Source organism: Pedobacter sp. UYP30, from assembly GCF_040547165.1.
Lineage (GTDB): Bacteria > Bacteroidota > Bacteroidia > Sphingobacteriales > Sphingobacteriaceae > Pedobacter.
The window spans coordinates 1-230,686 of sequence record NZ_JBEPPD010000001.1; the positions used below are offsets into that span (position 1 = coordinate 1).

The 230,686-nt window shown below is 37.5% G+C and carries 209 protein-coding genes, 3 tRNA genes, 1 pseudogene and 1 riboswitch (1 of these 214 cut by a window edge); of the genes and pseudogenes, 108 read left to right on the plus strand and 105 right to left on the minus strand.

The features are described from left to right. The first annotated feature begins 349 nt into the window (after positions 1-349). The 5 genes from ABIB40_RS00005 to ABIB40_RS00025 all read left to right on the plus strand — a co-directional run bounded on the left by ABIB40_RS00005 (position 350) and on the right by ABIB40_RS00025 (position 5,724). Positions 350-1,711, plus strand: coding sequence for a phage integrase SAM-like domain-containing protein (locus ABIB40_RS00005; protein ID WP_354354678.1), 1,362 nt, complete (start codon positions 350-352; stop codon positions 1,709-1,711). Positions 1,712-1,736: 25 nt separating this feature from the next. Beyond that, positions 1,737-2,567 (plus strand): hypothetical protein, encoded by an 831-nt coding sequence (locus ABIB40_RS00010; protein ID WP_354354680.1) that lies wholly within the window; start codon positions 1,737-1,739, stop codon positions 2,565-2,567. A gap of 163 nt (positions 2,568-2,730) precedes the next feature. Beyond that, a complete protein-coding gene (locus tag ABIB40_RS00015) occupies positions 2,731-3,009 on the plus strand; it encodes a helix-turn-helix domain-containing protein (protein WP_354354682.1) in 279 nt (92 codons plus the stop codon). Positions 3,010-3,273: 264 nt separating this feature from the next. Then, complete coding sequence (locus ABIB40_RS00020; protein WP_354354684.1) at positions 3,274-4,401, plus strand: hypothetical protein; 1,128 nt, start codon at positions 3,274-3,276, stop codon at positions 4,399-4,401. A gap of 108 nt (positions 4,402-4,509) precedes the next feature. Then, a complete protein-coding gene (locus ABIB40_RS00025) occupies positions 4,510-5,724 on the plus strand; it encodes a hypothetical protein (protein WP_354354686.1) in 1,215 nt (404 codons plus the stop codon). Positions 5,725-6,157: 433 nt separating this feature from the next. Here ABIB40_RS00025 and ABIB40_RS00030 read toward each other — a convergent pair whose 3' ends face one another. From ABIB40_RS00030 to ABIB40_RS00075, 10 genes are all read right to left on the minus strand, one after another. Further along, a complete protein-coding gene (locus ABIB40_RS00030) occupies positions 6,158-6,391 on the minus strand; it encodes a hypothetical protein (protein WP_354354688.1) in 234 nt (77 codons plus the stop codon). A 109-nt stretch (positions 6,392-6,500) separates the two neighbouring features. Continuing rightward, a complete protein-coding gene (locus tag ABIB40_RS00035; protein WP_354354690.1) occupies positions 6,501-7,136 on the minus strand; it encodes an SOS response-associated peptidase family protein in 636 nt (211 codons plus the stop codon). 2 nt (positions 7,137-7,138) lie between these two features. Further along, a complete protein-coding gene (locus tag ABIB40_RS00040) occupies positions 7,139-7,381 on the minus strand; it encodes a hypothetical protein (RefSeq protein ID WP_354354692.1) in 243 nt (80 codons plus the stop codon). After that, positions 7,378-7,704, minus strand: a complete 327-nt coding sequence (locus ABIB40_RS00045; RefSeq protein ID WP_354354694.1) for a hypothetical protein — start codon at positions 7,702-7,704, stop codon at positions 7,378-7,380. The genes ABIB40_RS00040 and ABIB40_RS00045 overlap by 4 nt, the downstream gene beginning before the upstream one ends. A 328-nt stretch (positions 7,705-8,032) precedes the next feature. Further along, the gene (locus ABIB40_RS00050) at positions 8,033-8,290 is read right to left on the minus strand and encodes a hypothetical protein (RefSeq protein ID WP_354354696.1); all 258 of its coding nucleotides are present in this window, start codon (positions 8,288-8,290) and stop codon (positions 8,033-8,035) included. 418 nt (positions 8,291-8,708) lie between these two features. Continuing rightward, positions 8,709-8,795 (minus strand) — tRNA-Ser (locus ABIB40_RS00055). 94 nt (positions 8,796-8,889) lie between these two features. Then, positions 8,890-9,879: a YihY/virulence factor BrkB family protein gene (locus ABIB40_RS00060; RefSeq protein ID WP_354354698.1), complete on the minus strand. Its 990-nt coding sequence runs from the start codon at positions 9,877-9,879 to the stop codon at positions 8,890-8,892. Positions 9,880-9,885: 6 nt separating this feature from the next. Beyond that, the gene (locus ABIB40_RS00065) at positions 9,886-10,290 is read right to left on the minus strand and encodes an acyl-CoA thioesterase (RefSeq protein ID WP_354354700.1); all 405 of its coding nucleotides are present in this window, start codon (positions 10,288-10,290) and stop codon (positions 9,886-9,888) included. Beyond that, a complete protein-coding gene (gene mltG, locus ABIB40_RS00070) occupies positions 10,290-11,345 on the minus strand; it encodes an endolytic transglycosylase MltG (protein WP_354354702.1) in 1,056 nt (351 codons plus the stop codon). The genes ABIB40_RS00065 and mltG overlap by 1 nt, the downstream gene beginning before the upstream one ends. A gap of 4 nt (positions 11,346-11,349) precedes the next feature. Next, positions 11,350-12,210 carry a PASTA domain-containing protein gene (locus tag ABIB40_RS00075; protein ID WP_354354704.1) on the minus strand — a complete coding sequence of 287 codons (861 nt, stop codon included), beginning with the start codon at positions 12,208-12,210 and terminating at the stop codon, positions 11,350-11,352. A 198-nt stretch (positions 12,211-12,408) separates the two neighbouring features. Here ABIB40_RS00075 and ABIB40_RS00080 point away from each other — a divergent pair, with 198 nt between their 5' ends. From ABIB40_RS00080 to ABIB40_RS00090, 3 genes are all read left to right on the plus strand, one after another. Next, complete coding sequence (locus ABIB40_RS00080) at positions 12,409-13,395, plus strand: D-alanine--D-alanine ligase (protein WP_354354706.1); 987 nt, start codon at positions 12,409-12,411, stop codon at positions 13,393-13,395. A 34-nt stretch (positions 13,396-13,429) separates the two neighbouring features. Beyond that, positions 13,430-14,011 (plus strand): Crp/Fnr family transcriptional regulator, encoded by a 582-nt coding sequence (locus ABIB40_RS00085; protein WP_354354708.1) that lies wholly within the window; start codon positions 13,430-13,432, stop codon positions 14,009-14,011. A gap of 124 nt (positions 14,012-14,135) precedes the next feature. Beyond that, entirely contained in the window at positions 14,136-14,534 is a 399-nt protein-coding gene (locus tag ABIB40_RS00090; RefSeq protein ID WP_502931043.1) for a DUF983 domain-containing protein, read from the plus strand. 199 nt (positions 14,535-14,733) lie between these two features. Here the strand turns inward: ABIB40_RS00090 and ABIB40_RS00095 are convergent, their stop codons facing one another. Genes ABIB40_RS00095 through ABIB40_RS00110 form a run of 4 tightly spaced genes read right to left on the minus strand, consistent with a single transcriptional unit; the run spans position 14,734 to position 18,636 of the window. After that, positions 14,734-15,546, minus strand: coding sequence for a copper homeostasis protein CutC (locus tag ABIB40_RS00095; protein ID WP_354354712.1), 813 nt, complete (start codon positions 15,544-15,546; stop codon positions 14,734-14,736). Between the two features lie 32 nt (positions 15,547-15,578). Further along, positions 15,579-16,613: a glycosylasparaginase gene (locus tag ABIB40_RS00100; RefSeq protein WP_354354714.1), complete on the minus strand. Its 1,035-nt coding sequence runs from the start codon at positions 16,611-16,613 to the stop codon at positions 15,579-15,581. A 53-nt stretch (positions 16,614-16,666) separates the two neighbouring features. Beyond that, positions 16,667-17,473: a nitrilase family protein gene (locus ABIB40_RS00105; protein ID WP_354354716.1), complete on the minus strand. Its 807-nt coding sequence runs from the start codon at positions 17,471-17,473 to the stop codon at positions 16,667-16,669. A gap of 17 nt (positions 17,474-17,490) precedes the next feature. Beyond that, positions 17,491-18,636 carry a methionine aminotransferase gene (locus ABIB40_RS00110; RefSeq protein ID WP_354354718.1) on the minus strand — a complete coding sequence of 382 codons (1,146 nt, stop codon included), beginning with the start codon at positions 18,634-18,636 and terminating at the stop codon, positions 17,491-17,493. A 315-nt stretch (positions 18,637-18,951) separates the two neighbouring features. On the opposite strand from ABIB40_RS00110, the gene ABIB40_RS00115 reads away from it, so the two are divergent. Both ABIB40_RS00115 and ABIB40_RS00120 read left to right on the plus strand, forming a co-directional pair. Beyond that, on the plus strand, positions 18,952-21,291 hold the full coding sequence (locus ABIB40_RS00115) for a hypothetical protein (RefSeq protein ID WP_354354720.1): 2,340 nt from the start codon (positions 18,952-18,954) through the stop codon (positions 21,289-21,291). A gap of 30 nt (positions 21,292-21,321) precedes the next feature. Next, complete coding sequence (locus ABIB40_RS00120; RefSeq protein ID WP_354354722.1) at positions 21,322-21,810, plus strand: DUF3885 domain-containing protein; 489 nt, start codon at positions 21,322-21,324, stop codon at positions 21,808-21,810. Between the two features lie 753 nt (positions 21,811-22,563). Here the strand turns inward: ABIB40_RS00120 and ABIB40_RS00125 are convergent. From ABIB40_RS00125 to ABIB40_RS00180, 11 genes are all read right to left on the minus strand, one after another. After that, positions 22,564-22,719, minus strand: coding sequence for a hypothetical protein (locus ABIB40_RS00125; RefSeq protein ID WP_354354724.1), 156 nt, complete (start codon positions 22,717-22,719; stop codon positions 22,564-22,566). Between the two features lie 230 nt (positions 22,720-22,949). Next, on the minus strand, positions 22,950-23,084 hold the full coding sequence (locus tag ABIB40_RS00130; protein WP_354354726.1) for a hypothetical protein: 135 nt from the start codon (positions 23,082-23,084) through the stop codon (positions 22,950-22,952). 601 nt (positions 23,085-23,685) lie between these two features. Next, positions 23,686-24,363 carry a hypothetical protein gene (locus ABIB40_RS00140; protein WP_354354730.1) on the minus strand — a complete coding sequence of 226 codons (678 nt, stop codon included), beginning with the start codon at positions 24,361-24,363 and terminating at the stop codon, positions 23,686-23,688. 41 nt (positions 24,364-24,404) lie between these two features. Further along, positions 24,405-25,220 (minus strand): HK97 family phage prohead protease, encoded by an 816-nt coding sequence (locus ABIB40_RS00145; protein WP_354354732.1) that lies wholly within the window; start codon positions 25,218-25,220, stop codon positions 24,405-24,407. A gap of 275 nt (positions 25,221-25,495) precedes the next feature. After that, positions 25,496-25,729, minus strand: a complete 234-nt coding sequence (locus ABIB40_RS00150) for a hypothetical protein (protein WP_354354734.1) — start codon at positions 25,727-25,729, stop codon at positions 25,496-25,498. A gap of 7 nt (positions 25,730-25,736) precedes the next feature. Next, positions 25,737-26,003 (minus strand): hypothetical protein, encoded by a 267-nt coding sequence (locus ABIB40_RS00155; protein WP_354354736.1) that lies wholly within the window; start codon positions 26,001-26,003, stop codon positions 25,737-25,739. 4 nt (positions 26,004-26,007) lie between these two features. Beyond that, complete coding sequence (locus ABIB40_RS00160) at positions 26,008-26,478, minus strand: hypothetical protein (protein WP_354354738.1); 471 nt, start codon at positions 26,476-26,478, stop codon at positions 26,008-26,010. Further along, positions 26,475-26,801, minus strand: coding sequence for a hypothetical protein (locus tag ABIB40_RS00165; RefSeq protein WP_354354740.1), 327 nt, complete (start codon positions 26,799-26,801; stop codon positions 26,475-26,477). The genes ABIB40_RS00160 and ABIB40_RS00165 overlap by 4 nt, the downstream gene beginning before the upstream one ends. Further along, positions 26,791-27,630, minus strand: a complete 840-nt coding sequence (locus ABIB40_RS00170) for an AAA family ATPase (protein ID WP_354354742.1) — start codon at positions 27,628-27,630, stop codon at positions 26,791-26,793. Before ABIB40_RS00170 ends, ABIB40_RS00165 begins: the two co-directional genes overlap by 11 nt. Before the next feature lie 86 nt (positions 27,631-27,716). Then, positions 27,717-29,723: a hypothetical protein gene (locus ABIB40_RS00175; protein WP_354354744.1), complete on the minus strand. Its 2,007-nt coding sequence runs from the start codon at positions 29,721-29,723 to the stop codon at positions 27,717-27,719. A gap of 106 nt (positions 29,724-29,829) precedes the next feature. Then, positions 29,830-30,030, minus strand: coding sequence for a hypothetical protein (locus ABIB40_RS00180; RefSeq protein WP_354354745.1), 201 nt, complete (start codon positions 30,028-30,030; stop codon positions 29,830-29,832). Positions 30,031-30,134: 104 nt separating this feature from the next. On the opposite strand from ABIB40_RS00180, the gene ABIB40_RS00185 reads away from it, so the two are divergent. Further along, positions 30,135-30,956 carry a helix-turn-helix domain-containing protein gene (locus ABIB40_RS00185; protein ID WP_354354747.1) on the plus strand — a complete coding sequence of 274 codons (822 nt, stop codon included), beginning with the start codon at positions 30,135-30,137 and terminating at the stop codon, positions 30,954-30,956. Between the two features lie 358 nt (positions 30,957-31,314). Next, positions 31,315-31,530 (plus strand): DUF3885 domain-containing protein, encoded by a 216-nt coding sequence (locus tag ABIB40_RS20700; protein ID WP_502931044.1) that lies wholly within the window; start codon positions 31,315-31,317, stop codon positions 31,528-31,530. Between the two features lie 74 nt (positions 31,531-31,604). Here the strand turns inward: ABIB40_RS20700 and fmt are convergent, their stop codons facing one another. Then, positions 31,605-32,513, minus strand: coding sequence for a methionyl-tRNA formyltransferase (fmt, locus tag ABIB40_RS00195; RefSeq protein ID WP_354354749.1), 909 nt, complete (start codon positions 32,511-32,513; stop codon positions 31,605-31,607). A gap of 57 nt (positions 32,514-32,570) precedes the next feature. Between fmt and ABIB40_RS00200 the strand changes: the two genes are divergently transcribed. Further along, on the plus strand, positions 32,571-33,632 hold the full coding sequence (locus ABIB40_RS00200) for a DNA topoisomerase IB (RefSeq protein WP_354354751.1): 1,062 nt from the start codon (positions 32,571-32,573) through the stop codon (positions 33,630-33,632). Here the strand turns inward: ABIB40_RS00200 and ABIB40_RS00205 are convergent. Continuing rightward, a complete protein-coding gene (locus ABIB40_RS00205) occupies positions 33,629-33,841 on the minus strand; it encodes a hypothetical protein (protein ID WP_354354753.1) in 213 nt (70 codons plus the stop codon). The genes ABIB40_RS00200 and ABIB40_RS00205 overlap by 4 nt on opposite strands. A gap of 151 nt (positions 33,842-33,992) precedes the next feature. After that, positions 33,993-35,246 (minus strand): exo-beta-N-acetylmuramidase NamZ family protein, encoded by a 1,254-nt coding sequence (locus tag ABIB40_RS00210; protein WP_354354754.1) that lies wholly within the window; start codon positions 35,244-35,246, stop codon positions 33,993-33,995. A gap of 136 nt (positions 35,247-35,382) precedes the next feature. On the opposite strand from ABIB40_RS00210, the gene ABIB40_RS00215 reads away from it, so the two are divergent. Further along, on the plus strand, positions 35,383-36,603 hold the full coding sequence (locus ABIB40_RS00215) for an ABC transporter permease (protein WP_354354756.1): 1,221 nt from the start codon (positions 35,383-35,385) through the stop codon (positions 36,601-36,603). A gap of 164 nt (positions 36,604-36,767) precedes the next feature. Here ABIB40_RS00215 and truA read toward each other — a convergent pair whose 3' ends face one another. The 10 genes from truA to ABIB40_RS00265 form a co-directional block, all read right to left on the minus strand. Then, positions 36,768-37,568: a tRNA pseudouridine(38-40) synthase TruA gene (gene truA / locus ABIB40_RS00220; protein ID WP_354354758.1), complete on the minus strand. Its 801-nt coding sequence runs from the start codon at positions 37,566-37,568 to the stop codon at positions 36,768-36,770. Positions 37,569-37,594: 26 nt separating this feature from the next. Beyond that, a complete protein-coding gene (gene mazG / locus ABIB40_RS00225; RefSeq protein ID WP_354354760.1) occupies positions 37,595-38,404 on the minus strand; it encodes a nucleoside triphosphate pyrophosphohydrolase in 810 nt (269 codons plus the stop codon). 35 nt (positions 38,405-38,439) lie between these two features. Continuing rightward, on the minus strand, positions 38,440-39,555 hold the full coding sequence (locus ABIB40_RS00230; RefSeq protein ID WP_354354762.1) for an AI-2E family transporter: 1,116 nt from the start codon (positions 39,553-39,555) through the stop codon (positions 38,440-38,442). A gap of 68 nt (positions 39,556-39,623) precedes the next feature. Further along, positions 39,624-40,571, minus strand: coding sequence for an aldo/keto reductase (locus ABIB40_RS00235; RefSeq protein ID WP_354354764.1), 948 nt, complete (start codon positions 40,569-40,571; stop codon positions 39,624-39,626). A 125-nt stretch (positions 40,572-40,696) separates the two neighbouring features. Further along, positions 40,697-41,854: a molecular chaperone DnaJ gene (gene dnaJ / locus ABIB40_RS00240; protein WP_354354765.1), complete on the minus strand. Its 1,158-nt coding sequence runs from the start codon at positions 41,852-41,854 to the stop codon at positions 40,697-40,699. A gap of 89 nt (positions 41,855-41,943) precedes the next feature. Further along, the gene (locus ABIB40_RS00245; protein ID WP_502931040.1) at positions 41,944-42,504 is read right to left on the minus strand and encodes a nucleotide exchange factor GrpE; all 561 of its coding nucleotides are present in this window, start codon (positions 42,502-42,504) and stop codon (positions 41,944-41,946) included. A 133-nt stretch (positions 42,505-42,637) separates the two neighbouring features. Continuing rightward, on the minus strand, positions 42,638-43,321 hold the full coding sequence (locus ABIB40_RS00250; RefSeq protein ID WP_354354767.1) for a cell division ATP-binding protein FtsE: 684 nt from the start codon (positions 43,319-43,321) through the stop codon (positions 42,638-42,640). A gap of 1 nt (position 43,322) precedes the next feature. Beyond that, positions 43,323-43,526, minus strand: a complete 204-nt coding sequence (locus ABIB40_RS00255; RefSeq protein ID WP_354355492.1) for a fructose-6-phosphate aldolase — start codon at positions 43,524-43,526, stop codon at positions 43,323-43,325. Positions 43,527-43,578: 52 nt separating this feature from the next. Then, on the minus strand, positions 43,579-45,504 hold the full coding sequence (locus tag ABIB40_RS00260; protein ID WP_354354768.1) for a T9SS type B sorting domain-containing protein: 1,926 nt from the start codon (positions 45,502-45,504) through the stop codon (positions 43,579-43,581). 62 nt (positions 45,505-45,566) lie between these two features. Then, positions 45,567-46,583 carry an acyl-CoA reductase gene (locus tag ABIB40_RS00265; protein WP_354354769.1) on the minus strand — a complete coding sequence of 339 codons (1,017 nt, stop codon included), beginning with the start codon at positions 46,581-46,583 and terminating at the stop codon, positions 45,567-45,569. 77 nt (positions 46,584-46,660) lie between these two features. Between ABIB40_RS00265 and ABIB40_RS00270 the strand changes: the two genes are divergently transcribed. After that, positions 46,661-47,011: a 4Fe-4S dicluster domain-containing protein gene (locus tag ABIB40_RS00270; protein ID WP_354354771.1), complete on the plus strand. Its 351-nt coding sequence runs from the start codon at positions 46,661-46,663 to the stop codon at positions 47,009-47,011. Between the two features lie 222 nt (positions 47,012-47,233). On the opposite strand, the gene ABIB40_RS00275 is transcribed toward ABIB40_RS00270, so the two are convergent. The 5 genes from ABIB40_RS00275 to ABIB40_RS00295 all read right to left on the minus strand — a co-directional run bounded on the left by ABIB40_RS00275 (position 47,234) and on the right by ABIB40_RS00295 (position 53,572). Further along, positions 47,234-47,686, minus strand: a complete 453-nt coding sequence (locus tag ABIB40_RS00275; protein WP_354354773.1) for a universal stress protein — start codon at positions 47,684-47,686, stop codon at positions 47,234-47,236. 93 nt (positions 47,687-47,779) lie between these two features. Then, positions 47,780-48,418 (minus strand): ligase-associated DNA damage response endonuclease PdeM, encoded by a 639-nt coding sequence (gene pdeM / locus ABIB40_RS00280; protein WP_354354775.1) that lies wholly within the window; start codon positions 48,416-48,418, stop codon positions 47,780-47,782. After that, a complete protein-coding gene (locus tag ABIB40_RS00285) occupies positions 48,415-50,901 on the minus strand; it encodes a ligase-associated DNA damage response DEXH box helicase (RefSeq protein WP_354354777.1) in 2,487 nt (828 codons plus the stop codon). The genes pdeM and ABIB40_RS00285 overlap by 4 nt, the downstream gene beginning before the upstream one ends. Positions 50,902-50,935: 34 nt before the next feature. Beyond that, entirely contained in the window at positions 50,936-52,528 is a 1,593-nt protein-coding gene (locus ABIB40_RS00290) for an ATP-dependent DNA ligase (RefSeq protein ID WP_354354778.1), read from the minus strand. 6 nt (positions 52,529-52,534) lie between these two features. Next, the gene (locus ABIB40_RS00295; RefSeq protein WP_354354780.1) at positions 52,535-53,572 is read right to left on the minus strand and encodes a ligase-associated DNA damage response exonuclease; all 1,038 of its coding nucleotides are present in this window, start codon (positions 53,570-53,572) and stop codon (positions 52,535-52,537) included. 154 nt (positions 53,573-53,726) lie between these two features. Between ABIB40_RS00295 and ABIB40_RS00300 the strand changes: the two genes are divergently transcribed. Together ABIB40_RS00300 and ABIB40_RS00305 are read left to right on the plus strand one after the other, a co-directional pair. After that, a complete protein-coding gene (locus ABIB40_RS00300) occupies positions 53,727-54,338 on the plus strand; it encodes a hypothetical protein (RefSeq protein ID WP_354354782.1) in 612 nt (203 codons plus the stop codon). Continuing rightward, positions 54,335-55,048, plus strand: coding sequence for a DUF3307 domain-containing protein (locus ABIB40_RS00305; protein WP_354354784.1), 714 nt, complete (start codon positions 54,335-54,337; stop codon positions 55,046-55,048). The genes ABIB40_RS00300 and ABIB40_RS00305 overlap by 4 nt, the downstream gene beginning before the upstream one ends. Before the next feature lie 40 nt (positions 55,049-55,088). On the opposite strand, the gene ABIB40_RS00310 is transcribed toward ABIB40_RS00305, so the two are convergent. The 7 genes from ABIB40_RS00310 to ABIB40_RS00340 all read right to left on the minus strand — a co-directional run bounded on the left by ABIB40_RS00310 (position 55,089) and on the right by ABIB40_RS00340 (position 64,387). Then, the gene (locus tag ABIB40_RS00310) at positions 55,089-57,254 is read right to left on the minus strand and encodes a S9 family peptidase (protein WP_354354786.1); all 2,166 of its coding nucleotides are present in this window, start codon (positions 57,252-57,254) and stop codon (positions 55,089-55,091) included. A 94-nt stretch (positions 57,255-57,348) separates the two neighbouring features. Next, the gene (locus ABIB40_RS00315) at positions 57,349-57,996 is read right to left on the minus strand and encodes a hypothetical protein (RefSeq protein WP_354354788.1); all 648 of its coding nucleotides are present in this window, start codon (positions 57,994-57,996) and stop codon (positions 57,349-57,351) included. Positions 57,997-58,007: 11 nt separating this feature from the next. Continuing rightward, positions 58,008-58,769, minus strand: coding sequence for an enoyl-CoA hydratase/isomerase family protein (locus tag ABIB40_RS00320; protein WP_354354790.1), 762 nt, complete (start codon positions 58,767-58,769; stop codon positions 58,008-58,010). Beyond that, positions 58,756-60,858, minus strand: a complete 2,103-nt coding sequence (locus tag ABIB40_RS00325) for a ComEC/Rec2 family competence protein (RefSeq protein WP_354354792.1) — start codon at positions 60,856-60,858, stop codon at positions 58,756-58,758. Before ABIB40_RS00325 ends, ABIB40_RS00320 begins: the two co-directional genes overlap by 14 nt. A 3-nt stretch (positions 60,859-60,861) precedes the next feature. Beyond that, a complete protein-coding gene (locus tag ABIB40_RS00330; protein ID WP_354354794.1) occupies positions 60,862-62,889 on the minus strand; it encodes a helix-hairpin-helix domain-containing protein in 2,028 nt (675 codons plus the stop codon). Continuing rightward, a complete protein-coding gene (locus ABIB40_RS00335) occupies positions 62,879-63,679 on the minus strand; it encodes a PorV/PorQ family protein (protein ID WP_354354796.1) in 801 nt (266 codons plus the stop codon). Before ABIB40_RS00335 ends, ABIB40_RS00330 begins: the two co-directional genes overlap by 11 nt. Before the next feature lie 372 nt (positions 63,680-64,051). Beyond that, on the minus strand, positions 64,052-64,387 hold the full coding sequence (locus tag ABIB40_RS00340; RefSeq protein ID WP_354354798.1) for a MerR family transcriptional regulator: 336 nt from the start codon (positions 64,385-64,387) through the stop codon (positions 64,052-64,054). A 118-nt stretch (positions 64,388-64,505) separates the two neighbouring features. Here ABIB40_RS00340 and alaS point away from each other — a divergent pair, with 118 nt between their 5' ends. From alaS to ABIB40_RS00375, 7 genes are all read left to right on the plus strand, one after another. Then, positions 64,506-67,151, plus strand: a complete 2,646-nt coding sequence (gene alaS / locus ABIB40_RS00345) for an alanine--tRNA ligase (RefSeq protein ID WP_354354800.1) — start codon at positions 64,506-64,508, stop codon at positions 67,149-67,151. Positions 67,152-67,213: 62 nt separating this feature from the next. Beyond that, positions 67,214-67,444 carry a hypothetical protein gene (locus tag ABIB40_RS00350; RefSeq protein ID WP_354354802.1) on the plus strand — a complete coding sequence of 77 codons (231 nt, stop codon included), beginning with the start codon at positions 67,214-67,216 and terminating at the stop codon, positions 67,442-67,444. 99 nt (positions 67,445-67,543) lie between these two features. Further along, entirely contained in the window at positions 67,544-69,007 is a 1,464-nt protein-coding gene (gene gatB / locus ABIB40_RS00355; RefSeq protein ID WP_354354804.1) for an Asp-tRNA(Asn)/Glu-tRNA(Gln) amidotransferase subunit GatB, read from the plus strand. Further along, a complete protein-coding gene (locus ABIB40_RS00360) occupies positions 69,007-70,137 on the plus strand; it encodes a redoxin domain-containing protein (RefSeq protein WP_354354806.1) in 1,131 nt (376 codons plus the stop codon). The genes gatB and ABIB40_RS00360 overlap by 1 nt, the downstream gene beginning before the upstream one ends. A 97-nt stretch (positions 70,138-70,234) precedes the next feature. After that, a complete protein-coding gene (locus ABIB40_RS00365; RefSeq protein WP_354354808.1) occupies positions 70,235-70,948 on the plus strand; it encodes a response regulator transcription factor in 714 nt (237 codons plus the stop codon). Between the two features lie 125 nt (positions 70,949-71,073). Continuing rightward, positions 71,074-71,802 carry an RluA family pseudouridine synthase gene (locus tag ABIB40_RS00370; RefSeq protein WP_502931041.1) on the plus strand — a complete coding sequence of 243 codons (729 nt, stop codon included), beginning with the start codon at positions 71,074-71,076 and terminating at the stop codon, positions 71,800-71,802. Positions 71,803-71,880: 78 nt separating this feature from the next. Further along, positions 71,881-73,668: a chloride channel protein gene (locus ABIB40_RS00375; protein ID WP_354354810.1), complete on the plus strand. Its 1,788-nt coding sequence runs from the start codon at positions 71,881-71,883 to the stop codon at positions 73,666-73,668. Positions 73,669-73,694: 26 nt separating this feature from the next. Here ABIB40_RS00375 and ABIB40_RS00380 read toward each other — a convergent pair whose 3' ends face one another. Both ABIB40_RS00380 and ABIB40_RS00385 read right to left on the minus strand, forming a co-directional pair. Further along, positions 73,695-75,092 (minus strand): sigma-54-dependent transcriptional regulator, encoded by a 1,398-nt coding sequence (locus ABIB40_RS00380; protein WP_354354812.1) that lies wholly within the window; start codon positions 75,090-75,092, stop codon positions 73,695-73,697. A gap of 104 nt (positions 75,093-75,196) precedes the next feature. After that, the gene (locus tag ABIB40_RS00385; RefSeq protein ID WP_354354814.1) at positions 75,197-75,688 is read right to left on the minus strand and encodes a YajQ family cyclic di-GMP-binding protein; all 492 of its coding nucleotides are present in this window, start codon (positions 75,686-75,688) and stop codon (positions 75,197-75,199) included. Between the two features lie 79 nt (positions 75,689-75,767). Here ABIB40_RS00385 and ABIB40_RS00390 point away from each other — a divergent pair, with 79 nt between their 5' ends. From ABIB40_RS00390 to ABIB40_RS00400, 3 genes are all read left to right on the plus strand, one after another. Next, positions 75,768-76,652 carry a hypothetical protein gene (locus ABIB40_RS00390; protein ID WP_354354816.1) on the plus strand — a complete coding sequence of 295 codons (885 nt, stop codon included), beginning with the start codon at positions 75,768-75,770 and terminating at the stop codon, positions 76,650-76,652. Between the two features lie 91 nt (positions 76,653-76,743). Beyond that, complete coding sequence (gene ppk1 / locus ABIB40_RS00395; protein ID WP_354354818.1) at positions 76,744-78,801, plus strand: polyphosphate kinase 1; 2,058 nt, start codon at positions 76,744-76,746, stop codon at positions 78,799-78,801. A gap of 2 nt (positions 78,802-78,803) precedes the next feature. After that, the gene (locus tag ABIB40_RS00400; RefSeq protein WP_354354820.1) at positions 78,804-79,691 is read left to right on the plus strand and encodes a Ppx/GppA phosphatase family protein; all 888 of its coding nucleotides are present in this window, start codon (positions 78,804-78,806) and stop codon (positions 79,689-79,691) included. Positions 79,692-79,702: 11 nt separating this feature from the next. Here the strand turns inward: ABIB40_RS00400 and pgl are convergent, their stop codons facing one another. The 8 genes from pgl to ABIB40_RS00440 form a co-directional block, all read right to left on the minus strand. Further along, positions 79,703-80,422, minus strand: coding sequence for a 6-phosphogluconolactonase (pgl, locus tag ABIB40_RS00405; RefSeq protein ID WP_354354822.1), 720 nt, complete (start codon positions 80,420-80,422; stop codon positions 79,703-79,705). Between the two features lie 100 nt (positions 80,423-80,522). Continuing rightward, on the minus strand, positions 80,523-82,043 hold the full coding sequence (zwf, locus tag ABIB40_RS00410; protein WP_354354824.1) for a glucose-6-phosphate dehydrogenase: 1,521 nt from the start codon (positions 82,041-82,043) through the stop codon (positions 80,523-80,525). A gap of 39 nt (positions 82,044-82,082) precedes the next feature. Then, positions 82,083-83,501, minus strand: coding sequence for an NADP-dependent phosphogluconate dehydrogenase (gnd, locus tag ABIB40_RS00415; protein WP_354354826.1), 1,419 nt, complete (start codon positions 83,499-83,501; stop codon positions 82,083-82,085). 60 nt (positions 83,502-83,561) lie between these two features. Further along, entirely contained in the window at positions 83,562-84,320 is a 759-nt protein-coding gene (locus tag ABIB40_RS00420; protein WP_354354828.1) for an ROK family protein, read from the minus strand. A 165-nt stretch (positions 84,321-84,485) separates the two neighbouring features. Next, positions 84,486-85,094, minus strand: coding sequence for a dethiobiotin synthase (gene bioD / locus ABIB40_RS00425; RefSeq protein ID WP_354354830.1), 609 nt, complete (start codon positions 85,092-85,094; stop codon positions 84,486-84,488). After that, positions 85,087-86,268 (minus strand): aminotransferase class I/II-fold pyridoxal phosphate-dependent enzyme, encoded by a 1,182-nt coding sequence (locus tag ABIB40_RS00430; RefSeq protein WP_354354832.1) that lies wholly within the window; start codon positions 86,266-86,268, stop codon positions 85,087-85,089. The genes bioD and ABIB40_RS00430 overlap by 8 nt, the downstream gene beginning before the upstream one ends. A 70-nt stretch (positions 86,269-86,338) precedes the next feature. Then, the gene (locus ABIB40_RS00435) at positions 86,339-86,782 is read right to left on the minus strand and encodes a DUF4890 domain-containing protein (protein ID WP_354354834.1); all 444 of its coding nucleotides are present in this window, start codon (positions 86,780-86,782) and stop codon (positions 86,339-86,341) included. 73 nt (positions 86,783-86,855) lie between these two features. Continuing rightward, the gene (locus tag ABIB40_RS00440; RefSeq protein WP_354354836.1) at positions 86,856-87,632 is read right to left on the minus strand and encodes an XRE family transcriptional regulator; all 777 of its coding nucleotides are present in this window, start codon (positions 87,630-87,632) and stop codon (positions 86,856-86,858) included. Positions 87,633-87,766: 134 nt separating this feature from the next. Here ABIB40_RS00440 and ABIB40_RS00445 point away from each other — a divergent pair, with 134 nt between their 5' ends. Beyond that, on the plus strand, positions 87,767-88,117 hold the full coding sequence (locus ABIB40_RS00445; RefSeq protein WP_354354838.1) for a GIY-YIG nuclease family protein: 351 nt from the start codon (positions 87,767-87,769) through the stop codon (positions 88,115-88,117). A 210-nt stretch (positions 88,118-88,327) separates the two neighbouring features. Here the strand turns inward: ABIB40_RS00445 and ABIB40_RS00450 are convergent, their stop codons facing one another. Further along, a complete protein-coding gene (locus tag ABIB40_RS00450) occupies positions 88,328-89,509 on the minus strand; it encodes an acyl-CoA dehydrogenase family protein (RefSeq protein ID WP_354354840.1) in 1,182 nt (393 codons plus the stop codon). 94 nt (positions 89,510-89,603) lie between these two features. On the opposite strand from ABIB40_RS00450, the gene ABIB40_RS00455 reads away from it, so the two are divergent. Then, a complete protein-coding gene (locus ABIB40_RS00455) occupies positions 89,604-90,011 on the plus strand; it encodes a dihydroneopterin aldolase (protein ID WP_354354842.1) in 408 nt (135 codons plus the stop codon). Between the two features lie 2 nt (positions 90,012-90,013). Beyond that, a complete protein-coding gene (locus ABIB40_RS00460; RefSeq protein ID WP_354354844.1) occupies positions 90,014-91,423 on the plus strand; it encodes an FAD-binding oxidoreductase in 1,410 nt (469 codons plus the stop codon). Between the two features lie 17 nt (positions 91,424-91,440). Here the strand turns inward: ABIB40_RS00460 and ABIB40_RS00465 are convergent, their stop codons facing one another. Further along, the gene (locus ABIB40_RS00465; RefSeq protein ID WP_354354846.1) at positions 91,441-92,217 is read right to left on the minus strand and encodes an SAM hydrolase/SAM-dependent halogenase family protein; all 777 of its coding nucleotides are present in this window, start codon (positions 92,215-92,217) and stop codon (positions 91,441-91,443) included. Positions 92,218-92,320: 103 nt separating this feature from the next. On the opposite strand from ABIB40_RS00465, the gene ABIB40_RS00470 reads away from it, so the two are divergent. The 4 genes from ABIB40_RS00470 (at position 92,321) to ABIB40_RS00485 (ending at position 95,961) form a co-directional block, all read left to right on the plus strand. Next, the gene (locus ABIB40_RS00470) at positions 92,321-93,280 is read left to right on the plus strand and encodes a PhoH family protein (protein ID WP_354354848.1); all 960 of its coding nucleotides are present in this window, start codon (positions 92,321-92,323) and stop codon (positions 93,278-93,280) included. 345 nt (positions 93,281-93,625) lie between these two features. Further along, complete coding sequence (locus tag ABIB40_RS00475) at positions 93,626-94,570, plus strand: phosphoribosylaminoimidazolesuccinocarboxamide synthase (protein ID WP_354354850.1); 945 nt, start codon at positions 93,626-93,628, stop codon at positions 94,568-94,570. Between the two features lie 39 nt (positions 94,571-94,609). Then, positions 94,610-94,987: an STAS domain-containing protein gene (locus tag ABIB40_RS00480; protein ID WP_354354852.1), complete on the plus strand. Its 378-nt coding sequence runs from the start codon at positions 94,610-94,612 to the stop codon at positions 94,985-94,987. 68 nt (positions 94,988-95,055) lie between these two features. Further along, the gene (locus ABIB40_RS00485; protein WP_354354854.1) at positions 95,056-95,961 is read left to right on the plus strand and encodes a ribonuclease Z; all 906 of its coding nucleotides are present in this window, start codon (positions 95,056-95,058) and stop codon (positions 95,959-95,961) included. A 19-nt stretch (positions 95,962-95,980) separates the two neighbouring features. Here the strand turns inward: ABIB40_RS00485 and ABIB40_RS00490 are convergent, their stop codons facing one another. The 3 genes from ABIB40_RS00490 to ABIB40_RS00500 all read right to left on the minus strand — a co-directional run bounded on the left by ABIB40_RS00490 (position 95,981) and on the right by ABIB40_RS00500 (position 98,784). Further along, on the minus strand, positions 95,981-96,931 hold the full coding sequence (locus tag ABIB40_RS00490; protein WP_354354856.1) for an MlaD family protein: 951 nt from the start codon (positions 96,929-96,931) through the stop codon (positions 95,981-95,983). A gap of 157 nt (positions 96,932-97,088) precedes the next feature. Then, positions 97,089-97,865 carry an N-acetylmuramoyl-L-alanine amidase family protein gene (locus ABIB40_RS00495; RefSeq protein WP_354354858.1) on the minus strand — a complete coding sequence of 259 codons (777 nt, stop codon included), beginning with the start codon at positions 97,863-97,865 and terminating at the stop codon, positions 97,089-97,091. Positions 97,866-97,875: 10 nt separating this feature from the next. Then, positions 97,876-98,784, minus strand: coding sequence for an N-acetylmuramoyl-L-alanine amidase family protein (locus ABIB40_RS00500; protein WP_354354860.1), 909 nt, complete (start codon positions 98,782-98,784; stop codon positions 97,876-97,878). Between the two features lie 29 nt (positions 98,785-98,813). Here ABIB40_RS00500 and ABIB40_RS00505 point away from each other — a divergent pair, with 29 nt between their 5' ends. The 12 genes from ABIB40_RS00505 (at position 98,814) to ABIB40_RS00560 (ending at position 113,476) form a co-directional block, all read left to right on the plus strand. Beyond that, positions 98,814-101,495 (plus strand): putative LPS assembly protein LptD, encoded by a 2,682-nt coding sequence (locus ABIB40_RS00505; protein ID WP_354354862.1) that lies wholly within the window; start codon positions 98,814-98,816, stop codon positions 101,493-101,495. Positions 101,496-101,499: 4 nt separating this feature from the next. Further along, the gene (locus tag ABIB40_RS00510; RefSeq protein ID WP_354354864.1) at positions 101,500-102,741 is read left to right on the plus strand and encodes a competence/damage-inducible protein A; all 1,242 of its coding nucleotides are present in this window, start codon (positions 101,500-101,502) and stop codon (positions 102,739-102,741) included. Positions 102,742-102,798: 57 nt separating this feature from the next. Then, a complete protein-coding gene (locus ABIB40_RS00515; protein ID WP_354354866.1) occupies positions 102,799-104,124 on the plus strand; it encodes a dihydrolipoamide acetyltransferase family protein in 1,326 nt (441 codons plus the stop codon). Positions 104,125-104,196: 72 nt separating this feature from the next. After that, positions 104,197-104,802: a hypothetical protein gene (locus tag ABIB40_RS00520; protein ID WP_354354868.1), complete on the plus strand. Its 606-nt coding sequence runs from the start codon at positions 104,197-104,199 to the stop codon at positions 104,800-104,802. Between the two features lie 115 nt (positions 104,803-104,917). After that, positions 104,918-105,214, plus strand: a complete 297-nt coding sequence (trxA, locus tag ABIB40_RS00525) for a thioredoxin (protein WP_354354870.1) — start codon at positions 104,918-104,920, stop codon at positions 105,212-105,214. Positions 105,215-105,287: 73 nt separating this feature from the next. Next, on the plus strand, positions 105,288-105,527 hold the full coding sequence (locus ABIB40_RS00530) for a hypothetical protein (protein WP_354354872.1): 240 nt from the start codon (positions 105,288-105,290) through the stop codon (positions 105,525-105,527). 4 nt (positions 105,528-105,531) lie between these two features. Next, positions 105,532-105,771 carry a PIN domain-containing protein gene (locus ABIB40_RS00535; protein WP_354354874.1) on the plus strand — a complete coding sequence of 80 codons (240 nt, stop codon included), beginning with the start codon at positions 105,532-105,534 and terminating at the stop codon, positions 105,769-105,771. A gap of 7 nt (positions 105,772-105,778) precedes the next feature. Next, the gene (locus tag ABIB40_RS00540; RefSeq protein ID WP_354354876.1) at positions 105,779-105,937 is read left to right on the plus strand and encodes a PIN domain-containing protein; all 159 of its coding nucleotides are present in this window, start codon (positions 105,779-105,781) and stop codon (positions 105,935-105,937) included. A 206-nt stretch (positions 105,938-106,143) separates the two neighbouring features. Then, positions 106,144-106,929, plus strand: a complete 786-nt coding sequence (locus ABIB40_RS00545) for a C40 family peptidase (protein ID WP_354354877.1) — start codon at positions 106,144-106,146, stop codon at positions 106,927-106,929. A 39-nt stretch (positions 106,930-106,968) separates the two neighbouring features. Then, positions 106,969-112,749 (plus strand): carboxypeptidase-like regulatory domain-containing protein, encoded by a 5,781-nt coding sequence (locus ABIB40_RS00550; protein WP_354354879.1) that lies wholly within the window; start codon positions 106,969-106,971, stop codon positions 112,747-112,749. Positions 112,750-112,814: 65 nt separating this feature from the next. Further along, entirely contained in the window at positions 112,815-113,021 is a 207-nt protein-coding gene (locus ABIB40_RS00555) for a hypothetical protein (RefSeq protein ID WP_354354881.1), read from the plus strand. A gap of 32 nt (positions 113,022-113,053) precedes the next feature. Beyond that, positions 113,054-113,476: a hypothetical protein gene (locus tag ABIB40_RS00560; RefSeq protein ID WP_354354883.1), complete on the plus strand. Its 423-nt coding sequence runs from the start codon at positions 113,054-113,056 to the stop codon at positions 113,474-113,476. A gap of 1 nt (position 113,477) precedes the next feature. On the opposite strand, the gene ABIB40_RS00565 is transcribed toward ABIB40_RS00560, so the two are convergent. The 10 genes from ABIB40_RS00565 to hisG all read right to left on the minus strand — a co-directional run bounded on the left by ABIB40_RS00565 (position 113,478) and on the right by hisG (position 122,683). Beyond that, positions 113,478-114,377 (minus strand): WD40 repeat domain-containing protein, encoded by a 900-nt coding sequence (locus ABIB40_RS00565; RefSeq protein WP_354354885.1) that lies wholly within the window; start codon positions 114,375-114,377, stop codon positions 113,478-113,480. A 12-nt stretch (positions 114,378-114,389) separates the two neighbouring features. Next, entirely contained in the window at positions 114,390-114,776 is a 387-nt protein-coding gene (locus ABIB40_RS00570) for a hypothetical protein (protein WP_354354887.1), read from the minus strand. Positions 114,777-114,840: 64 nt separating this feature from the next. Next, on the minus strand, positions 114,841-115,443 hold the full coding sequence (gene hisIE, locus ABIB40_RS00575) for a bifunctional phosphoribosyl-AMP cyclohydrolase/phosphoribosyl-ATP diphosphatase HisIE (RefSeq protein ID WP_354354889.1): 603 nt from the start codon (positions 115,441-115,443) through the stop codon (positions 114,841-114,843). 310 nt (positions 115,444-115,753) lie between these two features. Continuing rightward, positions 115,754-116,512 carry an imidazole glycerol phosphate synthase subunit HisF gene (gene hisF / locus ABIB40_RS00580; protein WP_354355496.1) on the minus strand — a complete coding sequence of 253 codons (759 nt, stop codon included), beginning with the start codon at positions 116,510-116,512 and terminating at the stop codon, positions 115,754-115,756. Positions 116,513-116,608: 96 nt separating this feature from the next. Beyond that, the gene (gene hisA / locus ABIB40_RS00585; protein ID WP_354354891.1) at positions 116,609-117,358 is read right to left on the minus strand and encodes a 1-(5-phosphoribosyl)-5-[(5-phosphoribosylamino)methylideneamino]imidazole-4-carboxamide isomerase; all 750 of its coding nucleotides are present in this window, start codon (positions 117,356-117,358) and stop codon (positions 116,609-116,611) included. 1 nt (position 117,359) lies between these two features. Continuing rightward, positions 117,360-117,992, minus strand: a complete 633-nt coding sequence (gene hisH, locus ABIB40_RS00590; RefSeq protein WP_354355498.1) for an imidazole glycerol phosphate synthase subunit HisH — start codon at positions 117,990-117,992, stop codon at positions 117,360-117,362. Positions 117,993-118,175: 183 nt separating this feature from the next. Further along, positions 118,176-119,387, minus strand: coding sequence for a bifunctional histidinol-phosphatase/imidazoleglycerol-phosphate dehydratase HisB (gene hisB, locus ABIB40_RS00595; protein WP_354354893.1), 1,212 nt, complete (start codon positions 119,385-119,387; stop codon positions 118,176-118,178). Positions 119,388-119,397: 10 nt separating this feature from the next. Next, positions 119,398-120,465, minus strand: coding sequence for a histidinol-phosphate transaminase (hisC, locus tag ABIB40_RS00600; RefSeq protein WP_354354895.1), 1,068 nt, complete (start codon positions 120,463-120,465; stop codon positions 119,398-119,400). A gap of 28 nt (positions 120,466-120,493) precedes the next feature. Next, a complete protein-coding gene (gene hisD / locus ABIB40_RS00605; RefSeq protein WP_354354897.1) occupies positions 120,494-121,783 on the minus strand; it encodes a histidinol dehydrogenase in 1,290 nt (429 codons plus the stop codon). Between the two features lie 48 nt (positions 121,784-121,831). Beyond that, on the minus strand, positions 121,832-122,683 hold the full coding sequence (hisG, locus tag ABIB40_RS00610; RefSeq protein WP_354354899.1) for an ATP phosphoribosyltransferase: 852 nt from the start codon (positions 122,681-122,683) through the stop codon (positions 121,832-121,834). A 269-nt stretch (positions 122,684-122,952) separates the two neighbouring features. On the opposite strand from hisG, the gene ABIB40_RS00615 reads away from it, so the two are divergent. The 19 genes from ABIB40_RS00615 to ABIB40_RS00705 all read left to right on the plus strand — a co-directional run bounded on the left by ABIB40_RS00615 (position 122,953) and on the right by ABIB40_RS00705 (position 140,167). Continuing rightward, on the plus strand, positions 122,953-124,515 hold the full coding sequence (locus ABIB40_RS00615; RefSeq protein ID WP_354354901.1) for a L,D-transpeptidase scaffold domain-containing protein: 1,563 nt from the start codon (positions 122,953-122,955) through the stop codon (positions 124,513-124,515). Between the two features lie 195 nt (positions 124,516-124,710). Then, positions 124,711-126,753 carry a BatA domain-containing protein gene (locus ABIB40_RS00620; RefSeq protein ID WP_354354903.1) on the plus strand — a complete coding sequence of 681 codons (2,043 nt, stop codon included), beginning with the start codon at positions 124,711-124,713 and terminating at the stop codon, positions 126,751-126,753. Further along, complete coding sequence (locus ABIB40_RS00625; protein ID WP_354354905.1) at positions 126,750-128,009, plus strand: dihydroorotase; 1,260 nt, start codon at positions 126,750-126,752, stop codon at positions 128,007-128,009. Before ABIB40_RS00620 ends, ABIB40_RS00625 begins: the two co-directional genes overlap by 4 nt. A gap of 38 nt (positions 128,010-128,047) precedes the next feature. Next, on the plus strand, positions 128,048-128,716 hold the full coding sequence (locus tag ABIB40_RS00630; RefSeq protein WP_354354907.1) for a hypothetical protein: 669 nt from the start codon (positions 128,048-128,050) through the stop codon (positions 128,714-128,716). An 11-nt stretch (positions 128,717-128,727) separates the two neighbouring features. Continuing rightward, positions 128,728-129,288, plus strand: coding sequence for a DUF4199 domain-containing protein (locus ABIB40_RS00635; RefSeq protein ID WP_354354909.1), 561 nt, complete (start codon positions 128,728-128,730; stop codon positions 129,286-129,288). Between the two features lie 65 nt (positions 129,289-129,353). Continuing rightward, a complete protein-coding gene (locus ABIB40_RS00640; RefSeq protein ID WP_354354911.1) occupies positions 129,354-129,791 on the plus strand; it encodes an ATPase in 438 nt (145 codons plus the stop codon). A gap of 126 nt (positions 129,792-129,917) precedes the next feature. After that, complete coding sequence (locus tag ABIB40_RS00645) at positions 129,918-130,082, plus strand: hypothetical protein (RefSeq protein WP_354354913.1); 165 nt, start codon at positions 129,918-129,920, stop codon at positions 130,080-130,082. A 158-nt stretch (positions 130,083-130,240) separates the two neighbouring features. Beyond that, a complete protein-coding gene (locus ABIB40_RS00650; RefSeq protein WP_354354915.1) occupies positions 130,241-131,194 on the plus strand; it encodes a glycosyltransferase family 2 protein in 954 nt (317 codons plus the stop codon). A 136-nt stretch (positions 131,195-131,330) separates the two neighbouring features. Then, positions 131,331-132,377 carry a glycosyltransferase family 2 protein gene (locus ABIB40_RS00655; protein WP_354354917.1) on the plus strand — a complete coding sequence of 349 codons (1,047 nt, stop codon included), beginning with the start codon at positions 131,331-131,333 and terminating at the stop codon, positions 132,375-132,377. Continuing rightward, positions 132,374-133,297 carry a hypothetical protein gene (locus ABIB40_RS00660; RefSeq protein ID WP_354354919.1) on the plus strand — a complete coding sequence of 308 codons (924 nt, stop codon included), beginning with the start codon at positions 132,374-132,376 and terminating at the stop codon, positions 133,295-133,297. Before ABIB40_RS00655 ends, ABIB40_RS00660 begins: the two co-directional genes overlap by 4 nt. A 4-nt stretch (positions 133,298-133,301) precedes the next feature. Further along, positions 133,302-133,535 (plus strand): hypothetical protein, encoded by a 234-nt coding sequence (locus ABIB40_RS00665; RefSeq protein WP_354354921.1) that lies wholly within the window; start codon positions 133,302-133,304, stop codon positions 133,533-133,535. 3 nt (positions 133,536-133,538) lie between these two features. Beyond that, positions 133,539-134,150 (plus strand): zeta toxin family protein, encoded by a 612-nt coding sequence (locus ABIB40_RS00670; RefSeq protein WP_354354923.1) that lies wholly within the window; start codon positions 133,539-133,541, stop codon positions 134,148-134,150. Positions 134,151-134,162: 12 nt separating this feature from the next. Beyond that, positions 134,163-135,659, plus strand: a complete 1,497-nt coding sequence (locus tag ABIB40_RS00675) for a GH3 auxin-responsive promoter family protein (RefSeq protein WP_354354925.1) — start codon at positions 134,163-134,165, stop codon at positions 135,657-135,659. A gap of 82 nt (positions 135,660-135,741) precedes the next feature. After that, positions 135,742-136,119 carry a four helix bundle protein gene (locus ABIB40_RS00680; protein ID WP_354354927.1) on the plus strand — a complete coding sequence of 126 codons (378 nt, stop codon included), beginning with the start codon at positions 135,742-135,744 and terminating at the stop codon, positions 136,117-136,119. Positions 136,120-136,273: 154 nt separating this feature from the next. Further along, the gene (locus ABIB40_RS00685; protein WP_354355500.1) at positions 136,274-137,434 is read left to right on the plus strand and encodes a 1-deoxy-D-xylulose-5-phosphate reductoisomerase; all 1,161 of its coding nucleotides are present in this window, start codon (positions 136,274-136,276) and stop codon (positions 137,432-137,434) included. A gap of 175 nt (positions 137,435-137,609) precedes the next feature. Next, positions 137,610-138,926 carry an RIP metalloprotease RseP gene (gene rseP / locus ABIB40_RS00690; protein ID WP_354354929.1) on the plus strand — a complete coding sequence of 439 codons (1,317 nt, stop codon included), beginning with the start codon at positions 137,610-137,612 and terminating at the stop codon, positions 138,924-138,926. Positions 138,927-139,164: 238 nt separating this feature from the next. After that, positions 139,165-139,701, plus strand: coding sequence for an iron-sulfur cluster co-chaperone HscB C-terminal domain-containing protein (locus ABIB40_RS00695; protein ID WP_354354931.1), 537 nt, complete (start codon positions 139,165-139,167; stop codon positions 139,699-139,701). 8 nt (positions 139,702-139,709) lie between these two features. Then, positions 139,710-140,003, plus strand: a complete 294-nt coding sequence (locus tag ABIB40_RS00700) for a DUF3817 domain-containing protein (RefSeq protein WP_354354933.1) — start codon at positions 139,710-139,712, stop codon at positions 140,001-140,003. A gap of 84 nt (positions 140,004-140,087) precedes the next feature. Continuing rightward, positions 140,088-140,167 (plus strand) — tRNA-Leu (locus tag ABIB40_RS00705). A gap of 445 nt (positions 140,168-140,612) precedes the next feature. Here ABIB40_RS00705 and ABIB40_RS00710 read toward each other — a convergent pair. From ABIB40_RS00710 to ABIB40_RS00730, 5 genes are all read right to left on the minus strand, one after another. Further along, on the minus strand, positions 140,613-141,071 hold the full coding sequence (locus tag ABIB40_RS00710) for a Fur family transcriptional regulator (RefSeq protein WP_354354935.1): 459 nt from the start codon (positions 141,069-141,071) through the stop codon (positions 140,613-140,615). A gap of 262 nt (positions 141,072-141,333) precedes the next feature. Beyond that, the gene (gene lgt / locus ABIB40_RS00715) at positions 141,334-142,158 is read right to left on the minus strand and encodes a prolipoprotein diacylglyceryl transferase (protein WP_354354937.1); all 825 of its coding nucleotides are present in this window, start codon (positions 142,156-142,158) and stop codon (positions 141,334-141,336) included. A gap of 92 nt (positions 142,159-142,250) precedes the next feature. Beyond that, positions 142,251-142,946 (minus strand): ABC transporter ATP-binding protein, encoded by a 696-nt coding sequence (locus ABIB40_RS00720; RefSeq protein WP_354354939.1) that lies wholly within the window; start codon positions 142,944-142,946, stop codon positions 142,251-142,253. A 258-nt stretch (positions 142,947-143,204) separates the two neighbouring features. Continuing rightward, complete coding sequence (locus ABIB40_RS00725) at positions 143,205-143,558, minus strand: hypothetical protein (protein WP_354354941.1); 354 nt, start codon at positions 143,556-143,558, stop codon at positions 143,205-143,207. Between the two features lie 99 nt (positions 143,559-143,657). Then, positions 143,658-144,869 (minus strand): GTP-binding protein, encoded by a 1,212-nt coding sequence (locus ABIB40_RS00730; protein ID WP_354354943.1) that lies wholly within the window; start codon positions 144,867-144,869, stop codon positions 143,658-143,660. 150 nt (positions 144,870-145,019) lie between these two features. Here ABIB40_RS00730 and ABIB40_RS00735 point away from each other — a divergent pair, with 150 nt between their 5' ends. From ABIB40_RS00735 to ABIB40_RS00755, 5 genes are all read left to right on the plus strand, one after another. Next, entirely contained in the window at positions 145,020-145,727 is a 708-nt protein-coding gene (locus tag ABIB40_RS00735) for a ZIP family metal transporter (RefSeq protein WP_354354945.1), read from the plus strand. Positions 145,728-145,955: 228 nt separating this feature from the next. After that, on the plus strand, positions 145,956-148,289 hold the full coding sequence (locus ABIB40_RS00740) for a TonB-dependent receptor (protein ID WP_354354947.1): 2,334 nt from the start codon (positions 145,956-145,958) through the stop codon (positions 148,287-148,289). 35 nt (positions 148,290-148,324) lie between these two features. After that, on the plus strand, positions 148,325-148,966 hold the full coding sequence (locus tag ABIB40_RS00745; RefSeq protein ID WP_354354949.1) for a hypothetical protein: 642 nt from the start codon (positions 148,325-148,327) through the stop codon (positions 148,964-148,966). Positions 148,967-148,984: 18 nt separating this feature from the next. Then, complete coding sequence (locus ABIB40_RS00750; protein WP_354354951.1) at positions 148,985-149,713, plus strand: outer membrane beta-barrel protein; 729 nt, start codon at positions 148,985-148,987, stop codon at positions 149,711-149,713. A 601-nt stretch (positions 149,714-150,314) separates the two neighbouring features. Beyond that, the gene (locus ABIB40_RS00755) at positions 150,315-151,379 is read left to right on the plus strand and encodes a glycoside hydrolase family 43 protein (protein ID WP_354354953.1); all 1,065 of its coding nucleotides are present in this window, start codon (positions 150,315-150,317) and stop codon (positions 151,377-151,379) included. 1,182 nt (positions 151,380-152,561) lie between these two features. Here the strand turns inward: ABIB40_RS00755 and ABIB40_RS00760 are convergent. Together ABIB40_RS00760 and ABIB40_RS00765 are read right to left on the minus strand one after the other, a co-directional pair. Continuing rightward, on the minus strand, positions 152,562-153,611 hold the full coding sequence (locus ABIB40_RS00760; RefSeq protein WP_354354954.1) for a nucleoid-associated protein: 1,050 nt from the start codon (positions 153,609-153,611) through the stop codon (positions 152,562-152,564). 80 nt (positions 153,612-153,691) lie between these two features. Further along, the gene (locus tag ABIB40_RS00765; protein WP_354354956.1) at positions 153,692-154,177 is read right to left on the minus strand and encodes a hypothetical protein; all 486 of its coding nucleotides are present in this window, start codon (positions 154,175-154,177) and stop codon (positions 153,692-153,694) included. 650 nt (positions 154,178-154,827) lie between these two features. Here ABIB40_RS00765 and ABIB40_RS00770 point away from each other — a divergent pair. The 3 genes from ABIB40_RS00770 to ABIB40_RS00780 are packed head-to-tail and all read left to right on the plus strand — an operon-like array spanning position 154,828 to position 156,879. Next, positions 154,828-155,385: a TetR/AcrR family transcriptional regulator gene (locus ABIB40_RS00770; RefSeq protein WP_354354958.1), complete on the plus strand. Its 558-nt coding sequence runs from the start codon at positions 154,828-154,830 to the stop codon at positions 155,383-155,385. Positions 155,386-155,443: 58 nt separating this feature from the next. Next, positions 155,444-155,977: a RidA family protein gene (locus tag ABIB40_RS00775; RefSeq protein WP_354354960.1), complete on the plus strand. Its 534-nt coding sequence runs from the start codon at positions 155,444-155,446 to the stop codon at positions 155,975-155,977. Then, complete coding sequence (locus ABIB40_RS00780) at positions 155,974-156,879, plus strand: NAD(P)/FAD-dependent oxidoreductase (protein WP_354354962.1); 906 nt, start codon at positions 155,974-155,976, stop codon at positions 156,877-156,879. The genes ABIB40_RS00775 and ABIB40_RS00780 overlap by 4 nt, the downstream gene beginning before the upstream one ends. 219 nt (positions 156,880-157,098) lie before the next feature. On the opposite strand, the gene ABIB40_RS00785 is transcribed toward ABIB40_RS00780, so the two are convergent. Next, positions 157,099-158,289: a multidrug effflux MFS transporter gene (locus ABIB40_RS00785; protein WP_354354964.1), complete on the minus strand. Its 1,191-nt coding sequence runs from the start codon at positions 158,287-158,289 to the stop codon at positions 157,099-157,101. A 284-nt stretch (positions 158,290-158,573) separates the two neighbouring features. Continuing rightward, positions 158,574-160,835: a GH92 family glycosyl hydrolase gene (locus ABIB40_RS00790; RefSeq protein ID WP_354354966.1), complete on the minus strand. Its 2,262-nt coding sequence runs from the start codon at positions 160,833-160,835 to the stop codon at positions 158,574-158,576. 141 nt (positions 160,836-160,976) lie between these two features. Between ABIB40_RS00790 and ABIB40_RS00795 the strand changes: the two genes are divergently transcribed. Both ABIB40_RS00795 and katG read left to right on the plus strand, forming a co-directional pair. Next, positions 160,977-162,419, plus strand: a complete 1,443-nt coding sequence (locus ABIB40_RS00795; protein ID WP_354354968.1) for a DUF3863 domain-containing protein — start codon at positions 160,977-160,979, stop codon at positions 162,417-162,419. A 620-nt stretch (positions 162,420-163,039) separates the two neighbouring features. Beyond that, a complete protein-coding gene (gene katG, locus ABIB40_RS00800; RefSeq protein WP_354355502.1) occupies positions 163,040-165,241 on the plus strand; it encodes a catalase/peroxidase HPI in 2,202 nt (733 codons plus the stop codon). A gap of 1,035 nt (positions 165,242-166,276) precedes the next feature. Here katG and ABIB40_RS00805 read toward each other — a convergent pair. The 7 genes from ABIB40_RS00805 to ABIB40_RS00835 all read right to left on the minus strand — a co-directional run bounded on the left by ABIB40_RS00805 (position 166,277) and on the right by ABIB40_RS00835 (position 174,761). After that, on the minus strand, positions 166,277-166,564 hold the full coding sequence (locus tag ABIB40_RS00805; RefSeq protein WP_354355504.1) for a type II toxin-antitoxin system RelE/ParE family toxin: 288 nt from the start codon (positions 166,562-166,564) through the stop codon (positions 166,277-166,279). Between the two features lie 11 nt (positions 166,565-166,575). Then, the gene (locus ABIB40_RS00810) at positions 166,576-166,821 is read right to left on the minus strand and encodes a type II toxin-antitoxin system ParD family antitoxin (protein ID WP_354354970.1); all 246 of its coding nucleotides are present in this window, start codon (positions 166,819-166,821) and stop codon (positions 166,576-166,578) included. A gap of 251 nt (positions 166,822-167,072) precedes the next feature. Next, complete coding sequence (locus ABIB40_RS00815; RefSeq protein ID WP_354354972.1) at positions 167,073-167,537, minus strand: hypothetical protein; 465 nt, start codon at positions 167,535-167,537, stop codon at positions 167,073-167,075. A 121-nt stretch (positions 167,538-167,658) separates the two neighbouring features. Next, positions 167,659-168,303, minus strand: a complete 645-nt coding sequence (locus ABIB40_RS00820; protein WP_354354974.1) for a hypothetical protein — start codon at positions 168,301-168,303, stop codon at positions 167,659-167,661. Positions 168,304-168,701: 398 nt separating this feature from the next. Beyond that, a complete protein-coding gene (locus ABIB40_RS00825) occupies positions 168,702-169,880 on the minus strand; it encodes an efflux RND transporter periplasmic adaptor subunit (protein ID WP_354354976.1) in 1,179 nt (392 codons plus the stop codon). Positions 169,881-169,898: 18 nt separating this feature from the next. After that, positions 169,899-174,269: a CusA/CzcA family heavy metal efflux RND transporter gene (locus ABIB40_RS00830; RefSeq protein ID WP_354354978.1), complete on the minus strand. Its 4,371-nt coding sequence runs from the start codon at positions 174,267-174,269 to the stop codon at positions 169,899-169,901. A 180-nt stretch (positions 174,270-174,449) separates the two neighbouring features. After that, entirely contained in the window at positions 174,450-174,761 is a 312-nt protein-coding gene (locus ABIB40_RS00835) for a DUF6660 family protein (protein WP_354354980.1), read from the minus strand. A 229-nt stretch (positions 174,762-174,990) separates the two neighbouring features. Between ABIB40_RS00835 and ABIB40_RS00840 the strand changes: the two genes are divergently transcribed. Further along, a complete protein-coding gene (locus tag ABIB40_RS00840; protein WP_354354982.1) occupies positions 174,991-176,937 on the plus strand; it encodes a sialate O-acetylesterase in 1,947 nt (648 codons plus the stop codon). 69 nt (positions 176,938-177,006) lie between these two features. On the opposite strand, the gene ABIB40_RS00845 is transcribed toward ABIB40_RS00840, so the two are convergent. Then, complete coding sequence (locus ABIB40_RS00845) at positions 177,007-177,228, minus strand: CDGSH iron-sulfur domain-containing protein (RefSeq protein WP_354354984.1); 222 nt, start codon at positions 177,226-177,228, stop codon at positions 177,007-177,009. A 458-nt stretch (positions 177,229-177,686) separates the two neighbouring features. Between ABIB40_RS00845 and ABIB40_RS00850 the strand changes: the two genes are divergently transcribed. Next, positions 177,687-178,007 carry a polysaccharide lyase beta-sandwich domain-containing protein gene (locus ABIB40_RS00850; RefSeq protein ID WP_354354986.1) on the plus strand — a complete coding sequence of 107 codons (321 nt, stop codon included), beginning with the start codon at positions 177,687-177,689 and terminating at the stop codon, positions 178,005-178,007. A gap of 126 nt (positions 178,008-178,133) precedes the next feature. Here the strand turns inward: ABIB40_RS00850 and ABIB40_RS00855 are convergent, their stop codons facing one another. Together ABIB40_RS00855 and ABIB40_RS00860 are read right to left on the minus strand one after the other, a co-directional pair. Then, positions 178,134-179,111 (minus strand): Gfo/Idh/MocA family protein, encoded by a 978-nt coding sequence (locus ABIB40_RS00855; RefSeq protein WP_354354988.1) that lies wholly within the window; start codon positions 179,109-179,111, stop codon positions 178,134-178,136. 105 nt (positions 179,112-179,216) lie between these two features. Continuing rightward, positions 179,217-180,068 carry a hypothetical protein gene (locus tag ABIB40_RS00860; protein ID WP_354354990.1) on the minus strand — a complete coding sequence of 284 codons (852 nt, stop codon included), beginning with the start codon at positions 180,066-180,068 and terminating at the stop codon, positions 179,217-179,219. 359 nt (positions 180,069-180,427) lie between these two features. Here ABIB40_RS00860 and ABIB40_RS00865 point away from each other — a divergent pair, with 359 nt between their 5' ends. The 4 genes from ABIB40_RS00865 (at position 180,428) to ABIB40_RS00880 (ending at position 184,306) form a co-directional block, all read left to right on the plus strand. After that, positions 180,428-180,604, plus strand: coding sequence for a hypothetical protein (locus ABIB40_RS00865; protein ID WP_354354992.1), 177 nt, complete (start codon positions 180,428-180,430; stop codon positions 180,602-180,604). Positions 180,605-180,790: 186 nt separating this feature from the next. Next, on the plus strand, positions 180,791-182,470 hold the full coding sequence (locus tag ABIB40_RS00870; protein WP_354354994.1) for a tetratricopeptide repeat-containing sensor histidine kinase: 1,680 nt from the start codon (positions 180,791-180,793) through the stop codon (positions 182,468-182,470). 9 nt (positions 182,471-182,479) lie between these two features. Then, positions 182,480-183,145, plus strand: a complete 666-nt coding sequence (locus tag ABIB40_RS00875) for a DNA-binding transcriptional response regulator (RefSeq protein WP_354354996.1) — start codon at positions 182,480-182,482, stop codon at positions 183,143-183,145. Positions 183,146-183,493: 348 nt separating this feature from the next. Further along, positions 183,494-184,306 carry an endonuclease/exonuclease/phosphatase family protein gene (locus ABIB40_RS00880; protein ID WP_354354998.1) on the plus strand — a complete coding sequence of 271 codons (813 nt, stop codon included), beginning with the start codon at positions 183,494-183,496 and terminating at the stop codon, positions 184,304-184,306. A gap of 116 nt (positions 184,307-184,422) precedes the next feature. Here the strand turns inward: ABIB40_RS00880 and metE are convergent, their stop codons facing one another. Continuing rightward, positions 184,423-186,735: a 5-methyltetrahydropteroyltriglutamate--homocysteine S-methyltransferase gene (gene metE / locus ABIB40_RS00885; RefSeq protein WP_354355000.1), complete on the minus strand. Its 2,313-nt coding sequence runs from the start codon at positions 186,733-186,735 to the stop codon at positions 184,423-184,425. 170 nt (positions 186,736-186,905) lie between these two features. Further along, positions 186,906-187,071, minus strand: a riboswitch (cobalamin riboswitch). Between the two features lie 171 nt (positions 187,072-187,242). Here metE and ABIB40_RS00890 point away from each other — a divergent pair. From ABIB40_RS00890 to ABIB40_RS00920, 7 genes are all read left to right on the plus strand, one after another. After that, positions 187,243-187,704 carry an Lrp/AsnC family transcriptional regulator gene (locus tag ABIB40_RS00890; RefSeq protein WP_354355002.1) on the plus strand — a complete coding sequence of 154 codons (462 nt, stop codon included), beginning with the start codon at positions 187,243-187,245 and terminating at the stop codon, positions 187,702-187,704. A gap of 341 nt (positions 187,705-188,045) precedes the next feature. Continuing rightward, on the plus strand, positions 188,046-189,644 hold the full coding sequence (locus ABIB40_RS00895) for a glycoside hydrolase family 2 protein (RefSeq protein ID WP_354355004.1): 1,599 nt from the start codon (positions 188,046-188,048) through the stop codon (positions 189,642-189,644). Positions 189,645-189,844: 200 nt separating this feature from the next. Next, positions 189,845-191,680 (plus strand): ABC transporter ATP-binding protein, encoded by a 1,836-nt coding sequence (locus tag ABIB40_RS00900; protein ID WP_354355006.1) that lies wholly within the window; start codon positions 189,845-189,847, stop codon positions 191,678-191,680. Between the two features lie 150 nt (positions 191,681-191,830). Further along, positions 191,831-191,905 carry a hypothetical protein gene (locus ABIB40_RS00905; protein WP_354355506.1) on the plus strand — a complete coding sequence of 25 codons (75 nt, stop codon included), beginning with the start codon at positions 191,831-191,833 and terminating at the stop codon, positions 191,903-191,905. Positions 191,906-192,186: 281 nt separating this feature from the next. Further along, positions 192,187-193,527, plus strand: a complete 1,341-nt coding sequence (locus ABIB40_RS00910) for a Gfo/Idh/MocA family protein (RefSeq protein WP_354355008.1) — start codon at positions 192,187-192,189, stop codon at positions 193,525-193,527. 115 nt (positions 193,528-193,642) lie between these two features. Beyond that, complete coding sequence (locus ABIB40_RS00915; protein WP_354355010.1) at positions 193,643-195,031, plus strand: 3-keto-disaccharide hydrolase; 1,389 nt, start codon at positions 193,643-193,645, stop codon at positions 195,029-195,031. A gap of 196 nt (positions 195,032-195,227) precedes the next feature. Next, entirely contained in the window at positions 195,228-197,522 is a 2,295-nt protein-coding gene (locus ABIB40_RS00920; protein ID WP_354355012.1) for a DUF7133 domain-containing protein, read from the plus strand. Positions 197,523-198,489: 967 nt separating this feature from the next. On the opposite strand, the gene ABIB40_RS00925 is transcribed toward ABIB40_RS00920, so the two are convergent. Both ABIB40_RS00925 and ABIB40_RS00930 read right to left on the minus strand, forming a co-directional pair. Then, positions 198,490-199,347, minus strand: coding sequence for an SDR family oxidoreductase (locus ABIB40_RS00925; RefSeq protein ID WP_354355014.1), 858 nt, complete (start codon positions 199,345-199,347; stop codon positions 198,490-198,492). 114 nt (positions 199,348-199,461) lie between these two features. After that, complete coding sequence (locus ABIB40_RS00930; RefSeq protein WP_354355016.1) at positions 199,462-200,034, minus strand: Crp/Fnr family transcriptional regulator; 573 nt, start codon at positions 200,032-200,034, stop codon at positions 199,462-199,464. Between the two features lie 220 nt (positions 200,035-200,254). Between ABIB40_RS00930 and ABIB40_RS00935 the strand changes: the two genes are divergently transcribed. Beyond that, positions 200,255-200,533, plus strand: a complete 279-nt coding sequence (locus ABIB40_RS00935; RefSeq protein WP_354355018.1) for a helix-turn-helix domain-containing protein — start codon at positions 200,255-200,257, stop codon at positions 200,531-200,533. 140 nt (positions 200,534-200,673) lie between these two features. Next, positions 200,674-200,769: a helix-turn-helix domain-containing protein gene (locus tag ABIB40_RS00940; protein ID WP_354355019.1), complete on the plus strand. Its 96-nt coding sequence runs from the start codon at positions 200,674-200,676 to the stop codon at positions 200,767-200,769. A 67-nt stretch (positions 200,770-200,836) separates the two neighbouring features. Here the strand turns inward: ABIB40_RS00940 and ABIB40_RS00945 are convergent. The 7 genes and pseudogenes from ABIB40_RS00945 to ABIB40_RS00975 all read right to left on the minus strand — a co-directional run. Continuing rightward, positions 200,837-201,241 (minus strand): annotated as a pseudogene (locus tag ABIB40_RS00945) (heme-binding domain-containing protein); the annotation flags it as partial. Positions 201,242-201,470: 229 nt separating this feature from the next. Further along, positions 201,471-202,274: a siderophore-interacting protein gene (locus ABIB40_RS00950; RefSeq protein WP_354355021.1), complete on the minus strand. Its 804-nt coding sequence runs from the start codon at positions 202,272-202,274 to the stop codon at positions 201,471-201,473. A 58-nt stretch (positions 202,275-202,332) separates the two neighbouring features. Continuing rightward, positions 202,333-203,226: a helix-turn-helix domain-containing protein gene (locus tag ABIB40_RS00955; protein ID WP_354355023.1), complete on the minus strand. Its 894-nt coding sequence runs from the start codon at positions 203,224-203,226 to the stop codon at positions 202,333-202,335. A 97-nt stretch (positions 203,227-203,323) separates the two neighbouring features. Continuing rightward, positions 203,324-203,617: a hypothetical protein gene (locus ABIB40_RS00960; protein WP_354355025.1), complete on the minus strand. Its 294-nt coding sequence runs from the start codon at positions 203,615-203,617 to the stop codon at positions 203,324-203,326. Beyond that, positions 203,608-203,802, minus strand: a complete 195-nt coding sequence (locus ABIB40_RS00965; protein ID WP_354355027.1) for a hypothetical protein — start codon at positions 203,800-203,802, stop codon at positions 203,608-203,610. The genes ABIB40_RS00960 and ABIB40_RS00965 overlap by 10 nt, the downstream gene beginning before the upstream one ends. Positions 203,803-204,131: 329 nt before the next feature. Then, on the minus strand, positions 204,132-205,466 hold the full coding sequence (locus ABIB40_RS00970) for a site-specific integrase (protein ID WP_354355029.1): 1,335 nt from the start codon (positions 205,464-205,466) through the stop codon (positions 204,132-204,134). A gap of 248 nt (positions 205,467-205,714) precedes the next feature. After that, a tRNA-Lys gene (locus tag ABIB40_RS00975) sits at positions 205,715-205,787 on the minus strand. Between the two features lie 236 nt (positions 205,788-206,023). Here ABIB40_RS00975 and ABIB40_RS00980 point away from each other — a divergent pair. The 4 genes from ABIB40_RS00980 (at position 206,024) to ABIB40_RS00995 (ending at position 209,307) form a co-directional block, all read left to right on the plus strand. Continuing rightward, positions 206,024-206,518, plus strand: a complete 495-nt coding sequence (locus tag ABIB40_RS00980) for a D-glycero-alpha-D-manno-heptose-1,7-bisphosphate 7-phosphatase (protein WP_354355031.1) — start codon at positions 206,024-206,026, stop codon at positions 206,516-206,518. Between the two features lie 31 nt (positions 206,519-206,549). Next, positions 206,550-207,560, plus strand: a complete 1,011-nt coding sequence (locus ABIB40_RS00985; RefSeq protein ID WP_354355033.1) for a hypothetical protein — start codon at positions 206,550-206,552, stop codon at positions 207,558-207,560. 120 nt (positions 207,561-207,680) lie between these two features. Then, a complete protein-coding gene (locus ABIB40_RS00990; RefSeq protein WP_354355035.1) occupies positions 207,681-208,142 on the plus strand; it encodes a hypothetical protein in 462 nt (153 codons plus the stop codon). Between the two features lie 43 nt (positions 208,143-208,185). Then, on the plus strand, positions 208,186-209,307 hold the full coding sequence (locus ABIB40_RS00995) for a glycosyl hydrolase (protein ID WP_354355037.1): 1,122 nt from the start codon (positions 208,186-208,188) through the stop codon (positions 209,305-209,307). Positions 209,308-209,588: 281 nt separating this feature from the next. On the opposite strand, the gene ABIB40_RS01000 is transcribed toward ABIB40_RS00995, so the two are convergent. Next, a complete protein-coding gene (locus ABIB40_RS01000) occupies positions 209,589-210,461 on the minus strand; it encodes an AraC family transcriptional regulator (RefSeq protein WP_354355038.1) in 873 nt (290 codons plus the stop codon). Positions 210,462-210,669: 208 nt separating this feature from the next. On the opposite strand from ABIB40_RS01000, the gene ABIB40_RS01005 reads away from it, so the two are divergent. From ABIB40_RS01005 to ABIB40_RS01070, 14 genes are all read left to right on the plus strand, one after another. Further along, entirely contained in the window at positions 210,670-213,816 is a 3,147-nt protein-coding gene (locus tag ABIB40_RS01005) for a SusC/RagA family TonB-linked outer membrane protein (RefSeq protein WP_354355040.1), read from the plus strand. Positions 213,817-213,836: 20 nt separating this feature from the next. Next, entirely contained in the window at positions 213,837-215,501 is a 1,665-nt protein-coding gene (locus tag ABIB40_RS01010) for a RagB/SusD family nutrient uptake outer membrane protein (RefSeq protein ID WP_354355042.1), read from the plus strand. An 8-nt stretch (positions 215,502-215,509) separates the two neighbouring features. Further along, positions 215,510-216,658 carry an IPT/TIG domain-containing protein gene (locus ABIB40_RS01015; protein ID WP_354355044.1) on the plus strand — a complete coding sequence of 383 codons (1,149 nt, stop codon included), beginning with the start codon at positions 215,510-215,512 and terminating at the stop codon, positions 216,656-216,658. A 320-nt stretch (positions 216,659-216,978) separates the two neighbouring features. Then, positions 216,979-218,250: a glycoside hydrolase family 26 protein gene (locus ABIB40_RS01020; RefSeq protein WP_354355046.1), complete on the plus strand. Its 1,272-nt coding sequence runs from the start codon at positions 216,979-216,981 to the stop codon at positions 218,248-218,250. Positions 218,251-218,268: 18 nt separating this feature from the next. Continuing rightward, positions 218,269-219,567 (plus strand): glycoside hydrolase 5 family protein, encoded by a 1,299-nt coding sequence (locus ABIB40_RS01025; protein WP_354355048.1) that lies wholly within the window; start codon positions 218,269-218,271, stop codon positions 219,565-219,567. Next, on the plus strand, positions 219,564-220,721 hold the full coding sequence (locus ABIB40_RS01030; protein WP_354355050.1) for a glycoside hydrolase family 26 protein: 1,158 nt from the start codon (positions 219,564-219,566) through the stop codon (positions 220,719-220,721). The genes ABIB40_RS01025 and ABIB40_RS01030 overlap by 4 nt, the downstream gene beginning before the upstream one ends. A 30-nt stretch (positions 220,722-220,751) precedes the next feature. Further along, the gene (locus ABIB40_RS01035; protein ID WP_354355052.1) at positions 220,752-221,171 is read left to right on the plus strand and encodes an MFS transporter; all 420 of its coding nucleotides are present in this window, start codon (positions 220,752-220,754) and stop codon (positions 221,169-221,171) included. Between the two features lie 55 nt (positions 221,172-221,226). Then, positions 221,227-222,150 carry an MFS transporter gene (locus ABIB40_RS01040; protein WP_354355054.1) on the plus strand — a complete coding sequence of 308 codons (924 nt, stop codon included), beginning with the start codon at positions 221,227-221,229 and terminating at the stop codon, positions 222,148-222,150. Beyond that, on the plus strand, positions 222,140-223,777 hold the full coding sequence (locus tag ABIB40_RS01045) for a glycoside hydrolase family 28 protein (RefSeq protein ID WP_354355056.1): 1,638 nt from the start codon (positions 222,140-222,142) through the stop codon (positions 223,775-223,777). The genes ABIB40_RS01040 and ABIB40_RS01045 overlap by 11 nt, the downstream gene beginning before the upstream one ends. Before the next feature lie 25 nt (positions 223,778-223,802). Next, positions 223,803-225,008 (plus strand): glycoside hydrolase family 130 protein, encoded by a 1,206-nt coding sequence (locus ABIB40_RS01050; RefSeq protein WP_354355057.1) that lies wholly within the window; start codon positions 223,803-223,805, stop codon positions 225,006-225,008. Positions 225,009-225,035: 27 nt separating this feature from the next. Continuing rightward, positions 225,036-226,229, plus strand: coding sequence for an AGE family epimerase/isomerase (locus ABIB40_RS01055; protein WP_354355059.1), 1,194 nt, complete (start codon positions 225,036-225,038; stop codon positions 226,227-226,229). A 129-nt stretch (positions 226,230-226,358) separates the two neighbouring features. After that, on the plus strand, positions 226,359-228,608 hold the full coding sequence (locus tag ABIB40_RS01060) for a GH92 family glycosyl hydrolase (RefSeq protein WP_354355061.1): 2,250 nt from the start codon (positions 226,359-226,361) through the stop codon (positions 228,606-228,608). 17 nt (positions 228,609-228,625) lie between these two features. Next, complete coding sequence (locus ABIB40_RS01065) at positions 228,626-230,176, plus strand: glycoside hydrolase family 28 protein (RefSeq protein WP_354355063.1); 1,551 nt, start codon at positions 228,626-228,628, stop codon at positions 230,174-230,176. 11 nt (positions 230,177-230,187) lie between these two features. Next, positions 230,188-230,686, plus strand: partial view of a glycosyl hydrolase gene (locus ABIB40_RS01070; RefSeq protein WP_354355065.1) — the start only. 530 nt of this gene lie beyond the right edge of the window; only the first 499 of its 1,029 coding nucleotides appear in the window; it begins with the start codon at positions 230,188-230,190; its stop codon lies beyond the right edge, outside the window.

The following is a 230,686-nucleotide window of genomic DNA, read 5'->3' on the forward strand; positions in this document are numbered from 1 at the left end:
GACCAGCATAAACACACAATTTTAATGAGAAAATTAACCGCATAATTAATCTTTGAAATTTAAAAGAATACTCTTGTTTTATAGGGGTCAAAACACACAGTACAAAGAAAAAGCCCCAATTAATTGATTAACAATTAATTGGGGCTATAGTCTGCGGAGAGTGGGGGACTTGAACGTATGTAAAACCCTTACAATCAATATTAACAAAAACTACTTTAGAACATGATTAAACAAGATTTATCATTTTTTAATTAAATACGATTACATTTAGTTAACACAAAAACTGCACCACCAATTGCACCACCAAATTTTATTGTTTATATTTGGTTAAGATTAATAACGGCAATCTATGAGTAAAAAAAAAACAATCGGAACAATCCGTTTTGAACTTCGCAAAGGAGTGAGGGGAGAAAATGGCAAACTACCTGTAAGCCTAATATATTCTATTAAGGGCAACCGCAAACGTTTTAGTTTAGATCAGACTATTTTATCAGAGTATTGGGATGCAAAAGAGCAAAGAGCTTTTTATATACCGCAGCGTGAGGCAAAGAGAAAATTAAATCATTTACCAGTTAATCAACTATTAACCGAAATAGAGATAAATGAGATTAATGATATTTTGGATAGTGTAGAGATTGACATAAAAGCCATAGAAGATAAGTTTTTGGCGTTATCAATTCCTTTTAGTTCTCAAACTGTAATTGATGCTTTAATAAGCAAAAAGCCCGATGCATTTAAAGTAGAAGAAAAAACCGATTTGGTGTTTGATTATATTGATAGGTATATTGTAGAACACGAAGCAAGCAGGGAAGCTGGAAGCTTATCGGTTTACAAATCCATAAAAAACCATTTAAAAGCTTATCAAGACGCAACAAATCACAAAGTAACCTTTGAGGGCATAGATTATAGTTTTTTTAATAAGTTCCAAAACTTTTTGATTAAGCGAACCAAAACGGATAAAGCTGGAAATATTAACCCGATGCTGAATAATACAACCATAGCCAAAGCATTAAGCACCCTAAAAACCTTTTTAACCTATGCAAAGAAAGAGGGTGTAAAAGTAAATGATAGTTTCAGAGATTTCACAATAAAGCGTGAAAAATTAGAGGTTATAGCTTTAGAGCAAAACGAACTGCAAAACTTAATTGATTTTGATTTAAGCAATAATAAAAGACTTGATAAAGTTAGAGATATTTTTGTTTTCGCTTGCGCTACTGGTTTACGTTTTAGCGATGTTCAGCAACTTAAAGCAGAACATTTAGATAATGAAAGTATAAACATAGTAGTAAAGAAAACTAAAACCGCCTTAACAGTGCCTTTAAATATTTTTTCAGCTGGCATACTTGAAAAATATAGCGAACTAAATAAGCCTTTACCTACAATCAGTAACCAAAAACTAAACGAGTACATAAAAGAGTTATGCGAATTGGCAGGCATTGCGAAACAAATCGAAATAGTACGTTTTTTTGGTAAAAAACGAATTGTAACCACTTACCCAAAATTTGAACTTATTAGTTTTCACACCGCTCGAAAAACATTTGTAACCTTATCTTTAGAGCGTGGAATGAGTGCCGAAGAGGTTATGACTATTTCAGGGCATGAAGATTATAAAAGCTTTAAACGTTACGTAAACATTACCGAGAAACGTAAAAAGGTAGTGATGTTGAAAGCCTGGGGCGCACCAAAGGAAAGAAAATTAAAGGTAGTTTAGGATTTATTTATAACGGCAAGATATTATGTTTTTTACAAAGGAACTTGATAAACGGACATGGAAGTATTTGATGCGTGAAGATGAGATACTGGAAATTTTGAAACGGGGACTTCCTGTCATAAATGATAAGTTAACCCTAACCACTACATTAAAGGACTTAATGGAAATTTACTGTACCGAAGAACATTTTGAAAATCTTTATAACCAAAAATCAACCGAGACCGCAAAGAGATTATTTAAAAAAGACCTTTTAAAAACTTTAAAGTCTTGTAATAACGGTGCAGAAATTAGGAAAATAGGCTATCGCAATGCAATCAGAGAAATGCCATTACAATTAATAGATTTAGGATATATGTTTATAAATATGGTTTGCGATAATTCCACCGGTGTTGAAAATTTTGTTCGCTACCAATTTATTCCATTTCCAAATCATATACCTCCAATACTTGCGGAGGGCGTAGGTATTGCGCTTTTTTTAGCTGATAAGCAAAACAAACAGATTTTTAAAGGAGAAAACCTAGACCAATTATTAGAACCTAAATTTATTTTAGGATTAAATGAAGTTCAAATAAGTAAATCTTACAAACACTTTAAGCAACACTTTGAAAAACCGATAATAACATACAAAGATTATTTTGATTGTTTTAACGAAAACATAACTCCAAAGCCTTTTAAATTAATTAAAGGACAAAATAAATACTTTAATTATTTCCTTTCAATAGCAGGCGCAAACGATCGTATTGCAAGCAAAAGATTTGGAATAAAACAATTTGACAACGTAAAAAGCAGAAACAAAAAGGACATGAAAACAGAAACCGTTTTTGTTAACCAAATGAAAGCAATTTTAAATAAGTGATATAAAAACGTTTGTACACTATACAACCCTATACAAAAAAAGTTAATCAACACTCAGCAACTATCTATTATTAAGGTAGTTGCTTTTTTGTTTTTTATTAAAACTATACAATAAGCTATACACCACATCCCCAAAATTGCGAGCATACGAAAACAACAAAAGTATGTTACAAATCATAACAACCAATGAAGCTTTTAAAAGCTTAATTCTGGAGGCGGTAGAATTTGCCGTTAACAACATCCCACAAAAAGAGCCTACCAAAGAGGCGCAAATTATCACAGGCGAAGACCTTTCTAAAAAGTTAGGGGTTACAATTCAAACATTGATACGCTGGAGGCAAAAGGGCAAAATACCTTTTTTGCAAATCGGTAATTCAATAAGGTACGATTTATATAAAGTATTGGATAGTTTGGAAGCCAAAAAGAAAGGGGCTAAGAAATGAGAAATTTCAAAACCCCTTTTAAATCTTCAACGACAAACGAAGATAAAGAAAATCGATTAATCTTTAAAGCTTTACACTTATATAAGCAACCATTAACGAGGCGCAAACTAAGTGAATTAACAGGCTTAGAGATAGCGACGCTTTGCAGAGCCTTATACAACCTTACTTATAAAAGCAAATCGCTTAGAGTGGCTAAAATTGCCCGATGCCCTACAACTGGCAAACGTGTTTATCATTTTTACTTCGCAAAGGAGGGCGCACAAAATGGAAACTAAATTTAAAATGCCACCTATTGAAGAGATTGAAGACAATACACCTATTGAAGATATTAACGGTAAAATATTTATTCCTAATTGGCATAACAGACCACCCGAAATACCGCCCGTACTTCGTTTAAATGGAGTCGGGATTTTAACACACGGCAATATTACAGCCGTAATTGCTTCGCCAGGAGCTGGTAAAAGTAGTATATGTGAAGCTATTTGTGCAAGCCACTTAAATAATGATGTTGACTGTTTAGGTTTTGAGGGAAATAAAGATTTTAGGGGTGTAATCTATTGTGATTTTGAACGTACGGAGCTGGACGTTTGGAACTCTTTTAGTAGAATGGCAAAACGGGCAAATATCAATTTTGGAGATAGTACCGATAAAGTCATTTTAGTAGGTATGCGCTCGATAGCTCGATTATCTCAAAGACTTGATGCAATTACTAATCTTTTAGAAAATAACCCTTGTAGCCTTTTGATTTTGGACGGTTCAGGCGATTTGGTTACGGATACAAACGATTTACCGCAAGCTATTGAATGTAGAATTTTATTTAGGGAATGGACTGTAAAATATAATTTATCAATATTCACAACCTTGCATCCAAATCCCGGTTCAGAAAAACCACGGGGGCATGCTGGAAGTGAAATATGCAGGGAAGGTGAAACCATCCTTTTAGCTACGAGAATAGAAAACGATACGCATATTTTAACAACTGATTTTGACTTTGGAAAAAACCGCAATAATGCCCACGTAAACACAGCTTATAAGTGGAATAATGAAGCAATGATGTTTTTATCAGCTGAGATGCCCGTGAAACAAAGTAAGAGTCAAAAAAAATCAGCGTACGAAGTTGAAAATATAGACCATGTAAAAATTCTTTTAGAAATATTTGCCGGCGATATAAAGCCCAAATTAAGCGAACTAAAAACACGTGTTATTACATATTATAAAAAGATACTAAATGATGACTTATCAGCTAGACGTGTTAGTGAGTACATTGATTATTTTATCAATGATAAAGGCTGGATTGCAAAAGTTGGTAAAGACCGAAGCCCAAACGCTCACTATATTTTACTAACTGAAACATTAACTCAAACGCCACTCGAACAAACTGAAACAGACTAAAACCGTATGAGTTGCACCCCTTATTTAACTGACTCAAACACACTCCCCCTCTTTATATAGGGGAGTGTATGAGTGGAGTGAATGTGTAACCGTGTTAACTGAAACACAATGACAACGGATAAATTTATAATTCATATAAACACTTTATATTTTTTTACCTACAATCTCAAAAATGTTGAAGAGCGTAAAGCAGTAAAGAAACATAAAGACACCTTAATAAAAATGTTAGGTAGTGGATTTGAAACGGTACTTAATGCACTGGTTAAAAGTGAAACTATCACTTATAAAAACTTTAATGATTTGTACTTAATTAAACCACTTAAACAGGGTGCAATTGATATAACAAGCATTGAAAGCAAAAAGCAACCAACTAATAAACTGATTATCAATATTCGGGAAATGCTAAAACGTGTAACTATTCAAGATGGGATTAAAACACCACCGTTTTTTAATTTGTTCGCAAAGCACAACCACCAATATATAAGCCACTTTTTTAATGAAGATAGTTTTGTAGGGAGATTACACACTCCAATAAGTAATTTACACAGGGTTTTAAGACCTTATTTATTAATCGATAGCGAACCAACTGCGCACATAGACATAAATACCGCACAACCTTTATTTTTAGCCCGTACGCTAAACGAAGTGATAGGAGACAATGAGTTTACTAATTGGGTTTATTCAGGTGCAGACGTTTATAATGAATTGTTAGCTAAATCAAGTTTGCCGGATAGAGATACAGCAAAAAAGAAGTTTCTAAAAACCTTATTCAATTATGATTTAAACGAGATTATAAATCTTTATGGCAATAGTGAGTGGGCGCAATGGGTTAATTGGTATAAGAGCAACCCCGAACCTCGAAACAAGAAAATCAAAAGCTGGAATGTAAACCCATATTATAACAATCTTGCCTGGTTACTTCAAAAAATTGAGGTGCAAACAATGCGCAAAGTATGGCAAAAACTCGCTGCGGTAAACATTCCATTTCTAACCGTACACGATAGCGTTATAATTAAGCAAACAGACCACGCCAAAGCCTTAGAGATTTTCCACAGCGTAATGAGGGCAGAATTTAGCTTTTATAAACTGCATAGTGAGGGGATGCCCGAACCTACAAAGCCCACCATTTTGCCGCTTGTATTAATAGAGCTGCAAATCGAATACAGCACATTAGAACAAGACAGTAAGATTGCACCGCAGCAACAAGAACGAGTAAAACGGTACTGGAGAAACGTAACCGATTGCTTGCGTAATAAAGGCATCGGCCTAAATATGGCAATGAAAGAATTAACAGAATATAAACACTATCTAAAACAGAACTAGGTGGAAAGTAAACACGACGTAGGAAACTAAAGGGAAGATCGCAAATAGGTGACCGCTCAGCCACTAATTTAAATCCGTTGTCCGCAGTTTAGAATAGTTTAGTTTTAAAAACTTTACTAAACTTTACCTTTTTTATAGTGTCCATTTGTCCAATACATTTATTTACTTTTATTTACCTTTTAAGCCCTACATAATTTACAATAACTTACCTTTTCAGAGAGAAAAGTATGTTAACATTTGTTTACATTTGTTCAGATGCTACCCTACAAAACACTACTTTTCCACCCCTCTAAAGTTTACTAAAGGTTACTTTCAACTAGTCCGAAATCTTAAAATTTTCAGTAATTTAAAATAGTTTTTTAGGCTCAATTAATTGCAATAACAGCAATATAACAGTAATAAAATACTAAAATCTGACGAAATTTGACAACCCCTATGAGGTTTGATTTTTTAAAACAATTTCTATCAAACTATCAGCGTCCGCAGTTGTGAATAGTTCGGGCTTATTGAAGTAAACACGCCAACCGTCCGACATTTTATTTACTTGACCCCATACGTAATTATCCACCATTAAATAATAGTTGCAATTAGCCGCACCCGATGGCTGCGACAATCGAACAGCTTTAACCTCGCCATCAAAAAAACCGTTGAATGTAATATCTGGCATAGTAACTAAAAATGGATTATTCCAAATAAGTTTAAGATTATCAAAATAACAATCAAAATAAGTGCGCCTATTGATTGCTCTTTTAGCGTAAAACGATTGTTGTGTCTCATTATTTTGGCACCTCCACAGCGGTTAGAAAATCGTTTGGTATTGGTTCTATTGTCTTTATCCTATCAGTTAATGAAAGTTCACTATCAATCCAAAATTTATAATTTTCTTGCGTTAACATTGCCGGCATACGTTGTTTTGCGTTGTGGATTTTTGCCATCATTTCATTCGCCGGGTTCGTAATCATTGTACAGCTTTTATAAATTTCGCCTGTTATTCTGTTTTTCCAACTTTCCCAAAGCCCGCCAATAATTGTGACTTCGCTATTTGCCTGGTGTAAATAGTATTTATGTGAACCGATCTTTTTAATAGGGTCATCCCAATGCCACTCTATAAACCCCTCACAGATTAAGGCACAATGTTTTTTACCTAACAACGGCATCCAAGTTTTTGACGTGGTAAGACTTTCTTTTTTAGCGTTAAAAGTCGAATACTTTGGTGCTGTAAAGGTAGGAGACCAACTAGGAACTAATGACCAATAGCCATCTTGCAAGATGTTTGGTTCTGCATCGGTTATCAAAGAGATTTGACCTTTGGGAAAAACAAGATCCCCTTGCTTATATTTTTCTGTCATTTCCTGTTTTAAAGAAATGGCAAAAGCGGAATTTAACTGGATTGTCTTAACGGTGCTGCACATTTTTATTTAGGGTTTTCGTAATGCCAGTCTATTTGAGAGCCGATATATTGCACTGTCTCATAGTCTAAATTACCGTACATAGTTATCCAATGCAGATCCTGCATCTCTAATTGTGCAATCCGTTTGCCCCCAATTATTATCTCAAATGTTGAAATAGTATTTTCACCACGCCATGAGGTTAAAACAACCGCTTCAACTGATCCACCGCCAAAATTTAATTTTATCTTAAAATCGTTGTCGGTCATAACTCTACAATGTTGGTTTTTGCAAACAGTATAGTATCTGCAAATTTCCCGTTTGATGAAAAGATAAAAAATTGGCTTGTATCTGTTCTATTAATCGGCGAAAATTGCTTTTTTATCAATTCTGCATCCAATTCTTTAGCACGATTGACAATTTTGTGCCTAGACTTAAAATACAAGTCGCTTTTTTCGTTAGTAATTTCGTAAGCTAAGGTAACGATGACAGCAACATCCAAGCCCACACCACTAAGATCTTTAACATTATCTACCTCGGGCAGATCAAAAAAATCTATCTTTTTATAATTATTTAGGTTTACTTCAGCCATTGGTTATGATTGACAATGCTAAGCTACAAAATTTCTGACATTGGATAAATAGAAAGGTTTTTTAACTATCTTAAGTTTAAAGATTGAAACGCCGATAAGATGTGACAAATAATGACGGGGTAGAGTGATATTAAGATTTTAACACAGTCAATAGCACTAATTTCGCATAGCCTTTTTTACCGGCCAGCTGTCGAACTAATTAGGATTAAACGAATTTTCAAACTAGTAAAACTTTAAACAAACTACATTCGATTAAATAAAGGTCTATTTAAAATTTATTCCAATCGATTACTTTAATAAAGCTCACCAAACAGAAAATCGTTAAATACTAATCTTTTGCGCAGGTAATTCTGGTAGAGGTTATCTTTTGATTTATACCTGCACCTCCATTATTTGAGTAAGTTGAGCCTGATTTTTGATAGTCCTGAATCTCCTTACTCGTCTTGTCGCATACAATAGTTTCCGTTGTATCCTTAACAAATGTATTGCCTATTGCTGCGGTCGCTGTAATTTTGCATTTCCAACATACTTTTTTTTCACAAGAAGAAAGTATTACGCAGAATAGGCAAACAATCAATATTTTCATAATAATTAGATTAGTTTTTAGATATAAAAATAATATTCGTTAGGGTGTTCTTAACCAAATTTAATTATCGAAATAATGCGTAGCAAGTTTAACATTTCACTTAACTTAAATATCTTCAAAAAAATGCTTTTAATAAAAATGGTAATTACGGAACAATTTACAATAATTTACTTTTTGATACTTCGTAAACACTCACTTTTAAAAAAAAGGGTTACCAACTGAATGATAAACCCTTTTAAGATTTTCCTAATAACGACAAAAGGAATAATCAAAAATACCACATTAAAACGGGATACTCAAATAGTATAATTTGCATTTTTAAAACTGAAAATTGCACCACTAATTGCACCACCGAATTATTTTTGTAATAAAAAATGCCTTTAGTTATAAGCTAAAGGCATTTACCTAAAAAAGGCTGCGGAGAGTGGGGGATTCGAACCCGCGGACCCTTTAACAAGTCAACAGTTTTCAAGACTGCCGCAATCGACCACTCTGCCAACTCTCCGCCGCAAAAGTACAAACTCAAAACAATTCTGCAAACTTAGAATGCTTTTTTTTTTATCAAAATTGGTAAATGGTTAACAACTAGGCAGAAAAAGTTAATCTTTATTGCGCTGCGTGCCTAGGTTAGCTTCTTTAAACGCATTAAACTTTGGTTTTACCAATTTATAAACACGTTTACTTACTTGTATGCTTGCGTTCAGCTCGAAACCGACTAACAAAATAAGCGAATTTAAGTACAACCAGATCATGATTACGATTAGCGTGCCTATCGATCCGTATACTTTGTTGTATGACGCAAAATGATTGATGTAGAATGTAAACCCCCAAATGGTTAAGAATGCCAAAATAGTCGCTAAAAATGCTCCAGAACTAAAAAGTTTCCATTTTTTGGTATGCGACGGGCCGTACCTGTATAACATCGAAATGTTTATAAAATATAATCCTACCAAGAAAACCCATTTTAACAGCAGAACAGCAAAGTCGACGGTTGCGTTATGTTTAAAATGTAAATGGAGTTGTAAATAAGTCCTAACATAATCGCTTGCGGCAAGGGCACCAATACAAATAATGATAGAGACGACGATGGCGAAGGTAAGCACAAGCGCTATTAGCCTCTTTTTTAGCCATCCTCGTGTTTCTATAATTAGAGAAGATCTGTTAAAAGCTTTCATCAAGTTTACTACGCCATTGGTTGCAAAAAATATTGCAGAAAAAAATCCAAATGATAGTAAGCCGCCGTTTTGATTTTTTATAATGTCTTTTAACGTGGCCTCAAATGCTATATAAGCGTTGCTGGGCAGCAACAATTCTATAATACCCAACAGTTGATCTTGAAAATGATTGATGGGCACAAAGGGGATAAGCGTGAAAAGGAAAATGATGGCAGGAAAAATGGCCAACATAAAATTGTAGGCCAAAGAAGAAGATTTATTTAAAAGTTCGTCTTTTCCTATTTCTCTAAAAAAAAAGGTTGCTACGGTGTAGAGCGGGAGGGAACTGAAACCCGGAAGGATACAATGTTTTGTCCACTCTATAAAATCTGCGTAGAATTTAAGTTTTAGTAAGTTTCTATGTAGCCATTCCATTTAACATTAAAAGAAATGTGCAAGTTTCTCCATAAACTTTTCTGGCGGATGGGTAGGGCGCTTTGTAATCATGTCTACAAACACAAGCGTTGTTTTACCAAGATGCACCAACTCTTCTTTTTGATTAAAAATTTCGTATTCGAAAAAGATTCTTGCAGCAGGTAGCACCTTTATACTTGTTTTTATGGTAATCAGTTCATCGTAATAAACAGGTTTGATGTATTTGCAATTTAGCTCTAAAACGGGCATCATTACACCTGCAGCCTCCATGGCGCTATAACTCATGCCCAAACTTCTAAGCATTTCTACTCTTGCAACCTCGAAATACTCGGCATAGTTGCCATAATAAACGTAACCCATTTGGTCCGTTTCGCCGTATCGCGTTCTAAGCTTTGTTTCGTGGCTAAACATTATTTAAAAATTTTGCGCCTGTTTAGGGCTTCGCGATATTTCCTTGCATTGGCATTGTGCTCTGCTTGTGTAGCTGCAAAGTTATGGTAGCCAGAGAAATCTTCTTTGGCACACATATAAATGTAATTGTTCTTGTCGTGATTTAACACCGCGTCTATTGCGTTAATGCTAGGCATCATAATAGGGCCAGGAGGTAGGCCAGCATATTTGTAGGTGTTATATAAAGACGGTGTTTGAAGTAGTATGTTAGTTACACGTTTTACGTTAAAATCGCCGTTGGCAAAAATTACTGTTGGATCTGCCTGCAATAATTGCCCTCTATTTAGCCTGTTTAAATACAAACCAGCTATGATGGGCATTTCCTTATCATAAAGCGCTTCTCCATCTACAATAGAGGCTAAAATAGTTACCTGTATGGGTGATAAATTTAAGCTTGCTGCTTTTTTCTTTCGCGCTGCTGTCCAAAAAGATTCGTACTCTTTATTCATTCTTATAAAGAAATCTACGGGATTTTCATTCCAATACACATTGTAAGTATTTGGGATGAACATAGCGTATATATTGTCTTGGTTAAATCCGTATTTCGTAATCAGATTACTAGAATCTAGTACGTTAATAAATTGCGATGAATCTGCCTCAAGGTTCTTGGCTAAAAACGCAGCAAAATTTTCTTTGGTGCGTAAGTTGTGTATTTTTAACTTAACGGGGTCCTGGTTGCCCGCTTTTATCATATTTACCACTACCCGGTTGGTCATTCCCTTCTTTACCAAATATCTACCTGGTTTAAGGTTTTCTCCGAGATTCATTTTTGTAGCAGCTTTTTTAAATTCGCCAATGCTGTTTACAAGGTCTTTGCTTTCTAGCTCATTTATTAGCGCATCTAAATTGCCACCAGTTTTAACGTAAAGGTATTTTTGTTTCCCCGTAAAGTTTGGCGAAAAGTAAGTTCTATAAAAGTTGAGCATAAAATATCCACCCAGCAAAATGGCTAGGCAAATAATTACTAATGCTATTTTTTTACCGTTGCTCATCTTCTTTTCTAATGGATCTGCCATATTGTTAGCGTAAAGGTTTTACTGGTGTAGGAGTATTTGGATTGTTAGGGTCGTTCTGTTTAGGCTGTTCCATGCTATTGTTTGGGTCGATGACAACTTTCGGTCTGTTAGATAGCGTAATGTTTATCCTTGTTCCGATAGAAACTTTACTAACAGAATCGACTGGCATTGGGTTTTGGGCAACAATAACTGCGTTGGCACTATCTGTAATCTGGCCATCGTAAATTACTGTTCCAAGCGCAAGCATAGATCCTTTTAAACTAAATTTTGCTTCATCAATAGTTAGTCCGGTAAGTTGGGGAATGTCTACTTCTTCGCTGCCCCTTCCATCACCAAGTACTAAATTAATTCGAGAGCCTACGGGTATGTTGTCTCCAGTTTTTATGGGTTGCCCGCCAAACGATGTTTCCAAAACCACATCTTTGCTAATGTCTGCTTTGTAGGTAGTATCGCCAACCTTTAACCTAGAGCTTTCTAAAATTGCCGTGGCTTCTCTTAAGTTTTTAAACTCTACGTCCGGAAAATTAGTGTCGGGTATTTTGCCGGCATTTATGGTTAGGTAAACTGTTCGGTTATCCTTAACAAAAGTATTGGCATCTGGATCTTGATCTATTACATAGCCCGGTGGCTTGTCCATAATAAAAACAGAGTCAATTTCGTATTTTAAGCCAGCATCTTCCAGTTTTTTAACTGCCTGCGTCAAAATTAAGCCTTTAACCTGCGGAACACTTAATCCTTCTCCGTGTTTCGTATAATATCTTAAACTAAAAAAAGCAGCTCCCACTAAAATAATTACGGTAACAAACGCAGCAATTACCGTGTTTCTAAAGGAAGATGTTTTTAGGTACTGTGTAAATTTAGACATGAATAGGTAGATCTGTTTAAAACGTAATAATTCAGTATAAAAGTGCGGGCAACAAATAAAATCCTGTCTACCTCTTTAACGGTGCGTAAAAGTAACACTTGTAATATTCTACGTTAAAATTAATAAAGCACAAAGATATTTATATTTTTGAACTTATATTTTAAACATCAGTTCATTTTTAAATAAGCATCATCCACCATGAAAAAAACCATTGCGCTATTAACTGGAGGCACTACCGATGAATGGGTAATTTCTCTAAAAAGTGCAGCAACCATAGCTCAGAATATAGATTTAGAGCTTTTTGATGTTTACAAAATTATTTTAAATGACCACAGTTGGTTTTACGAGCCAGCAGATTCCATAAAAATAGAAGTAGATAGAAATGATTTCTCTCTTACCATTGAGGGAAGAAAAGTGAAGTTTGATGGCGTTTTTATATCCATTCATGGCTCGCCTGGCGAAGATGGAAAGCTGCAGGGGTATTTTGATATGCTTAACATCCCTTACACCACTTGCGATGCAATTACCTCTGCAATTACGATGAACAAGGCTTACACAAAAGCCGTTGTTACAGGCATTGAAAACCTGTATGTTGCTAAGTCCGTACAGCTTTTTCAGGGGCTGGAGAAAAATGTTAGCCAAATTATCCATGACCTAAAATTGCCTTACTTTGTAAAGCCAAATAGTGGCGGAAGCAGCATAGGTATGAGCAAGGTTACGCAAAGCGATAAATTAGCTAACGCGATGGAAACTGCCTTTAAGGTGGATAGGCAAGTTTTGGTAGAGGAATTTATTGAAGGAAGGGAATTTACGGTCGGGGTGGTAAAATTAGAAGGCGAAATTATGGTTTTGCCTAGTACTGAGGTAAGTACTAAAAAAGAGTTTTTCGATTTCGAGGCGAAATATACGCCGGGCATCGCCATAGAAACAACGCCTGCAGAAATTAGAGACGAGACGAATGCTAGAGTACAAACTATTGCAAAACATGTGTACGAAAAATTGAATTGTAGGGGCGTGGTTCGAATAGATTTTATTTTGACCGGCGATGAAGGTGACTTTTATTTCATCGAAATAAATACAGTGCCTGGACAAACTGCAACCAGTTTTATTCCTCAACAAGTGGCGGCTATTGGTTTAACCTTAAAAGAGTTTTACACAAAATTGATGCGAGAAACGCTGGGGTAGGTTCTTTGGTTGGAAATCTAATTTGAAATTCTAAATGTACATTCAGCAACTTATAGATAAAGGGTATCCTATTAGAAACTTTACGAAAGATACCGTAATTTACGAACCTGGATTACAGCCAAAATTTGTATTTTTTATAAAAAGTGGCGAAATAAGAATGGTAACAGTAAACGGGGATGGCAAGGAATTTATCCAAGGTATATTCAAAACTGGCCAATATTTTGGCGAGCCTGCTTTATTGGTAAACCGGCCATACCTTGCATATACTATTGCCACTAAAAATTCGGAAATTATCCAATTAAATAAAACTGAGTTCTTTCAGCTTTTGAAAGATAATGCCGAATTTAACTCGGACCTAATCAGGGTTTTAAGTAATAGGCTTTTTTATAAATCAATGATGCTCGAAGAGCTTGGGAACGAAAAAGCTGAACACCGTCTACAAACCATCATAAATTTTTTGTTTTTAGATCTTCCAGCGGGGGAAATTCTTAAAGTTACAAGGCAAGAATTGGCCGATATGACAGGTTTAAGGGTAGAAACGGTAATAAGAGTTGTTAAACAGCTGGCCAAAAAGGGGGTTGTGCAGTTAACCCATGGAAGAATTTTGAAGATTTAAAACTGAAGGTGCATTTATAGGTTAACCCAAAGGTTTCTAATGGTGCTTATGTGAATTTTTATGATATGAATCATAAACTAACGAGTTTATGATTCATATTTTTGCATTACAGATAAACACAAGTATGGCAGAGCTTTCTAAATCTCAAGCAATATTACAATATAAGTGCCCACGTTGCCGTAAAGGAGATATTTTTATCGGCAATGCGTATACTTTTAAACTTCAAAAAACAAATGTAAATTGCCCAAGCTGCAATTTAAAATTTGAACGTGAACCAGGCTTTTTCTATGTTGCAATGTTTGTGAGTTATGCAATGAGCGTTGCAGAAATTATAAGCATTGGCGTAAGTTTGTATGTTTTTGGGTTGCCACTACTTTATGAGAATTTTTTTTATTATTGGGGGATAATTGTATTTGGAGTCTTACTCTTATCGCCAATTAATTATCGTTTTTCGAGAGTTGTTTTACTGCATTTGCTTACACCAGGTTTGGGTTACGTTCCAGGTAGTGGAGATAAAAAGTAAGGTTATAACATGTGAGTTGCCTAGGTTTCTTCTTTTCTCTTTTTACAATACCTATTGAACTTTTGCAGTCTTGGTTTCCCATTTTAACCTGTAATATTACGGGTAAAAACGTTTACGTCTTTCAGCGAGTTTTAAAATCTCGCATTTACCAGCGATTTTAAGCACATTGTCTTTGAGGCTTGTACTTTTTTTCTTGCTCCTAGTCGGTTTCGTTCATTTTTCCAACCAACTTTTCAACCAATTTTTTTGAGCTAAGCTCATATTGGTACTCGTCTGCTACGGTTCCCATCTTCGCAGCCGTATTTCTAAACATCATTTCACTTTTTACGGGCGTTTTTGCCGAAGCATGAAATTCTGTCGCGCCAGTTTTCTTAATCAGCTCTTGAATGTTATTGGCATTAACTCCTGCCCCTGGCATAATAGTAATTCTGCCATGCGCCTGCGTAACCATTGCAGCCAGTGTTTCGCTACCTTCAACAGCAGATGATGCCCCACCTGAGGATAAAACCCGCACAATGCCCAATTTAATTAAATCTTCTAGCGCTTTTTCTTTGTTTAAGCACATATCAAAAGCCCTATGAAAAGCAACTTTCATCGGCGTTGCAAGCTTTATAACTTCGCACATTCGCACCTCATCTACCTCGCCATTCGCTTTAAGAATCCCTGTAACTATACCCTCACAACGTAATGATTTACATATTTTTGTATCTTCTAATATCAACTCAAACTCAATATCGGTATATAGAAAATCGCCACCTCTAGGCCTAATGATTGGCCAAATTTCTATATCTAGATTTTTTTTTGACAATGCAATTTGGGCGTAGCTTGGTGTGGTGCCACCCTCGGCCAAATTATCGCAAAGTTCTACCCGCGCCGCTCCACCTAATTGGGCGGCTAAAGCAGAGCGATAAGAATTTGCACAGACTTCTAATTTGAAAGCGTTTGGTGGACTTTTTGACTGAACTTGTTCTTTAATCTTTTCTACATCACAAATCGTTTCTTTTTCAATCATGTTTTTTTTAATGGCTGTAGACAAATTAAAAACTAATAATGGCTTTTTCCTTTTATCAACAAATCTTGCTTTTGTGCATCGCAAACGGCAAAACTGAAACCTTGTTGTATCGCGAAAGCGCCGTATTCACCTTTTTTATTCATAGCCAAAAAACCTACCTGAATGTTTTTTGCAGTTTCTGGCTTACGCCTGATGATGCGCATAACAGCTTCTCTACAGGCTTCTTCTGGAGAATGCCCTTGGCGCATCAGTTCTACCACCAAAAACGACCCAACATTGCGTATCACTTCTTCGCCAACGCCGGTAGAGGTTGCCCCACCAATTTCGTTATCTACATATAAACCAGCACCAATAATCGGACTGTCGCCAACTCTTCCATATAATTTGTAGGCCATGCCGCTGGTGGTACAAGCGCCGCTCATATTTCCGTTTGCATCTATGGCCAACATGCCAATGGTATCGTGGTTATATTTATTGCCAGGTAATTTTTGTGGAGCAACTTTTTTATATAGTTTATTCTCTACATTAACAACAGGCGCGTATTTGGCGGTTTTAAGCCATTCTTTCCAATCTTTTTCGCTTTGCGCAGTAAGCAAATTTATTTTTTCGAAACCCTGTTCTAGCGCAAATTGCAGCGCACCATCTGCGGTAAGCATTACGTGAGGGGTTTTTTCCATTACTTTGCGCGCTACAGAAATGGGATGTAAAATATGTTGCAACGCAGTTACAGATCCGCAATTACCTTGTTCGTCCATAATGCACGCGTCTAAAGTTACGTGGCCATCTCGATCTGGTAAGCCACCTAGGCCTACGCTTTGGTTATTTGGGTCTGCTTCTGGTACCCAAACGCCCTGCTCTACAGCATCGAGAGATTTGCCACCCGCAGATAATACTTTCCAAGCAGCAGCATTTGCGGCAATCCCGAAATCCCAAGTAGAAATTACAATTGGCGCTGCTGTAGTTTTGTTGTTCTTTTTCGGAATGGCATCGGCAAATCCCTTCTTGTCGACTGCAAAAAGGCTTGCCGATAGGGCTGATGCTTTTAAAAATTTTCTTCTATTAAACATAGTTGTCGATTGGTTATCAGGTAGTTTTTTTTGAAGAGACAAGTTGCTACATCTTAATTGATAATCTTAAAATCATCAGCATCTGCTAAAAATGGGAGTTGTCGTCGTATCTTTACAACCTCTTCGTAGTTGATGGTGGTGGTGTACAAATCTTCATCTTCGGGTTTGTAATAAACGGTGTTTCCATTAGGATCGATCACCATAGAATGACCACCATGATAAATCTGGTTTCCATCGTGCCCAACGCGGTTTACCGCTACCACATAACTTTGGTTTTCTATCGCTCTTGCAGGAATTAACGCCCGCCAATGTGAACTGCGCTTATCTGGCCAGCTTGCGATTACAAGTAAAATATCATAAGCCGCATCGGTATTTCTTAACCATACGGGGAAACGTAAATCATAGCAAATGGCCAAGCGTATTTTCCAACCTTTTAGGTTTACAATAATGCTATCTTTTCCTGGCGAAAAGTTCTTATCCTCATCCCCCAAACCGAACAGATGTCTTTTGTCGTATTTTTGGTGGCTGCCATCTGCATGCATCCAAATTAACCTGTTGTAAAACTTATCTTGTTCTTTTATAATTAAGCTGCCAGCCACCACACAATTGTATTTTTGGGCAGTTTGCTGCATCCATTGCATGGTTTTGCCTCCCATTTCTTCGGCAAATTCAGCTGCGTTCATCGTAAAACCCGTGTTAAACATTTCGGGCAGTACAATTAAATCTGTTTTTTCTCTCACGCCGCCAGAAAGCTTTAGGCTTAGGTTCTGTAGGTTTTTATCTACATTCTCCCAAAAAAGATAAGCCTGAAAAATAGTAATTTTTAGGTTTTCGATTTGGGTGTATATTGGTGTAGCCATACTGTTTATTTTTGTTTTTAAACCGTCATTAATTTATCTGCCGCTTTTCTTAAAGTCTCATCTTTCTTCGCAAAACAAAACCTAATAACTTTGTAATCGTCAGAGTTTTGGTAAAAAGCCGAGACGGGGATTGCAGCGACCCCGAACTCCTTGGTTAATCTAGTTGCAAATTCAACGTCAGTTTCATCGCTTATGTTTTGGTAGCTTGCACACTGAAAATAGGAACCCTTACATGGCAATAGCTCAAACCGACTGCCTGAAAGAAGATTTCTGAATAAATCTCTTTTTGCCTGAAAAAAGTTAGCGAGTCCATTTAGTTGGTTGCCTTCTTGCATATAATTCGCTATACCCTGCTGCATTGGAGTATTAACGCTGAAAACGTTAAATTGGTGCACCTTTCTAAACTCAGCCATCAATTTTTTTGGAGCGAGGCAAAAACCAACTTTCCATCCTGTGGTATGTAGCATTTTGCCAAAAGAATAAATTATAAAACTTCTTTTGCGAAGTTCTTCATAACCCACTACACTTTCGTAAGGTTTTTCGTCGAAAACCAAATGCCCATAAACTTCATCGCTTACCAAAAGAATATCTGTTCCTTCAACCAGTTTTGAAAGTGCCTGCATATCTTCAACCGACAGCGTAACTCCAGTTGGATTTTGCGGGCTGTTGATGATGATCATTTTAGTTTTTGAGGTAAACAGTTTTTTAACCATTTCCCAATCAATGTTATAATTTGGAGGAGTGAGTTGGTACGCTTTCACAATGCCGCCGAAAAGTCTTATAGTTGGAGCATAACAATCATAAGCTGGTTCAAAAATAATTACCTCGTCACCATAATTTATAGTAGCCGCTATTGCGGTAAAAATAGCTTGCGTGGCGCCGGCTGTTACGGTAATTTCGTCTCTTGCGTTATATTTATAGCCTCTATTTTCTAAAATATAGCTGGAAATGATGTCGCTTAATGCTGGCAAACCGGCCATGGGGGCATACTGGTTTTTTCCATCGAGCATCGCTTTTGTGACGGAATCTATTAAGTTTGAGTCGCAAAAAAAGTCTGGAAATCCTTGAGAAAGATTTATGGCATTGTATTCTTTTGCCATGGCAGACATGACTGTAAATACATTTGTATCGGTATTTTGTAGTTTAGATTGTATGTTTAGCATGCAGATAGCGAAAATAACAAAAAATCTGCTAATAAAGTCAATCTTTAAGGCATTGTAACAAGTTCAAATTAGAATTGGGCACATTTATTTATGCAAATTTCTTTGGTTAGAATGGTTTTGTTTGCGCTATAGATGGGAACTGATTTCATTGTACCATAAAGTACTTTTGGTGCCTCTGGTTTTACGAGGGTTTTTCACAAAGCAAACAAAAAAATAAATTGACATTAAATCATGTGCAATTACCTTGTAGCAATAATAATTTGCTAGATTACTTTTTAAATTTGTAAGCTACCGATTACTGAAACAGACCCTATTATGAATACTTCTGTAATTAAAATATTCGACGACAGTTGCCTAACAGAGCACCCGAAATCTAGGTTGTCTTTTTTGCCTTTGGTTAAATATTTAAAGGAAAGGCTAGCGAGCGAAAATTTCTTTAGAAAGGAGTTTTTTAGGTTTATTTTGGATAAAATTGCAGATATGGATTTTATGTTGGAGGAAGTAGATATAAATCGACTTGCAGACAAACCCGAAATTCTTGAACTGATTTTTAGTATTTTAACTCCATTGCTGGCCAATGAGGATGAACTTTTTTGGGCATTGGGAATGCCAATTCCGAGTAAGATCTTTTTGAGTAGCAACGCTTTCGGCGATTTTTTTGCTACAAACCCGATAGATAAAAATTTAGATGGTGGATTGACCGAGGTTGCTGCACGCAGAAAAAAAATCATTTACAACATGATTTTAGAGAAATTTTATAATTTCGATTCAGCTTTGAAAGGCGATGTTTTTTATGCACGAATAAATCCAGAAACGAAGTTAAAAGAATATTATGGCGTAGAACTGGATTCGAGCTTTGTTGAGGTCTCCCATAAAAACGAACTGCCTAAAATTGATTTCGAAGAATTAAGTCAACGAATACAGTCTGGCGACGAACTGGTCTATTTGGAACAATGCGTACCATTGGATAATTTCTTTTTTGAAGGCTTTAACATCATTTCTATAAAAAATGTGACGCTGCAACATGCTTTAGCTGATATTAGAGCTACTTTGGTAAATCACAATTATCAAGATGAAGCGTATCAAGAGGTAATCGAAGCACTAAAAATTATTTCTGGAAATAGCGACCTGGATTTTGGCCTTATGCCATTTTTAACGGTTAACAATAGGTTGGTTTTTGAAGAGACGGGGTTTTCTAAAAGTAAATTAATTGCTGCTGCTAGAAAAGCAGATTTGGGCGAAGACGTATTTTACAAGCTCATTAATAATTACATTGAAAATCCACAGTCGAAATTTGTTAGAAGAATTACAGAAGAAAATGCTTTAAATGATGATTTTTTAAGGGTTTTAAAAGAAGATGGCGTGCGCTCTTATGCGGTAATACCCGTGTTTTATAGCGCTGTTCTTTGTGGCGTAGTAGAAATTTTCTCAACCAGTGAGGTTTCATTTGATGATAACCTAATACTTAAAATTGGGTATGCCATCCCACTTATTGGGCAACTTTTTCACTATGGCATAGAAGAATTCAACGGTAAGATTGAGTCCGTTCTGATGAGCAAATTCACTGTTCTTCAGCCCGCTGTACAATGGAAATTTAACGAAGCGGTATGGAATTATCTCCGTCAAAATGAAGAAGGCAACAGTTTTAGAGATGTTGAGAAAATTGTTTTTAAGCACGTTTACCCACTATTTGGAGCTATAGATGTTAGAGATTCTACCATAGAAAGAAACCGGGCACTTAAAGAAGACATAGAAATACACATCAATTTATTGATAGAAACTTTGGGAAATATTTGTAGCTCTGTAAATTTAGAGCTGACAGATAAATTGCTGTATTCTTGTAACAATTGGTCTAAAAAAATTAATGAAATAATCTTAACTACAGAAGAAAACCAGTTTACAGAGTTTTTAGAAAATGATGTATTTCCGCTTTTTTCTATGATGAGGACAAATTATCCAGTTACCGTTTCTTTATTGACACATTACTTTGAGCAAATTGATGCCGAACATGGTATTGTATTTAAAAACAGAAGAGCACTGGAAATATCCATGCAATTTATAAACACAAAAATTGGCAAATATTTAGACAAGCAACAAAAAATCTTGCAGGAATCTTTTCCCTGTTATTTCGCCAAATTTAGAACGGATGGTGTAGAGTATGATATTTATATCGGCCAAGATATTGCTCCCTATAAGACCTTCGATTTGTTGTATTTAAAAAACATTAGGCTTTGGCAACTTACCTCTATGGTAGAAATAACAAGGCTGACGAGGGAAATACAGCAAAAGATTCCCCATAAATTGTTAACCACCCAACTAATTTTTGTGCATTCTAGTGCGATAGACATCAGCTTTAGAACTGATGAACGTAGGTTTGATGTAGAAGGTGCTTATAATATTAGATATGAAGTAGTTAAGAAGCGCATAGATAAGGTTTTGATAAAAGACCGGCGCGAACGATTGACACAGCCAGATAAGATTGCCATCGTTTATTTTACCAATGAAGAAGCCCAAGAATATATCGAATACATCAACTATCTAACCAACGAGCAATTATTTAACGATGACCTTGAAATATTAGAGTTAGAGGAACTGCAAGGCGTTGCTGGATTAAAAGCGCTCAGGGTAGGGGTAAATTACAATCGAAAGTTATAATTTACAGGCCATTTCCCCAATTTGACAGAAATGCTAAGACAAGAATTACAATCATACTTTGACAGGGTTTATCCTTTTGCAAAAATTGACACAGAGTATTCTGTTGGCGGGCAAGTGCAAATTAGGTTTGAGCTAGGTGGCGAAATATTAGAAAATGGAACTATTGAAAGGGTAGGCCAAGCCACAGACAGAGCACTCCAACTTTTTTACGACACATTTGACAACCGGAATCATTTGATTTGGATTTTAATTTATCAATACTTAGAACCGTATTCTTTTAATATCTCAAAACAATATTTGCATGAACAATTTCCGATTAAGCAATTTGAAAAATTTTATAACCAAATAGAACAAGTAAACACTTGTGAACTTACAGTAAATAAAAGTGGACAAGAAGTTCTAGAAAAGGCCGAAGTACGAGTTATTATAGGAAAATTATCAGTAAAGGAAATTAATATTGAAAATATTATAAGAGGAATTTATAAACGCTATTTAAAAACCAATATAAAAAGTATTTAAAATTCAATACGGTTTTTAAAAAGTTTAAGATTTTAAAATGCTTTAAAAAACAAGTATATGTGTTTAAAAAACCGTGTGAAATTAAATAAAAAACCCCGTTTTTATGCGGGGTTTTAAATGAGATTATTGAAGTAATCACGCTGATTTCAGCCGCCACGCCCACAACCTTAACCTCCAAGGCTGTCTACTGCTTAACCGCAATTACATCTTCAATATGTAACTAGAATTAATAACTATTTTAATAGTTATAGACTTTAAAGCATCTTTAAAGTTCAAAAAACTAATACCTCAATCAAAACAAAAGTAACTGGATTTGTAATAGTGAAGAGAGATTAATAAAAGCTCCTGTTATGTTTCAAACAAATCATTCACTAGCTCTTGTTAATCCTAATATTAAACAGTTATACACAATGTAATGGACAATGTGAACCGCCAGCTAGTATTTTCCTAATACAAAAATTGATTATAGGTTAAGTCTAAACGGCATGCATTTATAAGCTCTAAACTGCTGCGTTTAGGCTCTCGGCATGTTTTTTTAATGCTACTACTTTTGGCCCTTCAATCATTATTTCCAACTTCAAAGCGTACTATTGTTTAATGTTTGTATATTTGTAAATGCTATAAAGCGGAGAAAGCAGCCTTTTTAAAGGTACATCTGCTGAAAAATGCAGGGGTAGCATTTTTTTTAAAGCCATGTTATTTATAACATGGCTTTATTTTTACTAGCAATCCACGGCTTTGCCTGTACAAAAATTAGATTCCTTTATCGTAGGCATTGCTTGCGCTGCATTTTGTGTTTTTACCTATCGTTTCTAGTTTTACAATCACCGTATCAAGCCTTAAAACTGTGTTTGCAGTGTTTGCTGATATTTCATATTCAGCTAGAAGCTGTTGCTTAAATATTGTCATTGAATTTTGGCCTACGTTCAAATGTTGCTTTGCAATATCGTACATAGAGCGCTACAAGCCCACAAGTTCGCTGCCTGTTTGCTCGGTAATTTCTCGCTTAATTGTGCCTGCAATGCCTTTACCGCTGGTTACTGCTCCATTTGATAAATCAATGCCAGTAACCTTTGCCAAATCGGCTGCACTTGCAGCGCCATCGGTAATAATCTTATCGTATTCTGCTTTTAGCTGTGCTATTTTCGCCCACGTGTAGATGCAGCTTCGGCGGTTTCGCCAACGCCAGCAACCTCTGCCTTAATGCGCTTGGCTTCTGCAATGGCTTCGGGCGCATTCAGTTTAAAATCTACGTCTAATTGTACGTCGCTCATATTAATGATGTTTTGTTATATTTAATTCCAGATTAAGTGTGGGTATTTTTTGCGCAAATCTTTTATACTACAATCTTGTGCTACAAGTTTTTTAAGCATCTCTCCATTATCGGCAATGTAATTAGTGATAGTCCGTGTCGATATATAAAACTCTTTTGCTAAATCCGATAATGTAGTATCGAATCTCCTTTTTTTTATGTAATAGTAAAAGTAGAATCTAGTAAGAAGGCACTCATTTCGCTCAACTGCATATATCCCCTTCCTATTATCTTCCGGTCTATTCTCTTCTATTTCCGATGGAAATATTGATTGGATTATTTGGTTTCCTCTTATCATATCCTAAAAATATCAAAGCTTTCTCAAATTGGATTTGCAATTATGCAAACATTGCCGCCTTTTAAGCAAACAAGGCAAACCTTTCTGTGGGTTTACCTCGTCATAAGATGTGTCTTTATCTTTTGCCGCCTGAGAAACTTTATTGGCACTAAAATAAGCAGCATAATATGCTCCAAAAAATAATTAAGTACAGCTTGCTAGTATTAAACGCAAAAAAGGCGACCGTTAAAGGCCGCCTTAATCCCAAAATTATAACAACTAAATTTTATACTGCCGCGTAGGCTTCTTTCATGCCTTCCTTTTCTCTTATAAAATCAAGGTTTGGTCTGTGAGAGTAGTTCTTAAACTCGATTCCTAAAATTGGCACTCCAGCGCTACTGGGTGTAGATTCCGCCAAAAATCCATTTTCAGTGCAAAAGGCATAATACGTGTTGACGATTCCACACAAATCAAAAAGTTTGGTGGTCAATACTGCTCCAAAATCATTTTTTGAATAGTAAGTGTAAAGTGCATCAATTAGATCATAGGCATTGTCCGATTTGCTGACAATATCGTTATCGAGTTTTAACCAGGCTTCAACAATAGCAAAATCATACTTCCTCCAATTATTACTGCTGTTTAACACTCCGAAGACTGCCGTTAAGTCTGGCTTTTCAATCATCTCGCCTAATTTTTCTCTAGAAATTCTGACTCCGTTGAAACTAGGTTCGCCTGCTTTCACAATAAGATAGTCCATAACAAAATCATCAATTCTCTTTTCGCTGCTCTTTTGTGAAATGTTACCCTGTGTTCTACCTAAACTAACCAACTCTGTTAAGGTAACATCAACAGAGAGGGTTTTAAATTCGTTATACAGCGTTTGCATGTATGCGATTACAGTGTCCAGATATTCTTTTTCTTGTGTGACACGTAATTCGTCTTTGTAAATTAGTACTGGTTGCATAATGTTTGATTTTGAATTGTTTTATTTTTATAAAATTGAAATTAAAGCCCCATGTTTGACGGGTATTTGCCAAATTTTGATTTAAACTTTTCGGCATAGACAGCAGGCTCATACTTTTTTAATAGCTCTAACCCGTTCGTTTTAAATAGTTCCTCAAACGGCTTGTTTACTAAAGATGATGTTACGGCTGAACCTGCTCTTTTAGAGTTTAGAAATTCCTTTGTATCTTCAAAATTATTTTCTAAAGCTGTCCTATAAAAGCTTAAATCATATACCCCAATTTTTTCACTTTCTCTCGCGGTCGATAGAACAGCTTGCACCTCTTTCGAGGTTGCAACATAGCTCCCTTTCTTCTTAAAAACTGGCCATTCATTCTGTGGCGTAGTTGAAAGGTTTATTTTATTGCCATGCGGATTGTATAATGCAACTGCCATTGCATCTGGGTTTGCGCCTATATCTACCAAGCTACATTCGTCTATAACTGACTTTACAAGCGTTCGGCTCGTTTGTCCCGGTAGTTGCAAATCAGGGTCGTCGCTCCATTCGAGCGGAATGAGGCCGGCGCTTGCCATAGCTATCGTTCCGTTCTCTACCTTATTATAGATCAGCATTGCAAACTGATCCGTATCATCAAAAACAGGCGTGCCATAGATGATACTGTCCCTAACTTCTATATCCGACCAGTAACCAAGCGGCAGCACCTCATTTTTATCAAGGCCGTTTGGCCTTCTGTGCATCCACAGCATCAACGGGTTTCTTTTGAACTGTTCGATATTGACACCAGCGGTAAGAACCCGAAAGCCATAGCTATTGACCCGCTCAGTCTGAATTATAAATTTCTTCTTGCTTTTTAACATTTTGTCTAATTGTAATTGTGTTGATGTTTTAACTATTTATTCTTTCCTGTTTTAATGTTAAGGCGGTCGACTATCCGTGTTAAATTTTTTAGCCTCGGCATAGGTTATTTTCTGGGCTGTTTCCGGTGCAATAAAATACCTATCTGAAAGGCGTTTAAAAATTACCTCTACACGATAACCTTTGTTGTACATTGCTCTAAAGTCCTTTAAAATTTCACCGTTCCGCTTTTCGCGTCTGCTTGTTTTCGGTTTTATCATAATACTACCGCCTATTGTTACCAGAAAACTTTACCGCCACAAACCTCTTTAAGCTTTCTTAGCCAGAACAGTTCGTTTTCTGCTCCGTCATAACCAGTGAACTCACTATCACTCAACTTAAAGCGGGTAATGTCCCAAATAGACACGTCCAAGACTCCTTCTATTGTCTCTAGGTCAACATCATAAGAGATGAGTTCTGTAAACCTTTCTATTGCCTCAATTTGTTCGGGTGTTAATATTCTTTCGCTCATGGTTGGTTTATTTGTTTGAGAAAATCTTATTCATAATATCGTTAGTATCAATTGCCTTGCAGATCGCCGATTGCTGTTCATCCGACAACTCCAAATGCTTTAAAAATTCGCAGGTGCGGCTTATGCTTTCTAGCATCCCATCCGTAGCGCTCGAACTATCAGTGTGTAGATTTTCGAGACCAGTAAGCAATGCAGTTTTTAGAGAGCCATAGAACTCAAACGGACTAGAATGTTCGATTTCTATAATCAGTGTGTTTTTTCCTATCCTTACCATATATCTAATTTTTGATTGTGGTTAAACTCAATTCACCTAGAAGGCTTCTCACCAGTTTATCTGCATTTTTATTATCTGCACTTTTTGTGGTGTTTCTAACAATCCCTTCAAATTGGCGGTGTGTCTTTATAAGTTCCGCGTAGGTCATTTCCTTTAATTCCTTCTTTACCGTTCCGCGCTCTTTCAAAAATAGATTTAGCTTCGCTGTGTTCATTCGCTTGTCTTCTGGTGTACTTCCGTAGATTATGCCAGATTGATAGGCCAATGAAAATATCAAACTTTTTATTCTTTCATCTGGGCTGTACTCTGAAAGCTTTAACAAAAGATTTCTAGCCTCCTCAATGCTCATTTTGCTACTGTGGACAGTACGCCCCTCAGTGAAATTGCTGATAACTTCACTCTTTTCGTCTTTAAGCCCCAGTTGGATTAAGAGAATATTTATTTTTTGTACCTGCGGTTTTGTTGCGTAAATCATGGTTTCTTGATTAAGTTTAAAAAGTCTGTTATTTCGGTTGGTAATTCTTGTATTTGCTCCGGAATAACTGTTCTCGAATAATGTTTGAAGGCCTCAAAAATCTTGATAATCTCAACTTCGTCAGCGCACTTCATTTTGTTGTTGAACACCTTTTCGCGGTCAGCGCTCCAGTTGTAAAGCTTTGACCAAACAGTTAAAGAGTTTTCGCTAACATCAATAAGTTTTGATATTTCGCGGTTCGTTTTGCCCTCATGGACAAAAAGCTTTTTGGCTTCCAGCTTTAATTCCAGCAGCTCCGCTATTGTCTTTCTCCTATAGCTCATAAATACCCCTTTCGTTAATTATAGAGTTATAAACCTGTCTGTAATTTGAAAGCCTTAAAAAATCTTTGATTATCTCGTTATCTGTTAGCCCGTTGTTTTCGTATATCGCGGAAATCTCGGCCTTTGTCGGTCTGTTTAGAATATGCCAGTTAACAATCCGGCTGTAAAACTCGGGGTACCCTGTTTTATCCTTTTCGGCCGCTCTGGTCATATTCTTTTGGAAATACTCACAACCTGCCATAATAATTCCGGCATTGTTCATTGTCGCGTTTCGCAGATCATGGAGGTCTAGTATTATCGTTCCGGAAAGTTTACCCGCCTCGTCAATAATCAACAATGGGTTTTTTCTGGTGTTCAACTCGTTTGCAATCATGTTTACCATTTCGTAAACGGTACCCATAAAGTTGATACCCATTTCTGAAAGCACTTTGTGGAAAAACTGCTTTCGGTTCATGGTGTTCTTGCACTCTACATAAAAAGCGTCTTTAGTATTCCGGTAGTAATCGGAGAGCGCCGTAGTTTTGCCAGCCCCGGTGTAACCGATAATCGCGGTAAGCTTGTGCATTTTACTGCTGTCGTTACATATCCCGCAAATAGTGTTAAAATTAGATGTGCGGATGATGTTAAAACCCGTTTTTGGTTTTAGGCCGTTAATAATTTTCAACAACATTTCCTCAGACACCATTTCGGTCTGGTCATTGTTTATGAATGTTAATATTGCATTACTGACGCCAACCTTGGCAGCAATCTTAACATTGCTCATTTTCTTTTGCTCTCGAAATTCGGCAATCAGTTGCCGCGCTTCGATAAATAGATTTTCTTTTTGCATATTTGTATAGATTAAATTTTAAGTGCTTTTAAAAGGCATTTAAAACAGTTTTAAAACCGCTTTGGCCGCATACCTTAGCGGTTTTGTTATTTCTGCTCTACCACGCTCAAATCGGGGTTTTTATCTTGAAACTGTTTGCTGTAGCGCTCTGTAAGTGGTTTCTTATCGTTCCTTTTGCTCAAAGGAGTATTGTACGCAATTGGCGTGTATGGTTTTACTCTTTCGCTGTTTACATCGGAATGCTCGGAGACGTAATCCATCATCAATTTGGTCTCGGCTGTATTAAAGGTTTCTTTCGCAACCGTAAACGGGTTACTAATGTTATAGAAGGCATCTTGATTTATTGCGGCGGCCTTATCTGCTATTTTTTGGGTGGCGTCTCGAACGGTGGTAGAGATGCTGTTGTTATGTTTACTGGTTTTTATAATCTGTTGTACATCGGATGGCTGTTGATTGGCTTTTCCCTGTACAAGTCCGATTTTCTGTCTTAACTCCCCTAAATATTCGTTCTGGAGGGAAAATATATGTACCGTGGATAGATCGCCCTCGTTATAATAGGTAATAACTTCTTTTCCGTTGAGTTTAAGCCCCTGCGTATGGTCAAACACTTCATAATAGTAATCAACGTGGCGAACAGTGTGCTTTAGCTCAGAGCGGCTAATTTTTAGCTTTTTGCTGTGGTAGAACAATTGCGCAATATCTTCTTTTCCTATAATTGGTGCATTTGGTTTTTCACTTTCGGCAAATACCTTGCTAGGCGCTTTTCGATTTTTAGCGGCCTTCTGGTTGTACACGCTTATCAGTTGGGTAATAATCATTACCATGCTATCCCATGTATAGCAATCATCCTTTCTAACAGCCTTTCCCCAAAACTCTGCATCTATACGCCCGTTAGTTCTTTTAGAGCGGATACCCTCTCCAATGTAACCGTCAATCATCCGTTGGCAGGTACTTTGAAATGTTCCAAACCAGCGCTCAAGTTGTGCCTTATGCTGTGGGTTTCCCTTTTCGGCAGGATTAAAGCGACAGCCCCTAACCAATAGCTTTTCTTTTAAGGTTTTAAATTCTTGCGTTTTGGTAGCACTCGCATTGTCATATACAACCTCATAAGGGAGCAACATTTCCATATCAAAACCCATTTTAAAAGCAGCGAACCAATTGTAACGGTCTTCGCTTTCGGCAAGGTCAAACCCTACAATCTTTGAGCTTTTCACATCCATTACGGCAAAAAGGTTTAATCTTATCTTCTTTGTGTGTTCTTTGTTCCAGCTGAAAATCTGTAAAGGCGAACCATCGGCATAATAAAGGTCTCCGCTAAAAAGCGATTCTTTTCTACGTGCAAACGGCTGCACGTTCTTTTTGAAAAATTCTTTGCTTCGATAATAGGAAAGCCTGTTTTTTACAGAAGGTTGTCCAAGATACTTTTTTACGCTTTCGATTGATATTTCTTTAAGCCCTATTGCTTTGCAATCTGCGTTTGTCAGCTCTGTAATCATTGAATAGGTGTACTGGTTTGGGTGCGAATAATATTGCTCCATTTTCCCAATATGAAAGTCCGTTACCTTTTTTAGGTGTTTTTGGTCTGTTCCGGTAAGCTTATGTATTAGATTTATACCGTTTTCAGCCCATTGAGACATTTTTTTGCAAAATTCTGCATAGTTGGTAACGTAGCTTTTAAGCCCCGCTATTTGCATATACCCCCCCTGCAAACTCCTTAGTTTATGCTTATACCGTAGGGTTAAAAGTGCGCTAGCCACCGCATGTGTACGCGCGTAAATGATAACTTTATCGGGTTCGCTGGGGAATAGCTTTAAATATTTTGGGCAAAATTTGATGTATTGCTTCTCTGCCGCATCTTTTAGGATAGATAATATTTGCATGGATTCAATATCTATCTTGCATTGCTTTTGGTCTATCTTATCAAAGTCTTTTTCGTTTTTAACCTTCTGAATCAACGTGGTCGAATTGGGAAGCTTGTAAATTTCTTTCGTATTTTCAGGTATGCTAGAATAATGGACGAGTCGCTTACGTCCATCATTAGTATCTTCAACATTAATCCAAGTGCCTCCATTGAGTTTTCTACAACGCTTCATTCCATTTTTAATCGTATTAAAGAACTTTTCTTGATTTTTGGTCGGAACTAAACATAAGAGCTCATCAACAGATATCAGAATATCTTTATACCCCAGCCTTTCCATATTATGATTGTATTCTATTAATCAAATCATTGCGTTTGTCCTTTAATTCAGCAATTACCTCTAAAACTGCTATTTCCATATCGGGAGAATCAATTTTGCCACTAAGACAATTTCTTACTGTATTCCTGTGGACACCCAGTTTATCTGCAATCTTCTGTCTGTAGCCGTGCGGCAACATCTTATTTAATTCCTGTTTGTTCATAATTTTTATAATTTTGCTGCGTATGTTGTGCAATAATAAGTTATTTAAAATTACTTAACAACATTTAGCATAACTTTTTTATTTTGTTGAAATAATTTTAGACAATGTCAAACGCAGGAAATCAGCTTAAAAAGCTTAGAACGTACTTTGAATTTACCCAAAAAGAATTTGCAGAGATAACGGGAACAAAACGAAATAGTATTACTATGATTGAATCAGAGCGCAACAAACCCACTTTTGAGCTAATTGAGACTATGTGTGTGAAGTTTAATCTTTCGGCAGATTACTTTTTATCGGACGATAATCCAGATGTATACAAGCATAACTTTGAGCTAATTAAAATAACAAAAAATGACAATAAAAACAACATCGAGTCTGTACACCTAAATTCCCCGTCTTCTGTACACCTAAAAAATACAATCAAGCATAACGCTTCGCTTTTGCCCAGTTATGATGCAGACGGCAATATGGATTACTCAGACTTTGAAAAGGCATTTGCCAATGATGACATACTGCCTGATCAAACAGCCTTAAACAAGGTTAGAATGCGTCAGCTATGGAAGTTAGAAGACTATCAAGCTAAACTAGCAAAAGAGTTACATTCTTTAGCCGGAAATAGCGCCAACTTGTACTCCAACATAAAAAGTTTTTTAGCTTTTGTAGATTTGGTTAACATAATTTACGACGAGTCGTTTGATAGTTTATTCGCCGCTATCTATGATAATAAAAAGCATTTGACGGGATTGAAATTTGATTATAAAACGTATTCTAAAGTAGTTTTAGCCGAGTTAGACAAGCTTGAAGGCTTTAATTTGCCGTTGGAAAAATTTTTAAAAGCAACTGATGTTTTTATAAGAGAAATTGAAAACATACCTGCGTTGAAAGATGTAATTGAAGATTCCAAAATCGATTCTATCGAACGTTAACCTATATGTATTGGAGCGTGGATTAGTGTTTTAAATGCTGCTAAAATACCTCATTAGTATTTATATAAAAAAGCTTCGTAGAATTGTTAAAAACTAATTAAGTGGGGTTGCATTTCAAGAGTTACTTGTATAAATCAAAGATCAAGATATTGTTATCCAATCAGACTATTTTAAACATCGCTCATTTACTTCACTTATCCAACCTAACCCACGCAAATACCAAGATAATATTGTTTTCTAACTACCTTCTCAAAAAACATAATTTAGCGTAAAAAGCGCCTTCGTTATATCGTTAACGCACAAATTTCGCACTTTTTTATAATTCACATAGTTATGTTATTCTAAATACCCCCCATAAATTGCAAATACAGAAATGGGATTTGAGCCAATAGTTGATCAAAAAATATTTTTCTTTGATTCATTGACTGACAAATCGTTCCAAATGTACGATGATAGAGGCTGCAAGATTTTTAGCGACAAAGCTGACAAAATAAGAGAAATTTATCTAAAACGGAATGAGTGGATAGTTGACTATCACAGAGCTGAAATTGACGAGTATTTTAAAACAGCGTGATAAATAAACGACGTGCATTAACACTATGGCAGCCGACGGAAGTCTATTACAGTCCTAACGAAGATACTTTAACGTTACAAACGCATACCGCGTAAAAAATCTTCAATTTGCATACGTTTCTTGCCCTCATACTGTACATCTAGCAAATGGATATACCCATCTTGCGTTGCAAACTTTAAGAAAGTTTTACCATCCGTTTCAAATTCTCCGACTTGTTGTGTAGGTGCTGTAAACTCTACGGTGGCTTTAAATACTTTTAGAATTTTACCATTTAATTGGGTAAAAGCAGTTGGGTACGGACTTAATCCTCTAATAAAGTTATGAACAGTTTTGCTGCTTTCGTTCCAATTGATTTTGCAATCTTCTTTAAAAATTTTTGGTGCTGATTTTAGCGGGGTGCTATTGTTTTGGGGTTGTTCGTTAATGCATCCGCTCTCAACTGCGTTGATGGTTTTAACCAGTAAATTAGCGCCTTCCTGCATCAACTTGTCGTGTAAATCTCCTGCACTGGCTTCAGCGCCTATAGCTACGCTACTTTTAAAGATGATGTCGCCTGTATCAATTTCTTCTTTTATAAAAAAAGTTGTAACACCGCTTTCGGCTTCGCCATTAATGATGGCATGATTTATTGGCGCCGCACCGCGATATTGCGGCAATAAAGAGCCATGTAAATTTATGGTTCCTTTTTTTGGCATTTGCCAAATAACAGGTGGCAACATCCTAAACGCAACAACCACAAATAGATCTGCACCGAAGCGCTTTAGCTCTTCAATAAATTGGGCATCCTTTAATTTAAGGGGTTGTAAAACGGGTATATTTTTTTCGGTCGCAAACTTTTTTACAGCACTTTCATTCAGCTTTTGTCCGCGGCCTGCAGGTTTATCTGCGGCGGTAACAACGGCTGCAACTTCTATTTTTGCAGTTAAAATTGCTGCCAAAGAAGCAACCGCAAATTCGGGCGTGCCCATAAAAACTATTTTCATCAAGCTATGTTTTAAAGCGACAAAATAACTAAAAATATTAATCTCTTTTATTAAAAGATGGCACCAGATTTAGAACAGGTTAAAGCAAACGGGTTAGTTTATACAAATGATAGTGCGCCTGGGATTTATAGAAAAGGCAAAATTGGGCATTTTTCCTATCAAGACGAAGATGGAAAAACCATTACAAACGTAGCGCAACTAGACCGAATTAAGGCGCTTGTTATTCCGCCTGCATGGCAAAACGTGTGGATAGCTGCAAAACCAAATGCCCATTTGCAGGTTACAGGTATTGATGCTGCCGGACGAAAGCAATATAAATACCATGCTAATTGGACCAAGCGCCAGTCTGAAAATAAATATAGCAATTTGCTGAGGTTTGGAAAGGCCTTGCCTATAGCACGCAGACAACTTGCAAAAGATTTAAGACGAAAAAACTTCGACGAGACTAAGGTGTTGGCCATTTGCATAGAGGTTTTACAGCATTCGCTTATTAGAGTAGGAAACGAAAGCTATAAGCAATTGTACGGTTCTTTTGGACTTAGCACGCTTAGAGATAAACATGTTAAAATAAAGGGAGGTAAAATAAAAATGACCTTTGTTGGAAAAAAGGGGGTTAAGCAAGATTTAGAATTAACTAATCTGAGATTAGCCAAGTTGGTAAAAAAATGTAGAGATATCCCAGGTCAGCAATTGTTTCAATATTACGCCGATGGGAAAGAACATAGAGGCATAGATTCTGGAAAAATTAACCAATATATTAAAGAAATTACCGGTGACGATTTTACGGCAAAAGACTTTAGAACTTGGGGAGGAACGCTAGAAGCGCTTAGGCAATTTGCAAAATGCAGCCAAGGTGAAGAAATTTCTACAACTACCGCCAAAAAACAGATTGTGTCGGTTTTAGATTGTGTGGCAACCAAATTGGGGAATACGCGGGCAGTATGTAAAAGCTCTTACGTTTATCCTCTGCTTATTACGGCATTTGAGGAAAATAACCTCGATAAGTATATTAAAAAGCTAAATAAAGCAAATGCCAAAAACACATTTGCTTTACACGAAGATGAAAAGGTTTTACTGTCATTCTTAAAAGATGCAAATAAGCTTCAAAAGAAGAACTAATCTTCTTTTGGAGGATCTTTAATTGAATGTACCGGCTGCTCATCGTTCTCCCGCTGCTTCGCAGGGTTTTTATAATGAGGCTCATCTTTGGTATAGACTTTGTCTTCAGGTTTTTTAACCGTTTTATGGTCGGTTGGTTCGCTATCTTTAGGGTGCTCTTCTTGATAATTACTTCCAGGTTTGTCGCTTATTTTTTTAGGTTCGGTCATTTTTATTCAAATTTAGTTTTCAAATTAAAAATCTGTTTATTTCAACTTATAATCAATTGTTTAGAAAACCGACAGGCTGTCTTTTTGTTTTATAAAAGGAATTAAACGCGTTTTTAACAAAACATTTCAATTTTAAACCAATCGGTTTATTTTACTTATACAACAAATATTTTTTTCTCATTTGTTTGTATTTACTTAGTCCCGGTTCCCAGCTTGCTCTAATTTCTTGCTCGGTTTTTCCTTCTTCAATCTGTTTTCTAAAATCTCCTACGCCAACCAGTCTTTCTATCACGCCCATTTGGTTACTTAGTTTGGTGTTAAAAAAGTCTGCTTTTTTCGGAGATTTTTTGTAAAGTTCCATCAGCCATTGCAATTGCAGTTGTTTGCTTTTCTTAATCTTGGCTATGTCAACGGTTCTTAAATCTAAACCAAAACACACTTGATCTTGAAAAATGGGCGTTTCTGCCATGCCTTTTATGCTTTTTGGCGTAAAACTAAAATAGAAAATACCTTTTAAATAAGGCGCACCCACAACGGTAAAAGGAAATTGAGTGCCTCTACCATGATTTAAATATGTCCCCTCAAACAAGCAAGTTGTTGGATAAAGCATGATAGATTGTTGCGTATTTAAATTTGGCGATGGTTTTACTGGCAGCACATAATCCATATTATGCCTGTAATTTGCCACCTTTATTACTGTAATATCGCACTTTACATTATCCTTTAGCCATCCCTCTCCATTCAACATTTGGGCATATTCGCCAATGGTAAGTCCATGCGCAATTGGTATTGCCTGCAGGCCAATACCCGATTTAAATTTTGGATCCAATATTGGCCCGTCAATTAAATAGCCATTTGGGTTAGGCCGGTCTAAAATAATAAGTGGCTTATTGTTGTTTGCGCATGCTTCCATTACGTGTTGCAAGGTGTTAATGTACGTGTAAAACCGAACGCCAACATCTTGAATATCGAAAATCATTACATCAATATCTTGCAGATCTTCTTTGGTTGGTGTGCTGTGTTTGCCATATAAAGAAATAATTTTTATGCCTGTTTCAGCATCTACGTCATCTGCAACGCTGATGCCTGCACTAGCTTTTCCCCTAAAACCATGCTCGGGCCCAAATATTTTTTCAATTTTTATTCCCAATTTTAGCAGGCTGTCTACCGATGTTTCGTTTGCAATAATAGAGGTGAGATTTACCACCATACCAATGCGTTTGCCTTTTAGCAATGGCAGATATTTCTCTGTTTGGTCGGCACCTGTTTTTATAGAGTCTATTGGTTTAGAGAGTGAATTAATTTCATCGTTAGTCTTTCGACTCTTTTCTTTCGTAGATTTGGGTTCACTACAAGCTGTCAAATAGGTCAAGATAAAAAAAGCAATTACAAAATAGTTTTTCATCACAAAAATTTTTATTCTAAGTTAATAATTATCAATCTAGCCAGAATTAATGCTGTTTACCAATTTTAAAAAAAACTAAAATATGGCTTTTTAAAATGATTTGAGCATTTTTGCTAAAATACAAAATTATAAACCTTTGAATTTCGAATATTTTATTGCCAAGCGTATTGCAATTAGGTCTGAACGAAAATTTTCTAAACTAATCGTTCGCATAGCCATTGTAGGTGTTATGCTCAGTTTGGCAGTTATGGTACTTTCTGTTGCCATTATTAAAGGTTTTAAAACAGAAATACAATATAAGGTTAGAGGTTTTATTGGAGATATAGAGGTTATTCGCTACGACCTGAACAATTCTTTTGAGCATTCGCCATTTATATTTACAGATAGCTTAAAAAAGCAGTTAAATAGCAATACTCAAATCGAGACTTATTATCCTTTTGCTACTAAACCAGCCATTTTATCGGCAAATTCAGAAATTGATGGCATCAATTTCAAGGGCATAGACAAAACCTATCCATGGGATTATATAAAACACCATTTGCTAAGCGGCCGCGTAATCAACTTTGCAGATAGTGCTGCGGCAATGAAAGAATTGCTGATTTCAAATTATACTGCAAAGCGCTTGAAGTTAAAAACAGGTGATGAGTTTATCATGTATTTTGTGCAAGATCCACCGCGGCGACGTAAATTTAAAGTGGTCGGCATTTACGAAATTGGTGTAGAAGACATAGATAAAGGCTTTGTTGTTGGCGACATAAACATTGTAAAACGTCTAAATAATTGGCAGCCCAACGAAGTTGGCGGGGTAGAAATTCGCATTAAAGATTTTTCTAAGTTGCAGCCTGTTGCTAAAAATATTTTCGAAAACTTGCCAAACAACCTTCGCTCATATTCGGTAAAAGAGAATTACCCAAATATATTTACCTGGTTGGGCTTGTTAGACGTAAACACAAATGTGCTGTTGGTTTTAATGCTTATAGTTGGCGTAATAAATATGGTAACAGCCCTGTTGATTATGATTTTAGAACGTACAAATATGATAGGAATGCTAAAATCGTTCGGCGCAACCAACAAAAGCATTATGAAGATTTTTCTTTACAATGCTGCCTATCTAATCATTATTGGCTTAATACTGGGGAATGTGTTAGGTCTTGGTTTAGGTTTTTTACAGGCAGAAACTCATTTCTTTAAATTAGATCAGTCCTCTTACTTTCTGTCTTACGTTCCTGTAGAGTTTCATTTGGCAGATGTGGCAATCTTAAACCTACTTACTATTGTTATCTGCCTAGTCGTATTAATTATCCCCTCTTTTTTAATAAGTAAAGTATCTCCGTTAAAGGCAATACGGTTTAAATAGTGTGTAAACGCTATGAATATTTTCTAGATGATTTGGGCGTTTTTACACGCTATCCGTTATAGTTTTTTGTCTTGCTGAAAAAGCAGAACAAAAAAGCTGCCGCTTCTATCGTTAACGCAAAATTTCAGGCCAATTAAATAAACTATATTTTTTAAACATCTAGCCTAAATAGCCTCCCAGCTTTCTCCCTCCAATGCTAGCATGTAACTGGCTCTTGGTTTTAAATTTAAATAAGGGTAAGTTACTTTAGATAAGAAAAGCCCCGTTGGATGTGCAACCTCAAATAATTTAGGTGGTTCTAAACTAATCAAATGACTTTCAAATTCATCAACACTTAATTCGCCCTTCCCAATTTTTAAAAGTTGCCCAACCAAAATCCTAATCATTTTGGCCAAAAATCTGTTGCTTGTAATGTGAAAACGTAAACGACTTCCATCTGCATTTTTATAAAATAAGGCCTCAGAAACTTTACAAAGAGTATGTTCATTTTTATCGGGCTGGGTGCAAAATGCCCTATAATCTTTATAAGTTGGCAACAATGCGGCGGCCATTTTTATTTTTCCAAAATCCAAATTGTCAATTTGATAAAATGAACTATTTTCCCTTAAAAACGGATCTTTCTGCGTATGGATAAAGTAATCGTATTTGCGTTGTACCGCATCAAAACGTGCATGACTTCTGGTTTGTACTGGTATAATATCAAAAACAGCTATCTGCTCTGGAAGTGCTTTATTTAATCTAAAAAGTAAATCAAATGCAGGCCACTCATCTAGATCTATGTGAAAGAAAAACTGTGCTGCATGCACTTCTGCATCTGTACGGCCGCAACCAATGATAGAAATTGGTTTTTTTAAAATTTTAGAGAGTGTAAATTCTACAACTTCTTGAACGCTGCTTACATCAGGTTGTCTTTGCCAACCCCTATAATGCCTGCCATGGTAAGCAATATGGAAAAAATACCTCAATGTATATTTGTATTATACTGCCGATTTTAAAGTTTTTCAGTTTTCGCCTGCTCCCAAAAAACATCCATTTCAGTTAAGCTCATATCGGCCAACTGTTTGCCGTTTTCTTCTGCTTTTTTCTCTAAGAACTGAAAACGCTTTATAAATTTTTTATTGGTTTTTTCTAAAGCATTTTCTGGGTTTATGTTTACAAAGCGCGCATAATTTATTAAGGAGAACAATACATCACCAAATTCGGCTTCAGCCTTTTCTTGGTCCATTTCTTCTTTTGGTACATCTACCTCTGCCCTAAACTCTTCAAGCTCTTCTACTACTTTTTCCCAAACTTGTATTTTGTTATCCCAATCAAACCCAACGCCCCTGGCTTTTTCTTGAATCCGCGCTGCCTTAACCAGCGCTGGCATAGAAACCGGTACGCCTCCCAAAACAGATTTATTTCCTTCCTTTAATTTAATTTGTTCCCAATTCCGCTTTACATCTTCCTCGTTGGCTACTTCTACATCGCCATAAATATGTGGGTGTCTATTAACAAGTTTATCGCAAACACCATTTAGCACATCTGTAATGTCAAAATCGTTGTTTTCTGAGGCTATCTTCGAATAAAAAACCAAGTGCATCATCAAATCGCCAAGCTCTTTTTTGATTTCGTTTTTATCGCCTTCTAAAATAGCGCCAGAGAGTTCGTAAGTTTCTTCGATGGTTAAATGGCGCAGCGTCTCCATGGTTTGCTTCTTATCCCACGGACATTGAGCACGCAAAGTTTCTAACACATTAAGCAAACGTAAAAAAGCGTCTGCTGGGTTTGTCTCGGATTTAGGTATCGGATTTTTTGGCATGTGAAATTTATTGAAGCGAATGTACAACTCGAGAGCTATTCGCTAGGTTTTTCTACTTTTGGCTTTTTCTTAAGTTTGGGTAATCGAATTTTTTTGGCCTCTCGCCCTTCTGATCCCATTAGGCTTCCCCATGGTTTTAATGAATCTACCCTATCAAGTATTATTTTTATGATGGCCAAGTAGGGAATACAAAGAAACATACCCGAAATGCCCCAAATCATTTCTCCAACAACAATCCCAATAAAGGCAATTAGCGGGTTTATTTTGACTTTTGAACCTACAATAGTTGGTAGAAGTATGTTGGCGTCTAGTGCGTGCGTACCTATAAATAATGCAAGTACGAATAAAATTTCCCCTGCTCCTGCAGTTGCAAAAGTAATTAAGCAACTAATTAATAAAGCAGTAAATATGCCAATGTAGGGCACAACATTAAATATTCCGGCAATCAGCCCCAGCAATATGGCGTATTTAACGCCAAAAATAGTTAGGCCAATGGTGATAAGGAGTGTTACTAGAAACATTTCTAGAAATAAACCCAAAATATATTTTTTTATTATAAACTGTATTTGATTTACAATTGCGACCACATTGTCTTTGTGCTCGTCCTTAAATACCGAAATAAGAAAATGATATAGATTTTTTCGGTAGTTGAGTACAAAAAATGTAAGCAGTAGTGTAAAACTAATAAACAGAGCTGTGGAGGATAATGTAGCCAAAGTAGTTGCAACAATTGAGGCACTTGTTGCGAGGGCTTTTTCTGTGCTATCGTTTAAATAATTTAACTGTTTTTGCGCGTTAACACCAAAGGTATGCGATATCCAATTTTGCAGGTCGTGGTATGATACATTTGCTTTTTCTTTAAGAGTTGGCCAATCTTGCCACAGACTGCTTAATTGATTTGCAAAGAAAAACACAACTGCGGCTACCACAACTACCATTAACAATACAGAAATAATGTTCGAAATGGTAAAACTTAACCGAAGCTTTTGCTCCAAGAACTTTGAAACTGGAAGCAGCAGCATAGCCATAAGTAGCGAAAAACAAAGGGGTGCTAATAGGGCATGCCCAAGAACCAAAATATAACCTATCGCCAATAGACAAAAAAGTACTAAGGCCAATTTGGGCAAAAAAGTAATTGTTTTTTCGTACATGTTAGAATAGATGCAGTTGTTAGAAATGGTTAATTTTAGTAGTTTTTGAAATTATAAAGATACCACTTTTAATAAATACTCGCTTTGTCTAACAGAGAAATATCTGATGGATCTAACGCTAAGTTGCCAGCTTCTATAAAAGAATTTAATTGAGAAAGACTTGTGGCGCTAGCAATGGGCGCTGTAATAGAGGGATGAAAAATCAACCATCCTAATGCAACCGCCGCTTGCGTACATTGATGCTTGTCTGCAACGTTATCTAGCGCCTTTAAAATATTAAATCCTCTTTCGTTTAAATATTTTTCTGCCTTTTTTCCCCTAACACTTTTCGTCAAATCATCTTTACTTCTATACTTTCCGGTTAAAAATCCGGCTGCCAAAGAATAATAACTTACCACAGCTAAACCGTGTTCTAGGCAAATCCGTTCATGATCTTCTTCAAAATATTCTTTATCTATTAAGTTATATCCAGGCTGATAGACCGTGTATTGTGGCAAGTGGTTTTGCACCGAAGATATAATTGCCTCTTCTAATCTTGTTGCGGAAAAGTTAGAAGCTCCAATAAACCTTACTTTGCCAGCCTTAATTAATTCTTCGTGTGCACGAAGTGGTTCTTCTACAGTTAAACTCTCATCGTCTTGATGAGAAAAGTATAAATCTATGTAATCTGTTTTAAGCCTTTTTAACGAGTTTTCTGCCTGTTTAATGATGTGATCGCGCTTAAGATTGGCACCTTCGCCCGCATCCATTCCAACTTTGGTTGCAATAATAATGTCTTGCCTTCTTTTACCTCGACTTTGCCAATTGCCGATAATTGTCTCAGATTCGCCACCACTATTTCCCTCTTTCCATCTAGAATACACGTCTGCAGTATCGATAAAATTAAAACCGTTTTCTCTAAAAGCATCTAGCATTTTAAAAGATTCCTCTTCGTCTATCGTCCACCCGAAAACATTTCCTCCAATTACAACTGGAGCTATCTCCAGGCCAGTTTTTCCTAAAATTTCCTTTTTCATAACTTTTTCGCTTTTTAGATAAACAATAAAGTTCGATGCTAGTTTTACGCTTTGAAACTTTATCAGTAGGGGCTAAAAACAGAAAAACCGATAAGTCTATCGGTTTTTCTGTTTTCTTTGAAAGTCTATTCGAAATATTCTTTCATTTTCTCAAAAAAGCTTTTGTCGTTTTTGCCAGGTTGAGGTTTAAAATTTGGAGAATCTCTTAGGTTTTCCAATGTGTTTCGTTCCTCGCTGCTTAACGCTTTGGGTGTCCAAATATTTATGTGAATAATTTGATCACCACGATGATAGGAATTTACCTCTGGTAGCCCCTTGGCTTTTAAGCGAAGCAATTTGCCGCTTTGCGTGCCCGGCTCTATTTTAATTTTAGCTTTTCCATCTATGGTTGGCACCTCAATGCTCATCCCTAAGGCTGCATCTACAAAACTTAAATGCAAATCATACACAACATTATTACCTTCTCTTTTTAAAGTATCGTGCGGGTTTTCTTCTATAAGGATAATTAGGTCACCCGGAATTCCACCGTTTGGTGCCGCATTTCCTTTGCCACTCATACTCAACTGCATACCGTCGCTAACGCCGGCAGGAATGTTAATGGTAATGGTCTCCTCTCCACGCATTACACCGTCGCCATGGCAAACATTGCATTTTGCGGTAATTTGTTGGCCGCTGCCATTACAAGTAGGGCAGGTAGATGCAGTTTGCATCTGACCTAAAATAGTATTGGTAACGCGTCTTACCTGTCCGCTGCCTCCGCATGTGCTACAGGTGCTTACAGATGATTTGTCTTTTGCACCAGTTGCATCGCAGGTTTTGCACGGAGTTAATTTGTTTACTTTAATTTTTTTCTCGGCGCCGTGGGCAATTTCTTCTAAACTTAACCTTACCTTAATTCGTAAATTAGAACCCTTGGCAACACGTCTGCCGCTACGTTGCTGACCGCCACCGCCGAAAAAGCTTTCAAAGGGGTTATGGCCGCCAAAAACATCACCAAATTGGCTAAAGATGTCATCCATATTCATCCCCGCACCACCGTAACCACCACCACTTGCACCACCAACCCCGGCATGGCCGTATTGGTCATACCTAGACTTTTTGGTTGGATTGCTTAATATTTCGTAGGCCTCTGCGGCTTCTTTAAAGTTTTCTTCGGCTTGGGCATCACCAGGGTTTTTATCTGGATGGTGCTTTATGGCCATTTTGCGATATGCCTTTTTAATTTCCTCGGCCGAGGCACTTTTTGTTACCCCTAAAATATCGTAATAATCTCTTTTGCTCATTTTGTTACTTATTGAATCATAGTGTGTTAAACAGGTTAACTGTTTGGCGATTTTCTCATTACCAACGCAATCCTGCGTAACAAACTCAACTATCCGCCTACAACCACTTTTGCAAAACGAATAACATTATCGTTTAATGTATATCCTTTTTCTACTTCGTCTATCACCTTATCCTTTAAGTCTTTTGATGGGGCAGGGATGGTGGTTATTGCTTCGTGATAATCTGTATCAAAGTCTTTGTTTATACTTTCTACCGCTTTAAGCCCTTTTTGCGCGAGAATATTTTTTAGTTTTGTATCAACTAATAATATGCCTTCTCTTATTGGTTTAATATCCGAGCCGGCATCCATTGCTTTCAAAGCCCTATCAAAATCATCTAACACGGGCAATAAAGATATAATTACATCTTTTCCGGCAGTTTGTAACAACTCTATACGCTCTTTTTGGGTGCGTCTTTTAAAATTATCAAACTCAGCATAAAGCCTTAAGTACTTATCGTTAAGTTGCTCTATTTCATTTTGCAAAACGGCAACTTCATCAACTTCAATGATTTCCTCTTGTTCTGGATTTATATCTCCATCTTGTATAATCTGATCGTCGGTATCTTCAAGTCTATCTTCGATTTCCTCTTTATTTGTATTCTTCTTCATATTAAACATAAAATGGTTTAATTTTTTAATTGGATAACAACTTTTTTGCCATATAGAAAAATCAGCCAAGCTGGCAGTTTTGTAAAAAAACTTATGACTGAGTTGGCTGATAATGTGACGTGTGTCAGTAATTTTAAACTATTTGTGCGTCTTCGAGTACCACTCCGTTTTCGCATTTTATGATGCGAGAAGGGTTTTTTCGGATAATGTGATAGTCATGTGTTGCCATTAAAACTGCGGTGCCGGTATGGCTTATCTGCTTCAATAAGTTAACAATTTCTTCTGAGGTTTCGGGGTCTAAATTGCCAGTAGGTTCATCTGCGAGAATGATTTCGGGATCATTAAGCAAAGCTCGGGCAATAACTATTCTTTGTTGCTCTCCACCAGAAATTTCGTGGGGCATTTTTTTTATTTTAGATCTTAACCCAACTTTATCTAACACATCTTTAATGCGTTCGCTTATAAGTTTTTGGTCTGTCCAGCCTGTCGCTTTTAACACAAATTCCAGGTTTTTTTCTATTGTTCTGTCAGTAAGCAATTGAAAATCTTGGAAAACTACACCCATTTTACGTCTTAAAAAAGGCACTTGGCTTTCCTTTAATTTTCGAAGATCGAAACCTGCAATATTACCCTCACCATTTCCAATATGTAAATCTCCGTATAATATTTTGAGCAAACTACTTTTTCCAGAACCTGTTTGGCCAATTAGAAATACAAACTCATCTTTGGCGATGTGAAGATTTACGTTAGAAAGTACTAAATGTTTCTGCTGAAAAACATCGACATTGTGTAGTTGAATTACTGCGTTCCCTATCATTTTATATTTCTAATTTAGCAATTTTACCAAATGGCAAATCTCTAACTATTTCCATTATTTTTTCAATGCTATCTTTCAGGCCCAGCTTTTCTAAAGATTTTTCTGGTCTATCTACCCGAAAATAAGCCAACAGCGTAAATTTTTCATCTCGCAGTTGCACATAATCTGGTATCTTGGCAATGCCCTTTACTTTGATAACATACATTTCGGTCAAAAATAGCATTTCAAACCGACAAGCGAAAGAAACAACGGTTGTTTTATCTTATCAACGTTACCGGGCCGCTAAAAGTCTTGAAATCTTCATTAAAGTAGGCGGTGTAATAGTAAACTCCTGTAGGAAGCAATACGCCTTGGTATTTTCCATCCCAAGAAGTAAAGATACCTTGGTTTTGATAGACTAAATTTCCATACCTATTGAAAACCTTAATTTTTGCATGGTCGAATGCGCCAGCCGCTGCAATGGTCCAAGTGTCGTTCACGCCATCTCCATTTGGAGAAAAAGCGCTTGGAATTATAATTTCGGGATAAACTTTTACAAACACACTACTGGTTAAATCAAAACAACCAAAAGTTGAAACGACGTGTAGTGTATAGGTAATGTCTTTTAGGGGAGAAGCAATTGGATTTAGGATAGTTGGGTCATCTAAGTAATCTTTTGGGGTCCAAAAAAGTTGATAATCTGTCCCCGTAATTTTGCCAGCTAAGTGCTTTGCTTGTCCCGAAAAAAGCTTAATATCTGCTCCTGCGCTAATGACTGGATCTTCTACAAGTAAAACTCTGGTAGTATCAGTGATAGAACAGACCCCGTTTGATACCGTAACCGTATACGTGGTGTTTTTTGTAGGTGCCACCGTTGGGTTTGCAATGTTTGGATTTGATAAGCCATCTGTTGGAAACCAAGTGTAAGTATTGCTATTTGGCCCAATTGCCTGGAGTTGAGCGGTTGCTCCTTGGCAAATTTTTAAGGTTGCCTGGTTGGTTTTGGCAACAACAGCATCTACCACTTTTGCTTCTGTACCAGTTGATGAAGAACTACAGCCGTTTGCCGTAACAATTACAGCGTAAGTACCCGACATGTTTTTTTTGGCGTTCGGGATAATTGGGTTCTGATCTGTGGAGGTAAAGCCGTTTGGCCCAACCCACAAATAAGATGTGCCGCCTGTTGCTGCAAGTTGGATAGATTCTCCGACACAAACGGGCTTTGTAAGAGCAGCAATGGCTACAGGAATTGGATAGATTTCTACGGAAACAGGATTGCCCACCACGCCACAAATAGGCGAAGTGATGTTCACGCGCTCAGCAACCCTAACTCTATAGTTGTAAGTTCCCACTGCTAGCCCCCGCGTATTTAAATTTAAAATTGAATTGGTTTCTCCATTTAGGTCTACAAAGCCATTACCGTTGTCAACTTGCCAATGGTAGGCAGGGTCGGTGTAGCCGGAAGATAAGGTCGCTTTCAATTTGATAGGCTTACTGCTACCCACACATGCATTTATGCTTGGCGACACTTGGTCATCAACAGTGGTAATAATGGTTGGGCCACACGCCCTAAATGTAATGTCGTCTAGTGCTAAATCGTTGCCAATACCACCGGGGTTTTCGTTGCTTAATTCAATAGTAATAGCCCCGTTGTTTGCAGGTGTTTTAAAAACAAGCGCATACTGTTTCCAATCGTTTGGGCCGCCTTCTGGAATATCACCCGTACTGTATTTCGGAACCAACAACGTGTGGTTTGAATCATAAACGGCAAAGTTTACGTTGGGTTTTATTCCTGAGTTTCTTAATATATTTATGATATAGGCGCCAAACTCGTATGTTGTGCCAGGGCAAAGCCCGCTAACCGTAGCAGAATAAAAAATGTCTTTGGTAAAACTGGCGTTTACCACCATCATATAGCCATCTGGGTCGTTCGGTGTATGGTTTTTTATGTCCTGTAACCAGCCCCCATTTAACCCAGCTATACTTTTTGCTACTGTATACTCCCCGTCGTCCGGAGTTCCTGATACGTACCGATACGTGGTATTTGTTAAATCTTTACCAAATTTATCTTGGCCTCTTCCAAAATCTGTACCTGCACCGGCAATTGGATCGCCAAGCGAACCAGAACAAATTTGTTGTGCATAACCTTGCTCCCAAAAAAATAGAGTGAACAATAGTAAGCCTAGCCGAAAAAAGAATTGCATTTTTTGTTTTGTATTTGATGCAATATCTTAATAAATTTTAATAATTGATTTTCTTCGACCAATCAATTTAAATTATTCAAAAAATCTATTGTGTTTACATAGTCTGCATAATCCCAGAGCTTTGGCTGTTGGCTCTGTCCAAAAGGAGAAGTTTCGATACTTAGTTGGGTTTCAGAAACAATACATTGCATCAAATCTTTATCGTTTCCCAGCTTTTTCGCTAAAGTAGGTAAGTCTTTATATTCTTCGTAATATAAAACAGCTAGTGGTGAAGTGATATTTTTATCGCTTTTTAAGAGTAGAAAGCCGTTGTCTAAATGTTTATCTCCGTTAACCAAGAAAATAGATTTATGGTAATCGTAGTTGTTGTTGTATTTAAAATGATCTTTAACCGCGGCGCAAATTTCTATTCCTTTAAAGAAATGCTCAAAATTATAACCTTCGGGTACGTATATCTTCGAAACGTTTCTGCAACCTAACCCAAAATAATCAAATATGTCTGATGAAAGATTTTGTAGAGAGTTGCTGTCTTCTTTACCCGTTAAAATGGCAACGCTGTTTCTGTTTTTACGAATGATGTGTGGAACTTTTCCAAAATAATAATCAAAATACCTAGATGAATTGTTGCTTCCTGTGGCTATCACAGCATCAAAATCTTTTAATGTATCTACATATTGAATGTGTGTTGAGAATGCGGGCTCTAAATAAACCAATTGATAAAGCACCATTTCCATTAGTTTGTCGTCTGCCGAGGAGAGTTTTATTGCAGCAATATTCCCTGTAACCAAAACACATAACACATCATGAAAACCCACCAATGGAATGTTTCCTGCTAATATAAGGCCAACTTTCTTTGGCGTTTTCGCAAAGCCAATGCCTGCTGCCCATTGATCTACATCTGCTTCATTTAGCATTGTAGCCAGTGCATCAATAGATTTTCTAACATTTGCTTGTGTAAACCATGCATTGTATTGTTTAGCGTTATCTATACCCTGCTCCAACACATCTGATGGATTTTTAAACCAGCTCCCCAATTTTTTAAATGCAACTATTGCTTTTTCTTGTGATAATGCTGACATATTTAGAATTAATATTTAATGTATATGTGTTATATTTGCAACCAAAGATAAAAAAGCGGAAAGAATAAGACGATAACATGGCAATTAAAATAACAGACGAGTGTATAAATTGTGGTGCTTGCGAACCAGAGTGCCCAAATAACGCAATATATGACGCCGGCACAGCTTGGCGTTTTTCTGATGGAACAAATTTGAACGGACTGATTGATTTTGGAAATCAGCAGATAGATGCTGGTGATTCTCAAGAGGCGGTGTCTGATGAGGTTTATTATATTGTGTCAGATAAGTGTACCGAGTGCAAAGGTTTCCATGATGAGCCGCAGTGTGCAGCGGTTTGCCCGGTAGATTGTTGCGTAGACGATGAAGATGTAAGAGAAACCGAGGAAGAATTGTTAACTAAAAAGGAATGGTTGCACCAAGAAGGATAAGGTGATTTTAGATTTCAGAATTACGATTTTAGATTGAACTTTTAGGGTTCAAAAAAATAGGGGTGCGAAAAAGCGCCTCTATTTTTTTGAAATATGAAGGGGATAGCATTAGCTATTTTTTACTTTTCAATCTAACACCTAAATTCTATCTCGTTTTAAGGTCATTACCAAAATCTTTGTTCCTAGCTCTTTGTTCCTCTCTTGTTTCACATCGCCACCTAGCTAATCTTCTTCCCATTTATTCGGAATAATGAGCACTGGGCAAGCAGATTTTCTCGCTACGTGTTCTGCCACACTGCCCATTAAAAAGTGGTAGAGGCCAGTTCTGCCATAAGTTCCAATTACGATCAGATCTGCGGCCCATTCTTCTGCCTGTTTTATAATGCCATGGGCAGCGGTATCTACGGTAGATAAATAAGTAGTTTTAGTGCCCTGAGCAAATTTTAGTTCAATCTCTTTGAGCAGCATATCGCTGTTTTCTTTACTGTTGTCATAAGTTTCTAAAAAGACTGGCGCCAGTGTCAAATCTGGATTTACGTTTGCAGGGACAGGCTCTACAATATTTACAAGCGCTACTTCAGCTCCGAACTGGAGCGCCGTTTCATAACCAACTCTGGCAGCCTTTTCAGAACATGTGCTGTTGTCAACCGCTATCAAAACTTTTTTAACATCCATCTTTATAAAAAATTGTTGCTATAAAAATAGTAGAATTTTTGGGTTAAAGACAGTTTTCGGCGCTAAATTTTTTGAGAAATATAAAATGGCTTTTTAAACTTCTACCACAGAGTCAGGTGTAATGGCAAAAATACGTTCGTTTTTTTTAGGTCGTATCTTGTATAGTCCTGTAAAAGAGCTAAATGCTGGTAAAACTGCGTATTCGTTACCAAAATAAAAGCAAGGAAATTTTAGGCTTTGTTTCGCTTTGCCAATAATGGTAACTCCAGGATGAATGTGTCCGCTGATGGGGTATAGTTCTTCCTCCGTACATTTTGGCGCATCGTGAATAAAACAAAACGGCCCTAGGCAAAAACTGGGTTCCTTAATGTCAATGTTCATCGCTTTGTATTCAGCAGTATCCAACAAATCGTGGTTGCCTTTTACCAATAGAAATTTTAAATTATTCCGCTCCATTCTCCATGCTTTAAAATGGTCTATTTCGGCGTTTAATCCATGGTGAAACATATCACCATTAATTAATAAGGTGTCGGGATTGTATTTTTTTAAAAGTACATCTAGTCTTTGCAAATCGTTTAGCGCAATATTTGCCGGAACGTTTAAGCCCGCTTGCCTAAAATGAGCAGATTTTCCCAAATGTAAGTCACTGATGGCAAGTAGGCTATGTTTTTGTAAATACACCGCTCTCTCTTTATCTAAAACTAATTCTTCGCCTTTAACGGTAATGGTCATGCTAAATTTCTTTCTGATGCTGCGGTCATGTTTGCAATGCGATTTTCTAACTCTTCTGAGCTCATGTTCTCGCGTAAGCTATCTACTTTTATTGGGAAAGATAATGGTGTAAAGCTAGTTGGTTGCGTAATTATAATTGCGGCGTTCTGTATGCGCTCTAATGCGGCTGCCAGCCTCGGTTCTTCTAACTGCTGATAAAATACCTCGTCATAAGCTTGGCGCAAAAGTAGGTTATGTTTGTCGTAATCGCTAAACACGTTAAAAAATAAACCCGCCGATGACTGAAGATGTTTATTGGCCACATATTTGCCTGGATAACCCTGAAAAACCAATCCAGAAATACAGGCAATGTCCCTAAATTTTCGCCTCGCCATTTCTGTAGAATTTATACTTAATGTAATGTCTTCGGTCAAGTTTTTGGGCGAGAAAACCTCATAAGCAATAGATTCATCCATTGGTATTTCGGTATCGCTAAGCAATTCAAAACCATAATCGTTCATGGCGATGGAAAAGGTAATGGGTAATAATTTACTCAATCGGTAAGCTACTAAAGCTGCCAAAACCTCGTGCACCAATCTCCCTTCAAACGGATAGGCAAAAAGATGAAAGCCTTCTTTATTGTTGATCAACTCAATAAGCAACTCATCATTTCTTGGTACATGAGATCGTTTTTCTTGTAGCAGAAATAATGGATAAACGCAATCCAACTCTTCATCTTGATGAGTTTTGTCTAATGCTTCGTTATATTTCTTGCGCAGCACAGCACCAAGATTAGAAGATAGCGGCAACCGGCCGCCATTCCAACTAGGCGAAATGGCATTCGTCTTTTTTGATAACCTTACAATAACCGTCATGTCTTTTATTTGTACAAACTCTAAAACTCTACCAGCCAATCTAAAATTATCTCCTGCTTTTAACCTGGTGATAAAGAATTCCTCGACCATGCCAATATAACCTCCCGACAGGAATTTTACCTTTAGCATGGCGTCGCTAACTATCGTGCCTATGTGTAACCGATGCCGCATGGCAAGCTGCCGGCTTTTTACTTTCCACAATCCATCATCTTCATCTTTTACTACCTTTTTAAAATCGTTGTATGCGCCTAAGCTTTCGCCGCCCGTGGTTATAAATTGCATTACCCATCCCCATTCTTCTGGCAATATGTGTTTAAAAGCATTTGTATTAAGCACTTCTTGATAAATTATTTTATCGTCAAATCCATCGCCTATGGCAAGCGTTACCAAATATTGTATCAAGGTATCGAAAACCATCACAAATGGTTCTCTACTCTCAATATTATTGGTTTTTGCCGCTTCTTTTATCGCCGCGGCTTCCACTAATTCTAGCGCATGCGTTGGCAGGAAATATATTTTAGAAGTTTCGTTTGGCGAGTGACCAGATCTACCCGCACGTTGTAAAAACCTTGCAACACCTTTTGGAGAACCTACTTGTACAACCGTGTCTACAGGTTTAAAATCTACACCTAAATCTAAAGACGAAGTAGCAATAACAGCTTTTAACTGTCCGGAATGAAGCGCATCCTCAATCCAATTCCTCAATGTAAAATCGATAGATCCATGATGTATGGCGAGCCTGCCGGCAAGGTTTGGGTCTAAGTTGAGCAGGTGCTGGTACCACATTTCTGCCTGCCCTCTAGTATTGATGAATATGAGCGTAGTTTTGCTCTTCTCTATAATTGGCAATAGTTTGTAAGCAAGTTTTAACCCCAAATGTCCCGCCCAAGGCAGCGTTTCAATTTTATCTGGAAGAATAGATTTGATAATTATCTTCTTCTCTAAATTTGCCTTTATGATTACTTTTTTCCCATTCTCCTCAGGAACCAACACTTCTAGCGCCTTTTCTATATTGCCGATGGTGGCAGAAATCCCCCATAATCTAAGTTGGTCGAGGTTTTCTTGACGATGCAACCCTTTAATTCTCGAGACAGCAAGCTCTACCAAAACCCCGCGTTTGCTGCCTAAAAGTTCATGCCATTCGTCGGCGACAATACATCTTAGTTTTTTAAATAACGTAGAAGATTCTTTTTGTGCGAGCATGAGGTGCAGACTCTCTGGTGTGATGAGCAAAATCTCGGGCATCGATTTTTTTTGCTTTAATTTTTCAGCTTGCGGAGTGTCTCCATTTCTAACGCCAACATGCCAATCAATGTCTAGAGCTAGCAATGTCTCTCTCATTGCCCTTGCAATATCTTTGGCTAAAGAACGTAAAGGCGTAATCCAAATTAAACGTAAATTGTGTTTGTTTTTTTTGTTTTTAACAGCGTCACTTTCATTTAATCCTTCAATCAAAACCGCTAAGAACAAAGAAAAAGTTTTGCCAAAACCGGTCGGGGCATTTACCAACCCACTATAGCCATTTAGGTAACTTTGCCATGCTTCTTCTTGAAAGGCAAATGGTTTTCTGCCATCAGCTTTTAGCCAAGCTTTTATTCGTTTATATCCCTTTGTTTTACTTTGATCCATTTATCGCTTTGCGCTACCAAATCTAAATTTTTAATTATGCTAATGTTGATGCCAGAAGCTGCCTCAAGTCATCTAAGGTGTTTATCTCTTGTGCATTTTTATCTTTTCTCCATCTAAAAATCCGGGGAAATCTCAGCGCTAATCCAGCCTTATGTCTTTTGCTTTCTGCAATTCCTTCAAAAGCAATTTCGAAAACCAACTCTGGTTTTACTGTTCGCACAGGGCCAAATTTCTCTAACGCATTTTTATTTACGAAAGAATTTACCTCTTTAATTTCTTTATCTGTTAAGCCAGAATATGCCTTTGCAATGGTAACCAATTGGTCGCCATCTTTAACGGCAAAAGTGTAATCTGTAAAGAAATTTGCCCTTCTACCACTTCCTTTTTGTGCGTAAATCATTACTGCATCTATGGTATACGGGTTTACTTTCCATTTCCACCAATCTCCACGTTTTCTACCCGTGTGGTAACTCGAGCTCAGTTTTTTGAGCATTAAACCTTCGCTATTTAGCTCCCGCGATGTTGCTCTCAGACTAGCCAAGTCTTCCCAAGAATTGGGCGTTAAGACTGGCGACAGGATAATCGAATCCTCATCAATTGTAGAGAAAATCTGTTCCAAAATCGCTCTGCGTTCTTTTAATGGATTTGTGCGGATGTCGTTGCCCTCGAATTCTAACACATCGTAAGCAAAAAAGCCTATCGGTGCCTCTTCCAATTGTTTTTTGTTAATGGTTTTTCTATTTAATCTTTGTTGTAAAGTGCTAAAAGGAAGTACTTTTTTATCTGCAACAGCCAAAATTTCTCCGTCTAGCACTGTTCCATCTTTTAGAATATCAACTAAAAAATGAAGTTCTGGAAATTGTTCAGTAACCAATTCTTCCCCTCTCGACCAGATAAATAATTCATTATTTCGTTTTACAATTTGTCCACGAATACCATCCCATTTCCATTCTGCCTGCCATTCTTTAACATCTCCTAAGTTTTCTGGTTCGGTATCAAGTGCGTAGGCTAGGCAAAAAGGGTAGGGCCAAGAGCTATCGGTATTTACATGATCTCCATTTATCAATTCATCATAAGTAATGCTCTGTGGGTCCCACTTGCCCATAATGCTATGCATAATTTGGGCGCTATCTATATTGTGATGCTTCGCGAGTGCATTAACCAACATTTTATTGGATACACCGAGCCTAAAATTACCTGAGATAAGTTTGTTTAATATGAACCTTTCTTGATTGTTGAGCTTATTCCAAGCTTCCAAAATAAAACCCTTCTTTTCTTCATCTGGCTTTCCTTCTAAATTTTGTAGAGCTTCTATCCAAGCGTGCAAACTCAATTCTGAAGTGTTTTCTGCGGGAGGCAACAACAATGCGATTGTTTCACTTAAGTCTCCAACGTTGTGATGGCTTTCTGTAAAAAGCCATAAAGGAGTATTTGTAATTTCTATCGCCCATTCTTTTAGCAATACTGATTTTATTGGTCTACGCGGTTTTTTGCCTGTAAAAAGTGCAATTACCCAAATAATATCTTTAGGATTGGCCTCACTAAAGTAACTGCCTAAAGCGGCAATTTTATCATTTGTCTTATTGCTTGTTTCTAATTCCTGTAACAGTTTTGCAAAACGTTTCATACCAGTTTAGATTTTAGTTACAAGGTTGCTTTCTTTAATGTCTTCATCCATTTTGTCATCATCGTCTTCTTGGCCAAATTTGGTTTGCACTTCTTCTGCTTCGATACCAATTTCATTTAAAAATCTACTGTATGCTGCGGTAAATCCGTGGGTTACATATACTTTTTCTGCTTCTGTGGCTTTTATGGCTTCTAATAATCCTGGCCAATCTGCATGGTCGCTCAAGGCGAATCCTGCATCAGCACTTTGCCAGCGGCGGTGAGAACGTACCTGCATCCATCCAGAGCAAATGCCTGTTACGGGGTGCACCAGCGTTTTTATCCATTTGCTATCTCGCATTGCAGGCGGAACAATTACAATGCCTTGTTGTAAATCGGTCTTGGCAATTTCTGGGGTTATTCTTATCGTTTCTGGCAAATCTACTCCGGCGTCTATAATTGCCTCGTTTACGTTTGCAATGCTATTGTGTACGTATATGGGCGCTGTTCCGTTTAAGTTTTTAATCAATCGTTGCGCTTTTCCTAAACTATAGGCAATTAAAATACTTGTTTTTTGTTGGGTGATGTTATCCTTTACCCAGTTTTTGATTTCATTAAATACAATATCTTGTTTTTGCCATTTATAAATGGGGAGCCCGAATGTGCTTTCAGAAACAAAGCTATGGCATTTTACTGGTTCAAAAGGAGTACTAATACCATCGGTTTCTATTTTGTAATCGCCAGAGATTACACAGATTTCGCCCTTATATTCTAATCTAACTTGTGCGGAACCTATAATATGTCCTGCCGGGAAGAATGATATGTTTACGCCATTTCTAACAATGCTTTCTCCGTAGTTAAGTGTTTGTACATCTAAATCGGGGCTTATTCTTCGTTTTATAATCGCTGCGGTTAAGGTGTGGCAAAGATAATGCTTGTTGCCAAAACGAACATGGTCTGCATGGCCATGGGTGGTTACGGCATAATCTACAGGCCACCACGGATCTACGTAAAAATCTCCCTGTTTGCAATAGATGCCTCTTTTTGTAAACGTAATCAAAGCCATAGTAGGTTAACAAATCTTATGTATTTAAGTTTTTAAACAATATCGGTTAAATAGCCGATAATATAGAATATCGGTTAAATAGCCGATAATATGAAATATCGGTTAAATAGCCGATAATATTTGTAATTTGTGTTTTTTATTAAGACATTAGTGTATGATTTGCATTATCACGGGAGACATAATAGGTTCTAGGAAAATAAAAGAGCCGTGGCTTGTAAGCTTAAAAGCAGCGCTAAAGTATGTTTCTAAGAAGAATAGCGATTGGGAGATTTTTAGGGGAGATAGTTTTCAATTAGAAATAGTGGCCGTGGAAGCGCTGTGGGTAGCTATTTATTTAAAGGCTTGCATCAGAATTAACAAAGCCGCAGATGTACGTATGGCTATGGGATTGGGAACGGTTAAAAAGACAAGAGGAAAGATTACCGAGGCTAATGGAGATGCATTTGTACATTCTGGAAATGCATTTGATGGTTTAAAATTATCGAAGGTAAATCTAGCCATTCAATCAGATAATGAGAATTTTGATGAAGAAATGAATGTGACAATAAGATTGGCTTTGGTGGCAATGGACAGTTGGGGTACAGCAACTGCAGAAGTTGTAAAGTATGCCATGGAGAACGAAAATTTACTTCAGAACGAACTTGCTGTTTTATCTGGAAGAACCCAGTCGTCTGTGAGTGAGGCGCTTAAAAGGGCTCGTTTTAACGAATTAATGGATATGGATAGATTGTACAGAAGAAAGGTAGCTCAAATTATAAAAGGATGATAGATATTATATTGATAAAAATCTTGTTTGCCCATTTAATTGGCGATTTTTTCTTGCAACCAACAAGCTGGGTAAAAGACAAAGAGGCGAAAAAATTGAAATCAGATAAATTATACCTGCATATTTGTATCCACATTTTCTTAATATTTGCAGTCTTTTTTAGTTTTGATGTTTGGTTGTTGGCATTGGTTATTGGACTTGTTCATTTTTTGATAGATGTATCAAAGTTATATCTCCAAACCAAGAAAAATGCCCGATGGTTGTTTTTTATAGACCAATTGCTGCATGTGTTGGCTATTGTATTTATTTGGAATGCTTTTTTTCAAAAACATATAGATTTTAACTTCCTCAGTAATAAAAACATTTGGTTGGTAATTTTTAGCGGCTTATTTCTTACAATGCCTTCTTCGGTAATGATCAGGGTAATTATTAATAAATGGATCCCAATTACGCAGACAGATAACCAACAATCTCTACAAAATGCAGGCAAGTACATTGGCGTTTTAGAACGACTGTTAATCTTTATGTTTATTTTAACCAATCATTTCGAAGCGGTAGGTTTCTTGCTGGCCGCAAAATCTATCTTCAGGTTTGGAGATTTGACAGATGCGCACGATTTAAAATTAACAGAATATGTGCTAATTGGTACGCTGCTGAGTTTTGGCGTTGCTATGGTAGTTGCCATGGTAACTCAGGTTTTAATTGCATAAAAAAGGCCACCTCTATTAGAAGCAGCCTATATGTTTTTTACTATTTCGCTCCCGGCGGACAATTTTCTTTCAAAAACTTGGTATAGGTCATAGAGAGGTGGGCGGACGTTCCTTGTCCTTCTGATATGCTGTGCGTTCTGTTGGGGTAAATCATCAACTGAAACAGCTTGCCGTTTTTTACCAATTCATTGATTAACATTTCTGCATTTTGATAATGCACATTATCATCACCTGTACCATGAATATATAATAAATTGCCTTGCAGGTTTTTGGCATAAGTAATTGGCGAACCCTTTACATAAGCTTCGTCGGTTGGGAACGGAGGCCCCATGTAGCGTTCTTGGTAAATATTATCGTAGGTTAATTGATTGGCAACCGCTGCAATGGCAATACCTGTTTTATAAATCTCAGGATATTGAAAAAGCAGGTTTAGCGTAGAAGAACCGCCGCCACTCCAACCCCAAACGGCCACTCTATCTTTATCCATAAATGGATAGGTTGCCAACAGTTTTTTTGTTGCCATAGCTTGGTCTCTAATGTTTAGGGTACCTATGTTTTTATAGATGCTTTTTCGCCATGCGCTCCCTTTTGGAAGTGGAGCACCTCTATTGTCCATAGAAATATAGATGTATCCATCTTCGGCCAAATCGCCTTTGTATAACGGATTTCTTCCAGCTCCCCAAGTATCTGTAGCAGTTGCAGCCGCCGGTTCACCATATACGTAAAACAATACTGGATACTTTTTGCTCGGATCAAAGTTATTTGGCTTTTTCATCCATCCATCCATTTCAATACCATCTTCAGTAGTCACCTTAAAGAATTCTACTTTATTTGCAGGAGTCGCTTGTTTCGCCAATTGATTGGTTATGCTACCGTCCATGGTTAATGGATTGCCTGTTTTAAAGTTCATCCACTCTACAATTGGCCTAACGGTAGCGCTACTGTAATAGTGACTAGCAAATGTGCCGTTTGGAGAGATGTCGTAATCGTGCGAACCAGGTAAAATAGAAGGAGTAACCATTTCCAATTTTCCTTTTCCATCTAACTTGGTTTTATACAAATATTTTTGTGTTGCATTTGTTGGCGAAGCCAAAAAATAAACCAAGTTGTTCTTTTCATCAATTAATTTAACTTCTATTACATCATAGTCTCCTTTGGTAACCAATAGCTGTTTTTTTCCATCCTTGCTTACTTTATATAAGTGATTCCAGCCATCTTTTTCGCTTGTTATGGTAAACTCTTTATCGTTATCTAACCATTTCCAGTTTTCTTCAGCGTCAATCCACGACTTAGAGTTTTCTGTATAAATGGCATTCGCTCCACCCGTAGCAGAGTTACAAACAAATATTTTGCTTTGGTTCTGTGCGCGATTTAATTGTTGAACAATGATGTTGTTGCTGTTGGGAATCCATTGCATTCTTGGAATGTAGTGTTGAATACTATCGCCAGGAATGTTAAGCCAATGGGTTTTTGCCGAGGCAAGGTTAACCACACCAACTTTACACACAGAAGGATCTTGTCCAACTTTCGGATACTCTACCGGAATGGTAAAAGAATAGATAGAATCTGTATTGTCTATCATTAAAAAGTTTTTTATTTTTCTTGCATCTATTTGCCAATAGGCGATGTTTTTTCCATCTGGACTCCATCTAAATCCATCTCTACAATCAAACTCTTCTTCGTACACCCAATCGAACGTTCCGTTTATGATACGTGTTGTGCCATCGGTAGTTAATGCTTTCTCAGCAGAACCATCGGTGTTTTCTACATACAAATTATGCTCGCTAACGTACGCAACTTGATTGCCATCTGGAGAAAACTTTGCAAACATTAACGATGATGCAGGTTTGTCTGCACCCATTTGCACCAACTGGTTTTTTACAAGGTCTGCCACCCAATAATCGCCACGAGTATCATACCGCCAAACTTTTTTGCTGTTGGTGTAAATTAACGCTCTTGTTCCATCTTCTGATAGTTGGAAGCTTCTAATACGCAGCGGAGCTGGCTGGTTTTTTGGTGTAAGGAGCGTAGAAGGTACAATTACTTTGCGGTCGTTCTTCGGCAGTGTAATTAATGCAATTTCTCCGTTGGCAATTTGATAATAAGAATTGCCGTCCTTTGCCCATTGAACGTCTTGTGCCTTTAAAGAAATTGAAGCGCAAAGAAAGCAGGCGGAAATAAGGAATTTTAGTAGAGTTTTTTTCATAGTAAATTTTGTAAAAAAAAAGGCCTTTTAACTTTTGGCTAATTTAGATAAAAAGCCGGCAGTTAAAAAGCCTTAGAAAAGTTATAGAAATCGGCTAGCGGCCTCCGCCTTGCATAGCTTTCAATTCTTCCATGGTTGTTAATTCGTAACCACTCGGAACATCTAGAGAAATTGCACCAACTTTATCGGTAGAGAAAGATTTTAAAGTCATATTAGATTCAACACCATTAATAGTGGCTGTATATTTTACCGGTACGGCGTCCAAACCCTTAAAGTAACCTTTGCCTTTTAGGGCAGGAATTATGATGTCTTTTGTGGCCCAAAGGTCGTGGCTTGCTCCCTTATCGTCTTTGTAGGAGTATTTTTCTGCGTTTAAAGTTCCGATAACCTGTTTTTCGCCGGTAGCTTTAAAATCAGAATACTTTGGTATTGCAGCTTCTTGCTTTTCCGTATCTTCTTTAGAAATTTTAACTGCAAATTGTTTTTGGGCAACAGGAACGTCTACTAACAGCAAACCAGCTTTTGTTTCTGTATTAGAAATCATGTTAATTAATACGGGTCCAGTTTCCATTTCGATTTTTGTTAAATCGCCATTAAATTTGTTCTTAACCACTGTAGTTGCTCCGTTGGCCACAACATCGAAAGTCATCGTCCCTTCTGTAACTGTTTTTTGGGCGTGTACTGCTATGGCAGTGCTAACCATCAATAGCGCAAGTACGCTAGTTTTTATTGTTTTTATCATGTTGTTTTTGTTTACCAATTAATTTTCTGTTTGTTTAGAAATGCTTTTATTCCTTTTTTAAAATCGTTCGTTTCCCTTATACTTGCGTTCATTTTTATGGCAATTTCCAATTCCGAATCTATGTTTTTGTTGATAAGCTTTTTAGTCGCCGTAAGCGAACTTTCTGAGCTGTTCTCACACAAATGTAATGCAAAACTATGTACTTTTTGATTGATCTCGGTTGAATTTGTTACAAAGTTTATCAAGCGACAATTTAACGCTTCATCGGCAGAGATTATTTTGCCAGTATATAATAGTTCTTTGCTAAGCGTTTCGCCAATTTTTTGAGGCAAAAAGCAGGATACGATTGCCGGAACGAAGCCAATTTTAACTTCTGTGTAGCCAAAATGACTTTCTGGTGTGGCAAAAATAAAATCGCAAACAGTAGCTAAACCGCAACCACCTGCAATGGCATATCCCTCAACTTGGGCAATTACTATTTTAGGCGAATAATAAATGGCCGCAAAAAGATTTTTTAAATTTCTGGAATCTGCTAAATTTTCGTCATAAGAATTGGTTTCTAAAGTTTGTAGATAGGCTAGATCAGCACCTGCGCTAAAGGAATTTCCAGCTGCTTTTAATACAATAACTTTTACAAGCTTGTCTTCCGAAGCATTTTTAAATGTATCTGTTAAAGCGCTTATTAATTCTGGGTTTAAGGCGTTGCTCTTCTCCGGTCTATTTAGTGTTATCGTTCCAATTCTGGTGTTAACTTCATATTTAATTAGGTTCATCTCTTTTGTTTAAATCTACTAAAAAGGCGCTTTGTTTTTTTAAATTTATTACTTCTTTATTAGTGCTACTATAGAAGTTTTCATATTCTTCTGCTCTGTAGCTTCTATTTGTGGCGTCTATCAGCAATGTGCTAAATTTTATTTTTTCAGACAAGCTATCCAGTTTATAGTTAGGGGTATTGTTTATCCAAATTACATCAAACGTAACGGGGTTGGCGATGGTTTTATAATTTAGTCGTTTATCCAACAAGAATATTCTGAATGTATTAAATATCAGCTGTTGTTCTGTAAGCGCAAATTGCTTTAAAACGGTGTCTTTATCTAGTTTTGTTGTCTTTAAATCGGTTATTTGCGCCTCATCCAAAGCAGGTTGGATAGAAAATTGATAGTTTTTGTCTTGTGGGTTTAAATCCGTTACCAATATTGCAGAGTTGCCCTTAATAAAGGCCGCCGCATAGTTTTTTTTAAGGCTGAAGAAAACAATTCTATGTTGATTTTTCTTCTCCATGTCGTCTTTCAAAACCAATGTCTGGTAAATCACGAAAATCATCAGCGATAGAAATAAGAATCTTTTTTTAAATTTTGTAATCGCATATATAAAAAGCCCGAACGCAAAACTTAAGAGAAGAAACTGTACAAATGTAATCCAAATTGCATTAAAGGTAGAAAATGGGAGCGAAGCGATAAAGTGCAATACCGTATTGGTGATTTTTATAGTCCATTCGAAAATTGGTGCAAGAAACGATAGCCCAGGAATTAATACTAAAATCCCCAAGTACATCATCAGCACAAGCGGAACGGAAATGAATAAATTCCCCAACAGAAAATAAACCGGGAATTGGTGGAAATAGTAAATAGCAATTGGAAATGTTGCCAATTGAGCGGCTAAAGACAATGCCGTGAGATTCCAAAATTTATCCAACCATTTATTTTTTATGTAGATGGTCTGGTAGATTTTTGGTTGAAGATAAAGCAATCCAAAAACGGCAATATAACTTAATTGAAAGCCCACGTGGAAAATTAGAAATGGGTTAAAAAGAAGTTGTAAAAAAGCCGCGAATGCTAAAATGTTATAACCGTTTTTGCTTTTTGTAAAGCTTTTTGCAAAAATAAAAATGGATAGCATAATCGCCGCTCGAACAACGGATGGCGATAGACCTGTTAAAAGTGCGTAGCCCCAAATCAACAAACAAATGAGTATTGGTTTTAACCAAATTAACTTTTTGTTTTTATTTAAGAATTGTAGGCAATAATTTAGAATTAGGTAAATAATGCCCACGTGTGCGCCTGAAACGGAGAGCGAGTGCATGGTGCCGGTATTTATAAAATTTGTTCGGGTTTCTTTATCTAAATCGGCTCGATAACCCAAAACTAAAGTAGATGCAACGGAGTAAGCCGCATCGTTTTTAATAAGTTTTCTGTATTTCTCTACCGCTCTTTGTCGTAATTTTAATGCAAACGATAAAATGATGTTCCCTTTTATTTTGCCCGTTTTAGCCAAATTAGACTGAGTTATAAATGCCTGTTGATAAATATTTTGTGCAGCCAACCAAGCTTTAAAATCGAACTCTGCTGGATTTTTTGGTCCTTCAATTGATTGGTAATCTGCAGAAATGAGCAGTTCATCTCCATACTTCACTTTAACCGGTTTGAGACTATCCAATTTCATAGCAAGTAAAAGTTTTCCGCTGACCTTTTTGCTGAGGTTGTTTTTATACCCTTTTGTGGTCGTAACCATAAATCGAAGAATATTACCGCTCTGCTGTGGTTCGTTATTTACCCAAGCTTTTAAATAAGTAAACTTTTGATTGGCAAAATAATCGCTCTTTAACTCGTCTTTATGCATCATGCATAAAAAACCACCGAAGCAAAAGAAAAACAGAAATATCAATACGCCAATCCCCCCTTTTACTTTATACAGGTTGTATTTCTTATAGAAAATGTTGCTGAAAAGAAGTATACTTAAAATAATAACGGCGGCAAATAAAGATATAATCAATAGATTTCGATCCGCGAGGAAATAGCAAAGTGAAATTCCCGCCAAAAACGGAAGTAGAATTCTCGCGAAGAAATACTCAGCTTTAAACATAACTTAAAATTGATACCTCATTTGTAGCTTTAGCTCAGATTTCTTATTGCCTTGTATTTCATCTAAATAGGAGCCAACTGTCTCTTGGTTTTTATATAGAAATAACCCATATCTTGCCCAAACATCAAGTTTTCTTCCTAATTTATACTTTACGTTTAGGTAGTTTCTAAATCCTTTTCCGTTATAAATACCAAAGGCGAAACTATAAAGAACGTCGTCTTCATAAGCATAAAGTCTGCTGTTGTAACTAGCCGTGTAGAAATAGGCGACACGTAGGTTGCCTGAAATTTTTGAATTGGCAGGCTTAAAATCTACATCTTGATAAATTAAAAAACCAAATTCTGGCTTCACATCGCCTTTTTGATATCGGGAAACTTCGGCCCGGTTTTGAAAAGAAACTGTTTTGCTCAATTGCCAATTTACCGAGATTCGATAGTTTTCTTTTTTTACTTCATCTAAAAACTTTATTGGAACATCCAAATCGGTATTCTGTTGTTTGGTTTCAGTTTTAAATCGGGCAAGTATTTTAAAGGTTTTGCTTGGCGTAAAAGCAACTTGACTAAGGATTTCGTTGCCTTTAGATGGCGCATCAATTCTGAATTTTAGCCAGGGAAACTTGAAGTAATCGGCATAAACAGCAAACGCCCATTTTCTATTTGGAACAATGTTTAATCCCAAATACAACCCTTCTTCATTTGCGGCTTCGGTTGCTTCTGCCACAGCCTGGTTGTAAAAATTGTGGTAATCTTTGCTATAGTTTCTATACAATGCAGTTGCAGAAACCGTGGGCGATAAGCTAACCAATGCGCCATTTACAAACGCAGTGCCACTTTTTAAGCTTTTTGCACCTTCTCCAAAGAGATAGAAATTCTTTATCGAATAATTGTAATGTAGGCCAATATTTGTTAAAGTTTTACCTGTAAAACTGTAACTATCGTACACCGCATTTTGGGTAATGAAACTATTTCCAAAAATTGTGTGGTAGCCTACAGCGCCAATATTTAAGTTGCCTGTTTTGTATTCGGCAACTACGCCAAATATTTTTTGACTTAGACTGTTTCTGTTTTCTAGCTCTGTTTTGGATCTATGCAACCCTGTCTGATTTATGGTGGCCTGCACTAAATCGCCATTCTCGTCTATGCTTTGGTTTGCATCTAATTTTCTGAAGGATACAAAAGGGGTTAGGAAGATGTTTTTGTACACGTTTACCGTTGCAGAAGCACCTCTTAAAAAAGAAAACTCGTTTGTAGAGGAATACCTTCGCAAACCTAAATCTTTTTTTGCTACGCTTGTCACCTCCGGACTTTTGCCAAACGCAAATCCGGTCCAAAGCGTTAATCCTTGTCCAAATTGGAGATTATAATCGCCTATTACCAGTTTTTTTATCCGTCCGAGTTTATAAAAAGAGACGTTTCCAGAGATGAAATCCACGCGTTTGTTAAATATTCGTTCGCCTGCATCTTTATCCATGGTCAAGTTTGCGGCGAATACATCGGCCAATTGAAATTTATATCTGAGCTGCATTTTCTCCGGGCTTCCTAAATATCTATTCCCTGGCAAGTTTGTAAATCCTTTTTGTTTTTCTAAAGTTTGCGCAAAGCGAACGATAAGGTCGTTATTTCCAAATTTTGAAATATTCTTAAAGTTGATTTTTTCGAGATTTGCATTTTCTTTCAAGCTGACAAATGGGAGCAGACTTTGAATGGTTTTGGCATCGAAACCATCTATCGTTTGTAATTCTAACAGGTCTGCCAATTTTCCATTTTCTTTAATGTGTAGCAGTAAATTAGAAATTTGTAAAGGAGATAAAAAGAATATCTGCCCTAAATCTTCCGCTGTGGTATTATTTAAATTTAAAGGATGTTTTCGTAGCCTACTTAGTGTCTCAACCAACCCGGTTAGGTCATAGTCTTCTGGCAGGTTTTCGGCTTGACTTTCTATAACATCCTGAATTTCTTGTTCCGGGTCGCTCACTTGAGCATTCACAGCAGAGAAAAAGCACAAGAATATCATCACTAATCTAAAATGCATATCCCAGCGCAATTTGAGGTGAGTAGCCTAAGTTATTGTCAAAAGTTGTAGCAAAGTCTATCAACAGTTTATCAAAATTTATCCCGAATCCTGCATATTGTTTAAAGGGTTTTGCGCTCACACCAGCTCGCAGCGCTAAGGGTTTTGCGATTTGATATTCCATGCCAAGCCTTACGTCAACAGGGTTTTTTAGTATTTTTGATACGGTAGAGGCCAGCAAAACCTTATCAGAAACCAGATAACTTGCACCGATGTTGATGCTCGTTTCTATAGGAGCAGATACTTCTTCGTTTACAAACCCTTGCTTTGTAGGGTTGGTAATGTAAGCGCCCAAATTAAAGGTATTTCCTAATTTGTAGTAAAAGCCAACGTTTGCAGAAAAACCGTTAGACGAGCCATAATTGGTTATTTTCAGCTGATGATAATTTACGGCGATGGCCATAGAAAACTGGTTGCCAAATCTCTTCGCATACGCAAAACTGATTTTATTTTGATTATAACTACTTAAACCATAGCGGTTAAATCCTATGGCTATAAAGTTATTTTCTATAGGAATTACAGCAGCTAAGCCTTGCGTGCTAATTTCTTCGGTAAGAAAATTTCGAATATAGTTGATAGAAACGGTTGGGCTGTTTAATGTGGTAATGGCTGCTGCATTTCCCTGTATTGCCCAAACATCGGCAATTGCAGCGGCATTATTGCCCATTGCAGTAAGCCGAGGCCCAAAGTTTTCTTGAGCGACCAGCTGAACAGGTAAAATTGCTACGAAAAATAAGATTGATATTTTCATAGAGCGCATTAGATAAATAAAAATCTCCGGGAATTTCTATTTGGTTGCTCTAATGTATGAAAATTATTTTCTAATTTCTATTTAAGTCTATTGAAAAACAAGCTTTCTGGATTTTTACATATCGCTATTAGTTAGCGCTATACATTCGTTTGTTTAATCTTTTTCTTCTTTCCGTCAGAAGTTCCATGCACCATATATTGCTGCCGGCAGTAAAACATGTACTTGTAGTTTTTTCTGCGAACTGTGCGGGATATTTTTTCTTTTTCCCCGCGGATCTTCGCCGATTCACGCAGATGTCTTTTGGTGTTTCTTCGAAGCTCATCTGTGGGCTTTTTTTCTTTCCGCCGAGTTTTCTATTTTTCCATCTCAGTCTTAAAGTTCCTCAGCTAAATTCACTAAAAATCCTTTCAAATTTTCTAACGAGTCTATAATTTTCTGATTTTCCTTTGCATCGCCTTTGTTGTTCTTTAAAAAGTCTTTTGCACCTTTTAAAGTATAACCCTTATCGTTAACTAAATTGAAGATAATCTTTAAGTTTTCTACATCTTCTGGCGTAAAAAGACGATTACCTTTTTTGTTTTTTTTAGGTTGTAGAATGTCAAACTCTTTCTCGTAAAACCTAATCTGCGAGGCGTTAACATGAAACATTTCGGTTATTTCGCCCATGGTATAATACATTTTATTAATGTCTCTTTCTTTGTAAGGCATAATTATGTTTTGATTATGAGTGATTTACGCTTGTTAACTAAAGTACTCAAATGTACTGGGATTTTTGTTTAATCCCACAATAAAATTTTAATTTTGTTGCGAATTAGCTATGCGATATATGACAGCCAAAGAGATTAGAGAAACATTCCTCACATTTTTTGAAAACAAGAAACATAAAATTGTTCCGTCTGCGCCAATTGTGGTTAAAAACGACCCAACCTTAATGTTTACCAATGCAGGAATGAACCAGTTTAAAGATCTCTTTTTGGGCGAGGCTGAAATCAAATACACACGTTTGACAGATACGCAGCGCTGCTTACGAGTTTCGGGCAAACATAATGATTTAGAAGAAGTTGGAATAGATACCTACCACCACACCATGTTCGAGATGTTGGGAAATTGGAGTTTTGGCGATTATTTTAAAAAGGAAGCCATTGCCTGGAGTTGGGAGCTGTTAACAGATGTCTATAAAATTCCAAAGGAAAACCTGTACGTTACCTATTTTGAAGGTGATGAAAAAGAAGGCTTAGAAAAGGATCAAGAAGCGTACGATTTTTGGAAGCAGTACGTAGCAGAAGACCATATTCTCCCTGGAAATAAAAAGGACAATTTCTGGGAAATGGGCGAAACTGGTCCATGCGGGCCTTGTTCAGAAATCCATATTGATTGTAGAAGCAATGAGGAAAAGGCTGCTGTAGATGGTGCTAGGTTGGTAAACGCCGACCATCCACAGGTTATCGAAATATGGAACAATGTGTTTATGCAATTCAATCGGTTAAAAGACGGGTCTTTGCAAAACCTGCCTGCCAAACATGTTGACACAGGGATGGGTTTTGAGCGTTTGGTGCGCATGCTGCAAGAAAAAACCTCTAACTATGATACCGATGTTTTCCAACCACTTATTCAATTTATTGCTGAAAAATCTGGTATAAAATATGAAGGGAAAGTCCTCCCCTCGGGGGAGGATTTAGGTGGGGCAACTGATATTGCCATGCGCGTTATGGCAGATCATATTAGGGCAATTTCTTTTGTAATAGCCGATGGCCAGTTGCCTTCTAACAACAAAGCAGGCTATGTGATAAGGAGAATTTTGCGCCGCGCGGTTAGGTATGCTTACACTTTTTTAAACTTCAAAGAGCCTTTCTTAAACCAATTGGTGCCTTTATTGGCAGCACAATTTAAAGGTGTTTTTGATGAGCTGATCTCGCAGCAAGATTTTGTACAGAAAGTTGTTTTGGAAGAAGAGATTTCATTTTTGAGGACTTTATCTGCAGGCATTCAACGTTTTGAGAAGTACCAACCTAACGACAACAATATTGTTTCAGGTGTTTTTGTATTCGAACTTTCAGATACATTTGGTTTTCCACCGGATCTTACAGAGTTGATGGCTCGCGAAAAGGGTTGGACGATTGACATTGATGGATTTAATGAAGCTTTAGTCGAACAGAAAAATCGGTCTCGGGCGGCTACTGCAGTTGATACCGGCGATTGGGTTTTTGTTAACGCAGACGATCAGAGTGAATTTGTCGGCTATGATGAATTAGAGGTAGAGACTCAAATTTTAAAATATCGCAAGGTAAACGCAAAAGGAAAAGAGCAATATCAAATTGTGTTGGGTAAAACACCTTTTTATGCAGAAGGCGGCGGACAAGTAGGAGATACTGGTAGAATTGAAGATCACAGCAGGCAGTTCTGGGTAGAGGTAACTGATACCAAAAAAGAAAACGGCTTGACCGTACACTTTACAGATACTTTGCCAGATAATTTAGAAGGAAATTTTTGGGCAGTAGTTGATGAAGATAAGCGTGTGTTAACAGAAGACAATCATACAGCAACGCACTTATTGCACGCTGCACTTAAACAGGTTTTAGGCGCTCATGTAAATCAAAAAGGATCATTGGTAAACCCAGATTATCTACGTTTCGATTTTTCTCATTTCTCTAAAGTAACCGATGAGCAACTCGCAGAGATTGAAGCCATTGTCAACCGAAAAATTAGAGAAAATATATCAGTTAGAGAACAAAGAAACGTGCCACACAAAGAAGCTATGGAAAGTGGGGTTACTGCGCTCTTTGGAGAAAAATACGGAGATTTTGTTCGTGTAATAACTTTTGGTGATCCATTTAGCAAAGAACTTTGCGGCGGTACACACGTAAAGGCAACTGGCCAAATCGGTTATTTTAAAATTATAGCTGAAAGTGCTGTTGCGGCAGGAGTGAGGAGAATTGAGGCAATTACCGCAAAAAAAGCAGAGGAATTTTTAATAGCGCAAAATAGTCAGCTTATCCAAGTGAAGGCATTGCTTGGTGGAAAAAACGATCTGTCTGCGGCTATTCAAACTTTGCTTGATGAGAATGCAAAACTGAAAAAAGAATCAGAAAAATCATTGGCAGAATATATTAACTCTCTAAAACACGATTTGATTCATCATATTAAATCTATAAATGGGATTAGTTTCATCGCAAAGAAAATAGATTTACCGAATGCTGATGCCGTAAAGAACTTGGCCTTTGCAACAAAAGACCTGGTAGAAAATATGTTCTTGGTATTTGCAACACATATTGATGGCAAGCCAGGTTTGACAGTTATGCTTTCAGAGAACTTGGTTAAGGAAAAGAATCTAAATGCATCTACCATTGTTCGGGAACTTGCTAAAGAAATACAGGGCGGGGGCGGAGGACAACCATTCTACGCAACTGCAGGTGGAAAGAACATCGATGGATTAGATAAAGCTTTAGAAAAAGCCGAAAGTTTAGTTAAATAACGTTGAGAAAAAATCCATTATCTTTTTCCTTAGAAAAGTTTGATTATCATTGTGGTGGAAACTTGAAAAAAAAATTTACGAAAAAAATTATCGCTTTTGCCATGGTTATGATGGCAGTTACGAGTCTTTACGCACAGCAAGATAGTATTGGAAAGGCCGTTGAAAAAAGATCTGCGGCAATTGGTGAGACAGGAAACAACGAACTTAAGTTGAATTTACTACTTTCTGCATTGGCACTACCAGAAATAACCTACGAGCGTTTGCTGGAAAATACCATGGGCGTAGAAATCTAGCTCTTTTTTTAATCTCTCTTTTTTGTCAGTATTAATTAAGTCCTTACATCGCTTTGCGAATAATCTATATATTTGCCAATTAGCACAAAGAAAAGTTAAATGTCTACTGCCGAAATGCACCATAGTAATAAATATCAACTCGTTTCTGGGTTGGAAATTCACGTTCAGCTAAATACGCATTCAAAAATATTTTCTTCAGATAGCGCTACGTTTGGTGCAGAGGCTAATAGCCATATTTCTGCAGTTTCTCTAGCGTTGCCGGGTGCGTTGCCAAAAATTAATAAAGAAGTTATCGAAAAGGCCATTCGTATCGGCCTCGCCTTAAATTGTAGCATCAATCAGTCAAATCATTTCGATCGTAAAAATTACTTTTATGCCGATCTACCAAAAGGATATCAAATTACTCAAGACACGAGTCCAATTTGCATCAACGGTTTTTTAAACATTGAGTTAGCTGATGGTAGTAACAAAAAAATTCGAATCAATCGCATTCATTTAGAAGAAGATGCGGGTAAAAGTATTCACGATCAAGACGAAAATTATTCTTTTGTAGATTTAAATCGGGCTGGTGTGCCCCTGATCGAGATTGTAACAGAGCCCGACTTAAACGAAGCCGAGGAAGCCGCCGCTGTATTTTCTGAAATTAGAAAATTAGTGCGCCATTTAAACGTAAGCGATGGCAATATGGAAGAAGGCAGTTTGCGTTGCGATGCAAATATTTCTATCCGCCCACATGGCGATAAAAATTTCGGTACTCGATGCGAGGTAAAGAACCTAAATTCTATTCGAAACGTACGAAGAGCAATTAATTTCGAATTTGATAGACAGGCTGAAGTGATAGAAGCCGGGGGCAAAATAATTCAGAGTACATTAAACTTTGATGCAGAAAATGGAACCACCTCGCCAATGCGCAGCAAAGAAGAGGCAAACGACTACAGGTATTTTGCAGATCCAGATTTGCAGCCAATCAAAATTTCTGACGAATGGCTGAAAGCAATCAAATCGGCCATGCCAAAACTTCCAAACGAAATTGCAGAGGAACTGGTATCTTCTTATAAATTGGGCAAGGCCGATGCTGCGCTTTTTGCAGAAAATGCTGATTTACTTGCTTATTTTAACGGTGGAGTTGACAGCGTTAACAATATAAAAATATTTATCAACTGGTTAATCGGGCCGGTTAGGGCAAGATTGGCAGATCAAAAAATTGATATTTCTGACTATGTTATCCTACCAAAAACATTGGCGCAAGTAGTAAATTTGGTTGCAGATGGAAAACTTAACCAGCAACTAGCCTTGCAACAGCTTATTCCTACGCTAGAGCTGCAACCCGATGCGAAAGTGTTGGGGCTAGCAACCGATTTAAATTTGCTCATTAGCAACGATGCAGATGAGCTGGAGAGTTTTGTGAGCGAGGTGTTAAAGAAATTCCCTCAGCAAGTAGAGGCTTATAAAAAAGGCAAAAAGGGTGTTTTAGGATTGTTTGTTGGGGAAATTATGAAAATGGCCAAAGGAAAAGCAGACGCAAAAAAAGTTAATTTAATCGTACTAGAAAAATTGAAGTAATGAGAATTAAGGGATTGAGATTTTTGAAAAATGCCGCTTGGTTATTTGTGTTGGCTATCGGCATTTCTGCTTGCAAGCCAAAAGACTATTTTATTATACGTGGAACATTGAAAAATGCAGAGCCCAGTAAAAAGGTTTACCTCTTCGGTATGCTTAATAATAAGATGGTTGCGGTAGATTCTACCAACCTTTCAGAAAAAGGGGAGTTTAAGTTTATTCATAGTTCGCCGACAGAAGATTTCTATCAACTGAAGTATGAGAAAGCCGAGTATTTATTAATTTGCAACAATACAGATGAGATTAAGTTCGAGGCCAATGCAAAAGATCCTAATATGGCATATACCATTTCAGGGCCTGAAGAATCTGATGCACTTGCAAAATTGAATGTGATTAGAGCAAAATTTTCTAACCAAGTTGAAGCGTTGCAAACTACATTTAACAATCGCGTAGCAGACCACCCAAACCAGCGGACAGAGATTCAGCAAGCATTACAGCCACAATATGAAGCGTATGTTAACGCCATGAACAACGCTATTTTAAAATTTGCAAAAGATAATAAAGGAACATTGGCGAGTTTTTATGCAATGAGCACTTTAAATCCGCAGGATTTTGAAGCAGAGCTTGTTAAATTTGCAGATGAAATTAAAACTGAAATTAAGGGAAATCCTACTGTAGATGCTTTTGTACAGCAAATGGCACTTCTAAAAGCTGTACAAGTGGGTCAACCAGCTCCCGCGTTTACTATAAACAACGTTGAAGGCAAGCCTGTTAGCCTTTCAGATTTTAAAGGTAAATTTGTGCTGATAGACTTTTGGGCTTCTTGGTGTCAACCTTGTAGACAAGAAAATCCAAATGTTGTTAAGGTGTATAATAAGTTTAAAGATAAAAACTTTGATATTTTAGGTATATCTTTAGATACCGATAAGGCTGCTTGGCAAAACGCCATTAAGGCAGATGGTTTGGCTTGGCATCATGTTAGCGAATTGAAAGATTTTAATGGCACAACGGTTAGAAAATATCAGGTTGATGCCATTCCTTCTTCTTTTCTTGTTAACCCAGAAGGTATTATTGTTGCTAAAAATCTTCGCGGAGAGCAACTGGACGCATTTTTAACAAAAACCATCAAGTAATTAGATGTAAATAGTGTTGTGCATTGTTAATGTTTTGTTAACACCAAGTTAACCTTTTATTGATTTTTAGTTGATAATTTCGTAAGCATAAATTAATATGGGCATAATGGAACAGAAGATTTTAATTGTGGATGACGAACCCGATATCCTAGAATTAATCGAATATCATTTAAAGAAAGAAGGCTATCAGGTTTTTCTTGCATCAAACGGCCATGAGGGCATTCATGTTGCCAAGCAAGTTCATCCAGATTTAATTATTTTAGACATCATGATGCCTAAAATGGATGGAATAGAAGCCTGTAGGCTAATGCGGGCTATCCCCGAGTTTAAGAATACTTTTATGGTTTTTTTAACTGCTAGGAGCGAGGAATACTCAGAAATTGCCGGTTTTAACGTGGGCGCAGATGATTATATCGCAAAACCCATAAAACCGCGAGCGCTAGTGAGTAGGATCAATGCTATTTTGCGTAGAAATTTATCTGACAAAGATCTTGTAGAAAGCAAGTTAGAAATTGGAGATCTTGTAATTGATCGAGAGGCTTTTTTGGTTTTCCAGAATGGAGAAAAGGTTACCTTGGCAAAAAAAGAGTTTGAGTTATTGCATTTACTGGCAACCAAACCCGGGAAAGTGTACACCAGAGAAGCGATTCTAAAAAACGTTTGGGAAGATTCTGTGGTGGTAACAAACAGGACGATAGATGTGCACATAAGAAAATTGCGCGAGAAATTGGGAGACAACTATGTCACTACTGTAAAAGGTGTGGGCTATAAATTTGAACTCGCAAATGAAAAAGCAATACCTAATTCTTAAAGGATTAGATAATTTTTAAGTTTTTTAAGGGTTAACCGATTAAAATCTGCATATTTAGAAAAGAAACAGTTCGGCATAACCGATTTGCCGGTAAATTATTACTATTTTTGCCCGAGTAAATAGTAATGCTTTTGAAGTTTCCGAAGTTCGAGTCCTTAATTCTTTTTGAGAATAACGATATTATCATCGTAAATAAACCCCCGTTTTTAGCGTCTTTAGATGAGCGTGGTGCTGTTGGCGAGGTAAACCTTTTAAGGTTGGCTAAACAGTATTGGGCTGATGCGCAAATTTGTCATCGCTTAGATAAAGAAACTTCGGGAGCGCTTATTATTGCCAAAACTCCAGAGGCTTATCGTACCGTTTCCATGCAATTTGAGCGGAGAAAGGTAGATAAGACCTATCATGCAGTGGTACAGGGACATGTTATTTTTGATGAACTAACGGTTGATTTACCTATTCTAAATGATGGCAATAGAAAAGTTAGGATAGATAGAGAAGACGGCAAGAGGGCAGAGACCATTTTCAATTCGTTAAAATATTATAAGCACTTTACGTTAGTTTCTTGTAAACCCATTAGTGGTAGGATGCATCAAATTAGAATTCATTTGGCAACACAGCGTGCGGTAATTGTAGGCGATGACCTCTATAAAGGTAAGCCATTGTTTCTGTCTGAAATAAAACGTGGTTATAGATTAAGTAAAAATGATGAAGAGCAGCCCATTATTAAGCGGTTTGCCCTACATGCACGACGCATTGTTTTTAAAGGTGTTGATGGAGAGACTATTGAAATAACGGCGCCCTATCCAAAAGATATGGAAACTTTAATTAAGCTGTTAGATAAGTTTGATTCTTAACGCTTTTTTGCAGTAGAGTTGTTGATGGTTTTTTCTTACGTTTGCAAGAATTGTTGCAAAGTTTAAATAAGTTAAAGAATGTATATTCGATTTGTAAATTATCTTGATACCTTAAATCATTTTAGGAAGGAAAAAATTTCAAATCGTAATTTTTTGATTATTCTTGCCATTTTGGTGGGCATCTTGGCCGGTCTGGCAGCGGCGCTGCTAAAAAGCTTAACGCACAACATAGAAGAGTTTTTACAATCTGATTGGCACTGGAAGTACAAGTACTTCCTTTACCTGTTTTTTCCACTCATTGGTTTATTTCTATCTGTCGCCTACGTAAAACGATTCATCAAAAAAAGTAAGTTTGAGACTGGTTTAACGCCTTTGCTGTATTCTATCTCTAAGAAATCTAGTAAGGTCGATACGCATAATATTTACTCGCAAATTATTACCTCGGCTATAACGGTTGCCTTTGGTGGCTCTGTTGGCCTAGAATCTCCAATTGTTACAAGTGGTTCGGCAATTGGTTCTTCCTTAGGTCGATACCTTGGTTTATCTTATAAAGAAATCACCATGTTGTTGGCTTGTGGTGCGGCGGCAGGTATTGCAGGAGCTTTTAACAGCCCTATAGCAGGTATTATTTTTGCGATAGAAGTGCTATTGCCCGAAATAAGTATTCCGGCTTTTATTCCATTGTTGCTTTCTGCCGCAACGGCCTCTGTTGTTGCAAGGTTATTCTATTCACAACAACTTTTCTACTTGGTTACAGAAGGTTGGCAAATAAATGCCCTGTTCTTTTATGTGTTGCTTGCCATTTTAATTGGGTTGTTTTCTATTTATTTTACAAAAGCAAATTATGCCGTAAAAGAATTTTTTTATAAGATCAACCATCCGTATAAAAAGGTAATTATTGGTGGTTTGTTGCTTGGAGCAATGGTGTTTTTATTTCCAACCCTGTACGGGGAGGGTTATATTACCATTAAAAGTTTACTTCGCGGAAATTTTTTAGCTGTTATAAATAATAGTGTTTTTGCGTCTTATAATACCATTCCTTGGGTAATTATTTTATTTACCGTCGTTACTATTTTTGCGAAATCTATGGCCGCGCTAGTCACCTTGGGAGCAGGCGGAAACGGGGGTATTTTTGCTCCGAGTTTGGTAATGGGGGGATTAATAGGCTTTATTTTTGCTTTCACCATTAACCTTACTGGGTTGACCCATCTAAATGTTCCGAATTTTATTGTTGCAGGGATGGCTGCAGCTTTAAGTTCTATTATGCACGCACCGCTTACAGGCATATTCCTCATTGCAGAAATTACTGGCGGCTACGTGCTTATGGTACCGCTGATGATTACCTCTGCCATTTCTTACATGATTAACAAAGGCACTCAGCAAAATTCTATTTATACAAAAGCATTGGTCGATAAAGGAGAACTTTCTTCGCCAGAAGATAAAGACACCACCGTACTTAACCAAATGAGGCTAAGGTATCTAATCGAAAAAGCATATATTCAGTTACAAGTTGACGATTTGTTAATGAGTAAGATGAATGAGGTTGTTCAGTCTCATAAAAACATTTGTGCAGTTACAGATGAGCGGGGAGATTTTAAGGGAATTATTTATGTGGAAGAGCTTTTTAATGAGATGGTTAGTAATCCTGAAAAAAACACCTTGACAGCCAATTATCTGGTGCATCCCGCAACCTCTGTTATCCACGAGGAGGATGATGTTAAATTGGTGCTGAAGAAAATGGAAATAGATAATGTTTGGATTTTGCCTGTAGTAACGAAAGATAATATCTACGTAGGTTTTGTTTCTAAAACATCTATTTTTAGTAAGTATAGAGCATTTTTAATGCGAAGTGCCGATTACGTATAGCATCAGTTTCAAAGCTTTCCAAAAAACTAATCGTTTCGCTTTAAGCTAAATTTCTCTATTTTGCTGTACAAATGGCTTCTTTGAATTTCAATTTCATCTGCCGTTTTAGAAACGTTCCAATTGTTTTTTTCTAACTTAAATTTTATAAAATCTCGCTCTGCGGTATCTTTATATTCTTGAAAATTGCTAAAATTATCTAGGTTGATGGTATTTACCGCACCAGAAGTAGAGTGGCTGCCAAAACCAGAACCCACATTTGTACCTCCGTTTGGATTTGCAAATGCACGCACATCTTGCTCTGTAATAACCTTATCGCTTAAAATAATTAAACGCTCAATCATATTGTGCAGCTCTCTCACATTGCCGCTCCAAGGTAACTGTTTAAGCGCATTCATACCAGAGTCGTTTATTTTCTTTAACGGCATGCCATAATCGTTACAAATAGATTCTGCAAAGTTTTGTGCAATGATGGGGATGTCTTCCGTACGTTCTGTTAAATGCGGTACGTGTATGTTAATTACGTTTAGCCTATGGTAAAGATCCATCCTAAAGTTGCCGTTTTCGATTTCTTGCATCAAATCTTTATTAGTAGCAGCAATAATCCTAACATTGATTTCGATTTCTTTTTCACCACCAACGCGCGTTATTTTGTGTTCTTGCAGGGCTCTAAGCACTTTGGCCTGTGCAGATAAGCTCATGTCTCCAATTTCGTCCAAAAATAAAGTTCCCCCATTGGCTAACTCAAATTTTCCTATTCGTTGTTTAACCGCAGATGTAAAGGATCCCTTTTCGTGACCAAAAAGCTCGCTTTCTATCAACTCTGAAGGAATAGCAGCACAGTTAACTTCAATTAGTGCATTTTCTGCCCGGTTAGATTTTTCGTGTAGCCACCTAGCCACCAATTCCTTTCCGCTACCGTTTGCACCAGTTATTAATACCCTAGCCTCGGTCGGGGCAACTCTATCTATCGTTTCTTTTATTTTTTTAATTGGTTCAGAGTTGCCTAAGATTTCTCGAGTTTTACTCGCTTTGCGCTTTAATACCTTAGTTTCTGTAACCAAAGTACCACGATCTAGAGCATTACGTACGGTTATAAGTAGGCGGTTTAGGTCTGGGGGTTTAGATATAAAATCAAAGGCTCCTTTTTTACTGGCATCTATAGCAGTTTCTACCGTGCCATGTCCAGATATCATAATAAATGGAAGATCGGGTCTAATTGCTAAAGCTTGCTCTAGCACTTCTAATCCATCCATTTTATTCATTTTGATGTCGCATAAAACAAGATCAAAATTTTCCTTTTTAATGAGTTCTAATCCGTCGATTCCATTATCAATGTCTTCTACCTCGTAATTTTCGTACTCCAGTATTTCTCTTAAAGTACTCCGAATTGCTCGTTCATCATCAATAATCAGCAGTTTAGCCATATCTATATTTTTTTTACCAAATGCTAATATATTTCCATTTTTAGAAATTTAACATCATTAAACTCCAAAAAAGTCACAACTAGTATTTTGTACAAAACTAAGAATTAATTCCGCATGTTTATAAATTGAAGCGGTTGCTCAAAATTTTCAGTCTTACATAAACTGATTACGGCCTGCAAATCATCTATTTTTTTTGCAGTAACCCGCACTTGGTCATCCATAATAGAAGGTTGAACCTTAAGTCCGCTAGCTTTTATTTTCGCCACTAATTTTTTTGCTGCTTCTTTATCTAAACCTTGTTTAATGCTAATTTCTTTGCAGATCATATTACCAGAGGCCTGATAATTTTCATCAAAATCTAAACTTTTTGGGTCTATGCCTTGTTTCATCATTCTAGAGATGATAGAATCTTGAATGGCTTTTAGTCGCATGTCATCTTCGGTGATGACGGTGATAACGTCGCTCTTTTTATCTAGCTCTATACTGCTTTTGGAGCCACTAAAGTCATATCTGTTTAAGATTTCTTTCTTTGCGTTGTTTATTGCATTGTCTAAAGTTTGCGTGTCAACTTTACTTACAATATCAAATGAAGGCATATTTTTTGAAGATTAAATGAAAAAAGATTGTAGATTTAGTAAATAAAATAGATAGAAGTACAAACAAACGAAAAATAACATGAAAAACGATAAAAGAAAAAATCAATCTAAAGAGGTAAAGAAGAAGACTACACATTTGGAAGAGTCCTTGCGCGAGAAACTTTTTGAATTGGTGCGAAGTTTGGGACATGATGTTGTTGATGTGAGCGAGGAAATTATTAAGATGAGCAAACGTTTAACGAAGAAGCTCTCTAAAAAAATGAAAGATGTGTTGACAAGCAGCGACAACCCCCCGGCCGATTCCAAAAAAGTGGCAAAGGCGAAATCTAAATTTACTGCTCAAAGCAAAAATAAAAATAAGAAAATTGAAGTTCTGCCTAAAGCAAAGGAAAAAAAGGAAAGTAAGGTAAGCGAAATTAAAGATACAACTTCGAAGCTGGCAAAACTCGAGGTAAAACCTCAGAAGATGCAATCTTCTAGCATTGCGAAAAAGACCGAAGCAAGTTCGGCTAAAACACCAGTTACTCAGAAATCTAAGCCTAAAACCACGCCGAAATCAAAGACCGTAAAAACAACCGGTACACAAAATGCTCAGTCCGTTAAAAGCCCTGCAAAACCGATAAGAAAGCCTAATGTTGCAAGTAGAAAATCGCCAGAGGCACCGACAAAACCAGCTCAGCAAACAACTGCCCCATCAACTACAGCTAAACGAGGCGCACCTAGAAATGCCACCATTGGAGCCACAATAAAGAAGCCAGCCGCAACGGTAAAAAAACCCACAACAACTGCTGCCGCTACGCATAAAAAAATGCCCGGGAGACCTGCTTCTCTGACTAAAAGGGTTAAGAATATGCAGAGCGAAACAGTAGAAGGTATGGTTAAAACCGATAAACCAGCCGCCACCAAGAAAGCCGCAGTCGTTAAACCAAAAACCACACCCGCGCAAAAGAAACCAACCACTTAAAGTTAGATTTTTTTTGCAATGTTTTAATAAGTATTAATTTGCCTTTTGTTTTTTTAAAAACTGTAAAAAGGCCAGTATCTTAGTGTGGTAAATGAGCAAAAAACATATTCCGTTTGTAAACAGAGAAATTAGCTGGTTATATTTTAACGAGCGCGTGTTGCAAGAGGCGGCAGATGAAACAGTACCGTTGATAGAGAGAATTAAATTTTTATCAATTTATTCTTCAAATCTGGAGGAATTTTATCGCGTTAGGGTTTCTACGTTGGCTAGGTTAACAAATCTAAATGTTAAGGCAAAGACACTTCTTGGTTTTAATCCCAAAAAAACATTAAATGAAATTAAGAACATTGTTGTAAAGCAAGAAAAAAAATTCGATCAGCTTTTTCAGGCGACGCTTATAAATGGGTTAGCGCAGAATAAAATTTTTATTTTAAATGATACGCAACTGAATGTTAGTAGGGGAGAGTTTGTTATAAACCACTTTAGAGATAAGATACTATCTAACTTGGTGCCCATAATGATCGATATGGATAAGCCATTCCCCGAGCTGAAGGACAGGAATTTGTATTTCTTTGTAAAACTATCGCGCACAGAAATAAAGCTGAAGGAACGTTTTGCGCTCATAGAAATCCCGAAAACTTTATCCAGATTTTTGGTTCTCCCCGACACCAACGAACTAAAATTTATCATCTTGTTAGAAGACATTATAAAATATTGCTTAGACGATATTTTTTATGTTTTCACTTATGATACGGTTGAAGCGTTTACCATCCAGTTGACAAGAGACTCTGAGTTAGATTTGGACAAGACTGTTAGTGACAAGTTTATAGAAGATTTGAAAAATAGTTTAGAGAAGCGCAAAAAAGGTAAACCCATGCGTTTGCTTTATGATTCTGCTATGCCGTTAGATATGCTGAACGTATTGATAGCAAAGCTAAAAATTGAAGCCGAATACCTTTTGCCGGGTAACAGGTATCATAAGTTTGGCGATTTTATTGCCTTTCCAAACCCGGGCTCAAAGGATTTAGAGTATCCACCAAATGTACCTTTAAAGGTAGAAGGATTGCATAGAACACAAAGCGTTTTTACAAAAATTGCAGAAAGAGATTACCTCGTAAATCTTCCATATCAAAGTTACGATTATATTATTTTATTTCTTAGAGAAGCGGCTATTGACCCTAAAGTTGTCGAAATTCAGATTACACTTTATCGATTGGCGGAAAATTCAAAAGTTATTAATGCCTTGATTAATGCAGCAAAAAATGGAAAATCGGTCTCGGTACTGCTAGAATTAAAAGCTAGGTTTGATGAGCAAGCCAATATTTTTTGGACGAGCAGGCTGATGGAAGGTGGAGTAAAAGTAAATTACGGGCTTACAGATTACAAGGTGCATTCTAAAATATGTTTAATTAAACGTATAGAAAAGGAAAAACCGGTTTATTATGCCAATTTAGCCACCGGAAACTTTAATGAAAAAACGGCAGGCCTGTATTGTGATCATAGTTTGTTTACGGCAAAGAAACAGATTACCAAGGACCTAGTAAAACTTTTTGATACCCTGAACAGAAAGACAGTCTCAAAAGGGTTTAAACATTTAATTGTTTCACCTTTGGAGATGCGCTCAAAGCTTACCAACTTTATTAATAGAGAGATTAGAGTGGCGAAGGCGGGTAAACCTGCTTATATCCTTTTAAAAGTTAATAGCTTAGCTGATGAAGATATTATTGATAAACTTTATAAGGCAAGCAATGCTGGAGTGAAGATAGACTTAATTGTTAGAGGCATTTGCTGTCTTGTTCCTGGTGTAAAGGATTTTAGCGAAAACATAACTGCAATTAGCATTATCGATAAGTTTTTAGAACATGCACGAATTTATATTTTTGGAACTGGCGATACGCGAGATATGTTTTTGTCTTCTGCAGATTTAATGAGTAGAAATATTGAGCATAGGGTGGAGGTGGGCTTCCCAATATTGGATTATGAAGTAAAAAAAGAGATACAGGATATTTTAGACATTCAGCTTGCAGATAATGTGAAAGCGCGCATTATAAACGGTCCAAATACAAATAGGTATAAGAAAAATAGACTTGCTAAAAAGACGAGAGCACAGGTTGAAATTTACAGTTATCTAAAAAATAAATTGAAATAGACATGACGAGATATGGAGCAATTGATGTTGGATCTAATGCGGTACGGTTATTAATTGCAGATATAGTAGATAATGGAAATGACTTAAAATACAAGAAGAATACTTTTATTAGAGTTCCTGTTCGTCTTGGTGAGGATTCTTTCGTTTATAAAAAAATATTAGACGGCAAGGCTACGGCATTGATAAAAACAATGGTGGCGTTTAAAAATTTGATGGACGTTTATCAGGTTTCTGATTATTTAGCATGTGCAACTTCTGCCATGAGGGAGGCAGAAAATGGTGAAGAGTTAATAAAGTCAATAGAAGAAATAAGCGGCATTAAGCTTGAAATAATAGGTGGTGAGCGAGAAGCAGATATTATATATGCCAATCACATAGAGCAAGAATTAGACCAGAACAAGCAATATTTATACATTGATGTTGGCGGTGGAAGTACAGAGCTCTCGGTTTTCGTTAATGGAAACTTTGGCGCCTCGAAATCTTTTGATATTGGAACCATTAGGCTGTTAGATGGTAACGTAAAAAAGGAGACTTGGGAACAAATGAAAAATTGGGTTGCCTACCATTGTAAAAACTTTAAACAATTAAATGCCATTGGCACTGGGGGTAACATTAACAAGCTTTTTAGGTTGAGTAACGGAAAGGAAAATAGCCCATTATCTGTAAAAAGGTTAACAGAAATTTACGATGAACTCAGTAGCCTTTCGCTTGAGCAGAGAATTGATAAAATGGGCTTAAATGCAGATAGGGCAGATGTAATTGTTCCGGCTGGAGAAATTTATTTAAAGTTGATGAATTGGGAAAAAATTAAAAAAATATATGTGCCGCAGGTCGGTCTTGCAGATGGTATTATAAAATTACTTATGGAAAAAAATAACCCGAGAACGTAGGTCTGATAGCTTTAGAGCAACGCTGCCGCTTCTTCATCCACAAACCACGTTAAATTGCCTATCGTTGGATCAATTAATTGCGCAGGAAATGTATTTGCATCTTTTTCCTGATCGGTAGTTACGTGTTTAAGTGCTGAAGCCTTGCCCTCGCCGAAAACCAAAAATGCAATATTTTCAGCTTCGTTAATTAGCGGTGCGGTAAAACTTATTCTGTAGGCATCTAATTTTTCTACAAAAACAGACGAAACATTAACCGTTTTATCTTTCACAAGCGATGTGTGCGGGAAAATCGAAGCGGTATGCCCGTCGTCTCCCATGCCCAATAAAATAAGGTCGAAAGTGATGTTGTTTCCATTGAAATGCTTGTCGAGCGATTTTTTATAGGCAACTGCTGCATCTTTTGGAGTTAACGCTGTGTCGACATAAAATATATGATCTGCTGCTGTGTCGAGCTTGTCGAACAAGTTCTTCTTAGCCATCCCTCCGTTATAGTCATTGCTGTCGGCAGAAACATTCCGCTCATCACCAAAGAAAAAATACACTTTATTCCAGTCTGTTTTATCTTTATATTCGGTTGATAAAAGCCTATATAATTCTTTCGGAGAATTGCCTCCAGTTAGCACAAAGTTAAAGGATCCTTTTTCTTCGATTGCTTGGTTTGCTATTTTTATGACGTAATCTGCAAGTGCTATATTAAGCACGTCGACAGACTTATAAATGAGTAAATTCATCTTCCAGTTATTTAAACGACGAATAATTTTCATCGTAATCTTAAAAAAAACAAACTCGGCCAATAAAAGGCCAAATTTGTTTAATTAATTCATTTCTACTTTATTTTTGTTCTTTTAAAGGTAGGTTGTACCAATGGAAACCATCTCGTGCAATCAGCGCCTCAGCTTCTTCAGGCCCCCAACTGTCTGCAGGGTAATTAGGAAAGTTTATAGACTGTTTGCTTTCCCAAGCGTTCAAAATTGGCATAACAAGTTCCCAAGCAGCCTCAACCTGATCACCTCGCATAAATAAGGTTTGATCGCCCATCATTACGTCAAGCAATAAGGTTTCATAAGCCTCTGGCGTATCTGTTTCGTAGGTTCCCTTGTAATCAAACACCATGTCTACAGGGTTTAACACCATATCTACACCTGGTCTTTTTGCTTGCATTTGCATGCGAATGCTCATTTCTGGTTGTATACTTATTATCAGGCGGTTTTGTTGCCAGTTTTCTGCCACGTCGGCGTCGAAAATTTGGTGCGGAACATCTCTAAATTGAATGGTAATTAAAGAAGACGTTTGATTTAATCGCTTTCCTGTCCTTAGATAAAAGGGTACGTTTTGCCATCTCCAATTGTCAATGTAAAATTTTATAGCGGCAAAAGTTTCTGTATTGGAGTGTTCATCCACACTAGTTTCGTGCCTATAACTAGGCACTTCTTTACCTTCAACCCAGCCTTTTCCATATTGTCCTCTAACAGCATTGAACCTTACGTTTTCTGCAGAAAATGGTCTAATTGCCTTTAAAACTTCCACTTTCCTATCACGAAGTTCATCAGCCTCAAATTTTATAGGTACTTCCATACCTACCAAACAAAGCAATTGCAACAAATGGTTCTGGATCATATCCCTAAGCGCACCAGCACCTTCGTAGTATCCTCCTCTATCTTCTACACCCAATTGTTCGGTTACAGAGATTTGAACATGGTCTATATAAGATCGATTCCACAAGGGCTCAAATAAAGCGTTAGCAAATCTAAATGCCATCATATTTTGCACTGTCTCCTTGCCAAGATAGTGGTCTATGCGATAAATCTGTTTTTCTGTAAAAATGCAACCAAGAAGTTTGTTTAACTCTTTTGCAGATTCTAAATTGTGCCCAAAAGGCTTTTCTACTACAATTCTACTGTTGTCCTCATCTTGGGTAAGCTTGTATTTGTGTAAATATTCAGCAGTCATCGAAAAGAATTTCGGGGCAACAGCAAGATAATAAATCACCTGTGTTTCTTTGCCAAATTCTTTTTGATATTTTTCTACCGCTGATTTTAAGGTCTCGAATGTTTTCGGTTTCGTAAAATCTGTTGGAGTGTAGTGGATGGTTTTCGCAAAATCATCCCATTTTTCCTTATCCACCTTGCCACTTCTAGAAAATTCATTCACGGCATCTTTTAATTCTTCTTTAAAGGTTTGATCTATAAATTCTGTTCTGCCAGTTCCAATAACCGCAAACTTTTTTGGCATATAGCCTTCTGTAAAGAGGTTGTAAAGAGCCGGAGCTAATTTTCTTTTATTTAAATCGCCTGTACCACCAAAAATTACAAATATGGTGGGATTTAAATTTAACGCAGTACTTGATTTCATTTTTAATATTTTTTGCAATAATACAAAAACTCGGTTAATCTACTTGCTTACCTTATTCCAATCTGCATGAAAAACACCTTCTTCATCATCTCTTTCAAAAGTATGCGCCCCAAAAAAATCTCTCTGAGCCTGAATTAGGTTCGAGGGCATTTCTCCAGTACTCAAGGTGTCGAAATAAGTAAGTGTGCTGGCAAATGCAGCCATGCCAATACCCGCTTGCAAACCTGTAACGATTGTCTTTCGGGCTGATGGAAGTTCTTTTTCGATTATTTTTTGAACCTTTTCGTTTAGGAACAGGTGTTCTAAGTTATGATCTTTCTCAAAAGCTTCATAAATGTCTTCTAAAAACGTAGCACGTATAATGCATCCACCTCTCCAAATTTTGGCAATATCTTGCATCTTCAAATTGTAGTCATATTCTCTAGAAGCTTGTACCAACAAATGCATGCCTTGTGCATACGCACTAATCATAGCAAAGTATAAGGCATTTTCTAAATCTTCTAAACTTAAAACAAGTTTATCTTTCGGTTTTGGAAACCGTTTGCTCAAGCTCACTCTCAGCTCTTTAAATTTAGAAAGATCTCTATTGGCTACTGCTTCATTTATGGTTGGTATTGGCAGTTGTATGTCCATAGACACTTGAGAAGTCCATTTTCCTGTGCCTTTTGCTTTTGCTTGATCCTTAATGTGGTCTACTAAATCTACTCCAGTTTTCTTGTCTTTGAAGAGAAAAATTTCGCCGGTAATTTCTATAAGAAAGGATTGTAGTTTGCCGTTATTCCAGTCGGTAAAGATTTTACTTATTTCATCATCTGATTTTTCAAGTCCATTTTTCAAAATGTCGTAGGTTTCGGCAATCAGTTCCATAATGGCGTATTCTATACCATTATGTACCATTTTTACAAAGTGGCCAGATGCGCCCGGACCCAAATAGGTTACGCAGGGCTCGCCCTTTACTTTAGCAGCAGTAGCTTCCAATATCTCTGCAACATCGTTGTATGCATTTCTATCTCCTCCAGGCATCATGCTTGGGCCAAACCTCGCGCCTTCCTCGCCACCAGATATACCCATTCCGAAGAAATGGAGGCCATCTTTGCTTAATTCTTTTACCCTTCTATTGGTATCGGTAAAATGAGAATTTCCGCTATCGATAATTAAATCGCCCTTACTCAAAAGTGGTTTCAATTCATCAATAACGCTGTCTACAATAGGCCCAGCGGGCACCAACATAACCAATATTCGAGGGCTACCTAGGCTATCTACGAATTTCTTTATATCTCCAAATCCTGTAAGATGATGGCCTTTGCCTTCTTCCTCGAGCTTGTCGATCATTTTTTGGTCCTTATCATACCCAGTAACAGAGAAGCCTTTATCGGCCATGTTTAACAATAGGTTCCTACCCATTGTACCTAAGCCAATCATTCCTAGCTTATACTTTTTTGATTTACTGTCTGACATTTTATTTTGTTTTTTTCTTAAAAAAGATTACTGGCGAAGAGAAACCTTTCTTGTTTTAGGCTAATGTTCTGGATCAAGGGTTTTAATTTGAAACTTATCGCTTTGTTGCCAAAGTTTTGCTCCGCCCTTTATGCCATCTCTGTTAGACACTAATTTTATGTTATCTTCTAATTTAAAGGTGATTTCTTTAGAGTTTCCACCGCCAATGTATAAAGCATCATAATTGAAAACTGTTTTATAAATTTTAATTATTTTTTGCAAACGCCTATTCCAACGTTCTTTGCCCTTTTTATTAAAGGCAACGTCGCCAATATAGTCGTCGTAATCTTTTCGTTTGTTTCTAGGGAAATGGGCAAGCTCTAAATGCGGAAGCAATTCACCATCGAATAATAATGCAGTACCGAAACCCGTGCCAACGGTAAAGACAATTTCAAAACCTTTGCCGGCTATTACGCCAAGGCCTTGTTGGTCGGCGTCATTAACCAGTCTAACAGATTTCTTTAATTTGTTGGCAACCATTTGTCCAAAAGGTACGTCCGTCCATTTCTCCTTTGCTAAATTGGGTGCTGTTTTTACAACACCATTTTTTACATAGCCAGGAAAACCAATGGAAACTCTGTTGTATGTTTTTTCAATTGGCTCAATAAGATCAAAAATAATCTCCAAAACTTCATCTGGTTTAGCTTCTGATGGGGTTTTACTCTTTATGTAATCAGATAGCATTTCTCCAGCTTCGCTTAACAATACAGCTTTTATACTGCTTCCGCCGATATCTATGGAGAGGATATTGTTTTTTCCTGCCTGCTTTTTGTCGTCCATGTGTACATTATTTGCCCCGCAAATTAGGCAATAGAATTGTGTTTACTTAAAAATGCTCACTAAATTTTTGCCCAATTTCTTAGTTATCAACATAAGGTAATCCTTAAGTAGATTGGTTTTTAATTACAAATCTTTTTGTATGACAAAAAAAATATATAGTATTTGTTAAAGACGGATAAGCTCGCCGCTTGTCACTATTGCTTGCTTATCTATATGGGTCATTCTAGGCACCACACCCAAAAGGCTTATTCCTGTGTAGTTTAGGATGTAGTTTTGGGTTTCTTCATTTTCTTTGCCATTAAAAATAATTCCCTTTACCGGAATGTTATATAGTTTAAGCATAGCAAGCGATAAAAGTGTATGATTAATGCTGCCGAGGTAATTTTCTGAAACCAAAATCATTTCCAGTTTTAGTTTTTTAATAAAATCGATGATTAAGTCATTATCATTAAGCGGAACCATAAGCCCACCCGCGCCTTCAACAATTAAGTGGTTCTGCGTTTCAGGAAGAACCATTTTGTCTATTTCAATGGAAATTCCATCAAGTCTGGCCGATAAATGTGGAGAGAGCGGTTGCGTTAATCGATACGATTCTGGATGAATAAAGGTTGTGTTGTTAGAGATAAGCGATGCGACTGCTTTGCTATCGCTCCGTTCTAAATCTCCAGATTGAATGGGTTTCCAATAATCGGCGTGTAGTTTTTCGGTTAAAATAGCACTGATTAATGTTTTACCAATGCCTGTGCCAATGCCCGATACAAAATATTTAGTCATTTAAGGTTGTCTTTAAATTCGATATGAGCGCTGTAATCTCTTCTTCAGTGTTAAATTGATGAATGCAAATCCTGATTCTTTCCTTCCCTGCCGGAACTGTGGGGCTCAAAATAGCCCTCGCATCGAAACCTTGTTTCTGTAAATAGGTTGCCACCGATTTGGCTGCATTATTTGTAGAGAAAAGTACGCCTTGAATGGTACTATTGCTTTCTAATATGGGTAGATTACATGCTCTTGCCAACTTTTGAAATACCGCAATATTTTGATTTAATTTTTTTGAAGATGTTTGCGAAAGGAGGAGGTAAGCGGCTTTAATGGCTGCCACATGATGCATTGGTGCAGCAGTTGTATAAATAAAAGACCGAGCAAAATTTATTAGATATTGCCTAAGTGTGTTGCTTCCCAAAACAATAGCGCCATGTGTTCCCATTGCTTTGCCAAAAGTAACTATTCTGGCAAATACTTTGTTTTCTAAATGTAACTCTGTAACCAATCCCGCTCCGTTTCTACCAAAAACTCCCGTGGCGTGTGCCTCATCAACTACTAAATTTGCAGTATATTTTTCGCAAAGCGATGATATTTCTAGCAAGGAGGCTAAATCGCCATCCATAGAATAAACACTTTCTACCACAACAAACACGCTGCCCTTAGCTATTTTTAGTTTTTTCTCTAAATCTGCTAAATCGTTATGCTTAAACTTAAATCGCTGCGCCAAACTCAACCGACAACCGTCTATTAAACTGGCGTGGTTTAATTCGTCGCTTATGATGGTGTCACCTCGTTGGGGTACGCTAGAGAGTAGGCCTGTGTTTGCATCATAGCCTGAGTTGAAAAATAATCCGGCAGGCGCCGAATGATAGTTGGCAATAAATTCTTCGGTTTCTTCGGTATACTTGGTGTTGCCACTAAGAAGGCGAGAGCCTCCAGATCCATTTGGATAATTTGGAAATTTACTCAGTTCAATTGCTGTGAGGTTTTTTAATTCCGCTGATTGGGCGAAGCCTAAGTAATCATTCGAACAGAAATCTACCAGTACTTTTGGTGCCAACACGCCACCGTTGCTGGTTATAACTTCTGGAATTTTTAACGCTCTCAATGTTCTTAACAATCCATCTTGCCGTCTTTTTTCAAGGCGTTCGTTCAGCAGATCATCGATTGCGGTTGGCGCGGTCATCGCTCAAAAATAGAAAAAGCATTCCTATATAGGAACGCTTTTCTTTTTTTTACCTAAAATGCTTTAAAATCTATTGGACTTGGGCCGGAGGGTTTGACACCATAGGGGCAGAGTGATCTTTATTTCCTTTTTTGTGCTTTCCTGCCATTTTATCTTTTCTTTCGGTCTTCATCTCTTTAAGTTTTGTTTGTTGATCACTTGTTAATACACCATACAATTCTTTGTTTGAGGCTTTATCCATTTTCTTAAACTGAGATTTTTTAGCTTCCTTATCGAGGTTTTGAGCCGTCAAATCTTTCGATTTATTAAATTTGCTTAACTCGAGTTGGTAGACCTTTGTCTTTTGGTCAGCAGTTAGCATCACCTTTTTATCTAATTTATCTGTTGCTTTTTGGGCACGCTGCTCTGCGGTATATTTCGCCTTTTTCTGCAACTTAGTATTGGTTGTAGTCTGGGCAAAAACTGCACCTAATCCCATTATCGTAAGGGCGGCTGTTAACATTAACTTTTTCATAGTTTCTATATTTTATTTTAGTCGATAGATGAAAAAAGCAGCAAATGGTTTAATATGCGCTTGTTAAAACATGTTAATTTTTATTTAACTGAGAAATAGATTTTTGCATTTGGGCCATCATCTGTGTTAGAGTCTCCATAGTTGGGTCTGGGGCTGGTTCTGGTAAAGAGGTAGAAATATAGGCTTTCGCTTTCCATATCTCTAAAATATCTTCGGCAGCAATTGCGTAGGGGTCATATATTTTATTGTCGGAGATTAATTTTAACTCTTTGGTTTCTTTAAACCTATTTCCTGCCCTTTTATAAACAACACCTTCGTTTTTGCTTATTACTATATAGGTCTCGCCTGTTTTCACGTCAGACCAATTGTCTAGATATTCGCCAATAATTACGCTGCCAGGCTGCACGGGTAACATGCTATCTCCCATAATCTCAAATGCACGGTAAGTACCCTGTCTTAAAGCCGCAATGGGCAACTGGAATTTGGGTAGATCGCTTATGTATTCTGGATCGGCATAACCATTTAAATAACCTGCACTAGCCTTTACAGGTACAAGCTCTATATTTTCTTTATCGTTGCTATCTACAGAAACACTTAATACCCTCAAATTAGAACCGGCGCTTTTTGGTTTCGGTTTCCAAGCATCACTCATCTTTTCATTGATGAATTCATCGATGGATAAATCAAAATATTCTGCTATTTTTTTTAGTAATTCATATTTTGGCTCTGCGCGGTCTTCTTCATAAGCGCCAATCAGCGAGCGCTTAATTTCCATTTCATCTGCGAAGCTTTGTTGCGTGTGGCCTTTTTTCTTCCTTAGGTACTTTAGATTGTTGGCGATATTCGACATAAAAATAAAATTTAAAATAAATTTGTTAATACTAAAATTATTAGTAATATTGTGCCAATAAAGTTAGCAATATTATTTTAAATACCAAGGTTGCTTACTAAATAGTTTAGTTAAAAATTTTAGCCGTTATTGTTATGAAAAAGTTTGTTTACATCGTTACCGACAGAAATCGCGCAAGCATGCACGTAGGCATGAGTTCTGATTTGACCAAAACATTGGATTTCTACAAACAGATGCCCAATTTATTTTTTGATAACGGCCAGCAATTAACTCGTTTGGTATATTTTGAAGAGTTTCGAACCGAAGCTCAGGCACTTGCTCGATTTAAAATTGTAAGTCATTTTACAAGAGTGCAGAAAGAGCGCTTGGTAAGAAGCTGCAATCCAGATTGGATAGATTTGACGGTCGGTTTAAAATTCGAAGATAGTATCACCAGCAAACAACAAAGCAGCCAGGTAAAGTTTTCTTTTAGCGGCTTGTCTTAAGGAAGCAGAGTTGGGGTGTCAGAATTCGAATACGTTCTATTTTTCTCCTAAATATGGAATCTATTATTTGTTAAGTGTTTAGATAGATAATTTATCGCGGAGATCATCAATCACGCCACACGAAAAAAACAGAAGGCTGGTCTAAAGTAATTTGTCTTTGCGAACTTTGTGCTCATCTTCTTGAACTTTGTAGTAAAAAAAATACTAGTTTTAACTAAATGCGTTCAAACCCGTTACATCCATTCCGGTAATAAGCAAATGTATGTCATGCGTTCCTTCGTAAGTAACTACAGATTCTAGGTTCATCATGTGACGCATAATTGGATATTCGCCTGTAATGCCCATGCCGCCCAACATTTGTCTTGCTTCTCTAGCAATGTTTAGTGCTGTTTCTACACTATTCCTTTTTGCCATGCTAATTTGCTCTGGCGTTGCGCGATTTTCGTTCTTTAACGCGCCCAACCGCCAAACGAGCAATTGGCCTTTGGTAATTTCGGTTATCATTTCTGCCAATTTCTTCTGTTGCAACTGAAATCCGCCGATGGGTTTCCCAAATTGTACTCGTTCTTTTGAATACCTTAATGCAGTGTCGTAACAATCCATTGCAGCACCGAGCGCTCCCCAAGCTATGCCGTACCTCGCCTGATTTAGGCAACTCAGCGGTCCTTTTAGCCCTTTTATGGTTGGAAATATATTTTCTTTAGGGATTTTTACATTATCGAAAACCAGTTCGCCTGTGGCAGAAGCGCGTAAACTCCATTTATTATGGGTTTCTGGTGTACTAAATCCCTCCATTCCTCTCTCTACGATTAGTCCACGTATTTTGCCTTCTTCATCTTTTGCCCACACAACGGCAATGTCTGCAAAAGGCGAATTGCTGATCCACATTTTAGCACCATTAAGTACATAATGGCTTCCCGCATCCTTAATGTTGGCGGTCATTCCGCTTGGGTTGGAGCCATGGTCTGGTTCCGTAAGACCGAAACAACCCATCATTTCGCCGCTCGCTAATTTTGGTAAGAATTTTTTACGCTGTTCTTCTGTTCCAAAAGTAAAAATAGGATACATTACCAAAGATCCTTGTACCGATGCCGTAGAACGTATGCCAGAATCTCCACGTTCTATTTCTTGCATTAAAATACCGTACGCAATGTAGTCTAAGCCCGCGCCTCCGTATTCTACCGGTATTGTGGGTCCAAAAGCACCAATTTCTGCAAGACCTTTTATCAAATGTTTTGGAAATTCTGCTCTTTGCGCATAGTCCTCTATAATTGGGCTCACTTCTTTCTTTACCCAATCTCTCGCACTTTCTCTAATGAGCTTATGTTCATCGGTTAACAGTTCGTCTACCACAAAATAATCTGGTGCTTCGTAAAGATCTTTCTTGCTCATAACGGGGTTTTATTGGGTCGAAATCAAAGTTAGCAAATTAACTTTATCCGCTTAAAAGTTTTATTTTTGTGATTTCAAGGCATAAAAAATTGCGATGAAAAATGCTTGTATTAGAAATATGAACGAAAGATTGTTAAATAATTGCCTTCAAACAGTTGCACTAAGAGATGTAAAGGTTTTTGCTTACCACGGCTACTATCCCGAAGAGCAAGTTTTGGGTTGTTATTTCGTTGTGGATTTAGAGGTTGATTTTCCTCCTCAGACTTTTGCCGATGAACTTTCGTCTACAGTTAATTACGAGGAGCTTAACACCATCATCCTTTCGGAGATGGCAAACATTCAAAAATTATTGGAAACTGTTCTAAATCGAATATTGACCAGGGTGATAAAAAAATACGCTTTTATTAGTACAGCCAGCGTGAGTATTAAAAAATTGAACCCTTTAATGCACGGACAACTTGGGCATTCTTTTGTTAGATTAAATTATTCATTAAAAAAATAGCTATGAGCTTTACTAAAATAGATGCTAGAATTTTAGAGAAAATCCGGCAAGCTATGGGAAAAGACTCGGTTTTTACTGATGCGGAAAGTTTAGAAAACTACAGCCATGATGAAACAGAAGACCTGCGTTACCAACCAGAAGTTGTTGTTAAGCCAAGTACTAGTGCAGAAATCTCGGCACTGCTAAAAATTTGTAACTCGCACAACATACCTGTTACTCCACGGGGAGCCGGAACCGGTTTAAGTGGCGCTGCACTGCCCATTTTTGGTGGGGTGTCTTTGTCGATGGAGAAGTTTATGAAAATTATAGAGGTAGATACAGAGAATTTGCAAGCAACTGTGGAACCGGGTGTAATTACAGAAGAATTTATCAATGCGGTTTCTGCCCATGGTTTACTTTATCCTGTAGACCCGAGCAGCAAGGGTTCTTGTTTTATAGGCGGCAACGTTGCCCACGGGTCTGGTGGCCCCAGGGTGGTAAAGTATGGAACGATTAGGGAGTACATTTTAAACTTAGAAGTGGTGCTGGCAACTGGCGAAATCTTATGGACCGGAGCGAACACCCTAAAATATGCATCTGGATATAATTTAACCCAATTGATGATAGGCTCTGAAGGAACCTTGGCGGTAATTACAAAAATTGTAACCAAATTGCTGCCAAAACCGCAAAATTCAGTCTTAATGATGGGTTCGTTCAATACCAATGAAGATGCATGCGCTGCAGTCTCGGCGATTTTTAAGGCAGGTTTAAATCCTTCTGCCCTAGAGTTTATGGAACGCAAGGGAGTAGAATGGGTTATCAAATTCGACGATATTAAATTTGATTTGAAAAGTGGGGTAGAGGCCTTGCTGATGATAGAATTTGATGGGAATGATTTGGACGAAATTTTTAAAGATTGCGAAAAAGCAAATCAAGTTTTAGAAAGTTTTAAATGTACCGAGGTCCTTTTTGCCGATACGGCTCAGCAAAAGGAAGAGCTTTGGCGCATGCGTAGAACTATGGCAGAGTCTGTTAAAGCAAATTCGGTTTATAAAGAGGAAGATACCGTAGTTCCTCGAGCTGCACTGCCAAAATTAATTAAAGGAATAAAAGAAACTGGTGCAAAGTATGGTTTCGAAAGTGTTTGTTACGGCCATGCTGGCGATGGAAATTTGCACGTTAACATTATTAAAGCAGGTATGAGCGATGAGGACTGGAAACATCGATTAAAACATGGTATTGCAGAAATATTTGAACTCACAACAAAGCTCGGTGGTACAATTTCTGGCGAGCACGGTATTGGCTTGGTACAAAAAGAATTTATGTCCATTAAATATTCTCCCGTACATTTAAATTTAATGCGCGGAATAAAATCAGTTTTTGATCCAAATGGGATATTAAATCCTGGTAAAATGATTCCAGATTATAATTAGATTTTATCGCTATTCGCTTAATGAAACTCTATCCTTAAAATATCGCCCAAATGCAAGCCTAACAAACCGCTTGCTTTACCCTTGTTTATAGCTATTTCTAGGTGATTGCTGATGCCGAAAAGGCAAAGTTTCTCGCCTTCGGGCACCTCATTGTAGTGCCAACTTAGCTGTGTAATTGTTTCGCTTTTCTTAAAATAAAGCGTAAAATCTCTGTTTTTCTGCAATCTGGTAAATAAATCTTTGGTTATGTTGCTAATTACATTGCAAAAGGTATCTATATACACCACGCTGCCCCTAATCATGTCTTTTTCAATTACAGGCTGCAACAAGGTTTTTTCCTCCATGTTAGAGATTGGTACTCCAATATCAATCAATTTTCCACCTTTAGCCAAATGTGTGGCTGCTTTCACAAAAATATCTACCAGCGGAAAATGCAGGTATTTTAAGTCTTGCAAAATATTCAACTCAACAATAAGCTCAGGTTCTCCATCAAAAAGCAAAGAAAAAATACCGTTATCAGCACCTACAAAATAATGGTCGTGGTGTTTTAGCGCAATATATTTGGTGTGTTGGCTGTACACAGAATCTATCCCGATAAGGTGTACCGTGTTTTTAGGAAAATAAACGTAGGCATTCTTTAATACAAAAGCCGCATAAGAAATATTAAAAGAAGGCACGTCGTGCGTAATATCTATAATGTTTGCTGTGGGCATATTTTTTAACAAACTTCCCTTCAGCGCACTTTGATAAAAATCTCTCGAGCCTAAATCTGTAGTTAAAGTAATTATACCCATTAAAAATTCATTAATTATCCTTATTCTTGTGTTAGTGCTTTAGCGGTTACAAATATTCAAATTTTAATTAATATAAGCCCTTAAACTTAGAAAATACTCCAACTTGACAGAAAAAAATCTCTCTTTAGAAAGCGTAAATGCAGCCCATTTCTGGGGTGTGAACAACGAACATTATGAAATGTTGAAAAATGCTTTTCCAAAACTTAAAATTGTTGCACGGGGAACCGATGTTAAGATTTTAGGCGACGATTTGGAACTGAAGCAATTTGAAGATAAGTTTAACCAGCTGGTTGCTCAGCTAGATCGCCACAATTCGTTAACTACCAATGACGTGGATGCGATTTTGTCTATCAGGGGTGCTCTCACAAAAACAACAGTAACCGAGGTGGCCAACGGTGGTGGTGGAGAAGTAATTGTGTTTGGTACTCATGGCCTGCTGATTAAAGCCCGTACGCCTAATCAGCGGAAAATGGTAGGCAGTATTTTAAAAAATGATATTTTGTTTGCGGTTGGGCCAGCGGGTACAGGAAAAACATACACCGCTGTAGCACTTGCTGTTAGGGCATTGAAAAACAAGGAGATAAAGCGTATTATTTTAACTAGGCCAGCCGTAGAAGCGGGAGAAAACCTTGGCTTTTTACCTGGAGATTTAAAAGAGAAAATAGATCCTTATTTGCGTCCATTATACGATGCATTGGATGACATGATTCCAGCCGAAAAACTTAAATTCTACTTAGAAAACAGAACCATCGAGATTGCGCCCCTAGCTTTTATGCGCGGTAGAACCTTAGATAATTGCTTCGTAATATTAGATGAAGCACAAAATGCCACCGATTTGCAACTAAAAATGTTTCTAACGCGTATGGGGCCGACGGCTAAGTTCATCGTAACCGGAGACGTAACTCAGGTAGATTTGCCAAAAAAGCAGATGTCTGGACTGTTTAATGCACTGCGCATATTAGAAAACATAAAAGGAATAGACATTATTTACCTTACTGGCGATGACGTAGTAAGGCATAAACTGGTAAAAGATATATTAAAGGCCTACGGCGATATTCAGTAACTGAAAGCTTGAAGACTAAAGCTGAGAGCTGAAAGACCAAAGCTGAAAGTCAAATTTAAATTTTTATTAGAAAAGCAAGGGCACCAACTTTTTTTAAGGGCTGTTCCCGCCATTTGCTCATACTGCACCGGCCTTAGCCACAAGGCCGGTATCCGCACTGTCGGGTTTAGGTACTTAGGTCAATAAAACAAACTAAAGTTGTATAACGCACAACAAATCCAAAAATTTGGCAATACAACAATAAAACAAGCCAACAGCTAAACTCTAACCCCCTAACCCCCTAAACAACTAAACAACTAAACTCTCCCTCAACTTCCCAACCTTTTTTGCTAATTTTGTCGTCTTATGAAAGCATTAAAAGAAACTCATTTCAGTTTTCCGAACCAGAGTAATTTTTATAAAGGAAAGGTTAGAGATGTATATACCATTAAAGAAGCTGTAATGGTTATGGTCGTTTCCGACCGAATATCAGCTTTCGACGTTGTGTTGCCCGAGGCTATTCCTTTTAAAGGGCAGGTACTAAATCAAATTGCCGCCAAATTTCTGAAAGCCACAGAAGACCTTGTGCCGAATTGGGTGTTAAATGTTTGCGATCCAATGGTAACCATTGGCCGTATTTGCGAACCATTTAAGGTAGAAATGGTTATTCGCGGCTATCTTGCTGGGCATGCTTGGAGAGAATACCAGGCAGGTAAACGAAGTATTTGTGGCGTGGCGTTGCCAAATGGTTTAAAAGAAAACGATAAGTTGCCAGAACCTATCATTACACCAACTACCAAAGCCTCTGTTGGGCACGATGAAGACATTAGCAGAGAAGACCTGCTTGCCACAGGTATTGTAAGTATTATAGACTATAACAAGCTAGAAACCTTTACCCACGCACTTTATAAAAGAGGTACGGAGATTGCGGCAAAAAGCGGATTGATTTTGGTGGATACCAAATACGAATTTGGGAAAGCAGACGGAACTATTTACCTGATAGATGAAATACATACACCAGATTCTTCTCGTTATTTTTATACCGAAGGATACGAAGAAAGACAACGTATAGACGAGCCACAAAAACAACTCTCCAAAGAGTTTGTCCGTAAATGGTTAATCGAAAACAACTTTCAAGGAAAGGACGGGCAAACCGTTCCAGTTATGACAGAAGAGGTAGTGAATTCAATATCAGACAGGTATATAGAGCTTTACGAACAGATTGTGGGCGAAAAATTTATAAAGGCAGATACAGAATCGACCAGTACTAGGATAGAAAAAAACATTTTGGCTGCTTTACAGACACTCTAAGTCAATTTAATTTTTTAAATTAGTAGAAAAAGAAGTAGGATGAAGTTTTCGGTAGATAAGCAAGAGAAATACGTAGTGCTAGAGCTGCAAGAGGAAAGGTTTACAAATGAGGTTGCGCCAGGATTAAAATCTGAGTTGTATATGCTAAACGCAGAAGGCTTTAAACATATCGTTTTGAATTTGGCAAGCGTAGCAGAATGTAAAGATGCACAAGATTTAAGCTCGTTATTGGTTGGAGACAGACTTTGTAAATCGTTAGGGGGTTTATTTGTTGTGGCCGGCGTAACTAGCGAGTTAGAATCTATTATCGCATTATCTAATATTTTTAATTCTATCGTTTTTGTTAATAACGTAGAAGAGGCCGTAGATTTTATTTTTATGGACGATTTGGAAAATGAGTTGAAAAGCGAAAATTAAGATTAAGAATTTATATAAAAGCCTCGTAGTTTTTATAAAACTACGAGGCTTTTTACATACCGTTTAGCATGAAATTTGAAGTTACCATATTAGGCAGTAATTCTGCAACACCTGTAATTAACAGAAACCCTTCTGGGCAATTGCTAAACTGTAATGATAAATACTATCTAATTGATTGTGGAGAAGGCACCCAGGTGCAAATGTTGCGTTTTAATCTAAAGGCTGCGCGTATCGACCATATTTTCATCACACATCTTCACGGCGATCATTATTTTGGGTTAATCGGCTTGCTTTCTACCCTTCATTTAAATGGCAGAATTAAGCCGATGCATATTTTTGGCCCTGTTGGGCTACAGGAAATATTAGAACTCCAATTTAAATACTCTGATACTAAGCTTCGGTATCCAATAGAGTTTCATTCTTGCAGTTCAGAAAAATCAGAACAGATTTTTGAGAATTCGGACCTTGTAGTAAAGACCATTATTTTAAACCATCGCATTCCCTGCACTGGCTTTCTATTTCAGCAAACCCCACGCCAACGGAAAATAATCAAGGATAAAATAGATGAAGTTCCTAATGCCTACTACTCTGCTTTGAAAAAAGGAAAAGATGTAGAGCTGCCGGATGGGAAAATTCTAAAGTCTGTAGACTTTACTATAGAGCCGGAGCCGGCTAGGTGCTACGCTTACTGTAGTGATACGTTGATGGATGAAAGGTATTTTTCTACAATTAACCATTGCGACACCTTGTACCATGAGGCAACTTTTTTGCATGAACTTGTAGATAGGGCTAACGAAACGCATCATACCACGGCGCAACAAGCAGGACAAGTTGCAAAAATAAACCATGTAAAAAAGCTACTAATTGGCCATTTTTCTTCTAGATACAAAACAATACAACCACTGTTAGAAGAAGCAAAGACGGTCTTCGATAATACAGAGTTAGCAGTTGAAGGAAAAACCTTTCAGTTGTAAAAAAAACCTATTGAATATTTTATTTTTCTCTTGAACCACCGCCGAACACTGAAAAATGTACGTAACGTTTCGGATTGGCTTTTAAATCTATCATTAAATTATCTAGGTTTTTAGAAGCACTATTCAAGTTATCGTACATTTTCGTGTCATTTAGCAATAGCCCTAAGCTACCCTTTCCGTCTTTAACACCCGAAATTACAGATTGCAAATCGGCAATGGCATTATTTGCATTATCTAACGTTTGCTTAAAATTAGCAGCTGCAAACTTATCTGTAACCGTATTGATATTGCTTAAAATATCTGATATTTTTTTGTTGTTATCATTCAAATTAGCAGTTATGCTCTCCACATTGGCAAAAATAGCTTGAATTTTTGATCCCTCAGACCCAACCAACTTGTCTACATTTTTAGATGTATTCTCTAAAGAAGCAAGTGTACCTGCAATGCTGCTAAAACTTTTATCAACGCTGTTTTGGAAATTTGGATTAAGGATAGAATTTACACTCGTTAAAATAGAATCCATTTTACCAATAATAAGCTCTGCTTTCTTTTGCACAGGCTCTACCTGGTCCATCAGTCCTTTTTCTACATTGGCATTCAAAACGTAACCGTCTTCAGCCATATCTTTCGAGTTACCCAATTCCATTACAATGGCCTTACTACCAAGTAGATCAGTTCCCTCTAAGCGTGCTGTGCTGTTTTTTGGAATCTCATACTTATCGTTAACACTCAATGTAGCAAGAATGGTTCCTCCAGGTTCTAGTTGCAATTTAGCAACCCTACCTATTTGAAAACCATTTATTAATATTGGTTTAGAAACAGTTAAACCATCTACGCGGGAATATCGCGCGTAAAGAGTAGTCTGGCTGCTAAATATAGAGTTTCCCTTTAAAAAATTGTACCCGATAATGAGTAGGGCTATTGCAAAGGCGGCAAGGATACCAACTTTTGTTTCATTTCTTATTTTCATGCTTAATTTGTTTGGGCATTTAAAAAGGTTAAATATCGTGTCTTTTTCGCGATTTTCAGTAGCTTTTATTCAGTAGATTTTTTTCTAACAAAATTCTACGGCGAAAGTTTTTTATTTATGCTCGCAAAGGTAAGATTTTATGGTTCTTTACGATAATTTATTTAACCTCTATATTTTTTTTATATAGTTTAATAGCGTCCACAATACAGCCAACAATCTCTTCCTGACCCTTACTAGAATTGATGTACTTTTCTTCTGTTGGATTAGATATAAAGCCAACTTCTGCCAACACGGCGGGCATACCACAGCGCTGTAAAACTAAAACCCCTTGCTCTTTTACGCCCCGGTCAGTTCTTTTGTAGTTGTTTACGTAATTGTTCTGAATAAGTCTTGCAAAACCTATGCTCTTATCTCGGAACGTGTTTTTTAATAGGGAAAGCATAATAAAACTAGCCGGGTCTGCAGGGTCGTAACCGCTGTAATTTTCTTTATAATTCTTTTCTAACTTAATATCTGCGTTTTCTCTAATGGCTGCATCTTGCTCTTGTAGTCTGTGCGAACCCGCAACCAAGGTTTCTACCCCATCTACATAAGATTTTCCTTTTGGCATTGAGTTACAGTGGATGGAAATAAAAAGATCGGCTTTTGCATTGTTTGCTATTTCTGCGCGTTTGTATAAATCTACATCCACATCTGTTGTTCGGGTGTAAATAATATGTATTTGCGGAAGCTGGCTTTTAATTTCGGCGCCTAACTTTAAGGCAATCTTTAGGGCCACGTCTTTTTCTGTAGAAATGGCTCCAGATGCACCTGGTTTCCTGCCACCGTGCCCTGCATCAATTACAATGGTCTTCAGCTCGTAACCTTGTGCCAAAATACGTGTTGTGCACAGCACCAACAGAACAACGAAAATAAAAAAGTGTTTAAAAGTCATATATACCGGCTTAAAAAGCTGTTTCAGCAAACTTTTTATATTTAATTATTGCTTTTGTAATTGCGCTTACAATTTCATCTTGACCTTCAGGAGAGTTCATGTAATTTTCTTCATCAGGATTGCTTACAAAGCCAATTTCAGTAAGGACAGCAGGCATTGCAGCTCTTGCCAATACCGCTAAGCTTTTTTCTTGTACGCCACGGTTTACGCGGCCATTGTCTACATACTCTTGTTGCAATATAGATGCAAATCTTAAGCTTCTCTCCCTATTTGTCTGCTTCATTAAAGAAAGCATTATGTCGTTCTCGGGTGTGTTCGCAATAAAACCTTCGTAGTTTTTCTTATAATTATCCTCTAAAAATATAGAGGAGTTTTCTCGTTTTATTACCTCATCCTGCTCATCTAGCCTACTCGTTCCCGATACAAAGGTTTCTGTGCCATGTGTAGAGGTGCTTTTAGCTCTGGTTGTTGTGTAAACAGGGCGCTTTTTTCCATGTACTTTTTTATAGTAGGAAATTTTTCTCGTAGTATACACTGGCATGTCATTTAAATGAATAGAAATAAAAAGGTCTGCCTTTGCCTCATTGGCCAATTTAATGCGTTCGTATAGAGGAACAAAAACATCGGTGGTGCGTGTGTAGACAATATTAATATCTTTTAAACTGTCTTTTAGTGCTCTCCCTAAATTTAGGGCGGTTTTTAGCGCCACGTCTTTCTCTTTGCTGTACAAGCCACGCGTAGAACCATCTTTGCCGCCGTGCCCTGCATCTATAACAATGGTTTTAATTTTATAATGTTGGGCAAAAGCCTGATTATCAATCGTGTTAGCGAGGACGAACGAAATAAAGAAAGCTAAAAGAGTTTTAAGGTACATCAATGATATATTTTTCAGTAATTTTGGGCGTTTTTTAGTTAACATTTTTGCAAATTTAACATTCAAATATCAATTTGAAAATTCTGGCAAACTCTATTTTTGTATTTACTGTCATTTTATTGGTTTTTACCACCAATAGAGTAAACGCAACCTTGTACATTTCATTGCAGCAGATAACCCAGTTAGATACTGCAAAAAAAGATAGCTCTAGAAACGACACTACTCGAGGCAATGCAAAAAATAAGAGCGAACTGGATAAGAAAGTAGAATATAAAGCAGAAGATTCTACAAAATTTAGTAAAGACAAAAGCATCATCTACTTATATGGGCAAGCAAAGGTTTTATATGGAGATTTTGAGTTAAGCGCCGATTATATCAGGTACGACAGCAAGAACGATTTAATTTTTGCAAGGGGAAGGATAGATCCAAAAACAAAAAAATATGTTGGTAGGCCGATTTTTAAATCGGGCGCAGAAGGTTCTGCCTTGGCAGATTCTATTTATTATAATTCTAAAACCAGCAAGGCAAAGGTATTCGGCGTTTTTTCTGAGCAAGAGGGTGGTTATTTTTCTGGCGGGCAAACAAAGAAACAGATAGATGATGAAGTTCACCTTAAGAATGTATTGTACAGTACCTGCGATCTCCCTTTTCCACATCAACACTTCGGTTTTGTGATTTCAAAAGGTATAGTTACCCAAAAACAGATTGTTACCGGCCCCGTATATTTAGAAGTTGAGGGAGTTCCATTACCAATTGGGCTTCCGTTTGCGTTTTTTCCAAAACCAAACAAACGAACGTCGGGGGTAATTTTGCCCCAACCTGGTGAAGATGCAACAAGGGGTTTCTACTTGCAAAACGGCGGATATTACCTGGGGTTGAATGATTATTGGGATGCCAAAATTCTTGGAAGCATTTACACCAATGGGTCTTATGAAACCAGTTTGCTGTCTAATTACACCAAACGTTACAAATATAATGGAAATGTATCTTTACGATACGCTAGTGTTAAGAACGGCCTAGAAGGCACAAAGGCATTTGAAACGCCAAATAAAGATTTTAGTATAGGTTGGTCACATAGCCAAAATGCAAACGCACATCCTGGTACAAATTTTAGTGCTAGTGTAAATCTTGTTTCCAGTACCTATTATACCAGTACCGCTGCCAATTCAACGTATGATATTAATGCCATAGCTCGGAACACTACCAGTAGTAGCATAAGTTATGCTAAGAACTTTAACAATGGTATGAACTATTCGTTGTCTTTTGGAAGTGATCAAACGTTAAGTACCAAAGATATTTCTGTTCGATTGCCAACCGCAACTTTTAATGTTCCCACTTTTAACCCCTTCGATTCAAAAACCAGAGTGGGTGAACAGAAATGGTATCAGAAAATTTCTGTGGGTTATGGTGTTCAGGCAAACAACAGCATTACCACAAAAGATACGTTGCTTTTTCAAAATGATGGTTTAAAGAGGCTAAAATCTGGGTTTAGCCACAACATTCCTATAAGTGCTTCTTTTACAGCGCTTAAGTATCTAAATTTTAGCGTAGGTGGAAGTTATAACGAAGTTTGGAATTTTCAAACAACAAGAAATAAGTATACGACTTTCGGAGATGGCACTTATTCGATTAGAACTGATACAGTAAGTGGTTTTAAACGTGCTGGAAGTTATAGTTTTTCTACCAGTATGTCTACCAAAGTATATGGAATTACCAAGAAATTTAAGAACTTGGGAAATATAGAGCAGTTGCGTCATGTAATGACACCAAACGTGTCCTTTAGCTATTCCCCAGATTTTACAAAGGCTGGCTCTGGCCCGTTTTTAGCGGCTATTGACCAAAATGGAAAGCCAATCATTAACAGTTATGATCAACGGCCGTTAACCTATTCCATTTTCGAAAACAGTGCTTATCCAGGATCTTTTTCGCAAAAATCGGCATCGATAGGATTTGGATTGGATAATACCGTGGAGTTAAAAGTGCGAGATAGAAAAGACACCACAGGAACAGGAGAGAAGAAAATACCTATTATTCAAGGATTGAGCTTAAGTGGCTCGTATAATTTTGTTGCGCCACGTAATAAATTGAGCAATTTGAGTTTTAGCGGGCGTTCTCAGTTTAACGATAAATTAGGGATTAATTACAATGGTAGCTTTGATCCCTATACCTTAGACGCGATAACAGACCCTGCCACTGGCGTTACAACTTACAGTAAAAGCAATGTGTTAACTTTTAAAAATGGTAAGTTACCGAGGTTGACTTCCATAGGGTTTTCATTTGATTACAGTTTAAATCCGGCTGCGTTAAAGAAGAAAAACGAAGCGAACGACGCACTTAAAGACGCCTCTGAAAAAGGCATTACACCCATTCAGTCCGAACAGTTATCTGCCTTGAGCAGAGATCCAAACGCATTTGTAGATTTTAATATTCCATGGAATTTTTCCTTCTCATATAGCTTTCAATATGCAAACGATTTTGGAAGATCTTCTACAAGTAATACTTTGAACTTTAACGGAGATGTAAATTTTACGCCGAAATGGAAGGCAACCTTTAGCTCTGGCTATGATTTTAAGAACAACGGTTTGACCCCAATGCAGCTTGGTATTTACAGAGATTTGCACTGTTGGGACATGAGCATAAACTGGGTGCCTTACGGCGCATACAAGAGTTATTCAGTAACGTTGCGTGTTAAATCTGCCATTCTTCAAGACTTAAAATTAAGCAAAAGACAGGGTTACTATAACTCTTACAATTAAGATTATGCTTGCAGAAATTATAACCATAGGTGATGAAATACTAATAGGCCAAATTGTAGACACTAATTCTGCTTGGATGGCCAAACAGTTAAATTTAATTGGCATATCAGTTAAACAGATTACTTCTGTGTCTGACGATGAAAGCCATATTATCGAGGCACTTCAAAATGCTGAAAAACGGGTAGATGTTATATTAATTACGGGCGGTTTAGGCCCCACAAAAGACGATATTACTAAAACTACGCTTGCCAAATATTTTAACATGGGTTTTCGAAGAGATGAACCTACCTTAGAAATTGTTAGCCAACTTTTTAAAAGGCTTAACCGCCCAATGATAGAGTTAAACGCCAAGCAGGCAGATGTGCCAGTCGGCTGTGAGGTCATTTTGAATAAAAGGGGAACTGCGCCGTGCATGTGGTTTAACGAGCATGGAAAAATTTTCGTCTCTATACCTGGTGTTCCCTACGAAATGATGTATTTAATGGGAGAAGAAATTTTGCCACGCTTAAAAAGCAGGTTTAAACTTCCACACATTGTGCACCATACCATCTTAACCGCGGGTATTGGAGAATCTTTTTTGGCTACAGAGATCGAAGACATAGAAGCAGAACTTCCATCGCACATAAAGTTAGCATATTTACCAAGATTGGGGCAGGTAAGGTTGCGTTTATCTGCCACAGGCGATGATCAAGCAAAGGTAACTGCAGATGTTCAGGTATTTGTAAACAAAATTGTTCAGCGAATTAAAAAATATGTGGCTGCCGAAGAAGACATTCCGTTAGAAAAAGCAATTCTGCAACTTATGGACGCAAGAGCCCTAACACTTTCTACTGCAGAAAGCTGCACCGGGGGTTACATCGCACATTTAATTACTCAAATTGCTGGCAGTTCTTCTGTGTTTTATGGTGGCGCGGTAGCTTATTCTTATTCACTTAAGGAATCTGTTCTTGGTGTTAAGAAATCTACATTGACAGATTATGGCGCAGTAAGTGAGGAGACTGTTAAAGAAATGGCAGAAGGTGCGCTAAAACATTTCAAAACAGACTATGCAGTTGCTGTTAGTGGAATTGCCGGCCCAGATGGAGGTATGGAAAATAAACCTGTTGGCACTGTTTGGATTGCTGTTTGTAATAAGCAAAAAACAATTTCCAAGTTATTTCATTTTAGTAATGAGCGCATTCAAAATATAGAGCGTTCTGCAGTTGCAGCATTAACAATGCTCTTAAATATGCTAAAAGAAAACTAGCTAAAATTAAAATCGTTATTTTTGCATCTTTAAAGAATCCATCAACAAAACAGTTATATGGCTCAATACGAATTATTATTACCAAAAATGGGAGAAAGTGTTGCCGAAGCAACGGTGATCAAGTGGTTGAAAAATCCAGGCGATGCAATAGCTTTAGACGATACCATCTTAGAAATAGCAACAGATAAAGTAGATTCTGAAGTTCCTTCGCCCGTGGCAGGTAAAATGATCAAACATCTTTTTAACGAGGACGATGTGGCACAGGTAGGAGACGTAATTGCCATTATAGAAACCGATGCCGCCAGTGCCTCAGCACCAATTTCCGACAACCCGGTGGTTGAAGAAAAAGAGGAAAATCAGGCGGTTCCAGGTGTAGATCAGTTGCCCACCAAAAATGAAAAAGAAGAGGTTAGTTTTACAGGTTCTGATCGCTTTTACTCTCCATTGGTAAAAAGTATTGCTGCAGAAGAAAACCTTTCGATGGCAGAATTGGAACAAATTAAAGGAACAGGGGCAGAAGGACGTTTAACAAAGGATGATTTACTTCAATACATAGATTCGAAATCTACGTCAAATGCAACTCAAGAGTCATCGAAAACCCCGGGCATCCAAAAACCTATCTTAGAAAAAGCCATAGATAAACCGCAAGCTACTGCCGCAGTTGGTGCAAACTCGAACGACGAGATTATAGAAATGGATCGAATGCGCAAGCTCATTGCAGATCACATGATAAGCAGCGTAGCTACTTCGGCGCATGTAACTTCTTTTGTAGAGGCTGATGTGACCAATTTGGTGCTTTGGCGAAATAAAGTAAAAGCAGGTTTTGAAAAAAGAGAAGGGGAGAAGATAACTTTTACTCCTTTGTTTGCAGAAGCAGTGGCTAAAGCCATCAAAGATTTTCCGATGGTTAACGTATCTGTTGTAGGTACCCAAATTATAAAGAAAAGAGACATTAACATTGGTATGGCAGCTGCATTGCCGAACGGAAATCTTATAGTGCCTGTTATAAAAAATGCAGATCAATTAAATTTAGTTGGGCTTGCAAAAGCGGTGAATGACTTGGCAGTTAGGGCAAGAGAAGGAAAACTAAAGCCAGATGAAACCCAAGGCGGTACGTTTACGCTAACCAATGTGGGTACTTTTGGAAACATAATGGGTACCCCAATTATAAACCAGCCACAAGTTGCTATTTTAGCAGTTGGTGCTATTAAGAAAAAGCCGGCTGTGCTAGAAACCGAGTTTGGCGACGTAATAGCCATTAGGCACATGATGTTTCTGTCTTTGTCGTATGACCATAGAGTGGTTGATGGAAGTTTAGGAGGAATGTTTGTTCGTAGAGTTGCCGATTATCTAGAAAATTGGGACATAGATAGAGAAATTTAGTGCGAGCGTAAAGTTAGTTTGCGATTGCCGAAAAAATAGAATTAGAGATTAAATTTATTAGTACATATAAAAATGCTTGATGCTACTTTAGCGACCATAGTTGCAGACGATATATTGCACGCCAAATGGTTAAATACCCTTTCTTTTATGGAAAACGCTGGCGCAAAAAAAATTTCTGCCTCAGAACATAAAGAAAAAGTAAACCTTATTATTTTAAAACATGCGGCAGAAGAACATCGCCATGCGTATTATTTAAAAAAGCAAATTTCTAAGATTAATCCAGAAAGCTGCCCCACGTATGCAAATGCAGAACTTTTGTCTCCGGCAAATACCAAATATTACCTTCACGCGCTAGACATTGCTGTGTGTAGATATTTGAAGGAGAAATTTAATTTATCTGGTTACGATTTAAAGTTTGCAGCCTATTTGTTCGTTACCTATGCAATAGAAGTTCGTGCAGATGAACTTTACCCAATCTATCAGGATATATTAGATCGATCTAATAGCAAGGTTAATGTAAAATCTATCATTTTAGAGGAAGAAGGACATTTAGAGGAAATGATCAAACAGCTAGCTACGTTTTCTAAAGATTGGAAACAATATGCTGACGATGTGATTGCGATAGAGCAGGCCTTGTTTCAAAACTGGACCAAAGATTTAGCTACGGAAATCGGTTAAAAGAAGGTTTATAGTAGTCGTTTATTAAAACATTTTAAAACATTTGGGCGTTTTATTTTTTTTACCCTAAACCCTAAACCCTAAACCCTAAACCCTAAACCTTAAACCCTCAAAAATGGCCACTTTTGCAGATTTAGTTAACCAAGAGAAACCCGTACTGATAGATTTTTCTGCCGAATGGTGCGGGCCTTGTAAAATGATGAAACCAATTTTAGAGCAAGTTAAAAAAGATGTTGGCGATAAAATTGCGATCATTAAGATTGACATCGATAAAAACAACAAAACTGCAGCAGATTATCATGTGAAGAGCGTACCGACACTAATGCTTTTTAAAAAAGGCAAAGTGCTTTGGAGGCATAGCGGAGTAGCCCAACCAGCGCAAATAAAACAGGTAATAGAAGCAAACTTGTAAAAGGCTCTAGGGGTTCTAGTTACTAGGAACTGAAATTCGATTTTTGTAGATTTGTAACAGAAAAATAAAAACGATGACGTACGCTGAAAGACATATAGTTGAAACTTATTCTGGAATCTTTGAAAGTTTAAGCGCAATCAGTAAGCTTGAATTGCTCGAAAAACTTGCAAAATCGCTGAGAAAAGATACTAAATCTAAGGAAAAAGAATTTTTTAAATCATTTGGGGCATTTGCTTCTGAAAAATCTGCTGAAGAGATAGCCAAAGAAGTTAAGGAAAGTAGAAAATTTAGCGATAAAGATTTGAAATTTTAAAATCATGCAATATTTACTCGACACAAATATTTGCATATTTTTTCTACGTGGGAAACTAAATCTTGACGAAATAATAAGAGAAAAAGGAATTAAAAACTGTTATATTTCTGAACTCACAATTTTTGAATTGAGATACGGAGCAGAGAATAGTGATAGCCCTAAAAAATCTCATGAAGCTGTAGATAAATTTACAAGAGGAATAGCTGCAATTCCGATTTTAGGCTCAATAAAAAAAATATGCTGAAACAAAAGTGTATTTAAGAAGAAATGGAACTCCAATGCACGATGAATTTGATTTGATAATTGGAGTAACTGCACTTACAAACGAATTGACTTTGGTAACTGATAATATAAAAGATTTTAAAGACATTAAAAACTTAAAAACCGAAAATTGGTTTGAAAGAAAATAGCACCGCCTATAGCCGACCATTTGCGGATTAGTGGCTGCGCAAGGCTTCGATTAAATATTTGTCCAAGCTTAAACGGCAGTTGTTTTTTCGGCTACCGTTTTATATATCGGACACAACGCCAGTACCGAACACTTAACCTGCCGCCACCGAATTTGAATAGTTAGTTAAATTTAATCTAAACTTTTACAATTTCTCTAAAATTGCAGATGGAAAACACATACGGAATTTGTAGAGTAGCTGTTGCTCCGCTGCGTGCAGAACCTACTGATAGAGCGGAAATGGTTACGCAGTTGCTTTTTGGCGAGCATGTAGAAATCTTAGAGAAACAAGAGCGTTGGTGGTTAATTCAAAATGGATATGATCGTTATCAAGGTTGGATAGACCCCAAACAGTTAGTAGGCATTTCTGGAAGTGATTTTACAACGATGCACAATTGTAATATGCTAGCGCCTTTGAGTTTCGATAATTCGCTTACTTCAACCGATGGCAGTGTGTATCACATCTGTCCGGGGAGTAACTTGCCAAATATTGCTGATGGATATTGTCAGTTGGCTAAAGAACGTTTTAAGTTGGGTTTCCAACCACATCAAAAAAATACTGCCAATTTTAAAGATGAAGTGGCTGCAGCAGCAAAATTCTTTCATAATATTCCATATTTGTGGGGCGGCAGAAACCTCTTCGGTCTCGATTGCTCGGGTTTTGTACAATTGGTTTTTAAAATGTTCGATATTGCTTTAAATCGAGATGCTTCGCAACAGGCAGAACAAGGAGATCTTGTGGGGTTTTTGGCAGAAGGTAAAGCAGGCGATGTTGCGTTTTTTGATAACGAGGAAGGTAAGATTACACATGTAGGCATTTTGCTCTCGCCTAACGAGATTATTCATGCTTCATCGAAAGTGCGCATAGATTTAATTGATGACCAAGGAATTTTTAACAAAGAACTGGGCAGATACACGCACAAACTAAGAATTATTAAACGTTTTGTAGAATAAACTTAAAAACCGCATCTTTATGTAAATCTAATCGTTTATATGAAGTTACCTCTCAGCCTTATTGCTTGCCTATTTGTTTTTTCTCAAAGTTTAGCACAAAAAAGATTATCTCGCAGCAGGCAATCAAGCCTTTACACCTACATTTATAAACTCACGGATCAAGAAGCTTTTGATGTTTCTGCAAGTACAAAAGCAGACATTGGAGATAGCTATTATCACACCGTAATAGATAGTTTTTACACCTCTAAAGGTTATAGAAAGGAACTTGGTTTTGGGCATTATTTGTATGTTTATGTTGGTAGGAACAAGTTGTATCACACCTTAAAAAGTGTTCAAAATGTAGACATTCAATTCGTTAACAATCTAAAAGATTTTCAATTTTACATTACAGATTCAAAGGGAAATTTAATTCAAGACGCGAAAGTAGAAATTGGAAAAAACAAGGAAATTCATTTCGATTCCCAAGCAAAACTGTATAGTTCTTCCTATCCAAAAAAAGAAGAAGTTATTAAAGTAAGTTATCAAGGACTAATTAGTCTATTTAAGTTTGACTTAGAAGATCAACGTTATAACTACCGACAAGATTGGCCGGTCTTTAAAAAAATAGTTTATTCTTTTCCTGTAAAATATCTTTGGCAGCCTGTTAAAACTTTGTTTCAAAACAAAAACCGCAACCGAAAATCGAAGTACACTGGCTATATGGTTTTTAGCAAACCAAAATACAAGCCCTTAGATACCGTGAAGTTTAAAGCATATATACTCAAAAAAAATGGCAAGTTAATTTTTGATAAAGAGGCTTTGGTAAATATTTTTATCAATAACAAACCTAAAACATTAACCAATTTAAAGCCCTATAAAGACGGCGGATATGAATACAGCTTTGTGTTGGCTGATAGTTTAAACTTAAGATTAGATCGTAGCTATTCTGTTAGTTTGGTAGATAAGAATACAGATTTATCCATGATTTCTGGTGCGTTTACCTATGAAGACTATGAGCTGAAAGCACTAAATTTTGCCGTTAGAACCGATAAGGAACTACATCAAATCGGCGATCCAATTGCTGTTTTTTTTAAAGCTACAGATGAGAACGAATTAGCCGTACCAGATGGTAGGGTAGAAATTACTGCGCTAACTAAACATGTAGCTGCGTTTTATAAAGACAAAGTTTTTGTGCCAGATACACTGTGGACGAAAAACATCAATTTAGAGCCGATTGGAGAAACCAAGCTGATTTTACCCGATAGCATATTCCCAAAAGCAGATTTAAATTTTACTTTAGATCTAAAGTTTTTAAACAGTAACAATGAAAGTAGGGCCGAAAGCAAATATTTAAGGTTTAAATATAACGAGGATAAAGGTTTTTTAAAGCAGATTATTGGCTCCTTGAAAAAGGATAGCTTGCTTATAGATTATCGGGTAAATGATAAATCTGAAAAACAGCAAGCTAGTGTTTCGTGGTATTCAAAAGAAAGTGTCTTGATTGATTCTCAAGTGGTCTTTCTGCCTACAACTTTAAAAACCGATTATCGCGCAGCATATTATGAGGTAAAAACCATGCAAGGTTTTAAAGAGGGTATTTACCTTGCTAATTTTAAGCCTAACCTTTTCATTGTTTCAAATCAAAGCAAAGATTCACTGCATGTGCAGGTAAATAACGAAAATAAAGTTCCTTTTTGGTACACTGTTTTCTCCGGCAATAGAGTTTTCTTTAAAGGATACACCAAAACGTTAGATACCATTTTTAGGCATTCGGGTAATAAGGCAGCCCATATACGTATTAATTATTTTTGGGATGAAGAAGAGAAGGTTGAAGAAATTAGCACATTTTATGCTCCTAATATTTTAAATGTTAAGCTTATTGCACCAGAGGTAGTTTATCCTGGCCAAAAAGTAAATATGCTTGTAAAAGTAACCGATGTTAACAATAAGCCTGTTGGGCAAACAGATTTAACGGCCTATGCCTTTACCTCGAAATTTAAGAATAATTATACCCCTTACATTCCTAGTTTTACGAAGGGGTTTTACGCAAGAAAACAAAAGGTTAAAATTGAAACAGATTACATCAATGTAAATTCTAGCAGTAGGCTAAATTGGTTAAAGTGGGGCAAGGCTGTAGGTTTAGATACCATAGAATATTATAAGTTTACCCACCCAAATTCAGTCTACTCCATATTAGAAGACTCGAACGATACCATCACGCAGGTGGCTCCGTTTGCTGTTTCAAATGGAGAAATAGAGCCAGTACAGATACTTTACATAGATGATGTGCCGGTGTTTTTTAATCAAGCAAATCAATTACAACGCTATGCTTTTGGTATAAAACCTGGTTTGCATTCGCTCAGGTTGAGAACGCAAAATTATATGATTACGCTCCAAAATTATCATTTCGAGAAGGGAAAAAAAGCAATCATCAGCATTTTGGTTGATGTTAAAAATGATAAAGCAGCAGTAGTAGTAGAGCCAAGCAAGCTTTCGGTGTATGAGGCCGAACTTATAAATAACTACATGTTTAAGGTTACCGATAATTTTAACGGCGAGAAAACTTTAATTAGTACTGGAGATGATAAGTTGTTGCTAAATCCTCCACCAAATGTGCTCAACAACAAAGACTTAATTATTGGGCCAATAAAGGAAAATTATCTAAATTTTAAAAGTGGCGATTTTAAACAAGAATTTACAAAAGAGCCCGGTTATACCTACACTTTTACGCCTGGCTTAATTAAACAAAAATCGTATAAAAGCAATTACGCGTTCGATGCAGATTTAAAGACAGGGTCAAATACTACCAACTTAGATTTTACACAGAATCTTTTAAAAAAAGGAGAAATAGACAGTATTTGGACAAATTATTTGAATTTAAGAAGTTACAGTACAGAATTGTTCACAAACTCAAGTCCACATAATGCTAATACTACTGGTCAGTTAGAATTTAAAATTGATACCGCCTTTAGCAATTCTTTGCCTTACATAAAAAATATTATTGTTTATAAGCCTAACGACCCAAGTTTTCTGCAAATCTATCCAGGAAATAACACGCAAAGGTTGGTTTTCGATAAAGGTGAATATTTCATTAGGTTTTTGCTTAAAGACAATAGATATTTTACTGCCAAGAGTGTTAATATTTTAGCCAAAGGCATTAATTATTATAAATGGGATAGCTTTAAAATTCAGCCTGCTGATGAACTTAGCTTAAAGCTAGACGATTACATAAAATCTGTTAAAAAAGATGGTTATTATGGTCGGTTAGAACCTATTGATCTTTCCGTCCTGGAGAAATTTAATCAACAGAATTTCGATGTTAGCGGTTTAAAAAATATAATGACTGGCAGAATAATCGATCAGAAAAGTAAACTGCCTTTGCAAGGCGTCACAGTAAAAATTGTTGGACTAAGCAAAAGTGTAGTTACAAATTCGCAAGGAGTATTTAGTTTGAATGTGCCAGAATTTGGAGAGCTATTGATTGCTTATATAGGTTTCAAACTAAAAAACGTAAAAATTTTAGACGGAAATGTGGGTGATATAGCACTAGAGGAAGATGATTTATCTCTTAATGAGGTAGTTGTAGTTGGGTATAGTTCTATGAGAAAACAAAGTCTAACAGCATCAGTAACAACACTTAGTAGTTTGCAAGGACGAGTTGCGGGCGTAAATATATCTACATCAGTGCTTAAAATTAGGGGAATGGGTTCTTTGCCTAGCGGAGAAAAGCCATTGATAATCGTTGATGGAATTCCCTATACAGGAGATATAAATACCTTATCGCCCGATGATATTGTTGAGATTAATGTTTTAAGCCCAGCCGATGCAACAGCGATTTATGGTGCAACAGGAGCAAAGGGTGTAATCATCGTAAAAACAAAAAAAGGAAATGTTGCTGTAAATTCAACTGGAGAATTAGTTTCGCAACAACAAACTATGAGAACCAATTTCTCTGATGAAGGTTTCTGGCAACCAAAACTAATTACAGACGAAACCGGGGCTGCGAAGTTTTCTGTCAAATTTCCTGATGACATTACAAGTTGGAAAACCCGAGTAATTGCCATGAATGGCAGAAAGCAGGGTGGCTTTACAGAAACTTTAATAAAGTCATTCAAATCGCTTAGCGCCAATTTTGTTTCGCCATTGTTTGCAGTAGATGGAGATAAGATTAACGTTATTGGTAAGTTGATGAATTACACACCCTTTGAGGAAAGCGTTAATAGAACATTTACGTATAACGGAACGGAACTGCGAAACTCGGACATCAAGTTTAAAAATTCTCACATAGATACGGTTTCCATTGATGTGACAGGGCAAGATAGCCTAAACTTTAAATATACTTTACAACAGGAGAACGGATATTTTGATGGTGAAATAAGAAAAATACCAGTTTTTGAACAAGGTATAAAAGAAACTAAAGGCTATTTTTCTGCCATGATTGGCGATACATCAATCACTTATAGTTTCGATAAAAACCTGGGCAAAGTTACCGTTAGGGCAGAATCATCCATATTTCCAACCTTGTTAGATGAAATGACAAAGTTGCGCAATTATGAGTATTTGTGCAACGAACAGTTGGCTTCTAAATTAAAATCGTTGTTGTTAGAAAAGCAGATTAGGAAGTATTTGAATCAACCTTTTAACCACGAGAAAGACATCGCTTTTGTGGTTAAAAAATTGCAACATAATAGAAAACCACAGGGCACTTGGGCATGGTGGCAAAATGGCGACGAACAAATATGGATCAGCTTGCATGTTGTGGAGGCATTGTTGCAAGCCGAAAAAAGCGGCTATAAAATTGATTTGAATAAGCAGGTTTTATATACTTATTTGGTAGGTAAATTGGTAGATCAGCCCAACAATTACAATCAAATCCAAACCATCAAGCTCCTGCATTTATTAAATGATAAATATTATGTAAAAGACTGGATATTAGCCTCTGAAAAGAGGAAGACAAAAGTTAAACCAGCTCTTTTTGAACAATTGGAGATGATGGAACTTAAACAGGTTGCAGGTATCAAATTAAATATAGATTCATTACTTGCTATTAGAAAGCATACCATGTTTGGCAATAGTTATTGGGGTGAAGAAAGTGAGCGTTTTTGGGATAACAGCATTCAGAACACTTTATTGGCGTACCGTATTTTAAAAAATGCTGGTGGTTATCAAAAGGAATTAGAGAAAATTACCTTGTACTTTTTAGAGCAACGTAAAGATGGACAATGGCGGAATACTTTTGAATCTTCATCGATTTTAGAAGCCATTTTACCCGAAATGTTAGCAGCGAACACGAAGGCAGAACCGGCAACTCTAAATTTGAATAGTGAGGTGATTACAGCTTTTCCTTACGATAAAGTCTTGGAAAACACCTCAGAAATTAAGTTAGATAAAAAAGGCAACATGCCAATTTATTTTACCGCGTATCAACAATTTCAAAACCCAAAACCAAAGAAGGTAAGTAAAGATTTTTCGGTAAATACTTCTTTCATTCAAAACGGAACTACGACAGCCAAACTTAAAGCAGGAACATTAACTACTTTAAAAGTAGAGGTAGATGTTCGTGCCGATGCAGATTACGTAATGATTGAAATACCGATTCCTGCCGGGTGTAGTTACGAAAATAAAACGCAACAGTTTTGGGGTATAGAGACTCATAGAGAATATTTTAAAAATAAAACTTCGATATTTTGTGAGAAATTGAAACAAGGAAAATATGTTTTTAATATTGATTTAATGACCAGATATTCAGGGTTATACGTGTTAAATCCTGCAAAAGCAGAAATGATGTATTTTCCTGTTTTTTATGGTAGGGAAGAGATGAAAAAGGTTGGAATAAATTAGGGTTTAATGCTTTTTTAAGTGGATGATTCGAGAGTTTTTAGACCATTTTTAAGTATATTTGAGTTATGAAACCTAAAGTTAGGAAAATAGCGATGGTGGCCAATAGGGTCACGATGGATCAATACGACCAAGGTTTAGGAGATTTAGAATATTGGTTAACAAAATCCCCGAAAGAAAGAGTTGCCGCTGTTACTTTTTTAGTAAATCAAATCCTGAAGCCCGGACAGCGGATGGATAAAACAAAATTTAATAAAATAGATCTTAACAAATGACGCTCTCGACCGATTTTGAAGATTTTTTAAAATTGCTAATCAGCTACAAGGTAAGTTATCTTATTGTTGGCGGCTATGCCATGGCTTTTCACGGTAAACCGCGGTTTACTGGAGATTTGGATGTCTGGATAAATATTTCTGACCATAATGCATCCAGTATGGTTTCTGTAATTAACGATTTCGGCTTTGCCTCATTGGGGTTTACTAAAGAAGATTTTTTACGGTCCAATTTAATCAACCAAATCGGTTATCCGCCACTTAGAATAGATATTTTAACAAGTATTGATGGAGTATTATTTGAGGAGGCTTATAAAGAAAAATTACAAATTGAGATTGAACCTGATTTAATTGTTGACTATATTGGGCTTGATGAATTAATTCGCAATAAGGAAAAGAGTGGAAGAAAAATTGATTTAGCTGATGTCGAAGAATTAAAAATGAAAAGAAAAAAATAACCTAACCCTCCATTTCCCAAACCATTACTTGCCTATCATCTCCGGTAGAAATTAAATATTTCCCGTCATTGCTCCACATAATTTTATTAATAGAGTGGGAGTGGCCCATTCCCGATTTTTCTAAGCTTAAAATTTTATACAATTTAAAATCTTCCGCATCCCATAATTTTATACTTTTATCTTGACTGCAGGTTGCGAAATAGGGCAAACTAGGGTGGAAGATAATGCTGTACACGCCAAACATGTGTGCGGTAATTGTTTCTCTCAGTTGATATTCAGGCAGATTAAAAACGTTGAGCTTTGCATCTCGCCCGCCCGAGATTAAATATTTTCCATTGGGATGATAAGCTAAGGAGGTGACCGGCCCTGAATGTATTTGCAAGCTTTGCTTAAAGCTATAATCTGCAAGGTTATAGACGTAGATTGCGTGATCTTTACTTCCAAACGCAATCTCACTTTCATCTGGCGAGACAGCCATCGTTCTTACCATAGAAGTAGAAATTTGAAATCTATACAATTCTTCTAAATCTTTAAGCGACCAAACTGCTACCGTGCCGTCTTCGCCAGTGGTTAACAGTTCATCTTTGCTCTTTATCGAAATAATATCGAAAATTGGTTTTGTGTGTGCTTGAGTTTGCGCTACAATTTTTTGTTCTAAAAAATCATAAACCGTCAGCATTCCGCTGCGTTCGCCGATATACAAGCGATTGTTGTAATTATGCAAGGTATAAACCGAACTTTGTACTGGCAGTTTTACCATCACAAAGGCCATTTTTTTAGCGCTCCATTCTACCACTCCCTTGTCATTTCCAGCGCTAAAGAAAATGCCCTCTTTATCAGAATTTGCCAGAGCATATACTGGATTTTGATGACCTGAAAGTGTTTTTAAATGTTTTAACATGATGAATGATGATTAACTTTCTGCCAATGCTTGGCTTAACCGTTTATTTAGCCTTATTGCAATTACTACCTGGAAAACTACCAACAGGTCAAAAAATGCTCGTGTTAGAATTGAATAAAAGTTGAGGTTTACAGCCTTATCTCCGTGTAAAAGCATGTGTACAAGCAATATTACATTTACTATTATTGATAAAATGCTGAGAAAAATGCAGGTATAACCGAGGTACAAGTGCCATTTTTTAAATTTTAGATTGTTCTTCAGCAGATGGAACAACGTAATCCAGTTAAACAAGATTACAGGTAAAATTGATAAAAAATCTAAGGAGTTTTTGTTGTTATTACTTAGCGCAAGTAATATAATTCCGATAAAAAGATTAAAATAAGATATATATTTTATCATTTCTGAAATTTTTAATTTTACCCTAAACCCTAAACCCTAAACCCTAAACCCTAAACCCTAAACCCTAATTATGTCTATCAATCAGTTTTTCAGAAACATCTTTTAAAGACAAACCTTTCTCTTTTAGCAAAAACAACAAATGAAAAACGAGGTCTGCAGCTTCGCCAACTAATTCTTCTCTCGATTCTGCAAGCGCAGCGATAACAGTTTCTACACCTTCTTCGCCAACTTTTTGGGCAATTTTATTTATGCCCTTTTTACGCATTTTGTTGATGTAAGAACCTTCAACCGGATTTTCATACCTATCAGTAATGATATTCTCAAGCTCAAAAATAAAATTCTGATTAAAATCTGTCTTAAAGCAGCTTCGGCTACCGGTATGGCAAGTCGGGCCATCAGCTTGCACCTTAATTAAAATGGTGTCGTTATCGCAGTCGTTAAAAATTTCTTTAACATGTAAGAAGTTCCCACTGGTTTCACCCTTGGTCCAAAGACGGTTTTTGGAGCGCGAAAAAAAGGTAACTTTTTGCTCCGTTTGGGTCTGCTCTAACGCTTCGCGGTTCATATAGCCAAGCATTAAAACTTCTAAAGTTTTATGGTCTTGGATAACTGTAGGAAGCAACCCATCGGTTTTATCCCAATCCAGTGAAGAAATATCTATGTTCATATATTTGTGTTTTCGTCATTGCGAGGCCAAATGTATTTTTGGAAATATTCTCGCTTTATTCATCGTTTGCTATTTTTACCTATGTAATCAAAGTCTCCTTTAGGAGATTTAAAGTTTAGCCATTTATTGCCATTATGCTTTTTCAAACTGAGAACAAAAGTGCCTTTTTAGAAGATTTAAAGTTAATTCATTTATTGCCTTTATGTTTTTCCAAACTGAGAAAAAAAGTCCCTTTTAGGCATTTAAAGTTCAATCATTTTATTGCCTTTATGTTTTTCCAAATCGAGGGGAACAGTCCCCTTTAGGGGATTTAGGGGTTTCTTACAGGAATTCCGTTCTTTCTCAATTCTCTTTTCAAATCTGGAATTAATATCTCGCCATAATGAAAAACTGAAGCTGCCAAGGCTGCATCGACATTTGCATCTTTAAAAACATCGATAAAATGCTGCATGTTTCCTGCGCCGCCAGAAGCGATGATGGGAATGCTTATGCTCTTGTTTATGGTTGCAAGCAAACCACAATCAAATCCATTTTTTGTTCCATCGTGGTCCATAGAGGTTAACAAAATCTCGCCTGCACCCAAATCTTCAGCTTGTTTTATCCATTTTTCCGTGTCAAGTTCTGTAATCAATCTTCCTCCATTCAAATGAACCTTATTTTTACCATCAACATACTTGGTGTCTACAGCCAAAACTACAAACTGTACACCAAACGCTTTGGCCAAGGTTTCAATTAATTTAGGGTTTCGTACAGCTGCAGAATTGATGCTAATTTTATCTGCACCAGCGTTTAACAAAGCTTCTGCATCGGCAATTTCTGTAATGCCGCCGCCAATGGTAAATGGAATATTTAGTTGCCTAGCCACTGATTTAACCATCTCAATCATCGTTTTTCTTCGCTCATTTGTGGCGGTAATGTCTAAAAAAACCAATTCATCAGCACCTTGTTCGCCATATTTTGCGGCAAGTTCTACCGGGTCTCCAGCATCTTGCAAATTTACAAAATTTACACCCTTAACCGTTCTGCCGTCTTTTACATCGAGGCAGGGAATAATTCGTTTACTAAGCATTTTGTATGGTTTCGTCATTGCGAGGCACTAAGCAATCTCTAAAGTGCCTAGCAAACGTTTAAGATTGCTTCATGCCTCGCAATGACGGATTTAAATTTAGATTGATGAAAGCGCCTTTAAATTCCATTCCTTAATTTCTTCTATAGAAATTCTATCTTCATAAATGGCTTTTCCTACCACTACACTTCTAATGTCAAATTTCGCCAAGGCTTTAATGTCGTCCATAGAACTTACTCCGCCAGAGGCGATGAGTTTGATAAAAGGAGAATGTTCCAGTAATTTTTTGTACAAATCTATTGCAGCGCCTTCAAGCTTTCCGTCTTTATTTATGTCGGTACATAAAAACCTAAAAAAGCCTAAATTAAGGCACTTGTCTACGTAATCCATTAACTTAATGGGCGAGCTTTCCATCCATCCAGAATATTTGATTACTTCATCTAGCACGTCTATTGCAATAACAATTCTATTTGCATAGTCGTCTTTTTTAGCAAATGCCATGCTTAATTCTCTCAGAAAATCTGGATTGGTTATGGCCTGTGTGCCAACGATAACGCGGTGTATGCCAGCATCTAACAAGTGGTTTACTTGCTCTATGGTGCGTATTCCACCACCATATTGCACCTTCATTTCAGTTTTTTTGATGATTTCGAAAAGCGATTGCTGATTGCTAAAATCTCCTTTAGCACCGTTTAAATCAATAATGTGGATAAAATCGGTTCCATTGGATTGATATTTAGCTATCATTTCTGCCAAAGAAATGTTGTACTCTGTTTTCTGTGCGTAATCTCCTTCGCGTAAGCGAACTACTTTTCCGTCTAGAATATCTATTGCGGGTATAATGTACATGTTAAAAAGTTAAATTAGAAAAGTTTTTTAGTACCTGTTCTCCGGCCTTGCCAGATTTTTCGGGATGAAATTGCACGCCAAAATAATTGTCTTTTTGTATGGCTGCAGAAAATTTCACACCGTAATCTGCCGAAGCAATGTCAAAAATAGGGTTATATTCTATAAAATAAGAATGTACGAAATAAAATTGCTCGCCATTCTGCAAACCCTTAAATAAAACCGAGTTGCCAAAGTTTATTCCGTTCCATCCCATGTGCGGGATTTTAATATCTAAAGCCTTATCGAACTTTTTAGTGTTCAATTCAACAATGTTTAAGAGTTCTGCATTGCCCTCTTCGCTGTGCGATGTTAACAACTGCATGCCCACGCAAATGCCCAATACAGGTTTTTTTAGATTTTTTATTGCATCAGCCAATCCACTGTTGACTAATTTTTCCATAGCCGCGCCTGCATGGCCAACTCCGGGTATGATAATGTGCGTATACAAGTCGAAATCGGGCGTTGTGTTGATCATTCCATAAGAAATACCTAGCCTTTCTAGCGCTGAGGTAAGCGAAAAAATATTTCCAGCACCATAATTTACTATTCCAACTCCCTGACCCCCTGAAGGGGGAATAAACTCTGGCTCATGCATAGGAAATTTTTCGTTAGTATCTTTTTGCGTCATAAGTTTTACTTTTGTGGCGTCCGAAAGATGAACCACGTTTTATAGACTTTTATCACTCTGTATAGCCAATGTTATATTAATTGTTATCTTTTTATTGCCAGCTCGCGATTGCCATCCGACTTTTCGCTCCTCCTTCAGGGGGTTGGGTGGTTATAGCATCCCCTTCGTACTCGGTAAAACCATCTTTTCGGCGTCTCTTTTAATGGCCATTTTAATGGATTTTGCAAAAGCTTTAAAAATTGATTCAATTTTATGGTGTTCGTTGCTTCCCTCTGCCTTAATATTTAAATTGCATTTTGCTGCATCGCTAAAGGATTTAAAGAAGTGGTAAAACATTTCTGTTGGCATATCGCCAACTTTTTCTCTATTGAAGTCAGCATCCCAAACCAACCAGTTTCTGCCACCAAAATCTATGGCTACTTGTGCCAAACAGTCGTCCATAGGCAAGCAAAACCCGTAACGTTCAATTCCCAACTTGTTGCCAAGCGCTTTTGCAAAAGCTTCTCCCAGGGCAATTCCAGTATCTTCTATGGTGTGGTGCTCGTCTATGTGCAGATCTCCATCGGCCAATACTTTCATGTCTATACTGCCGTGCCTAGCTATTTGATCTAGCATGTGGTCAAAAAAGTTTAATCCGGTATGTATATCGGCATTTCCCGTTCCGTCAAGATCTAAATTAATGGAGATTTTAGTTTCACTGGTGTTCCGTTGGTGACTAATTTTTCTGCTCCCAGCTGTTAGAAACATATAAATGTCCTTCCATTCCGTGGTTTCTAGCGAGATAATGTCGTCTAAAGTCTCTCTCTTTGCCAAGTTCTCATTTGCACCAAGTGCATCGTTATTGCGGATAAAAATACCTTTGCAGTTTAGGTTTTTAGCAAGTACCATATCGTTTAAGCGATCTCCAATTACAAAAGAATTAGCTAAATTATAGGGCTCACTAAAATATTTTGTAAGAAGTGCTGTTCCGGGTTTACGTGTTAGTGCATTGTCTTTTGCAAAGGTCTTATCAATAATTACTTCATCAAAACGAACACCCTCTCCCTCAAAAGTTTTTAGCATAAAATTATGGATTGGCCAGAATTTTTCCTCTGGGTTTGAAGGTGTTCCCAAGCCATCTTGATTGGTAACCATCACCAACCTAAAATCTAATTCGGTAGCAATTTTAGAGAGGTAGAATAACGCTTTTGGGTAGAAGGTAAGTTTTTCGAAACTATCTACCTGTTCGTCTTCGGGTTCTATATTCAAAGTGCCATCTCTATCTATAAACAATACTTTAACCCCCAAATCCGCTGAGGGTGATTTTTCTTTTATTTCGTTCAACCCTAAATTGCTAAAGGGGCTTTTTCCAACTTCTTTCATAATTTGCTCCTTATATTTTTACTCCCCCTTTAGGGAGTTGGGGGGTTAATACTTTAATAAGCCTATCGTTTTCTTCTTTCGTGCCCACAGTAACCCTCAAACAGCCTTCGCACAGGGTTACTTTCGATCTATCGCGCACAATAATACCTTGTTCAACCAATTCCTGATAAGTTACGGCAGCGTCTTCCACATCGATTAAAATAAAATTCGCATCGCTAGGATAAACCTTTTTAACCATCGATAATGCCGCCAATTCAACGCTTAACCTGCCTCGTTCTTCAACGGTTTCTCTAATCCATTTATTTACCTGTTCTATGTTTTTAAGCGCTTCGAAAGCAAGGTCTTGTGTGGCTTGGTTAATGTTATATGGCGGCTTAATTTTGTTTAAAATTTGAACAATCGGCTTTGATGAAAAGGCCATACCCAGGCGAAGTGCAGCTAAGCCCCAGGCTTTTGAAAAAGTCTGCAACACCACCAAGTTTGTATACTCTGTAAGCTCTTGAATAAAAGTTTTTTGCTTCGCATAGTTGATGTAGGCTTCGTCTATAACCACAATGCCATTGAAATTTGCCAACACCGTTTCAATGTCCTCTCGCCTGATAGAATTACCTGTTGGATTGTTAGGCGAGCATATAAAAATCAGTTTGGTGTTTTTATCAATCGATTCTGCAATTTTTTCCAAATCTAACTGGAAATCGGGCAACAAGTTTACTTTTTTAACTGCTATGTCGTTTATATTCGCAGATACCTCGTACATGCCATACGTAGGCGGAACGATGATTGCATTATCTACGCCCGGATTGCAAAATGCTCTAAACAGCAAATCAATAGCTTCGTCACTTCCGTTTCCTAAAAAAATATGTTCTGCAGGTACACCTTTAATTTTGCTTATTTCCGTCTTCAAGTCTTTTTGTAATGGATCCGGATAACGGTTGTAATTTGCCGGCAGGGGAGAACCGTAGCTATTTTCGTTTGCGTCTAAAAAAATAGAGGCATTTCCTTTAAACTCGTCTCGCGCAGTAGAGTAAGGTTTTAAGTTCTTAATGTTTTCTCTAACTAAGTCTTCTATGTTGATCATTCTAAAAATGATTAATATTTGTATAATTCTAAATTGAATTTTGTTGCAATCTTATCGTTACTGCATTTTTATGGCCATCTAGTCCCTCGGCAAGCGCCAGCGTTTCTACGGTTTTGGCTATATTCTTTAACCCAATTTCGCTTAATTCTTGAAAAGTAATCTTCTTAACGAAAGCATCAATTGACACGCCAGAATACGCTTTAGCAAAGCCACTTGTAGGTAAGGTATGATTGGTGCCCGAGGCATAATCTCCAACGCTCTCTGGCGTAAAATTTCCAAGAAAAACAGATCCAGCATTTACAATGTTTGGCACAATTAATTGATGGTGCTCGGTCGCTAATATTAAGTGCTCTGGAGCATATTCATTAGAAAATTCCATTGCTTCAGCAAAATTAGAAACCAAGACAGCAAAACTGTTGTTAATGGCCTTTTCTGCAACCTCCTTTCTGCTAAGCTTTGCCAGTTGCTTTGCAATTTGTGTTATTGTTTGTTCTATTATTTTAGTTGAGGTAGCCACCAAAACACTTTGGCTATCAGCTCCATGTTCTGCTTGCGCGAGCAAATCTGCAGCTAAAAATGCCGGATTTGCCGTTTCATCTGCAACTACCAAAACTTCTGATGGGCCTGCTGGCATATCGATGGCAACTCTTTTTTGAAGCATCATTTTTGCCATGGTGACGTACTTGTTGCCCGGTCCAAAAATTTTGTAAACTCTTGGTACTGTTTCAGTGCCGTAGGCCATTGCCGCTATAGCTTGTGCGCCACCAATTAAATAAATCTTATCAATTCCCAACAGTTGTGCGCAATAGGCGAGGTAGCAATTTGTTTTGCCGTCTTTTTGTGGAGGAGAACAAACCACAATTTCTTTGCAGCCAGCTATAATTGCAGGAGTGGCCAACATCAAAAAAGTGCTTGGCAATACAGCAGAACCACCTGGAACATATAGCCCCGCTTTTTCGATGGCCCTAGTTTCTCGCCAGCAAACCACGCCGCTCATTGTTTCTACTTTCTCTTCTTTATTAAGCTGCGCTTGATGGAATTTTTTAATGTTAGAAAACGCGACGTTGATAGCTGTCTTTGCTTCTTCTGGAATGGCAGCAGCGATGGCAGAGAGTTCATCTTTATCTAAAAATAGTTTTTCTAAAATTACCTTATCAAATTGCTTTGCGTAGTTAAAAATGGCATTGTCGCCTTGCAATTTTACTTGCGCAATAATCTCTTTTACGCGGTTTTTAATTTCGTCGTCGTCTTCTATTTGCCTAGAACAAATATTGTAAACTTCTAATTTAGATAAATCTCTATAGTTATAGACTTTCAATGTATTATAAATTATAATTAACCAGTAGTTAATGATTTTTTTAAGTAATTACATGATTATTTTCTCTATCGGCATAACCAAAATGCCCTCAGCTCCAGCAGCTTTTAAACTGTTAATTTTATCCCAGAAATCTTCTTCGGCAATTACAGAGTGTACAGCAACCCAATCCTCTTCGAACAATGGAATAACAGTTGGGCTCTTAACTCCGGGCAACAAATCGATTACTTGTTTGAGGTTGGCTTTTTTAATATTTAACACCACATATTTGGTGGCTTTCGCTGCAAGCACCGAACGTATTCTTTGTAGCAATTCTGCGACATCTGGATTATCCACTATCGCTTTACTTCCAATTAGCACAGCCTCGGATGACATGACATCTAAAAAGCTTTTTAGGCCGTTGCTTTTAAGGGTACCTCCAGTAGAAACAATGTCAAAAATAGCATCGCTCAAACCAAGTCCTGGGCCAATTTCTACAGAGCCAGATATGGTGCGAACATTCGCTTTAATGTTTTTCTCGTTTAAAAATTTGCCTAAAATTACAGGATACGAGGTGGCGATGGTTTTGCCAGCAAGATCTTCTACCGTTTTGAGGTCACTGTTATTTTGAACGGCAATTTTAAGGTTACATCTGCCAAAGGCCAACTTCTGTAGATAAGAAACTTTTGCACCGGTTTCGGCAATCACATTTTCGCCAACAATACCCAAATCGGCAATGCCATCCTGAACATATTCTGGTATGTCGTCATCTCTAAGAAAGAGGATTTCTAATGGGAAATTGCTCACTGAAGAAATTAGCGAGCTTTTATAGTTGTCAAAAACTAATCCACAATTTTTAAGAATTTCTACTGATTTTTCGTTTAACCTACCCGATTTTTGGATAGCGATTTTGAGTGTTTTCAAAAGTATTGATTATAACATGAACAATAAACTAAAATTTCTGGTTGTTTTGCGTACAAAACATTACTATCTACATCGCCAAAAGGCGATGGTGCAAATGTGCGTAATGTTTTAAACTTAAATCCATTTTTATTTAGTTTGTCATCAATACTTTCGACAAGTTGGAGCGACAAATATAAATCTTTTAGCTTATAAAGCGAAAATTTTTGAACAAAATTAAGAACTCGGTGTTCTGCGATAAATTTTTAATTTTGTAAAAAAAAAACTTTGATTTGAAAAAACTTATACGTTCATTATTAATTCTATCGATTTTTGTTGCCTCTTGTAATTGGTTTAAAAAACCGCCACTTATCGGTAAAGTATTATCAGAACATTTTAAAAACAAATTATACACCAAATTTGATTCTGTAATTTACGATAGTATATTTGTTAGAAAGCGGGACAGCTTTGCAAGTCATTTTTCCAATCCGAAAGTGCTGAAGGCTTTTTACCAGCTAAATGGCAACGATCCCGTGTTTGTAACTAATTTTTTTATAAACGGCCAATTAGATACGCTGCAGAGGTATTTAGGCGATAGTGGCCTGCACGGAATTAATCCAAAAATTTTTCAATTAGAAGAAATGAAGGTTTTGCTGACTAAGCTTACTTCAAATAAAGCTACAGATTTAAAGCAAATTTATCCGGTCATTGCAGATTTGGAATTGCTATCGGCTAACGCCTACTTAAACTATACAAACTATTTAAGGTATGGTATTGTAAATCCGCGTCGGGTGGTTTCTAGGTATTACATTAACGTTAGAAGACCAGATAGCGCTAAAATGATGAAAACCTTGTCGTCTGTAAACCTGGCAGATACATTGGCCGCTGTTCAACCAAAATCAGAACAGTATTTAGCGCTGCAAAAAGCTTTTATTGCCGCTAAAGATGTTTCTACAAAACGGGTTTTGAGTGTTAATATGGAGCGTAGACGCTGGCAATTACCCAACTTAGGGACTTATTTTGTACAAGTGAACGTACCCGATTTTAAACTTACTTGGTTTGATAAACTAGATACGCTAATTACCATGAAGGTTGTAGTTGGTGGCAAGCGGGAGAAAAACTACGATGAGAAATGGAAAGCCTACAAAAAATCTGGAAATATTAACGATAGACCAAAAAACCACGAAACACCGTTACTTTACAGCAAAATAAATTCGATCCAAGCCAATCCGGTCTGGAACATTCCAGTAAGTATTGCACAGAATGAAATTTATTGGATGGCTAGGAAAGATCCATACTACCTTTCTAACAGTAACATAAACGTGTATTATAAAGGCAAGTTACTCGGCGAACCCGACACCATAAATTGGACCAGATACCCTAGCGACAAATTGCCATTTAAGTTTAAACAAGGTCCTGGAGGTGGAAATGCATTAGGGAAGTTTAAATTTATTTTTGATAATGATTTTAGCATTTACTTGCACGATACCAATAACAAAAGTGGATTTCGACTGGTTGATAGGGCTATCAGCCACGGATGCGTGAGGATTGAAAACCCACTGGATTTTGCCCGCTTACTTGTAAACAGCCCTTATTCTTATGATAAACTGCGCGTACAGGTAGATTTGCCGCCAATAGACAGCACGCACAACAGTTGGTACGTTAAAAGGATGGCGGAAAGAGCAGATACCTCAAAGGTGTTTAAAATGAAATCGAGTTGGTTTGGCCCTAAAAAGCCAGTTCCGCTTATCATTACTTACTTTACAGCATGGTATCAAAACAACGAAATCCAATATTGTCCGGATGTTTATAGCCATGATGAACAGATCTGGGCAGCAATGAAAAAATTTAGGTAGATTTTAAAGATTAGTTGTTTAGGGGTTAGAAGGTTAGCGTTTAGTCGGTAAACCGTTTAGGCGTTGGGGCGATAAGTTATTAAGGCGACTTCCTAATTAGTGCACCAAGTCTTTGTTCCTTGCTCCTTAATCTTTTATTTTTTTCATCTTGTCTCAAATCTCAAATCTCTTAATTTTTCATATCTTTGATTTTTGATGAGTTTCCTGTATCCAGGCTTCCTTTTTGCGCTTTTCGCTATCGCCATTCCGGTAGTTATTCACCTGTTTAATTTTAGGCGATTTAAGAAAATATATTTCTCTAACGTAAAGTTTTTAAAAGAGGTAGAAGAGCAACATTCGTCAAAAGAAAAACTAAAGAATTTGCTTATCTTATTTGCCCGGATATTGACCATTATATTCTTGGTGCTGGCATTTGCTCAACCCTTTCTTTCTACCTCCAAAAGTGCTTCTGCTACACTTGGCAATTCGGTAAGCATCTACGTAGATAATTCTTTTAGCATGCAGGCAGCCAACAAAGATGGGATTTTGTTAGATGAAGCAAAAAGAAATGCTGCCGCGATAGTAGAAGGTTTTGGACTAAATGATCGCTTTCAATTGCTTACTAATGATTTCAGCGGAAAAGACCAGCGTTTGGTTAATAGAGAGGAATTTTTAAAGGCTTTGGATGAGGTGCATATTTCTTCCTCGACCAAAACTTTGCAACCCATCATAAATTTGCAAGAACGTATATTAAAGGGAAACGCAAATAAGTTTATTTATATTCTATCTGATTTTCAAACCAATATAACAGAAAGAAAGCGCTTAGAAGTAAGCCCAAATATAAACTACAACGCCATTAAAATAGAACCTAACAGTTTACCTAATGTTGCAGCAGATAGTGTTTACTTTTTATCGCCTAACCACCAGCCAGGGGCGAGCGAAAAGTTGGTAGTGGTACTTAAAAATTATTCTAAAGAGGTTGCCAATAACATCCCCATTAAACTTAGCATTAATGGCGCACAAAAAGGTGCAGCTGCGTTAACCATAAACCCGGGCGCTACAGCTAGAGATACCATAAATTTTTCTGGCTTAGCGGCTGGATGGCAGAAAGGTCGTTTAACCATTAAAGATTATCCGGTAAATTTTGATGATTCGCTATTCTTTAGTTTTAACGTAAACAAAAACCTACCCATTCTCGCTATAAATGGAGCGGGTACAGGTAGATACCTCAGCGCGTTATATGGTGCAGATAAGTATTTTGAGTTAAATCAAATGTCCGAAAGTAATATCGATTATGGCAGTTTCTCCCAATATAAACTCATCGTGCTAAACGGAATCAAAAATCCAACGTCTGGTTTGGCGCAGCAGGTAAAAAGCTACGTTAATGCTGGTGGAACTTTGATTATTTTACCTTACTTGAGTCCAAATTTTTCTGAGTACAATGCTTTTCTAGCCCATTTATCTTTACCAACCATTTTAAATTTAGATACAGGGCAAACAAGGATAGATAAGATAGATTTTAATCATCCGATTTTTAAATCGGTTTTTGAATCGATCCCCAAAAATATAGATTATCCAATCGTTAAGAGACATTTTTCTTTTGCTCAAAACAGCCAAAACACAGGCACTGCCATTATGCAAATCTCGAACGGGCAAACTTTATTTGGGAGTTTTCGATTAGGAAGTGGTAATATTTACCTTTCTGCAACCGGGTTTAACGGCGAGGATGGCAATTTGGCAACAAGTCCGTTGTTTGTGCCACTTATGTACAGGGCCGCATTGATGGGAAGTGCAGAGACGCCATTGTTTTATACCTTAGGGCAAGAAGACGCAGTGCTTAGTGGAAAAGTGCAGCCCGATAAAAATCAAACGTTAAAGTTATATGGCGATAAATTTGAGGCGATTCCCGAACTGCGTTCGGTTGACGGAAGAACAACGGTTTACATGGCCGATCAAATTAAGAAGACAGGTTTTTACGAGCTAAAGCTAGCCGACTCTTTAGTTTCGGTATTTGGATTTAATAATAACCGCGCAGAGTCTAATATGAAGTATTTAACAAAAGCACAAATAGAAGCCTTGGCGCCTAGTGGAGCTTTACATGTGTTCGATGCAGAAAGCGATTTTACAAAGTTTTCTTCGGGAGGAAAGGAAATAGCGCACACCTTTTGGAAACTTTGTATAATTTTGTCGCTAGTTTTTATGGCAGCAGAAATTTTGCTGGTTAGGTTTTTTGATAAAATTTCGAAACAAACAATATGAATGTTCTTGTTAAAAATGCAACGATACTTTCTCCAGAGAGCAGTAAACATAACAAAACTGTTGATGTACGGGTTGTTAGCGGCAAATTTTCTGAGCTTGGCAAGCTCGATGCCGCCGATGGGGAGAAGGTTTTCGATGCCGAAGGCGCTTATTTGAGTCCAGGTTTTTTTGATTTAAACTGTGCCTTTGGAGATCCGGGGTTTGAGACAAAAGAAGATATGCAAACGGTAACGTATGCGGCTATGGCTGGCGGTTTTACAGGCTTGGCATTGTTGCCTCAAACAGATCCAGTGGTGCAATCCAAATCTCAAGTGGCTTATGTATTAGACAAGGCAAAGGGCAACTTGGTAGCTGTTTATCCGCTTGGCGCGATAAGTCAGCAACGAGAAGGCAAAGAAATTGCAGAATTGTTTGATATGCAGCAAGCTGGGGCAATTGCATTTACTGATGGAGATAGACCGCTACAAGATGATGGTTTTATGAACAGAGCCTTGCAATATGCCAAAGGTTGCGATGCATTGTTGATGGTTTCTCCCGAAAATAAATCCATCGCCGGCAAGGCACAAATAAACGAAAGTAAAAACAGTGTATTGTTGGGCATGAAAGGTTTGCCAGCATTGGCAGAAGAAATGCACATTGCAAGAGATATTTTTTTGGCGAAGTATAATGATTGCAAAATTCACATCAACTGCGTCTCTACCGCTGGCGCTGTAGCACTCATTCGCCAGGCAAAAAAAGAAGGCGTTCAAATTAGTTGCGATGTGGCTGCACATCAATTGGTTTTTACCGAAGATTTGCTGGCAGATTTTGATAGCAACTATAAAGTCAAACCTCCTCTACGGGGCAAGGCCGATGTAGACGCGCTGATTGTTGGATTAAAAGACGGCACTATTGATGCGATTTGTTCGCAACATAGGCCAGAAGAAATAGAATTTAAAGACGTGGAGTTCGAAATTGCACATTACGGCATCATTGCACTCCAAACGGTATTGCCGCTGTTGTTGCAAGCAAAGCTTTCTCCAGGTTTAATAGTCGAAAAGCTTTCGGTAAATTCGCGGAAATTATTAAGTTTAGATGTTCCAAATATAGAAGAAGGAGAACCAGCTAATTTTGTGATCTTTGATGTGCAAAAACAATGGACATTTGATTCGGCAACAAATCGATCTAAATCTAGCAACAGCCCGTTGATGAATAAAGTGTTAACAGGAGCCGTAATTTTTGTGGCGAACAACAACAAACAGTTTAATGCAAAATAATTTTTTAAGTTCACACAATTAACAGCAACCAGATTAATATGGATAGTAAAGTAAAAAATGCCCTACATGCAGGGATAGAACAATATGCAAAACTGGCGAAAGTAGAAGCAACTACCTTTGAAACCGAACTGTCGGCTGCATTCGAACTCGATGTTAATTTTCTAGATAAAACAACATCTTTCGATGCGGTATTCGATTCTCACCCAAAATTCGAATCGTTAAGAGAAGTCTATTTTGATCTTTTGATGATTAATTTTTTTAGCAACGATGTAAAAAAACTAGAAGAAGATTATTTAGAAAGCGAAGAATGGGGAAAGATAGAAGAAGAGACCATAGATAGGGGAACGGAGTTGCTAAACTTGTTGCTTTACATAAAAGATTGCCATGATGAAGATTTAGAGCCTGATTTAGAGGATTTCTTAAAAGAGTTTCTCTTGGTAGAGGATGATGAATTTCAGGACGAGTTTGAGATTTACGAAGATTTGATAGACAACCAGCAGCTGGCAGAAGCAAGCGCTAAAGAAATTTGCCAAACGGCAAGCCAATTAAAACTGGTGCCAGAAATGGAAGATCTGTTTGTTCCTTTTATGGTGTTCTTCTCTGATGTAGAAGGCACAGAAAATTCTATGAAAGAATTGGCAGAAAACAGTGCAGAACCTGCTTTCGAAACAGCGGTTTATGCTTTAATAACCACTATAAACAAATAAACTAAATTAACATGCAACAAGAATTAATGGAGGAAAAAACAAGGCCCAATGCACTAGCGTTTAAGATTGCTATTGTTTTCTCTATCTACATCTTAGTTCTAATGGTTATCGTAAGAGCTCTTGGTATTAATCTTCAATCAGAAGATACCCCCACGTTGTATAAGGTTGTATCTGGAATTTTAAATTGGGCACCTTTTATACTTGCCATTTACTATGTGCAAATTACCCATAAAAAGGAGTTAGGAGGATTTATTACTTACGGTAGAGGGTTTTCTGCAGGTTTTAAATTTGCAGCTTACGGCGGACTATTTACCGGGATATTTATATTTCTTTACTACCAATTTATTGATCAAGCGGGAGTACAAGAAATTATGGACGCTGCTTTGGCAAAAGCAAATGGAGACGAGAATCAAATAAAAGGTATAGAGATGATGAGACCTTATTTTACCATTAGTGCTGCTTTTGGTTCTGCAGTTATGTTTACAATTACTGGATTGATAATAAGCTTAATATCTGCTGCAGTAGTTAAGAAGGAGCGTCCATTGAATTTTGTGGAAGCAGAAGAAATTTAACTTGCTGAATTTAAGAAGCCTGCAATTTTATCATATTAGTTGGTGAAATTTTCGATTCGATTTTTATGTCAAACTTTTATATTATTTCAGGTTGTAACGGAGCAGGTAAAACAACTGCATCTTTTACCGTTTTGCCAGAAATGCTGAATTGCAGAGAGTTTATAAATGCTGATGAAATAGCAAAAGGAATTTCCCCTTGCCAACCAGAAAAGGTTGCAATCCAAGCAGGTAAGATTATGTTGACTAGAATTGCTTCCTTAATTGACTCTGATAAAGACTTTGCAATTGAAACAACATTAACTACTAGAAGCTACCTAGCGACTGTTGCGTTAGTAAAGGCAAGAGGATTTTACGGAACCCTATTATATTTTTGGTTAGACAATGTAGATTTAGCGATAGAAAGGGTTAAAAATAGAGTGAGCGAAGGTGGACATTCAATTCCTGAGGATGTTATCAGAAGAAGATATCAAAAATGGAGTAAAAAATTTGAAGCTTTTTCGTGATGTGAGTGATTATTGGTTAGTTATAGATAATTCTACAGAAACCCCATCATTTATTGCAGATGGAAATCTTAATGCAGAAAATGTTATCTTTGATTTAGTAAAATGGGCGCTATTAAATAGAATTTAATGAACGAAATAGATAACAATTTAAGAATCCGAGAAAAAATCCAAAAAGGTTTATCCTTATCATTAAAGAAATTAATTTCCTACAAGAAAAAAAATGGAGGAGTTCTTGTTTTTTCAGAGAAAGGTAAAATTATAAAAATAGAAGCAATTAATTTAGTCGACTAATTCGGCCATAAATTAAGCAGAGGAAGCTTTTTTAGCTTACAGGAAAATTTGTGATTTTTTAAAAATGACAGTACGAGTGAATAAAAGAAATTGTTTAGGTCAACCTGTTAATGATTGGGTTTAGTCTTACCTTTTTATAAAGACGTTTTAAGATCACCATGGATATATCAATTGTAATTCCCTTATTAAACGAAGACGAATCGCTGCCGGAGCTTAGCGCTTGGATAAAAACGGTGATGGATGCCAATGCATTTACTTACGAAGTACTTTTTATAGATGATGGAAGTACAGATAATTCATGGAAGGTAATTGAGGAGTTGAGTATAAGCAATCTAAATATTAAAGGCATAAAGTTTAGGAGAAATTATGGAAAGTCTGCAGCTTTAAATGTGGGTTTTGAAGCTACGCAAGGCGATGTTGTGTTCACGATGGATGCCGATTTGCAAGATAGCCCAGATGAGATCCCAGAGTTGTATCGTCGCATTAAAGAAGAGAAACTAGATTTAATTTCGGGTTGGAAGAAGAAACGTTACGATCCAATTACCAAAACCATCCCAACAAAATTGTTTAATGCCGCCACCAGAAAAATGAGTGGAATTCAGTTAAATGATTTTAACTGTGGATTAAAGGCTTATAGGAGCGATGTAATTAAAACCATAGAAGTTTATGGCGAAATGCACCGTTACATTCCCGTAATTGCAAAGTGGGCAGGTTTTAACAAGATTTCTGAGCAGGTGGTAGAACACCGGGCACGTAAATACGGCACCACCAAATTTGGTTTCAGCAGGTTTATAAATGGTTTTTTAGATTTGCTATCCATCTTTTTTGTGGGCAAATTTGGCAAACGGCCAATGCACTTTTTTGGCTCAATGGGAGTGCTTAGTTTTTTGATTGGAACAATCATTGCGCTTTGGCTTATCGGCGAAAAACTATATGATATTGCGCAAGCCATTCCAATTAAACGAGAAATTACAGCGCAACCGTTATTTTACATTGCTTTGGTAGCCATTATTTTGGGTTCTCAGCTTTTTTTAACAGGTTTTGTGGCCGAATTGGTCACTAGAAGTGCACCAGAGAGAAACCACTATTTGGTAGAGAAAAAAACCCCATAGTCCCCTGAAGGGGGAATTAGCATGGTTAATAAACTAGATTACTTAAATGGCTCAACCTAAATCAAACTTTACTGAACACCCAGATGAAACTTTGGGTTTAAACTCCTCTGGTGGGTCTAGCAAACAACTGAGTTAAATGGCTCTCCCTGAATCAAACACTACTAAACACCCAGATGAATCTTTGGGTTTAGCCTCCCCCTTCAGGGGGTCGGGGGGGCTTTTCTCTATAATCATTCCACTTTACAACCGCCCGCAAGAAATTGAGGAGCTTTTGGCTACCTTGACCAAGCAGACATACACTAATTTTGAGGTGTTGATTATTGAAGACGGTTCTAAGCTCGATGCGAAAGCAATGGTTAATGCCTATTCAGGCAAATTGAACATTAGGTATTTCTTTAAAGAAAATGCCGGGCAAGGTTTTGCACGCAATTACGGTTTCGAGCATGCCAAAGGCGATTACTTTGTTGTTTTCGATTCAGATTGTTTAATCCCACCAAACTATCTAGAAATTGTAAACGCTTCACTTGCTAAAAATTGGTTAGATGCCTATGGAGGGCCAGATGCCGCACACGATAGCTTTACTGATGTTCAAAAAGCAATTAGCTACGCCATGACTTCCCCTTTTACTACGGGCGGTATTCGCGGCAATAAAAAACACGTCGGCACTTTTCATCCGCGTAGTTTTAACATGGGCGTTTCTAGGGCAGCTTGGCAAAAAGCAGGTGGGTTTTTATTAACCCGCCTGGGCGAAGACATAGAATATAGCATCAGAATTCAGAAAAATGGGTTTAAAATTGGGCTGATTCCAGATGCCATCGTTTACCATAAACGCCGTACAAGTTTTAGCCAGTTTTACAAACAACTGCACTTTTTTGGTCGGGCGCGAATAAATATTTACAAACATTTCCCTTCAGAGCTAAAATTGGTGCATTTTTTTCCGGCTGCTTTTACCCTTGGATTTATCTTCACGCTTTGCGCCAATGTATTTGGAATGCCTTTTGTGGGTATTTTAGATGCACTTTTCTTAATTTTCTTTTTGTTGATATTTTTTCACTCATGTACACAAAATAGATCTTTAAAAGTTGCACTTTTGAGTGTTGTAGCGTCCTTTATCCAACTTACAGCTTATGGCTTAGGATTTATGCAAGATTTTATAAAAAGAGTGGTGTTTAAACAATCATGATCGACTATTTAAGAGAAAGTACGTTTGCCGTAAACGATGTTATACACAAGGCCTGGACAATAACTAGAAAGCATTATTTATCTATAGCAACGCTATGCTTTTTAATGTTCATTACCTCCATGGCATCTACCATTATGTCTGGCCTTTTAAGAGAAGTAGATTTTTTCTTGAGTTTGTTTATGCTCTTAGTTTTTGTATTGCTTTACTTTACGCTAAACCTAACGCTTTTTAGATATGTTTTCCATCTTTTAGATGATGAAAAAGACGATGTGCTAATTGTGCAGACCATCCCAACCAAGGTGCAGATTGTTACTTTTCTAATTGCTTCTGTAGTTTTTGTGTTTACCTTGCTTATAATCATGTTGTTAACAGCATTTTTGCCCTTTGCTCTGTTTTACATTTTATTAAAGATTAGACTTTTTTCTGTAGATCAGAAAGTATTCAGTTCAATATCTAATGTTTTTTTACTTATTGGTTTTCTGTCGGCTTTTATCGCCTTCGTAAGACTTTCTTTTTTTCCGTTTTTCATAATAGATCGCAAAACAGATAGACTCACTTTTCAAGAGATAAGTTTTTCTAAAACCACCGGTAACTTTTTTAGAAGGATTACAAGTACTGTCAGTGCTCTTTTTACACACGCACTTTTATCCATTAAATTTAGCCTTGCGCTAACAAAAGGAAATTTTACAAAGTTGCTTTTGCTGTTGGCGGTGTTGGCCACTTTTGGCTATCTGTACGGTTATTTAAGAGACAACGATGTGCTAATTCCAGGAAAGATTTATTTAATTATTTTAACACTTTCGTTTATCTCCTTTATTATTGTGCCGCTCACGGCAGTTAGTTTAACCGTTGCCTATCGTAAAATGATGGACGAATACGAAGGAGAAGCAAATCCAACTATTTTGCATAATTTAGTTTAATCTTATGGAAGTTTTAACAGATAAAATACTAGGTAATCTGAATAATTTTGCAGATTTAGGTAGGCAAAAGGCATTTGAATTAGGGAATCCGTTCTATTATCAAGAAAAAGGAGATAATGACTATTGGAGAAAAGAATTGCCAAATGGAGAAATTTATTTAGTCCAATTTGAAGTGGAATACGATCATGAAAATCGCCCATTAAAAATAGTAGATACTTTTAAAAAACGTATTAGCTAAATAATGAGTCAACCTGAACTTTTTGTAGTTACTGGGCCAAATGCTGCTGGTAAGTCTAGTTTTATAAGAAGTAGATTAAACGATTTTTCAGGGTTCGAAATTATTATGACTGGTGTGTATAAAGACAGGACTAGGGAAGTGTTTACTAAGGCTATTCAATTAAAAAAAAGTATTGTTCTTGAAACAGTTTTTAACAACCAATCATTTATTGATTTTATTGCAGAAGCGAAAAAAGCAAATTATAAACTTAGTTTAATTTGTTTATTTCTGAATAATCCTCAACAATCGTTAAATAGAGTTGTATTAAGATATTTGGAACAGAGTGGTTTAGAAATTTCTAAGGGAAATGTTGAAATAAATTTTATGGAGAATTTTAAAAATGTTTCAAATTTTCACTTCGTTTTTGATAGAGCAGATTTCATTTATACTGGAAATAAAAATCAAAATGAGAATTTAATGACCCTAAAGGGATTGGAGATTATTGCTTACAAAGAAAATGAAAGTACATTTTTACAACTTTTTGCCAAATACGCCCTTAGCAGAGATAAGCTTTCTAAAGAAGCATTTGATATAATAGTAAAAAATATAGATTTTAATCATGGAGATTCCCTTTAGGGATTTGAGGTTATGGGGTTAAAATCTATATTAAGTAAGCCATTTGCTGCGTTTGCCGTTTGGCGGATCAATCGCTGGAAAAACAATGCAGTGGCTGCTCAGCAAAAAACAATGTTAAAGATTGTTCGAATGGCAGGCCAAACTTCTTTTGGCGTAAATCATCAATTTAACGAAATAAAAAACTATCAAGATTTTAAAAAACGCGTTCCTATAGCCGATTACGAAGAACTAAAACCATATATAGAGCGCGTGGTGGCAGGAGAGCCAGATGTATTTTGGCCCGGAAAGCCGCTTTATTTTGCCAAAACCTCTGGTACTACCTCGGGTGTTAAATATATTCCATTAACCAAAGAGTCTCTTCCCGAACACATAAAGGCTGCTAGAAATGCAATTTTAACGTACATAAACGAAACAGGTAAAGCCAATTTTGTAAACGGTAAGATGATATTTTTGCAGGGAAGCCCAACGCTGACCGAAAAAAATGGAATCAACATTGGCCGCCTTTCTGGTATTGTGGCCCACCACGTTCCGGCGTATTTGCAGAAAAATAGGTTACCCAGCTACGAGACAAATTGCATTGAGGATTGGGAACAAAAGGTAGATGCCATTGTTGAGGAAACGATATACGAAAACATGACTCTTATTTCTGGCATTCCGCCGTGGGTACAGATGTATTTCGATAAACTTTCTGAAAAAGCTGGCGGAAAACGAATAGCAGATATTTTTAGAAATTTTAGTCTGTTTATCTACGGTGGCGTAAATTTCGAACCTTATCGCGCAAAGCTGGAGGAAATTGTTGGTAAAAAAATAGATTCTATAGAAACCTATCCTGCTTCTGAGGGATTTATTGCCTATCAAGATTCGCAGAAAGATAAAGGTCTACTGTTACTGGTTGATGCAGGTATGTTTTACGAGTTCATTCCTGCCGATAAATATTACGAAGAAAATGCGCCAAGATTAATGTTGGCCGATGTAGAGTTGGATAAGAACTATGCACTTATTTTAAATACCAATGCCGGCCTTTGGGGATACAGCATTGGCGATACAGTAAAGTTTGTAAGTAAAAATCCATATAAAATTGTAGTGACGGGAAGAATTAAACATTTCATTTCGGCGTTTGGGGAACATGTAATCGGCGAAGAAGTAGAGCAAGCATTGATGAAGGTTGCCAACGATGAGGCTGCCAAAATTACAGAATTTACTGTGGCTCCGAAGGTAAACCCCATAGCAGGACTTCCGTTTCACGAGTGGTTTATAGAGTTTTCGGTTGCGCCGAATGATTTAAAGAACTTTGCCGAAAAGGTCGACAAAGCGTTACAGCAAAAAAATTCTTATTACTTTGATTTGATAGAAGGGAGGATCTTACAACCACTAAAAATACGTACGTTGCAGAAAGATGCCTTTGTAAATTATATGAAAAGCGAAGGAAAACTAGGTGGACAAAATAAAGTGCCCAGATTGAGTAACGATAGAAAATTAGCGGAGGCGCTGGAGGAGTATGTCGAGTAATGGTTGCGCTGGTCTATTGTTAGATTGTTTCATTGCTGTATTGTTAAACGGCTAGATTGCCAATACTCAACCTAAAACTTAGATGCAAAAAAATTATTTACAGCTAAATCAGATAACCGCTTACACAAAAGCTTTTCATTTAAGTAATTTGGTTTGGGAATTAGCATCAAAGTGGGATGCTTTTGCAAAATATTCAATCGGACAACAGTTTGTAAATGCGGTAGATTCTATTTCAGCTAATATTGCAGAAGATTTTGGTAGATATCATAAAAAAGATAAAATAAAATTCTATTACTATAGCTTTGGTTCTGTTAAAGAATGCTTGGACTGGAATGAAAAAGCAAAAATTAGAAAGATGATTGATGAAGAAGCCTATTCGAAGATTTTCGCAGTTTTGGAAACTTTACCAAAGGAAATTCATCAATTGATAAAATTTACGAATGAAAAGTTAAAAATTTAGCTCGCTTTGCGCGATACAATAATGTCTCGACAATAAAAACAATCTCTTCATAATTGAACAGTCTCGCAGCGATAAAACAATCTTTTAACAATTGAAAAATTTCAGCAATTCAACAATCTCTTAGCAATTGAGCACCCTAACCACACAACAATCAATAAAAAACATCGCCATTCTAGGCTCTACCGGTAGCATCGGCACCCAGGCGCTAGAAGTTATTAGAGATAATCCTGCCATTTTCAACGTTACGGTAATTACCGCAGGCAAAAATGCAGAATTGCTTATCGCGCAAGCAAAAGAATTTAAGCCCAAGGCTGTTGTTATTTGCGATGAGCGAAAATATAGCGAGGTAAAAAATGCCTTGGCAGGCTTGGAAATAGTAGTTTTTACGGGAGAAGAAGCGCTTACAGAAGTTGCTCAAATGCCAGAAACGGATGTGGTTTTAACCGCCGTAATGGGGTCCGTAGGTTTAAGGCCAACGGTGGCGGCCATAAAAGCCAGAAAAGACATCGCGCTAGCAAACAAAGAAACTTTAGTGGTTGCTGGGGAGATTATTACGCAGCTTGCCAAAGAATACGGAGTTAAAATTCTACCTGTAGATTCAGAGCATTCGGCCATTTATCAATGCTTGGTGGGAGAGGAGCAAGATAAGATAGAAAAAATTTACCTCACGGCTTCTGGTGGTCCTTTTTTAGGGAAAACCAAAGACTTTCTTTCAACCGTTAAAAAAGAGCAGGCTTTAAAACATCCTAATTGGGTAATGGGAGCAAAAATTACCATCGATTCTGCAAGCCTAATGAACAAGGGTTTAGAGGTGATAGAAGCAAAATGGTTATTTAACTTGGAGGCAGATCAGATTGACGTCATTGTGCATCCGCAGTCTATTGTGCATTCCTTGGTTCAGTTTACAGATGGCTCTATGAAAGCGCAAATGGGACTACCAGATATGAAGCTGCCCATTCAATATGCGCTCAATTATCCCGCAAGGTTAAAAAATAATTTCGAACGCTTTAACTTTTTGTCCTATCCAAACCTAAGCTTTCAACAGGCAGATACACAAACTTTTAGAAATTTGGCGCTTGCTTTCAGTGCATTAAAAAAAGCTGGCAACATGCCTTGTATTTTAAACGCAGCCAACGAAGTGGTGGTAGAGGCTTTTTTACACGACAATCTTGGTTTTTTAGAAATGAGCGACGTAATTGAACTTTGTATGGAAGAAATGAGTTTCATAGAAAAACCACATTTAGCCGATTATTTAGAAACTGACAAAGATACCCGTATCTTTGCCCGAGAATTGGTAACAAAATTTAAACGATAACATCTAATACCGAATCGCCATTCCCCTCTTGTAGAGGGGTGGTCGCAGACCGGGGGTGTTAGTTAGTAAAAAAGCCAACAAAATGTCAATGTTTAGTTGGGCTTGGATGTTTCTCAAAATAATGATAAAAATTGATGTTAATTACAAATTATAAAATACAAAATAAAAACAAGATATGAGTGGATTGATTATGGCAGGCCAACTTTTAATTGGGTTGTCTCTTTTAGTGATACTACACGAGCTAGGACATTTTTTGGCGGCGAGGGCATTTGGTATTAAAGTAGAGAAATTTTATTTGTTTTTTGATGCATGGGGATTTAAACTTTTCAGTTTTACACGCGGAGGCGTAGAGTATGGTGTGGGCTGGTTGCCATTGGGCGGTTACGTTAAAATAGCCGGTATGATTGACGAGAGTATGGATACCGAGCAGTTAAACCAGCCGATACAACCTTGGGAGTTTAGGGCAAAACCAGCTTGGCAGCGTTTAATAGTGATGCTTGGTGGTATTTTTGTAAATATAATTGTCGGCATCATTATCTTTTGGATAATGACTTTTAGCTACGGACAAACCTTTACACCGAACAGTGCGGTGGTTAACGGAATACAAGCAGGTGCACCGGCATTGAAAATTGGGTTAAAGAATGGCGATAAAATCCTTGCGATAGATGGTAAAAAGGTTGTTCGCTTTGAAGAGCTCAAAAGTTCTAAAGTGATTATGGGAGGCGGCGTGATTACGGTGCTGCGCGGAGATAAAACGTTAGAAATCAAAGTTCCTGATAATTTTTTAAGTAGTTTAAAAGATGGTAAGGCGATGTTTGTGGAGCCACGGCTTCGTACGGTGGTAGATTCGTTATTGCCAGCCGGAAACGCTATAAAAGATGGGTTGAAAGTAGGAGACAACATTACAGCAGTAAATGGTACACCTGTTTCCTATCAAGATGAGATAAAGCCAATTATTGAGGCGAATACAGGAAAAGAAGTTTTGCTCTCGCTTGTAAGAAATGGACAACCAATGGAATTGACAGCCCATGTTGGCAAAGATAGCCTTTTAGGTTATGTGCCTAATATCTCACAGATTAAGCAAGTAACCACCGACTATACTTTTTTACAGGCAATGCCAATTGGTGCAAATATGGCTTGGACTATGTTTGCCGACAACGCAAAAGGCATTGGGAAAATGGTAACAGGCAAAGTAAGTGCTCGGAACATCAGCAGTCCCGTAGGAATTGCCAAAGTGTATGGCGGTACTTTTGATTGGACGAGGTTTTGGACACTTACTGGATTGATTTCAATCGCGCTTGCATTTATGAACTTGCTTCCCATTCCGGGGCTAGATGGTGGCCATGTTGTTTTTCTTTTGATAGAGATGGTACAACGAAAACCGGTAAGTGAGAAAGTGTTGGAGAAGGCGCAAATTGTGGGTTTTGTGGTGCTTATTGGTTTGATGGTTTTTGCGTTTGGAAACGATATTTTAAAGGCTTTTGGAAAATAAGTTTGTGAATAAGACTTTCGAAACTAACTATTGTTGAATATGAAAATCGTAATTCTTATTTTCATTCTGATTAATCTGACAAATCTCGATTGGTTAATGTATAGAAAATACATCAAAAAAGAAAAGAAGATTTTTTGGGAAGAGTACTATTTTATCTGGTGATTGGATGATGTAGAATGAATTTTTTGCCGCAATGAATGGGTTTTTCTTTTCATTTGCGGCATTTTATTAAGAGCAAATGACTGATAAAAAACAACAACCTAATTATTTTGAGTTCTACGAGCTTCCTGTAAAATTTCACCCAGAACTTTCAAAAGTAAAAGCTAAATTTTACGCGCTAAGTAAAAAATACCATCCCGATTTTTACGCAAATGAATCTGCTGAAAAGCAAGAAGAAGTATTACAAAAATCGACAGAAAACAATAAAGCTTATAAAATACTGAGTAATGACAAACGTTTGGTAAAATATGTGCTAGAGTTGAAGAAGGTATTGACAGAAGGAGAGCAATATGTGCTAAGTCAGGAGTTTTTAATGGATATGATGGACGTGAACGAGATGTTGATGGACTTGGAGCTTGATGAAGATGCGGAGAAATTGTTGGAGTTGAAAAAAGAAGTTAGAGGTATTTCCTCTAAATTGAACGAATCGCTTATAAAGCTAACTGTTTTACATGACGATAAAGATGAGGATGACGTAGCATTATTGCGACAGATTAAAGATGTTTATTACCGCCAAAAATATGTTTGGCGCTTGCAAGAACGATTAAAAGATTAAAACAAATTATGGGAAATGCGATCACAATTTTTAGAAAAGTAGCCGTTGCAGAAGGCATTTCTTATTTGCTGTTGTTGTTTGTAGCCATGCCGTTGAAATACTTCGCAGGGATGCCTTTAGCGGTAAAGTATACTGGTTGGGCTCACGGCTTGCTCTTTGTGCTATATGCAGCATTATTGGTAATGGCCTGGCAAGAACAGAAATGGAAATTTGGAAAAGCTGTATTGATATTTCTTGCATCTTTGCTTCCATTTATGCCTTTTGTAGTGGATAAAAAGCTAAAAGATGAGCGCCCAAAATAAGGTTTTTGTTGACTGACAATTATTTTGAGAATTTGTTGCAAAATATCCTTTTCTTGGCTACATTTGCAACCCGCACAATCAAATGCCCAGCTGGCGGAACTGGTAGACGCGTCGGTCTCAAACACCGATAGGAAACTGTGCCGGTTCGATTCCGGCGCTGGGTACGGAATGGGAAAGACGTTTTTTAAGACGTTCTTTCCCGTTTTTGTTTCCTTTCAAAATGCTATTAGCTAAGAAGATAAGCTCGGCACCTTTATTTAGTCTTGGGGTTCGATAACTCGTTCCGTCAAAACTCAGTTTTTCTCTGAATATCGAACCCAATATCTTTGTTTGGTCAATACATCTGCTTTACTATAAAAGGATTCTAGGCTTGAAAGTGCTTATATTGCGTTAGAGAGCATGTTCTCTACACTCACGGTGTTCGATTTTTTACCTTCAACTCCGATAATGATGCTTCAAGCTTTTTAACCTTATCCTCGCAATTTTTTTTCATTACGGAGATTGTTGGCGTAACCAAGCTGGTGCCACCCCGATGTAAATGGCTCTCCTTCCTAGCTCTTCTCATCTCATACGTGACATTTAATAGTCTCCAATAATTATTAAAAACCCTTAATTATTTTTTTTCTTCAAATAATCAGTGGCCTTTTCATTACAACTGTTACAAATTCCATAAACGATAAGGTTGATGCTTTGCGAAGAATACCCAATAGGTAAATTAACGATTGGAATTTTTAATTCGTCTAAACAATACACAGTTAAACAAGCGGTACAATTAAAATGCACATGTTCATCTTGATGTTTGTGACTATGAGAAGATGATGAACAAAATGCATAATTAGCAGTTCCATTTAAATCTAAAACCTTATGGAGAATACCTTTCTCTTCGAAAGTTGATAAAGTTCTATAAAGCGTTACCCTATCTACTCCTTTGCCCAATATTTTTTCCAAATCGGGTTGTGAAATTGCCTCCCGTTTTGATTTGAGTATCCCCAAAACGGTCAATCGGGTACTTGTTTTCTTTAAATGGTTTCTTTCCAATAAATCCCCGAAATCTTCTAAATCTGCCATTTTTATTTTTCCTGAACGACAAATTTACGTTTTTAGCAGCAAATAATAGAACGCGGTAAATAGCCTAAGATTTAAGACATGATACAGAAAACGATAGACTATGCTCGCAATAGATTTAGCTGTTACATTTTTTAACTTTCCGTTAAAAAACTTTAAAGAGATTTTAGGGCACTCCTGCATCAAATCTATATTTCCATTTTGCAGTTGTTCTTTACTACGGTTATGTTGCTCGTTTGAATAACGTGTTGGCAAAAAATATTTTTTATTGCTTAAAATTAGAAACTCGATTTTTTCGATAAAGCCAAATAACAACTGTCAAGCCGAAAAGAATAAAAGGAATGCTGAGCAATTGCCCCATATTTAGCGACATAGAGTTTTCGAAAGCGACTTGGTTTTCTTTAAAGAATTCTACAAGAAAGCGAACAACAAAAATTGACGTTATGCAACATCCGAAAGTTATTCCAGTGGGCGTCTTATTAATTACAAAAAAATACAAGGCCAAAAATATTAAAAGATAACATAGGCCCTCATAAATCTGTGTTGGATGTCTCGGCAGCTGATCCACCTGCTCGAAAATAAAAGCCCAGCTCACCGAGGTGGGTTTGCCAATAATCTCAGAGTTCATCAGGTTTCCCATACGAATAAAGAAGCCGGCAAGCGGCACTACCAACGCAACTTGATCCAATACAAACCAAAGATTAACTTTATATTTCCTACTAAACAAAATTAAGCTAATTAATATTCCTATACCGCCACCATGGCTTGCCAAACCCCGGAAGCCTAGAAATTTAAAATTTGGCGAGAACTGCACGGGTAATATAATTTCTAGCGGATGTTTTGAAAAATAAGCAAAATCGTAAAAGAAACAATGGCCCAATCTGGCACCGATTAATGTACCTAAAAAGACATAAATTGTCAACTTATCCAGCATTTCCAAATTCAATGTATTGCAGATAAACTGCGTTCGCAAGACCAAATAACTGGATAAGAAAGCGAGCATAAAAAGGAGAGAATAATAACGAAGTGCATAGAAGCCAAGGTCGAATAGATTTTCGTTAGGATTCCAATGAATGAACTCAAGTATCATAATAAATTATTAATTTTTAAAGTGTAGAAAAAAGCAGCGTTATCAGACTCGAGCACTCAGTAAAAACCAAATGTTTCCTTAACAATATCCAATCAAATGATATTATAATATAGTTTTAGCAAGTCATTTGAGTTGATGTCTGCTGCAGAGATTTCCTCAATAAGAGACCCATGATGCATAATTCCTATGCGTGCTTTTAGGTTCGATGCATTAAATATATCTTTGGTAGCCATCAGCACAGTTTTTCCTCGATCTGCAAAACTTTTTATCAGATCAAAAAACTCGGCGGCCTCTTCGTTGTCGAGCCAACCAGTTGGATCGTCCATAAGCAATATCTTTGCGTTTCGGGCTAACGCAATCGCAAGGCCCATTTTCTGATTTACGGCTATTGAAGCGCAATTGATTTTTTGATAACGCATATAGGGCGATAAGCCAGCCTCAGTCAAAAAGTTTTCCACCTGTTTGGCGGTGTAAGAAAACCCAGCGAGCTTTGAAAAGAAGTCTACATTTTCAAAACAGGTAAGGTCTTTACACAACATCATAAACTGAGGAATGTAAGCAAGAATCCCTTTAAAGGAAGGATTGTTAGGAAGTATTTTTTCGCCATCGATGCGCGCCTCTCCAGAAGTTGCTTGCACAAAACCAGTAAAAAGATTGAGCAAGGTAGTTTTTCCCGCGCCCTTTTTCCCCAAAAGGCAGTATATTTCTCCTGCGTTCACAAAAAGATTTAATGGATTAAGTACTAGATGATTGTTGTATTTTTTGGTAAGTTCTATGGCTTCTAACATAATAATATGTTTAAAAATCGATGTAAACCCACATTCGCAACCTTTTGTAAAAGGTTAATCTTGTTTTAATTCGTATTTACAGTCGAGGTCGAAATAACACACAGTCAATCGTGAAATTTTACTACTTTAAAATAATGATGCAAAGAAGCTAAAAATTATTTTTCGGCTGAGTGTAAATCGCTAAAAAAAATGGTTAATTTTTCATCGTCGATTAGAGATGGCGGATGCTTTATCTATGTTAAAGCATACATTGATCGGCTATATTAAGGGCGGACTTTTGCCGTAAAAAAGTAGACGCTTTTTGGATAGATATAATTGCACAGTATTAACATACTTAACAATATACTCAACCCTGTGTGGACTGGAGATAACCGAAGGAGTATTGTAAAAGAGCCTTGCTTCTTTTGTAAGCATGTATTGGCAAATAGCACATTGCTTGCTATTAATCTTAAAATTTAAACCAGAATTGTAATGTTTAGTCAGCTTTTCTGTCTGAGGTTGTTCCTCATGGTAATGAAAAGCCTCTATAAATGGTATTGCGCTAAAAACGAGCGCTAAAAACCAAACGAAAACCCTGCTTATAAGTGTAATGCTATTCCTTCTTCCACTCATTTACAACAAAGTTGCAATATTATTTTTGAACTTCAGCATTTTTTATGATAAAAGATGAAATTTTTGGATCAAAAATTAGTTACAAATACATCTTACCGATCAAATGAACTTTATAGATTCTTGAAAGTTTTCGCCATTCTTATATTTCACGAGTTCTTCTGTGCTAAGTAAACAGGCTTTCAGATTTTTTTCAAGCTTTTCTACCTCCAAATTCTGCCCAATAAATACAAGTTCGTTCAACCTATCGTCAAAATCTGCCGACCACTTTCTTGCCAGATACTCTTTATTCTCTTGATAATCTAAATATTTCATGCGCTCTACTTCTGGCATGCTTCCCCACCAAACCCCTGCGCTTTCGAGCCTAGATGAGCCACCAGCCTGCGAAAAATTAAATGCTTGATCTGGCTTATCGGCAGTCCAGAACAGCCCCTTAGATCTGATGATGTTGTTTGGAAAATCGTGACTCAAAAAATCCATAAACCTTTGTGGATGAAAAGGCCTTGGGTCTCTAAAAACAGTGGAACCTATGCCGTATTCTTCTGTTTCGGGCGTATGTTCCTCGTTTAGCTCTTTAATCCAACCAGCGGCATTGCTTGCCTTATCAAAATCGAACAGCTTTGTGTTTAAAATGCTTTTCAAATCTACTACCGAAAACAAACTCTCTATAATCCTTGCCTCAGGATTCAGCTTTTTTATTAGCGCTTTAAGCAAAGCCAAGTCCTTGGCATTTGATAAATCAATTTTGTTCAGCACAATTACGTTCGCAAACTCAATTTGATCTGTCAATAAGTTTACAATGGTTCGTTTATCCGCATAATCATCTGTCAAATTTCTGTCAGCCAATAATTCCGCAGTCCCAAAATCTTTAAAAAAGTTGAAAGCATCTACAACGGTTACCATGGTATCCACGTAGCTAAATTTAGAAAGGTCGATTCCGTTTTCTTCATCCAAAAAACTAAAAGTTTGCGCAACAGGAATAGGTTCAGAAATGCCAGTACTTTCTATCAATAAGTAATCGAAACGATTTTCTTTAGCAAGCTTCTCTACTTCTAACATCAAATCTTCCCGCAAGGTGCAGCAAATACAGCCATTGTTCATTTCAACCAATTTTTCTTCCGTCCTAGAAAGAATCCCCTGCTCTTTTACCAATTGAGCATCAATATTTACTTCGCTCATATCGTTTACAATAACAGCTACTTTTAAACCTTCTTTATTGTGTAAAATATGGTTTAACAGGGTAGTTTTGCCGCTGCCTAAAAATCCGCTCAAAACTGTAACAGGTAATTTCTTCATCTTGATAATTTTCTCCAAAGATACGATATAAAAATATTAATGCAACATAGTTGCATAAAATATTTACTTTTGTAAATGGTTTTCTGATAAACCTTAAAGAGCGTAATTGAACGACAATTTTGTGTTGACCAGTTTCGCTAATTTGTGTATGAGTAAAAAAGGATTAACATGAGTTTGCTAATTATATTTTTATTATTGGGTAGTGCGCTCTTAGGAGGATTATCTGTTTTTGTGTTTAAGAAAAACCAACACAATAACCTGAAACTTATATTGGCTTTTAGTGGGGCTTATATTTTTTCCATTACCATTTTGCATATACTGCCAGATGTTTACCAGAGCAATGTGCCAAATGTTGGACTGTTTATTTTAGGTGGATTCATCTTCCAGGTTTTGTTAGAACAGTTTTCTTCGGGTTTAGAACATGGCCATATAAAAAATAATACGGAGAAGGAGGTTTTTTCTTTGGGCATAATGCTTAGCCTCTCTTTACATGCTTTTTTAGAGGGTATGCCATTAAGCGCCAACAGTAGTTCTGAACTGGTTTATGGTATTGCTTTGCATCACATTCCTGTTGCGTTTGCTTTAGGAAGTGTTCTTTTAAGCAAAGGTGTTAGTAACCAAAACACTGTTTTACTTTTGATAGCATTTGCTTGTATGTCTCCACTCGGCTACCTCTTTAGTTTTGAGTTAAACCGTGGCATAGTTGGACTGCATAATTTTTATCCTTATGCTTTGGGAATGGCCATTGGCATTTTGCTCCACATTTCTACCACCATCCTATTCGAATCAAGCCCAGATCATAGATTTTCTAGAAAAAAAACCATGGTTGTTTTATTGGGAGTAGGCATCGCTTTGTTAAATTATTTTTTAAAGTAGAGTAACCGCTATGTCAGGAACGACCTATTTTAAAAGCCTTAAAATGGGATATTTCATGTTTCCCATCTCCATTAGCTTCCGTTACTAACTTTTACATGATTCCAACAAACACCAATCGTTAAAAAAGTTTTGTAAAAAACATCATACAAACCGAAATTTTGATATGTTTTAAAACAAATGCAATTGTATTGCGTTTATTTTTTGCACCTTTGTTGCAACAACTACCGTATGATCAAATTTTTTTTAGGTTCAGTTCTCTTTATTTTTTTTCTTTCTTTTTACGCCTCTGCCCAGGTAACAAAAGACGAATCAAACTTTACGCTAAGTGGAGTTGTGGTTGATGCTACAAACAAAAGTCCGCTTTTTTTGGTTAGCGTAGCCACTAAAGGAAGTGGCAACGGCATCCAAACCGACAACAAAGGAAAATATGAGTTTACCGTGCCTAGCGGGAAAATAAACGTTGTGGCAGAATACATTGGTTACAAACTATTAGATACTACCATCTTTGTCTCTAAAAACACCACGTTAAACCTTCAGCTCAAACCATCAGTTCAAATGTTGAAGGATGTAAAAATAAGTACTGCCAAATTAGAACAAAAGGCTATTGCCACGCAAAGCTTAACGGTAATACAAGGCGCTGCCTTAGACAGAACTAGAGGATTAAGCCTTGGCGATGCATTAAAATCTATAACCGGCGTTACCACTTTTCAAACTGGTCCGTCGATTTCAAAACCGATTATCCACGGGTTGACAGGAAACCGCGTTTTAATTATGAACAATGGTGTTAGATTAGAAGCGCAGCAATGGGGTGCAGAGCATGCGCCAGAAATAGACCCATTTATCGCAAACAAACTAGAGGTAGTTAAGGGAGCGGCCGGAATTAGGTACGGCTCTGATGCAATGGCTGGAGTAATTCTTGTAAAACCAAAGGCATTGCCAACTAAAACAAACACAATAAATGGCGAAGTAAATGCAGTGGGCATGAGTAATAGCTATCTCGGTGCTTTTTCTGGAATGTTGGAAGGTGCTCTAGGTAAAAAACTTACCGGTTTTAGTTACCGTTTGCAAGGAAGCTTAAAAAGAGCTGGCAATACCCGAACACCAGATTATCTACTGGGAAATACCGGTCTAAGCGAAGATGATTTTTCGGCGGCGGCGCAGTATTACCACAAAAATTTTGGCGTCGAAAGTTTTTATAGCAACTTCCACACGCAACTAGGTATTTTGGCTGGAACCGAGGTGGGTTCTATTGCAGATTTACAAATGCGATTGAACGAAAGTAAGCCCCAATTTCCTGTAAACTTTAGTTATAAAATAGATCGCCCATATCAGCTAGCCAACCACGCTACCTTTAAACTTAGAGGTTTCTATAATTTTAACGATGGAACTAAGCTAGAGGCACAGTTTGCTACACAATCTAACAAACGCTCGGAATATAACCTGCTGTCTTTCTCTCCCAATAACGACCCAGCTTTATTCTTAAATGTAAAGTCTACTACGGCAGACATTAATTATACCCACAAACAATTTGGTGGATTTTCTGGATCCCTAGGCGTAAGCGGTTTGCACCAAGGAAACATCAGAAAATTTGGCTACCTCATTCCAAACTTTGTAGATTACGATGGCGGTGCATACCTTTTAGAAAAATACCGACATCAAAAATTATTGTTGGAAGCAGGTATACGCTATGACTACCGTTGGTTGCGAGCCTTTAAATTTAACGAAAACATAGCGAAAATAGAGGCTGAAACTACCAACTACCATAGCAGCAGCGCAACTTTGGGCGCGGCTTATGACTTAACGGACAATTTAAAAATAAGCGCAAACTATGGTTCAGCTTTTAGAGCGCCAACCGTTAACGAACTTTATTCGAATGGCGTTCATCAAACCTTAATTTCTTACGAGGTTGGTAATCCAAATCTTCAAACAGAAAGAGCAAATAATTTTAGTTTAGATTTAAATTATGCATCTCATTGTGTTCAGTTTGCTTTAGAAGCATACAACAATTCTATTAACAATTTCATCTTTCTTCAACCGTCGGGCCAATACATAAGGGTACAAAGTGGATCTCTACTGCGATTTAACTATACTCAAGCTAACGTATATTTTAGGGGAATTGATTTTAACCTTACCATTAATCCTGTCGATTCTTTAGACTTCAACTCTAAATCATCGTTAATTTATGCCTATAATAAAACCCAAAAAGACTACTTAATCTATACTCCGCCAGGTCGATTTCAGAACGGTTTAACCTATCATTTTGGAGATATCGGCCCATTAAAGACGTTTCAACTTGGAGCAGAATACATTTACGTAGCAAAACAAAACAAAGTTCCGGCAGGCCAAGATTATGCCGCGCCTCCGCCTGCTTATGGTCTGGTAAATGCACATTTAGCATTTAAACTTAACATTGGTCGCACTGTGGGCGACATCGATTTCTCTGCAAACAACCTGGCCGATAAAGCCTACAGAGATTATTTAGATCGGTTTAGGTATTTCGCAGACGAGGCAGGACGAAACTTCATCCTAAGACTGAAAATCCCTTTTAACATCAAATCATAACAAATAAATAATTCACAAATTAAATCTTAAAAATCATGTTTACATTAAAAAGAACCGTTTATGTGCTGTTAGGTTCAGCGCTATTTTATGGTGGTTGTAGCTCAAAATCAGAAGAAGCTGTTGCCCCAACAATCTCAAATGAAGCCTTGACTTCTATCAGCTTAAATCTAACAAATAGGGCAGACGTTTCAGACAAAGCGACGTGCAAATACGTTTATCATTTAAACAACAATGGAGAGATTACCTCTACCGATTCAACCTCACTTAAGTTGAAGCCAAATGCTGTTTATGATATGCAAATTGTTATGCTAGACACCACGCAGACTCCTGTTTTTAATGTATCCAACGAGGTAAAGGAGCGTTCTAACTATCACTTATTTTTCTTCCAACCTAGCCCTGTGTCCGCTGCAAATCTAGCCTTCGGTACCACTAGTGCAAGTATTCCCGGAACAGACGCGAGCGCTACCGGCCCGTATTTAAACTTAACGGTAGTTAGAGCAGATAAAGACACAAATTCACCTGCACTTCAAGTAGGTCTTCAAAATGTGTTTACGACTGGCGCCGCAAGTTCTGGAAAATTAAAAGTGATACTAAGACATCAACCAAACGCCAAAAACGGAACATTCGCGCCAGGTTCTACGGATTTAGAAGCAAATTTTCCTGTTACCATTCAATAACTTTATACTCTCATTACAATGAAAAAAATTTCAATTTTAGGCGCATTGCTTACTGTAATTTCGGTAAGCGTGCAAGCACAAACAAGAAGTTACATCGGCCTTTTCGGAGGTGCGTCAATTCCAACGGGACAGTTTTCTAACAAAGATTATGGTGCGATTTACCACGAGAACAACAAAGCTGGCTACGCCAAAACCGGTCCTGTTTTCGGACTAGATGGCGCATATTATTTCCATAAAAACATCGCCATTGGTGGTCTTATTTCGTACCAAGACCAAGGTCAGTTGAGTAAAGCCGATGTAGAAAACCTCTCTAACGGTTATACTGATGCCTTTGCTGTAGGCGAATCTACAGTGACTTCTTCTGAGCGATATAGCAACTTGACAGCACTCTTAGGCCCACAATATTCGCTTATATTCGATAAACTAACAGTAGACGTACGATTGGAAGCGGGTTTAATAAAAAGCTTTAAGACACCAGAATTAAAGATTGTGCTTGAAGATCCACAAGATCCTGCTCAAACGTTTTATCAACGGAGCTCTAAATCAACCGCTTTTGCTTATGGCGCTAGTGTAGGTTTGAGATATGCTTTAGGAGCACATTTCGGTGTAGGTTTGAAAGGTAATTTTGTACATTCAGAAGGCTTTGAAGTAAAAAATGAAAACAGGCGCGTAAATGCCGGTAGATTGGTTACAAAACAACCGGTTTCTTATGTGCAAATCACAATTGGTGTAAACTATAATTTTTAGAGGATTCTAGAAGTAAAGGGCGAATGCGCATTGTCCGTTCTGATTTATCGAGAAAGCAATCTTCTAGCAAGAAATCAAAAACTGGAGATTGGCAATCGATTTCAGAAAATGAGCCGGCAGAAGCCATATACTTAATAAAGCCCTGCTGTTTGCTGTAGCCGCTCGTTCCTTGCGGGCTGCTGCTACCATCAGGTTTAGAAACCTGGGGCAGGACTTAATAATTCTAGACTAATGATATTTAGTTTTTGATTGGAAGGAGAGTTTTTAAGTAAACTTAATTCTTCTTGGATTGGTTGAAAATCATCTCTGCAAAGATGCTAAAACCGTTAAAAATTCAGCCTCAGAAACTAGATTTGTTCATGATTACAGCCGAAACCCAAAAAGGTGGAAAATTTAAGGAGGTTGGCTACCTCCTTTTTCTGCTGACAGAATAGCGGATATTTAGTTGCCCGTCATAAATAGGTTTTGGGTCTAACTTATGCTGATGCTTTTTCCTTTTTTATCGCAGCCTAAGAGAAGTATTTATAGATGTAGGGAAAGAAATCAACCATAGTTATTTTTTTATAAGTTGTATATTAACCCGCTCAAGTAAAAACCGTTTATGTATAGATCATTTCATCTGATTACATTAATCATATTAGTCGCTCAAACCGGAAGCGCACAACCAAAAGCAACATATAATAAAAATGTTGCTAAAACTGATAGTGTATGGATGCTCACCTATTTTCGACAACGCTATCCAACTCGAATTGAGATCAATGCAAAAGGAGAAACCATTGAGGTGGCACTACCAAATCCAATGCTCGAAGCCAAACTCCATATCGCATTATCTACCGACGGTCGACATTGGACGGCTTTAAATGACAATAAGCCTGTTTGGGATCAGTTTATGAGAGATCAGTTTATTCATCGTGGAGCAGATGGTCTTTGGCGATTAATAGCGACTGGTGGAGAAAGCGACCCCGAAAAAAAGAAGCAACTAGGCCCAAGTGTAACTTATGCAACCTCAAAGGATTTAATACATTGGAAGTTGGATAAATACATCTATCTGATGAAGGGGGTAAAAGATGAGACCGGTGCCTTAGTTAATAATATATGGGCCCCGGAATTTTTCTACGATAAAAACACAAAAAAATACACAATTTTTTGGTCTTCAACATTTAAAGATGCAGGATGGAAGGAAAGCCGCCTTTGGTACTGTACAACTACCGACTGGGAAAACTTCAGCACGGCGAAAGTAATGTTTGCGCCGCCATATTCTGTAATTGATGGTACTTTGGCTAAGCACAACGGAATTTATTACCTGTTTCATAAAGAGGAAGAATTTGGGGTTAAAACCGGTGAACGAAGAGGAATTAGAGTTACAACATCTAAAAATATAATAGGTCCTTACAAAAATTTTGAGGGAACTTTAAACAAAGGTCAAATTACCCCAACAATTACAGAAGGCCCAAGCGTAATGAAAGACCCTATTAAAAAGGGATGGCTGCTACTTTATGATTATCCTATGGTTGATAAATATGGGATTTCGTCTTCGGCAAATCTTATTGATTGGAGCCTGGAGAAAGATGTGTCAATGCCTGATGATGCTAGACACGGGAGTGTTTCTAGGATAACAAATGCAGAGGCAAAAGCATTGAAAGAAGCATTTCCATCTGCTAACTAATTTCGATAAAATTGTTACACAACCAGTTTAGCCCGGGCGACCTTTTAAGGCTTTCTCGGAATGCCATGTTTTTTTATGTCTGCTAATATTTATCAAAAGAACTAGAAAATGATTTTTATTAACAAAAGCAGCCAATTTCATACGCTTTTATTTTCCTTAAAAAGATTCAGATAATCTATCTGGCGACTACTTTAGTAACACTTACAAGCGAAATGAAGACAAACAAACCTAAAACTATACAATCATAATTGTTATTAAGATTATTTTTAAAACGGTTGGATATTCTTCCCGTCGCCATATTTTAAAACGCCGATTCTAAGCGATTAAGCGCACTAAAATTTCCAAATCTTCCAAAAAGGTTTTGGAAATCTTTAGAGTTGAGAGTACCCCGCCGGGGTTAGCTCTAATTTTAGTGCTAACTCCGGTTTTTTTATGCCAAAACATATTGTTAATCTGATAGATAAATAGCTGCTTGGTTGATTTTATCGGTTCGGCTTTTGTTCTTTACAATGGACCATTTTTCTGGAAAAATCGAACCTATCATATAATGTTTATCATGAACATAACCGTGAGAATATAATTCAACTGGGTTTTAAGAGCCTGTTTAAATTTTACAATTTTATTTCTCTAGTCGGGCTTCAACCTATCCCAAAACGCCCTCTACTTCACCCAACGCTGTCCTATCCGGACGGGAGTTCTACTTTTTTCTTGACAAAAAAGTAGCAAAAACTCAAGGCTGGCACTTCTTTGGGTAAAAATTCGCCAAGCCGCTTAATATCGATTATTCGAGGCCTTTCCCCTAGCTTTTCCCTGCGCGCGGCTGCGAATCCTCTTCGCACCAGTAACACGATAAGTCTCTGCAAGCAGCTTTAGGCGTTTTTTCCTCCAAACAGTTGCGAGGCCGATTCCACCGAGCTGGCTACAGCAATCTTTTTTATCAAAATTTAAACAGGCTCTAAGCCTTTTTACTTCTTTTTGCGTAATTTAATTTTAAACATTACATGTTGCTTTTAAATTCTTCAACTCAGCTTCGAGTTTAACAATTTTTTCTTCGCATTTTGATTTCATAATTTTTTTTCTTCGATATTAACAGAATCAAGTAAGGTCCTGATTTTGGTTAACAAGTTTGTTGCAATAACCATTGCCCTTGAAGATTCATTAGATTTTTAAAAGGTTGAGCGATTAAGCTTCATTTTCGTAATATATTTTGTAAAACTTTCGTCCGTTTTCGTCAACTCCCTGTTCAATCAATTCCCTTTTACCATGTATGTAAATGTGAAAGTTTTTGTCGAGCTTTAGAATGTTTTTAAATGCTCTTGCCTGCTTCTTTACGGCTTGTGCAGATATTTCGAAATTATCTGAAAGTTCTACCTCATTTTCTTGTCGGTAAGTCTTGTCAAATTTTCGGAATGATTCAATAACATTGGCGCTGGCAAGAACTTCTGTTTCAAACTCCTGCTTGTCGAATGTTTCGTTCTTCTTGAAATAATCAACTGAGCGGTTGAGGAAATCAATTTGGTCTGCTTTTGATACTTCAATATCTTCTGCAAGCTGATTGGTTACAAATTGTTTGGTAATGCCTAAAAATTGGTTGGTTTGATGAAAGTTTGTCTTTCTATTTTTCACATTTAAAAAGAAATCTACCCAATATCGGGCGTCGTTGGATTTATTTGATTTATCAACTATGCATATTTTAAACCCGCTTTCCTTTTCAGCATTAAAAATTAAACATCCTTTATCAAGTTTATCTACATTTATTCCATCATCATACCCCAATGAAAATTCTTTTGAGTCTTTGCTTAATTTTAAAAAATCTTGTCTGTTTTCTGACTTAAAAAGTCCTAAAGCCTTTACCAATTCTCCGTCAATACTAATGTTATCAAAAGTTGCTACAAATAAATCTCCTGACTTTATTTGGGGATGCAAAGCTATTTCATAAAGATGCTTTGCAATACTTTCGCTTTTTGTTTTGAAGTCTTTTCTCTCTGAAAAGATACTACTAGCGTATTGATATAATGGATTTAACGTGAAATCTTCATCGGAAAATGTAAAGGAGTAGCAATCTTCAATATCTTTGAAAGGATGTAGGAAGTATTTTATTAATAGTTCTTTTAATCGTCCATCTTCCGTATCAAGTAATGAAGCTGCCAATATAAATCCTTCATCATTTGTTTGATTGCCAACTTGGTGAGCAACAATGTCAACTATATTGCAATTAGTAAAATCTAACATATTTTTAAATTATAACTTTTTTTCCCAAAGGGTTTTAATTCAATTATGGTCTTCGTAATCAAATCATTCGTTGAGATTTTTTATATTGATGGAAGACAGTTTTCGCTCTTCACAAACTTTAAGCTTCCATCATAATTGATGTTTTTTGGGTCGCTGAAATACTGCTTATTGCCGTCCATCTTAATCTCACCTGTCCCTTCTACAAAGCCGCTACTCACTTTTTTAAAACTTCCTTCTCTAACAGAAGTGGTACCTTCTCCATTAGCCGAAAAATTAATGTTTAAAATCCCATTATTGTAGACACCCTCAAAACTTCCTTTAGAGTCGTCTTTTTCATAAAAATTATAAAAAAGTGTGCCTTCAACCTTGTCTCCATTAACGGCCGTTATTGTTAATTGAAAGGTATCTCTCTTAACAATATCTTGGTAACAGCCTATTATCGAAGCTTGGCTTATTTCCTTACCACTTTCTGTCTTTTTAGATTTTTTATCGGTTTCTCCGTTTTGGCAAGCAGCAACAAAAACTGAAGCGATTAATACCAACAATTTACTCTGTCTACTATTCATATCTGATTTTTTTAGCCTTCCTTTACAAAAACTGCTCCATAATTTAAATAGAAATCTCATCTTTATTGCTTTTGCGTTAAGTGCTGTTTCAGCTTTAATAATGATTGCTGAAGAATTTCATAGTCTACATTTTGGACAGTTGTTTTATGGTCTATGGCCAAAAAAGCAGCCATAGCGGCAGACTCTCAAATATCATAAATACCCGGTCCATCCGTAAAGAACCAAAGGCAGTATGCGGATTAGAAAGGCAAACCGGAACCAATAAATTGGTGTATTCTTTGCTTTTCCGTATGATAGCATCAATAAGAAATCCATAAGTTTTTGGTGCTTTTACACCAATGCTACCTTCATTCTGAACAAATCCCTCTGGGTTACGTAGCGTTGCGTATTGTGGGAATCTAGTGCATAAGAACCCATACCAACCGAATGTTGCACTTGTTTTTTACATAAGTATCTGGAAGCATCAGCCATAATTCATCTCGATAAAATCGGTACTGAAAGGACCATGATTGTTTGTGTCAGTTTTACGGTTTGGTACAGGATTAAACTTATTATGCAAAGCGAGGAATTTGCGTTAATGGAAAGAAATTCAAAGGTTTTATCATTGTATGTCTCAAATTTGAGAAATATTTATAACTTTGCTTAATCTTATGATACCAGCAACAAAAGAACGCATTATAGAATCAGCTATCAAGGTCTTCAATGACGACCTGTCCGCACCACTCCAAAAGATAGCAGACAATGCCGATGTGACGCGAAGAACGTTGCATCGATACTTCAAAGACCGTAACGAACTCGTAACTGTTTGTGAAAGAGCGATGGAAGTAAGTTGCAAGAAAGCAATGATAGCTGCCATTCAAAGCAGTGATCATGCACTTACACAGCTAGAAAGTATGCTATACGCCGGTATTGATTGTGGTGCCAAATATTCTTTTTTTTATAAACTGCACCAAAGAAAAGAGCATAATCATAACAACCAGAACAAAAACTGTGCAGACTACGATTACATCTATCGTCACTTTAACCATATTATAGTCGAGCTACAGCAAAATGGGAAAGTCAATACCGATATGTCAACGGAATGGATACAGATTTTACATTCGGGTATTGTTCAGAGTACGGTAAATGCCCAAGAAACTACGAGCAAAAGCGATAAGGAGATCAAGGAATTGGCTTGGACTTCCTATATGAAGGCAATCGCACCTTAAAAAAATTTGGCTAAGAATGTCTCAATTTTGAGACAAAATATAAATCAAGATAGACTTTATGAAAACAAAAATGAGATTGACAACATTAAAACTGCTGTTTCTTGCTGCACTTTTTGTGGCATCGACCAGTTGCAACCAAAAAGCAGATAGCGTGGTCGAAACTAAAGATCAAGCCGAGTCGGGGATTTTGCCATCAGAAAAGCCAGACTATTTTCTGCTACATCCAAAACTAGAAAAAATGTATGGTTTTTCTCAAGCTGTTCGGATTGGAAATACGGTTAAAATATCGGGTACGGTAAGTATAGATGAAGATGGGAAAACACTAGGGAAAGGTAATCTTCTACAACAAATGAAGAACATCTATGTTGATTTGGGTACAATTTTAAATCATTACCACTGTACCTTTGACGACGTAATGGTTGAAAACCTATTTACCACTAATATGAAAGAATTGCAAAAGAACGCTGCATTCCGTCACGAAATCTACAAAAACCATTTTCCAACAGGCAGTTGGATAGGAGTAAAGGAATTGGGTCTTCCAGAGATGATGATTGAGATAGAAATTGAAGCATTAATTCCTGAAAAAGGATGAAAAACAAAAATTTTGATGTGATTATAATTGGCGGCAGTTATGCCGGACTTTCTGCGGCAATGGCATTAGGCCGTTCACTGCGAAACGTTTTAATTATTGACAGCGGCTTATCTTGCAATAGACAAACACCTTATTCTCATAATTTTATTACACAAGATGGCGAAAAGCCAAGTGAGATAACAGCAAAATCCAAGGCGCAGGTTTTGAATTACGGTACTGTAAATTTTCTTGAAGATATTGCTGTGAGCGGTAAAAGAGAGGAAAATGGTTTTTCAATTAAAAGTAAATCAGGAAAAGAATTTTTTGCTAAAAAATTAATTTTCGCTACAGGAATAAAAGATATAATGCCTGATATAAAAGGTTTTGCAGAATGTTGGGGAATCTCAATGGTACATTGCCCTTACTGCCATGGGTATGAGTTGCGCAATCGAAAAACAGGGATTATGGCAAATGGGGAACGTGCTTTTCATCTTGCATCGTTAGTCAGTAACCTTACCAATGACATTACAATTTTAACTTCTGGAAAAGCAGATTTTAAGCCCGAGCAAGTACTGAAGCTAAGGAATCACAATATAAAAATTATTGAATCCGAAATTACTGAAATAAAACATCATAACGGATATGTAGAAAATGTAATTTTTAGGGACGGAAATACGATAGATTTTGAAGGAATCTATGCAGCTCTTCCTTTCACACAACATTCCAAGATTCCTTTTTCGTTAGGTTGTGAATTAACAGATCAAGGATATATTTCTGTGGATGGATTTCAAAAAACAACTTTAGAAGGTGTTTATGCCTGTGGAGATAATTCGACAATGATGCGCTCGGTCGCCAATGCAGTTGCTAATGGAAACCTTGTAGGTGCAATGGTAAACCACGAGCTTACCGAAGCACAATTTTAACAAGGCCCTAAAACACGGTATGGTAGAAGTTTTTTCTGATTGTTCTTTTTGAGATTAGATGTAGCCTAGACAATAGAATATATATAAAGTTTCTTTCTGCGACAAATAAAAGGCGAGAATTTTAAGTTTTAGAATCGACAATTTATCATCTACAAAAAATGAATATTATATTTTTGTAATTTAGTATTCGCTTAACTTTTCTTTATTGCTGTGGAAAAGTTAGCCTTTCTCCGTATTTCTAGCAGTGAAAAATAACATCATTGCACCCAAAATGGTTGCAGTAGTCATTATTATTGGCATTGGCAGTACAGAACTGCTTGGAAACGAGCTTACCACCATAGATGCCAAAGCTCCTAAACCCATTTGTACCGCGCCCATTAAGGCAGATGCACTACCGGCATTTTTATCAAATGGGGCAAGTGCCAAGGCAGCAGCGTTTGGATTAATAAAACCTAGGCCTATTAAGTAGAGGCTTAAGAAAACCAGGGTGTTGCTTAGATTAAGCCATCCTTCAAAAGCAAATAACAAAAAGATTATGCTTGCCAAAACTTGTAATACAATAGCATAGTTGATGATTTTCTTGCTATCGTACCATCTTAAAATTAAACTGTTTAACTGACTAGAGCCAATAAACATAACGGATAAACCTGCAAATATCCAACCGTAGTCAGTTTGTGAAACTCCGTATAACTCCATAAATACAATTGGCGAAGAAGCCACGTACACAAATAATCCAGAAAATACCAAGGCACCTAAACCTGCATAAATTGCAAATTGTTTTTCGTTAATTACCGCTATAAAATTTTTGATGATTGGTATTGGCTTTAAAGAATAGGAAGGGTCGGGAACAAAAATATCTGGTATGAAAAAATAAGATAGTGCTAATGTTATGATGGCCATTAAGCTTAAAAAAATAAAAACCGACTGCCAGCCAAAAGCGCTAATTAGGTAACCGCCAGCGGTTGGGGCCAGCATTGGCGAAAGTGCTATAACCAACATTAAAGATGCGAATACCTTAGGGCGTTGATTGGGTTCAAATAAATCTCTTACCAGTGCAATAGCTGCAACTGCCGCAGCGCAACTACCAACGGCCTGAATAAATCTAAACAGAATTAACTGATGGATGTCTACTGACATAAAACAAGCCGCAGATGCAAACAGATAAAGTGCGATTCCGAAATACAAAGGTTTTTTACGCCCAAATTTATCAAGCAATGGTCCGTACAATAGCTGCCCGACAGAAATTCCAATAAAATAACCAGACAATGTTAAGGCAACCTCGTTTACCGTAGTATGTAATCCTAGAGCAATAACCTTAAAGCCCGGTAGGTACATATCAATAGAAAACGGCCCTAAAGCCGCCAACATTCCCAGTACGAAAATGAGGAAAGTGTTTGATTTTTTTTTCATAAAGCGCTTGATCCGCAAAGATGATTATCTTTTCTAAATAATCATTTATGATTGCTTCAATTTTATAAACTACCCGCGAATATTAATTTGATTACATGTTGCCGACGAGATCGAGACTTGAAATCGAAAAAAATACGATTAAATAATGTAGACTGTCAATTATTTGGGGCTTAATTTTTAAGATTCATAAAACCATTTTATTTTTTTTAGAACACTAAATTTTAAAGCAATATTAGTGTAATTATAACATTCACTTCTTTTTTAAATTATCTCTATTAAGTGGTTTATGGCATATCAAACGATGGCGGAATGGCATCTTTTCCTGTCGCCCAATCTTTATTCGGACGTTCGCCCATGGTTAATTCCAACACTCCGCCTTTCATTAATTCATCATGACTGAACCAAGATTTATTCCAGACTTTTCCGTTTAATTTTGCGCTTTGTATGTATTTATGTTCGGGCGCATAGTTCTTGCAGCTTACTGTAAAGGTTTTGCCGTTCCCTAATTTGATGGTTGCTTTTTCAAAAACAGGACTGCCAATTACATACATGGGTAAGCCCGGAGTTACAGGGTAAAACCCAATCTCAGAGAATACCACAAAAGACGTTAATCCTCCGCCGTCTTCATCGCCCGGAATACCCATTAAATCGTTTCTAAACCATTCTTTAAGCAAACTGCGAACTCTTTTTTGTGAGCGCCAAGGCTGCCCGGCGTAATTGTACAAATAGGCGATGTGCATTGCAGGTTCGTTGCCCATAGAAAATTGGCCCACGTTACCGCTGTGATCTGGATAGGTGTGATAAAAGTCTGGCCTTCCCATACCAAGCGGTGTGCTAAACATATTTTCTAACGCACCTACAAAAGCTTCGTTTCCACCTATCAATTTAATCAGGTCGGCAATGTTATGTGGTACATCGAAACGGTAAACGTATCCTGTGTTTTCATCATAAGAATCTCTGGCGCCTAAACCAGGTGGGAAACGATAATCTAGGTTGGGCATAAAATTCCCTAAAGAATCTTTAGGGTGAAAGAACTTAGTTGTAGGATTGAATACTTTGCGATAATCCTTACTTCGTTCTGAAAAATACTTCGCATCAGTTTTATTACCAATGGCACCTGCAATTTTAGAAAGGCACCATTCATCATACACGGTACCTAAGGTAACTGCAATAGGTTGGCGGCGTTCAAAAGAGTGTACTTCGGGAACTGTTTCTTTTTCTCCCGGTGCTAATGATGGAAAATATCCGTGATCTTTAAAAAATCTATCTAACACACCGGCAGGTTTAGACGACCATGGCGTCAAGGTTTTTTCTGTAATTGCTGCTTTTGCAACTTTATAAGCCTCTTCTAAATTGAAACCTTTTAAGCCTTTGCTTTGTGCATCGGCTACCATAGCTACCGCATGGTTGGAGTTCATTCGACGACTATCACCAGTTACTTCCGGAAAATTTGGCATCCAAGCTTTCGGCATCTGTTCGGTCATGGTAACATAAGAGTTGATCATGTTGCTCTCCATTTCTGGCTCAATAATCGTCCGAAGCGGGTGCGTCGCCCTATAAGTATCCCAAATCCAATCATCTGTATAAAAAGTTTTTCCTCCATCGTCATGTATCTTACCATCGTAAGCGCTAAAATAATGGCCATCTTCAGAAATGGAAATCATGCGCTCGTAGGTACGATAAAGTGAGGTGTAAAAAACCGTCTTTGCATTCTCGTCTGTTCCACTAACTAAAATTTTACCAAGGGTTTGGTTCCAAACAGCTCTGCCTTGTTTTTCTACAGCAGCTAAATTGTAATCTTTAATTTCTCGTCTAAGATTCTTTTCGGCCTGTGCAATACTGATAAAAGAAACACCATAGCGCAACTTTACATTCTTGGTGTTGGCCGGAAATTGTACTACATAATGTGCGTTGCCTCCTTTTGTGGTATTTTCTTCAGCATCTATAGAATTGCCTTTTTTTGTGCCTATGGTAACTGGTTTTACATCAGTCTCCAGGTAAATGTAAACCTTCGTATTATTATCTAGCTGCTGATAACCGCTAATGCTATTGTCTGTTTTTGTCAATTCTCCATTGCCTGTGTTTACAATCAGGTAGGTAGTTTTCTTAGGATTCAAGAAGTCAAATTCATAAATTCCAGATTGGTGAGACGGTGCGTATTTAACTGCAATATCCAATTCGTCTAAATCCACACTGTAAAAATATGGCTTGATTACTTCGTTGTCATAGCTCAGTTGAGTTACACTTTTTATTTGCTCAACAGGTCCTTGATAAGGGCTTAGGTTAAATGCCGATCTTCCGCGGTGACTGGTTACGATTAATGGCAAGCCGTTTAAAAAGTTGCCTGTGTAATTTTCTCTTTCGGGATAAACCCTCAACATGCTATTAGGTAAATGCACCGTTGGGTAGGTAGGCACCAATAAATGACTGATATTACCGATATAGGGATTAACATAATCTACAGGTTCTTTGCTGCTTTGTGCAAATACTGTAGATGCTGTAGCTAATAATAGGATAAACAATTTGTGGAATCTGGCTCTTTTCATGTGCTCCAAATTTAAAAAAATTATGAAACACAAATAACTAAATCGATTTAATTTATTAAATTCGTATCCACAGCCACCTGAAAAGATCAGTTAAGATACCTGAGAGGTCTTAGCCTATAAAACCAAAGACATATTTAACTTATGCATAGAAGAGAATTTTGCAAAGAAACATTGCTTACAGGGGCTGCATTATCAGGTGCTCCACTGTTAAAAGCAGCAAATCTATTTAGTTTGCAAGACATTATCGACGTTACGCCGCTGAGGGGCAATCGTTTTGTTACGCTTTGTATTATGATTCGTACTTCGCCTTGGGAGGTTTCTCGAGATGTGAAGCTGATGAAAAGAGATGAAGGGTTTGCGCATACCTTAGAAGTGGTTAGGAATATGAGAAATGCCTTTGCCAAAAATAATCCCAACGGCAGGTTAACATGGGGCTTTACCCTTAATGCGCTTGAAGACAAGCGGGCAAACTATGTAGACATTCGTAAATATGTGGTCGATTGCCAGCATCAGTATGGCGATGAGGTTTCTTATTTTCCCGGCTATTTTCCAGCCATGTATTTGCCCCGAGAACGGATAAATCGCGAAATGAGCGAGGCCATACAAATTATTGCTAATATGGTTGGCAGACGTTATCGCCCGGATTGTATTATGGGCGGATTTTTATCAGCAAATAATCTCGCCTATTTGGCAGAGAAAGAAGACATTCACGTTGCGCATTCTGTTATCTGGAGCCAGCATGAAGTAGATGGGGGCGGCGCAGACGGCTCTATATCCTATCCTTATTATCCGTCGACGGAGCATTTTTGTAAGGCAGCACAAGATAAAAGCGATTTTATAGACTGTGTGTCGCTTGATGGCTGGAGTGTAGATTTCTTAAATGCAACGGTAAGCGGAACGGTGCATGGTACCACGCCATACAACGGCGCCTCAAGTCGACGCGGTGTAGGCCCCATAGAAACTTACGGAGACTGGGGACTTGAAATCGGCAACCTTTCGGTGATGCATACCCAATCGCTTCATTTTGATCGTGGTTTTGAACTGAATGGTTTTGGTTGGATTCCAAATATATGGGAAGCTGCGCTGGCGAAAATTCCAGAAAGAAACAACAGTTGGTGGGACGATACATTTGCCTACCGTGCCATGGAAACCTGGGTCGGCTCTACCTTAAAACGTTGGCCAGATGTAAAATTTGTTACGTTTGGAGAGTATGGCAAACTGTGGAGAAAACAATTTAAAAACAACGATGCTATAAATTACCGCTTTGAGGAAAAGGGACTTGGTATAGGAAGTTCTTGGGGAAATGAGGAAATACGTTGGTTTATGAATAAAGATTTTCGGTTGGCATTGCTAAGAAACTGGCATAAAAACACACCACAAAAGGTAATTGATTTTACGCGATATGACTTGCCAGCAACCGAACCTGCTGATCCATCACCAGAACATCCTGTAAAAGATTGGAGTTTGATGAACAGCATTAACCAAAAAGGCTTAAGGCCGCAAGATACACCTGTGCCCATTAAAGAATTAAAGGAAGATGAGAAGGCGCTGATTTATAAACATTATCCAGAGCTTTTTAAATAGATGCTGTATTATTGCATTTGTTAGTTGAAACTATGCAGTTACGGCAAAATCTTCAGTTTCTGTAAATTTTTTAGATCGTTGCGAGGTTTTTTACCGAAGCAATCTCATCTTACCAGTGCATAAATATTGTTTCGTGCCTAACAATGGCAAGTTTATGTATTTTTAGCTATATGTTTTAGGCGACCAACTCTTCCTTAGGTTCTCCAAGCAGATTCTAGCATTTTTCCCTCCAAACTGCTGCTTGGCGGATTCCACCAATTTGGCAATTTTGAGTGCCAAACAAAATATAGCTTGGCAATTTGCCAAAAACCTAATAAATTAGCGCCTTATACCCTTCTTTTCATTATTCTTCAGGAAAGTTTTTCGAATTTTTAAAACTAGCAACAACGATACTGACTTGAAGCAGGAGCTAATTAACTTATTGAAATAACAATCCCAGAAGTTTGAATCAATTGCTGGCTGATAATCATTATAGCTTTTATCTATTTGCCTATAAAATCTTCCAATAGAAAGCGTGGTAAAAATACCGTAAATCACATCACGCAAAACTTAAATTTCTAACCATGGAAGAAAAATCAAATAACCATTCTAGCTCGGCGCATGATGCGAAGGTTGGAGACATGAATACCGAGAACGGTAACAAATGTCCATTTAGTGGAGGTGCATTGCAACGCGGCGCTGGCGGCGGAACCAATAACAGAGATTGGTGGCCAAACCAGTTAAAGCTAAATATCCTTCGGCAAAATTCTGAAATGACTAACCCGATGGGCGACCATTTTAACTATGCTGAAGAATTTAAGAGTTTGGATTTAAATGCGGTAAAACAAGATTTATTTCATTTAATGACCAATTCGCAAGAATGGTGGCCTGCAGATTATGGGCATTATGGCCCGTTTTTCATTAGGATGGCTTGGCATAGTGCTGGTACGTATAGAATTAGCGACGGTAGGGGCGGAGCAAGTTCTGGCTCTCAGCGTTTTGCACCATTAAATAGCTGGCCCGATAATGCCAATTTAGACAAAGCAAGGCAACTTTTATGGCCGATTAAACAAAAATATGGAAAGAAAATATCTTGGGCAGATTTGCTGGTACTTACGGGAAATTGTGCGCTAGAATCTATGGGCTTTGAGACCTTTGGTTTTGGCGGAGGACGTGAAGACGTTTGGGAGCCAGAACAAGATGTTTATTGGGGTTCTGAAACAGAATGGCTCGGAGATAAGCGTTATGAAGGAAATAGAACTTTAGAAAATCCGCTAGCCGCAGTTCAAATGGGACTTATTTATGTAAACCCTGAAGGACCTAATGGAAATCCAGATCCACTTGGATCAGCCATAGACATTAGGGAAACTTTTGGTAGGATGGCCATGAATGATGAGGAGACTGTTGCTCTTATTGCTGGCGGGCATACTTTTGGCAAAACACACGGCGCGGGCGATCCAACTAAGTATGTTGGCCGTGAGCCGGCTGCTGCTGGATTAGAGGAACAAGGCTTGGGATGGAAAAATTCTTTTGGAACAGGCAACGCCGATTATACCATTACAAGCGGTTTAGAAGGTGCTTGGACATCGACACCCGCCAAATGGAGCCATGGATATTTTGAGAATTTATTTGGATACGAATGGGAGTTAACCAAAAGCCCAGCAGGTGCACATCAGTGGAAACCAAAGGATGGTGCAGGAGCCGATACGGTTCCAGATGCACATGATTCAGCTAAAAAACATGCGCCTTTTATGCTTACCGCAGATCTTGCGCTGCGTATGGATCCGATTTACGAGCCTATTTCTAGGAGGTTTTTAGAAGATCCTGAATACTTTAGAGTAAGTTTTGCCAAGGCTTGGTTTAAACTTACTCATAGAGATATGGGTCCTGTTGAGCGTTATCTTGGCCCAGAAGTGCCTACAGAAGAATTGCTTTGGCAAGATCCGGTTCCAGCAGTCGATTACGAACTGATTAATGACGCGGATATAGATTCGTTAAAAGCCAAAATTCTTTCCACCGGACTTTCCATTTCTGAACTGGTTACGACCGCTTGGGGCTCTGCATCGACTTACAGAGATTCTGATAAAAGAGGTGGCTCAAACGGCGGGCGTATTCGCCTTGCACCACAAAAAGATTGGGAGGTGAACAATCCAAGCCAACTTAAAACAGTGCTCGAAAAACTAACATCGGTTCAACAAGCTTTCCAGGCCGATGGCAAAAAGGTCTCTATGGCCGATTTAATTGTTCTAGGTGGAAACGCAGCTGTTGAAAAAGCAGCTAAAAACGCAGGACATGATTTAAAAGTTTCTTTTACACCCGGAAGAACAGATGCTTCGCAAGCGCAAACCGATGTGATGTCGTTTGCTGTGTTAGAGCCTGCCGCCGATGGATTTAGAAATTATATTAATGCCCGCCACAAACCTTCTGCTGAAGAAATGCTGGTAGATAAAGCGCAGCTGTTAACCTTAACTGCACCAGAAATGACCGTGCTAATTGGTGGACTTAGAATGTTAAATGCCAATTTTGATCATGGTGATTTGGGCGTGTTTACCGCCAATAAAGACAGTTTAACCAATGATTTCTTTAAAAACCTACTTGACATAAAAACGGTTTGGAAAGCTAAATCTGAGCAAAAAAATGTTTTTGAAGGAAAAGATCGGAAGACCGGCGAAGCTAAATGGAATGGCAGCAGGATCGATTTGGTTTTTGGCTCAAATTCAGAATTACGTGCCATTGCAGAAGTGTACGCATGTGACGATGCTCAAGAAAAATTTCTTAAAGATTTCGGTGCTGCATGGACGAAAGTTATGAATTTAGGACGTTTTAACCTTACTCAAGAATAAGCCTCGTTTTCAAGTGAAACCTAGTATTTTAACAATACGCTGAGTTTTTCGCTTCGAAAATAATTAGTGTCTCATTAAAAAGCCAAGCCCAAATTTCTTTGCGCTTGGCTTTTTTGCATTAATGGTCGTCGCCGCCTTCCTCGCTATTTTTCATCTTCGACAACATGTCGTAAGCGCCTTTTAAAACCACATCCATGGAATGTTCACGGTACGCTCGGCCCTGATTTGTCGCCCAGTCAAACGCTAAAAACCACATTTATTTTCTCCATAAAAAAGAGGGCCAATCATCCTCCTTAAACCTACCAAGTTATTTTATGAAAACCCATAGAAAAATATCATTAAGTTAAGGAAAAACCTACAAAATGGTGTCATCCTGAGGTTTAATATATTTCATATAAATCAATATAAATGACGTTTTTGTTTAAGCTCGCTATAGCCAGCCCGGTGGGATTGGCCTAGCAGCAGTTTGGAGGAAAAAGCGCCTAAAGCTGCTTGCAGAAACCGGACACTTTTCAGCTACGAAGAGGATTCGCAGCCTTGCGCGGGAATAAGCCAAGGGAAAGGCCTCGAAGCATCGATATTGAACAGCTTGGCGAATTTTTACCCAAAGGGGTGCCAGCCTTGATTTTTTGTAAACTTTTTTATCAAGAAAAAAGTTTGAAGCCCGTGCGGCTAGCACAGCGTTAGGTAGAGTGGAGGTCGCTTTTGGCAAGGCTGGATGGAGGAATGGTAGAAGTCAGGTAATATTATAATCTTCTTATAATTAATTGATTATAAATAACGTCAATGGTAGCGTGTCGAAGGACAACCATTTTGTAGGTTTTCCTGTGTTGAGGGGACTTCGACTACTTGTCCCGACCATTAGGGAAGCTCAACCGGACATCCAGATAGCTTAACTTAATGACATTGCCCATAGAGTGTAAAAATGCAATTGGTTCTCCCGAAGGAAAAACCCGGGACAGGCTGTTCAACAGATGCCTCATTGTAGGATCTGCGAGCCCAACGAAGCATTGGTTGTTGACCGTACTTTTTTATTTATTCCGCTAATCTGTTTTCAATATCCATGCTTTCGTGCAAAACTCTAACAACTTCAATTTCGTTCATTTTATCTTTTTTGAAGAAAATTAAATGTGATTTCACTTTTGAATATTTATACGATTTCCGAATTTTTCCAAAGTCACGCGCCATCTCAAAATTTCTAACGATATAATCAATCTCGTCATAAAGTAAGTAATAATATCTATCTGCTTGCTCAACTGACCAATTTTCTGCCGTATAAATCCAAATGTTGTTAATATCTTCTAACGCCTTTTCACTAATTATATAGGCTTACGTTATTTTTGAAAGTTTGCTTTTAGCATTTCAAGATTTTTATTACGGTCGAAATTTCTGATTTTACTGCTCTTTTCTCCAATTTTTAGTTCATTAATTAGAGATTTTGTTTTAGTTTCTTCTTGCTCGAAAACCCTTAAAGCAGTTCTAACAACTTCACTTACAGAACTATATTTTCCTGTGGAAATTTGTTCTTTGATGAAATTTTCAAAATAGTCCCCTAATAATATTGATGTATTTCGCGCCATAATTTTTTTATCAAATATACCAACAATTGGTATTAAACTCAGTTTTTTTTCGTTTTTTGCGCAAAAGTTACTGTTACCGATTGATTAATTTGTGTGGAAATGGCATTACTTGCATAACCATTGTCGTACCGCACTAAATTAATTAAATAAAGATGAATTAACTTAAACCACCGTCAGCCATTTTTGCAAAAAATTGCTGTTATGTGTAGATGTGTTTATATTCATTTAACTTTTTTCCTTGAACTATAGCGTTAAAATCCCAATTCCCTAAATATCTCATTTGTAGTTTCAATACAATCAGTATCTCCTGAAATTTTTGCTATTTGCAAAGATTTTTGGTAAAGATTTTCAAGGTAATGTCGGTCACGTATTTCTTTTAATGAGTCTACAATCTGTAAAATTATCTCATCTGGGTTTCTATTCATAGAGACTTTTAGATATTTTTCGACTTCAGGCCTCGACAAACCCAAAGAGAATATGGTTGATTGAACTATATTATTAGCTTCTTCATTGTAAGCACTCTTTGGTGTTGAACCTTGAATGTAGGCTAACAAACCAACAATTGCATATTTCTGATTAGTAAACAAGTCTCGACTTGAATCGGAAATACTTGACGGTCTATTACTATATTGACTTTCTGATTTATCAGCATTTTGATGAAGTAAAACATACCCGATGAAACATAATACTGCTATCACTATTAATACAATTGCCATATTTAAAATCCCTAATTCGTGTCGGGCCAACTTTAATGATTAAAACTTTAATTTAGTACTAAATATAATTTTTAGGTCTGTCTGTTCTAAAGTTTATCACGTTGCCGTTTTTGATATAGAATTAGACCAATAGAAGAATTAGTGATGAGAAAGCAAAAACAAAGAATACTAAGCTACCTAGACAGCCTCCTTTTTCTCCTGTATAATCCTTCAATTTATCTGCAATAATTTCTTTGCGCATTTTTTGGTTTTGTTCATCCGATAATTGAGTTTGTGAAATTAACCTTACACAACTACGAAAAGCTTTACTTTCTTCATCTATACTACCTTTCTGGCCAATTGGGCCAGAATTAAGAATAAACCAAAATTGTTTTGCATAATAATTGCCATCGAAAGTACTTAAATCTGTAATATTATTTGTTTCTGCCAGAAATAGACTATCTAATTTTCTGTAAGTATCACACATAGTAAGCATAATCTTCTCCAATGGTAACACAAATAGAGAAGCCTCTGTTTTCTCCATACTTTTAATTCGAGAACTATTTGTCTTTAAGACCATTTCTCTACACCTATTCCCCGCTTGTAGTGCTTCATATCCTCCATCTTGAATTATCCATCTATCACTTTGTAGGAAAGAATATGAAACCATAAAATAGCTTCCATCGATACTGTCTAATTCCTTACCCTCAGTTGTCTTAATAAATAGATTCTCCAACTCCTGGAAAGTTTTAAATTCTTTTACTTTTGCAAAATCTTCATCCGTCATATTTAAACTTTTTTGATTAATTATTTTCTGTTTTAAAAATCTCTTAAAAGTATTTTAGCGATTTTTTTAATACTACTCTTTACTAAATACTATTCATAATGTCCCCTAACAATTTGTCCATTTCAATTGGCGAAAACTTTCATTGACTGATAAGTTTCGTTCGGGGAACATTTACACATAACTTGCATATATGTCTGACGTTATCATCCATATACACCCAAATTTGGGCGAATTGGTCTGACAATCATCATCCATTATTTTTGTTAAAAATATAAAAAAATCGTTATAAATTGTCAAATGGCTTTTTTACATGTTTTATATTTTTAGTACTTACACGATGTTGAGGTCAAGGTTGAGACCGAGGTTAAGGCTAAGACCGACGATTCTGTCTATTGGAACTAATGGTCGTCGCCGCCTTCCTCGCTATTTTTCATCTTCGATAACAAGTCGTATGCGCCTTTTAAAACTACATCCATCGATTCCCAAGAGGTGTTTTCAGGAAAATTAATTTCTGTAAAACCCAACTCTGTTATGCCTGTGGTAATTTTCATCATCTTAAAATGACTTTGCATTTGAGCAGTATCCTGTTTTGATTCTTTAATAAAAATATAATGTTCTCCCTCGTATCGTACAATCGCATCAGTGGGCAATGCAGCTACTTTTTTTCCGCTGCTTTCTACCAACGCTTGCAAATACATGCCCGGTAATAATTGGTTGTCTTCTTGGTCTAAATGACAATGAATGTTCACGGTACGCTCGGCGCTAATTTCTCTTCCGATCAAATAAACAGTTGCCATTCTTTCCTTGCTTTCGTTCGCCAACGTAAACCTTACTTTTTGACCAACCTTTAATTTTGGTATGTCTTTTTCAAATACGGTAAGTTCTGCATGTAAATGTTCGGTATCTGCAATTTCAAACAACACGTCTGACGGAGAAGCCATAGATCCGATATTGCTGTGTACTTCGGTTACATAACCACTAATTGGAGAGTATAATGTTATGGTAGATCGTAAATTTCCATTGTTCAAAGAAGCTGGGTTGATGTTCATCAATTTTAATCGTTGCTTTTGGCCAGAGATTTTGGAAAGCGCAGTTTCATAATCGCTCTTGGCTTTCTGTAGCGTTTTCTTTGCATTAACATTTTCAACAGCCAATTCTTGTTGCCTGTCGTATTCTGTTTTTAAATAGTTTAACTGGGTTTTCCCTTCTAAGTATTCCTGTTGTATTTGAATATAATCTGGATGTTCCAAAACTGCAATCGCCTCACCTTTCCGAACTTTTTTTCCCTGCAACATAGACGTGCTCTTTAACATGCCCGCAAAAGGAGTGGAGATGGAAACTTTGCTTTGCGGCGGCAAATCCAAACTGCCATTAACTTTAATTGTGCCACTTAATACCTTTAAACTAATTTTACCGAGAGAAATTCCTGCTGTTTTATATTGCTCTGGCGTTAGCTGAACCTCATTCGGGCTTTCTACTTCTGCAGACTCTTCTTTATGTGCTGTTTTTTTCGAATCGCAAGCAGCCAATCCTACACAGAACAGACAAGTAATTAATATAGTATAGATGATTTTCATTTTTTAAAGTATTATAAATTAATAAGTTGGGTTGCCAATAAGAAATTCTAATCTGTTTTTACTTTTAACAAACTGATGCAAAGTCGATAAATATGAATTTCTTGTATTTATCGTTTTTTTAAGGTTTTGGAGATGATCTTGGTATCCTATTTCTCCACTTTGGTAGGCAAGTTGACTATTTTTTTCAATCAGTGTGATGTTTGGCAAAGCCGATGTTTTATAATACTCGATGGATTTTTTTTGCTTTAAATATTCCTGCATCGTTTGCTGGTATTCGCTAAAGATTTCTTGTTGGTAATAGGCAAGTTTTTCGGTTGCGATATTTGCCTCTATACCGGCAGATTTTATTTTAGAGCGGTGGGATCCAAAGAAAAGCGGAATAGCAAGGCCAACTTGAACTCCATCAAATCGTTGTCCGCTATCAAAATAGACATCTCTATCTAAAATGTTCTGCGTGCCAATAATAGATTGATTAAAGTAGCCTACAGTAATATCTGGCAAGCTTTTGGCAATTTCTACCTTTCTCCGTCCATTAGAAATAGCAATCTGTTTGCTTAAATAATTTAGATAAGGATTTTGCTTTACCTTGCTCGTGTCTAAGTTTAGCGTTAAATCACTGCTGTTTAATGCTCTTTCTGCAATTGATAGGTCGCCACTATAAGAAAGTAACAGACTTAATTGTTGGTATAATACGGCAAGGTCTCCTTCATTTTCCTGTTGCAGGTTTCTAACTTCTTCTAATTCGGTTCGTGCGGTGGTACTTTCTAACAGATTGCTCTCGCCTGTTTTATACCTCAGTTCTGCCGATTTTAGGAAACTACTGAAAATACTATCTTGCTTCTGTAATAATGACTTGTACATATACTCCATCTGCAGTTCAGTATACACTTGCTTTACGCGATAAATCAGTTCATTCTGTGTCGTTAGAAACTTTTGCTCCGCAGAATTTATTTTAGCATCTGCAAGTTTTCTGTTTGCAGAAAATAAAGTTGGGAAAGGGATGGTTTGCGATATTGAAAAACGATTGTCGCTATTTTCTATGCTATTAAGCTGCCCATATTCAAACCCAAATTCTGCTTTCTTAATCTCGGTTGAGCCTTTGCCCATTCTCTGCTGTAGCTTAATCTCGAGGTCTACACTTCTAAGGTTTTTGTTTTGTTTTTTTGCCATTTCAATGGCTTCGGGAAGTGTTACCGGTTTGGTTTGGGCGTTGGCTACAGTAGCGCTAAAACCAATAAACAACAATATAAGCAGAGTTCCTTTGGCAACAACCTTCTTCTTTCCAATCTTCTCGAACCAGATGTACAATATTGGTAACACCAATAAGGTTAACAGCGTGGCACTCAAAAGCCCGCCAATAACCACGGTTGCCAACGGTCTCTGCACTTCTGCGCCACTTCCATTCGATAAAGCCATGGGCAAAAACCCTAAAGACGCAACCAGTGCTGTGATGATTACGGGTCTTAGTCGAATAGCTGTGCCCATTTTTATAATTTCTGTAATATTTGTCATTCCTTCCTTTTTTAGTCGATTAAATTCTGCAATCAATACAATTCCATTTAGCACGGCAACTCCAAAAAGCGCAATAAAACCTACGCCTGCCGAAATGCTAAAAGGCATTCCTCTAACCCAAAGCGCAAACACACCGCCGATGGCAGATAAGGGGATGGCGGTAAAAATGAGTAAGGCATTTTTTACAGATGAAAAACTGAGGTAGAGCAGGAAGAAGATCAGCAAGAGTGCCGCCGGTACTGCAATGGCAAGCCGGGCATTTGCGGCTTCCAAATTTTCGAACGTACCGCCAAAAGTAGGGTAGTAGCCTGGAGCGAAAACCACTTGGTCATCAATTTTTTGCTTGGCTTCTTCTACAATAGACTTTACATCTCTGCCTCTCACATTAAATCCTACCAAAATTCTACGTTTGGCATCGTCTCGCTGAATTTGGTTTGGCCCTGTTTTAAAATCTATGTCTGCAACCTGTTCCAATGGAATCTGATTTCCGTTCGGATCGGTTACGTAAACATTTTTAATGTCGTCTAAACTTTGTCTCTTATCTTTTTCCAACCTTACAACCAAATCAAAACGTTTCTCGCCTTCAAAAACCAACCCTGCACTTTTGCCTGCAAATGCGGTGTTTATAACGGTGTTGATATTCTCGATGGATAATCCAAATTGTGCTATTTTAGCCCTGTCGAATTTAACAACCACCTGTGGCAATCCAGAGACTTGCTCTACAAAAACGTCTTGGGCGCCATCAATCTTTCCAACAATTTTTCCAATTTTGTTTGCATAAGTGCTAAGTTTATCTAAATCCTCTCCATAAATTTTTATCACCACATCTTGGCGTGCGCCTGTCATAAGTTCGTTAAAGCGCATTTGGATGGGTTGTTGAAAACCGTAGGTAACGCCTGGAATGTATTGCTCTAGTTTGGCCTGCATTTTTTCTGCAAGTTCATCGCGGTTTTTTGCACTTGTCCATTCTTTCTTGTCTTTCAGCACTACAATTAAATCGCACGCTTCTACTGGCATCGGGTCTGTGGGGATTTCTGATGAGCCAATTTTCCCCACCACTTCCTTAACCTCGGGGAAATTTTCAAGTATTACTTTTGAGGAGCGCGTTGCTGCTTCGATGGTTTGAGAAAGGCTGCTTCCGGTAAGTACGCGCATTTCAACAGCAAAATCTCCCTCATCTAAAGATGGGATAAATTCTGAACCCATAAATTGAAAGGTAATTACGGCAAGTACCAACAAACTAAAGGCAACACTTACTACCGCTGTTTTAAATCTCAATACAAAATTTAACATGTGTGCATAAACACGTTGTAAAAAGCCAACAATACGATCTGATATAGTTCTTTTGGTATTTACCTTGCCACCTAAAAATAGGGCGCTAACCATCGGCACATAAGTAATAGAAAGAATAAAGGCACCTAAAATGGCAAAGCCAACAGTCTGGGCCATCGGACGAAACATTTTTCCTTCTATGCCAATAAGCGCAAGAATTGGTAGGTAAACAATTAGGATGATGATTTCTCCAAAAGCCGCGCTATTTCTAATTTTTGAGGAAGAATGATAAACTTCTTCATCCATTTCTTTCCGGCTTAACTTTTCTTTGTTTTTTCGTGTAGACAGGTGGTGCAGCGTGGCTTCTACAATAATAACTGCCCCATCTACAATCAGACCAAAATCTATGGCGCCTAAACTCATTAAGTTGCCGCTTACCCCAAACAGATTCATCATCGCAACAGCAAAAAGCATGGCTAACGGAATTACAGAGGCGACGATTAGGCCTGCCCTAAAATTCCCCAGAAGCAGCACAAGCACAAAAATTACGATTAACGCGCCCTCTGCCAAATTCTTGGTAACTGTAGATATGGCGTTGTTTACCAATTTGGTTCGGTCTAAAAAGGGCTCAATTACAACACCTTCTGGTAGTGTTTTACTGATCTGTGCCATTCTTATTTTCACATCTTTTATCACTTTAGATGCATTTGCGCCTTTTAACATTAATACCAAACCACCCACAACTTCGCCGCCTGCATTCCTCGTCATGGCGCCGTATCGGGTTGCTGCACCAATTTTAACCGTGGCTACATTTCTAATTAATACTGGGATGCGCTGTTTATCGGTTTTTACAACAATATTCTCAATGTCTTCTATGCTGTTTACCAATCCCTCGCTTCTAATAAAATAGGCGTTTGGTTTTTTGTCGATGTAAGATCCTCCTGTGTTCTGGTTGTTTTTTTGAAGCGCCGTAAAAACATCTTCAATGCTGATACGCATGCTGTTTAGTTTCTCTGGATTGAGCGCAATCTCATATTGTTTCAAATAGCCACCAAAACTACTTACATCGGCTACACCAGCAACACCCAAAAGCTGACGTCTAACAATCCAATCTTGCAGCGTTCTAAGCGCTGTAGCATTATACTTAGATTCGAAACCCTCTTTTGGATGGATAACGTATTGGTAAATTTCGCCAAGGCCGGTTGTTAGCGGTGCAATTTCTGGCGTGCCCATCCCGTCTGGAATTGATTTCGAGGCTTCTGTTAGTCGCTCATTTACCTGTTGCCTGGCCCAGTAAACTTCCACGTTTTCTTTAAAGACTACGGTAACTACCGATAGTCCGAAACGGCTAAAAGAGCGAACTTCTTCTATGCCCGGAATGGTAGACATGGTTTGCTCTACCGGAAACGTTACAAACCGTTCGATGTCTTCTGCTCCATTACTGGGAGAACTGGTAAGAATTTGAACCTGGTTGTTGGTGATATCTGGAACGGCATCGATTGAGAGTTGCGTAACAGACCAAGCGCCCCAAACCACCAGTAACAAAGTGAACACAGTAATGACGAGCTTATTTTTTATAGAAAATTTAATGATATTATTCAGCATTCTTAATTGTTGGAATTAAAAATTTAGTAAAATGGAACGCAACAATCTGCATTGAAAAAAATCAACGCAAGGCGAGAGTTGCAAAGAATTAAAGAAAAATTTTGAAATAGATTGGCTGTCCTGGTCGGCTGAACATCTTGGTATGATGGAAAAGGTCAGCCCGCGTTTAAGCGCAACAGCCTAAGCCAATTGCGGAGGCTGCCAAATAGAAATACTGATGTCTATTGGTTTAGAGCTTAATTTTTGAGCGTCTTTTGCGTTTTCTTGTTGAAGATGAAAAGCAAAATGGTTGTTGTTTTTTGAAATTGCTCTAACAGAACAACAAGCGCAACTACAAAATGGGCTACATTCGTCCTGATTTTGATGCTGATGGTTTACCGTTTTTTCAACGTTTTCTGTATGAAGTTTTTCGCCTACAGAGAAATTATCTGCGCATGGGTGAAAAGACATGCACAAAATTATTAAGGCCGCTAAAAAACAAAATACCTTCATCTGATCCGGCAAAGCTAAGGATATTTTTTGATTGCCTTGATTTTTAATTGTCGGGACGGAAATTAGGACAGTTAAGCATTTACATAGTCATTACTTATAGAGAAAATAATCAGCAATGTTTAAAGCTAAAGTAAAACTTAATTACCTTATTTTTTATTAATGCTTAGGTTTAAAGCGGTTATCTAGTGTATTTTTTTTATATTTAGAGCTAACCAATAACACTTTAAAAATGAAAAAAATAGTTCTTGTCTTTTTAGTCTCCTGTTTTAGTCTGGCTTCTTTTGCTAAGGTTAAACTACCATCTGTTTTTGCCGATAATATGGTGCTGCAGCAAAAGACAAATGCAGCCATTTGGGGTTGGGCAGAAAAAGGCAAAGTAATTACGGTAACTACCAGTTGGAATAAGAAAAAGTATAATGTTACCACTGGCGCCAATGGCGATTGGAAAGTTGCCGTCGCAACGCCAAGTTACGGCGGCCCATATCAGATAAGTATTTCTGATGGGGAGGTTACCAATTTAAAAAATGTACTTATTGGCGATGTGTGGATCTGCTCTGGGCAATCGAACATGGAAATGCCTTTAGACGGCTGGGTTAGCGTAAAAAATTATGAAGAGGAAGTAAAAAATGCAAACTACCCAAAAATTAGATTGCTACAGGCAGAACATGAAACGAGTTATGTGCCCTTAGATGATGCAAAATTAAACAACGGCGGCGGTTGGCAAGAATGTTCCCCTAAAAGTGCAAAAGGTTTCTCTGCTGCTGCCTATTTCTTCGCACGAGAAATTTTTAAACAGACTGGTATCCCGATAGGATTAATACACACTTCTTGGGGCGGCACAGTAGCAGAAGCATGGACAAGCGCATCTGCACTGAAAAGCATGCCCGATTTTGCCAAGGCTTTAAAAACAATTAGCGATAAAGAAAACGGTAAAGTAGAGCCGTACTCAGAAAAACTTAAAGCTTGGAATGCCGAAGTAATGAAAGCCGACCAAGGTTTTAGCAATGGAGAGGCAATTTGGACTAAAGCAGATTTTGACGATTCTAATTGGAAGACAATTAAGACACCGGGTTTGTGGGAAGGCGATGATTTAAAGAATTTTGATGGAGTAGTTTGGACCCGGAAAGAAATAAATTTGCCAGCAGGTATGACTGGCAAAGACCTAGAATTAAATTTGGGTACGATAGACGATGATGATGTAACTTATGTTAATGGCGTTAAAGTAGGAGAGACGGTAGGTGTTGCAAATGTGAGGAAATATAAAGTGCCAGCTAATTTGTTTAAAGCGGGCAAAAACGTAATTACCGTTCGTGTTTTTGATACAGGTGGCGGTGGAGGATTTTACGGCGATAGCAACTTGTTGAAATTAAACATGGTAGGAGGAGACTCCATTGCTCTTGCCGGAGACTGGAAATACAAAATCGGTTTTGACTTGGCGAAAGTAAAACCAAGGCCACAAGCAGACAACGACCCCAATCAGGTTACCGTTCTATACAACGCAATGATCCATCCTTTTTTAAACTATACCATAAAAGGCGCTCTTTGGTACCAAGGCGAAAGTAATGCCGATAGAGCAAAACAATATAGAACCTTATTTCCTTTGATGATAACCAATTGGCGAGCAAAGTTTAAGCAAGGGAATTTTCCATTTTATTTTGTACAGCTTGCAAATTTTATGGAAAAGCAAAAAGAACCTGGCGAATCTAACTGGGCCGAATTAAGAGACGCCCAACTAAATACACTAAAGTTGCCACACACAGGTATGGCCACCATAATTGATATAGGCGAAGCAGATAACATCCACCCAAAAAACAAACAAGAGGTTGGCAGGAGGCTAGCGCTTATTGCACTGCACAATGAATACAAAAAAGACATAGAATATTCTGGTCCTATGCTTACAAGTAGTAAGATTGAAGGAAAAAATATGGTGTTAAATTTTAGCCATGCTAAAGGCTTACAGGCAAAAGGCGATACGAAATTGAAAGGTTTTGCTATTGCAGGTGTCGATAAGGTTTGGCATTGGGCAGACGCAACCATTAAAGGTAATGCGGTGATGTTAAGTGCTTCGGACGTGCCACAACCAAAGTTTGCACGGTATGATTGGGCAGACAATCCAGATGGCAACCTTTACAACAGTAGCGACCTGCCAGCATCGCCATTTGAAACAGGACGATAGTTTTCTGAAAAAAAACAAGGCATAAAAAAAGCAGCGGTAGATTTAACCTACCGCTGCTTTTTCATTTTTTTATTTCTTTGGAGGCAAATCAAATGCTATCGCTTCATGCTCAAAATGATTCTTGTGAGAGCCATCGCAAAAAGGTTTGTTTGCAGAAAGACCACATCTACAGATAGAAACAATTGTTCTACCTTGCAATCCATAATTGTTGCCGTCTTTATCTACAATTTCGAAATCGCCATCTATTTTCACAGAGCCGTTGTTGTTTATTGTAAGTTTTGTTGTTGCCATATCTGTTTATAATTTCTGCAAAGATAGTTTTCAGCGCGGTGCTTGCGAAATATTGTTCCAATTTAGAACCGTTATGTTTATCTATTAAAAAGCTTAGCGGTTATTGTCAACGAAAAAATGATTGGTTTTACAATTCTTTTGGACTGACACGCCATCTTCAAACGCATGGAAACTTCATGCCGTAAAGAAGGCTATTTAGCTTCGAAAATAAAATTGAGCTTTATAAAAGAAAAACTTTTAAATCTATTTTTATATAGGTACATTTAGCTACTTACTATTGCTTTTAAGGTAACATACATAAACCAAATAATTCGTAAAAATTACAAGTGTGTTTGAGGTTGTGAAATCTGAAACTGTTTCTCAAAAAAAGAGAAACTTGATTTTTCAGTAGATTGGATTTTTATTGGGGATTATACCCTCAAACCTAAAAGATTTGAAATTAAAAAACCTAAATTGATATGATACAGATATTGAGAAATAACGAAGATTTACAGGCTGTTAAATACTTGTCCTCAAATATACTGCACGTTATTTTCTACAAGGCTGGTGAACTTACCATCAATGATTTACATATTAAGGTAGACAAGCCCTGCACACTTTACGTTAAAAATGTGGATAGCGAAAAGCCCATACTTCATTTAGAAGATTCTGCCCAAGAACATGCCAACATTAACGTGGAATTACAAACTGCAGGATTTAAAATCGAAAAAAATATGAGTTATAATTTACCTGTTGTAGATTGGGCAGATTCTAGACCTTATCCAATTATGGTAAAATAAAAAGTTAGAGCATAATATTTTTTTACGCCGTTATTGCGAGGCACTGCCCATTCCGAGCATTCGGGAAAGCAATTTCATTCTACCAATGCATTGGGTTTAATTTAAAAAAAAAGATAAAACGGACACTCAGTTTTTTTGGGTAAACGCATCCAATATTTCCATACTTAACAAGGCGTTTTCGGCACTAGACGGATTTGGGCCTTTGCCTAAAAAATAGTCTACTACTTTTTCAATCATCGGTTGCTGAACATGGTCTAAGGGCTCAAAGTCATATTTTTTATCTACGCCTTCTATCGAAACAATGGCTTGATAGCCAAATATTGGGAACCTGATTACACCTTTCGAACCGTAAATCTCACAAATATCTTCTCTATCTTTTGGAGCAACAGAGAAACACCAAGTCCCATTAAATACCACCCCACTTTCGAATAGTATATGGCCGATAACCAAATCATCTGCTGTGGCATTGGTCTGCTGTGTACAAGAGATACCCGAAAACTTCTGGGCAGCGCCAAAATAATATAGCATTAAATCTAATTGATGTGGGGCAAGGTCGTGAAATAATCCTCCACCCGCAATTGCAGGATCCATTCTCCAATTGCGCTCGCTCTTAGCAACCAAATGCGGCGCTGTTTCCTTTAACATTTTTAGATTTACGAATCGAATATCTCCAATAGCTTTTTCTTTTAGCAACTGTTTTATTTTTAAAAACATGGGTTGCGCTCTGCGGTAATGTGCTACACAGAGTTTTACGTCATTGTTTACAGCAGCATCTATCATCCGCTGTGCGGCAAAAGCATTTAAACTTATCGGCTTTTCTACATACACAGGCTTGCCAGCCGCGATAGCGGCAAGGGCATATTCTTCATGTTGCAGAGGCGGTGTTGCAATGTATATGGCATTCACTTCAGGATCTTCGATTAATTTTCTGGCATCGGTGTACCATTTTTTCACGTTGTGTCGCTGCGCATAATCTGCAGCTTTCTCTGCGTTTCTTCGCATTACCGCAACCAACCTAGAGTTGTTTACCTTATTAAAAGCAGGTCCGCTCTTTTTCTCGGTCACATCTCCACAACCTATAATGCCCCATCTAATTTCGTCCATCGTATAGCTTTAAAGCTGGGAAGTTAAAAATAATTATCTCATAACCACCTCTAGTTTTTTAAATTTTTATTCAGAATTAATTCTGGTTGTTGCCTAAATCAACTCTTATTTTCTATCACAATATTTGTGAATAACATAGCTTGTAATGGGCTTCAATCCCTTCTTTTTATCGATCGGGTGCTGACCATCAGCAGTAAAAAATTCTAATTTACCGCCGGTTTTAACATACCAAATCCTCCCCAAAGACTTATCTGTAATGGTATCTGGTCTGGTAATTTTCTTAAAATGTAAAAGTAATAAGGTATCCAGCGCAATGCTTTCCTTGCCAAAAATCTTTTTATTACAGTTTATGGATTCATAATGATCATTTGCCCAATACATGCAATGCTGGTCGGGTTTTGAACCTCCCCAAAAGAATAAAAAACTACTAACCATAATTAAGACTCCAACGCCAGCCATAGGCAGAAACCATTTGCCTAAAATAGAGAGATTGCGTTGCTTTTTTTCGCTTGGATGATCTGGAAGCTGCGTCGGTTCTTTCGTAATCTGACTGTTTGATTCGGTTGTTCTTGGCAACTCAGCAGGTGTCGAATTAGACTTTTGAAAATCATCAAACCGATATGGTCTTGGCTTAAAATCCATCAGCCATGCTAGCAGTTCTATATTTCTATCGTCGGGATCATTTGTTTTGCCCAGTAAGAAATTATTTAGAGGTCTAAATTTATCTACATCAAAACGCTTTATTAAACTTTCAAAGCTTCCAGAATCACCTGGCTGTCCAAAAAAATCTGATAGTGTGCGGTAATCATTGGGCGTATTGCTATTTCTAGCGTAAACAGCTACGCATTCCCGTTTCAGTTTTGCGGGCGTCGGATTTATTAAGGCATTAGAAAGCATCGATTTTGAGCATCTTTCCTTATAGGTTTCGGTCAACTGGTTTTTATAATCTTCAAACATTTTTAGAGTCGTTAATCAATTTACTGGTTAAGATTTCCTCATTAAGCAAGCAATTTCGGAATTCTGTTGGAATAATCGGAACAATTGGAATTTGCTTATAGTTAGGGGTTTACCGCAGCTACATTTGTCCTCAACAAACCTGTCTTGCATTCGGCTAGCTACCGATGTAAAAGTACAAAACAGATTTTAGAATTAGAGAAGAACGCAGTGCTGGTTGCCGGTTTGGGAAGCAGAAATCTGCATTGCGTTCCCTCACAATTACTTCCCAAAAATTTCAGAAGGCCTTCTGATGCAATTCTGGCAAACTCCGCGAATGGTCGTGTAGAGCCATTTTTCATCACCTTAAAAATTTTTGAATCATGTTCTTATCTTTATTTATTTCCGTTTTGTTAGGATTTGTAAGTCCTAACCACAACAACCATTCTAACAGCCAGAGCGCAGCTTACGTTAACACCACAAGTAATAGTCAATCTACCGCTGGTGGCGAAGACCATACTCCGGGCGGCGAAACCGGACAAATACCGCCGCCAAAATAGACTTAACACTTCTACCTACAGGGAGTTTTTACGCCCTGTAGGTTTTTGATTTACTTTATTTACTCGATACTTCAAACTGCTATTTGCTAAATCTATAAGAACTGTAATTTAGTGATAAACAAAAATTGATGCATCACTCTAAAGGTGCAGAAGAATTTTTATCTTCGAAAAAACTTAGATAAATCCATGCGTATCTCCTTTCTTTTGTTGTGTTTAACTTTCTTTTTTTCCTGTTCCACTAAAAAAAAGCAAAAGAAAATTACAGCAGAAAATAAAGCCTATGATGTGGCTTTTGAGTTTAGGGAAAGTGGTAAAAGCGACAGCGCGTTTTTGTATTTTAATAAGGCGAAAGAGTTTTTTTTGTTGCAAGGCGATAGTTTGGGCGCGGGCAAATGCTTGGTTAATATGGCCATTATTTCTACCACTAATGGCGACTACTTTGGCGGACAGGAACTTTCTCTAAATGCCGAGACATATTTTAATCCTGAAATTTCCGCACAAAAAGTATTCATTAACTCTAATTTCAATAATCTCGGTATTGCAACTTATAAGCTTCATGATTACAAAAACGCACTCCGTTTTTATGAAAGTGCCATTAAGTACGCTGATGATTCTGCAAAAATTATGATCTGTTTAAACAACAAGGCCAGAACTTATCAGGCCATGGGAGATTTTAAGCAAGCCATTTCTATTTATAGAGGGATTTTGAAAGAAATGCATCTTAATAGGACCGAATACGCTAGGGTAATTTCTAATCTGGCAATGACAAAGTGGAAACAAGATCCGGCATACAACGCCAAAGGGAAATTTTATCAGGCGCTAGCTATTCGTAAAAAAGCAAAAGATCTTTGGGGACTAAATGCAAGCTACGCTCATCTATCTGACTATTATTACACTAAGAATAGTGATTCTGCATTGCTGTATGCAAATAAAATGTACAGTGTAGCGAGGCAAATTAGTAGCGAAGACGACCAACTACAAGCTTTGGGAATATTGATTAAGTTAAGTCCGATGGCGAAGGAAAAGGCTTATTTTGAACGTTTTCAACGGATAAACGATAGTTTACAAGTTGCTCGTAGCAAGGCTAAAAATCAATTCGCGCTGATTCGCTATGAAACTGAAAAAGGCAAAGCAGAAAATTTAGAATTGCAACAAGACAATGCAGTAAAAAGCTACCAGATTTTTAAAGGAGAGCTATTGCTGTATGGAACAATCTTTGTTTTATTCTCGTCGGCAATTGCTGCAGCTTTTTGGTATAAGAGAAGGAGAGAACGGCTAAAAGTGGATGCCCAAAATGCAATTCGTGCTAGCCAGTTGAAAACATCTAAGAAGGTGCACGATGTAGTTGCAAATGGTCTATACCGGGTAATGGCAGAAATGGAGCATTATGAAAGCCAAAATATGGAGCCTCTTTTAGATAAAATAGAAGCGCTGTATGAGAAATCTCGTGACATATCTTATGAAGAAATTGGCTTTTCTGGCGGTAACTTTCAAGAAAAAATAGCAAATATGTTAATCTCCTTTGCCAAAGAAGACACAAAAATTGCACTTGTTGGCAACAACCAAAAATTATGGGAAAACGTAAACGACAATTCGAAATACGAAATAGAGCAAGTATTGCAGGAATTGATGGTAAATATGAGAAAACATAGCGCAGCGAGCCATGTTGCCCTGCGGTTTGAGCAAATTAATGGCGAAATAAATATTTGGTACACGGATAATGGGATAGGGATTAAAAATGATGTTGTTTTTAAAAATGGATTGACGAATACGGGAAACCGTATAAAAGCAATAAAAGGGAAGATTACCTTTGACGATAATTTTATAAAGGGATTGAAGATTCAAATCGTTTTCCCGATTTCTTAAATTTTTGCCATGTTCAAAAAAGTATTAATTGCCGAAGATCACGAAAGCGCCAATATTTCTGTGCAGAAAACGCTCGCAGATTTAGGCGTTAAGGCTACCGAATATACCTATTATTGCGATGATGCCTTATTGCACATTGCGCGATCTATCGAGGAACATAAGCCTTTTGATCTGCTCATTACCGATCTTTCTTTTGAGGAAGACCACCGGCCGCAAAAAATTTCTGATGGCAAGGCGCTGATCATGGCGGTAAAACAGTTGCAGCCAAAGATAAAAGTACTGGTGTTTTCTGCAGAAAATAAACGGGCACTTATCGATTCCTTGTTTAATGAGCTTGACATTGATGCCTACGTGCGCAAGGGGCGGCATGATGCGAAGGATTTAAAGCTTGCCATTGAAACCATCCGCAAAAATAATAAGCACATTACAGCAGATTTAAAACAAAAAATAAATGAGAATAACGCTCACGAGTTTACTCATTTCGATGTTTCCATCATCTCTTTGCTATCGGCCGGTATGTTGCAAAAAGACATTCCCTTGTATTTGAAACAAAACAATATAAAACCTTCTGGATTAAGTAGTTTAGAGAAGCGCCTTAATGTAATGAAAGAGGCGCTAAATTTTTCTAAAAACGAGCAGTTGGTTGCCTATTGCAAAGACTTTGGCATCATTTAACCAAAGTCTGTTCTAACAAACAAAGCCGATTTTCAAACGGTAGATTTAACCCGTAAAAAAGTATTTTCAGTTTTTTTTCCGTTTTACGGTTTCCCGTAAGGAATGCTGTTTTACGCTCCGTAATTTTGGCCATGCTAAAAGATAGACGAATAAATGGGGTTAGTTTTTTTGACAACTTTAACTAAATCAATAAAGATATCGTATAAATTAGCGCCTCGCTCTCAAGAAAATTAAGGAGGTTGTAAGTAGTTTGTTTTTAACAGATACTACAATCTCCAATTTTCGAAATCAATTACAAATCAGATTTTACAGAGCTATAATTTCTGCGTATTTTTGACTGTCTCATAAATGAAATTCCAACTCACTGTAATCTTTATCTTTTTAACAATCTTTTGCTTCGGGCAAACCACGGTTAAAATTGTTTCTTGGAATTTAAAAGATTTTGGAAAATCGAAAACTGATAAAGAACTTGGAATTGTTGCAGATTTAACAAAAGGATATGACATACTGGCCATTCAAGAAGTGGTGGCAGGTTACGGCGGTCCACAGGCTGTGGCTCGGCTTGCCGACGCACTTAGCAGAAAGGGTGCAAAATGGAATTATGTGGTGAGCGATGTTACTAGTGTTAACGTAGGAAATAAAGCGGAGCGTTATGCATTTATTTGGAATACGGCAAAAGTTAGAAAGATTGGATTGAGTTGGCTCGAATCTACCTACAAAGAATTGATAGAAAGAGAACCTTTTTATGGGCGGTTTGAAATTGGCAGCAAAAAAATTACGGTGGTTGACTTTCATGCCATTACTAAGTCGCATCAGCCAGAGCGAGAAATTAAATATTTTAAGTTTTTGCCGGCACAATATCCAAAAGACAACCTAATTTTTTGTGGCGACTTTAACATTCCGCAGTCGCATTCGGTGTTTAATCCAGTTCGTAAAATGGGTTATAAATCTGCGTTGATTGGGCAGAAAACGACCTTAAGACAGCGGTGTTTAAATGGCGATTGCTTGGCCTCAGAATTCGATAATTTTTATTTTAACGGCTCGAAAATAAGCTTAAAAAGTGCTGGAGTAGTTCATTTCTACAAGCTTTTTGCCAGTCTCAAGCTTGCGCGAAAACTCTCAGACCACATACCAATTTTTGCTGTTTTTGAGTTGAAGTAAGAAATGTTTTGTTTGTGTAATTAGGACAATCAATGCAGAACTTTAGTGGGTAACGTTAAGCAACCGACAAAAAAATGTAGAAAATGCTGCGCCTTGGCGCAGCATTTTATTAGGTTTTAAACCAACACTTCGGTGCGCATTTCTTGCGCTGCCGCAACCATTTCAACCAATGCCTGTTTGGTTTCTGCCCAATGGCGAGTTTTGAGTCCGCAATCTGGATTTACCCAAAGCTGATCAATAGGTATCACGGCTTTTGCTTTTTCCAAAAGCTGCACCATTTCTTCTTTTGAAGGTACTCGAGGCGAATGAATGTCGTAAACACCAGGGCCAATTTCATTGGGATAGTTGAAATCTGCAAAAGCGTCTAACAATTCCATCTGCGACCGTGAACATTCTATGGTGATCACATCGGCATCCATGTCTGCAATGTGTTCTATAATGTCATTAAATTCTGAGTAGCACATGTGTGTATGAATCTGCGTTTCATCTTGTACACCACTTGCGGCTATTTTAAAAGCATTTACTGCCCATTTAAGATAATTTTTCCAGTCCGCTTTTCTCAGCGGAAGACCTTCTCGAATCGCTGGTTCATCAATTTGGATAATTTTGATGCCGGCTTTTTCCAAATCGATAACCTCATCGCGAATGGCAAGTGCAATTTGGTTACAGGTAAGCGAGCGGGGTTGATCATTGCGCACAAAAGACCATTGCAGAATGGTAACCGGCCCAGTAAGCATTCCTTTAACCAAGGTTTTGGTTAAAGATTGCGCAAACTCTGTCCAATAAACAGTCATGGCTTTTGGGCGGTTAACATCTCCATAAATAATAGGTGGTTTTACACAACGGCTACCGTAACTCTGCACCCATCCATTTTTGGTAAACACAAAACCGTTAAGCTGCTCTCCAAAATATTCAACCATATCATTCCGCTCAAATTCGCCGTGTACTAGTACATCTATGCCAATTTCTTCTTGCCAGCGAATGGTTTCTTCTGTTTCTTTCTTCAAAAGCGCATCGTATTGGGATTGTGAAATTTCTCCTTTCTTAAACTGGGCTCTCCAGCTTCTAACCTCGGCGGTTTGTGGAAACGAGCCTATGGTAGTGGTAGGAAAAAGCGGCAAGTTTAAAATTTCTTGCTGTATTTTTTTTCTTGATGAAAATGCATTTAAGCGTTTAGAATCTTTGCTTGTAATGGCATCAACACGTTGTTTTATTCCTTCGTTATGAATCAGTTTAGAACTTTTGCGGTTTGCAATGGCTTTCTTGTTTTCTGCTAATTTGGCAATAGCTGTGTCATCAGGAGTTTCTGAAGCAAGTTTTTTCAGCATAACTACTTCATCTATTTTCTGTTTGGCAAAAGCTAACCATTGCTTAACTTCTGGGCCAAGCGTTTTTTCATCAGTTTCTAAATCCAAATCGCATGGCGAATGAAGTAAAGAACAGGAGGGAGCAATTAGCAAGTGATCCGAGCCAAGTTTAGCTACAGCTTTTTTGAGGAATGATAAAGATTGTTCGAAATCATTTTTCCAAATATTTCTGCCATCCACCAGGCCGAGGGATAAAATCATCTCTTTCGGAATGGCATTTAAAACATCATCTAATTGTTCTGGGGAACGCACAAGATCTATGTGTAAAGCTGTTATTGGGAGGGAGGTGGCTAGTGTTAGGTTGTCTTTTAATCCTTCAAAATACGTTGCTACCAATATTTTAAGGGTAGGAAATTGCTTTCTAATTTCTGCATAAGCAAAATTAAAGGCCTCTTTTGCCTTTTCGTCGATGTCTAACGCTAAAAACGGCTCATCAAACTGGATCCATTCTGCGCCATGATTTTTTAATTCGCCAAGAATCTGCAAATAGACTGGTAGCAGCTTTTTAATCAAATCTAACTTATCAAAACCTGCTTCTTTTTCTTTGCCAAGCAACAGGTAAGACACCGGGCCGATTATTACAGGTTTGCTTTTTATTCCCAATTGCTTCGCCCTTACAAATTCCGTAACTATTTTGCTCGAGAATAGGCTGAAGGCTTGGTTCTTATAAAATTCGGGTACAATATAATGGTAGTTTGTGTCGAACCATTTGGTCATTTCCATGGCGGTAATGTCTAAACCATCTTTCTGATAGCCGCGAGCCATGGCAAAATATAAATCTAGCTCGTTATTTGTTTTTGTAAGCACCACCTGATTGTAGCGCTTCGGAATAGCGCCTACAGTTAAAGACATGTCCAGAATTTGGTCGTAATAGGAGAAATCATTTGAGGGAATAAGGTCTATTCCTGCCTCTTGCTGCAATTTCCAGTTTTGTTCGGTAATTTCTTTGCCTTTGCCCAATAGGTCGGCCAAAGAAATTTTACCTGCCCAGTATTGCTCGCTGGCTTTTTTTAATGCTCTGTTGCTACCAATTCGCGGATAGCCAAGGTTGTGTGTTTGCATCTGTTTTTAATTTTTTAATGGTTAACAATTGCGGTTAATAGCCCATTTTTAATCTCTAGATGCTTTGTTGGGAAACTTAGAGGAAGAGAAATGCGCGCATTGACAACCAATTAGAGATGTTTTGCCTAAGCTGTGCACTCGTCCGACTTCAAGCTTCAAATCGCGAAAGCATCGTCATTTCGGAATAGTTAGGTATCCTGACTTGTAACTATTTTTACCTTTTCTAGCATTTGCTGATAAAAATTTAATGTTACTTACAGTTGCGCGACAGCTCCTGATTTACACACGATTCCCTATTAATTTACAAAAAGTAAAACCTTTTCCGACTGCAGAAATGTGTAAAGAACTCTATATTACAATCAGTTTTTAATTCTTTTCAAAGGTAATTAAGTAGGTATAAAAACCAAATTAAATTAATTAATAAGGTAAATATTCTCTATTGTTTATTTTTTTAAGATATTATGCTGATTAGTACTTAGATTTGCGCATCTAAAAGAAAATTATTCTATGGAAGGATGCGATGAAACCGATTTGTTGTTGTTAAGAATATTGGGCAACAATTCAAGTTACACCACAAAAGAGCTCGCTGCGCAGGTAAATTTGTCTCCATCGCCTGTTTTCGAGCGGGTAAAGCGGCTAGAGAATAATGGCTATATCAAAAAATACATTGCCATTTTAAACGCCGAAAAATTTAATCGGGGTTTTATTGTGTTCTGCAATATTAAACTTAAACAACATGATAGAACCATAGGACATAAATTTGTAGAGGATATTTTAAGCATAGACGAAGTGGTGGAGTGCTACAATGTTTCTGGCGAGTATGACTTTATTCTAAAGGTTTATGCCAAGGACATGAAGAACTACCAAGATTTTGTATTTAACAAGTTGGGTTCTGTTGAAAGTATTGGCAGCACGCACAGCACTTTTGTAATGGCCGAGATTAAGAATTCTCATAACATTGGTTTTTAACCAAACAGCTTTCTTTAATCTGCAAAATTTAGTTTTTAAGCACATTCAGAAAACCTGTAAATCACTTTTTTTAACTTAAAAACAGGTAATTTTGTTTTTAATCTAACCAACTTTAATCAGCCGTTATGAGCATTACCAAGAAACCACTTTTTTACTTCCAAATCCTTTTTAATGTTGTTTGCCTAAACATTTGTTTTGGTCAATCAGCTAAATTGCCTACTAACTGAACCAAGGAGGCGATAGAAGCGAAAGTACCTTTTCCAGAATATCCCCGCCCGCAGTTTGAGCGAAAGGATTGGTTATCGCTTAACGGTAAATGGGATTATCTTGGCGGTGCAGAAGTGGCAAATGCTTTAAATCCAATTAAACCTATTTCCTTTGCAGGGAAACAAGAACAGATCCTTGTTCCTTATTGTCCAGAATCTTTTCTATCTGGAATAGAACGCAAGCAGGAAATAAATATGTGGTACCGTAGAAATTTTGAAATTCCATCAACCTGGAAAGGAAAACAGGTTATCATTAATTTTGAAGCCGTTGATCATGATGCCACTGTGTTTGTGAATGGAAATAAAGTCGGAACACATGCAGGTGGTTATGATTCTTTTAATTTCGACATTACTAGCTTTTTAAAAGCAGGAACCAACATTTTGGTTTTGGCTGCACATGATCCAAACGATGGAAGAACGCCTTCAGGAAAAAATGGTCCACGTGGAGATTATACATTTAGTTCTGGAATTTGGCAGTCGGTTTGGTTGGAGCCTGTTAGCAAAATATACATCAAAACCGTTCGTTTATTGCCAGATGTAGCAAATAGTCGTTTAAAGGTAACGGTTAACGCGCCTTCGTCTCAGGTATTTGTAAATGTATTAGAAGGAAGCAAGGTGATTTCTCAGATGCAAGGAAAGCCTGGCGTGCCATTCTATGTGCCCGTAAAATCACCCAAGTTATGGTCGCCGGAAGATCCGTTCCTTTACAATTTAAAAATTACGCTGAAAGACAAGCAGGGCAAGGTGACCGATGAAATGACCAGTTATTTTGGTATGCGTGATGTAAAACTTGGAAAACTAAAAGGAGTGGTGCGGCCATTGATTAATGATAAATTTGTGATGCAGCTTGGTCTGCTTGATCAAGGATATTGGCCAGATGGCATTCTGACCGCTCCAACAGAAGAGGCTTTAAAGTATGATATTGAGTTTACAAAGAAAGCAGGCTTTAATCTCATTAGAAAACACATGAAAACAGAGCCGAAGCGTTTTTACTATTGGGCAGACAAACTCGGCCTATTGGTATGGCAGGATATGCCAGCTATCTGGTATCAACATGAAGATACTGCAAAAGTACGAACGGCTTTTCGTAAAGAACTTAAAGCCATAATGGATGATCATTACAATTCGCCTTCTATCATCGCCTGGATTCCGTTTAACGAAAACTGGGGTGCGTTTGATGTAAAAGAAATTACCGATTGGGTAAAACATTATGATCCTTCGCGATTGGTAAATGGAAACTCTGGTTTCAACAACAATCCCAATTATCAAAAAGCTTATGGCGATCCCGGCAATGGAGATTTTGTAGATACTCACATCTACATTGGGCCGTATGGTGCCTCTAAACCAGATAGTAAAAGGGCTGCATCTTTAGGTGAATTCGGCGGAGTTGGTTTATATGTAAGAAATCACATGTGGCCAGTAGAAAACAACGCTTACGGTTACGAACCGACAAAAGCCGCATTGACAGACAAATATGTATTGCTTCTAAATCAAGTAGAACAATTGATGAAATATCAAGGGCTTAGCGTTGCCATATATACCCAGACAACCGATGTTGAACACGAGATAAATGGGCTGTTGACGTATGACCGTGAGGTTGAGAAAATAGACACAGAACGGGTGAGGGAAATTAATGAAGCCGTTATAAAAAAAGGGGAGGAGCTAAATCAATAGTGTTTGAAGACGGCGCTGATTTAACATGCTGTTTTTGTTCTGTTATTTAAAGTTACTGGTTTAAATAGTGAAGGCTTTAGGACACTAATAGCTAAATCCCGACCCTTCTGCTTATGTCTGTACTCTCCCAAAATTTTTTACAAAAAGCTGTAACGCTCCCGCAACAATAATTTTAAATTTGTTATTCCCTAATTCATTAAATGGCAAAAAATAGAAATACAATTCCAATAGAAAATATCTCTTTCAAAGAACGTCTTTCCTCACTAAAGAACTTACCCAATTTTTTTAAGTTGGTTTGGCAAAGCAGTCCAAGCAAAACATCAATTAGTTTTACATTAAGAATTTTGCGCTCGGCGATGCCCGTTGCATTGCTGTATGTGGGTAAACTCATTATAGATCAAGTGGTGGCCTTAAACACAAACGCTGGATCTGGCAATTTGCAGGAGCTGTGGGAACTGGTTGCACTGGAGTTTGCTTTGGCATTATTAACGGATGGATTAAATCGGATGATAAACCTAACAGATAGCTTGTTAGGTGATCTATTCTCCAACTATACATCCATTCGTATTATGGAGCATGCTGCAACGCTAGATCTAGATCAGTTTGAAGATTCAGTTTTTTATGATAAATTAGAACGTGCCAGACAACAGACGGTTGGCAGAACGGTTTTGCTCTCGCAGGTAATGAGCCAGGTACAGGATTTTATATCCATGGCTTTTCTACTCACGGCCCTCATTGCCTTTAACCCTTGGTTAATACTACTTTTATTGCTTGCCATTATCCCTTCCTTTTTAGGCGAGTCCTACTTCAACAGCAAAAACTACGCACTTTCACGCAGCCAAACTCCTGAACGTAGGGAGCTGGATTATTTGCGTTATTTGGGCGCCAGTGATGAAACAGCAAAAGAAGTGAAGATTTTCGGACTGGCGGATTTTATTGTAGGCCACTTCAAAACACTGTCAGATAAATTTTACCGCGACAATAGCAAACTCGCTATCCGGCGCTCAATATGGGGCAGTTTTTTTTCTGTGCTGGGTACAATGGGCTATTATGCGGCTTACGGTTTTATCATTTATGAGACCGTTACCGGTAAATCTACAGTGGGCAACCTTACTTTTCTAGCTGGATCATTTAGGCAGCTTAGCGGGTTAATGGAAACCATGCTTTCGCGCTTCACGATGGTTTCTCAGGGTGCTATCTACCTTAACGATTTTATCGATTTTTTTGAAATCAAACCGAGAATTACCAGACCGCAAAATGCTTTACCTTTTCCAAATCCTATTAAAACTGGATTTGTGTTTGAGCAGGTAGGCTTCCAATACCGCAATAGCGATAGGTGGGCGAATAGAAATTTAAGCTTTGAGCTAAAGCCAGGAGAGAAATTGGCTTTGGTTGGCGAAAACGGAGCGGGAAAAACAACCTTGGTAAAACTGTTGGCCAGGTTATATGATCCAACCGAAGGACGCATTTTGCTGGATGGGAAAGATTTAAAAAACTACGACCTCGATGACCTGAGACATAATCTGGGCATCATCTTTCAGGATTATATCCGCTATCAAATGACCTTTTATCAAAATATTGCTGTTGGAAATATAAAAGAAATAGAGAATGAACAGCTTGTTAAGAGAGCTGCCGAAGAGAGCTTGGCAAATCAACTTGCCTTAAAACTTCCAGGCGCCTACCAGCAATGGCTCGGAAGAAAGTTTAATGATGGCGTAGAACTATCTGGCGGAGAATGGCAAAAAGTGGCTTTAGCCAGAGCTTATATGAAAGATGCCCAAGTTTTAATTCTTGATGAGCCAACGGCCGCGCTGGATGCCAGGGCAGAGTATGAAGTTTTTCAACGTTTTGCAGAACTAACCAAAGGAAAGTCTGCAGTGTTAATCTCACATCGTTTTTCTACCGCCAGGCTTGCAGACAGAATATTGGTTCTCGAAAATGGAACACTGTTAGAATCTGGTACGCACCAGCAACTGCTAGACGCAAAGGGCAGGTATGCAGAACTTTTCCAACTTCAGGCAAAGGGATACCAATAGAAAAACAAACGAGAATATTTTAAAATATCATCAAAAGCATGACAAAATGCTATCTTGTAAAAATAAGTTATAGGATGATGTGGCAGGAAAGAAATAACAAATTGTATCGAGCATTCAAAATTCAAAGATTTTTCTGAAGCATTTGTATTTATGACCCGTGTGGCGCTCATAGCAGAAAAAAGCAACCCTCAACCCAATGTGGAAAAACGAATGGAACAAAGTTGAGATATGGCTTTCTAGGCATGACAAAGGAAATGTTGCGACGGACAAAGATACTGCACTCGCAACAGCGGCGGACGGATCAATCAGAATTATGGTTATTCCGGCTATGAAAATAATCAGCCCCCTTATGCTACTTTAGCTGAAGCGGAAGCTGGTGAAAATTAGCGGCTAATGATACGACAACCAACAAAAGGCGTTCAAAATTTCGAAATAGGCTATTACAGGATCATAGAAATTTTGTCTCTTTTAAAAAAAATAAAAAATAAAACCCTAAATTTAAAACCATGACGACACGAAGAGATTTTATAAGACACGCGACTTTGGGAGGCGCAGGCATAGCAATAGCTAATTCGGCCATGGCGATGCCGGCAAGCAGCTATAGGCGCATAATAGGTGCAAACGACCGCCTTAATATAGCCATTGCCGGTTTAGGAAGAAGACACTCTGCCTATAAAGATGCGATTGTAAACAGTAAAAGCAATGTACGGTTGGTCTATTTATGCGATGTGATGGAGAGCCAGCGAACAAAAGCATTTGCAAATTTCAAAAAAAGTTTAGATTATAGCCCAAAATTGGAGAATGATATACGTAAGGTGATAGCGGATAAAGACGTTGATGTATTATTTAATTCAACTCCAGATCATTGGCATACTCCAGGTTCAATTATGGCATTAAAAGCAGGGAAAAACGTGTATGTTGAGAAACCTTGTAGCCATAATATGCATGAGAACGAAATGCTGGTCGCTGCGGCAAAAAAATACGGTGCTGTTGTGCAAATGGGCAACCAGCAACGTTCTTCAGACCATACAATAGAAGTTGTTAATATGATTCACGCTGGTGCTATTGGCAAGCCCTATAAAGCACTTGCTTTTTATGAGAATTCTAGAGGAGCGGTTCCTTTGCAGAAAAAAGCACCTGCACCCACCGGACTAGATTGGGATCTTTTTCAGGGGCCTGCACCGCGCCGCGACTACACAGACAATACTTGGGATTATAACTGGCACTGGTACGGCTGGGATTTTGGCACAGCAGAAGCGGGTAATAATGCTACCCACGAATTAGACGTGGCTCGCTGGGCACTCCAGGTAAATTATCCACAGCATGCGCAGGTTGAAGCTTATAAAAGGCAATTTCCGACGGACGGTTGGGAAATGTACGACAGTATGAAAGCGACATTTAACTTTGCCGATGACAAAATTATAGAGTGGGATGGCAAAAGCCGCAATGGATATGATACGTACGGCGCCGGCCGGGGTACGATAATTTACGGCAGCGAGGGTACCGTTTTCGTTGACCGTGGACGTTATAAAATGACTGATCTTGCCGGTAAAACGACCAAAGAGAAAATAGCAGGATCGAACGAAGCTGGTACCGCTTTGGGTGGTGGCGGCGATACATCGACAGCTCATGTATTTAATTTTTTTGATACCATACGTGGTAAAGCGAAGCTTAACGCGCCTATTGCAGATGCGAGTATTAGTATGGCCATGGTGCATTACGCAAATACCGCATTCCGCGTTGGTAAAGGCTTTGCTATAGACGAGAAAACCGGAAGAATTTTTGACCGAGATGCGATGGCATTGTGGAGCAGGAAGTATGAAAACGGCTGGGAACCAAAAATATAAAGATGGTTTTGAATGCGTTATTGAAAAAACCAACACCGATGAATCAACCACATAAGCAGAGGTCTATTTTATCTGCTAAATAAAATTGCACCATAAATTTTAAGTTAATTATATCATGATCAATAAAACAAAAATTTTTTTATTTGCAGTCGCCTTTTTTATTTCGGGGATTGCAAACTCTTCATTTGCTCAATCCTCGTCGAAAGGATGGCAAAGCCTATTCAATGGAAAAGACCTTACGGGCTGGAAACGGCTAGCCGGAACCGCAGATTATAAAGTTGAAAACGGAGTAATTGTAGGCACAACAGTGATGAATTCTGGGAATACATTCCTTGTTACAGAAAAGGAATATGGCGATTTTATTTTAGAATTAGATGCAAAGGTAGAAAGCGTTGTTAGTAATTCTGGTGTGCAGACACGAAGTCATTTTGATTCTTCTGGCAACAACGGAAAAGGCAAAGTTTATGGAAGGCAGTGTGAATTTGATCCTTCGGCCAGAAAATGGAGCGGTGGAATTTATGATGAGGGTCGCCGGGATTGGTTGTATCCTTTAGAGCTCAATCCTACTGCTAAAAATGCTTTCAAAGTAGGCGAATACAATCATGTAAAGATAGAATGTATCGGCAATGAAATGAAGACTTGGATAAATGGAATTCCTACGGCATTTGTAGTGGATACGGTAGATCAGAAAGGTTTTATTGGTTTACAAGTACATGGCATTACTAAAGAAGAGCAAGCAAACAAGAAAGTTTATTTCAAAAATATCAAAATAAAAACAAGTAATCTTAGTCCACAGGCTTTTCCGGCCGGAATTTATGTAGTAAACAACGTACCAAATAATCTTTCGGGTTATGAGAAAAAAGACAATTGGAAATTGCTATTTGATGGAAAAACATCTAATGGATGGAGAAGCGCAACACAAAGTGCATTCCCTAAAAAAGGCTGGCAAATTAAAAATGGAATTTTTACTGTGCTAAGTGCCGATGGTAAAGAGGCTGCCAATGGCGGTGACATTGTTACCAAAGATATGTATAAAGCTTTCGATCTTTCTTTCGAATTTAAACTTACGCCTGGTGCCAACAGCGGTGTAAAATATTTTGTAACACTTGATGAAAAAACTAAGGGCTCGGCAATTGGGCTAGAATACCAGGTGTTGGATGATGAAAGACATCCAGATGCTAAATTAGGAAGAGACGGTGATCGTACTTTAGCTTCCTTATATGATTTAATTAAGGCCGATAAATCACCAAGATTTACACATCCTATTGGGCAGTGGAATAAGGGCCGTGTTGTTGTTTACCCGAACAACCATGTAGAACATTATTTAAACGGAATTAAAGTGCTAGAATATGAACGTGGATCAAAAGCGTTTAAAGATTTGGTGGCGATGAGCAAATACAAGGTTTGGCCAGATTTCGGCGAGGCGAAAGAAGGTCATATTTTACTACAAGATCACGGCAACGAAGTTAGTTTCAGAAGCATTAAGATTAAAACTTTGAATTAATAAATTTAGATATTTATCCGATTAAGGAGTTACAATATTAAAAAAAGAAAAAGGCTAGATTGAAATACGGTAGTTTGCTCCCTAAATTTTCAATCTAGCTATTTTTTTAGTTTATTTGCTATTCGGCTGTTCACCCGAAAATTAAAAACAATGAGGTTATTTAACCTCAGGCAGTATAACACAATTTATTTACAAAATGCCAAACCGAAAAAATAAAGCAAATAAAACCAATAAAATATTAGTTTTTATTCTTTTACTATTAACCGTTGGAGGACTTTATTTTTATTTTATTAATAAAGGATCTAAAGTAGATTTAGATTCTTCTCCTGTATTATCTGCGGAAGAATCTATGAGTAGGATGAAAACCGAAGCTGGATTTGAAGTAAAGTTAGTTGCATCCGAACCTTTAATAACTACACCCGTTGCTTTTACATTTGATTCAAAAGGGCGCATTTGGGGGGTAGAGATGAATGGATACATGCCCGATACGCTAGGCACAGGTGAAGATATTCCAGACGGAAAAATTGTAATATTAGAAGATAAAGATAAAGACGGCGTAATGGACAGCCGTAAAATTTTTCTAGATTCTTTGGTAATGCCTCGAGCAATCTGCCTTATTGGAAAAGGCGTCTTGGTTGCCGAACCGCCAAATTTATGGTACTATGAAATAAATAAAGATAAACCCGGAAAAAGAGTGTTGGTTGATGGCCATTATACGGATGGCGGCAATGTAGAACACTATCCAAATGGATTATTACGGGCAATGGACAACTGGGTTTACAATGCAAAATCTAGCAAGCGCTATCGCAAAAGAGGCGATAAATGGATTATCGAACAAACACATTTTAGAGGCCAATGGGGAATTAGTCAGGATAATTACGGACGCTTATACTATAACAACAACTCACAAAATTTACTTGGAGATTATTTCAGTCCAGGTTTTGGGGCCGGAAATAAAAACCAGAAAGATGTAAACGGCTATAATGAGACGATAGTTGCTGACAATAGGGTTTATCCTTTGCGCCCAAATACAGGAGTAAACCGAGGGTATTTGCCGGGTATTTTAGATTCTACAACCAAACATTTGGTAAACTTTACCGCTGCCTGTGCGCCACTCGTTTACCGGGGTAATGTATTTGGAAAGGAATACGAATCGAATGTTTTTGTGGCAGAACCTGCCGCTAACCTTATTAAAAGAAATATTATTGCAGATAGTGGCTATATCGTTAAAGGTAAACAGGCGTACAAAGGGAAAGAATTTTTGGCCAGTACCGATGAGCGTTTTAGGCCGGTAAACTTATACAATGGCCCAGATGGCGCGTTGTATGTAGCAGATATGTACCGCGGAATAATTCAGCATAAAACGTATTTAACGCCTTATTTGAGAAGCCAAATAAAGCAGCGGAAACTTACTCTACCATTAAATTACGGGCGGATTTATAAGGTAGTTCGGAAAGATAACAAACCCAATTCTATTGTTATTCCTAATGATCCACAACAGCTGGTAAAACTACTTGGCCATTCTAACGGCTGGGTGCGAGACAGGGCTCAGCAAACACTTATAGATCGTAATTTTACCCAAGCCGTTCCAGCTTTACGCGCAGCAATAAAACAAACTTCTAATCCACTATTGGTTATACATTCCCTCTGGACTTTAGAAGGTTTAGGTGTTTTAACAACCGAAGACGTGTTGCCTCTTTTACAAAAAGATTCCTGGCCCATCCGTATGCAGGCGTTAACCGTATTGCCATCTGTTCTAAATGCTGGTTCGTATAAAAAAGTGCTTCCAATACTGGAGAAAATGATAGCAGAAAATGATACGCTCGCTGCTCCATACTTAGCTTATTTAGTTAATTATATCCAGCCTTATAGTCAATTGGCTGCAAAAACTTTATTGCAAAAAGTTGCATTAAAATATCCTGACAACAGCTATGTGGCAGATGCAGTTATAAGCAATCTTGAAAATAGAGAGGGAAGTTTCCAAAAACAGATACAAACACTAATTTCAGATACTAGCCTTGCGATTATTAAAAAGTTAAAAATGGTTGTTATGGATGCCAAAAAGGCTAAAGACAATCGCCACCCAGCAACACTAAAAAAGGAATTTCCAAAAGGATATGCGTTGTTTAATTCCACCTGCCAAACCTGCCACGGAATAGATGGTAATGGTGTAAAATCATTGGCGCCGCCATTAAATAAATCAGAATGGGTTAATGGTGATAAAGAAAAGCTTATCTCCATTGTATTGGTTGGATTAACCGGCCCAATAGAAGTGGACGGCCATGTATATAAAGCACCAGAAATTAATGGAGACATGCCCGCGATTGGTTTCGACAAACAAATTACAGATGAACAGCTAGCGGAAGTGCTTTCTTTCGTGCGGAAATCATGGCAGAATGACGCCGTAAAAATAAATGCTTTAGAAATAGCTAAAGTTCGGCAAAAGCTAAAAGGCAGGCAGAAACCATTTACAGAGGAAGAATTAAAATAAGAAGGCGGAAAACATTCGTTTTACAAAAATACTTTGTTTTAAGGCTTTAACTGTACCAATGTTGATTATTTTTACAATAAGTTGTGAAGCAAGTACAACACGATATTTCCAGTCCTCCCAATAATATGGAAGCAGCTTGACCCAATACTGTAACAGCCACGATTAAATCCTAATTGAACATTATCAAATAACAATAGAATAATGATTAAATTTTCGTTTTAAAATGAATAGAAATCTGAATTTTTGGTAATTATCATTACCCTAAGCTATATATAAACCTAAACCCATCCATTATTTCTGAAAGGTTGCCGATTTTTTCTTCAATAGTGTCATATCTTTCGCTCATTTTAATATCCTAGATTTTTGTCTAGTGCTGTATTGTGCTAATGGTCTTGTCTCCTAGCATTCTTGAGACGTTTTCGATACGCTTTCGACTGTTACGCCGTTTAAGCGCTTTACCGTTCTGGTAAAGCTGTGGCTTACGATATGCGAGGTTATTCGTTTTGTTCTTTTGGTAAAGAAACAAACATAGCTTTTCGACTAAAAACACACAAGATGTTCACTTTGTAAAAACTAATTACGCACCAAAGTTTTATAAGGATATGTAAACTTTGGCATTTCCCTAAAAACAAAAGCCCCAAACTTTCGTTTGAAGCTTTTCGTAATCCTCACTGACATTTTCTCGAACAATTTTCTGTCTGACTTGCAACGCATAATAAATTTGGCGGATGAATTGGATGACAGGTAAGGCAAGTTCTCTAATAGAGTTTCTTGCAAATTCACCACTATGGTAGACAGCCCAAAATGTTTGACCCCATTTCGCCAATTTGATATTCAATCAAATTTTTTGCGGATGAAAGATGTCTAGGATTTACATTTGTGGTGAGGTGGGTAACGGACATTGGGATTTCTAAATCCTTTTATTTTTCCGCTCTTATCTGTTTACTAATTTGCATCTAATATAAGATTAGGCATTGTATTTAGCCAGCCATCTAGCTTTGTGTTCGGCACGGGAGTTGATGAAATCCACATCAGTCCCTTCGGCGATTGCATCTAGTGGAAAGCGGAGTGGCCGTGTTCCTTTTTGCATAGTGATCAGTTTTAATATGCCATCGGCAATGGTTTGCGGATCCATATTGAATTCTTCCATCTTACCAAATAATCCTTTTCCGATTGCATTAAACATTTCACTGGCAATTGGCTCGTAGGCATTTGATATTTCATTACGATCTGCATTATTACCAAGTTTAACTCCAGTATTCATTTCGGTCGGATATACACCGGGTTGAAGGGTTACGTTTTCGATGTTAAACTGCTTCAATTCTTCCTGTAAAGATTCGGTAATTGCTTCTACACCAAATTTGGATGCCAGATATGGCCCCATAAAAGGTAGAGAATGTCCACTTGCACCTGAGGTAATATTGATAACCAAACCTTTTTTTGCCTTGCGCATTGCTGGTAAAACCGCTTGATAGGTACGGATAATCCCAAAAAAATTAACTTCGAAAAAATTCCTAACCTGGTCAATAGTGAAGGCTTCCACCAATCCGTAACCAGCCAATCCCGCATTGTTAATTAATACGTCTATTTTGCCATGTTTTGCGAGAGTTTTTTCTATTGCATTATTTACAGAAGCATCACTGGTTACGTCTATCTCCACAACCTCTACGTTTGGATAAGCTGAAAGTTCTTCAGCAACTGCTTTGTTCTTGCCTTCTATGCCACGCATTCCTGCAATAATCATGTATCCTGCTTTTGAAAGGGTAATTGTTGTCAGTTTCCCAAAACCTGTACTTGTTCCTGTAATGAATATTGTCGTTGTCATTGTTTTAAAAATTAATTGTTTTTTAACGACACAAAGTTCTGATGAAAGCAGCTTAATTTCCATTGACATTTGTTTGAAAAACAATAAAAATCAGTAGTGAAATCAAGAAAATTTTTATTTCCTCACAGAATTTCTGCGGATACGGGTGAGGGTTTCTGGGGTCATTCCTAAATAAGAAGCGATCATGTGTTGGGGAATGCGGTTTACGATGTTGGGTAAATTATGGAGGAAATTCTGATATTTGTCCTCTGCAGAAAGGCTGATGTTATCGTAGATTCTGTTTTGTGAGACTAGAAAACTTTTTTGCAGAATAGTGTTCACTAGGCCATTAAACTGAGGGATTTTTTGGCAAAGGATTTCAAAATCTCGTTTTTTGATTAAAACTACCTCCGCATTTTCAATGGCATCAATATTAAAACGGGTAGGTGTGCCGTTTGTAAGACTCTCCCGGTCACCAGTCCAATAATTTTCGGGTGCAAAACTCATGATGTGCTCTTTACCAGTGCTGTCTATGGCAAAGGTTTTTAGAAAACCTCGATTTACAAAAGCGATATGCTGCCAAATATCGCCCTGACGCATTAAATATTGCTTTTTTTTGAGCTTTACGACTCCAACAACTGATTCGATAAGGGTTAATTCTTCTGCTGAAAGTCGTATTTTTTCTAGAAGATAATTTCGGAATATCATGCCATTTTGTCCTTTCTGATGGCTTCAAAGATAAAAAATGATTTGTCAATCCCATCAAGACTAAAATTGGAATTAGCTAAAATTTCCAACCCCAATTTTTGCATGATCTATATTTTTTTATGACCTACGTTGATTAATCTTCCCCTGGGAGTGCAAGATACAATCACAAAAATTTTTACGATGGAAATTTGGAATCACATAGGCGCAAACATCTGCCTTGATGTATCCAAAAGTTGTTTCTGTCTTATGCTCAAACCCACTAAAAAAGGTAGTAAACGGAATGCACGATGTAATGAACCTGAAACCGATAAAGGAATCATTTAAAACCGTGGATTTATTGGACATGGAAGAAACTATGGAAATTTTAAAAGTATCAAAGGTTACCATCCACAATTGGAAAAAGAAAGGTTTCATAAAAAGCTATAAGGTAGGGCGGAAGCTGTATTTTAAAAAGGCTGAATTAGTGGAAGCTATACAAAGACAGAAATACAGCATTTAATCCGAAAAGTTATGATTAACATTTATGAATTAAAAGCCGCCCTGCAGGAGTTAAAGACAGACCTTATAAAGGAAATTACAGAAGCTTTGGAGAACCCGAAATGAAAAAGGGCAGAGATTGAAATTGGCAATTTAAAGTCCATGCAAGAAGCTTGCAGTTTTCTAGGTAAATCCCGAACTACTGTTTACAATTGGATGAAATCGAAACGGCTGGCTTGTCAGAAATTTCTTTTTTGATGTAAGTTGTGGAAATTGATCCAGTGTCAATTGGTTGTTTGTCGGTCATCCCAGAAACGTATTTTTTTAATATAGAAAAATCCTTCTGAGTTATCTTTGATTCTGGGTCAACAATTTGATAATCGTTAAGTGGCATCGCTCCAGCAATGATTTGATTTACAGTTTCCAACAATTTTGCTTTGCGAGCACCAGAAGTCAACTTATCCCACTCCGAAAAATTGAGTCCTGCACGTCGGTCCTTTACATGGGAAGCAACGCGCCAGGATATCGGAGAGATCTTATCAAACCAACTAAGTTTAGTTTCATTTGAATGGCAGTCATAGCACGCTCGTTTCAATATCTGTTTTACATCCTTTGGAGCCTGTAAATCGCCTGTTATCGGGTTGTTAATTATGTGTGGCTTAATAAACTGTAATCCTATTAAAACGCCACACCCAATTAGGGAGAATATCAATATTTTATTTCGTTTCATAACAGTACAAAAGAAGGCTATTTAAGAATAGGATTAAAAGCGAAACTATCTCAAGTTGGCAAATTAGATTCCGAAAATGGCAATTTTCAGTTTCAGCACGGCAATTAAAAAATAGGTGGTGGGTTTCACGCTAACTCTGTATTTGCATTGTGCGTTGGTTAAGGGATAAGATCTTATATTTTTATTATCTAAAATTTTAAGAGAAATTACGACGAGTAGAAAGTGAAAGTTAGTTTATCTTTCTCTCCTCTTGACGTTGCAAAACAGATTGATCTTCTGATTCTCCTCTTTTCCAATACGAAACAATTGTATACTCATCTTTGCTCCAGCCAAGCTCGTCTTTAAAATATTCTCTTAATTTTTTCGCTGTACTATATTCCCCGGCAGCATAAACAAACCTCTCGCCTGCCAGAAGCGTCTTTTCTCCCACTTTCTGTGCAAGACAACTGCCAAGTTCAGGATGATCATTGTATATCCATTGTACCTTTAGATTTGCTTTGCTGAAAAGCTTCAGTTCATCTTCCTTGCCAAAAATCTCAATCATGCAGCTTACGTTTACTTTTTTTGGCAATTGTTCTAACATTGCGCCAATTAACGGTAAAGCGGTGCTATCACCAATAAAAAAATATTCCTGCGCAACCGGAAATAATGGTTTGCTACTTTCTTTCATTGCAACACTCAATTTACTCCCCACATCAGCACGATTTACCCAATAAGATGCGGGACCATTATCTCCGTGAGAAATAAAGTCAATCCACATTTCTTTATTCACCCAATCTATATGTCTTGTAGTGTATGTTCTTCGGGTAGTAGACAAAGTTTCCTCTGTACTTAGTTCTCCAGGAAAAATGGTATGGTTTTGTCCTTCAATAGGAAGAAAAATTTTATTATTCCCACCTATTTTTACATTTTTGAACAAGGCGAGTTGTTCATCACACATGTCAAAAATTATTCTGATATAATGTGGGCTTAAATGAAATTTTTCTTTGATAATAAATGACGACCTAACTGCTTTTTTTGGTAGTATACCCATGATGCTTTTGCTTATTGTTTCGACTTTTGTTTACTTCCTTAATGAAGTTGTCTAAATATTAAGCAAAGTTAATCGGAGTAATCTTTTGATTATAGTCTTTTTCATAGCGGTGATTGGACAAAGCACAGTTTTTAAATCTAAATTCTGTCGCTGTCTCCCCGACGTGTTTTTTAAAAAACCTTGAAAAATAAGCGTAATCATCAAAACCTAACTTAAAACCTACCTGCTTAACATCAAGCTCAGTATAATACAGTAAACGTTTTGCCTCCATTAAAACTTCTTGATTTATCCAGTGACTTGCAGAAAATCCAGTTAGTTGTTTGCACAGTTGATTAAGATAAACTGCGCTAATGTTTAGCGAAGATGCGTATTGTTTAACTTGTTTCCTTTCAATTAAACGCTCCTTTACCAAAGTTTTGAAATTTATGAAATGGTTGTATTTACGGTTATTTATGTGAACTAAAGACTCGCTTGCCTCTATTATTTTCGCAGAGATGAGCTGAACAAACGAAGCTAGAAGAGAATTTGTGAGAGCTACATGCCCAGGGTTACCTTTTTTTATTAAGGTTTCTTCCAATACGCTTATTAACTTGAAAACTGAATCATTATTCTCTAGCTCGATGCTCCTTATATTATAGTAGATGTCAAAAATATCTAAGCATTGTCTCGGAACCAATTCTGGAGATATAAAAATAATTAAGCCATCACATGACTGATGATTTAGATAATTATGAACCTGGCCAGGCAGTACAAACCCTGCTGAAGGGCCTTTCAATTCTATCTCGACAAAATCAATCTCAAAAATAAAACGACCATTTTTTTGTATAACAAATACATAATAGTCATCTCTATGGGATTTTTCTGCAAATTTTTCCAAAGCAGAAATAGGATGGATTTGAAACAATTCGTTTCTGAGTTCGTCCTTATGTACTGGAATAGAGGAATTTGCCATTTACTATCGAATTGTTTTTTATTCGCATAATATTAGTAATTCAATCGCAGACATATCACAAAGCTCAAAAAAATATTTGCAGGTTATTTTTTTGATGTTATGGGAGACAGTTTTGAGTCTCCATATATTTCTGCTGATTATTAAACTTGACGCTTTTTGGATTCGTGAAAATTTGGCTACTACCACTGGTTTCAGCATCGCCGGTTCCTTCCTCAAACCCACCATCTACTTTTTTAAAAATGACTTCTCTAATAGATGCGGCACCTTCTCCGTAAGCTAAAAAATTTGCTTTTAAAATTCCATCATTATAGTCACCCTCGAACGTACCTTTGGAATCGTCCTTTTCATAAAAATTGTAATTGAGCGTTCCTTTAACCTTACTTACCTCCATGGTTTAATCACTAGCTGAAATGTATCCTTTTTTAAAATATTTTGGTAAGAACCTATTATAGATACTTTGCCGGAGTCCCTGCTGTTATCGTTTTTTTGGGGTTTTTCAACTTTTTCATTATTTTGACAAGCGAGAGTAAGTACCGCAGGCAGGATTAAAAATAATGCGTTATTTTTAAATTTCATAGCGTTTTTTCTACCTTTTTTACAAATATTGACCCAAAAATACAGATAATAGTGTTCTAGTGATTAGAGCGCTAAATTCTGTTGCTGTGAATTATTGAAGTTTGTTTCGCAAGTCTTTGAAATTCATTCAGGTTCCGTACTCTAGTCACCAGTATGGAATTTACAGGACAATCATTTTTTACTCCCTCGCAACTATTCAGCTTAATATTTCATAAGACAAGGACAATTGTAAAATGGGCTCAGATAAGTAAAATAATTTGTACATTTTGAAGGTTGATAAAAACCACACACATATGGTTATGTGTGGTTTTAAGATAGGAACTAACCGTTTATTTTTCTAATGGAAAAGCTTCTTGTTTTTCGGGAGCAAGGATGTATTTTTCGCGGATGAAAGCAATATCGGCGCTTATTTTTGATTCTTTAGTGTTATTGGGTTTGCTAAGTTGGACAACAAATTTTTCCCTCAACATCGCCATATCTTTACTTACTTTTTTATGCAATACTTTAGCATATAACTGTGTTGTGCGAATGTTCGTGTGGCCAAGCATTTTAGAGACACTTTCTATTGGCACACCGTTCGGCAAAGTTACAGTAGTACCAAAAGTTCTTTTGGCTATTCGATTACCCAACGTTTTACTGACCCCTGAAATCGCCGCAATTTCAACGAAGTATTCGTTCATCTTTTGATTACTAGAAATTGGCAAAGCCCTGTCGTTATTGAGGCAGTACGGATGATTCTTATACTTATCCAAGATGCTTGCCGCTATCGGCAATAATGGAATTGCCGCTCTTGTATTTGTTTTTTTTCTGTAGGTAAATATCCAGCGTTCCCCGTCAACTCCGATGCCTATATCTGCCATTTTAAGTTTTTGAACGTCCGCATAGGAAAGCCCGGTATAGCAACTGAACAGAAAAAAATCACGTACCTGCAATAACCTTTGGGTGGTAAACTGTTTTTCGGTGATCTTACTTAATTCATATGCAGTGAGGTATTCTCGATGGACAGGTTTGGATTTCAGCGTATGGCCAAAGAACGGGTCATTGCTGATCCATTTAAATTTCCGGCAGATGCTAACTATCTTTTTGAGGTTTTTAACATGTTTATTTGCCGTATTGGTATCGTTTTCCTTGACCGTATGAAGAAAGAAATCAAACCCATCGATAAATTCATGGTCAATGCGCTTGACATTAAGATCTGTTCTGTTGTACTTTTCGGCAATATAATTTGCCACATGTCTTTCCAAAACCTCAAATCTTCTAAGCGTTCCAAGAGCATATTCTTCTTTCTCCACCAATGCTTTCATTTTTACATTGTGGTCTCTAATGGCTTCGAGAATGGTATGTGTTTTTTCTTCTTTGCCCAGATAACAGCATTTAACACTATCAGCTGTTATTTCTGTCCCGTCCACACTTAACAGAGTACGTGCTGCATAGACCTCCGCTTTTATATTTTCAAGATAAGCATTCATGATTTTGACATCTTCCTTTGTGCCGATGACTTTTCCGGCTTTCGCATTCCATCGCTCAGGCTCGCAATTCATGCTCGTCGACATTTCCGCACGAATTCCGGCCACGGTAATTCTCAAAAAAATAAAGTAAACAGTCCCTTTTGTGTAGTTTTTTGGCTTTTTCAAAAAGAAAAGCAGACTGAAATTAGTTTTCATAATAACTGATTTAAGGTTAAACAAAGTTAGCCATGCAGTCTAAAGATATCAAGATGTTCAATGACTGAACTTTCTGTCGTTCAGAAAGTTGCATTGATTTAGGTGAGTTGGGAATCTCAAATTTTACTCACCTAATTACTCACCATTTTATTTGTGATTTATTAGATAATTTGGGTTTTCCAGGCAAACAAAAAAGCTTGCAATCATTTGATTTGCAAGCTTTTACGTAGTTTTGATACTATCTTCTGTGATCCCGCTGGGATTCGAACCCAGGACCACTACATTAAAAGTGTAATGCTCTACCAGCTGAGCTACGGAATCAACATCTAAGAAAATAATTTCTTTTGATTTGCTGCAAATATAGGGTTGTAGCCCCTTTTTTGCAAATTTAATTTTCATAGAATGCTTACCTGTTTGATTTCTAGCGGTATTAATTTACAAAGACGTTTAAAATAGACTAATGGTTTGACATTTCAGTTTTAAATTTTTTTAGCCATTTTTGTAACAAAGAAAGGTACGCCAAAAGTAAAGGGAGTCGTGCTGTCAACAAACAATATATGAACAAAGCTATTTTCTTAGACCGCGATGGGGTTCTAAACCACGAGATATACGATTACATTTGTCGTGTAGAAGATTTCCAAGTGCTGGAGTATCAAATTCCTGTGCTAAAGCGGTTTTTCGACGAAGGATATCTACTTATCGTAATTACCAACCAGGGCGGCATCGCACTTAAAAGGTATTCTGAAGAAGACTTAGCCATTATGCACCAAATGCTAAGGAATGCTTTTGTGAAGAAAGGCGCAGAGATTGCTGCTGTTTATTATTGCCCGCATCATCCAACAGTTAGCCAACCTTGCCAATGCAGAAAGCCCGGCTCTAAGATGCTTTTGGATGCAATAGAGATGTTCGAAGTAGACCCTAAACAATCGATTATGATAGGAGATAAGCCGCGTGATGTAGAGGCGGGCGAAGGTGCAGGTGTAAAGGGACTGCTTATTGAACCAGACGATCAATTAGATTACGATAAAATAAAGGCAATACTGGAGAATTAAACAAACTTTGTCTAAGCCATTTGCGTGTTAAATGAATTTTAAAATAAACCCGGCAGCTTTGGCGGCCATAGAAAAGTTAAAGAAAGATGCTGTGCGGCAGAGAATAGTAGCCAGCGGCGGTCTTTTTATTATTGCTTCAATGGCGTTTTTAAGTAGAACATCTGGCGGCAATATATCCGCCTTGGCCTTGTCACTATTTTTACTAGTGCTGCTTACCGCAATTTATTTTATGTTTATAAGGAGCTATAAAAAGCAGAAATTTCTTTTAAAACATATTATAGAAGCCGTAAATGTGGCAGATGGTAGGGGTGTTTTTAGCTTTGCAGAAGACTTGGATTATGAAGTAGTTGAAATGCCCTTTGCAATTGGCCAATTAAGCATGGTTTTACCTACTAAAGAAGAAGTAGCAAATTTTAGAGGGAAATATTTTACTGTTTTTAAATTTCCAATTGGTCGTGCATACCTCGTTAAAGAGTACTGGGATGATTTCTCGACCGTATTAAATTCTTTAGAGTTGAAAAAGGAGGAGATCGTTGTAGCTAAACCAGAGACTTTTTTTAGCATCATGCACGCAATGGGTAGGGATTTAAAATATCAATTCTATTTTCAATGCCTATATATTGTTGCGCTTAGTGCAGTAATTGCTTATACGGGAAATTCGATGCGATTTAGCTTTTTAAGCAATCTTATCGCTAGCACATGTTTCGCCGCATTTCTCGGCGCATTGACCATTTCTCCGCTACTTGGCAAAGTAAAGATAATAAGCCATTTGGTGTATAAAATGGAAATCATAGACAATACTTGCTATTTCTATTGTACTACAGTTTTTAGAAACAAACCAATAACATATAGCTATGCAATGAGGGATATTTCTACTGCCGAATGGGAAGTGTATCAAGAAGTGTTTTTTAAAGACGAGAAATTTATGGTTCTAGGTGCCAAAGGCGAAAAATTCTATTTGGTTGGGGGGATGTTGGCCAATTATGGAACTACTTTTATAGATGAACGGCACAGCAATACGGCAACCTGCAACGGAGATTAAATTTATTTATAGCAAAAATAGGCTGAGCAAGAAAAGGATTTTTTTTAGCTAAAAATAGCTGATATTTCTTTATCCTTACAAAAATTTCTATCTTGGAATACACCGCATAAACCAATTACCATGAAAAACTTGATTATCCTAACTGCACTTGTAAGTGCTTTTTTTGTTACCTCCTGTACCCAAACCAGTAAAACTGTGGGTGATGAGAAAACCCCTGATAAATTAATAGACAGTGCTTGTTATGGTGCAGCTTTTGATAAGGACAATGCACACATGGTGTTAAAGAATTACGCATCTGGTAAAGTTGGCGGAACGCTAGAAGTTAATTATGAAAAAAACCCTAAAAATACAGGAACGTTAGATGGGAAATTTAAGGGAGATACCTTGTATGTAGATTATAGATTTACTTCTGGAACTGAAACGGTTCATACCAATCCATTGGCTTTTTTAAAAAAAGACGGTAAATTAATTATGGGCGTTGGGCAAATAGAAACCACTTTAGGCCGTTCGTACTTTGTTAAAGACAAACCAATAAATTTCGAAGTTGGTAAGTTTACCTTCCAACCTGCAAACTGCAAGTAAGTTTGCCATCATTTTACGTAGGCCTCAAAAAATAAAACCATCTATGAAGGTAAAATTTTTAAAAACATTTAGCTGGATATTTATTGTTGGCACATTTACGTGCCTTGGCTGCCGTAAGCCCCCGCAAGCATCTAAAAAAGTGCTGCAAATTACCGTACAAAATAAAGCTAGGCTGAGTAAATTTGAGCCAGCGAACGGAAAGGTTATCCTTTTTATTGGCCAGGATCTAGAATCTATCGGAGGTACTTCAGTCTATAATAACGGCTATTTAGATATTTTTGCGGCTCCGGGAGGCTTTACTCAATATACCAATTTCAGGGCTGGCTCTGCCTACACTTTGGCCGGATTAAATACTTTTGCAAATTGGGGAGATGGCCCGGAGAATATGGAGGTTACTACCTCGAACCCCAATTTTGCGCATTCTTGTTTATCGATAGGCTTAGACATTACAAACGGCAACGACTTTGCTACCGCCGAAGGAAAAAATGATGATGCCATTACTAGGTTGGCAAGCTGGATAAAAAAACAAGGTAAAAGGCCAGTGTTTTTGCGAATAGGCTATGAGTTTGATGGAGCTGGTTGGAACCATTACGATAATGTGGCATACATAAAAGCTTGGCGCAGAATTAAAGATAAGATGGATGCGATGGACGTTACCAACGTGGCGTACGTATGGCAATCTAAAGGAGTGGGGACGAATAGAAAAACGCTCGACGCTTTTTATCCCGGAGATAAGTATGTAGATTGGGTTGCCTATTCATTTTTTACCGCTGCCGAAGAACATCATCCAATGATTCAGTTTGCGAGAGACCACCATAAGCCCTTATTTATTGCCGAAGCCACTCCTGTAATTTTAGGAGCAAATGGCGTTTGCATCCCAATTGACCTTAGCAATACAGCCGATGTTAACAAGGTCTGGAACCAATGGTTTGTGCCTTTTTTTAGAACCATCAAGAACAATCCAGATGTAATAAAAGCCATCCACTACATTAATTCACCATGGAAAACCCGCCCAATGTGGCAAGAAAATCCATACTTTAAAAATACTGATGCCAGAATTACGAGAAACGATCTGATGAAAAAACTTTGGATTGGCGAAATCTCAAAACACGAGTATCTCAAAGCATCTGATACGCTTTTTAACTATTTGTGGGATAAGAACTAAGGTTTTCTCCTTGTCTAAATCAAAATCGATTTTGAAAGGAATTGGTGCTGATATATTTATCTGTAACTTAAGAATTGTTTTATATTCTTGGAAAAGTTTTCAACAGCGCTGTTGGCAATCTAATCAAAACGCCGCGCCCTATTAGATACGAGCGGGCTCACAGATGGAATTTATGTAAATTTTGATCTTATCGGGCAAAGTTTCTCTGTGCGGATGGAACCTTGAGCATAAGCATATTGGGCTCGAAGATGAGTAATTCGATTACCGCTAAATATATAGCCTTAAATAAAAATTCTCGTTCCCGAAAAACTTAGCCTGAAATCTTTGGGTGTACAAGCTTTTTTCTTTTTAAAAATTCTGTTAAAATTAGATATGTTGTTAAATCCGCAATTATATGCAATTTCTGCAACGGTAGAAGTAGTATCTATCAACAATCGGCTTGCGTGCCCCAGTCTAATCTCATTTAAACTATCTATAAAAGAATTTCCGGTACGCTTTTTAATAAACCTACTAAAAGAGGCTTCTGGCATTCCTACCAGCTTAGCAACCTCCGCCAAAGTAACCTGTTTGCTGTAGTTATCGTTCATGTAAGCAAACGCTTTTTCTATGCGGCGACTGCTATAATTGAATTGGTCGTTGCTAAAACCAGCATCAGATAATGTGCGCATGTTTCTAGAAATCGACAGATCGTGCAAAATGGAAAGAAGTTCTAAAACAGAATCGAAACCCTGCTTTTTGGCCAAAGCCTTTATTCTATTTTTTACGCTGTTAATGGTTTCTTCTGAAAATAAGATTCCCTTTTGCGCCTGTATAAACATGTTGCGTATAAAGCTCAATTGGTTTTTCTTTAACAGGGCATCATCAAATAAATCTTGATGAAATTGAATGGTTATTTCGGTAATGTCTTCTGTTTCGCATAAATGGGTAAACCAGGCGTGGCAAAGGTTTGGCCCCACCAATACAAGTTCCAAAGAGTCTATTTCTTCTATGTGGTCTCCCACAATTCTCTTTGCGCCTTTTGCATTTATAATGAGGTTTAGCTCATATTCCTCATGATAGTGCAATGGAAAATCGAAACCCTTTTTTTGCCGTGAGAAAAGGGTAAAACAGTCGCTTGGGGTAAGTGGCGTAATTTCTTTGGTGATATTGTTCATTTTATTAATGATTTATTCCTTGCTACTAATCGTATTTTAATCAAGTTATGTTAAAATAGTACCATTTTTAATTGCTTTAAAACATCTTACAACTAGGCTTTGACGGTTTAATTGTGAAAATATTGGTGTATTATGTTATAAAAGTATTAAAATTAATTTAATAATAACGATAAGTTTGTTCTATTAATTAACCAAAATAAAATCAGTTATGAAAACAATCTACTATTCGGTAGTATTCGGTGTTCTGATGGTTTTCTTTTTCGGCCAAAATGTAAGGGCGCAAACGCGGGTAATCAACGGTAAAGTTGTTGATGAGACCAATTCGCCATTGCCCGGAGCGTCTGTAGCAGCAAAAGGAACCAGCATCGCAACTATTTCTAATTCAGACGGGCAATTTAGCCTTTCTGTCCCCAATGCAACCACAACACTTGTTGTTAGTTTTACAGGCATGAAGCCAGTAGAAATTAACGTTACAGACAAAACTTTTATAACTGCAAAATTAAATCTATCAAACAACAATTTAAATGACGTTGTTGTTATTGGATATGGCCAGCAAAAGCGTGAGGATGTAAATGGTGCTGTCTCATCCGTAACAGCAAAGGACATTGAAAATATTCCGCAAACAAGTGTTGACCAGATGTTACAAGGTAAAGCTGCAGGTGTTACGGTTACCAATGGTACGGGTGCTCCAGGTAGTTCTGCTTCGGTACACATTAGAGGTATAACATCACTTTCAGGCTCAAACGAACCTTTGTATGTGGTAGATGGAGTATTTATCGATGGTGCTGCTTATACGGGACAAAACGGGAATAATGGTGAAAATACAGTCAGCCCACTCAGCTATTTGAATCCTAGCGATATCTTAACTATCGACATTTTAAAAGATGCCTCAGCAACAGCCATTTATGGTAGCCGTGGGTCAAACGGTGTAATTATTATTACGACCAAAAAGGGTAAGAATGGAGAAGCTCACCTAAATTATGATGGTTACTATGGTATTCAAAATCAAGGTCGTTTCCTCGATATGATGAATTTGAAACAATATGCCGCATTACAAAACACTTTAGCTGATGTAACTGGTGTAGGTCGTAGAGGTGAATTTGCAGATCCAAGTCTGTTAGGAGACGGCACAAATTGGCAGAAAGCGGTATTTCAAACTGCACCAATGATAAGTAACAACCTGTCTATGACCGGTGGTAGCGATAAGATCAATTACTATATCTCTGGTGGATACCTGACACAAAAAGGTACCATTATCGGTTCAGATTTTGAACGCTACAATTTCCGTAGCAATGTTGAGGGAAAATTGAGCAATTGGTTTAAACTGGGGTCAAGCATCACCTTAAATAGAACCAATCAAAATGTAGGTGCTAGTAATAACGATGGTATTGTTTACACTGCCTTGTTAAACGCTCCCGATCAAGCACCCCGCAACCCCGACGGAAGTTTTACTGTTGCTCCAGCATCATATGGTAGCGGCGCTATAATTAGTCCAATTGCATTGGCTTTATCAAACACCAATAACTTGGTACGCAACAATGTAAATGCTAATTTTTATAGTGATATAAAATTCTTTAAAGACCTTACGTTAAGATCTGAAATTGGTGGTTACTATAATTTTTCAAACAGTAAATTATTTAATCCTTTAATTACTGTAGTGGATCCGTTAAACCCAGGGTTTATATATGGTAATGGCGTTGCTAAACTAAGTGAAAGATGGGATCAAGGCTTAGGTTTTAACTGGAAAGAATATTTCTCTTACAACCATACCTTTGCTGAAAAACATAATATAAACGCAACGTTAGGTTATGAATTGAATAGGGGATATTATAACAGCATAAATGCAGGTACAGATACATTTTTAAGTAACGATTTACCTACTCTTAATTTAGGAGGAGCCAAAATACCTACTATTGGTGAGTACAAGTCATCAAACGTACTACAGTCTTTTTATCTACGTGGTATTTATAGCTACGACAATAGGTACAGTTTGACAGCTACCATTCGTTCTGATAAGTCGTCTAATTTTGCGCCTGGTAGGCAAACAGGTTATTTCCCTTCAGCAGCCATTGGATGGACTGTTTCAAACGAATCTTTCATGTCGGGTCTTAAAAATACACTTGATAATGTTAAGTTAAGAATTGGTTATGGAGAAGTTGGCAACCAAAACGTACCTGGTTATCAGTACGGTGCCGCGCTTAATCCCACTATTACAGGTTTGGGTACTGGTTTCAACGTAGATAAATATCCAAATCTATTCCTTACATGGCAAACATCTGTACAAACTGATATAGGTTTGGATTTTAGCCTGATAAAACGGATTGATATTTCTGCTGACTGGTATAACAAGACTTCTCGAAAGTTTCTTTTTCAAGCGCCTTTACCTGAATATTTAACTGGGGTAAATGCAAGCTACCTTGGTGGCATTAGCTCTCCTTATGTAAATGGTGGAGAGGTTAGCAACAAGGGTTTTGAATTTAGTATTAATTCAAAAAACTTCATTGGCGATAATTTTAAATGGAATACTACGGTAACATTCTCACAGTATAAAAATAAAGTAGTTTCCACTTATAATAATAGCGTGATTAACGCAAGTATTACTCGCGGATTCTTAAATATACCTGTTACTCAAACTGCAGTTGGTGGACCAATTGGCGAATTTTATGGCTATCAAGTGAAAGACATATTTAGAACTGCAGAACAGCTTGCAGTTGCACCATTACAGTTCGGGCAACCAGTTAGCAATACACCTGGCACTATAGGATCAACATCTTTGGGAGACATTCAATATGTAGACATCAATGGCGATAATAAGATAGATGCAAGTGATCTAGGGCCTATTGGAGACCCCAACCCTACGTTTACCTACGGCTTTACCAACAATTTTACGTACAAAGATTTCGATTTATCTATATTTTTATATGGTTCTCAGGGTGGTAAAGTGCTCAACTACTTGAATTATTCTATTGAAGGCTTAAATTCCTTATACAAGAATCAACTTGCTGAAGCAGCTAATTATTGGAGCCCTACAAATGCAACATCTAATATCCCTGCTCCGAAAGGTGGAGTTAATACAAATTTAAACATGTCTACTAGGTTTCTAGAGAGCGCCTCTTTTCTAAGATTGCAGAATGTGCGTTTAGGGTATAATGTGCCAACAAAGTGGTCTAACTACATCAAGCTTAGTAAAGTAAAAGTGTATGCAAGTGCGCAAAATCTGTTTGTAATAACTGGTTATCAGGGACTTGATCCAGAAGTTGGTCAACAAAATCAAAACGTGTTTTTAACCAATGTAGATTTGGGAAGATATCCTTCGCCTAGAGTGATCACTTTTGGAATAAACGCAGAATTTTAATTATATTAAAGAATTTTAAAATGAAAGCAAATATTAAATATATCATTACTGCAACGGTTGCTGGTCTCTTGACTACGACTGGTTGCAAGAAAGAAATTTTCAACAGGCCACCTGAGAGTGCAATTACCATTGATAACTTTTACCAAAATGATACTCAGGTGTCATCAAGCACGCTTAACCTGTATAACTCAGTGTGGTATCCGTATGTGTCAAAAGCAATGTGGGCACTTTGCGAAATGACTGGAGGTAACGGAAGAAGCTACTCCTCAGACGTAAGTGACTTTGCAAACCTTAACGGAGCAGTAACAAACCTAAATTCGGTAAATGATGATGGTTGGGCTTCCTTGTGGACGGTTGTGGAACAAGCTAACGCACTTATAAACTTGATGCCTTCAAGAGCAGGTGCATCAGTCAGCCCAGCGGTGTTAAACAATGCATTAGGCGAAGCACATTTCATGCGTGCAATGGCTTACTTTCACATTGTGAGAATATGGGGTGCGGTGCCAATTATTGAGAATGGTAGCGATTTTTTAACAGACTTTAAGATACCCCCTAATAGGATTCAGGACATCTACACCTTTATGATCAACGATATGAAATTTGCGGAAGCAAATTGTACCGCAATGACCAGAACCGGGTCTGTTACTCAGGGACACGTTTCAAGTGGCTCGGCTTCTGCCATGCTTTCAAAATTATACTTATATATGCAAGATTACCCAAATGCACTTAAGTATGCGCAAAAGGTAATCGCAAGTGGCGAGTTTAAATTGTACGGGATAGATGTGCCTAACAAGACATACAATGATTTATTCAAAACTGCAAATAACAATAATGAGGAAAGCATTTGCCAAATCCAATGGGCAGGTGGCCCTTACGGTCATGGAAATCCTTTTCAAGGTTCGAATGCTGCGAATGGTACCATAACAGGTACAGGTGATGGTTACAGCGTAATGGGCCCAACCATCGATTTGCAAAAATCTTATGAAGGTGGCGACTCTAGACTGCACGCGACCATTATGACAGCTGGAGATTTTTATCCAGAGATTACCGCAGCGGCAGGGGGATATACCGTACCAGCCAATGTTAATGCACAGGGTAGTAATGCTGCAATAAAGAAATACATAGTTGGAACGCCTGCAGACAACGGTGGCTTGGGCACTGCGCAAAATTCTGCCAACAACACCTATTTGATGCGTTATGCTGAAGTTTATTTGATTGCTGCAGAAGCCATTGTTGGAAATAGCAAAACATCTACTGATGCGCAAGCCTTAAATTACATCAATATTATCAGAAAACGCGCAACTTTGGCTCCACTGACCGTTATAGATCGCAACCACATGGTTCCTAATCCTAATTATGATGCAACATTTAACAACAGTGTTCCCACTACAATTTTACAAGATGACATTTTGAATGAAAGAAGACATGAGTTCGCAATCGAAGATGATTATTGGTTCGACCTTTGTCGTCTAGATGGATGGAATGGTATTTTAACCAATCAGCATCCAAAAGCAACTCAAATCATCAGTCAGCAAGAGAGAGGTACTTTTGCTGATGATCGTAAAACCATTTATCATTCAGCGGTTACGCCAAAAGCTTCAGACTTTTTGCTTCCTATACCAATAGGCGAAACAACAGCTAATCCTGAGTTACTGCAATCTCCTGTTCCTTATACATTTAAATAATCAGAGCTATGAAAAATTTAAAATTAATATCATTTTACTGCCTACTGTCGTGCTTGATCGTAGTTGGTATAAGCTCCTGTAAAAAGGAAGAGGGCAATGGTGCGCCCACCATAACGAGAGTCCGTACTATTTTCCAAAGTACTCAAAATTCTCAGGCCATCACACCATTTGATTCCACAACAAATGCGGGTAAAATTGATAGAAGGTATGCCATTATAGGAAATAACTTACTTTCTACTAAAGCGATATATCTTAATGGTGTGTCTATTTATTTCAATGCTGCTTATGCTTCTAATACCACGTTGCAATTCTCAATACCTACAACTACGCCTTTTAGTAGCAGCGCAACAGATAACATGCTTAAGGTAGTAACGGCGTACGGCGAAGCCAGCATACCGTTTATAATTGAGCAGCCGCTGCCAGGAATTGAAATGGTTAATCAGCTTGCGGGTAATGCTGGTGATATTATTACCATTACTGGTACCACATTTGATGGTCTTACTGGAGTAACATTTGGGACTGTACCTGCCACCGTGCTCACAAAATCACCGACTGTAATAACCGTAAGCGTGCCTGCTGGGTTAAAAGCAGGAAGCATTATGGTCACTACAAAAGCAACCCAAGGCGGTGGTTTAGTGAGCGGACCATTACTTTTATCCGGAACGAGTCAGCTTAGTGATAACGTAAAAGCTGCTCACCAAGCTGGGGCTGTATTCGGTTTTACTACCCCAATTTTCGAAGATCAACTGGAAAATAGCTGGTATACTTTTGGAGATGCAACTGTAGATCCAACACTTCAGAAAAGAGGAACAGCTTCTATGAAAATAGCTTTTGGTGGTGGATATGATAACATTGGATATAAAGTTGATGTGAAGCTACCTGTGGATTCTAGTGCCGCCATGAAATTTTCTTTATACGGCGGTAAGGGTACGAATGGTAAGAAAGTTCACGTACTGTTAAATAATAACTATAATGCATCAACTGAAATTATCTTAGTTGAGGGTAAGTGGACAGATTACATCGTGCCATTTAAATTCCTTGTTGATGCAAAAAGTCCTTTGGTTACGTTTGTAAATCAAATCACGTTTCAAGAGTATAGCGGCAACAACAGCGTATTCAATATCGATGATGTTGGTATTGTTGACGTTAAACCTTAGATAGAAAAGAGATTAAGGTCATTAACACAGTTTGACTTGTGACCTTAATCGTTTAACATCCGTTTTAAAAATCTGCATAAAATATTTAATGGAATTTCATTTTAATGGCTATACAGTTAAAGCAGAATGTCAAGGTAAAACTACTGCCTGCTGTTTTACATCTAAATACATGGGCCTATTTTAATCAGAGGAGTTCCTCTAAAACCTTTATTTTCTAAAGTAGATTTGTAAATTCTAATATATAAAAATAAGTTTCGTTTAACTAAAATCTCTTATTGACGAGTAGTTAACAACCAGTTTAAGCTTAACCCATTACACAAATGAAAAATAAGACAAAATATTTACTACTTCTTAGCGCTACATTGATCGTTGGATTTTCGTCTTGTAAAAAATCTGGTAGTGATATCAATCCGCCCGTTACAACACCACCTCCGCCACCTGCACCACCAACAGGTCCTGTTTTGCCAACTACATTAAGTGGCATTAAAGCCATTTTAGTTGATAAAAATGCTACAGATGAAACAGCTGCCTTATTTTACAATATGAAAGTTTTGGCAAGAACTAAAATTATGTTCGGCCACCAAGATGATACCAAGCAAGGCTTTAATTGGAATGGCGAAGCAGGCAGATCTGACGTTAAAGAAGTTACAGGAGCGTATCCGGCAGTTTATGGTTGGGATATGCTGTTTGTTGCATCTTTTCAACGCAACAGCTGGTTTGATGGCCAAGTCAATATGATTAGACAACTTACTAAAGATGCCTATAAAAGGGGCGGAGTAAATACATATTGCTGGCATTATTGGAATCCGGCATTGAGCAAAAGGCCCGGTCAAGATGGTTCTACCGAAGGAACAAATGCAGATTTTTATTACAAGAACGCACCCGCTGCGGCTGTTCCTGAAATTTTACCTGGTGGAAGTTACAACGCAGTTTACAACCAGTCTTTAGATCAGGTAGCTGATCAAATTAGTAGCTTGAAAGACGATAATGGAAAACCAATTCCTATTATATTTAGACTTTTTCATGAACAAGATGGTGATTGGTTTTGGTGGGGTGCAAAATATTGTACCGCTCAACAATACAAGGATTTGTTTCAATACACCGTTAAATACCTAAGAGATGCTAAAAAGCTTCACAACATATTGTTTTCTTGGTCGCCAGATAGAGGCGCCAGCACAGAGGCAGATTATTTAGCTAGATATCCAGGCAATGATTATGTAGATGTTTTGGGTATTGATGAATATTATGATCTATCAGCCGATCGCGGGGGTGCAGCAGGTATTACAGCTGCAAGCAACAAAATTAAAATAATGTCTGATTATGCCAAGGCCAACAATAAAATTGCCGCCGTAACAGAAACTGGATTAAGCAATTTAACTAAACCCGACTGGTATACTACTGTTCTTTTGCCTGCATTAACCCAACAAAAGGTAGAAATATCTTATGCACTGGCATGGGGTAACAGTTCTAGTACGTACTGGACTCCGTATCAAGGTGGGCCAAGTGCCGTTGCTGCAGATTTTGTGAAGTTTAAGAATACTTCAAACATTGTTTTTGGAGATACAGCTCCTGATATGTACAAAATAAAATAACACACGCTAAACAAGATTATGAGAGGTTATAAATTAAAAATATCTTCAATTTTTCTATTATTTGCTTTATGCTTCAGTGTAAATTTAAATGCACAAAGCAAATTTGTAACGGTAAAAGATGGACAGTTTGTTAACGACAACAAGCCTTACACCTTTGTTGGAACCAATTATTGGTATGGTTCTTTACTCGCGCTTAAGGGCGATGAAGGAAAGATACGTCTAAAAAAAGAATTAGATTTCTTAAGAAAGAATGGCGTTATCAACCTTAGGTTAATGTTAGGGGCAGAAGGAGAGAGCGATTACAAGTATCGCGTAGCAAACGAAGATGCGCTGCAACCAAAAAAAGGTGTTTTTAGAGATGCTGTTTTGTATGGACTAGATTATTTGCTTAGCGAAGTTGCTAAACGCGATATGAAAGTTGTGCTGCACTTTACAAATACTTGGGAGTGGAGCGGCGGATTGGGCGAATATTTAGAGTGGAATGGACATGGAAAGCAGCCCTTGCCCAAAAATCCAGATTACTCTTGGGATATCTATCGTGATTACATCAGTCAGTTTTACACTTGCGATGCTTGTAAGGCCAATCTTCAAAAATACATCAAACATATTCTCGCACATACCAACACAATCAATAATGTAAAGTATGTAGATGATTCGAGCATTATGGCTTGGGAAATTATTAACGAGCCCAGACCTATGCGTCCGAAAGCTATGGATGCGTTTCAACAATGGATGAGCGAGACCGCTGCATTAATAAAATCGATAGACAAAAACCATTTGCTTACCACCGGAAGCGAAGGCGAAATTGCCATGGACAATAATACCGACGAGTTTGTTAAGCTTCATGCAGATAAAAATATCGATTACATTACCATACATTTGTGGCCAAAGAATTGGGGCTGGTTTAAAGGTGATAGCATTGCGACCAGTTTTGATAACATTATTAACAATGCCGATGAGTACATTAAAAAACACGTTAAAATTGCGGAAGAGCTAAACAAACCACTTGTAATAGAAGAGTTTGGTTTGCCAAGGAACAAAATGTATTTTGATATCAATTCCTCAACTTCCTATCGAGATAGATTTTACACCAAAGTATTTGAGTTTGCAGAAAACAACAAAATCATCGCCGGAACAAATTTTTGGTCTTTTGGAGGACTTGCAAGACCTATACCAGGACAAGTATTTTGGAAACACGGAGATGACTATATGGGAGATCCAGGTGGCGAGGAGCAGGGCTTAAATTCTGTATTTACCTCAGATAAATCTACTTGGAAAATAATAAAAACACACGCAAAAAAGATAGATAAAAGATGAACGTCAAAAAAATTGGATTTCTAGCTAAGGCTTTCTGTTATGTAACGCTAACTACTGCCTGTGCACAACAGCATAAATTGATTGATAAAAAAGCAACGACCGAAACTAAGAACTTGTATAAAAACTTATTCAAGCTTATGGATAAGGGGATTATGTTTGGCCATCAAGATGATTTAGCCTACGGAACCACATGGAAGTATGAGGAAGGAAGGAGTGATGTTAAAGATGTAGTAGGAGATTACCCAGCAATATTTGGTTGGGATATTGGACATATAGAGTATAAAAAAGCCAATAACCTAGATACTGTGCCTTTTGCTAAAATACGAGAATATGTTAAAAAGGTTTATGATATGGGCGGCGTTAATACCATAAGCTGGCATGTTGACAATCCTGCAACCTTGCAGCACGCCTGGGACAACACAGAAGCAACAACTTCCATATTACCGGGCGGCAAAAATAATGCTCGATATACAGAGTGGTTAGACAATGTGGCTACTTTCTTAAAAAGCTTAAAAGGCAGTGATGGCAAAGCCGTGCCAATACTTTTTAGACCTTACCATGAGCTTAACGGCGATTGGTTTTGGTGGGGTAAAAAGTCTACCACCGTTAAAGACTATGTGGCGCTTTGGAAATTTACTGTACATTATTTAAGAGATAAAAAGAATGTGCATAACCTCATTTACATCTACAATACCAATACCTTCAGCGATACCAAGGAATATATGGAGCGTTATCCTGGAGACGATTATGCCGATGTAGTGAGTTTTGATAACTATCAATTTGCTAAGTTAGGCTCAGATCAAAGTGAGCTAGCTCTATCTTCTGCCAAATATATGGCGCAAGTTAAAAATGGCTTACGCATTTTAGACTCTGTTGCTACAAAACACAATAAATTACCCACATTCGCAGAAACTGGCTTCGAGGTTATTCCGGCAAAAGACTGGTGGACCCAAACACTGTGGGATACGATTAAAGATTTTAAGATTTCCTACGTGCTCGTTTGGAGAAATAATGGATATACAGAAGCGGACAAGCAATCCCACTATTATGCTCCGTATACCGGACAAGTATCTGCAGATAATTTTAAGGATTTTTACAAGTTAGACCGAACACTTTTCGAGAAAGATGTAGCTAAACAACACCTATATAAGTAATCTAAAATTTATTTTATTAATTCATTCTTGATGGATCAAAATTTAAAATTAAAAGAAAAGGTAGCCTACGGCTTCGGAGATTTCGCTTCTTCCATGTTTTGGAAATTATTTTCTGTTTACCTGCTTTTCTACTACACAGATATTTTCGGCATTTCTGCAGCCGTAGTCGGCACTATGTTTTTGGTTACTCGAATTTGGGATACCGCCCTCGATCCAATTATAGGCATACTGGCTGATAGAACCGAAACGAGGTGGGGAAAGTTTAGACCCTACCTTTTATGGGTTGCCATACCATTCGGAATTATCGGAGTACTAACCTTTACCGCACCAGATTTAGGCATGGGTGGTAAATTGGTTTATGCCTACGTTACCTACACGCTAATGATGATGATTTACTCACTTATTAATGTGCCTTATGCATCGTTAATGGGGGTAATGACTTTAAATTAAAGACAGAACTACGCTTTCTACCTTTAGGTTTATTTTTGCTTTCGCAGGAAGTATTTTGGTTTTAGCTACCGCAGAACCACTTGTGGCGGCTTTAAGCAAAACATCAACTGGTATCGATTTGCAAAAAGGATGGCAACACACCATGATTATTTATGCTGTAATTGCTGTAATATTCTTTTACTTTACCTTTAAGTGGACAAAAGAACGTGTCCGTCCGCCAAAGGAGCAAAAGAATTCATTAAAGGAAGATCTAAAAAATCTTGCTGCCAATAAGCCTTGGTTTATCCTTTTGGGTGCCGGTATTTCTACATTGATTTTTAATTCTTTGAGAGATGGATCTGCCATCTACTATTTTAAATATTATTTTCAAAGTCAAGAGGCTTTTGAACTCCCTATTTTTAAAGTTGCCATCAATTACAGTACGCTATATTTGGTATTGGGCCAAGCGGCAAATATTGTTGGGGTTGTGTTGGCAAAGCCTATATCAGACAGAATTGGCAAAAAGAATACGTTTTTTTATATGATGGTTATTGCATCTGTATTAAGTTGCGTCTTCTATGTTTTTGGCGAAACAGATGTAACTTTAATCTTTGTCTTCCAATTTTTGATCAGTATATGTGCAGGTAGCATTTTTCCTTTACTTTGGTCTATGTATGCAGATATTGCAGATTATTCTGAATGGAAAACCGGTCGCCGTTCTACAGGCCTTATCTTTTCATCATCGTCTATGTCTCAGAAATTAGGGTGGACATTAGGTGGTGCCTTAACGGGATGGATGTTGGCTATATACGGTTTTAAAGCCAATGTAGCCCAAACCGCAGATGCTCAATTAGGTATCAGGTTAATGTTAAGTTTTATACCTGCCGCTGGCGCAATTCTCTCTGCAATTTTTATTTTCTTTTACAAACTAAGTGATCCTTTTATGTTAACCGTTACCGACGAATTAACAGCCAGACGGTTAAAGGAAAATGAACAATAAGAATTATTGGATACAAATGTTTAGGTTCAGCAAAAAATTATTTTGGTTAATGTTGGTTTGTTCACTAACCTCGGTTATATGCGTAAGTAACGCATATAGCCAGGTTAATGGCATTTACAGCATTATCAGTTTTGGGGCAAAAGCAAACTCGAAACTCAACGCTCAGTCGGCCATTCAAAAAGCTATAGATGCCTGTAGCAAAGCCGGAGGCGGAACAGTTTTGGTTCCTGATGGCAATTTTTATAGTTCTACCGTTTATTTAAAAAGCAACATCAATTTACATTTTTCTAACGGTGCAAACCTTTATGCCATACCCGATAGTACCTTGTATAAAAACGATAAGGAAGGTTTAGAAGATGCGGGCGATTCATTTATCCCTTCGTTAATTGTAGTAAAAAAGCAGCAAAACGTAAGCATCACCGGCAACGGCTCAATTATTGGTCAGCCGAGTTTTTATTATAGCTTGGTAACCTATAATGATACCTATCCGGGTTTTAACGAAAATGCACGAAAATCTGGAGTAGATAAGAACCGGCCATGGGTTAAAAATCCTAAAATATCGTTGGTTTATATTTCTGACAGTGAACACATTACTTTGAGCGATGTTAGTATTATCAATTCGCCTAATTGGAGTTGCCACATTCAGTGGAGCAACCATATAACTATTTCTAAAATTAAAATAAGATCTAGCTTAAAAAACGGGGTAAACTCTGACGGTTTAGATATTGATGGTTGTAAAAAAGTGGTTGTTTCTGATTGTATCATAGAAACTGGCGACGACGCCATCTGTATTAAAACCACCATACAAGGTAATAGGAGCGAAACGGCAGAAGATATTTTGGTAAACAATTGCGTGCTTTCTTCTTCATCTTGTGCCTTAAAAATTGGGACCGAAACCAATTCTAACATCAGCCGAATTGTCTTCTCGAACTGCACCATTAGCAATTCTAATAGAGGCATAGGCATTATTGTTAGAGATGGAGCAATTGTAGATAACGTTACTTTCTCAAACATTCTTTTAGACTGTTATAGAAAGCCTTTTTTTTGGTGGGGCAATGGCGAGGCTTTCCATTTTAACGTGTTCAAAAGAAATAAAAATTCTAAACTAGGAATGATCAAAAATGTGGTGTTAGAAAATATTAGAGGTACGGTAGAGGGAAGCTCTAGCATCCTTGGTTATCCGCAAAGCGATCATTCTTCTATCCAAAACATTACGTTATCAAACATTGCGCTGCAGGTAAATTCCGAGCGCGAAAAAGATAAGCGCACAAAAAATGCAATAGATATTTTGGAAGCTAAAAACATCACCATGGAAAACCTAATGGTAACATGGAACAAAAGTGCACCCGAACGTTTATGGGAACATGCGCTATTTTTGAATAATGTAGATGGTTACGATATTTCCAACAGCAGTTTGCAGAGCCTTAGTACAAGTAAGGAAAACCAATCGATTGTTTTACAGAATACTAAAAATGGATTTATCGATATCCGCGCCTTAGACAGCCAAAATACCATAACGGTAAGCGGAACAGATACAGAAAACATTAACATACAAACTACAAGTGCTGCCAACTCTATTGTAGTAGAGGGTAGTGCATCTAAAAAAGTAAATATTAAACAAAAATAAAAGACCTAAAAAAATCCCAGTAAAAATGACAAGCATATTTAATAAAAGATTCAAACTACTCGAAGATAGCCACAACGCGTTAGTAAATAGGCCAAACGAGAAAGAGTTGCCTGGAAACGGTATTTTTGATCGCTATTTCAATCCAGTATTAACAGCATCGCATGTTCCATTGGCTTGGAAATACGATTTAAACGAGAAGAGTAATCCATTTTTGATGGAGAGAATAGGCATTAACGCAGTTTTTAATGCTGGCGCTATAAAGTTCAAAGGAAAATATTATTTGGCCGCTCGGGTAGAAGGTTCAGATCGTAAATCGTTCTTTGCCATTGCAGAAAGTAACAATGGAATAGATAAATTTAGGTTTTGGGAACGCCCAATTTCTTTTGAAACTTTTGCAAATGCAGACGTAAATATGTACGACATGCGTTTGGTGCAACACGAAGATGGTTGGATATATGGCTTATTTTGTACCGAAAGAAGAGATCCTGAAGCACATGTAGGCGATCAAACTTCTGCACTTGCGCAATGCGGAATTGTAAGAACTAAAGATTTGAAAACCTGGCAACGTTTACCCGATTTAAAAACTCCTTCCCCCCAACAACGCAATGTTGTGTTGCATCCTGAATTTGTTGATGGAAAATATGCTTTTTATACCAGGCCACAAGATAGTTTTATAGAAGCCGGCAGTGGCGGAGGTATTGGTTTTGGCCTTGCGGATGATATAGAAAATGCGGAAATTGCTGAAGAAAAAATCCTGTATAAAAAGGAATATCATACGGTTTACGAAAGCAAAAATGGACAAGGGCCTGCGCCAATTAAAACCGCCCAGGGTTGGTTACATCTTGCGCATGGGGTTAGAAATACTGCAGCAGGTTTAAGATATGTGCTCTATATGTTTATGACCGATTTGAACGACCTAACAAAGATTACCCATAAGCCAGGGGGATATTTCTTAGCGCCAGAAGGGATAGAGCGCGTAGGTGATGTGTCCAACGTGGTTTTTAGTAACGGATGGATTGCCGATGAGTCGGGAGCGGTTTTTATTTACTACGCATCTAGTGATACCCGTATGCATGTCGCTACGTCGAGCATAGATAGATTGGTAGATTATGTGATAAACACCCCAGAAGACGGCTTAAACTCAGCAGCATCTGTAAAGCAAATAAATAACCTTATCGACAGAAATAAAAAAGTCAAAGCAGAAAGCAAAAATGGCCTTGCAACTGCATGACATTAAAAAGCTGTTTAATTTGTTACCATGGTAGAAGATTTAAAAGCTGAGTTCGAGAATGAACTGCTGTCTATATTAAACTATTGGAGAGACCATACTGTCGATAAAGAATATGGTGGTTTCTTTGGGAAAATCGACAACGAAAATAAAGTAGATAAAACAGCACCCAAGGGTGCTGTTTTAAATGCAAGGATTTTATGGTCGTTCTCTGCTGCCTACAATCAACAAAAAAACGAAGGTGATCTGCAAATTGCCTTGAGAAGTTACGATTATCTAAAGACGTATTTTGTCGATAACGAATTTGGAGGTGTTTATTGGTCGGTAGATGAGCACGGAAACCCTTTAGACACTAAAAAACAAATTTATGCCATTGCGTTTGCGATTTACGGTTTAGCAGAGTTTTATGAAGCAGCCGACTGTAAGGAAGCGTTAGATTTGGCCATTTCTCTTTATCGAGACATAGAAGTACACAGTTTTGATGTTGGAAAAAACGGCTACCTCGAAGCGCTGTCGAGAGATTGGCGCGATGTGGGTGATTTGCGTTTAAGCGAAAAAGATGCGAATGAAAAGAAGACCATGAATACGCATCTGCACATTTTAGAAGCCTATACAAATTTATACAGGTATTGGCCCGATGGACAGTTGGCAGAGCGGATTGCCAATCTTTTGCAGGTTTTTGAAAAAAAGATCTTAAATGCAGAAACGAAACACCTCGTACTTTTTTTTAACGAAAATTGGCAATCAAAACACCACATCGTTTCTTACGGCCACGACATAGAGGCTTCTTGGTTAATGTTAGAGGCTGCCGAAATTTTACACCACGAGGAGTTGATAAGCAAATTTAAAAAGCTTGCCGTAGAAATTGCGGTTGCTTCTATAGAGGGAATTGACGAAAGCGGTGGAATGATTTACGAATTGGACGTTGATAAAGGCCATAAAGTGGCCGAAAAACACTGGTGGGTGCAGGCAGAGGCTATGGTTGGTTTTCTGAATGCCTACCAACTCAGCGGCGACAAAGCATTTTATAACTATTTTATTGGGGTCTGGAATTTCACCAAAAACCACATCATCGACAAAGAAAACGGAGAATGGTTTTGGGGCGTTAATGCCGATGGATCCTTAATGCAGGGAGAAGATAAGGCCGGTTTCTGGAAATGTCCGTACCACAACAGTAGAGCTTGTATGGAGATTATCAATAGGTTAAAGACCATTTATTTATAATTTAAATAAAGTTAAAATTCTTAACCGTTAAAAAGCCATTTTGAAGATAAAACCACCTTGGGGTTGGAGTTGATTTCAACAAAAGTTCTTCCAAAAATGTTGTTTATCGACATTATTAATAAACTGTTTATGAGAAAATATATTATTATAGGTGTCTTGGCTGCCTTTAGCTTTCAGCTTTGGGCCCAGAAAAAACCAATAGATTACGTAAATGTTTTTATTGGTACTGGCCAATCTGGTAATACTTATCCGGGTGCGCAAGCTCCTTTCGGGATGATTTCCATCAGTCCTTCAAATACGTTTGACGATTACAATAGCGTTGACGCGAGACCTGGTTATAAATATGCGCAAAAAGAAATTAGGGGATTTGGACTTACCCATTTTAGCGGTGTAGGATGCCATGCCATGCAAGACCTTATGTTTCTGCCGCTAACGGGCAAGTTAGATAGCTCGCCAGTTAACAATAGAAACGCTTATAAAAGTGCATTCTCTCATCAAGATGAAAAAGCAAATCCGGGGTATTATCAAGTTGGGTTAAAAGATTATCAACTAAATACCCGCTTTGCTACAAGTCAGCGGGCAGGAATTGGTGAGATAGACTACAATGGAACAGAAACTCCACGGGTAATTTTTATTCCCACAAATAGCGCTAATGGAATAGCCAATGGCGAAGTGCACATAGATAAGGCTAAAAATACCGTTTCTGGCTGGGTTTCTACTGGGGGATTTTGTTGGCGAGATCCAGCTTATCTTCCTTACAAAATTTATTTTGTGATGAAATTTAATGCGCCGATAACCGAAAGTGGCGTTTGGATTGGAAAACAGAAGTTTGCGGAGAGAGATACCGCTTCGGGAAATAATTTCGCGAGTTACATCAGTTTTAAAAACGGCACCAAAAAGGTAAAGCTGCGCACAGCACTTTCTTTTGTAAGCACCGAAAATGCATTACTTAACCTAAATGCAGAAACGCCTACTTGGGATTTTAACAATGTTCTCAGTAAAACACAAAGTCAATGGGCCAATTATTTAAACAAGATTACGGTAGATGGTGGTACCGACGATCAAAAATCAACGTTTTATACGGCTGTTTACCACAATCTTTTGCAAGCAAATGTATTTAACGACGTTAACCAACAGTATTTCGGCGCCGACGATAAAATCCATACCATAGAAAAAGGACGGAATAAATATGTAAATTTTTCGCTTTGGGATACCTATAGAACCACTGCCTATTTGCAAAGCATTATTGCTCCAAAAGAATCATCAGACATGATACAATCTTTGCTTTTGGATGCGCAGCAAGGTGGAGCATTGCCCAACTGGAGCATGAATAGTCAAGAATATGGCGTAATGAATGGTTACTCTCCGTTTCCTTTTGTGGCAAATATGTATGCCATGGGCGCTAGAAATTTTGATCTTATGGGTATGAAAGACATGATGAAAAAAGTGTCTATGAACTATTATGCCAACAGAGGAAATCATGGTTGGTTAAATATAGAGGAATATAAAAAATTAGGTTACGTACCCTTTGATAAAAATGGACTTGGCACATCTATGACGATGGAATATGGTATCGACGATTATTCTATTGCCAAAATATGTGAAGCTGCTGGAGATAAGGAGGCCATGAATTACTATTTAAAACGTTCGCAAAACGTGTTTAACCTATACAATCCCACAAACAAACTTCTTCAGGGAAGAAATGCTGATGGCAAATTTATAGAACCTTTTGATTTAACCACAGAGAAAGGATATAACGAAGGAAATGCGATCCAATATTTTTGGAGTGTGCCTCATAGTATGAAAAAATTGGTGGAAACCGCTGGTGGCAAGAAGTTTATCGAAAGCCGATTAGACACTTTCATGTCTAAAATAGAAGTGGGCTGGGCACCCCAAAAACCCCATTATTGGTTAGGCAATGAGCCTTGTTTCGGTGCAACTTACGTTTATAACTATTTACAAACCCCGTGGAAAGCTCAAGATTATAACCGAGAAATTGTAAACAAATATTATACAAATTCACCCGAGGGTTTATCGGGCGATGATGATGCTGGCGCCATGTCTGCGCTGTACGTGTTCTCTGCAATGGGTTTTTATCCATACATTCCTGGTGAATCTGGGTTTATGATTTCTGGTCCGTTGTTTAAGAAAACGACGATTAAATTGGCAAATGGTAAAACGGTAACCATAAACGGCAAAAACGCCGAAGCCAAAAATGCATACATCCAAAAGATGTCGATAAATGGCAAGCCAAACTCCAACCTGTGGTTAGATTGGAATTTGATGCAAAAAGGAGCTGTAGTAGATTTTACCATGGGCGAAAAGCCAAATAGAAACTGGGGAAACAAGGAGGCAGATGCACCGCCATCTTATAGATAGAACTAGAACATAATAAAATGAGAGCAATCGCAACTTTATTTGCCATTCTAATTGCTTCGGCATCGAATGCGCAAACCTACAACATTAAAGACTACGGCGCTGTTGCCGATGGCAAAACGATAAATACCAATGCCATACAAAAAACCATTGATCTGTGCGCTAGCAAAGGTGGTGGAATAGTGTATGTGCCATCTGGGCAATTTATTACCGGAACATTTTCATTAAAAAACAATGTAAACCTACACTTAGAAACAGGTGCAATTCTTAAAGGAAGCGCCAACATAAAAGATTACAAAAGTTACGAGAAGCCTACTTATGGTACCAATTATTATGGAATAATTTTTACCGAGAATGCAGAAAATGTTTCTATAACAGGTAGTGGCGCAATTGATGGAAACGACAGCGCTTTTTTTGAATTCGACAAGGCAAAGAAGATAGATTCTATTTCTACTAAATATTCGAGACAGCAGGGAAATTACCGAAAAGTATCAACAGGAATTGGAGATGGACCCGTAGTGCCAATTGAACCTCGCCCAAGGCAAATGGTTTTGTTCGCCCAATGTAAAAGGGTTACACTGAGAGATGTATCTCTTTTAAATGCCACTTTCTGGACCCTGCACTTTGCAGATTGCGATGCCGTATTGGTAGATGGAATTAGGCTTTGGAGCAATTTGTTGGTGCCAAATGCAGACGGCATAGATGTAACAAGCAGCTCTAACGTAACAATAACAAATGCCGACATTCGCACCGGAGATGATGCCATTGCCATTGTGGGTTATGATCATCATTTCGAAATACCAGGCTTTAAAGGCATAAAAAAAGATTGTGAAAATATAGTGATCAGTAACTGCAATTTGCAATCAGCCTCTAGCGCCATTAGAATTGGATTTTTAGACCAAAATGATGTCAAAAATATCCAAATTAGCAATGTTAACATCACAAATTCTACCCGCGGGATAGGTTTGTTTTTAAGAGATCGTGGTTCTTTAGAAAACATAAATATCTCTAATGTTTACGTCCAAACCAAACTAAGAACGGGAGATTGGTGGGGAAATGGAGAACCTATTCACATATCGGCCATACGGGGAAAGGAAGACGTAAAACTTGGAAAAATTAGGAACGTTAATTTTAGCAACATCATCTGCGAGGGAGAAAATGGCTTGTTGGTTTATGGAACTTCCGAAAGCACCATCCAAAATCTATCGTTTAAAGACATAACTTTTAAGGTAGTAGACAGTAAGTTAAACGATGTTGCTGGAGGAAATATAGATTTACGAGGTGTTCTTGGAGAAAAAAATCAAATCTTCAAACATGACATACCAGGTTTATATGCGCAATATGTAGATGGATTAACCATCGAAGATTTTAAACTCGAATGGCCTGATTCCATTCCTTCCTATTTTACAAATGCGATAACGGTAAAAGATTTTAAAAATCTTAGTTTACATCAGATAAAAGGTACGTCCTCTCCGTCAAACTCAAGCTTAAAATCGGTGGCGCTGATAGATGGAACGGGAATTAAAACTGACCTAGATAAAACGGAATTGAGCAAGGAAAACGTGAATTAAAATAGATGATGATGAAGCGATTATTTTGTAGCATGCTTGTATGTTTTTTCGGAATTTCTGTTGTTGGTGCACAAAATGTCGCGCCGATCAATCCAAATGCAAGTAAGGAAGCAAGAGCTCTATTAAACTATTTATACAAAATTAGCGCGCAAAAGAAAACCCTTTCGGGGATACACAATGTCATCGGACGGATGTCTGAAAACGTTGATGACCTTTATAAAATTACGGGTAAATATCCTGCAATTTGGGGTGGTGATTTTGGCTTCGCCGATTCTACGCACGATATCGACAACATCAAGTATCGCCCTTTACTTGTTCCCGAGATAAAAAAACAGTTTGCAAATGGCGCTATTGTAGTGATGACTTATCATCAAGCTAATCCGGTTATGGGCGAGCCGACACCTTTTGAAGGTGGCGTAATAAGTAAGCTAACAGACCAGCAGTGGAAAGAATTGCTTACTCCGGGAACGCCTCTGTATAAAAAATGGTGCGCTCAAATGGATTTGCTTG

Excerpts from the sequence above, each read along its gene's own strand:
- ABIB40_RS00455 (WP_354354842.1), top strand. The coding sequence starts at position 89,604 with ATGAAAAATGCTTGTATTAGAAATATGAACGAAAGATTGTTAAATAAT.
- ABIB40_RS00620 (WP_354354903.1), top strand. The coding sequence starts at position 124,711 with ATGAGTTTCCTGTATCCAGGCTTCCTTTTTGCGCTTTTCGCTATCGCC.
- alaS (WP_354354800.1), top strand. The coding sequence starts at position 64,506 with ATGACAGCCAAAGAGATTAGAGAAACATTCCTCACATTTTTTGAAAAC.
- ABIB40_RS00815 (WP_354354972.1), bottom strand. The coding sequence starts at position 167,537 with ATGGCAATTGTATTAATAGTGATAGCAGTATTATGTTTCATCGGGTAT.
- fmt (WP_354354749.1), bottom strand. The coding sequence starts at position 32,513 with ATGAAAATAGTTTTTATGGGCACGCCCGAATTTGCGGTTGCTTCTTTG.
- ABIB40_RS00830 (WP_354354978.1), bottom strand. The coding sequence starts at position 174,269 with ATGCTGAATAATATCATTAAATTTTCTATAAAAAATAAGCTCGTCATT.
- ABIB40_RS00275 (WP_354354773.1), bottom strand. The coding sequence starts at position 47,686 with ATGGATGTTAAAAAAGTTTTGATAGCGGTTGACAACAGCACATGTTCT.
- hisA (WP_354354891.1), bottom strand. The coding sequence starts at position 117,358 with ATGTACATTATACCCGCAATAGATATTCTAGACGGAAAAGTAGTTCGC.
- ABIB40_RS00910 (WP_354355008.1), top strand. The coding sequence starts at position 192,187 with ATGACGACACGAAGAGATTTTATAAGACACGCGACTTTGGGAGGCGCA.
- ABIB40_RS00060 (WP_354354698.1), bottom strand. The coding sequence starts at position 9,879 with ATGGAATGGCTACATAGAAACTTACTAAAACTTAAATTCTACGCAGAT.
- ABIB40_RS00930 (WP_354355016.1), bottom strand. The coding sequence starts at position 200,034 with ATGATATTCCGAAATTATCTTCTAGAAAAAATACGACTTTCAGCAGAA.
- trxA (WP_354354870.1), top strand. The coding sequence starts at position 104,918 with ATGGCCACTTTTGCAGATTTAGTTAACCAAGAGAAACCCGTACTGATA.
- ABIB40_RS00100 (WP_354354714.1), bottom strand. The coding sequence starts at position 16,613 with ATGTTTAATAGAAGAAAATTTTTAAAAGCATCAGCCCTATCGGCAAGC.
- ABIB40_RS00820 (WP_354354974.1), bottom strand. The coding sequence starts at position 168,303 with ATGACGGATGAAGATTTTGCAAAAGTAAAAGAATTTAAAACTTTCCAG.
- ABIB40_RS01045 (WP_354355056.1), top strand. The coding sequence starts at position 222,140 with ATGAACAATAAGAATTATTGGATACAAATGTTTAGGTTCAGCAAAAAA.
- ABIB40_RS00625 (WP_354354905.1), top strand. The coding sequence starts at position 126,750 with ATGAATGTTCTTGTTAAAAATGCAACGATACTTTCTCCAGAGAGCAGT.
- ABIB40_RS00545 (WP_354354877.1), top strand. The coding sequence starts at position 106,144 with ATGGAAAACACATACGGAATTTGTAGAGTAGCTGTTGCTCCGCTGCGT.
- gatB (WP_354354804.1), top strand. The coding sequence starts at position 67,544 with ATGTCTACTGCCGAAATGCACCATAGTAATAAATATCAACTCGTTTCT.
- ABIB40_RS00775 (WP_354354960.1), top strand. The coding sequence starts at position 155,444 with ATGAAAACAAAAATGAGATTGACAACATTAAAACTGCTGTTTCTTGCT.
- ABIB40_RS00955 (WP_354355023.1), bottom strand. The coding sequence starts at position 203,226 with ATGGCAAATTCCTCTATTCCAGTACATAAGGACGAACTCAGAAACGAA.
- ABIB40_RS00340 (WP_354354798.1), bottom strand. The coding sequence starts at position 64,387 with ATGCCTTACAAAGAAAGAGACATTAATAAAATGTATTATACCATGGGC.
- ABIB40_RS00785 (WP_354354964.1), bottom strand. The coding sequence starts at position 158,289 with ATGAAAAAAAAATCAAACACTTTCCTCATTTTCGTACTGGGAATGTTG.
- mazG (WP_354354760.1), bottom strand. The coding sequence starts at position 38,404 with ATGCCAAAAAATCCGATACCTAAATCCGAGACAAACCCAGCAGACGCT.
- ABIB40_RS00465 (WP_354354846.1), bottom strand. The coding sequence starts at position 92,217 with ATGGGTATAATTACTTTAACTACAGATTTAGGCTCGAGAGATTTTTAT.
- ABIB40_RS00370 (WP_502931041.1), top strand. The coding sequence starts at position 71,074 with ATGCTTTTGAAGTTTCCGAAGTTCGAGTCCTTAATTCTTTTTGAGAAT.
- ABIB40_RS00825 (WP_354354976.1), bottom strand. The coding sequence starts at position 169,880 with ATGAAAATCATCTATACTATATTAATTACTTGTCTGTTCTGTGTAGGA.
- ppk1 (WP_354354818.1), top strand. The coding sequence starts at position 76,744 with ATGAGCAAAAAACATATTCCGTTTGTAAACAGAGAAATTAGCTGGTTA.
- ABIB40_RS00565 (WP_354354885.1), bottom strand. The coding sequence starts at position 114,377 with ATGTTAAAACATTTAAAAACACTTTCAGGTCATCAAAATCCAGTATAT.
- ABIB40_RS00765 (WP_354354956.1), bottom strand. The coding sequence starts at position 154,177 with ATGAATAGTAGACAGAGTAAATTGTTGGTATTAATCGCTTCAGTTTTT.
- ABIB40_RS00550 (WP_354354879.1), top strand. The coding sequence starts at position 106,969 with ATGAAGTTACCTCTCAGCCTTATTGCTTGCCTATTTGTTTTTTCTCAA.
- ABIB40_RS01000 (WP_354355038.1), bottom strand. The coding sequence starts at position 210,461 with ATGAACAATATCACCAAAGAAATTACGCCACTTACCCCAAGCGACTGT.
- ABIB40_RS00950 (WP_354355021.1), bottom strand. The coding sequence starts at position 202,274 with ATGGGTATACTACCAAAAAAAGCAGTTAGGTCGTCATTTATTATCAAA.
- ABIB40_RS00185 (WP_354354747.1), top strand. The coding sequence starts at position 30,135 with ATGTCAAACGCAGGAAATCAGCTTAAAAAGCTTAGAACGTACTTTGAA.
- ABIB40_RS01005 (WP_354355040.1), top strand. The coding sequence starts at position 210,670 with ATGAAAACAATCTACTATTCGGTAGTATTCGGTGTTCTGATGGTTTTC.
- ABIB40_RS00665 (WP_354354921.1), top strand. The coding sequence starts at position 133,302 with ATGGAAGTTTTAACAGATAAAATACTAGGTAATCTGAATAATTTTGCA.
- ABIB40_RS00140 (WP_354354730.1), bottom strand. The coding sequence starts at position 24,363 with ATGCAACCAGTACTAATTTACAAAGACGAATTACGTGTCACACAAGAA.
- ABIB40_RS00860 (WP_354354990.1), bottom strand. The coding sequence starts at position 180,068 with ATGTTTGAAGATTATAAAAACCAGTTGACCGAAACCTATAAGGAAAGA.
- ABIB40_RS00045 (WP_354354694.1), bottom strand. The coding sequence starts at position 7,704 with ATGGCTGAAGTAAACCTAAATAATTATAAAAAGATAGATTTTTTTGAT.
- ABIB40_RS00880 (WP_354354998.1), top strand. The coding sequence starts at position 183,494 with ATGAAATTCCAACTCACTGTAATCTTTATCTTTTTAACAATCTTTTGC.
- ABIB40_RS00740 (WP_354354947.1), top strand. The coding sequence starts at position 145,956 with ATGATCAAATTTTTTTTAGGTTCAGTTCTCTTTATTTTTTTTCTTTCT.
- rseP (WP_354354929.1), top strand. The coding sequence starts at position 137,610 with ATGAGTGGATTGATTATGGCAGGCCAACTTTTAATTGGGTTGTCTCTT.
- ABIB40_RS00940 (WP_354355019.1), top strand. The coding sequence starts at position 200,674 with ATGCAAGAAGCTTGCAGTTTTCTAGGTAAATCCCGAACTACTGTTTAC.
- ABIB40_RS00005 (WP_354354678.1), top strand. The coding sequence starts at position 350 with ATGAGTAAAAAAAAAACAATCGGAACAATCCGTTTTGAACTTCGCAAA.
- ABIB40_RS01015 (WP_354355044.1), top strand. The coding sequence starts at position 215,510 with ATGAAAAATTTAAAATTAATATCATTTTACTGCCTACTGTCGTGCTTG.
- ABIB40_RS00490 (WP_354354856.1), bottom strand. The coding sequence starts at position 96,931 with ATGAAAATAAGAAATGAAACAAAAGTTGGTATCCTTGCCGCCTTTGCA.
- ABIB40_RS00755 (WP_354354953.1), top strand. The coding sequence starts at position 150,315 with ATGTATAGATCATTTCATCTGATTACATTAATCATATTAGTCGCTCAA.
- ABIB40_RS01065 (WP_354355063.1), top strand. The coding sequence starts at position 228,626 with ATGAGAGCAATCGCAACTTTATTTGCCATTCTAATTGCTTCGGCATCG.
- ABIB40_RS00375 (WP_354354810.1), top strand. The coding sequence starts at position 71,881 with ATGTATATTCGATTTGTAAATTATCTTGATACCTTAAATCATTTTAGG.
- ABIB40_RS00430 (WP_354354832.1), bottom strand. The coding sequence starts at position 86,268 with ATGACCGCGCCAACCGCAATCGATGATCTGCTGAACGAACGCCTTGAA.
- ABIB40_RS00305 (WP_354354784.1), top strand. The coding sequence starts at position 54,335 with ATGATAGATATTATATTGATAAAAATCTTGTTTGCCCATTTAATTGGC.
- ABIB40_RS00235 (WP_354354764.1), bottom strand. The coding sequence starts at position 40,571 with ATGAAAAAGGAAATTTTAGGAAAAACTGGCCTGGAGATAGCTCCAGTT.
- ABIB40_RS00245 (WP_502931040.1), bottom strand. The coding sequence starts at position 42,504 with ATGAAGAAGAATACAAATAAAGAGGAAATCGAAGATAGACTTGAAGAT.
- ABIB40_RS00995 (WP_354355037.1), top strand. The coding sequence starts at position 208,186 with ATGAAGGTAAAATTTTTAAAAACATTTAGCTGGATATTTATTGTTGGC.
- ABIB40_RS00840 (WP_354354982.1), top strand. The coding sequence starts at position 174,991 with ATGAAAAAAATAGTTCTTGTCTTTTTAGTCTCCTGTTTTAGTCTGGCT.
- pgl (WP_354354822.1), bottom strand. The coding sequence starts at position 80,422 with ATGAATTTACTCATTTATAAGTCTGTCGACGTGCTTAATATAGCACTT.
- ABIB40_RS00035 (WP_354354690.1), bottom strand. The coding sequence starts at position 7,136 with ATGTGCAGCACCGTTAAGACAATCCAGTTAAATTCCGCTTTTGCCATT.
- ABIB40_RS00790 (WP_354354966.1), bottom strand. The coding sequence starts at position 160,835 with ATGAAAAGAGCCAGATTCCACAAATTGTTTATCCTATTATTAGCTACA.
- ABIB40_RS00270 (WP_354354771.1), top strand. The coding sequence starts at position 46,661 with ATGGCAATTAAAATAACAGACGAGTGTATAAATTGTGGTGCTTGCGAA.
- ABIB40_RS00090 (WP_502931043.1), top strand. The coding sequence starts at position 14,136 with ATGGCAGAGCTTTCTAAATCTCAAGCAATATTACAATATAAGTGCCCA.
- ABIB40_RS00360 (WP_354354806.1), top strand. The coding sequence starts at position 69,007 with ATGAGAATTAAGGGATTGAGATTTTTGAAAAATGCCGCTTGGTTATTT.
- lgt (WP_354354937.1), bottom strand. The coding sequence starts at position 142,158 with ATGATACTTGAGTTCATTCATTGGAATCCTAACGAAAATCTATTCGAC.
- ABIB40_RS00535 (WP_354354874.1), top strand. The coding sequence starts at position 105,532 with ATGCAATATTTACTCGACACAAATATTTGCATATTTTTTCTACGTGGG.
- ABIB40_RS00290 (WP_354354778.1), bottom strand. The coding sequence starts at position 52,528 with ATGAAACGTTTTGCAAAACTGTTACAGGAATTAGAAACAAGCAATAAG.
- ABIB40_RS00050 (WP_354354696.1), bottom strand. The coding sequence starts at position 8,290 with ATGAAAATATTGATTGTTTGCCTATTCTGCGTAATACTTTCTTCTTGT.
- ABIB40_RS00175 (WP_354354744.1), bottom strand. The coding sequence starts at position 29,723 with ATGAAGCGTTGTAGAAAACTCAATGGAGGCACTTGGATTAATGTTGAA.
- ABIB40_RS00110 (WP_354354718.1), bottom strand. The coding sequence starts at position 18,636 with ATGCTAAACATACAATCTAAACTACAAAATACCGATACAAATGTATTT.
- ABIB40_RS00485 (WP_354354854.1), top strand. The coding sequence starts at position 95,056 with ATGAAATTTGAAGTTACCATATTAGGCAGTAATTCTGCAACACCTGTA.
- ABIB40_RS01020 (WP_354355046.1), top strand. The coding sequence starts at position 216,979 with ATGAAAAATAAGACAAAATATTTACTACTTCTTAGCGCTACATTGATC.
- ABIB40_RS00115 (WP_354354720.1), top strand. The coding sequence starts at position 18,952 with ATGAATACTTCTGTAATTAAAATATTCGACGACAGTTGCCTAACAGAG.
- ABIB40_RS00025 (WP_354354686.1), top strand. The coding sequence starts at position 4,510 with ATGACAACGGATAAATTTATAATTCATATAAACACTTTATATTTTTTT.
- bioD (WP_354354830.1), bottom strand. The coding sequence starts at position 85,094 with ATGACTAAATATTTTGTATCGGGCATTGGCACAGGCATTGGTAAAACA.
- ABIB40_RS00325 (WP_354354792.1), bottom strand. The coding sequence starts at position 60,858 with ATGTTTAAAGCTGAGTATTTCTTCGCGAGAATTCTACTTCCGTTTTTG.
- ABIB40_RS00020 (WP_354354684.1), top strand. The coding sequence starts at position 3,274 with ATGGAAACTAAATTTAAAATGCCACCTATTGAAGAGATTGAAGACAAT.
- ABIB40_RS00980 (WP_354355031.1), top strand. The coding sequence starts at position 206,024 with ATGAACAAAGCTATTTTCTTAGACCGCGATGGGGTTCTAAACCACGAG.
- ABIB40_RS00645 (WP_354354913.1), top strand. The coding sequence starts at position 129,918 with ATGAACGAAATAGATAACAATTTAAGAATCCGAGAAAAAATCCAAAAA.
- ABIB40_RS00155 (WP_354354736.1), bottom strand. The coding sequence starts at position 26,003 with ATGGTAAGGATAGGAAAAAACACACTGATTATAGAAATCGAACATTCT.
- ABIB40_RS00380 (WP_354354812.1), bottom strand. The coding sequence starts at position 75,092 with ATGGCTAAACTGCTGATTATTGATGATGAACGAGCAATTCGGAGTACT.
- ABIB40_RS00745 (WP_354354949.1), top strand. The coding sequence starts at position 148,325 with ATGTTTACATTAAAAAGAACCGTTTATGTGCTGTTAGGTTCAGCGCTA.
- ABIB40_RS00680 (WP_354354927.1), top strand. The coding sequence starts at position 135,742 with ATGCAAAAAAATTATTTACAGCTAAATCAGATAACCGCTTACACAAAA.
- gnd (WP_354354826.1), bottom strand. The coding sequence starts at position 83,501 with ATGTCAGACAGTAAATCAAAAAAGTATAAGCTAGGAATGATTGGCTTA.
- ABIB40_RS00865 (WP_354354992.1), top strand. The coding sequence starts at position 180,428 with ATGTTCTTATCTTTATTTATTTCCGTTTTGTTAGGATTTGTAAGTCCT.
- zwf (WP_354354824.1), bottom strand. The coding sequence starts at position 82,043 with ATGAAATCAAGTACTGCGTTAAATTTAAATCCCACCATATTTGTAATT.
- ABIB40_RS00400 (WP_354354820.1), top strand. The coding sequence starts at position 78,804 with ATGACGAGATATGGAGCAATTGATGTTGGATCTAATGCGGTACGGTTA.
- ABIB40_RS01030 (WP_354355050.1), top strand. The coding sequence starts at position 219,564 with ATGAACGTCAAAAAAATTGGATTTCTAGCTAAGGCTTTCTGTTATGTA.
- ABIB40_RS00970 (WP_354355029.1), bottom strand. The coding sequence starts at position 205,466 with ATGAAAACTAATTTCAGTCTGCTTTTCTTTTTGAAAAAGCCAAAAAAC.
- ABIB40_RS00030 (WP_354354688.1), bottom strand. The coding sequence starts at position 6,391 with ATGCCAGATATTACATTCAACGGTTTTTTTGATGGCGAGGTTAAAGCT.
- ABIB40_RS00365 (WP_354354808.1), top strand. The coding sequence starts at position 70,235 with ATGGGCATAATGGAACAGAAGATTTTAATTGTGGATGACGAACCCGAT.
- ABIB40_RS01025 (WP_354355048.1), top strand. The coding sequence starts at position 218,269 with ATGAGAGGTTATAAATTAAAAATATCTTCAATTTTTCTATTATTTGCT.
- ABIB40_RS00205 (WP_354354753.1), bottom strand. The coding sequence starts at position 33,841 with ATGACCGAACCTAAAAAAATAAGCGACAAACCTGGAAGTAATTATCAA.
- ABIB40_RS00440 (WP_354354836.1), bottom strand. The coding sequence starts at position 87,632 with ATGTCGAATATCGCCAACAATCTAAAGTACCTAAGGAAGAAAAAAGGC.
- ABIB40_RS00460 (WP_354354844.1), top strand. The coding sequence starts at position 90,014 with ATGAGCTTTACTAAAATAGATGCTAGAATTTTAGAGAAAATCCGGCAA.
- ABIB40_RS00250 (WP_354354767.1), bottom strand. The coding sequence starts at position 43,321 with ATGATAGGGAACGCAGTAATTCAACTACACAATGTCGATGTTTTTCAG.
- ABIB40_RS00835 (WP_354354980.1), bottom strand. The coding sequence starts at position 174,761 with ATGAAGGTATTTTGTTTTTTAGCGGCCTTAATAATTTTGTGCATGTCT.
- ABIB40_RS00520 (WP_354354868.1), top strand. The coding sequence starts at position 104,197 with ATGCTTGATGCTACTTTAGCGACCATAGTTGCAGACGATATATTGCAC.
- ABIB40_RS00875 (WP_354354996.1), top strand. The coding sequence starts at position 182,480 with ATGTTCAAAAAAGTATTAATTGCCGAAGATCACGAAAGCGCCAATATT.
- ABIB40_RS00640 (WP_354354911.1), top strand. The coding sequence starts at position 129,354 with ATGTCAAACTTTTATATTATTTCAGGTTGTAACGGAGCAGGTAAAACA.
- hisB (WP_354354893.1), bottom strand. The coding sequence starts at position 119,387 with ATGAAAGAAGTTGGAAAAAGCCCCTTTAGCAATTTAGGGTTGAACGAA.
- ABIB40_RS00760 (WP_354354954.1), bottom strand. The coding sequence starts at position 153,611 with ATGTTAGATTTTACTAATTGCAATATAGTTGACATTGTTGCTCACCAA.
- ABIB40_RS00390 (WP_354354816.1), top strand. The coding sequence starts at position 75,768 with ATGAAAAACGATAAAAGAAAAAATCAATCTAAAGAGGTAAAGAAGAAG.
- ABIB40_RS00040 (WP_354354692.1), bottom strand. The coding sequence starts at position 7,381 with ATGACCGACAACGATTTTAAGATAAAATTAAATTTTGGCGGTGGATCA.
- ABIB40_RS01055 (WP_354355059.1), top strand. The coding sequence starts at position 225,036 with ATGGTAGAAGATTTAAAAGCTGAGTTCGAGAATGAACTGCTGTCTATA.
- ABIB40_RS00710 (WP_354354935.1), bottom strand. The coding sequence starts at position 141,071 with ATGGCAGATTTAGAAGATTTCGGGGATTTATTGGAAAGAAACCATTTA.
- ABIB40_RS00965 (WP_354355027.1), bottom strand. The coding sequence starts at position 203,802 with ATGAAATTTAAAAATAACGCATTATTTTTAATCCTGCCTGCGGTACTT.
- ABIB40_RS01060 (WP_354355061.1), top strand. The coding sequence starts at position 226,359 with ATGAGAAAATATATTATTATAGGTGTCTTGGCTGCCTTTAGCTTTCAG.
- ABIB40_RS00315 (WP_354354788.1), bottom strand. The coding sequence starts at position 57,996 with ATGATAAAAACAATAAAAACTAGCGTACTTGCGCTATTGATGGTTAGC.
- ABIB40_RS00095 (WP_354354712.1), bottom strand. The coding sequence starts at position 15,546 with ATGATTGAAAAAGAAACGATTTGTGATGTAGAAAAGATTAAAGAACAA.
- ABIB40_RS00295 (WP_354354780.1), bottom strand. The coding sequence starts at position 53,572 with ATGGCTTTGATTACGTTTACAAAAAGAGGCATCTATTGCAAACAGGGA.
- ABIB40_RS00085 (WP_354354708.1), top strand. The coding sequence starts at position 13,430 with ATGTACATTCAGCAACTTATAGATAAAGGGTATCCTATTAGAAACTTT.
- hisF (WP_354355496.1), bottom strand. The coding sequence starts at position 116,512 with ATGCTTAGTAAACGAATTATTCCCTGCCTCGATGTAAAAGACGGCAGA.
- ABIB40_RS00150 (WP_354354734.1), bottom strand. The coding sequence starts at position 25,729 with ATGAGCGAAAGAATATTAACACCCGAACAAATTGAGGCAATAGAAAGG.
- ABIB40_RS00120 (WP_354354722.1), top strand. The coding sequence starts at position 21,322 with ATGCTAAGACAAGAATTACAATCATACTTTGACAGGGTTTATCCTTTT.
- ABIB40_RS00180 (WP_354354745.1), bottom strand. The coding sequence starts at position 30,030 with ATGAACAAACAGGAATTAAATAAGATGTTGCCGCACGGCTACAGACAG.
- ABIB40_RS00165 (WP_354354740.1), bottom strand. The coding sequence starts at position 26,801 with ATGAGCTATAGGAGAAAGACAATAGCGGAGCTGCTGGAATTAAAGCTG.
- ABIB40_RS00630 (WP_354354907.1), top strand. The coding sequence starts at position 128,048 with ATGGATAGTAAAGTAAAAAATGCCCTACATGCAGGGATAGAACAATAT.
- ABIB40_RS00570 (WP_354354887.1), bottom strand. The coding sequence starts at position 114,776 with ATGATAAAATATATATCTTATTTTAATCTTTTTATCGGAATTATATTA.
- ABIB40_RS00960 (WP_354355025.1), bottom strand. The coding sequence starts at position 203,617 with ATGGAGGTAAGTAAGGTTAAAGGAACGCTCAATTACAATTTTTATGAA.
- ABIB40_RS00900 (WP_354355006.1), top strand. The coding sequence starts at position 189,845 with ATGGCAAAAAATAGAAATACAATTCCAATAGAAAATATCTCTTTCAAA.
- ABIB40_RS00200 (WP_354354751.1), top strand. The coding sequence starts at position 32,571 with ATGGCACCAGATTTAGAACAGGTTAAAGCAAACGGGTTAGTTTATACA.
- ABIB40_RS00870 (WP_354354994.1), top strand. The coding sequence starts at position 180,791 with ATGCGTATCTCCTTTCTTTTGTTGTGTTTAACTTTCTTTTTTTCCTGT.
- ABIB40_RS00670 (WP_354354923.1), top strand. The coding sequence starts at position 133,539 with ATGAGTCAACCTGAACTTTTTGTAGTTACTGGGCCAAATGCTGCTGGT.
- ABIB40_RS00445 (WP_354354838.1), top strand. The coding sequence starts at position 87,767 with ATGAAAAAGTTTGTTTACATCGTTACCGACAGAAATCGCGCAAGCATG.
- ABIB40_RS00130 (WP_354354726.1), bottom strand. The coding sequence starts at position 23,084 with ATGAGCGACGTACAATTAGACGTAGATTTTAAACTGAATGCGCCCGAA.
- ABIB40_RS00770 (WP_354354958.1), top strand. The coding sequence starts at position 154,828 with ATGATACCAGCAACAAAAGAACGCATTATAGAATCAGCTATCAAGGTC.
- ABIB40_RS00300 (WP_354354782.1), top strand. The coding sequence starts at position 53,727 with ATGATTTGCATTATCACGGGAGACATAATAGGTTCTAGGAAAATAAAA.
- ABIB40_RS00080 (WP_354354706.1), top strand. The coding sequence starts at position 12,409 with ATGAAAAAAACCATTGCGCTATTAACTGGAGGCACTACCGATGAATGG.
- hisC (WP_354354895.1), bottom strand. The coding sequence starts at position 120,465 with ATGATCAACATAGAAGACTTAGTTAGAGAAAACATTAAGAACTTAAAA.
- ABIB40_RS00660 (WP_354354919.1), top strand. The coding sequence starts at position 132,374 with ATGATCGACTATTTAAGAGAAAGTACGTTTGCCGTAAACGATGTTATA.
- ABIB40_RS00335 (WP_354354796.1), bottom strand. The coding sequence starts at position 63,679 with ATGAAAATATCAATCTTATTTTTCGTAGCAATTTTACCTGTTCAGCTG.
- ABIB40_RS00515 (WP_354354866.1), top strand. The coding sequence starts at position 102,799 with ATGGCTCAATACGAATTATTATTACCAAAAATGGGAGAAAGTGTTGCC.
- ABIB40_RS00160 (WP_354354738.1), bottom strand. The coding sequence starts at position 26,478 with ATGATTTACGCAACAAAACCGCAGGTACAAAAAATAAATATTCTCTTA.
- ABIB40_RS00845 (WP_354354984.1), bottom strand. The coding sequence starts at position 177,228 with ATGGCAACAACAAAACTTACAATAAACAACAACGGCTCTGTGAAAATA.
- ABIB40_RS00075 (WP_354354704.1), bottom strand. The coding sequence starts at position 12,210 with ATGTCTAAATTTACACAGTACCTAAAAACATCTTCCTTTAGAAACACG.
- ABIB40_RS00650 (WP_354354915.1), top strand. The coding sequence starts at position 130,241 with ATGGATATATCAATTGTAATTCCCTTATTAAACGAAGACGAATCGCTG.
- ABIB40_RS00065 (WP_354354700.1), bottom strand. The coding sequence starts at position 10,290 with ATGTTTAGCCACGAAACAAAGCTTAGAACGCGATACGGCGAAACGGAC.
- ABIB40_RS00735 (WP_354354945.1), top strand. The coding sequence starts at position 145,020 with ATGAGTTTGCTAATTATATTTTTATTATTGGGTAGTGCGCTCTTAGGA.
- ABIB40_RS00935 (WP_354355018.1), top strand. The coding sequence starts at position 200,255 with ATGTATCCAAAAGTTGTTTCTGTCTTATGCTCAAACCCACTAAAAAAG.
- ABIB40_RS01035 (WP_354355052.1), top strand. The coding sequence starts at position 220,752 with ATGGATCAAAATTTAAAATTAAAAGAAAAGGTAGCCTACGGCTTCGGA.
- ABIB40_RS00780 (WP_354354962.1), top strand. The coding sequence starts at position 155,974 with ATGAAAAACAAAAATTTTGATGTGATTATAATTGGCGGCAGTTATGCC.
- mltG (WP_354354702.1), bottom strand. The coding sequence starts at position 11,345 with ATGGCAGATCCATTAGAAAAGAAGATGAGCAACGGTAAAAAAATAGCA.
- ABIB40_RS00450 (WP_354354840.1), bottom strand. The coding sequence starts at position 89,509 with ATGAGCAAGAAAGATCTTTACGAAGCACCAGATTATTTTGTGGTAGAC.
- ABIB40_RS00475 (WP_354354850.1), top strand. The coding sequence starts at position 93,626 with ATGAAAGCATTAAAAGAAACTCATTTCAGTTTTCCGAACCAGAGTAAT.
- ABIB40_RS00655 (WP_354354917.1), top strand. The coding sequence starts at position 131,331 with ATGGCTCTCCCTGAATCAAACACTACTAAACACCCAGATGAATCTTTG.
- ABIB40_RS00985 (WP_354355033.1), top strand. The coding sequence starts at position 206,550 with ATGAATTTTAAAATAAACCCGGCAGCTTTGGCGGCCATAGAAAAGTTA.
- ABIB40_RS00265 (WP_354354769.1), bottom strand. The coding sequence starts at position 46,583 with ATGTCAGCATTATCACAAGAAAAAGCAATAGTTGCATTTAAAAAATTG.
- ABIB40_RS01050 (WP_354355057.1), top strand. The coding sequence starts at position 223,803 with ATGACAAGCATATTTAATAAAAGATTCAAACTACTCGAAGATAGCCAC.
- ABIB40_RS00170 (WP_354354742.1), bottom strand. The coding sequence starts at position 27,630 with ATGCAAAAAGAAAATCTATTTATCGAAGCGCGGCAACTGATTGCCGAA.
- ABIB40_RS00675 (WP_354354925.1), top strand. The coding sequence starts at position 134,163 with ATGGGGTTAAAATCTATATTAAGTAAGCCATTTGCTGCGTTTGCCGTT.
- ABIB40_RS00285 (WP_354354777.1), bottom strand. The coding sequence starts at position 50,901 with ATGGATCAAAGTAAAACAAAGGGATATAAACGAATAAAAGCTTGGCTA.
- ABIB40_RS00105 (WP_354354716.1), bottom strand. The coding sequence starts at position 17,473 with ATGGCTACACCAATATACACCCAAATCGAAAACCTAAAAATTACTATT.
- ABIB40_RS00720 (WP_354354939.1), bottom strand. The coding sequence starts at position 142,946 with ATGTTAGAAGCCATAGAACTTACCAAAAAATACAACAATCATCTAGTA.
- ABIB40_RS00555 (WP_354354881.1), top strand. The coding sequence starts at position 112,815 with ATGAAACCTAAAGTTAGGAAAATAGCGATGGTGGCCAATAGGGTCACG.
- ABIB40_RS00530 (WP_354354872.1), top strand. The coding sequence starts at position 105,288 with ATGACGTACGCTGAAAGACATATAGTTGAAACTTATTCTGGAATCTTT.
- ABIB40_RS00695 (WP_354354931.1), top strand. The coding sequence starts at position 139,165 with ATGACTGATAAAAAACAACAACCTAATTATTTTGAGTTCTACGAGCTT.
- ABIB40_RS00855 (WP_354354988.1), bottom strand. The coding sequence starts at position 179,111 with ATGGACGAAATTAGATGGGGCATTATAGGTTGTGGAGATGTGACCGAG.
- ABIB40_RS00495 (WP_354354858.1), bottom strand. The coding sequence starts at position 97,865 with ATGACTTTTAAACACTTTTTTATTTTCGTTGTTCTGTTGGTGCTGTGC.
- ABIB40_RS00480 (WP_354354852.1), top strand. The coding sequence starts at position 94,610 with ATGAAGTTTTCGGTAGATAAGCAAGAGAAATACGTAGTGCTAGAGCTG.
- ABIB40_RS00320 (WP_354354790.1), bottom strand. The coding sequence starts at position 58,769 with ATGAACCTAATTAAATATGAAGTTAACACCAGAATTGGAACGATAACA.
- ABIB40_RS00500 (WP_354354860.1), bottom strand. The coding sequence starts at position 98,784 with ATGTTAACTAAAAAACGCCCAAAATTACTGAAAAATATATCATTGATG.
- ABIB40_RS00125 (WP_354354724.1), bottom strand. The coding sequence starts at position 22,719 with ATGACAATATTTAAGCAACAGCTTCTAGCTGAATATGAAATATCAGCA.
- ABIB40_RS00015 (WP_354354682.1), top strand. The coding sequence starts at position 2,731 with ATGTTACAAATCATAACAACCAATGAAGCTTTTAAAAGCTTAATTCTG.
- katG (WP_354355502.1), top strand. The coding sequence starts at position 163,040 with ATGAATACCGAGAACGGTAACAAATGTCCATTTAGTGGAGGTGCATTG.
- ABIB40_RS00510 (WP_354354864.1), top strand. The coding sequence starts at position 101,500 with ATGCTTGCAGAAATTATAACCATAGGTGATGAAATACTAATAGGCCAA.
- ABIB40_RS00435 (WP_354354834.1), bottom strand. The coding sequence starts at position 86,782 with ATGAAAAAGTTAATGTTAACAGCCGCCCTTACGATAATGGGATTAGGT.
- hisIE (WP_354354889.1), bottom strand. The coding sequence starts at position 115,443 with ATGAACATAGATATTTCTTCACTGGATTGGGATAAAACCGATGGGTTG.
- ABIB40_RS00990 (WP_354355035.1), top strand. The coding sequence starts at position 207,681 with ATGAAAAACTTGATTATCCTAACTGCACTTGTAAGTGCTTTTTTTGTT.
- ABIB40_RS00850 (WP_354354986.1), top strand. The coding sequence starts at position 177,687 with ATGATACAGATATTGAGAAATAACGAAGATTTACAGGCTGTTAAATAC.
- ABIB40_RS00210 (WP_354354754.1), bottom strand. The coding sequence starts at position 35,246 with ATGAAAAACTATTTTGTAATTGCTTTTTTTATCTTGACCTATTTGACA.
- ABIB40_RS00145 (WP_354354732.1), bottom strand. The coding sequence starts at position 25,220 with ATGTTAAAAAGCAAGAAGAAATTTATAATTCAGACTGAGCGGGTCAAT.
- ABIB40_RS00330 (WP_354354794.1), bottom strand. The coding sequence starts at position 62,889 with ATGCATTTTAGATTAGTGATGATATTCTTGTGCTTTTTCTCTGCTGTG.
- ABIB40_RS00310 (WP_354354786.1), bottom strand. The coding sequence starts at position 57,254 with ATGAAAAAAACTCTACTAAAATTCCTTATTTCCGCCTGCTTTCTTTGC.
- hisH (WP_354355498.1), bottom strand. The coding sequence starts at position 117,992 with ATGCATGAGCCAGAGTTTATTCCCCCTTCAGGGGGTCAGGGAGTTGGA.
- ABIB40_RS00795 (WP_354354968.1), top strand. The coding sequence starts at position 160,977 with ATGCATAGAAGAGAATTTTGCAAAGAAACATTGCTTACAGGGGCTGCA.
- ABIB40_RS00920 (WP_354355012.1), top strand. The coding sequence starts at position 195,228 with ATGCCAAACCGAAAAAATAAAGCAAATAAAACCAATAAAATATTAGTT.
- ABIB40_RS00925 (WP_354355014.1), bottom strand. The coding sequence starts at position 199,347 with ATGACAACGACAATATTCATTACAGGAACAAGTACAGGTTTTGGGAAA.
- ABIB40_RS00700 (WP_354354933.1), top strand. The coding sequence starts at position 139,710 with ATGGGAAATGCGATCACAATTTTTAGAAAAGTAGCCGTTGCAGAAGGC.
- ABIB40_RS00230 (WP_354354762.1), bottom strand. The coding sequence starts at position 39,555 with ATGTACGAAAAAACAATTACTTTTTTGCCCAAATTGGCCTTAGTACTT.
- ABIB40_RS00890 (WP_354355002.1), top strand. The coding sequence starts at position 187,243 with ATGGAAGGATGCGATGAAACCGATTTGTTGTTGTTAAGAATATTGGGC.
- metE (WP_354355000.1), bottom strand. The coding sequence starts at position 186,735 with ATGCAAACACACAACCTTGGCTATCCGCGAATTGGTAGCAACAGAGCA.
- ABIB40_RS01010 (WP_354355042.1), top strand. The coding sequence starts at position 213,837 with ATGAAAGCAAATATTAAATATATCATTACTGCAACGGTTGCTGGTCTC.
- ABIB40_RS00010 (WP_354354680.1), top strand. The coding sequence starts at position 1,737 with ATGTTTTTTACAAAGGAACTTGATAAACGGACATGGAAGTATTTGATG.
- ABIB40_RS00750 (WP_354354951.1), top strand. The coding sequence starts at position 148,985 with ATGAAAAAAATTTCAATTTTAGGCGCATTGCTTACTGTAATTTCGGTA.
- pdeM (WP_354354775.1), bottom strand. The coding sequence starts at position 48,418 with ATGACCATTACCGTTAAAGGCGAAGAATTAGTTTTAGATAAAGAGAGA.
- ABIB40_RS00915 (WP_354355010.1), top strand. The coding sequence starts at position 193,643 with ATGATCAATAAAACAAAAATTTTTTTATTTGCAGTCGCCTTTTTTATT.
- ABIB40_RS00810 (WP_354354970.1), bottom strand. The coding sequence starts at position 166,821 with ATGGCGCGAAATACATCAATATTATTAGGGGACTATTTTGAAAATTTC.
- ABIB40_RS00725 (WP_354354941.1), bottom strand. The coding sequence starts at position 143,558 with ATGAGTGGAAGAAGGAATAGCATTACACTTATAAGCAGGGTTTTCGTT.
- ABIB40_RS00255 (WP_354355492.1), bottom strand. The coding sequence starts at position 43,526 with ATGTATGTTATCAAAGTAAAGGGCATTGCCAAGATACCAGATTATGTG.
- ABIB40_RS00420 (WP_354354828.1), bottom strand. The coding sequence starts at position 84,320 with ATGGACGACAAAAAGCAGGCAGGAAAAAACAATATCCTCTCCATAGAT.
- ABIB40_RS00260 (WP_354354768.1), bottom strand. The coding sequence starts at position 45,504 with ATGCAATTCTTTTTTCGGCTAGGCTTACTATTGTTCACTCTATTTTTT.
- ABIB40_RS00385 (WP_354354814.1), bottom strand. The coding sequence starts at position 75,688 with ATGCCTTCATTTGATATTGTAAGTAAAGTTGACACGCAAACTTTAGAC.
- dnaJ (WP_354354765.1), bottom strand. The coding sequence starts at position 41,854 with ATGAGCAAAAGAGATTATTACGATATTTTAGGGGTAACAAAAAGTGCC.
- ABIB40_RS00635 (WP_354354909.1), top strand. The coding sequence starts at position 128,728 with ATGCAACAAGAATTAATGGAGGAAAAAACAAGGCCCAATGCACTAGCG.